Source organism: Pseudarthrobacter sp. Hb11, assembly GCF_059383655.1.
This window is the reverse complement of record NZ_JBWZCM010000003.1, coordinates 110173-336822: the sequence shown is the minus strand read 5'-3', so window position 1 is coordinate 336822 and position 226650 is coordinate 110173. Positions and strand designations below refer to the sequence as shown.

Sequence of the window (226650 nt, the reverse complement as noted above, 5' to 3'; positions counted from 1 at the left end):
CCTGGTGGACCGGATCGTGGTGCTGCAGCCGGGCTCTTCGACGGATCCTGCCGTGCTGCTGGATGGGCGGCCGGACCAGGTTCTCAGGGAAGCCCGGAGCATGCTTATCGTGGCCGGGGTCTGGGTGCCTGGCCACGTGCCGGCTACGCGTCTCCGTGCGGCGGATCCTGCTCCCGGCAACGGGGACCTTCTGCTTGCCGCCGAGGAACTGGCCATATCGCGGGAACGTGCCCGCCGCAAGGGTCTCCGCAAACTGGCGCCCGTGCCGGTGCAACAGGGGATTTCCGCGCAGGTCCGGGCAGGGCAGGCCCTGGCCATCACCGGGCCCAACGGCGCAGGGAAATCCACGTTTGCACTGACCCTCGCAGGGCTGCTGCGGCCCGTCGACGGCAAGGTTTCCGCCACCCTGGCGCTTAGTCGCGGTGCGGGAATTGACCCGTTTAAATGGAAGGCGGAGCAGCTGATCGAGCGGGTGGGCACGGTGTTCCAGGAACCCGAGCACCAGTTCGTCACCGGGAACGTGCTCGACGAACTGCGCTTTGGCCCGCGGCATCTCGGGCACGGCGAGGAACGGGTGGATGAACTGCTGGAGCGGCTCCGGCTCACCGAACTCGTTGACGCAAATCCGTATACGCTCTCGGGCGGTGAAAAGAGGCGGCTCTCGGTGGCCACAGTCCTGGCCGCGCATCCCCAGGTCCTGGTCCTGGATGAACCCACCTTCGGGCAGGACGCCAACACCTGGGCGGAGCTGGCATCGTTCCTGTCCGAACTCCTGGACGCCGGCACCGCCGTGGTGTCCGTGACGCATGACGCCGAATTCACGGCCGCGCTGGGCGGAACGGAACTGCGCATGGCGGCAGCGGCGGTGGCGCCGTGAGGCAGGAGCTGAACATCCGCGGCAACCACGCCCTGCTGACCCGCGCCAACCCGCTGAGTAAGTTCGCGGCCGTCTTCCTGATCACGGCCGTGCTGGCCCTGTCCATCGACTGGGTGTCAGCCTCCGTGGCGCTGGCCTTTGAGTTCCTGCTGTTCCCGTTGGCGGGGCTCACCCTGACGCTGCTGTGGCAGCGGGGGTGGCCGCTGATCCTTGCCGCGGCCGTCGGCGGCTGGAGCACCTCCATCCTGGCGGCGGACAGCGGAAAGACGCTGATCGACGTCGGCATCTGGACCATGAGCGAAGGCTCGCTGGAACTTGGGGTCGGGTTCATGCTTCGTGGCCTGGCAATTGCGCTCCCGGCGGTGCTGCTGATGAGCTGTACCGATCCCACTGACCTTGCCGATGCGCTGGCGCAAAAGGCGCGCCTTCCGCACCGGTTTGTGCTGGGGACCTTGGCCGCCATGCGCCTGGTGGGGCTGATGGCGGAGGAGTGGCAGACCATTGGGATGGCCCGCCGTGCCCGCGGCGTTGGTTCCCGCGGCAGTGCCCTGCAGCGGCTGAAGGCAACGCTGGGCCAGAGCTTCGGGCTCCTGGTTCAAGCCATCCGGCGGGCCTCAAGACTGGCCGTCACCATGGAGGCGCGTGGTTTCGGCGGCGGAAGGCGGACATGGGCGCGGGAATCCACCTACAGCGGAATGGACCTATGGGTTCTTGGTGGTGGCGTGCTGATGGCGGGTGCAGCCTTTGCTGCGGCAATCTGGGCAGGGACGTGGAACATGGTGTGGCTGGGGAGCTGACTGACGGACGCAGGAGCTCAGTCGCAGGAGTGGTTGTAGTCGAATTTTCTGGAAACGAACTGGGTCAGAGCCACTTCACCGCCGTCGGTCAGTGGCGGGTCCGAGCACTTGGCTTTGGCCCCGGCGACGGAGCGCGCCCCGGCCAGCCAGCTTGGCAGCGAATAGAGGTTGCTTGAGTTGCTGACGGTACCCACGATCCGGCCCCATTGGAGACCGGTTGAATAGAGCCCGACTCCCTTAACGTCGATGCTGTGGAAGAAGTCCGTCATGCCCTCCAGTACCGTGCGGTTCGCATCCTTGTCTGTGGTGGACCAGCTGTTCTCGGTTTCCACGTCCAGCCACCAGAAATAGTCCGAGGGGTTGGTGATCCCGCGGATGTAGGCGTCGTCATAGGCCTTGGCGTAGCCGTACATGTAAGCGCAGGCTTTCCCGTAGTCGTTCTCCTCGCAGGAGCCGTAGGGGTTATGGACGGCCGATAGTATGGGGTATTCGTTGCTGGTGGGCCACCACGAGCCGCTGCTTCCAGGGTTGGCGGTATTGACGTAAAGGGACACCTTCGGCTGGGGCGTAATGCCGGATAAGGTTTCCGCCCATTCGAGCTGTTCCCTCAGGCAAGGGTTGGTGTTGTTGGCCAACCCGTTGTTGACGCCGACAATGGCAAAAGCCGGCTCCGCGGGAAGGGGCTTTTCACACTGGGGCCAGGAGACATCGTTGCCCAGCGTGGACTGCTGGCCTTCACCCGGCGAGGGCGCCGCGGACGCGGGCCCGGCAGGGAGCAGGAGCAGGACAGCGAACAGCAGGGCGGCCAGCCTAGCCGTTACCCGGGCGTCTTGAGTTCTGCGCACTGTCACCTCCGTCGTCGTCGAAAGTAAGAGGGTCTATCCAGTTTCCTCCGGTTCGGCAGGCACGGTCAACAATGCTGGCAGCTCGCTGCTATCGCATGTAGTGGGTAAACGCTCTCAGGATAGCGTTACACGGACCACAATGACTATTGTATAGCTCATTTGTGATATATTTGTGGCATGACGCAGGAAACCACCGAACACGTTGCCGCCATGCTCAGGGATGCCCGGGGCGAGAAGGGCTGGACCCAGGGCCAGCTGGCCGCCGAGCTCGGGACCAGCCAGAGTGCCATCGCCCGGATGGAGCAGGGCAAGCAGAACCTGAGCCTGAAAATGATCCAGCGCCTTGAGACGATCTTCGGCCGGAGCATCGTCAACGTGGGAAAACCCCAGATGACGCACCTTCGGGTGGAGGGCGGCCGCACGCTCTCCGGCTCCGTGGACGTTAACAGCAGCAAGAATGCCGGCGTCGCGCTGCTGTGCGCAAGCCTCATCAACCGGGGGACCACCATTCTTCGGCGTCTTGCGCGCATCGAGGAAGTGAACCGCATCGTTGAGGTGCTCAGCAGCATCGGGGTCGAGTGCACCTGGCTCAACGATTCCGACCTCCAGCTCCGCAGGCCTGCCGTCCTTGACCTGGAGGCAATGGACGTTGAAGCCGCCCGCCGCACGCGCAGCGTCATTATGCTGCTGGGGCCGTTGCTGGACGAGTCTTCGCAGTACCGCCTCCCGTATGCGGGTGGCTGCGACCTGGGCACGCGCACTGTTGAGCCGCATATGCAGGCCCTGCGCCAGTTCGGACTCACAGTGGAAGCAACTGCCGGTTTTTATGCAGTACAGGCCCCTTCTGCTGATACGCGCGACCGTTCCTTCGTGCTTACGGAGCGCGGCGACACTGTCACCGAGAACGCCATCATGGCAGCGGCGCACCGTGAGGGGACAACGGTGATCCGCAACGCCAGCCCGAACTACATGGTGCAGGACCTCTGCTTCTACCTGCAGATGCTGGGTGTGACCATCGACGGCGTCGGCACCACCACCTTGAAGATCACTGGGCGTCCCATGATTGATGCTGAGATTGAGTACTTCCCGTCCGAGGACCCCATCGAGGCCATGAGCCTCATTACCGCCGGCATTGTGACCAACTCCGAGGTGACCATCCGCCGGGTGCCCATCGAGTTCATGGAAATCGAGCTGGCCACGTTGGGGCAGATGGGCCAGCAACTGGAGATATCGGGCGAGTACACGGCCCGCAACGGCCGGACCCGGCTGGTGGACGTGACCACCAAGCCTTCGGAGCTGCACGCACCGGAGGACAAGATCCACCCGATGCCTTTCCCGGGCCTGAACATCGACAACCTGCCCTTCTTCGCCGTTATTGCCGCCAACGCCAGCGGGCAGACCATGATTCACGACTGGGTTTATGAAAACCGGGCCATTTACCTTACGGAGCTGAACCGGCTGGGTGCACAGGTTCAGCTGCTGGACCCCCACCGGATCTACGTCAACGGCCCCACCAAGTGGCGCGCTGCAGAGGTCGGCTGTCCGCCGGCCCTGCGCCCGGCAGCATGCCTGCTGCTGGCCATGCTGGCCGCCAGGGGAGTCTCCGAACTCCGGAACATTTACGTCATCGAACGCGGATATGAGGAACTCGCCGAGCGGTTGAACGCTATCGGCGCCAAAGTGGAGTATTTCCAGGACTGAACATTCACGCTTCGTCATGAAGCCATGGGGGCCTTCAAAAGGGGCCCGCCTGCCGCAGAATGTGAGTATGCGAACATTCGGCGTTGAGGAAGAACTCCGGATCGTTGATCCGGAGAGCGGGGAGCCGCTTGCCCTTGCTGATGCTCTCCTGTCGGGCCGGCGGTTGGCTGCCGATGACGCTCCGGATGACCCTCGGGATCTCGAAACGGAAGACAAAACCGTTTACGACGACGACGAGATGGGCTTGAGTGCCGAACTCAAGCTGGAGCAGATTGAGACGCAGACGCGGCCATGCCTGGAGTACGGTGTGCTGCTGGACCAGATCCGGGCCGGCCGGGCGCTTGCCGACAAGGCTGCCAGGAAGAATAATGCCCGGGTGGCCGCGTTGGCCACCTCGCCCCTTGGGCTGGCCAGCCACACCACTCCTGATCCGCGCTATGCCAGGATGTTGGAGCGTTTTGGCCTGACTGCCCAGGAGCAGCTGACCTGCGGTTTCCACGTCCATACCTATATCGAGTCCCAGGACGAGGGCGTGGCTGTACTGGACCGAATCCGCGACAAGCTTGCGGTCCTCACGGCCCTGAGTGCGAACTCGCCGTTCTGGAACGGTCTTCAGACCGGCTTTGAAAGCTACCGTACCCAGGCGTGGAACCGCTGGCCGACGGCGGGTCCCGCCGGTATTTACGGAACTTATTCTGCCTATCGCCGGGTGGTTACCCGGCTTTTGGACAGCGGGGTGATGCTGGACGAAGGGATGATCTACTTCGACGCCCGACTGTCCCGGAACCACCCCACTGTGGAGGTCCGCGTTGCCGACGTCTGCCTCCGCGCCGAGGATGCGGCCCTCATTGCCGTTCTCGTCCGGGCGCTTGTGGAAACAGCGGGCCGTGAGTGGCGTGAGGGCGTCGATCCCGCGCCGGTGCCCACCGTACTTTTGCGGATGGCTTCCTGGCAGGCGAGCAGCCAAGGGCTCAGCGGGGAGCTTTTGGACTTCGGTTCCTTCCGGCCGGCCCATGCTGCCGACGTAGTGCGTTCCCTGGTGGACTATCTCGCCCCGGTACTGCAGGAGCAGGGCGAGCTTGCCCTGGCCCGGCAAGGGGTAGAGGACGTTATTGCCCGTGGAACAGGGGCAGCTGAACAGCGCCGCGTCCGGGACAAGGCGTTGGCCGCTTATGCGCCTGAGGACTTGGGCTTTGGTGCAGTGGTCAAGCATGCAATAGACGTGACTATGCGCGGCTCCTTGGATTTCTCGAACGTCGATGAGGTCCCGGATTTGTTGCGGGTCCGCCAGCCCTGATATCTCCGGAGGTGTCTGGGAAGGACTGACGCAACTCATGTCAGCGGACGGAAAGCGACCCGCTCGGGATCCCTTTCTTCGGATGCAGTCCATAGTTCCGCAATCCAACCCGGCCAGTGTGGTGGTTCCCAGTGGTGGTGTTCGGCTTTGTAGTGACGGCCGGTGGGGGAGGTCGATTCTGGGGGTTGGTTCTTGGTTGCCGGGGTTGGTGTGGACGCAGCGCCAGCCAAACTCTAAATCTGCTTCAGTGCCTGTTCGAGGTCGCCAATCAGGTCATCCACGTCCTCCAAGCCAACCGAAAGCCGCACGACGCCGTCGCTCAGGCCAATGGCTGCGCGTCCCTCCGGACCCATGGCACGGTGCGTGGTGGTGGCGGGGTGGGTGATCAGGGACTTTGAGTCGCCAAGGTTATTGGAGATGTCAATGATGCGCAGGCCGTCCAAAAGCGCGAAGGCCGCTTCCTTGCCCGAGCGGCCACCCGTCGTCGCGAGTTCCAGGGTGAGAACGGTGCCGCCGGCACTCATCTGCTTGGCGGCGAGTTCATACTGCGGGTGCGACTTCAGCAGCGGGTACTTTACCCAACTCACGGCAGGCTGCTGCTCCAGCCATTCGGCCAGCTGAAGGGCTGAAGCCGAAGAGTGGTTGACGCGGAGGGCCATCGTCTCAAGGCCTTTGGTGAGCACCCAGGCGTTGAAGGGGGACAACGACGGGCCGGTGTGGCGCATGAGCTGCTTGACCGGCCCGTCAATAAATTCCTTGGTGCCGAGGATGGCGCCGCCCAGCACCCTGCCCTGGCCGTCGATGTGTTTGGTCCCGGAGTAAACAATCACGTCCGCGCCGAACCTTCCGCACCGCTGCAGCAGGGGAGTGGCAAAGACATTGTCGACCACCACCGTGGCACCTGCCGCGTGCGCGAGTTCGCTGACTGCGGCGATGTCCACAATCTCCTGCATCGGGTTGGACGGCGACTCAAAGAAGACGGCGGTGGTGGGCTGGGACAGGGCATCGCGCCACTGCTCCAGGTCCGGACCGTCCACAAACACTGTCTCCACACCCCAGCGCGGCAGGATTTCGTTCAGGATCACAAAGCAGGAACCGAACAGCGAGCGGGCGGCAACCACGCGGTCGCCGGCGGCCAGCAGGGCACCCAGGGCGGTGAAGACGGCGGACATGCCGGACGCCGTCGCGAAGCACGCCTCGGTGCCCTCGAGGAGGCGGAGCCGCTCCTGGAAGGTAGCCACGGAGGGGTTGCCGTAGCGGGAGTACACAAAGCGCTCGTCCTCGCCCGTGAAAGCGCGCTCTGCCGCAGCTGCGGATTCATACACGAACCCTGAGTTCAGGAACACCGCCTCGCTGGTTTCCTGGAAGTTGGTGCGGTCCAGTCCACCACGGACGGACTGGGTGTCGGGGCTCCAGCCGGCGGCGTCTTCGTTAAAGGTCACTTAGTTCTTTCCGAGATTGGTGGGCAGGCCGCGGTTCTTCCAGCCGTTGACGGTGCGTTCGCCGTACCGGTCAGGTTCGCCCTCGAAGCCCTCCAGCACGTTGTAGGAGGTGAAGCCGGCCTGGGTGGCAGCAATGGCGGCCGCGATGGAACGCTGCCCCGAGCGGCACAGGAATACCAGTTCGGCCGAAGCGTCCTCCGGCGCCTGCTGCGTCAGGTGGGTAATGAAGTCCGGATTGGGGATGCCGCCGGGAAACGTCCACTGGATGAACAGCGGATCGTTGTCGGTGGCCTTTGTGTCCGGGATACCGATGTGGGCCCATTCGCCTTCGGTGCGAACATCCACCAGGATGGCGCCCTGCTCCAGCTTGTCCCATGCCTCCTGGGGCGTCAGGTCTCCTGCGTAGGTCATGCGTGGCCCTCGCCGTCGAACTCAAGGTCTTCGCCCGCGGATTCGAGGTCATCCACGGCGGTGGCCACCGCCGCATCGGCGGAAGCGATGGCTGCCGGAAGAACCAGGGCTTGCGCAACAATCACCTTGCCGCCGTTGGACGTCGCGGCAGGGCTGCCGTGAAGCACATAGCCCTCGGCCAGGGCGGTCGAAACCCGTTCACAGAAAGACCTGTCATCCGGCCCGGTAACGAGCCGGTAGGAAAGTTTTTCTTCAAGGGCAGGTGCGTCAGACACGACGGATCTCCTTCTTTCACGCTTGCAACACGATTCGGTCGATATGCCGAGTATTCACCTGAGGCACCCCGCCGCAAAAGGAGGGTTGCCGACCGGCCAGTCAGGGCTTGGCGCCGGTACTCATTACTCCCCAAAAAAGTAACACTTGGCGCGCGGCACCGCATCGCCGCCGTCGTCATGTTCCGTAACTGAGCTGGGCGGCCGCCCAGCTGTTGGAGCAAAGGAAAGGCGTGAAGGGCTGCCCGCTTGGGAGCCCTTCACGCCTCTCTTCTGATGTCGGTTACACGATGCCGGGGCAGCTTGCCAGGATGTAATCGGCGGCGGCCGGACCCTTCATCCGCAGGCCGTTATGGCTCGGGCTGATCCTGTGTTTCATCCCTGCCCAAAAGGCGGCTTCCATTCCGGGTGCCTGCTGGTTGATGAAGCACCAGCTGGTATACAGGCCGTAAAGGCGGTCACCGCTGAGGCTGTGGTCGGACGCTTGGTCGAGGTGGGTGGCTTCCTGGAGAAAAAGGTCGAACTGCGAATGTGCCATGACGGCGTCCCTTCGCTAAGTGCGTGTGTACCGCCGTTCGGCTACAGCAGCGAAATCCTCTATGCCCTGCACGGGGCCATGGAGTGGTGATCGAGACCTTGGGAATCGATGGTGTGGGGCGGTGTCGACCCCCTTACTACAATGTAGACGTTACCCGTAGACTACGTATACAGCAAGCGTTTGGAGATACCTTCCCGAGACGCTTGCCGCCGGCTCCAGAACGGAAAAGTCATGCCCTCCCCGAAAACCTCCGGCCCTGCCAAGGGCCGCGCCCCAAAGGAGCGGCTCAACCGTGATCTGGTGCTCAACAAGGCATTGGAACTGGTGGACGCGGAAGGCCTTGACGCGCTGACCATGCGCCGGCTGGGGCAAGAGCTGGACCGGGATCCGATGAGCCTTTACCGCTACGCAGAGAACCGGGCGGCGTTGCTCGATGGCGTTTCGGAGCTCGTTCTCAACGAACTGCCCATCCACCCGGAGGACCCCGACTGGAAAGCCCAGCTTCGGCACATCGCGCATAACCTTCGGCGGCTCGCGCTCGAACATCCCAACGTGGTGCCGCTGCTGGTGACGAGACCGCTCTCCACTCCGCTCGGTCTGCGCCCGCTGGGCACCCTGCGCCCGCTGGAGCAGATTCTCGCCCTGCTGATTGGCGCCGGATTCAGCCCTGCCGACGCCCTCCACGTCTATAGGGCCTACTACGGGTTCCTCTATGGCCACATTCTGAACGAGCTGCAGGAGTTCGTGGTGGACCCCGAAGAGAATGAAGTGCTGCTTCGGCTAGGGCTGCACCGGCTGCCGTTAAAAGAGTTTCCCCATCTCCGTGCGTTGGCTCCGGCGCTCGCCGAATATGACGGCGAGGCTGAGCTGGACCAGGGCATCACCATCCTGCTTTCCGGCCTCGAAGCGCAGCTGACCGCGGAGCCAAAAGCTCCCCCCGCTTAGCGGCGGGAAGTACGGCAGCTACTCGAAGGAAGCGCGGCGGCGGTTAGTACTGCGGCAGTGGAAACCGCTACGCGATGCTGGCAAACAGCTCGCTCAGCTCCGCGGTCAGCTCTTTCTGCACCGCCGGGGTGCCCACGTCTTTGCCATCGATGCTGTTCACCGGAGCAAGCAGGCGCACGCTCGAAATGAGCCAGACAGCGTCGGCGTCCAAAAGGTCCTGGGGCTCCAACGGACCGTACCCCAGTTCCCAGCCGGCCGCTTTGGCTGCGGCGAACAAGGCACCCTGGGAGGTGCCCGCGAGGATACCGCTGTCCAGCTGCGGTGTGATGAGGCGCTTGACGGACGTACCGTCGTCGGCCGTTTCCACGTGGGCCATCAGCACAGTCGACGTGGGGCCCTCCAGGACGCGGCCGTCGGAGGAGATGAAGATGACGTCGTCGGCACCCTGCTTGTGGGCATGCCGCAACGCCGCCATGTTGACCGCGTAGGAGAGCGTCTTGGCGCCGAGCAGCAGCCACGGGGCGCGCTCGGCAATGTCGCTGTCGTAGCCCCGGTCGAGGAGAATGACGTCGATGCCGGCCTCGCGCTGGCGGCGCCCGGCCGCCCCGACAGGGGAAACCTGTACCCAGGAGGTGGGGGCTGAGGCGCCTTCGGCTCCGCGGGTCACCACGAGCTTGACCACCAGTTCATCGTCGGACCCGGAAGCAGGCTGATGCTGGGCGCGGTGTTCGGACAGGGCAGTGGCGATGGCGCGGCGCCATACATCCTCGCTGGGAATGGCGAGGTCCAGTGCCTCGGCGGAACCCGCCAGGCGGTCCAGGTGGGCCTGGATTTTCCGCACTTTGCCGTCCACTGCGAGCATGGTTTCAAAGACCCCGTCACCCCTGGTGGCGCCCTGGTCCGTCACCAGCAACTGCGGCTTGGACGCATCGGCAAGCCGCCCATCCGGGAAAGCCGGGTCGAGGAACACGAGAACAACAGGAGCTGGAGAGGTCATGGCTCCAGCTTAGTGCGGCACCCGCGGATAAGCTGGGCAGAGTGCCCCGGCCGGAACCGTCCGCCGGGAGCCCATCCTCCGGGGGTTAATCACGTGTTGTGGCCATTTTCGCTTGCCGGTTCCGCGCCGACTTGGACCGTGGTGCTGCTGGCCGTCGCCGACCTGGTGATCCGGGTGCTGGCCTTGGGCATCATCCCGGGCAACCGCCGGCCCACCACGGCGATGGCCTGGCTGCTGGGCATCTTCTTTGTCCCGTTCCTGGGCATCATCCTTTTCCTGCTGTTCGGCAACTTCAAGCTGTCCAGCCGTCGCCGCGAGCATCAGCAGCAGGTCAACGAGCGGGTGCGCGCCGGGATCTCGTCGCTTGCGGACGTGGAGAGCGACTACCCGGGCCCTGAATGGGTGCGGTCCGCCGCGGAATTGAACCGGCGGCTGGGCTCGCTGCCCATGGTGGATGGCAATTCCGTGGACCTTATCCCCGGCTACCCGGATTCAATCCTGCACATGACGCAGGCCGTGCGGAATGCGAAGAAGTTCGTTAACGCCGAGTTCTACATCATGAGCACGGACCACATCACCAACGACCTGCTGACGGCCCTGGAGGAAGCGGCCGAGCGCGGCGTGGAAGTCCGGGTGTTGTTCGACCACATCGGCACCCTGCGGGTCAAGGGCTACAACAGGCTCCTGAAGCGGCTCAGGGCCAGCAAAATCCAGTGGAAGCGGATGCTCCCGCTCCTGCCCATCCATGGCCAGTGGCGCCGGCCCGACCTGCGGAACCACCGCAAGATCATGGTGATCGACGGCGAAATCGCCTTCACCGGCTCGCAGAACCTGATCGAGCCTTCCTACAACAACCCGCGGCACCGCAAGGCAGGCCGGGAGTGGGTGGAGCTGATGGCCCGCCTCCACGGGCCGATCGTCACCACCCTGAATGTCGTCTTCGCCACCGACTGGCTGAGCGAAACCGACGAGTCCCTGGAACACCAGCTGCAGCTCCCGGCGAACGTGCATCCCGGAAACGTCACCGCGCAGGTGGTTCCCAGCGGCCCGGGGTTCATCACCGAAAACAACCTGCGGCTCTTCAACACCCTCATCTACTCCGCCCAGCACCGGATTTCCATCTGCAGTCCATACTTCGTTCCGGACGATTCACTGCTCTATGCCATCACCACCGCCGCCCAACGCGGAGTGGATGTGGAGCTGTTCGTTTCCGAAAAGGGTGACCAGTTCCTGGTCCACCACGCCCAGCGTTCCTACTACGAGGCCCTGCTGGAGGCCGGTGTCCGGATTTACCTGTACAAAGCTCCATTTGTGCTCCACGCCAAGCACTTCACCATCGACGACGAAGTGGCGGTCCTTGGTTCCAGCAACATGGACATGCGCTCCTTCTCGCTGAACCTTGAGGTGTCGGTGATGCTGCTGGGCGCGGACATCGTGACCAAGATGCGTGCCGTGGAAGACACTTACCGGGACATCTCGCATGAGCTCGAGCTGTCCGACTGGCTCAACCGGCCGCTGGCGGCGCGGTATGTCGATAACGTGGCGAGGCTGACGGCAACCGTCCAGTAACAGCGTGCGGGAGCTTCGTTCAGGCGTCCGGAAACTCCGCGCCGAGTGTCGAGAGGACACCGAAGGCCTTGGTCCGGATCTCCTCGTACTCCTCGTCGGCGTCCGAGTCCGCCGTGATGGCGCCCCCGACGCCGAGGGTCAGTTCCGCGGTTCCATTGCCTTCGTCGCGGATCACCAGCGTCCGGATGGCGACGGCGAGGTCTGTTGCGCCGTTCAGCGAAAAGTAGCCGACGGCGCCGGAGTACAGCCCCCGTCCGTCGCCTTCGAGCCGGTCCAGGATGGCCATGGTGCTGATCTTGGGAGCTCCGGTCATGGAGCCGGCAGGGAAGCACGCCGCCACAGCCTCCGCGCGGGATGATCCACGCCGCAGCCGGGCGTCAATGGTGCTGACCATCTGGTGGACGGTGGCGTAACTTTCAATGGCACAGAGCCTGCTCACGGTTACGGAGCCAGGGACCGCGAAATGGCTTAGGTCGTTCCGCAGCAAGTCAACGATCATGATGTTCTCGGCGCGGTCCTTCAGGGACGTTTCGAGCTCGAGCCGCAGCCGGCCGTCTTCCGCCGGATCGGAGGCGCGGCGGCGGGTTCCCTTGATGGGTTCGGCGCGCATGCCGCCGTCGGACGCGATTTTCAGGAAGCGTTCGGGCGAGGTGCTGGCCACGGTCAGGCTGCGGAACCTCAGGTAGCTGGCAAAGGGGGCGGGGTTTTTGCGGCGCAGGGCCAGGTATGTTTGCCACGGATCCAGCGCTGCGGCGGGGACCTTGGCCGTGAGTGACGTGGTCAGGCAAACTTCGTAGGTGTTTCCTTCGGCGATTTCGTGCTGTGCCGCAGCGATCTTCTCCTTGTAGGCATCGGCAGTATCACGGCTCCGGAACACCGGCGCCTTCGAAAGTACGACGCCGTTGCTGCCGCCCGCCTGGGCGGCACGACCGGAGGCTGCCTCAGTGGCTGCCCGCGCGTCCCTGAGCCACTGGTCCGAGTCGGGGACGTCCAAAGCCAGGAGCCAGGCAGTGCCCTCGGCGTGGTCCAGGACCACAGCCCTGCCGGCGAAGATCAAGGCGGCGTCCGGGGTGGGTGCAGAGAGGTCTGCTCCACCCGTCTCCCGCTTGAGTTCGTACCCAAGGCAGCCCAACCAGCCAAGGGTGAATTCGCCCGGGTAGCCCTCCGGGGTGTGGACCGCGGCGCCGCCCCATGCGGTGTCCAGCCAGCGGAAGAAAGGACCTTCCACCGTAGCTGTCGCGCAGCCTGCGCTGATCTGGCTTTCGCCGGAACAATGGGTCACCAACTGGCCGGACAGGCCGCCGTCGTCCGCCATGATGCTGAACCGGCTGCGCTCCGCCGCTGCGGACCCTGGCTGGTCCGCTCCGGTCCCGGCCCCAGTGGCCGCATTGGAAGAGTCCAGCCAGACGGCGTTGGGTGAGCTGCCGTAGAGCGTGCTGAACAGCATGGTGGCATCCGGGCGCAGCTCCAGGCGCTCCGCGATAAGGCTTAGGCCGCGGCGGGAGGACAACTCAGGGGAGAGAACAGTGGCCAGGGCGGGGAGGTACGGCAGCAGCTGCAGAGCGTCGGTGGGGGCGCTGCCGTCAGCGCGGTTCAGGATGCGTAGATCAGCATGGCGCGGGACGTCGTCGGCGCTCAGCCACTCCTCTTCCTGTGCCGCCCATTGGTCCCAGTACGGTTCGTAGGTTCCGCCATCGCGGTCCAGCGCGCGGTTCCGGCGAATCTCCTCCGGCGAGTCCGCCCAAATGACGGCACTTAGGTGGGGGCGGGCGGCGGCGGCGGCGGAGCCCACACCCTCAACAATGACGATCTCGGCGGGCAGCGTGACGCGGACGTCGCCGTCGTATCTCTTCTCCCAGTCCCAGCTGGTCCACGTGGCCGCGTCACCACGGCTCAGGGGTTCGAGGACGGCGGCGACGTAGCGGTCAACCCCGGCCATCAACCCATTCCAGCCGGGGTAGATGTCCTCGAGGTGGAACAGCGAGACCTTGTGATGGGCGCGCAGCCGTGCCGCCAGTTCGACGGCGAGCGTTGTTTTCCCTGCTCCGGAGCGACCGTCAATGGCGATGATGACGGGGGCTGGGCTCATGGGTTAGAGCGTACCTTTATCGCTGCCGGCCTTTCATCTGCGCAGGAGCTGGGCATCTTTGATGACGGCACCTTTGATGTGGTTTACGAGCCCGGGCAGCGCGGCGTGGATCTGGTGCCAGACGGCGTCGAAATCGGCTTGCCCGCCGTACCAGGGGTCCTCGATGCCCTGGTCCAGCAAGTCCTTTCCCGCCTGCCGGGGGTCAAAGCTGCGGAGCATGCGGATCTTGTTCCGGGACTCCTGGTCCGGCGCGGACTGACTCAGCCAGGCGTAATGGTCGATATCCAGCGCCAGGATCAGGTTACGTTCGCGGAACCATCCCGGCTGCCATTCCCGGGCCACATGTCTGTCGGAGAGGAGCTGCGTGACGCCTAAGCGGCGCGCGGCCCGCGGGTCTATCGGACGGCCCGCTTCGTAGCCGGTGGTACCCGCGGAGTCTACTGCGACTACGCTGTCCAGCCCCTCGCGTTCCATCGCCGCGGCGAGCATCAGCTCGGCCATAGGGGACCGGCAGATGTTTCCGGTACAGACGGCAATAACGCGGTATGGGCTCGACATTGAGTTCATTTACTAAGCATGCGTGCTAATTAGCCTCATTGGCTAGCGCTGGTTCACAAATGTTGACGACCATGTAAAGAAGCTTTGCTTCTCCGTCACATCCCGTTCACATTATTTTCCTGCCTCCTGCGCGCGCTCAATCCGTCAGTGGATCAAAGCCAGCAGGATTCCCACAGCCACGAACAGCACGCCGAACGCACGGTTAAGGATCAGCTGCCCGCGGGCACTATGGGTGAACCGCTCGAAGGACCGGGCTGCGGCCGCGAAAAAGAACCACATGACCAGGATGTCGATGGCCACGACCGTACCGGTGAGCACTGCATACTGGGCCAGGAGGGGCTGTTCCGGGCGGATGAACTGGGGCATAAAAGCGAGGAAAAAAACGATCGCCTTCGGGTTCAGCAGGTTCACCCAAAGTCCGCGCCGGAAGATGGACCAGGCGGGCTCGTTCCGGAGGCCCGCGATTTTCTCCTGCTCAAGGTCCGGCTTGCTGAGGAACTGCCTGATGCCCAGATAGACCAGGTACGCGGCGCCCGCGTAGCGGATGACGTTAAAGGCCACAGGCGAGCTGGCAACCAGCACCCCGACGCCGAGGGCCACAATCACCACATGGATCACCAGTGCTGCCTGTTGGCCGAGGATGCCCCAGATGGAGCGGCGGAAGCCGGCGTTCAGGGAATTGCTCATGGTGTTGATGGCTCCGGCACCAGGCGTGAAGCTGATCAGGGCGCCGGCACCGGCCAGGGCGAGCCAAAGGGAGAATTGCACCAGTCAAGTTTAGGGCGGTTTCACCAGAGGGTTGCCACGGGTCCGAATGCTTGCGGCATTCTCCTACGCCCGTGCGATGACCTCGCCGTTGGGGATCAGGAACCAGCCGTCGTCGGTGGATCCCCATCGGTGCCAGCCTGCCGAGATTCGCGCGAGGTCGGCAGGGTTGGCGAAGCCGTATTCCAGTGCCTGCTCGGCGAAAGCGGAGTGCAGCACGCGCTCGCCCCAGACGCGGGCCTGCCAGCGCCGCTGCTGCCCGGTGGCGTAGAGCCAATTGCTGCTGGTGGGCGCGACGTCGGTAAAGCCCGCCGACTGTGCCCAACTGACGAGCCGCCGGCCGGCGTCGGGCTCTGCACCGTTGCGCCGCGCGATCCGCTGGTAAAGCTCCATCCACTCATCAAGCTCCGGGATGGCGGGGTACCAGCTCATGCCGTGGAAGTCGGCGTCGCGGATGGCTACGATCCCGCCTGGCTTGGCGACGCGGCGCATCTCCCGCAACGCCTCCACGGGGTCGGTCAGGTGCTGCAGCACCTGGTGGGCATGGACGACGTCGAACGTTTCATCCTCGAAGTCGAGGTCGTAGATATTCCCGGCCGCGAACTCGACGTTGGCTACCCCGCGCTCAACGGCGAGCGCCTTTGCCTGGGCAATGATGTCCGGGGAGCGGTCCAGCCCGGTGACCTTCCCGGGGTTGACCAGGGCGGCGAAATCGCAGGTGATGCTGCCCGGGCCGCAGCCGACGTCGAGCACTTCTGCCCCGGGGGCGAGGTGCGGCAGGACAAAGGCCGCGGAATTCTCGGCGGTCCTGGCGGCATGGGCGCGGACCACCGACTCGTGGTGGCCGTGCGTGTAAACGTCGTCTTCGGGCTGCTGCGCACTCATAACCAAACGCTACCCCCAACTCGGTAGCTCTAAGTGTCGTTTGGGTCCGTCAAAACGATACTTGGCGCGGCCTGCTTGGGGGAACTGGGTGCGCTGGACGATTCTTCCCGCGCGGCCACCGTGGCTTCCACCATGGCCGTTATGAAACGGGTCACTGTTTCCAGTTCCTCCGGGCTGAAGTCCGCCATGGCCCTGCCCATCCGGCGCGAAAGGGGAGCGAAGATGGCGCCCCCGTCCTGGAATGCCTTGGGCGTCATCCGAAGATGGATCTGCCGGCGGTCGGAGCTATCCCGTTCGCGCACTACGTGTCCGGAGCTGTCCAGCCTGTCGATCAGGGCTGTGGTGGCGGGGGAGCTGAGGTTCAGCTCCTTCCGGAGGAGCCCCGGCGTGACCGTACCGCCGTTCGCGGCATGGCGCATGATGAAGGCCAGCGCGTTCAGGTCCGTCCGGTGCATGTCCTTGCGCCCGCCGGCTGTGTCCACGTAGCGGTTGGCCTCAAGGGTGAATTCCTGAAGGAGCCGAACCAAGGGGTGCGGCCCCTCGCCTGCCGGAGGGTCAGGGGTGGCCGGGCTCTCCTTGCCTGCCATGTCCACCTCCAAAAATCTGCTCGTTGCGGGATGACTGTCCCGGTCCCAGTCAATAACAGTGCCGCTAAATCGTACTGACGGATATTACTTCAGCCGAGCAGGCCCCCTCTTGACGGCATGAAGCAAGAAAAAGCTAGCCTGCCTCTTATCTCCATGGTGGAGATACTCTAGTATGGAACCAATCCTACTACCGGCCACCCCCGAAAGGCATCATGAACTCCCATTCCCACGCCAAGGAACGCGTCCCGTTCTGGCTGCGCTGGCTGCTCCCCGTGATTCTGGTGCTGACGTGGCTGGCCCTCGCCGGGATCGGCGGTCCCACCTTCGGGCGGTTGGAGGAGGTCTCTTCCAACGACCAGGCGTCGTTCCTGCCTGCCAGCGCCGAGGCCACTGCGGCGCAGGACTGGCAGGCAAAGTTCCGGGACTCCGATGAGGTTCCCGGCGTCATCGTCCTGGAAAGTGATGAGACCCTGACTCCTGCGCAGCTCGGCGAGGTGGCAGGCCTGCGGACGGAGCTTGAAGGCCTGGAGCTCGGCAGCGCAGTCATCGGGCCCATTCCATCCGAGGACGGCAAAGCGGTCCAGTTCATTGCTCCCATTGATTCTTCAGCCGAGGTCAAGGAGGCCGTACAGGAACTAAGGGACACCGTCGCTGAGGCGGCACCCGAAGGCATGCGCACCTTCGTCACCGGACCTGCCGGGCTCGCGGCTGACCTGACCGCAGCTTTCGCCGGCATCGATGGCATTCTTTTGCTGGTGGCGCTGGCCGCGGTGTTCGTGATCCTGCTGATTGTCTACCGCTCACTGTTGCTGCCCATCGTGGTGCTCCTGACCTCCGTCTTCGCCCTGTGCGCGGCCATCCTGCTGGTCTTTGGCATGGCCAAAGCCGGGTGGATCCAGCTCAACGGCCAAAGCCAGGGGATCCTCTCCATCCTGGTGATCGGCGCCGCCACGGACTACGCCCTGCTGTATGTGGCGAGGTTCCGGGAAGCCCTCACCCACACCACCAACCGCACCGCCGCGGCGCTGACCGCCTGGAAAGCTTCCTTCGAGCCGATCCTGGCCTCCGGGGCAACCGTGATCATTGCGCTGCTGTGCCTGCTCTTCTCCGACCTGAACTCCAACAAGGCCCTGGGTCCCGTGGCCGCTGCAGGCATCCTCTGCTCACTGTTTGCGGCCCTGACCCTGCTGCCCGCACTCATGGCCCTCCTGGGCCGCGCCGCATTCTGGCCCTTCCGTCCCCAGCTGGTAGCCGCCAGTGAGCGGGAGCCCGAGCTTGTCACGGGGCTGGAAGGCCAGAAGGGATTGTGGCGTGCCACCGGCTCGCTCGTCTCCCGGCGCCCCCGCATTGTCTGGGTTGCCTCGGTCCTGCTTTTGCTCGCCGGCTCCGCGGGTGTCCTGCAGCTCAAGGCCAACGGCGTTCCGCAGACGGACGTCATCCTCAGTGCGTCAAACGCAGTGGACGGTCAGGACGCATTGGCGCGCCATTTCGACGCTGGCAGCGGCAGCCCCGCCGTCGTGGTTGCAAACCAAGGAAAGGCGCAGGAGGTGCTGGACACCGTGAAGACGGCCGACGGCGTGGGCGAGGCTTACCTGCTGGCGCAGGGTTCGGTGCCCATCACCGGAGCCCCCGGCGCTCCCAGCGCTCCTGACGTCCGTGAAGGAAAGGTGCTGATCAACGCCACCCTCAACTTCGCCGCGGATTCGCTCGATGCGGAGGAAGCCGTGAAGGCCCTGCGGGAAGAGGTCAAGGCTGTGGATTCCGGTGCGCTGGTGGGCGGCGTGACGGCGACGGCCCTCGATACCAACACCACGGCCCAGCGCGACCTGGCGATCATCATTCCGGTTGTGCTGGTGGTCATCCTCTTTATCCTGATGCTGCTGCTCCGCTCCGTCCTCGCCCCGGTGCTGCTGGTGCTGTCGGTGGTGCTCTCCTATGCGGCGGCCATGGGTGTCTCGGCGTTTGTTTTCAACAACGTCCTGGGCTTTCCCGGGGCGGACGCCACCGTTCCGCTGTTCGGGTTTGTGTTCCTGGTGGCGCTCGGCGTGGACTACAACATCTTCCTGATGAGCCGGGTCCGCGAGGAGTCCCTGAAGCACGGCACCCGCCCCGGCATCCTTCGCGGGCTCAGCGTCACGGGCGGTGTGATTACCTCAGCCGGCGTGGTGCTGGCAGCGACGTTCGCGGCACTGGGTGTCATTCCCATCATGTTCCTGGTGCAGCTGGCGTTCATCGTCGCCTTCGGCGTGCTGCTGGATACCGTGCTGGTGCGCTCACTGCTGGTGCCCGCCCTCGCTTACGACATCGGTCCGCGGATCTGGTGGCCAGGAAAGCTGGGCCGCCCCGAGAAGGATGCGGCCGTGCAGCGCGAAGCCGGCGGGAACCTCGAGACCGATCTGGAAGGCGCCGGCCGCCGGTAGGGCCGGCATGCACGGCGCAACGAAAGCCCTGTTGACGGAAACGCCTGCTGGATAGACTGCAAATGCGCCCGCATGGACGCGGAACTCAAAGGAGAGATGCACCATGACTGAGAACCAGGAAACCTTTGCCGAGGAGCCCCGCAAGGGAAGCACTGCCCCCGGGCTGGAGGGCGAGGGCGGGCAGTACGTGGACGGTGACTACGGCGATGCCGGGACTGTAGGAGAGCCTGCCGGGAACCTTGAGGACGGCGAGTACCAGGAGGGGGACTACGGGGATGCCGGCACGGCCGGAACGGCGCACGAGGCGGACACCATCCGCGAGGGCATGACCGACGGGCAAGTCAACACCACGGCCGAGGAGCGGGGGCCCCTTCACGGAGACCGGGACACCGGGAGGTAGCACCGCAGGCAAGCAGTCCGGCGGTGGCGTTCTCCAACAGCAAAATGGAGAGCCGCCGTCGTCCGCTTTTTAAGACCGCTATTCCGCGGAAACGCAGGTCGTCCCTCCGCTGCCCCGTCCAAAGTTGAGCGCACTTCGCTCAACTTTGGATTGACATCGCAGGCGCCTTGAGTAAAGTTGAGTGCAGAACGCTCAATTGTCTGGGCGCCCGCAGTTTCCAAGGAAAGAAGGAAGCAACACATGTCACGTGCAGTAGGTATCGACCTCGGAACCACCAACTCCGTCGTCTCCGTTCTCGAAGGTGGCGAGCCCACCGTTATTGCCAACGCCGAGGGTGGCCGCACCACGCCGTCCGTCGTTGCATTCTCCAAGTCCGGCGAGGTCCTGGTCGGCGAGATCGCCAAGCGCCAGGCCGTCAACAACATCGACCGCACCATCGCTTCAGTCAAGCGCCACATGGGCACCCCCTGGACCGTCGCCATCGACGACAAGAAGTACACCGCGCAGGAAATCTCCGCCCGCACGCTCATGAAGCTGAAGAACGACGCCGAGTCCTACCTGGGTGAAAAGGTCACCGACGCTGTGATCACCGTCCCGGCGTACTTCAACGACGCCGAGCGCCAGGCCACCAAGGAAGCCGGCGAGATCGCCGGCCTGAACGTCCTCCGCATCGTCAACGAGCCCACCGCTGCCGCACTGGCCTACGGCCTGGACAAGGGCAAAGAAGACGAACTCATCCTGGTCTTCGACCTCGGCGGCGGTACCTTCGACGTTTCCCTGCTGGAAGTCGGCAAGGACGAAGACAACTTCTCCACCATCCAGGTCCGCGCCACCGCCGGTGACAACCGCCTCGGCGGCGACGACTGGGACCAGCGCGTCGTTGACTACCTGCTGAACCAGCTCAAGGTCAAGGGCATCGACCTGTCCAAGGACAAGATCGCCCTCCAGCGCCTCCGCGAAGCAGCTGAGCAGGCCAAGAAGGAACTGTCCTCCTCCACCAGCACCAATGTCTCCCTCCAGTACCTGTCCGTCACCCCCGACGGCCCGGTCCACCTGGATGAGCAGCTGACCCGCGCCAAGTTCCAGGACCTCACCAAGGACCTGCTGGAGCGCACCAAGAAGCCGTTCCACGATGTGATCAAGGAAGCCGGCATCAAGCTCTCCGACATCAACCACATCGTGCTGGTAGGCGGCTCCACCCGTATGCCCGCCGTTTCCGAGCTGGTCAAGGAACTCGCCGGCGGCAAGGAACCGAACAAGGGCGTGAACCCGGATGAGGTTGTCGCCGTTGGCGCAGCCCTCCAGGCCGGCGTGCTGAAGGGTGAGCGCAAGGACGTCCTCCTGATCGACGTCACCCCGCTGTCCCTCGGCATCGAAACCAAGGGTGGCGTGATGACGCACCTGATCGAGCGCAACACCGCCATCCCCACCAAGCGGTCCGAGACCTTCACCACCGCTGACGACAACCAGCCGTCCGTGGCCATCCAGGTCTTCCAGGGCGAGCGTGAATTCACCCGCGACAACAAGCCGCTGGGCACGTTCGAGCTGACCGGCATCGCGCCGGCTCCGCGCGGCGTCCCGCAGGTTGAGGTTACCTTCGACATCGACGCCAACGGCATCGTCCACGTTTCCGCAAAGGACAAGGGCACCGGCAAGGAACAGTCCATGACCATCACGGGCGGTTCCAGCCTCTCCAAGGAAGACATCGACCGCATGGTCAAGGATGCCGAGGAGCACGCAGCAGAGGACAAGGCCCGCCGCGAGGCAACCGACACCCGCAACACCGCCGAGCAGCTCGCCTACTCCGTGGACAAGCTCATCGCCGACAACGCCGACAAGCTGCCTGAAGAGGTCAAGACCGAGGTCCAGACCGACGTCGACGACCTCAAGAAGGCCCTCGAAGGCACGGACGACGCCGCAGTGAAGGCTGCCTTCGAGAAGCTGCAGGCTTCCCAGGGCAAGCTGGGCGAGGCCATCTACTCCCAGGCCGGTTCCCCCAACGGCGCCACCGGTGCCGCGGGTGCTGAAGGCGGCGCTCCTGCCGGTGCCGCAGGCGGCGACAAGGCTGCTGACGAGGACATCGTCGACGCCGAGATCATCGACGAAGACGAAGCGAAGAAGTAGCCATGCCGCACCACGGTAACGAGGAAGAGCACATCTCATCCGCGGGCCAGGAGCAGCAGGGCAACGGCCACCAGGAACCGGTTATCCGGGACAACCGCAAGGTTGACCCGGTGACCGGGGAGGCCCGGCACCCGGAGGGCGGCGGGTCAGCCCCGGGCGCCGGTTCCGAGGCAGCGGATTCCGACGGCGACGCGCTGGCCCAGGCCGAGGAGATCCTTAACGGCATCGAGGTGCCGGCCGAGGAATCCGTGGCCCAGGGTATTTCGGCAGGGTCCACCTCCGCTGAGGCGGCCGAGCTGAAGAACGACCTCCTCCGCCTGCAGGCAGAGTACGTCAACTACCGCAAGCGCGTTGAGCGCGACCGTGCCGTGGCAGGGGAAATGGCCGTCATCGGCGTCCTGAACTCCCTGCTCCCGGTACTGGACGACGTCGACGCCGCCCGACAGCACGGCGACCTCGCTGACGGCCCCTTCGCCGCGATCGCCGCCAAGCTGGAGAACGCGCTGAAGACCTACGGCCTGGTACGCATCGATGAGACCGGCGTGGAGTTCGATCCCACGATCCACGAAGCCCTCATCCAGCAGCCCGGCGAGGACATCGAAGTTGACACCGTCAGCCAGGTGCTCCGCTCCGGCTACAAGTCAGGCGAACGCGTCCTCCGGGCCGCGCAGGTGATTGTGGCCGTCCCGGCTTAGTCCGGGTTGGCTCGGCGCTACGCGGGCGCCGCGCCGAACGGATAAGGGGCCCCGCCCCTACGCCGGGTGGCCCGATGCCACTCCCGGGCCCCTTATCCGTCCGTCGCTTGGCGGTTGTCTCGCCTAAGGTGAGGTAACCACAAAGCTCACCACGCGTAGAGCGGGGGCCCCTGTACCGCGGAGAGCTGTTAGATAGAAGACTTTGAAAGGAAACGCCATTGGCTAGCCAGGATTGGGTGGACAAGGACTTTTACGCGATCCTTGGTATCGCCAAGGACGCTTCCGACGCCGACATCAAGAAGGCCTATCGGAAGCTCGCCAGGCAGCACCACCCTGATACCAACTCGGGGAACACTGCGTCCGAGAAGAAGTTCAAGGACATCTCCGAGGCTTACTCTGTACTTTCCGATCCCGAAGAGCGCCAGCAGTATGACGCCATCCGGGCCATGGGCGGCGGGGCCCGCTTCGCTCCCGGCGGCGCGGGTGCGGGCAACGGCGGGTTCGAGGACATGTTCGGCGGCCTGTTTACCGGCAACACCGGGCGCCACTCAGGCGGGTTCAACCCCTCGGCCGGCGGCATCCCGCCCGAGTTCGCTGACCTGTTCGGCGGCGGCTTCGGGCAGACGGGTTTCCAGCGCACCCCGCAGAAGGGTGCTGACCGGACTGCCACCACAAGTATTTCGTTCTCGGGCTCCATCCGCGGCACCACCATCGGCCTGCGTGAACCCAGCGGCGAGGTCATCGACGTCCGCGTGCCCCCCGGCATCAAGGACGGCCAGAAGGTGCGCGTGCGCGGTAAGGGCCAACCGGGCCCGGCCGGCAACGGTGACCTGGTGGTCTCCGTGGCGGTCAAGCCACACGACTTTTACACGCGCGACGGCGACAACCTCCGCGTGCACGTCCCCGTCACCTTCCCCGAAGCTGCTTTGGGCGCCGACATCGAAGTTCCTACCATTGACGGCGAAAAGGTTCGTGTCCGCGTGCCGGCCGGGACGCCGTCGGGCCGTACACTCCGGGTCAAGGGCAAAGGCGTGAAGACGTCCAAGGGGACAGGCGACCTGCTGGTGACCATCGACGTCGCGGTTCCCAAGAATCTGAACAAGGAAGCCGAAGCTGCGGTCAAGGCGTTTGCTGAAGCCACGGCCGGAGCCGACGTCCGCGAGGGCCTGGCCGCCAAGGCCCGGCTTTAGCAGCGGGTGAGCCGTGGACATCAACTCAGACCAGCCGATCTTTGTGATCTCGGTGGCGGCTGAACTGGCGGACATGCACCCCCAGACCCTTCGGCAGTACGACCGGATGGGCATCGTCTCGCCCAGCCGCGCGCCGGGCAAGTCCCGCCGCTATTCGCAGCGCGACATCAACATGCTGCGCGAGGTGCAGCGGCTGTCCCAGGAAGGCGTCTCGCTCGAAGGGATCAAGCGGATCCTCGAGCTCGAGAACCAGGTGGCCGCTTTGCAGCGCCGGGTTTCGGAGTTGGCTGACGAACTGAGCCGGCGCCCTCAGCCTTTCGATTCACGAATTTTTGCGGCCGGCGCCGCTGGCGACGTCGTGAGCCTGGCCCGTGGCCAGCGGCCCCGTCCCCGCTCGCAGGCTGTGGTGCTCTGGCGGCCGCGCGCCATTGGGCAATAGCACTCCGGCTGCGGATTGTGTCCGGCCGGCAGGCCAAAGTTACGCGGAGGCACGTTTCCCGCAGGTTAACTTTCAGCCCCAGCTTTCCAGCGGTTTTTCCCGCTCCTCCATGGGTGCACCAATTCTGTTGCCAGCCCAGCCAACAGGGAGGGAAGGGTCTCGTCGTCATTGGTCGGCGGTACCGGATCCGCGGGAGACGTCCGGAAGGCGATGCTTATCTGAGTCACGGGAGAACTTCGGCCGATCCGGAAATTAGAGTACCCACTACTCGTGACGGCACAGCCCGCGGAAACTTGAATGGAACCACTGTTGGATCAGCAGCAGCAGTTCCAAGATTCTGGGGGTTTTGATGTTTGGTACTCATTGGCGGGCGCCCAATCCGTCACGTTCTGATGGCGGGGGCACCCTGTGAGCCCGGGAATGGAAGCGGTCGCCTCCTCAGCGGCTCCCTTCCCGGCCAGTTACTGCTGGCAATCGGTCAAACCATTGTGGTGGTGTGCGTCTGCTTTGACATGGTGCGTGCGCTGTCCGTGCCGCGCTCGCATCGGCGTTACATCGCCAGCACCGTTTTCAGGACCCTTGCCATTCCGTCCGTCATTGCCAACGGCCTGACGGTCCTTATTGCTTTGGTCCTGGCGTCCTGGATCGATGTGGTGATGGGCATGTTTGTGCTGATGGCCATCATATTCCGGCTGCACCACGACAAGGATGAGGACAACTGGTGGAAGGGCAAGGGCAAGAAGCTCGCCCGCTGGGCCCGCCGCCAGTTTGCCGGACGGACCGCAGCCGCTCTTGCTATGGGGTGAGTTCGACCACCTTATTATGAGTTGTTAAAAATAAGCCCGTACAGTTAGAGCCATGACTTTCACGACCGACCGACCCGTAGCCACTGCACCCAAGACGCCTGACACGAAAAAGATTCCTCGCGGCGGCAGCTACGTCAGCCTGCCTGCCGATCGGGAGGTTGCACCCCGCGCCGAAGGCAACTACGTCTCCTTCCCCGGCGTGCTTCCCGGCAATGCCAACAAGCGGCAGGGCACCTACGTGACGCTCCACTCCGCTCCGCTGGGAGTGACAGAGATCAGCTACACCCGCGTCGGCTAGCCCGCGTGAACAACAAAGCGCCTGCCGGCCCCTTTTGGAAGGGCTCGGCAGGCGCTTTGACGTTTAAAAAGGGTTCGAGGGGCTCCACCGCGGGGGCGTCAGTAGCTGGTCGGGCTTTCGACCGGCTCAACCACCGGATCCTTCGGCACGTATGTGGCGGCGAGGGCTTCGGAGCCTCGGGCCAGGAGGGCGACGTCGGCACCTACCAGGATGAATTTGGCGCCGTTGTCCAGGTAGTGGCGGGCGGTGCCGGGGTTGAAGGCGTTGACGCCGGCGGGCTTTCCCGCTGCTTTGGCAGCGCCGAGGCAGTGCTCAACGGCGGTGCGCACTTCGGGGTGTTCCTGTTGGCCCAGCAGGCCCATGGACGCGGCGAGGTCGGAGGGTCCGACGAAGATGGCGTCGACGCCTTCGACTTTCAGGATGTCCTCTACCGACTCCACTGCCGCCGTCGATTCGATCTGGACTGTGATGCTGATGGTCTCGCCGGCCCGGGCGAGGTAGTCCGGCACCCGGTTCCAGCGGGCGGCCCTGGCCAGCGCTGAGCCGACTCCACGGACACCTTCGGGCGGGTACCTCGTGGCGGCTACTGCTGCCTCGGCTTCGGCGACGGAGTTGACCATGGGGATGAGCAGGTTCTGCACGCCGAGGTCGAGGTACTGCTTGATCACCACGGTGTCGTTCACGGGCGGGCGGACCAGGGTGTGGACGGGGTAGCCGTGGATGGCCTGGAGTTGCGCGAGGATGGATTCGAGGCCGTTGGGGCTGTGCTCGGCGTCCACCAGGAGCCAGTCCAGGCCGGACCCGGCGCAAAGCTCGGCGACCAACGGGCTGCCGGAGCACACCCACATCCCCGCCAGCGGCCGGCCTGCTACACCCTTTTGCGCAGCCAAGGCGTCGCGGAAGGTGTCCTCTATTCGAAGCGGCATGTCACGCTCCCCAAGGGCCCGTAGTCGGCGTGGACGGTATCGCCTTTGTGAACCCAGAGCGGGCGGGTAAAGGAGCCGGCCAGGATGATGTCCCCGGCCTTGAGCGAATCACCGTGAGCGGCGATCTTGTTCGCCAGCCAGTGCACCCCGTTGGCTGGGTGGTCCAGGACGCCTGCGGCGACGCCGGTTTCCTCGACGGTCTGGTTCTTGTAGAGGATGGCGGAGACCCAGCGGAGGTCGAGGGCGTCCGGCTTCACCGGGCGCCCGCCGATTACCATGGCGCCCATCGCGGCGTTGTCGGAGATGGTGTCCACGATGGTCCGGCCCTCCATTTCAATCCTCGAATCGAGGATCTCGAGGGCCGGAACCACGTAGTCGGTGGCTTTGAGGACATCGAAGATGGTGACGCCCGGGCCCTTTAAACCGTCCTTGAGCACAAACGCCAGTTCCACCTCGACCCGCGGGTGGGTGTACTGGTCCCACTGAACTGAGCAGCCGGTTTCGAGGACCATGTCGTCGAAGATGGCACCGTAATCCGGTTCGGTGATGCCGGTGGCGTCCTGCATGGCCTTGGAAGTGAGTCCGATCTTCCGTCCCACCAGGGTCCGGCCGGCTTCCTCGTTCCGGCGCCGCCACAGCTGCTGGACGGCATAGGAATCTTCCACCGTCATGTGCGGGTAGCGGGCAGTCAGGCGTGGAACCGGGGTGCGGCTCCGGCCGGCCTCCAGCAGTTCGTCGGCAATGGCCTCGATCGTCTTGGCATCCATCATGGCTACAGCTGCGCGCCGAGCTTGAAGCCCTCGGTTTCGGCGTTTTCGCCGTCGGGCTTGCGGGTGTAGGAGAAGCCGTCTGCGCCCACGGTCACGGCCATCTCCGAGGCGTCGGTGCGTTCGACGACGGGCTGGGGGTTGCCGTCAAGGTCCAGGACCAGGGAGGCCTCGGTGTACCAGGACGGGACGACGGGGTTGCCCCACCAGTCGCGGCGCTGGTTGTCGTGGACGTCCCAGGTGATGGTGGGGTTGTCGGGGTCGCCGGTGTAGTAGTCCTGGGTGTAGATCTCGATGCGGTGGCCGTCCGGGTCCAGGATGTAGAGGTAGAACGCGTTGGACACGCCGTGCCGGCCGGGGCCGCGTTCGATCCGGTCGCTGATGCGCAGGGCGCCCATCTTGTCGCAGATCTGGATGATGTTGTGCTTCTCGTGCGTGGCGAAGGCGACGTGGTGCATGCGCGGACCGTTGCCGCCGGTCAGCGCGGTATCGTGGACGGTCTGCTTGCGGTGCATCCACGCGGCGTACGTGACGCCGTCGGAATCCTTGATGTCTTCGGAGACGCGGAAGCCGAGGTCCTCGAGGTAGGCGCGGCCGCGGGGGACGTCGGGGGTGACCTGGTTGAAGTGGTCCAGGCGGACCAGTTCGCCGGCCGAGTAGAGGTCGTAGCGCTGGGTGAGGCGTTCCACGTGCTGCACGTCGTAGAAGAACTCGTACGGGAAGCCCAGCGGGTCCTCGACACGGACGGAGTCGCCGATGCCCTTGGTGAAGCCTTCCTTGCGGCGCTCCACCCGGCAGCCCAGCTCGCGGTAGTAGGCCTCGGCGGCGTCCACCTCGGCTGGGGACTTCACCCGGTAGGCGAACGCGGCGACGGCGGCGATGGGTCCCTTGCGCAGGACCAGGTTGTGGTGGATGAACTCCTCGAGGGAGCGCAGGTAGATGTTGTTCTCGTCTTCTTCGGTGACGTGCAGTCCCAGGACGTCGACGTAGAACTCGCGGGACTTGGCGAGGTCGGTGACGACGATTTCCATGTAGGCGCAGCGGACGATGTCCGGTGCCGGGACGCTGGGGGTGGGGACAAAGTTGGTCATGATGGTCTCTCTTCTTCGAGCAGGTTCTTGAGTTTGTAACGGGGGAAGGGGCTTAGCCTTCGTTGGCGGCTGAGGCTTCGATGCTGCCGAACTTGGGGGTGTGGACGGTGCCGAGGGTGATGTGGACGGCCTGCTGGTCGGTGTAGAAGTCGATGGAGCGGTAGCCGCCCTCGTGACCGAGGCCCGACGCCTTGACGCCGCCGAACGGGGTGCGCAGGTCGCGGACGTTGTGGCTGTTCAGCCACACCATGCCGGCCTCCACGTTTTGCGAGAAGTTGTGCGCGCGGGTCAGGTTCTGGGTCCAGATGTAGGCGGCCAGCCCGTAACGGGTGTTGTTCGCCAGGGCGAGTGCTTCGTCGTCATTCTCAAACGGGGTGATGGCCACGACTGGCCCGAAGATTTCCTCCTGGAAGATCCGGGCGTCGGGGGCGACATCGGCGAACACCGTGGGTGCGATGTAGTTGCCCTCGGGGAGGTGCTCCGGGCGTCCGCCGCCGGCCAGGAGCCGGCCTTCGGACTTGCCGATCTCCACGTAGGACGCCACCTTTTCGTAGTGTTCCGGGTGGACCAGGGCGCCCACCTGGGTCTTGGGGTCGTGCGGGTCGCCGACCACGATGTTTTTGGCCCGGGCGGCGTACTTCTCGCAGAACTCGTCGTAGATGGCGCGTTCCACGAGGATGCGGGAGCCGGCGGTGCAGCGTTCGCCGTTGAGGGAGAAGACCCCGAACAGGGCGGAATCGATGGCGGCGTCCAGGTCGGCGTCGGCGAACACGACGCACGGGGACTTGCCGCCGAGCTCCATGGACAGGCCCTTGAGGTTCTCGGCCGCGTTGCGGAAAATTGTCTGTCCGGTGGTGGTTTCGCCGGTGAAGGAGATCAGCGGAACGTCAGGGTGCTTGACCAGCGCGTCGCCGGCTTCCTCGCCCAGGCCGTTGACCAGGTTGAAGACGCCGTCCGGCAGGCCGGCTTCCTTGAAGATGGTGGCCCACAGTGATGCCGAGAGCGGGGTGAACTCGGCGGGCTTGAGGACCACGGTGTTGCCGGTGGCCAGGGCCGGGGCGAGCTTCCAGGATTCCAGCATAAACGGCGTGTTCCAGGGGGTGATGAGCCCTGCTACGCCGATCGGCTTGCGGTTCACGTAGTTGATCTGGGAACCGGGAACCTTCATGGCGTCGTCGAACTGGGCCACGATCAGGTCCGCGAAGAAGCGGAAGTTCTCGGCCGCGCGCAGTGCCTGGCCCTTGGCCTGGGTGATGGGCAGGCCGGTATCGAAGGTTTCGAGTTCGGCGAGGCGGGCTTCCTGTGCTTCGACGGCGTCGGCGATCCTGTTCAGGACCCGGGCCCGTTCGCGGGGCTTCATTTTCGGCCAGGGTCCGTTGACGAATGCTTCGCGGGCGGCGGTGACGGCGAGGTCGATGTCCTCTTTCTGGCCGGCCGCGGCGGTGGCGTAATTCCGGTTGGACACAGGGTCCAGGACGTCGAAGGTTTTGCCGCCCACGGAGTCAACAAATTCGCCGTTAATGAAGTGCTGGATGTGGGTGGGAAGGTCCTGCGGCACGTAGTGGCTCTTGGTCTGTTCTGCAGTGAACGTCATGGTTGTTTCCTTACTGCTCGAATGGGGTCTTTGCTTCCGGAAAGCGGGTCAGCGGTTCGTGGCCTGGCGAAGGTAAGCGTCCAAAGTGGCGGAGCGGTGCAGCCGGGCAGCCTTCTCGATCTCATCCGCGTCTGCTCCGGACTCGATGAGCTGCAGCAGCGCCTCGTGCTCGTCCACTGAATCGTGCGCGCGGCCGGGAACGAATCGGAACGTGGAGGACCTCAGCGCCGCCAGCCGGTTCCAGCCGCGGTGCACGAGATCCAGGATGTGCGGGTTGGGACAGTGCTCGAACAGAACGCTGTGGAAATCCTGGTTGAGCCGGGTGAACCTGACGGGGTCAAAGTGGTCCAGGCACTCGCGCATCTCCTCGTTCACGGCGCGGGCCCGGGCGATCGCTACCGAATCGATCAAGGGAGCCGAGAGTGCCGTGGCGGCACCCTCTACGATGCTCAGCGTCTGCATCGTGTAGAGGTATTCGGTGGGATCAATCCCGGCCACCGTGGCGCCAACGTTCCGTTCGAACTTCACCAGGCCCTCGGCCTCCAGCCGGCGGATAGCTTCCCGGACGGGGACCACACTGAATCCGAGGTCCTTGGCAATGCTGCCCAGGACCAGGCGGTACCCGGGGGTGTAGGCCCCTTCCACAATTCGGGCCTTCACTGCTTCATAGGCCTGTTGGGACTTGCTCCCGGCGGGGGGCGCCGCGGAGAGGTCCGTCACGGTCTCAGTCATCGGTTTGGCCTGCTTCCCATTCCTTATACCGTGCCTGCCACTCAGTGTTCATCGGGTAAAGGCCGTCGACGCTGTTGCCCTGCCGGACCATCTCGAAGATGAAGGTTTCTTCCTTTTCCTGGGCGATGCAGTCCTCCACCAGTTCCTCGGCGATGGCTGGCGGGATCACCAGGATGCCGTCAGAGTCCGCCACGATGATGTCACCCGGCTGCACGGTGGCGCCCCCGCAGGCGATGGTGATATCCGTATCCCAGGGGATGTGGCGGCGGCCCAGCACTGCCGGGTGCGGGTTGGCGAAGTACGTGGGCATCTCCAAACCGGCCACTGCGGTGAAGTCGCGGACCCCGCCGTCGGTAATGATCGCCGCGGCGCCACGGACCTGGGCGCGCAGGGCCAGGATGTCGCCCACCGTGCCGGTGCCCTTTTCGCCGCGGGCCTCCATGACCAGGATCTCGCCCTCGTTCACTGAGTCGATGGCGCGTTTCTGGGCATTGAAACCGCCGCCGTGGGTCTTGAAGAGGTCCTCACGGTTGGGAACGTAGCGCAAGGTCCGGGCAAGGCCAACCACGCGGCGGTCTGGGCGGGTGGCCTGCAGGCCGTCGATGCTGACGTTGTTAAGGCCGCGCTTCCGCAGCTGCGAGGACAGGGTAGCGGTGGAGACGGTCTCCAGTTTGGCTTTCAGCTCGGGGGAGAGGGCGGGACCGACGGCGGTCCCCGCCTCTGCCTTGTCGACAGCAGGCAGACCGGCGGCTGCCCGTGACCCGTACGCCTCTTCCCGCTGGAGGTCATCAACCTTGGGGCCGGCACCAAAGTCAGCGAACGGCGGGGTGCCTTCCTCCACGCGGGTGACCAGGCGGCCCGTGGTCAGGCCGCCGTCGCTGCCGTTTGAACCGATGGCACTGACCTCAACTTCCAGCACGTCGCCGGGTTCGGCCACCGACGCGCCGGCGGGGGTGCCGGTGAGGATGATGTCCCCCTCCTCCAGGGTGAGCAGCTGGGACAAGTCGGCCACCAGCCGGGCGAACGGGAAGAGTAACTCCTCAGTGGTGTCGTCCTGGACGAGCTCACCGTTGTGCCAGGTTCGGATGCGCAGCCCGGCGGGGTCGACGGCGTCTGCCGGGATCAGTGCCGGGCCCAGCGGTGTGAAGCCGTCCCCGCCTTTGGAGCGGAGGTTCGAGCCCTTGTCCGCGTAGCGGAGATCATAGATGCCCAGGTCGTTAGTGGCCGTCACGAAGGCCACGTGGCTCCAGGCATCCGCGATTCCGATGCGCCGGGCGGCCTTGCCGATGACCAAGGCGATTTCGCCTTCGTAGCCGAGCAGTTCGCACCCGGCCGGGCGTTCCACCGGGCTGCCGCTCAGCGAGAGCGACGACGACGGCTTCAGGAAGTAAGACGGCTGTGCAGGCGTGCGGCCCCGCTGCGCCGCGCGGCTGGGGTAGTTGATGTGCAGCGCAATCACCTTGCGCGCCGCTGCGAGGGTGTCTCCATTGACCTGCTCCAAACCCGCTCCTCATAAAGTACGAATCGTATACGATCACTATCGCCCGAGAACTTCCTGTGCGTCAACCCTTTGTTTCGGCGCCTTTTGAGGCTCTTGTCCACCCCGTTGCAGGTGGCGTACAGTGTTGCTCCAACAGCAGCTTCTTCTAATATGGAAACCCAAGTTCTATTATCGAACACTTTCCGCCGAAGAGCCACACAACGAAGTGAGGGATCCCGTGCAGTTTCACCACCACGGTTACGTATCCGGAGACCCGCGGGTAAAGCCGGTAGCCGGCGTCGGCCTCAACCGGCCTGAGGAGCTCCCCGACCAGGTTGACGTGCTGATCGTTGGAACCGGCCCGGCGGGCATGCTCGCCGCCGCGCAGCTTTCGATGTTCCCGGCTGTCAGCACGCGGATTATCGAGCGCCGTCCGGGACGCCTCGCCATCGGCCAGGCTGACGGCATCCAGGCACGGAGCGTCGAGACCTTCCAGGCCTTCGGGTTCGCGGAGCGAATCATCGCCGAGGCCTACCGCATCACCGAGATGGCGTTCTGGAAGCCGGACCCCGCCAACCGCGCGAACATCATCCGGACTGCCCGGGCCGTGGATGACGAAATGGGCATCAGCGAGTTCCCGCACCTCATCGTCAACCAGGCCCGCGTGCTGGACTATTTCGCCGAATTTGCCGCCAATTCCCCCACCCGGCTGAAGCCGGACTTTGGCTACGAGTTCCAATCCCTCAGCCTCGCGGACGACGGCGAGTACCCCGTCACCGTGACACTTCTGCACACCGCCGGTCCTAACGAAGGGCAGGAGCGCATTGTCAGGGCCAAGTACGTGGTGGGTGCCGACGGCGCCCGCAGCAAGGTGCGCGAGGCCATTGGCTGCCATCTTGCCGGAGACCAGGCCAACCACGCCTGGGGCGTGATGGATACCCTCGCCGTCACCGACTTCCCCGATATCCGCACCAAGTGCGCCATCCAAGGTGAAAAGGGCAGCATCCTGCTGATCCCGCGCGAAGGTGGCCACCTCTTCCGCATGTACGTTGACCTCGGCGAAGTGGACCCCCTCAACAAGGGCGCGGTCCGCAACACCACCATCGAGCAGATCATCCATCAAGCCAATGAGATCCTCCACCCCTACACACTCGACGTGCGGAACGTTGCGTGGCACAGCGTCTATGAGGTGGGGCACCGGCTCACAGACAGGTTCGACGACGTCCTGCCGGAGGAACGCGGGACACGGACCCCGCGCGTCTTCATCACCGGCGACGCGTGCCACACGCACAGCGCCAAGGCCGGCCAGGGGATGAACGTTTCCATGCAGGATGGTTTCAACATTGCCTGGAAACTCGGGCACGTGCTGGAAGGCCGCAGCCCGGAAAGCCTGCTGTCCACCTACTCGGCCGAACGCCAAGTGGTGGCCAAAAACCTCATCGACTTCGACAAGGAATGGTCCACCATGATGGCCAAGAAGCCCGAGGAGTTCGAGCACCCCTCGGACCTTGAGGACTTCTACGTGCGCACTGCCGAGTTCCCGGCCGGGTTTATGACCGAGTATGCACCGTCGATGCTGGTGGCCCCCGCGAAGCACCAGGACCTGGCCACCGGTTTCCCGGTGGGCAAGCGTTTCAAGTCGGCGCCCGTGGTACGGGTGGGCGACACCAACCCGCTGCACCTCGGGCACCATGCCACGGCGGACGGCCGGTGGCGCATCTACGTCTTTGCCGACGCGGCCCAGGCAGGTGCGCAGTCAGGGGTGGCGCACTTCGCCCAGTGGATTGCGAACTCGCCGGAATCACCGCTGGCCGCGACGCCGTCGGACGCTGATCCTGACGCCTGGTTCGACGTCAAGGTGATCTACCAGCAACCGCACACCGCCGTGGACATCGGCGCCGTCCCCGGGGTCTTCAAGCCGCAGGTGGGCCCGTTCAAGCTGACCGACTACGAGAAGGTGTACGCCACCGACCCTGCCGCGGACATCTTTGAACTGCGCGGCCTGGACCGTGGCGGCGTGGTGGTGGTGGTACGCCCGGACCAGTACGTGGCGAACGTGCTGCCCCTGACGGCGACGGCTGAGTTGGGGAAGTTTTTCGCACCCCTGCTGAAGCCGCACCAGACGGCAGGTCAGCCGCTGACGGTCTGACGCGTCCTGTACCCGGCAGCTGAATACACGCCGAGGACACGTACTTCGGTGGTGAAGAAGTCCAGTTCCTCGAGGGCCAGCTTCAGCGGCAGGTCCTCGGGGTGGCCTTCGACGTCGGCCATAAACATGGTGGCGGCGAACTCGTTGCCCACCATGTAGCTTTCCAGGCGCGTCATGTTCACGCCGTTCGTGGCAAACCCGCCCAGCGCCTTGAAGAGCGCGGACGGGACGTTCCGGACGCGGAACACAAAGCTGGTCACTGCCGGTCCGGGCAGTTCGTTCCGGGCCGGCAGTTCTGTTTCCCGCGCCAGGACCACAAAGCGGGTGGTGTTGGAGGGGTCGTCCTCCACGCGGGAGGCCAGCACTTCCAGGCCGTAAATCTGCGCGGCCAGCGGGGGAGCGAGGGACAGCTTGCGGGGATCGTTCCACTCGCTGACCTCCCGCGCTGAGCCAGCGGTGTCACCGGCGATCACGGGCCTGAGTCCGTGATCGCGGATGAGGCGCCGGCACTGGCCCAGGGCGTGGATGTGGCTGTGGACTTCGGTGGCGTCCTCGATGGTGCTGCCCGGGACGCCCAGCAGGTCGAAGTGGATGGGCAGGAAGAACTCGCCCACGATCTGCAGGTTGGACTGGGGCAGCAGGATGTGGATGTCCGCAACCCGGCCGGCGATCGAATTCTCGATGGGGATCATGGCCAGGTCCGCCTCACCGCTGGACACCAGTTCGAAGGCATCCTCAAAGCTCGCGCAGGGCACGCTTTCCAGTGCTGGGAACATTTGTTTGCACGCGATATTGGAGTTGGCGCCGGGCTCACCCTGGTACGCAATCTTTTGGGCCATGGTCCGTATGCTTTCACGCCGCGCGGCTGCGGACCCAATTACAGGCTGGGGGTGACGCGCAGCCAGACGTATTGGCGCGGAAGGAGCGTGACGCCCTCATCCAGCTGCAGTTCGGCTTCAGAGAGGAGGTCGACGGCGGCTGCCGAGTACCCGGCAAAGGTTTCGGCGAGCAGGGTCTGGGGTTGGTCGCTGAAGTTGGCCAGCGCCAGGACCATGGATCTCTTGCCTGCCGGGCCGCTGCTGCCCGGCCGCTGGTACGCCAGGACGCCGCGGTTGTTGGTTTGGAAGCCGATCAGCCGGGTGCCTGCCAGCTCAGGCGTGCCGGCCCGGACCTGGACCATCCGTTTCAGGCCGGCGTAGACGGCACCTTCGGGGGTGGACGGGTCCAGGCGGTGCTCGTACTGCTCTTCCGGGAAGTAGGGCCGGTGCACCCAGCGGCTGTCGGTCTCGTGGCCCGCTTCCCGGTCGAATCCGTAGTCGTTGACCTGGCCAACCTCATCGCCGAGGTACAGCAGGGGGATACCGCCGGTGCTGAAGGCAACCGAGTGGGCCAGGAGGATCCGCTCCACCGCCTCCGCCGGGTCAACCTCCATCCCGCACAGCGACGCCGTCGTCCCTGAAATCCTGCAGTCACCGGTCTTCGGATTGTCCTGGAAGGGAACGCCGCGGGCAAAGCTGCCGGGGAAGCGGTTGACGAAGAAGGAGTTAAGGAAGCGGCGGTGGTCAAAGCCGTTGATTCCGAGTTCGTCTGCGTCTTCATCCGCGAACGTCCAGCCGATGTCATCGTGGCTGCGGACGTAGTTCACCCAGGAAGTTCCCTCGGGGATGTTGTGCCGGCGCTCCAGTGCCTGTGCCAGCAGCGAGACGTCGCGTGTAGCCAGGGACTCCCAGATTAACGCCATCTGCAGCGGGTTGTAGGAGATCTGGCATTCCGCGGGGTCGATATAGAGCGCCACCTCGTCCGGGTGCACGATGGCTTCGGACTTGAACAGCAGCGACGGCGCGGCGAGCCGGCACACGGCGTTGAAGGCCTGGAGCAGGGTGTGCGCTTCCGGGAGGTTTTCGCACGGGGTACCAAGCTCCTTCCAGATGAAGGCCACGGCGTCCATGCGGAGGATCTCCACGCCCTGGTTCGCCAGGAACAGCATCTCACCGGCCATCGCCCGGAAAACGTCCGGGTTGGAGTAGTTCAGGTCCCACTGGTAGGTGTGGAAAGTGGCCCAGACCCAGCGGCCGTCCTCCATCTGGATAAAGGACCCCGCATGGTTCTCGGGAAAGATCTCGCGCACGTTCTGTTCGAAGGCGTCCGGCATGGTGCGGTCCGGGAAAATCCAGTAGTAATCGCTGTACTCTGGATCACCCTGGGCCGCGCGCCGGGCCCACTCGTGCTCGTCTGATGTGTGGTTGAAGATGAAGTCCACCACCAGGCTGATGCCGTTGGCCCTCAGCTCGGCGGCCAGTGACTGCAGCTGTTCCATGGTGCCCAGCTTCGGGTTCACTTCACGGTAGCTGGAGACAGCGTAGCCGCCGTCCGAGTGCGGTTCGGGCGCCAGGAACAGCGGCATGAGGTGCAGGTAGGTGAGGCCGAGCTCCTTAAAGTACGGGATGCGGCTGCGGACGCCCTCCAGGCTTTCCGCGTACCGGTCCACGTAGCAGACCCCGCCCAGCATGTCGTTGGACAGGAACCAGCCGCTGTTCGCCGCCCGCTCGGCGTCGACGGCCTTCAGCTCTGCCGGGCGGTCCTGCCAGGAGCGGGCGCTCTGCAGGACCAGCGCGGTCAGCTGGTCCAGCCAGTCGGACCGGGCGCCGTACAGGGAGTAAAAGAGGCGGCAAAGGTCGGGAAAGTGCCGCTGGAGCCGTTGGTTGAAGTCAGCTCCTGCGTTGAGGTCCGCTCCTGCAAGGGCGCGGACGACATGCTGCCGGGCCGCTTCGTCCAGGCTGGCGAATTCCTGCATCCCAACTACCCCTTCCGGCTCCGCCGGCACCTCCGGCAGGAATTTTGTTATCGGAGTATCGCACGTCGCAGGGCCGGGGATGCGGACGACGGCGGCCAGTTGGCCATGAGGCTAAAAAGTGGCGAGGGCGCTGTAGAACGCGCGCAGCACGTTCATTGGCTGTCCGTCTGCTTCCGGGGACTGGACGTGGAACTGGGGGAGCGGTGCTCCGGCCAACCGCCGTGGCCTGCCCCAGCCCTCCGGCCGGTACCGTGTCCAGGCCGGCCTCGAGGGCTTGGCGGGCGGGTTGGTGCTGTACTGACGCGGTGGGATGGGCATCTTCGATCCCTCACTGACGCAGGCTGGAGGCGTTCGCCTATATGGTTTTCGTCCAGATGCTGTCGGCTTCTGCACTGCGTTCCACAGCGTTCAGTACCCTTTGCACCTGCAGTCCGTCGGCGAAGGACGGCTCCGGCTGACGGCCCTCAGCGATGGCTTCAACGAAGTCCTTTGCTTGGTGCGCGAAGCCGTGCTCGTAGCCAAGGGTGTGTCCTGCAGGCCACCAGGCAGACAAGTAGGGGTGACCCGGTTCGGTAACCATGATGTCGGTAAAACCCTGGCGGGTGTCGGGCGCGGTTGCATCGTAGAAGCCGAGAGAGTTCATGTTCTCCAGGTCGAAGGAAATGGCGCCGGCGGAGCCGGCAACTTCGATTCGCAGCGCGTTTTTGCGGCCGGTGGACATTCGTGTCGCTTCAAACGAACCCACTGCGCCGCCGTCGAAGCGCCCGGTGAAAAGGGCGAGATCGTCTACGCTGACGTTGCCGCGCCCCGGTGCGGCGGTGCCCGCCGGGCCTGATGCCCAGCCGGGAAGCGGCCGCTCGTGGACAAAGGTGTTCAGGATGCCGCTGACTCCCGTGATCTTCTGGCCGGTGATGAACTGGGAAAGATCCACCGCGTGGGCGCCAAGGTCTCCGAGCGCTCCGGATCCGGCATGCTCTTTTTGCAGACGCCACGTCAGCGGCGCCTCCGCGTCAACCAGCCAATCCTGCAGGTAGGCGGCACGAACCTGCCGGACTTCGCCAATCGCCCCGGACTGGACCAAGTCCCTTGCGAAGGCTGCAGCGGGAACGCGGCGGTAGGTGAAGCCGACCATCGCGAGGACGTCTTTGCCGGCACGGTCCGCGGCGGCAGCCATTGCTTCAGCTTCTTCCAGGGTGTTTGCCAGCGGCTTCTCGCACAGGACGTGCTTGCCCGCCTCCAGTGCAGCAATTGCGATCTCGGCATGGGAGCCGCCGGGCGTGACAATGTCGATTACGTCAATATCGTCGCGGGCAATGGCTGCCCGCCAATCGGTGTGAGTCTCTTCCCAACCCCAGCTCCTCGCCGCTGCCTCCACGCCGCGGGCATTGCGTCCCACCAGCAGGGTCATTTCCGGCCGGGCCGGCAGATCATAGAACCGCGGCGCGACCCGCCATCCCTGAGAATGGGCAGCGCCCATAAATCCGTGTCCGATCAGGGCAACCTTCAGGGGTGGTACGTCGTTCAGCATGTTTCCTCTTTGTCCGGCGGCAGTAAATAGTGGTTGGAACAAGGTGGGGCGCCCTTGCCAGCGGCAGGGCGCCCCACCTGACACGGTCCTACGATTCGAAAGCTGTCGGCAGGTACTGGTCGACGTTCTCGCTGGTGACAACCGGGGCGTTCAGAACGATGCGCTTCGGGACTTCCACTTCCACGAGATCGCTCATGGCCTTTTTCTGTGAGATCAGGCGAGCGAGGCGGACTCCGTCCGCGGCCTGGGTCGAGGGGTAGATGACGGTGGCTTTCAGGACGCTCTCACCGGACTGGATCTCACGCATGGCGTTGGCAGAGCCGGCACCACCGACCATAAAGAAGTCCTTGCGGCCGGCGTTGTCGATGGCCGCGAGGACGCCTACGCCCTGGTCGTCGTCGTGGTTCCACAGCGCATCGATCTTCGGAGCGGCAGAAAGGAGCTGGGACGTGGCCGCTTCTCCGCCCTGGACTGTGAAGTCAGCTGCAACGCGGTTGTCCACATTGAGGCCGCAGGTTTCCAGCGAATCCTTAAAGCCCTTGCTTCGGTCCTGCGTCAGCGGCAACGAGTCGATGCCGGCGATCTCGGCGACCACTGCATCCTTCTTGTCTTTGAGCTGCTCGCAGACGTAGGTGCCCGCGCTGACCCCCATGCCGTAGTTGTCGCCCAGGATAGTGGCGCGAGCCGCTGCGGGGCTTGAGAATTCGCGGTCAACGTTGATGACTGGAATGCCGGCTTCCATGGCCTGGGTGGCAACCGGTGTGAGGGCAGCGCCGTCGGTGGGAAGCAGCACGATGGCGTCCACGCGGTCGTTGATGAACTGCTCTACCTGGCTGATCTGCAGGTTGGCGTCGTTGGTTCCTTCAGCCACCCGCAGGTCGACGTCGCCGTACTTCTTCGCCTCGGCGATAGCGGCGGAGTTGATGGCGCCCAGCCAGCCGTGGTCTGCAGCGGGGCCGGAGAAGCCGATGACAACCTTGTCACCCTGGGCCTCATTGCCTTCCACCGATGCATTGGTGGGCTGGGTGTTGGTACCGCCCCCGCCTTCTGTACACCCGGTAACAAGGGCGCCGACAGCAAGAAAGGCAGCGGTGGTGACGAGCAACTTCCGGCCCGTACGAACTGCAAGCATGTGTATCTCCTCAGTGAGTTAAGTGCGTCTTCGCGTGGTGCAGCATGCTCTTTTTATGCCCGCTACTTTGCGTGACTGCCCTCACAATAACAGAAGATTGTAGGAAATCGACGACTTTATACCGATCGCCGACATAATGTGTTAGGTTCATCGCATGTTCGAAGAAGATCAGCCACGGCCGTTGCTCGAAGTTCGGGGACTCACCAAGCGCTTTGCTGGCGTCCAGGCGCTGAAAGGCGTCGATCTGCAGGTACTTCCGGGAGAAGTCCACTGCGTTATGGGCCAGAACGGAGCGGGCAAATCCACCCTTATCAAGACACTCTCAGGCGTCCATCAGCCTGACAGCGGAGAGATCCGCTGGGAGGGCAAGGAGATTTCCCTCCCCCGTCCCACTGCAGCGCTCGACCTGGGCATTGCGACCATGTACCAGGAGCTCGACGTCGTCGATGGGCTTTCCGTTGCCGAGAACATTTTTCTTGGCCACGAACGTGCCACCGGCGGCGTCCTCCACGTAAAGAAGGCGAACGCGATTGCGCGTACCCTCCTGAAACGGCTCGGACACGGCAGCCTTTCGCCGTCCACTGAAGTAGGCACGTTGTCCGCCGCCAACAAACAGATCGTCAGCATGGCGCGGGCCTTGTCACGCGATACAAAGCTGATCATCATGGATGAGCCCAGCGCAATCCTCGACTCCGGTGAGGTCTCCAACCTGTTCCGCGTGGTTCGCGAGCTCACCGCCCAAGGCATCGCCGTCGTCTACATTTCACACCGGCTCGAAGAGATCCGGCAGATCGGCGACCGCATCTCAGTGATCAAGGACGGGCGCAGCACTGCAAACGGCCTCAGCGTCACGGATACGCCCAAGTCGGAACTGATCCGCCTGATGACAGGCAGGGACGTCGCGAACGTATTTCCGGAGCGGAAGCCCATCCCTGCGGATGCCCCCGTGGTGCTCGATGTGGCCAACCTTGAGCTTTCCGGGCACTTCGAGAAAGTCAGCTTCACGGTCCGCGCCGGCGAGACCCTCGGTTTCGCCGGACTGGTGGGATCCAAGCGCTCCGAGATCCTTGAGACCATTTATGGTGCCAGGAAGTCCTCGTCGGGCCGCGTCTCCGTGAACGGCAAGGTCCTCAGGCCGGGATCGGTCACGTCCGCCGTCAACGCCGGAATCGGCCTTTCGCCGGAGGAACGCAAAAGCCAGGGCCTCATCCTGGACGAGCCCGTGTTCAAGAACGTCACTCTTTCAACCTTTGAGCGTTTCGCCCGGGCCGGGCACCTGAACGAAGAGGCCGAGCGTGACGCCGCGCGGGAGCAGATCGCCGCACTGGAGCTTCGACCGGCGGATCCCGACCGGCCCGCACGGACCCTTTCGGGCGGTAATCAGCAAAAGATCCTCCTCGCCCGCTGGCTGGTGCACGGAACCCCTGTACTCCTGCTGGATGAACCCACGCGCGGCGTGGACGTGGGTGCACGGTCCGAAATTTACGCACTCATCCGCAGACTCGCGGCCGCCGGAACGGCGATGATCGTCATCTCCAGCGAAATCGAAGAAGTCCTGGGCCTCGCCGACAACGTGCTCGTCATCGACGATGGCAAGGTCCTCACCCAAACCAATGCAAGCGATCTAGACGAGCACGGAGTGCTCGACCTCGTTATGAAGGGAAGTGCCGCGTGAGCGAGCAGAATACCAAGGTGGCTGAACCGCGTATCGACGCGCCGGCTGACCACAGCACCACCAAGGCCAACCCCCTGCGGAACTTTCTGAGCGGTTCCACGGGCCGGAGCCTGGGACTGGTCATCGCGCTCGCGCTGCTCGTCGTAGTGGGTGCAGTCACCAGTGGGGACCGGTTCCTCAACCTCGAGAACATGCTCACCATCCTTCGGCTCGCCTCGATCATCGGGGTGATCAGCATCGGCATCACCTTCGTTATCACCGCGGGCGGCATTGACCTCTCCGTCGGATCGGTCATGGGCCTGACCTCAGTCGTCGCCACCCTGGCCAGCGTCCAGTTGACCGCCACGCAGTCATCGTGGCTCCTGATCGTAGTGGTGGCGCTCGGGGTGGGCCTCGTTGCCGGCCTGATCAACGGACTCGTGATCGCGTACGGCAACGTCGTCGCCTTTATGGCCACCCTGGCCATGTTGGTGGGCGCCCGCGGCCTTGCCGAGCTCATTTCCGGCCGCAGCACCCAGATCGTCAGCAACCGGGACTTCCTGAGGGTCATGCGCTCTGACTTTCTGGGCATTCCGATCCTGATCTGGATCTTCGTCATCGTCGCAATAGCAGGATGGTTCCTCCTGAACCGCACTACCTTCGGCCGGCGCACCATCGCCATCGGCGGAAACCTTGAGGCGTCCCGCCTGGCAGGCATCAAGGTCAAGCGCCACCTCGTCTCCCTCTACGTCCTGGCCGGCCTCGCCGCCGGCATCGCCGGCATCATGATGCTCGGCCGCACCACCGCGGGAACCTCAACGCACGGCCTCCTCTACGAACTTGACGCGATTGCCGCCGTCGTTGTCGGCGGCACGCTGCTCATCGGCGGGCGCGGCACCATCATGGGCACCGTCCTCGGCGTGCTGATCTTTGCCACCCTGACCAACGTCTTTACCCAGAACAACCTCGACACCTCCGTCCAGTCGCTCGCCAAGGGCCTGATCATTGTCGTCGCAGTTCTCCTGCAGCAGCGCTTCGCCACCCGGAGTCCGCGCAAGATCAAAAGCTAAGTCGCCGGAGGGCGGGCATAGGGCGCTCCCGGCAATCCCGCGGAGCCAGGACCAGAAGCGAAGGGCAGCGCAATGAACTTCCTGAACGTGGACAACCGCCTGAACGGCAACGCGGACCTTGAGCTGGTCGAAGATGCGCTTCAGCGCTTCTTCGCCGATGCGAAGCTGCGCGCTGTCTCCGTCAACGCAACCTACCTCGGCCTCTGGGAAGCACTCGAAAGGGCAACCGCGGGCGGCAAACGCTCCCGCCCGCGGTTGGTCATGCTGGCTTACCGCCAACTGGGCGGCACTGATTTCTCCAGCGCCGCGGACCTCGCGGCCTCATACGAACTCCTGCACAGTGCGCTCATTATCCATGACGACGTCATTGACCGTGATTTCGTCCGGCGAGGCATTCCCAATGTGTCCGGCCACTACCGGAGCAGGGCACTGCGTGCCGGTGAGCCGGTTGCGTCGGCAGACCACGCCGGGGTTTCGGCCGGGCTCCTTGCCGGGGACCTGGCCCTGTCCAGCGCCTACCGGCTGTTAAGGGCCATAGAAGCGCCGGCCGCGGTGAGCCAGCGGCTGAACAGCATCCTCGACGATGCGATTTTCTCTTCCGTCGGCGGCGAAGTCCTGGACATCGAGTTCAGCCGGACCCCGGAAATGCCTTCCCTCGAGGACATCACCAAGACGGCACACCAAAAAACTTCCGTTTACTCGTTCGAGGCGCCCCTGCAGGCCGGCGCCGTGCTGGCAGCGGCCCCGGAACCCGTTGTGGCGGCACTGACTGGCTTTGGGCGTTACGCAGGCATCGCTTATCAGATCGCCGATGACGTCCTGGGCGTTTTCGGGAAGGAAAGCCGCACCGGGAAAAGCACGTGGGGAGACCTCCGGGAAGGCAAACGGACGGCCCTGCTCTCCTTTGCAGCTACCCGTACGGAATGGAGCAGGATCGCATCACTCATCGGATCGCAGGACATGACGGCCGCAGACGCGGGGCATGTCCGGTCGCTGCTGGTGTCCTGCGGTGCGAAGGACTATGCCGTACAGCTTGCCACCGAAAATGCCCACCTCGCAGTGATGCACCTGGAGGTGGACGGAGTGCCCGATGCCGTACGCAGGAGCCTTGAACACATGCTGTTCTCTGCCATTTCCAACGTGCGGTCACACTAGCCGCGTTGGGATGGCTTCCTCCTCGCAGATACCGCCCGCCCTGCCGTTACTATGAGAGAACAAATCCGGCACCGAGGCTATCTGCCAGGAAGGACCTGATCCGGAGTGGAAGGCAAGACGTCGGCCGTTGTCGAGGTGCCCTGCCTTTGCCGTTCGGTTCCGCTTTGGATTGCTGGAGACGCGCCCGGACAAGTTGCCGCGGAATGACTTCGCCAATGCACGATGAGCGCGTGCGACGCACCGTTGCCGGGACCAACCTCGGGAACAACCGCGATTCCACCCGGCAGCACAATCTTTCCACCGTGCTGGGCCTGGTGCACTCCATGGCCGGTGTTTCCCGGGCACAACTGACCCGGGCCACCGGGCTCAACCGCTCAACTATCGCGGCGCTCGTGGGCGAACTCGTCCACCTCGGGCTGGTGGTGGAGAGTGACCTCGACCAGGCACAACAGCATGGCCGCCCCAGCATCATGATTGAACCGAGTCCCGGCGCGCTGGCACTGTCGGTGAACCCGGATATCGATGTGGTCAGCGTTGCGCTTGTTGCGCTGGGCGGGCACATAGTGAACCCTGTCCGCTTCCATACCGTCCGGGCGCCGTCGGTAGCGGAAGTGGTAAACATCGTGACGGCGATTTACACGGGGATGCGGACCTCGCTTCCCGCCCGGCACCGGATCATGGGCGTGGGGCTGGCCATTCCGGGGCTGGTGGATCCTGTTGATGGCACCGTCATCGAAGCACCGCATCTTGGCTGGCGCGACCAACGTCTCGCAGCACTCCTCAGTGAGGCCTTGAAACTGCCGGTCACCGCAGCAAATGATGCCGTCGCCGGTGCGCGTGCGCAGGCCACCTTCGGGGCGGGCCGCGACGTTCGGGACCTTGTCTACCTTTACGGCGGAGCGAGCGGCATAGGCGGAGGTGTCATCAGCGGAGGGCGCCTTATCCGAGGAGCCACGGGATTCGCCGGACAACTTGGGCACACTCACGTGCGCTCAGGCGGGACCGCATGCACCTGCGGGTCCTACGGCTGCCTTGAAGCCGAGGTCACGCGTGAAGAGCTGATTGCCGCAGTCGGGCTGCCGGCCGGGGAAAGGGAGAACCTCGAAGAGGCCGTGCTGGAGAAGCTGCAGGACGAGGCCGCGTCCCAGGAACTGCGGGAGATCATCGACCGGCAGGTTGCGCTGCTGGCTATCGGACTGAAGAGCGTGGTCAACCTGCTGAATCCGTCCCTGATCGTGCTGGGCGGTTTCCTGCGCATTCTCGTTCGCGCCGCACCGGACGCCCTCGGCGAAGCGCTGCGCACACCGGGAACACGGGGGCCGCGGGAGGGCGTCGCCATCGAGTTGGCTCCCCTGGGCGAAGATTCCATCCTGGTTGGTGCCGCGGAGCTCGCCTTCGAACCCCTCATCCGGGATCCCGCCGGTTTCCTTCGCCCCCAGGATGACGACGCCGATGCGAGGGTTCCGTCCGCGTAAATTCTCTGCGGCAGGTCACCAAAAAAGCGGATCCTGTTCCAGCTTTCGGCTGGGACAGGATCCGCTTCGTGTTTTGGGCCCGTGGCCCTTATCGTGCAGCCACTGGTACTCCGCGGAGCATCAGTTGGCTACGGCAAGTACTACCTCAGCGGTTCCGGTCAGCGGAGCAGATGCGGCGTCGCCGGCGTCGGTGTAGCTGGCGCTGAAGACGGCTGAGAGGTCATCTACGGCCGGGTCATGGCCCTCGGGAACGGTAGTGGTGAGGGTGCCCGTGCAGCCCGACGTCGTGGTCTGCGGGTGTCCGTGCGTGTGGTGGCCGAGGATGTAGGTCACCTGGACAAGTGAGCAGTCAACCGGCTGGTCATCCGTAACGCGGACCTCGTAGCTGACAGTGTCGCCGAAGCGGAAATCCTGGCCTGCGACGGGGCTGATGAACTCGATGACCGGTGCCTGGTTGCCGACCTCGATTGCCACCTCTGCAGAGGAGTGGCGCCCACGGTGCTTGCCGCCCTGGTCCGTGACCTTCAGGCTCGCAGTATAGGTTCCGATTTCCTCATAGGTCCAGGTGGGGTTTGCTTCCTCAGAGTCCACGACTCCGTCGGAGTTGAAGTCCCACTCATAGCGGATCTTGTCGCCGTCGGCGTCGGCGGTGCCTTCGCTCGAGAACTTCACGGTCAGCGGTGCAGCACCCGCCGTCGGTGTTCCAGCGGCTACCGCCACCGGGCTGTGGTTGCCGCCTGCACCGATGTAGTCGATGCGGGACAGCTGTGCGTCCGGGTTCTCGCCGAAGTAGCCGTCACCATATTCAAGGACGTAGAGAGCGCCGTTCGGACCGAACTCCATGTCGATGGGGTTGTCGACCACGAGGGAGTCAACGACGTTCTCGATTGAGGCGAGCTCACCGTTCTCCGTCGTCATGCCCTTGATGTAGTCGCGCGTCCACTCGTAGAGGAAGGACTTGCCGTCGTAGTAGGACGGCCAGGCAACAGGTGACTTGCCCTTGGTGGCCTTCTCATTGAACACATATTCAGGGCCGGCCATAGGACCGATTCCACCGGTCTCGAGCTCGGGGAACTCGGCCGAGGCGCCGTAGGAGTACCAGACCTCCGGCTGGGCTACGGGGGGCAGCTCGCGGAGGCCGGTGTTATTGGGTGATTCGTTCACGGGAGCAGCACAGTTGAACGCCTTACCGGAGGTGCCGGTGGCGAAGTCATAGTCGACGTACGGCAGTTCAGCGGTGGCGCAGTAGGGCCAACCGTAGTTGGACGGCTCAGTGATTGCTGCCCATTTGCCGGTACCTGCAGGGCCGCGGGAGGGATTGGCACTACGCGCGTCGGGCGAGTAGTCAGCGACGAACAGTTCGCCGGTCCTCTGGCTGAGTTCGATGCGGAAGGGGTTCCGGAGGCCCATCACGTAGATTTCAGGCCGGGTCTTGGGGGTGCCGGGCTGGAACAGGTTGCCTTCGGGGATGGTGTAGCCGCCGCCGTCCTTGGGCGTGATCCGCAGGACCTTGCCGCGCAGGTCATTGGTGTTCGCGGAGGTCCGCTGCGCATCCAGGGCGGGGTTGCTGGTGGGGCGCTCGTCGATCGGGGTGTAGCCGCCAGACTGGAACGGGTTGGTGTCGTCTCCGGTTGAGAGGTACAGGTTGCCCTCGGCGTCAAAGACGATGTCACCGCCGACGTGGCAGCAGATGCCGCGGTCCACGGGCACCTCGATGATCTCCTGCTCGCTGGCGAGGTCGATGGAGGAACCGTTGAACTGGAAACGCGAAAGCACCAGGGAGCCCTTGAACTTATCGAAGTCCGCCGCTGCGCCGGTGAAGGGCGCGTCACCCTCGTTCACGCCGGTGGTTGCGGGATCATCCACAGGGGTGTCCTGCGGGGGCGAGTAGTACAGATAAACCCAGTTGTTGCCCTTGGTCCCGAACTTGGGATCAAGGGCAACGCTCTGCAGGCCTTCTTCGTCATGCTCGTAGACATCCAGGGTTGCGGCCAGCGTGTTGAGGCCGGTCTCCGCGTCATTGAGCCAGACTTCTCCGCCGCGGGTTGTGTGCAGGACGTCGTTGTTGGGCAGAACGGCCAGGTCAACAGGCTCGCCCGGGCCGTCGTTGAGCGTTACCTTCTGGAAATTGGCGTCGGGCGGAGCTACGTCTGGAGCGCCGCCCTGCTGGGCCTGCGCCGGTCCTACTGCGAAGGAGGTGGCCATCAGGGCAGCCATGGCCAAGCCGGCACCAGCCCGGGCGGTGCGTCTTTTTGTAAAACCAGGGGCATAGGTGCGATGCCCGGAAGCTTCCGCTATCCCGTGTCGATTAACAGTCATCGTTCACTTTCTTCTCGTCATTGAGGACCCGGACCAGCCGGACTCAGGTCACTTAGAACGCTAGTTGAGCCGAACCGGATTGCCTAGTGGTTTCAGAAAACAAAATTGCGCCAATCTTGAGATTGTGGCATATTTTCGGACACGTAAAAGCGCAACAGCGCCAATTAGAGCCTGAAGCGGTTTTGTTGTTTCGAACTCGAAAGCTTAGCTACTGATCCCCTGCGTCTGGAGAACCAGCTCCTTCACCGCAGCCGCGGGCACCTGCCGGCCACTGTTCAGGAGCACCTCTATCGAGGATGGAATCCGGTTTTCCGAGCCAATGATGAGGGGCGTGCCGGCTGCGCAATCCGGGAGCCGTCCGTGAGTGCCCCGCACGTGCGTCGGATCCAGTGGCACGGTACTCATGGCGTACCGCAGGCCCAGCTTCTTCTTCACCAGGTTGAGCCCTGCTTTTGCCTTCGCCAGCTTGTCCGCCGGGTTGAAGAAGAGCTCGGCGGGATCGTAGCCCGGTTTCCGGTGGATATCGACGCCGCGTGCATACTCGGGTGCGCGGTCGTCGTCGAGCCAGAAGTAATAGGTGAACCAGGCGCGGGGCTCCGCTACGGCAACCAGCTCCCCGGACCTTTCATGATCGAGTCCGTACCGGGCCTGCGCTTCCCGGTCAAGGACCTCGTCCACGCCGTCGGTCCCGCGAAGAACCGCAGCCACCCGCTCCACGTCCGCCGGGTCGGAGACGTAGACGTGTGCAACCTGGTGGTCGGCTACGGCAAACGCCCGCGACGTCCACGGATCGAGTTGCTCCCGGCCATCCTGCACATAGACCTCCAGCAGGCCTTCCCTGCGCAGGACGCGGTTGATATCCACCGGTGTGCTTGCTTCTTCGATCCCATATTCGGCCACGGCAATCACCGCGTAGCCGCGCGCCTCGGCTTCATCCAGCAGCGGCGCCAGGGTGCGGTCGAGGTCCGAAGCGGCACGCGAAGCCTGCGGTGAATCGGGTCCGAACCGCTGCAGGTCGTAGTCCAGGTGCGGCAGATAGGCCATCAGCAGGTTCGGTGACTGGTTCCGCATGATGTGCCGTGTGGAGTTGACGATCCACTCACTCGACTGGATTGTCGCCGTCGGGCCCCAGTACTGGAAGAGCGGGAACTCACCGTAGCCGGCCACCAGTTCGTCGTGAAGTTCCGCGGGGCGGACGTAGGCATCGGGTGATTTGCGGCCGTCCGCATGATAGATGGGCCTTGGGGTCACTGTAATGTCGGTGGACATTCCCATGGCGTACCACCAGCAGATATTGCCCGCGCTGTACCCGGGGTGCTGCCGGCGGGCCGTTTCCCAGATGTTCTCGCCGCTGACAAGCCTGTTGTGCTGGCGCCACAGGAAAACATCGCCGAGCTCCCGGAAGTACCAGCCGTTGCCCACGATTCCGTGCTGCGCGGGCGCCAGGCCCGTCAGCATGGTGGACTGAACGGTGCACGTCACCGCGGGCAGGACCGTAGCCAGTTCGGATGACCATCCCTGTGCGGCAAGCCGCGACAGGCGGGGCATCTGGCCCAGGGCCTTGGCAGTCAGGCCAACGACGTTCAGCAGCAGTACTGGTTTCACGGTTTTTCCTTGTTTCGGGGTGTCATTGGCGTCCGCGTCAGGAGCTTTGAACAGCGGGTGCGGCAGCGAACAGATGCGACTGCGCCCACTGAATCTCCGCTGCAATCCCGTCGGTGATGCCCACCGAGGCACCCGGCAGCACGCTCCAGGTATAGGTCTCGATGTCGAGGTGGACCTCTGGCGCGTAGGGCAATCGGCGGACTTCGGTGACGGTCCGGCTCAGCACGTCCACGGTGGTCTCCAGAGGGGCGGAGGGGACGTGATGGAGGGGGATATGGAAGTGAACCCGCCACGCGCTTTCCCCTGGCAGCTCAGTGAGGGCTTCACCGAGATCGTCTGCAGCAACAACGCCTGCCGGCTGGGACTCCCGTACTTGGTGCAGGTATCGCGGTTCAACGAAGGCAGCCAGGGCCTCCCGGGCTGCCGGGTCGGATGGATCCGTGACGTGCAGGGCTGCTGACGCCTGTACTTTCACTATCCGCAAACCGGCGGCATCAATTTCCTGGACAGCGCCCGCCGGGTCCGCGAACGAGACGGCAAGGTGGCAGGTATCCACGCACAAGCCTACGAACTCGGGATCCACGCCGCGTTCAATGCGGGGACGCAGCCAGCCGACCACGTCAGACACGGTATCGAGCACGCACCCCGGTTCGGGTTCGACGGCGACGCGGACGGTCTTTCCCGTACGTTCCCGCAGGTCACGCAACCGGGAGCTCAGCTCGGCAAAGGCGGAGGTGGCGTCGTCGTCGTCGGCCTGTGTCCATGGCTCACGCCAGGCAAGGGGCAGGGTGGAGATTGACCCGGTTGTGCCCTCCGGCATGAGTGCTGCCAGCACCTCGGCGCAGTCCAGCGTGTACTCCAAGCGGGCATGCTCCGCCCACGTCGGCTTGTAGACGTCGAGCTTGACTACCTCATTGTGGAAGCCGCCGTAGGGGAAGGCATTGATGGTGTGCAGCTGCAGCCCTTCAGCGTGGAGGACGTCGCGGAGCGCGGCGCGGTCCTCTGTGTTGTGGGCCAGCTGACGGGCCAGTCCGGCAGGCAACCACAGTCCCACGCCGAGGGTATCCAGTCCGACGGTGCGGCGGATGGGGCCGGCGTACTCACGGAGCTGCCGGATGACGCCGTCGAGATCCTCGGCGGGGTGGACGTTGGTGCAGTATGAAAGGAGCATCAGACCCTGGCCCCCCGCAGGACGGAGTTGCCCTCGAAACCCGCTGCCGCATCAGGCAGTTCAGCCGCATCGAACCCGGGGATCGGATCAAGGATGAGCTGGCCGCTCTGGCCGTAGAACTCGACAGGGTTTCGCCAGAGCACCTTGTCGACGTCGTCGGCCGTGAAGCCGGCCGCGAGCATCGCGTTGGCGGTGCTGACGGTTTTCAGGGGGTCCGACCTGCCCCAGTCAGCCGCGGAGTTCACCAGCACCCTTTCAGTTCCGTACCTGCTGAGGATCGCGACCATCCGCTGCTCATCCATTTTGGTGTCCGGGTAGATGGAAAACCCCATCCACGCGCCGGCGTCTTTCACCATCTCAACATTCGTTTCATTGAGGTGGTCGACAACCACCATGCCGGGTGCGACTCCTGACTCGCGGACGACGTCGAGCGTCCTTTGGGTGCCCGCGAGCTTTTCCCTATGCGGAGTGTGGACCATGGCCGGCAACGAATATTCGAGCGCGAGTTGCAGCTGGCGGCTGAAGGCCTCGTCCTCAGCGGGAGTCATGGAGTCATAACCGATTTCACCGATGGCCACCACACCTTCCTTCATCAGGTACCGGGGAATCTCCTCCAGTACGGGGACGCACCGCGGATCGTTCGCCTCCTTGGGGTTGAGGGCGATGGTTGCGTGATGCCGGATGCCGAACTGGGCGGCGCGGAACCGTTCCCAGCCGAGCAGTGAGTCGAAGTAGTCAATAAAGGAGCCCACGTTGGTGCGCGGCTGGCCCATCCAGAACGCGGGTTCCACGAGGGCACGCACGCCGTTGGCGTAGAGGGCCTCGTAATCGTTGGTGGTCCGGCTGGTCATGTGGATGTGCGGGTCGAAAATACGCATGGCTTGCTTCCCTTAGAAGGAGGTGGAATAGCTGGATGAGGACTGCAGGAGCAGATGGAGGTCTTCAGGAATGGCGCGCCCGGCGGCCTTGCGTTCCGCAGCGAAGTCACATGCCATCCGCGCCAGCTCGCCATCAGCCCGTTCCTGGAGATCGGTGACCGTGCTGAGGCTGATGCCCATAAAAACCAGTTTCAGCACGGCATGGCGCCAGCTGTGCTGGTCCAGGTAGGCGGCGGCGAAGGGGCCGGCGCCGGCCGCTACAAGGCTGCTCTCGTTTGTCCGCAGGGCCTCCGACGTGAGGCGCACTCCTGCCGTGACGACGACGGCCGGAAGTTCCGGCGAGCGCGTTGCCAATGCCCCCAATCCCTTCAGTACGCCCCGGCGTTCGGCTGAATCGCCGCCGTCGTAGAGCGATAACAGGGCTTCGGCCAGTTCATCCGCTGGAAGGACCTCCCCAAGCCGTCCGATCAGCTGGCCCCGCGCGTCGTCGCTTACGGTGCCGAACAGAACCCCGGTGGGATCGGCGTCCGGCCGCAGAGGGCCGTGGCCCAGGCGGCGGCCGGCCTTGGCAAAGATTTTGCCAAGGCTGGCGGGGTCGGCGGTGATCGCCGCTGTACTTTCCTCCAGCCATCGTTCCGATTCCGCCCTGGTTCCTGCTTTCCGCCAGGCGGTGCCGAGCGCATCCATACTGCGTACCGCCAGCCCCGGCGCGTCGTGGGAGTGCCGCGGAAACTCGACGGCGGCAACACCGCGGTAGCCCAGCTCGGCCAGGGTTGCGAGTGCGAGCGGCAGGTCGACGGTACCTTCGCCAAACGGCAGGTGCTCGTGGGCATGTGGGCGCATGTCGTCCAACTGGACGTTGGCCAGGAGCGGACCTGCCTGCAGCAGTGCGCCCCGCACCCCGCCCGGCTCCACCACTACGCAGTGGCCGATATCCACGGTCACCCGCAAGTTGTCTGGACTGCCAAGTTCTTCACGAAGGCGCAGCACGTCGGAAACCGTCTCGATCAACATACCCGGTTCGGGTTCGACGGCGAGGAGGACGCCCTTGCCGCGTGCGTACTCAACGATGTCAGCGACCCGGGAGGTAAGCCGCTGCCATCCCGTTTCGGGGGTGGCGTCTTCAGGAAGTATGCCGGAGAAGAAGGAGACGCACTCTGCCTGCAGGGCGGCTGCTATGTCAACAGCACGGCGAAGGAATGCGACCCGGGCTTCGGCCTCTTCATCCACGAGCGCGGGCCGGTGCTTGTGCCGCGGGTCGAGCAGGAAACGGGTGCCTGTTTCAATGATGACGCGAAGCCCAAGCTCATCGAGCCGGCTTCGCAGTGCCTGCAGTTGCGCGTCCAGGTCCTCCGCAAACGGATCCAGGTGGGGGTGGCCCAAGGTCAGGGCCACTGCGTCGTAGCCCTGTTCCGCGAGGAGTTCGAGGGCGATGGGAAGGGGATGGTCGGCGAAACCGTTGGTACCGTATCCCAGGCTGAAGGGCATCGTGGGTGCTGAGATGGGTGTAGGTGCTGTCATGACTCGCTTATCCTCGAACTCCGGGGACGGGAACGCAGGACCATGCCGAGCAGGTCCACCGACGCAAGCACTCCGGCAGCGGCCACGTTTCCCTGTCGCAGCGTGAGGGCAACCTGCAGGGGGATCATCGCCCGGATGCCTGCCTTCGTGGCCTCAAGTGCGTTCGTCGCCGCCGGATTCCGGGCAGCCCGCAGCTGGGCCGGACCGCAGCGGACGGCGTAGGCCGCCGCCGCGGCGAGCACAGCAACGACCTGGATGCGGGGTACAGCAGAGCCGGCAACTACGGCACCGGCCAGCAGGCCAGTGCCGGCAGCGACGCCGGAAGCCGTCGCCGTCGTTGTTCCCTCGACTTCACCTTGGGAAAGGAGGGTGACAGCCACCGTGTGGCCGCCCATGATGCCGGCCGCGGCGAGTGCGGGGCGAACGTGCCCGGAGCCTGCGCCCATAAGAACGTCCAGGGCACGGCAGGACGCCATGGTGAGTGCACCGGCCACCGCATGGCTTTTGGCCAGCAGGTCATAGGTCCAGATTGCCGCGGCCAAGGGAAGAGCCACGGCGAACGCCCGCCTGCCGCCCCCGGCAGCGCTGAGGCCGAGCCCGGCCAGGGTCAGGACTGCGGCTGCAGTGAGTGCGTTCCGTTCGCTGACCCGCCCGGACGGTATGGGCCGTCCCGGCCGCTCCCGCGCATCGATCCCGCGGTCGGCGTAGTCATTGAGAGCCATCCCGCCGGCGTAGAGGCAGGCGCTCGCAATCGGAAGGATCATCCGGCGGCCGCTGAGCACGTGCCCGGCGGCGGACCCGCCCACCAGCGTGTCACCGAGGACGGTAAGGACGGCCGGTGCACGGACCAGTTCAAGGTAATCGTTGATGCGGCTCACTGCTGCTCGGGGCTCCCGGTGCCGGCCGCCAGCTTCGCGCTTGCCGTCTGTGCCCACTCCACGAGGTTGTTGGTCTGGTTCGCAAACGAGTGCTCATCACTGCCCCACGGATCCTTGAAGAAGAATCCCAGGGCGCCTACGTGGTTTTCTTCTCCGGCAGCATGGGCCAGCGCCATCAGACGTGAGAGGTCAAGCACCATGGGTGCGGCCAGCATGGAGTCATAAGCGCTCCAGGTGGTTTGCAGCGTGAGGCGGGAGCCGAGGAACCCTTCAACGTTGATGTGGTCCCAGGCTACCTTCGTCTCACCGAGATCCTGGACGTTGTCAATATGAAGCGGGGTAACCGCACCTCCGGTCAGCTCCTGGAGTCCCCGGTTCTTGGACTGCAGTTTTCCTGCAACGGCCCGCGGGTCAGCAAGCGTCGCTCCGTCACCGCCGCCGAGGAGGTTCGTTCCGGCCCAGGACAGGACACGCAGCCCGCGGGCGGCAAAGGCCGGAGCCAGAACGGAGCGCAGCCAGGTCTGGCCCGTCTTACCATCCTGCCCTGCGGTCGGTACACGGTACCGGGCAGCCAACTCGCGCAGCGCAGGCACGTCAAGAGCCGTGGAAGGTGTGAAACACACGTAGGGAGAGCCGGCCAGGACGGCGGCATAAGCGCTGACGGAGCTGGGCGGAAGCACCGAGCGTGCCGGGTCCTCCATGGCGGCCAGCAGCAGGTCCGCGTCGCTGAACTCCGGGATGGGTTCAACCGGCGCCTCGGTGGAAGCGACATCGAGAACAATGACGCGGTCCAGGCGGTTGGAGTGCTTGAAATCTTTGATGTCCTGGGCAAGCCGTTGCACCACTTCGGCCTGCGACTCCGACTTCTGCGCATTGTTATAGCCCGGCCGCACGCGCTGGTCGGTTTCCAACAGCTGGGGTCGGACGGATTCGAGCAGGTGAGGCGGAAGCATCCCCGATTCAACGAGTGCTTCGGCGCGCTTGGTCATGCATACATCACTGATGTCGTGGCCGCCCACCACAAAGTCCGCGAAGCCGGGAAGCGCGACCCCGCGGAAGGGCTCCTGCTCAGTGACGCACCCGGTGGCGTTCGTGAGGCCGGCGGAAATGGCAGCCAGGCCCACCGCGGCTGTTGTCGCCACTGACCCCCGCGCGCCTATCAGCCAGATGCCCGTCTTTCCGTAGGCATAGGCGGCCGGTCCTGCGCTCGAGGTCACGCCCGGTGTCCCCTCAGCTGATTTACCCAATGTGATGTCCTTTCAAGGTGCGGTGTGCAAGCCCTCAACGGGCGGGCTCCATGAGCCGGTCGAAAATCTAAGCGTCAGTAGGAGTAGCAGGTGAGGAAGTTGAAGCTGTCCTCAGCGAATTCGCGGGTAGCCGGGGCACCATCACGCTCCACCACGTAGTACTTCACCCTTCCCTGCGCTGCGTCGAGGACCGGGGCCCAGTCGATGTCGCCCTCGCCGACGTCGGTCGGGATGGCCCGCGCGTCTCCATTCAGGAAGCCGTCCTTAACATGCAGGAGTTCGATACGGTCGCCATGCTCCTCGATAAGACTGACGACGTCGACGCCGGCGTCAGCAGCCCACAGGACGTCCAGTTGGAAGGTCACATACCGCGGATCGGTGTTCTCCACCAAGATTTCCCAGGCGCTCTTGATTTCCCCGGTTTCCGGATCGGCGAACTGGTTGGTGAATTCACCCTGGTGGTTATGGACGAAAATTTTGCCGGTGCCCGCCTTCTTTGACATCTCGCCCAAACGGTTCAAAGTCTGCGCTGTCGCCAGGGTGTTCTCATACGTGCCGATGCCAGGCGACGCGGATCCACCCGATCCCGTGTATTTCTGGCCAATAACCTTCGCGTATTCGAGTGTCTCGTCGAACTGCGCTTCATTGGTGCTGCCGTGGGACGTGGGCGCCTTCAGGCTGTACCTGCCGAGCAGGTCGGCGAACTCAGCCGCAGTCCGGCCCTCGTAGGTGCCGCCGAACGGCTCCACATTCTGGTAGCCGATGTCGCTCAACTCGGCTAGGACGGCCTCGGTGCCTACCTCGCGCGCCCAACCCCAGTAGCTGAACATCTGAATCGAAATCTTGCTGGCGGGAACGCTTCTGCCTGCGCAGTCAGCGGCCGTGTACGAGTTGGGGGAAGCGGGAGCCGCGGCAACCGTACCGGCGAGTGCTGCAGTCGCCGTGATGGCCAGTGCGGCAGCTGCAGCGGCCCTGCGGAGGCCCCGACGCCGGTGGGCTCGCCCGAAGTTGATGTCGTTGATCAAATCTTCCTCCTTGAAGTGATGCTGCATCTGCCCCTGTCGGCGCCCTTCGAAGGGCGCCGCCCTGTGAGGCGTCGATCACAACGAACCTAACACGACTAATGACGTCAAACAACGAATGTTGTCCATCCCTCGATATATTCACGCTTCCGGGGACGCGTCTTTGACCGAGACAGGGCGCAGTAATGCGGATTGCCGGACGAGGCGTTCGTTTGGCGCCTTTGCTGCGGGCTTATTTTTGGAGGAGCAAGACGTCAGCCTCCAAGCAGACGCTCGGCGACCCTTTCGTCGAAAGGTGTGCTTTAATTAGTCGATGAGTGACATAAGTACCTTTAACGGCTTGGGTTCATCCGGAGCAAGCGAACTGTTCCAGATCCTGCGGGACGGACGCCCGCGTACGAGAACTGAACTCGCGGAGCAGATGGGGCTCGCACGTTCCACCGTTACGCTCCGCATTGAAGCGCTTATGGAACTTGGGCTGGTCGGCTTCGTAGACGATGCTGTTTCCACCGGCGGGCGTCCCTCCTCACGCATTGCGTTGAAGGCCGGCAGTAAAGTTGTCCTCGGTGTGGACATCGGAGCATCGCACCTGAGTGTGGCGGTAACGGATCTCACCGGTCACCGCTTGCGTGAGGCCGCGCGCAGCATGGAAGTAACCCAGGGTCCGGACATAGTGCTGGAGGCTGTTGTCGAACTGGGTACCGAGCTGCTGCAGGACTCCGGGCGGGCAATGACGGATCTCCTGGCAATCGGCATCGGCCTGCCCGGGCCGGTGGAGCATAGGACCGGCAGGCCCATCAATCCCCCAATCATGCCCGGCTGGAACGGCTTCGACGTTCCGGGCCACCTGCAGGCCCACTTCCACGTTCCGATTCTTGTAGACAATGACGTGAACATCATGGCACTGGGGGAACGCAATGTTGCGTGGCCAAACATCGACAATCTCATCTTCGTCAAAGTAGCCACTGGCATCGGGTCGGGCATCGTGTCCAGCGGCATGCTACAGCGCGGCGCGGACGGAGTTGCCGGGGATATCGGGCACATCAGGGTGCACAACGGCGCCGGCGTTCCGTGCCATTGCGGAAATGTGGACTGTCTCGAAGCCGTCGCGTCAGGACCGGCCGTTGCGGCCAAGCTTCGCGAACTCGGCGTGGAAGCGAACACCAGCGAAGACGTAGTACGGCTTGTCGGGGCGGGCAGTGCTGAGGCCGTACGAGCGGTGCGGCAGGCAGGTAGGGACGTGGGTGAGGTTCTCTCCGCCTGCGTTAGCCTCATGAACCCGTCTGTCATCGTCATTGGCGGCTCCATGGCATTGACGGGCGAGCACTTCATCGCAGGCATCCGGGAAGTCGTTTACTCCCGCACCATTCCGCTGGCAACCCAGCACCTCCAAATCGTCCAGTCCAGTTCGGGACTCGATGCCGGCGTGCTCGGCGCCAGCATGCTGGCTATTCACCACGCCATGTCTCCGCAGCGCATCGATGCCATGGTCTTAGGCCTGTCCGGTGCCGTGAGCGTCTAGGTCGTCACCTTCTTTCAATCTCCCCGCGACTTTTGCTTGACAGGCAACAAAACCGGCCATTAGTCTCAAACCCAAAGCCCGGTCGACGGCGACGCTACTTTCAGTTCGAGGCGCCGATGGCCGGTCAGGCTGAAAGCCAACATCACTTTCTGCCTGGGTTTCAGGCGCCAAACGTGCGCTTGAGATCAAGGAATTCATGGCAGCGAAAGGGTGCATCACAGCTGCACCATAAGTTCCAGTCCCCATCGCATCTGATGCTTATTGACGGCAACGGTGGAGCGGGAAGCTCACGGCGAAGACGCTGTGGGTGAAACAACCAACCGGGGGCGGCGTTGCCGCCCGGCCGTGGAAAGCCTCTGCCGCGAGCCCTCGTAAACAACCCGCTGCGTTGCAGCTTCGCATGCTTCCCCTCACCAAAGCCGGTGGAGGAACGCATAACCTGCCAGGAAAGGCAAACATATGTGCTTCGGATTCAATGCCCCAGGCGCCCTTCGTCGTTCATTGGAAGAGAAGGGTGTCGACCGGCGCGGCTTCCTGAGGGGAGCGATGGCGGCAGGCGTGGGTGTCGGTCTTGCCGGGTTCGGCGGGACTGCTGCGATGGCCGCTCCGGCTGCCAAAGCGGCAGGCCGCCCGGTGCCGCCCGGACTGATCAGCATCCAGCTGTACACCCTGCGTTCGATCATGCGGGGCGAGGGCGTGGATGCCACGCTGGCAAGCCTCGCCAACTTCGGCTTCACCAAGGTTGAACTCGCCGGTTTGTACGGCCGAACCGCCGAGGCGATGCGCTCGACGCTTGATTCACTCGGCATTACGCCCTCCTCGAGCCATGACGGAATCAGTGCCACCCCTGCCGCGCTCGAGACGAAGATCGCCAATGCCGTGACTCTCGGCCAGACCCACATCAACGTCCCGTACCTGGTTTCCAGCTCTGCAGCTGACTGGTACGGCTGGGCGAAGCAGATGAACGCGGAGGCCGCTGTTGCCCGGGAGGCCGGCCTCAAGTACGGCTACCACAACCACGCCCACGAGTTCACTACGGATCTCGGTGGCGGTCTGACCCCCTGGGACATCTTCACCAAGCACCTCGATCCAGAACTGGTCCACCTCGAGGTGGACCTCTACTGGGCAGTGACCGCCGGTGTTGGAGTGGGTGCAAAAGATCCTGTCCAGTTTGCCATCGATACCATCCTCCAGGCTCCGCAAAAGGTCCTGCAGTACCACGTGAAGGACCGCGCCCCCGCTGGCGATTTTGCAGACCTCGGAACCGGAACGATCGACTTTGCACGCATCTTCCGGGCACACACGCCGAAGGAATTTATCGTCGAGAACGACCAGCCCGATGTCACGCCGCTGCAGACGGCCGAGGTGGGCTACAACTACCTTCGCGGGCTCCGCTTCTAACGGGGACCGTTCATATTTGAGAGCCGGGCCTGTGCTATTGGGGAGCGCAGGCCCGGCTCGGCCGTCCGCAGCCCGTCAGCCCGCTCTTCGCTCCGGAATTCCCTTATCTGCTGATGCCGGAAAATCGAAGAGGATCCCAATCTTCGCCTGGAGCAGGGATAGTTGTTGGTGCCAGCCTCGTCGATCATGTTGAAGGCCCGCCACGTTGAAGGGCCGCGCCTGAAAGGAATGCCGCTGTGAGTGCTTCAGCCCTAGGAGCCCACCTATGACTGGGACTACAACGTCAGGGCGATGCGATGCCGTTCCTGATGCGGCACGGTGTGGCTTCATAGGCAGGACGTGGGCATGACGGATCAAGAGTTAGTGGTTCTACTGGACGCGAACGGCCAGCCCTGCGGGACAGCGCCGAAGCAGGACATCCATGATCAACAAACCCCGCTTCATCTGGCGTTTTCCTGTTACGTGTTCGATCGAATGGGGCGGCTTCTTGTGACCCGGCGCGCCCTTGTGAAAGCTGCCTGGCCCGGGGTCTGGACCAATTCCTTCTGCGGACATCCGGCTCCAGGCGAGGATATGGTGGACGCGATCCGGCGACGAGGCCAGTGGGAACTCGGAATCGAGGTCCTGGATGTGGAGCAGCGACTGCCGCAGTTCAGGTACAGAGCTGTTGACCCGAATGGCATTGTGGAAAACGAGCTGTGCCCTGTCTTCACAGCCCTGACTGATGATCCGGTAGCGCCCCGACAATCTGAGGTCTGCGAGTACCAGTGGGTTTCCATGTCAAGCCTCGAGGCGGCAGCGGAGTCCGTTCCATGGGCTTTCAGCCCCTGGCTGGTCCTGCAGCTGAAGGAGCTGCGCAGCAGCCTCCTGTAGGGCGCTCCTGGGAATAATAGAGCCCGAATTCACCCGTTTAGGGATTGGACGTGCTGACTGGCCCGGCGCTGTCTGCCGGAACAAGGCCCGCAAGGAGCACTGCCCTGCCCTCGCGGCGGCCCAGCACGAACGCCGCTGCAAAGAGCACCGCCAGGATGGCAGCCGCAAGCCAGGCCGGCCCAGGCGTTCCGGGCCAAATTCCCGCCAGGCCGAGGAAAGCGGGGATGGTGGCAGTCGCCTGGCTGGCCAGAACCAGGCCCCACCCGAGGACCGGGTCCAGGCGTCCCAGGCCCAGGGCCATCGAGGCGAACATCAAGCCCCAGAGAGCCGCCCACGCCAACCACAGCACAGCGAGCAGGGGATTGGAATGCAGCCAAACGGCGGCCAGCAGCAGCCCGACGAATGCAGCCATGCCGCAGAACCACCCCAACCCCTTGGACCCGAGGCCCAGCAGCACGTCCAGACCCACGTAGACGTAGGTCAAAGCGAACAGGAACATGCCCGCGGCGGTCGGCAATGGGACTGCGCCGCCGTCGTCATTCGTCACGTATCCGACGGCGAGGACCAGTTGGATGGACCCCACCACCAGGCTGAGCACGGCTGCATCGCGGCGCGGCACATGCGCCAGCATGGCAAGGCCGTTGATCAGCAGTGCGGCGCCGGAAAGGAGGAGGCATACGTGTGGCATCAGGACATCTCGCAGGTACAACGCGACGGGAAGGCGGTTTTCATGAAGTGGAACTTGCTTGTCACAATACGGACAATAGCGCGACGCTCGTGTGCCCGCCTAACGGTACCCGGTCGTAATCCGATAGCTTGAAACGTAAACTTCTTGGGACAGTGCTGCCTCTGCGTCGCCGTCCCGCGTTCGGCCCACGGTAAGGAATAGTTCATGGATGCACGGCTGGAGGCCATCAGGGACACGGTCCTGGCCCGGAACCCTGGCGAGGCGGAATTCCACCAAGCCATCACGGAAGTCTTCGAGAGCCTTGGACCGGTCCATGACCGGCACCCCGAGTTTCTCGAAGCCGCCATCCTGGAGCGGCTCTGCGAACCCGAACGGCAGATCATTTTCCGCGTACCGTGGACCGACGATGCCGGCCGCGTGCAGATCAACCGCGGCTTCCGGGTGGAATTCAACTCCGCCCTGGGCCCGTACAAAGGCGGCCTGAGGTTCCACCCCTCCGTCTACCTTGGCATAGTTAAGTTCCTTGGCTTCGAGCAGATCTTCAAAAACGCCCTCACCGGCATGCCCATCGGCGGCGGCAAGGGCGGCTCCGACTTTGACCCCCGCGGCCGCAGTGATGCCGAAGTCATGCGGTTCTGCCAGTCCTTTATGACCGAGCTCTACCGCCACATCGGCGAATACACCGATGTCCCGGCCGGCGACATCGGGGTGGGCGGGCGCGAAATCGGCTTCCTGTTTGGCCAGTACAAGCGCATCACCAACCGCTATGAATCCGGTGTCCTCACCGGCAAGGGCATCTCCTGGGGCGGCTCCCTGGTAAGGCCCGAGGCCACCGGTTTTGGGACCGTGATCTTCACCCAGGAGATGCTGAAGACCCGGGGGGCATCCTTCGAGGGCCAGCGCGTGGTGGTTTCCGGCTCCGGCAACGTGGCCATCAACGCGATCGCCAAGGCGCAGGCGTTGGGTGCCGCAGTGGTGGCCTGCTCCGACTCTTCCGGCTATGTGGTGGATGAGGCAGGAATCGACATCGCGCTGCTCCGCGAGGTGAAGGAAGTGGAACGAGGCCGCCTGAAGGAGTATGCGGAACGCCGCGGCGGCGCCTCCTACGTGGAAGGCGGTTCCGTCTGGGACGTGAATGCCACCGTGGCGTTGCCCTGTGCCACCCAGAACGAGCTCGACGGCGATGCTGCCGCCCGGCTGGTCCGCAACGGGCTCCTCGCCCTCGGCGAGGGTGCGAACATGCCGTCCACCCGCGATGCCGTGGCAGTGTTCCAGGAAGCCGGCGTGCTGTTTGGCCCGGGCAAGGCGGCCAATGCCGGGGGCGTGGCGACGTCGGCCCTTGAGATGCAGCAGAACGCCAGCCGTGACTCATGGTCCTTCGAGCACACGGAAGAGCGACTCACCGACATCATGGTGGGCATCCACCACCGCTGCGCGTCCACCGCTGACGAGTACGGCGACCCGGGCAACTACGTCCTCGGCGCCAACATCGGCGGTTTCGTCAAAGTGGCCGACGCGATGCTGGCGCAGGGGCTGATCTAGCCGGACCTTTTATCGGTTCCTGCCCCTGGCAGCCACCCTCCACCGGTCCACGAGTTGTCCCTGCTTCACGACGGTCACTTCGTCCACGAGGTTGATAGCCAGGCACACATGGTTGGGGATGACCCTCACCTGGGTGCCGATGGGCGGCGGTGTTCTGCCGTCGTGCAATTCCACGGTGGCGTGGTGCTCCGAGAGGGCGGTGATCCGGGCATCGTTATGGTCGATCAACCGGCCAAATCCAGTTGCCCAGGACGGGCGGTCGCTGCCCAGAATCTTGCTGCCGGCGTCGACGATAAAGCGCGCAGGTGTTCCGTGCGGAGTGCTGTGGTGGCTGACTACTGTGGTGGCAATGGTGAGGGCGATGTCTTCGGGGGCGCACCGGCCCAGCTCAAGTTGCTGGGCGTCACCGAATACGTAGACGCCAGGACGTACTTCGGTGGCAGCGGACCCCTCGGTGAGCAGCGCCGTCGGGGTGGATCCGCCACTGCGGACCTGCGCCTCGAACCCTGCCTCGGCGAGGGCCTCTGCCGCATGCTTCAAAGCTGCCTGCTCCTGCACCGCCGCCTCGATCGGCATCCCCGGGGCGTAGCTGTGGCCTGGGAAGGTGAACACACCTGCCACCCTTAAACCGGCGCCGGAGGCTGCCCGGGCCACCGTTGCCGCGGCTTCCGGCCGGACCCCGCTGCGGTGGTGGCCGCTGTCGATCTCAACCAGGACGGCAACTTCCCCGGCCGCATCACCCAGGCCCTCTCCGAGCATTGCGGCACCGGCCGCAGAGTCCACGCCGACCGAAATGACTGCCGTTGCCACCAGCCGCCGGAGGCGTTCAGCCTTCTCCGGTGAGAGCCACAGGGGGTAAGCAATGAAGAAGTTGTCCACACCTCTCGCTGCGAACACCTCCGCCTCGCCGATGGTCGCCACGGTCAATCCCGCTGCACCGGCCGCGAGCTGCCGGGCTGCGATCTCGGGGATCTTGTGGGTCTTGGCGTGCGGTCGCAAGGCAAGGCCCTTGGCCTGGACTGCGCGGGCCATCCGCTCAATGTTGCGGTCCAGTACATCCACGTCAACCAGGATTTCGGGTGTGTCAATCAATAAAGGAATGGTCATTCGGCGAACCAGTTCCGGGCCGGGTTGGTCACTTCCGGGGCCGCGCGGTGCAGTTCAGGCTGGGCCGCCCAGCGCACACCGTTCGCCAGGACCCGCTGGATCTGCGGGTGGTGGTACACCGGGTATTCCTGGTCGCCGGGGCTGAAGTAGAAGATGCGCCCCTTGCCGCGGGTGAAGGTGACGCCGGAGCGGAACACCTCGCCGCCGGCGAAGGAGCTGATGAAGATCAGGTCGTCCGGGTCCGGGATGTCGAACAACTCGCCGTACATCTCTTGCTCGGGGATCACGATGGGGCTGTCCACGCCGTCAGCTATGGGGTGCGAAGGTTTCACGGTCCACACCAGCTCTCGCTCGCCGTCGTTCCGCCACGCGAGGGAGCAGGTGGTGCCCAGCAGCCTGGTGAAGACCTTGGCGAAGTGCCCGGAGTGGAGCACGATCAGTCCCATTCCGCCAAGGACGTGGCGGTGGACGCGTTCGACGACGGCGTCGCTCACCTCTTGATGTGCCATGTGTCCCCACCAGAGCAGGACGTCCGTTTCCGCGAGCACCTCCTCGTCAAGGCCGTGCTCATCGTCCGTGGCGAGGACCGCCGTCGTGATTTCCGCTTCCGGGTAGTACGAGCGGAGACCCGCGGCAATGGCGCCGTGAATGCCGTCAGGGTAGATTTCCCCGATGTGGGACGGCTCGTTGATGGCCTCGTGGACGCCCTCGTTCCACACCCGGATCCTCAGTTTGCCGTTCATTAGAGGCGAACCTCCCTCTGCTCCCGCGCGGACTGGTAGCACGCGTCGATAATCTGTGCCCGATAGAGGGCCAGCGATCCGTCGTGCCCGCCCCAGACTCCCGTTCCACCGCGCACTGCCGTTACAAAATCTTCCACAACTCCGTCATGGGCGCGCCCCGGCAGCACCGGCGGCACGTAATCGGCGCTTTCGCCGTCCCTTTCCGTGAAAACCCGAAGCTGGCCGACAGGCGGGAAAGGTGCCCCCTGGACCTTAAGTTCCGCGCCACCGTCGGTGCCGTAGACGGTGAAGTCCAGCAGGTCGTCCGTTTCCCGGTACGTGGCCCAGCTCGCCTCGATCAGCAGCGTTCCGCCGCCCTCAAGGCGGAGGAACGCGGAGGCGAAGTCTTCCACTTCGAAGGCGTGGCTGGAGGCCAAGGCGGAGTAGGCGCTTCCGCCGCCGCGCCCCTGCGGGCCCAGCTCTGAATGGGTGGCAGCCGAGACTGCCACTACCTTCGGTTCGCCGAGCAGGTGCAGTGCGTAATCCAGGGCGTGGACTCCGATGTCCGCGAGCGGTCCGCCGCCTGCCAGTTCGGGATTGGTGAACCAGCTGCCCAGCGTGGGGATGCCCGAACGGCGCAGCCAGGATGCCTTCGCGTAATACGGCCGGCCGAGGCCGCCGTCGTCAATGACGCCCTTCAGCGCCTGGATGTCGCCGCGGCGGCGGTGGTTGAAGGCCACGTCCAGGACGCGCCCCGCTTTTCGTGCCGCGTCCACCATTGCCTGGCCTTCGACGGCGTTGCGTGCGATGGGCTTCTCGCTCAGCACGTGGATTCCCCGCTCCAGGGCGGCGACGGTGATGGGTGCGTGCAGGAAGGTGGGCACCGCAACGCTGATGGCGTCCAGGCCGCCGTGCTTCAGCATGTCCTCCCAATCGGAGAAGGCATTGGGAATCGAGAAGTCGGCCTGCAGGGAGTCGCGCAGTTCCTGCTCCATCCCCGCCAGCGACACGATGCGGACGCCAGGCAGCGAAGCGTAGGCCTTGAGGTGCTGCTGTCCCGCCCAGCCGATGCCGACGACGCCCACGCGCAGTTCCTGGGTACCTTCCCGGAGTTCTTCTGCCGGCGCTTTCTGAGGGGCCGGGGACTGCTGGCCGGACGACTGCTCGTTCTTCACGGATGCTTCCTTTTCCTTGGCGGTAGGCGGTTGTGACCGGGTGCTCTTGGAATCGATTCTTCGTGCTGCTGCGGGGTTTTCCCCAGCATAACTGGCCCCGACGAAGGTCGTTCAGGCCGCCCGGCTCCCCGCCGACGGCACCAGCGGCCGGGACCTTCTGGCGCTGGCCGACCATTATGACCAGCCGCACTTGATCAAGTCCTTTCGGCGCTTCAGCGGGTGCACACCGTCGGAATATGTCGGTCTGATCCGCGAGCATGGGCCTGAGCACGCCGCGTTTGTCCCTCTTGACCATGTGGGGGACGGTCGGTCAGCCTTCAGTGCGCTAAAACTCGATCCCGGATTCGCATCGACGGCCACGAGCGTGCAGTTTTTGTACAAGACTCCGCAGGTCAGCGGACATACGCTTCAGGCTACGACGCGCTCGACAGCGTCCACGGAAGGGTGCCTGCGATGGAATTCGACATTCATTGGGTGGCTGTACTGCTGGCGGCCTTGACCACTTTTGTGGTGGGTGGGCTTTGGTATTCAGTGCTCTTCGCCAAGGTGTGGCAGCGCGAAGCCGGGGCGCGACGGACGAACAACTGAAGCATGGCACGGTCCGGGTTTTTGTGGGGTCCTTCCTGCTTGCCGTGATCATGGCTGTGGTGCTGGCCGCGTTCATCGGCGACGGCGGTGCCGGCTTTGGCGCGGTAGCGGGGCTGGCTGCAGGGGTGGCCTGGGTTGCGGCGGCATTCGGCATCAACTACCTCTTCGAACGGCGCAGCCTGACCCTCTTTGCCATCAACGCCACGTACAACGTGGTGTCGTTCGCAGCCATGGGAGCAATCATCGGGGCCCTGCAATAGGCGCCTTATCGATGTTTGGTGGCCGCTCCTGCCCTTTACTTCCGCACGCGGTACGTCATCAGGACGCAACCGCCGTCGATGGTGCGAGCCTCGGTTAGTTCGAGGGCAATGCGGCGCGTTTGGTGGAAAAACGGGATCCCGGATCCCAGCAGTATTGGATGCAGGTTCAAACTGATCTCATCAATAAGGCCTGCCTCGAAGAGCGAGCCTGCGAGCTCGCCGCCGCCCATCACGCAGATACCACTACCCGGTTGGTCCTTGAGCTGCTTGACGAAGCCAACTGCATCAACGGAGATGAGCTCAACTCCCGACGGGGGTTCCGTAAGCGTCCGGGAGAAGAGGTACGTGGCGACAGCCGGGGTGCCGCTGCCCTCGTTGCTCGCGGAGGGTTTGCCGGAGTGGGGCCCACCGCTCATGCCTTGGGCGGCTGCGAACTCCCACGTCTTTCGGCCCATCAGCACAGTATCCACGGTTGACCAGTACTGGGCCATGACCGCCTCCACGTCGCGGCTGAAGTGGAGCCAGTCGAGGGCGCCGTCGCTGCCCGCGATGAACCCGTCAAGGCTGCACGCTGCACCATAAGTCACGGTCCGCATCCGTCTTCCTTTCACTTTCGAGTCCCCTCAAAAACTGTAGGCACGCGGCGGCCTTTGGCGACAGGCCTCGGAAGAATGTGCCCTTGCCGCCTTTGTCCGCACCCCACCTGACTGCCCGCCTGCAATCAGTGGGACTGCTGAAACTCGCAGGTGGATGACTGAAACCATCATTTAACACGCCCGAAACCTACCCAAAAATGGCAGCCATACAGTTGGAGCACGACGGCAATAGCTGCCCTCCGATGAACGTGGTACTGACCCCGCGTCCCTCCTCCGGAACGGCTCTGGCGGCAACTTACCGTTCTCTCTTCGCATCACGAAAGGGGTTTCCCATGGATTCGGGAAATGTCGCTTGGATTCTGGCCAGCTCGGCGCTGGTCTGCATGATGATCCCCGCCCTGGCCCTGTTTTATGGGGGCATGGTGGGATCGCGCCGCATTCTCAACATGATGATGATGTGCTTCGGCGGCGCCAGCCTGGTGGCTGTCCTCTGGGCATTGTTCGGCTACTCGATGGCCTTCGGAAACTCCGTAGCCGGCTTGGGACTTATCGGTGACGTCACCGAGTTTCCCGGCATGGCGCAGCTGCTCCCGGCGGATGAGGGTGCCTCCATCCCGGTGGTCCTGTTCGCCGCGTTCCAGCTGTTCTTCGCCTGCGTTACAACTGCCCTGGTTGCTGGAGCCGCAGCGGGCCGCATGAAGTTCGGTGCCTGGATGCTGTTCGCCGGGATTTGGGCCACCATCGTTTACTTTCCCATCGCGCACTGGGTGTTCGCCTTCTCCTCCGCGGACGGCAGCACCGTTGGCGGCTGGATCGCCAGCGGCATCAAGGCCATCGACTTCGCTGGTGGCACCGCCGTCCACATGAACGCCGGCGCCGCCGCCCTGGCCCTTGCTCTGGTCCTGGGCAAGAGCTCGGGCTGGCCCAAGGTGGAGCACGCCAAGCCGCACAGCCGGCCGCTGGTCCTCATCGGCGCAGGGCTGCTGTGGGTGGGCTGGTTCGGCTTCAACGCCGGCTCCGCTCTTTCGGCCGGCCAGTCGGCGTCTGTGGTTTTCCTGAACACCGCCGTTGCCGCTTCCGCCGGCCTCCTCGCCTGGGCGCTTGTTGAGCGGCTGCGCCGCGGCGCAGCCACCAGCATGGGCGCGGCATCCGGCCTGATCTCGGCACTGGTGGCCATCACACCCGCCTGTGGTGCCGTCAGCCCTCTCGGGGCGGTTGCCATCGGCGCCATCGCCGGGGCCGTTTGCTCCCTGGCCATCGAGCTGAAGTTCCGGCTGGGCTATGACGATTCGCTCGACGTCGTAGGCGTCCACCTGGTGGGTGGCATCCTCGGCACGCTGCTGATCGGCCTGTTCGCAACCGACGCCGCACCCAACGCCGTCAACGGCCTGTTCTACGGGGGCGGTGTTGAACTCCTGGGTGTCCAGTCGCTGGCAACCGTCACGGTGCTTGCCTACTCCTTCGGCATTACCTGGATCCTGGCGAAGATCCTGGACAAGACCATTGGCCTGCGCATCAAGCCGGAGGACGAGTTGCGGGGCATCGACCTTGCCGCCCACTCGGAACTGGCCTACCTCACGGATGAAGATCCGGTGGAGCTTGGTTCACCCCAGCGGGCCTAGCAGGCACTAAGAGGTCCGGGTGGAGGCGCCCGGAGCACGCGTCAAGCAAAGGGCCAGGCCTTGGACCGGTGCCAGCAGCAGCTGGCTTATAGTTCCCGGGTTTGGCCCTTTGTCGTGCTGTCCAGTAGCCGGAATCCAGGGTCATTGCCCGGTGCAGGCCAGATGGCCGTCCCGGACTTCCAATACCGCTGCCCTGACGTGGCTGAGGCGGGTCTTCGGGTCATCGGCCATGGTGTCGATGTCCTCGCCGCCCCAGTGCGGGTGCGTGAAGTAGACCAGCAGGGCCCGTTCCTTCCCGTCTTCCCGGGCTGCGAGGGGAACCACATCTGCGTGGCGTCCGACGACGGGCCTTCCGTCCACTGATTCCGGTTGCGTGAGGATGAGCCCGCCCAGGTGGTCCTGCCGGACCCAGTTCCCGGCGGCGTCACCCGAGCGGTAGATGGCCTGGCCCCGCCATTCGTCAACAATCATCCAGTAGGTCCCCTCGAGCCGGAAGACTTTGGGTCCTTCGTGGGGACGGCCGGGGATGGTGAGGCCTTCCCGGATCCACGACGACGGGTCCTGGGGTGTCTCGCTCACCGCGCTGCAGGTATTGGAGCCGCGGGCCTCATCCTTGTACCAGAGGCGATAGCGGCCGTCCCCGCACTGTGCAACGGCGGCGTCGATGACCCGTGGCGAGTCCAGATCGATGGCGCCGAGGTACTCCCACGTGGCCAGGTCCCGGCTGCTGAGCTGGACGATGGATGCGTTGCCGGTCCAGTCTGTCCGGACTCCGCCTAGGACCGTCAGGTACATGATCCACCGGTCACCGATTCGTACGACGTCGGGGGCCCACAGGGTTGCCGGCAGTTCAGTTTCCGGCGGCACCAGTCCCTCTACGGTGCCTTGGTACTTCCAGCTTCGTCCGCCGTCGGACGACCTCGCCACGCCGATCGCTGTGCCGTGCACCCACTCGACGCCGCTCAACCCCGGAGCCGTGGCACGGCGCTGGGTGTAGAAGAGGACCCACTCGCCGGTGAGGTGGTCCGGAACCAGGACGGGATCGGTAGGGCCGTCCCAGACGGGATCCCGGTACGGAGTCCGGAAGGCATCCGGTCGAAGTGGCGGCAAGCTCGAAGATGGAAGGATTCCGGTCACGGCCTGCTGCTGTCGCACGTCTTCTCCAACGTTGTACTTTTTAGTTAAGCCCAAGCATACTGGCACCACTCCCGTTTACTCCTGGAACAGCCCTGCCAGGTCCTCTGCGGTGATGGAGCTACCGGCCAAGGCATCGCCTTCCAGCACGTCGGCGAACAGCTGCGACTTCCGGGCCTTCAGCGCCATAACCTTCTCCTCGATCGTGTCCTTGGCAACAAGCCGGTAGACCATGACGTTCCGCTCCTGCCCGATCCTGTGCGTCCGGTCCACAGCCTGCGCCTCAGACGCCGGGTTCCACCAGGGATCCAGCAGGAACACGTAATCGGCCTCGGTAAGGTTCAGCCCAAACCCGCCGGCCTTCAGCGAGATCAGGAACACCGGTGCACTGCCGTTTTTGAACTCGCTGACAACGTCGGCCCGGTTGCGGGTTCCGCCGTCGAGGTAGCAGTACTCAATCTTCTCCTCGTCCAGCCGCTCCCTGACCTTGCCGAGGAAGCCCGTGAACTGGCTGAAGATCAGGGCCCGGTGGCCCTCCGCCACCAGGTCCTCCAGCTGCTCGAACAGTACGTCCAGCTTGCTGGACCGGACCGACGACAACGCCGGATCAACAAGCGATGCGTCCAGGCTGAGCTGCCGCAAAAGGGTCAGCGACTGGAAGATGGTGAAGCGGTTCTTGTTGACGTCCTCGATCAGCCCGAGGATCTTCTGCCGTTCCCGCTGCAGGTGCGTCTGGTACACCTTCTGGTGGCGCGGGTTCAGCACCACTTCCAGGATCTGCTCCTGCTTGGGCGGCAGGTCCTTGATGACCTGGTCCTTGGTGCGGCGCATCATCAGCGGACGGACCCGACGGCGGAGCTTGTCCAGCTGCCCCTTGTCACCGTTTTTCTCAACAGGCTTCTGGTAGTACTCCGCGAAACGCTTGGGACTGGAGAACAGCCCCGGCGCGACGATCGAGGTGAGCGCCCAGAATTCCATAAGGTTGTTTTCCAGCGGTGTGCCTGTGATGGCGAGCTTGAAAGCGGCCGGCAGTTTCCGGGCGCACTGGTACGCCTTGGACTGGTGGTTTTTCACGAACTGGGCCTCGTCCAAAACCAGGCCCGCCCACTCGCGGGAGGCGTAGGCCTCGTAATCGATCCGGAACAGGGCATAGGACGTGATCACGATGTCCACCCCGGCGAGCGATTCCGCCGGGACCTGATTGCTCTTCGCGAAGGTCTCACTGATGGCCTGGATCTTTAAACCGGGAGCAAAGCGCGCTGCTTCCAGGGCCCAGTTGCCCACGACGCTGGTGGGCGCCACCACTAAGAAGGGAGCGCCGGCGTCGGGGGCCGGGACCAAGGTGCCGGGTGCGGGTTCCCCTGAAGCAACCAAAAGCGCCAGTTCCTTTGCCGCGCACATCAGGGCGAGCGCCTGCACGGTCTTGCCGAGGCCCATGTCGTCGGCGAGGATGCCGCCCAGGCTGTGCCGGTACAGGAAGGTGAGCCAGTTAAAGCCCTCCAGCTGGTACGGACGCAGTTCGGCGTTCAGTGTGGACGGGAGCGGCAGGCCGTCCACGCCACCCTCAAGCAATCCGCCAACCGCCGAGCGCCAGGCCGCCGCCTGCTCATCTACGATTCCGAGCTGGGCCAGCTCATCCCACAGGCCTGCCTGGAAACGGCTGATCTGCAGCGGGGCGTCCTTGTTGTCCTGCAGCGAACGGGCCTCCTCGATCAGCGCGCGCAGCTGGTGCAGTTCGGGGAGGTCCAACGAGAAGTAGGCGCCGCTGGGTAACAGCATCTTGGTTTGCCCCGCCGCGAGCGCGGAGAACACGGCGGCGAAGGAAACCGGCTGTCCCTCAAGGGAGATCTGGATGCCGAGGTCGAACCAGTCGCGCTGCTCCGTGGCCTTGGTGGAGATGGAAACCACCGGCGCTTCTTCAGCCTCGCGGTAGTCAGCGATGTCGCCCGCGGTGTCCACGTCGACGTCGGGAGCCTGGCGCAGGCGGGGCAGTACTTCCTCAGTGAACGCCAGGGTGTCCAGGCCCTTCAGCTCTACCGAAGCCGCGAGCCGGGGAGTGCCCCAGCCGCCGGTTGCGGATTCGCCCAGGGCCGGGACCACGTCCCAGGGCTGGCCGATCCCTTCAAGGATCCGGGCCTCGGCGGTGTCGTCGCGGTAGCCGTGGTCGCCGGGGTGCCGCCACAGCGGTTGGGCCGTGACCAGGTTTCCTGTTTTGTAGTGCCATTCCCAGTGGAGCCGCACCTTGTGGTCGGCGCCGTAATTTGCCAGCAGGGAGAGGGTGGGGAGGGCCAGGGTGGGAAGTTCAACAGATTCATCGCGGGCAGTGACGCGGGCCGTCTGCTTCAGCCTGGGGTAGAACCCGGTGAGGAAGCGCGACTCGTCCTTGGCGGGAATGTGGAGGGTGCTGCCCGCAGTAACAAACGCCAGCAGCTCCTCGCTCAGGCCACTTTCCAGCGGCGCCAGCGTGATGACACCGTCGGGGTCCGGGACGCCCGGCAAGGCCGCCTCCCCGGACGTTACAAAAATGCCGTGCGCCGGACGGCCGATGGTGCCTATCGACGCCGGATCAACCTCAACGCCCTCAACGGTGACGGTGGGCGCAAGCTCCAGCCCGCCGTCGGAAGTTTGAGCTTTGGCGGGCGTACCGTTTGACTCCGCGGCAGCAGCGGAAGGTTCAGTGACGGGCGAGCCGTAACGGCTGAGGTTAAGGCCGACGGCGGCGGGGGACTCCGCGAGCCGGACCGGTTCGATGCCGCGCGAGTGGACCAGTGCCAGGCCGATCTTTTTGGCGTCCGCCAGCAGGCTCCAGAGATTCTTTCCGGAGAAGGTGTTCAGGCCCAGCCAGAGGCCCGATGAGTTCTGCGTCCGGGCGGCTGAGGCGGAGTGCGCAGCCAGGAACTCCTGCATCCACTCGACGTGCGACTCGTTGCACTCACGGCGGAAGTTCAGGTAGCTCAGGGTGTTCCAGGAGACGTCGCCGCGGATCCACTTGCCCTTGGCGCCCATGATCACCGGGCGGGCCTTGAGCTGGCGGACACTGCGCAGCGGGTCCCGGCGGCCTGTGTAGGAAAAGTGCGGCGCGGGCTCTTCAATCTCGAACTGGAGCGCCAGGGGCACGCCGTTGGTCGAGGGCGCAATTCCCGGCTGGGAGATCAGCGGGCTGAGGGCCCGTTCCCAATCAGAAACGGCGGTGGCCGGTGCGTGCGAGACCTGCGTGGCGGTGGCCGGCGAAAGCAGCTGCACGCGGGTGGCCGGATTGTCCTCGGCGGCGAAGAGCAGCGCCGCCACGTGCTTGCAGTCCTTCCGCACCGGGCAGCTGCACACCCCTACGGTGCAGCTCCAGCCGCCACCCTTGCGGACCAGCTTGGCGGTGGTCGAATACGGAAGGTCCGCGCCGCCGCGGACCTTGCCCAGCATGAGTCCGGTGGCGGCGTCGAACGAAATTCCCGAGACGCGGCTTCCCATGGCGTACGCCAGTCCGGCCGCCAGCGAACGGTCGTTGATGGCGGGAGTCTGTATTGCCAGTGCCGCACTCTCGTCCGGTTGGGATGGCATGGTGCGCGCTACTTTCAGCAGGCCACGGCGGGGCCGGGGCCGGTGGTTGGTTATCTGATCCATCTTAGTTCGCCCGCGGGGGAGGGAGTGCCGCCGTCGATTTCCCGGGCTGGGACAACTGGCCCCATAATCTTCGCCGGACGTTCACTTCCCCCTCAACGCCGGTGGTACCGGGCCCACGTAGCGTGAAAACTGTTCGAGCACCACCCGCTTACCGCAGTGAGGATTGCCATGATCACCAGCCAGCAGCCTGTCGTTTTAACCAGCAGCAGCATCGAATCCAGCGACGAGGACGTCGTGGAGGCCAACGTCAGCATCGTGGATGCCATGCACACTGCCCTGCTCCGCTCCGAAGAGATGTCGCCCGTCGCCGTGCGCAGCTACTACGTTGACTTCTACCTCACCCAGGCACTCGAGGGTGGCTTCGCGCAGTACGTCTTTACCGCCGTCGACAGGGCCGAAACGGACACGCTGATCCGCGAAGGCATGGCGGGAATGGGAGCCACGACGCACCTTGACCTCTTCAACCGGTCTGTCGAGGCATTCGCTGACCTGTCCGAAGAAGACGAAGAGCATTACCTCGACGGCGGCCTGGATGACTCCGGGGACAAGCCCGATGGCGTCCTCCGGATGGAGGAGCTCGACGGCGAGTTCGAGGAGCTGCTGGAGACGGAGAACATTACCGCACTCAACGCAGCCTGGCTGCGTGGCCAGCCCGAACTGCTGGTGCTGGACGACGAGGAAATCGGTGCGTACATCGAGCGGCTCGTGGCCCGGATTCCGGACCTGCCGGAGCGCCAGGCACAGGCCGACGCCGAGGCCCTTGGGGATGCCCCCGACTTCGAAATCATCATCCGCGAACTTTGCAGCATCGCCGGGTACGAGCTGATCAGGATCACGATGGGCGACCCCAATTACCTGCACGCCGGTGGGAACACCCTGGCCTGGCACTTCTCCACGGACCACGGCGACTTCCTGATGGTCGAGGAGGACGACGAGGCCTTTATGATCAACCCCGCAACCCAGGAAATCGTCGCGGCGGTGGAGTTCGAAGAAGCCGACGCCGAGCTGGCCGACGCTTAGACACTCGAAACGGGGGCGCCCGCACAAGGCGCCCCCGTTTGCTGTCACGCCCCTTAGCTGTTCTGCTTTAGGGCCAGCGCAAGAATTTCCAGCAGCCGGTCGTCCACTTGTTCGGTTGAGGTGAGGCGCACCCGGCGGGCGAAAGGGTCGTCAGCCCGGGTCTTGACGGTTTCGATCCGTCCCTCACCAGGGGCCTCGAGCCTGAGTGTCACGTCCACCGCTGTGTTGGTGGTCCGGGAGACCTGGGCGAACTTCCGCCGCGGGCTGTGGAGGGACACGTAGCCCTTCCGCATCTGGATCTCCACCCCCTCTGTCGCGGACGCCCACGCCAGGATGGCGTCCGCAATGGGCCTCAAGTGCGGGTGATTGATGTACTGCCCGTCGATCAGCTCGTCGGCGTCGCGCAGCATAAACTCCGGGTAGCCGAACATCTCCCAGGAGACTGCGTACTGGGCGTACCCCGTCACCCCGAAGCCGTCGCGCATCCAGGTGCGGAGCTCGCCGTCGTTCCGGATGCCGGCGGCGCGCGCCTTTTCGGCCCAGTGGGCGGTGTCTTCGCCGGTCTTCCTGACAAGGAGGGCTTTGTTGCTGTCCACCATCGATTGCCAGGTGCTGGGCTTTTTCCGGGACTCCGGGATGGTAGGCATGCATCGATGGTAGCGCCACGAAAAAACTTTCCGGACACCCGTAACTTTTCCTCCGTCCCCCGCGATGCAGGAGGTGATGGGTCCGCCCGACGGGCCCGAATCAAACGTATTGTCTAGTTTTGGAGTGTCTTATGTCGTTGTTCACCGTCCTCGCCACCAGCAAAGTCGCCGCCGGAGTACTGGCAGCAGGCACCATCGCCGTCGGTGGGACCGGCGCCGCAGCTGCTTCCGGTGTCCTCCCCGTCGAGGCACAGCAGACCGCGCACGAACTCCTCGGCGCACCGGCTCCGGAACTCGTTGGAGAAGCAGCCGCTGACACGCAGGTAGTCGCCGGTGCCGCTGTGGATGCCAGCACGACCGCCTCCGCTGACGCTGGAGCAGAAGCCGCAGGAACCGCCGCTGTTTCGGAGGACAGCATCGCTGCCCAGGCCTCCACCTCCGCTGGTGCCGGCGCGGCCGTTGATGCAGCCGGCGCCGCCGCCCTCGGCCTTTGCACCGCTTTCGCCAATGGTGGCCTGAACGCTTCCTCCGAGGGCTTCTCCTCCCTGGTCCTTGCTGCACAGGGTGAAGCGAATGTCGGAAGCTTCTGCGCCGACGTCGTAGCCCAGGCTGACGCTGCCGCAGAGGCAAGCGCCGCAGCCACCGGGTCGGCCGCTGTTGAGGTCGGGAGCCCCGAGCTTCCTGCTGTTCCGGCCCTCCCCGCTGTCCCGGCGGTCCCCGCTCTTCCGGGTATCGACGGCAAGCCGGCAGTTCCCGCCGTACCTGCCGTTCCCGAGGTCCCGGCTGCTTCCGTCGACGGCGGCAGCGCAGCTGTGGACGCCCCGTCCGTTTCGGTCCGCTAGGCGGCATTAGCTAGTGTGTACTGCGGGAAACGGCAGGAAGTCCGTTTCCCGCAGTAGGGCAATCCTGACCCTTGGGACATCATCCTTCAGGAATATCGCCACCCTCGGGGAGGCCGGTCCGGGATTTTCAGCCCGGAACACCTGCCGTCAGGCAGCGGGGGGAAGTACGAGCAGGACCCGTAGACCGCACCGTAAACCGGGATGGGCATTGCCCTGTTCCGGGATGGAGGAGCCGCCGGTGCTAGACACTTTGGCCCAAGAAGAGATCGACATATTCGACGACGCAGCCGGAACCGACCCGGCAGCGCTGTTCGGCGTCGCTTACCGGTCCTTTGCAGGTCCAGTGCTGGGTTACCTTAAGGCACGGGGCGTCGACGATCCCGAAGCGGTGACCCAGGACGTGTTCCTGGCGTTCTTCCCGAAGATCAGCGGCCTCACCGGAGGGCTGCAGGGCGCCAAGTCATTACTGTTTTCCATCGCCCACGCCCGGATGGTTGACCACTATCGGCGGCTTGAACGCAGACCCCAGCTGACTCCTTACGACCCTCAGGATGACAACCGGAGTACCCCTTCCGCAGAACACTGTGCGGTGGAGCTGAACGGAGCTGCTGCCGCCTTGCTGGACGGACTCGGCGACGAACACCAGGAAGTGCTGGCCCTGCGGGTGGTAGCCGACCTTTCCATAGAACAGGTGGCCGGAATCATGGGCAAAAGCGAAGGGGCGGTCAAGCAGCTCCAGCGCAGGGCCCTTCAGAATCTCAAGGCACAGACGCTCAAAAGAAACCAGGCAAACAATGAGTGACACCGCAGGATCCCGCCGTGACGGCTCCGTTGACCAGCTGCTGTGGGAGGCGGACCTGGACGGCGACACCCAGCTCCGCCCCGTCCTTTTGGAACTCCGGGCCCTGGGATCTGTTGCACCGGAACCAACAGCTGAGTTGCTTGCCCTGATGGCCGGAGCAAACGCGACGCCACCCGCCGTCGACTTACCAACAGGTCCTGCTGATGAGCTGGCTGCCCGCCGCAGGGCCAAACGCCGGGCCACCCTCACGGCGCTGTCCGTGGCGGTTTCCTTGAGCGCAGGCGGTGCCGTTGCCGCGGCGTCCGACCAAACCTTCCGGGAATCATTCAGTCAGCTCAACCAGGCTGTCACTTCCTTTATCACCACTTCCGGCGGCGCAACTGCGGACCATCCTGCCGAACAGCCCCCGACACCTCAGCCGGCAGCCACCTCCGGTACGGCGCCCGCCAGCGCTTCACCCTCCGGCGCTTCACCCGCCGGCGACCCGGCATCGATACCGGCAGGCCCCGCCTCAGCCACGCAGCCGACGGCGGGTCCGCCGTCGGACGGCCCGGCCGCGGAAGGGCCCGCCACACGCCAGCCAACTTCCCCGGGTAAGCCCGGGGAAGTCCCCGCTTCAGAGACCCTGCCCGGGGTTGTTCCCGGACATATCGACGATGGACTGGGCGGCTCGCCGGAAGTGCCGGTTCCTTCACAGGTTCCCTTGCCGGCGACGCTGCCGGCAGTTCCGCTCCCGTGACGGCGCCGGCACCCGGCTCACCGTCCCCCAGTTATTTGGCAGCCGTCTTGATCATTTCGCCGGCCGGATCCGCAAGGTACCAGACGTCATTGACGCCTTGGCCGAGGATGTCACCGGCCTTGGTGTCCTTCTTGAAGTAGTACAGCGGCATGCCGTTCAAGGTCACCTGCTTGGCACCCTCCGGTGTGGTTATGGTGCCCACGGTTCCGGTTACCCCCTCCACCTTGGGCTCGTCCGCAGTGGTGAGAAGCGGCGGCCAGGCGGTCAGGCAACCTCCCGTGCAGGCACTGGTGCCGGAATCCTTCACATCCTTGGTGAAGTAGTAGAGGCTCATCCCCTTTGAATCGACCACAATGTCACCCAGGCTGGAGGAACCGATCATCAGGTCGACACCGGCGGCTGCAGTTGACGCTGAAGACGTGGCAGTGGGATCGGCCGAGGTCGTGGCGGGAGCGGCAGTGGTGGCCGCGGGCGTGCTGGCTGCAGGGGTGGTTCCGCTGCCGCCGGCGCAGCCTGCCAGGGCCGCCGTCAGCGCGAGGATGGTAAGGCCTGTTCCCAGATGCTTTTTCATAGGTTTGCTCCTTGGCTCGTGCCCGGCGTCGATGCCGGACGCTAACGAGTAATACGCTTCCGGGTGAAGAATGGTTCAAATGAACCAAATTCCGGCTGCGGACGTCGTACCAGCCGGAAGCAGCACGGAGGCGAGCGTGCTGCAGGCCGGGACGGGAGGTCCTGAAATGCCGCTGGACGAGGATGTGGTGGAGTCCATTTACCGTGAACACGGCCCGGCCCTGCGCCGCTTTGTGCTCAGTGCGTCCCGGGACCCGCAACTGGCCGAGGACGTTGTCCAGGAAACCGTGCTCCGTGTATGGCAGCACGCGCCGGAGGTCACCGGAAGCCTCCGCAGCTATCTTTTCCGGACGGCCAGGAACATCATGATCGACAATTACCGCCGGGCGCAGCGCCGCCCGGCCGAAACCCTCGACGACGGCCTTGCCGATTCTGCGGAGGCTGTGGAACGCGTGGATGAGCTGTTGAACAGGGTGCTGATCGAGGAAGCGCTGCTCCGCCTCAGCTCGGAACACCGGGATGTGCTGGTTGCCCTGCACTACCGCCGCTTCACCGTAAATGAGGCAGCGGTGCAGTTGAACGTCCCGAGCGGAACGGTGAAGTCCCGTGCCTTCTACGCTCTGCGGGCGTTGCGGACCATTCTGGACGAGATGGGGGTGGAACGGTGAACGCTTCCGAGCAGCACCAGTTGCTGGGCGCCTACCTTCTGGGCGGACTGGACGCCGAGGATTTGAAGGGTTTCGAAGCGCACCTGCAGGGTTGCGTGAAATGCCGGGATGAGCTTGCCCGGCTTGAGAAAGTGCCTGCGTTGCTGGACGCCCTTCCTGTGCCGGACGCTGTAGCGCTCACCGTGGTCCCGGCTGGATTGGGTGCGCCGCCCGCCCCTGCAGCCGGGGCGCCGGTGTACCTCCTGTCCAAACTGGCGAACCGCCGCCGTAACGCACGACGGCGGTGGGCGGCTCTGGTAGGCGCTGTGGCCGCAGCATGCCTCGCCGTGGGGATGGCGGTGGGTCCGCTGCTGAACCGGCCCGCGCAGCCGGACGCCACATATTCAGTGCAGTCCGGAGGCGGCCTGCAGTTCAGCATCGACCTGGCCCGGAAGAACTGGGGAACCGAGCTGGCCGTGAACGGCAGCAGCCTCCCCTCCGACGGGACATTGTCGCTGTGGGTGCGGGACCGCGCCGGCGGCGAGGACCGTGCGTGCGCCTGGACGGCCACGCCGAGCGGCAGGGTCAAGGTTACCGGAGCTACGCCCATCCAGCTGACCAGCATTTCGAGTGTGGAACTGCGGGACGGCACGCAGCAGGCTGTCGCGGTGATCACCGTACCGTAGCGTCCGGACCCTGGCTCGGGGCGCTGGGCGGCGCGAGCCGAACGACACCGGTCAAGTCGCGCGGTAGCGGGCGGTTTAGTGGGTCATCTTCCCGAGGCGTGCGCGGACGATCATAAAGACGCCGTAGCAGATCAGCCCCGCGCCGACCGCTGCCAAGAGATAGACGCCGAATGGCTGGTCACGGAGCCCCCGAAGACCGCCGTCCAGCCCGGTGGACTCCTCAGGGTGCGCCTGCAGGGTGGCTATGGCAATCAGCAGCCCGGCCAGCAACAGCACAGTGCCTTTGGCCACGTACCCTGTCACGCCCAGGATGGTGACGGCGGTTCTTGGGGTGGAGGATGCCGGCATCATCAGATGTTTTTCGAAGGACTTCCGCAGGCCGCGGATGCCGTAGACCACACCGGTAACGGCGATGCCGATGCCCAGCAGGACCAGCAGCGCCACACCGCCCGGAGCCTTCATCACGGAAGCGGTAAAGTCGCTGGCCGCCTGTTGGTTGTCCCCGCCCGAACCGGTACCCCGCGCGAAGGACATCAGCGTGAGGGCCAGCCCCGCGAACACCAGAGCCTGTGCCGCTGCCTTGGCCTTCTTCCCGGCCTTTTTCTTGGCGGGCAGCCGGTTGTAATCGAAGAAGGCATCGCTGGTCTGCCACAGCGCGAGGGCTGCGCAGGCGGCGAAGCTGGCCCACAACAGAAAAGGCCCCGCCGGCTGGGTGGCGAGCTCAGCTACCGCACCGCTGAAATCAGCATTGCCGGTACCGCCCATGGCCAGCCGGATCGCGATGGCGCCCACCAGCAGATGCAGGATGCCGCTCGCCGCAAACCCCGCCCTGGCCAGCAGTTCCAGAGTGCGGGAGTTGGTGACATTCTCCGCTGCATCAGCGGCCTGTCTTAATTCTCTTTTGATGGCTGTTCCCTCTATGCAGGCGCCGATGCGCTGATTTCGTGCCTCGGCATAAGGGCAATCGTGCCATGCCAGGTGCCAGTGATCCAGCAGTGCTGAATGTGTGAGGGCGCTGGAATTATCGGCGGCGGTAGCAGAGGTCGAAGATGAGCCGCCCGGCTTCGTGGGCCTTGCCCTCGAAGCTGGTCCTGATCCGGCCCTCGAACCGCGGCGCCCAACCACCCGTTTCGTCCACGCCCTCGTTGGGCCCGGTGTGTTCTGTGCTGACGGGAGCGCGGCCTTCACGGACCGGCGCCCCGCCCACCACTGATTCCACGCCGGACTGCCACACCTGGGTCAGTGGGCTTTCCGGTCCGCGGCGCTCGCCGGTGTGCAGGTTCTCGAAGTCTTCCGAATCCGCCAGGACGTCGCGGACGTGGACCGCGTAGTTGGACCAGTCAGTGGCAATCCGCCAGAGCCCGCCCTGTTTAAGCGCGCGGGCCGCGAGGTCCGCGAATTCCGGCTGGATAAGGCGCCGCTTGTGATGCCGGGACTTGTGCCACGGGTCGGGAAAGAAAACCCAAAGTTCACTGACGGAACCTGCCGGAAGCATGCTGGCCAGCACTTCCGGCGCGTTGGCCTCCACCACCCGGACATTGCTCAGCCCGCGGCTGTTGATCTTGATGATGGTGTTCGCAAGTCCGGGGGTGTAGACCTCCACTGCCAGGAAATCAGTGTCCGGGTTCTCTTCGGCGGCATGGCAAATGGCGTCACCCAGGCCGGAACCGATCTCCACGATGAGGGGTGCCTTGCGGCCGAACTCCGCCTCGGCGTCGAAAGTGTAGTCCGGGTGGACCGACGTGTTCGCGACGTGGCGGGGCACGTCGACAGCCCAACGCTCGGCGTGCTCTTCCCATGCGGCCTGCCGGCGGCCCTGCAGCCGGGTTCCGCGGCGGACAAAGCTGACGGGCCGGCCTCCGTAGGTGCCGAAGGACGCCTGGGTGCCCGGGGTCACCGGCCTCGGGACGTGTTCCGGCTGCGGTGATTCTGGGGATTCGCTCATCCCTTCCAGAATACCGGCGTAAGAACGGCGCAATCATCAGTTCCCCAGCTGGTCCAGCGCCGGGCCGATGGCCAGGGCAACGACCAAGCCGGCGACGCACAACGCAAACGCGACGGATGACCGGTCCGGCGAGGGGTCCAGGCGGCGAGGGCTTCAACAGCGTAGACCGCCGCTATGTGGATAATTCGTGCGTCAGGCTCCTGCAAGAATGGGCAGGTGACGGAAGCGACGAACGCTGCGGCTCAAAAGCAGCAGCCTGGAGGGCAGGCGGGAAAGCCCCAGCCGGACAATCTGCCCCGGCCCGGCAACCTGGTGGACGCTGAAATTGATGAGTTGCCGGCGCCGGAACCAACCCGGGTTGGAAGCCGGAGGGGCCTGGTTTACCTGGGCCTGTGCCTTGTCCTGATTGGTCTGAACCTGCGCACGGTCTTCTCCAGTTTCTCAGCGGTGCTTCCCGAGGTCACCTCGCAGGCCGCACTTCCAGGTTGGGCGGTGGTAGTGCTGACCACTGTTCCGGTGACGCTGTTGGGCGTCTTCGCGCCCTTTGCCCCGGTCCTGGCCCGCCGCTTCGGCGCCGAACGCGTCCTCCTCGGTGCGATGGCGGTCCTCACTGCGGGACTCCTGCTCCGGCCGGTCGAGCTCCCATGGCTGCAGGTTCCCGGCCCGCCGGGACCGGCCCACCTGCCCGCACTGCTGGCAGGAACAGCGGCCTGCGGTGCCGCCATCGCCCTGTGCAATGTGCTGTTGCCAGGGCTGGTCAAACGCGACTTCCCGCACCGGCTTGGCCTGATGGGCGGGCTGTACACCACGGCCATCTGCGCCTCTGCCGCCCTCGGCGCCGGCTTCACCTACCCGCTGTACAAGGCGACGGGGGAGTGGACTTTGGCGCTGTGGTTCTGGGCGTTGCCTGCCGCCGTCGTCCTTGTCCTGTTCCTGCCGGTGGCAGTCCGGCAGCACCCCATCCGGCACCAGGCGGTGAGGGAGGGGGTAAACGTCTGGCGGTCGGCAGTCGCGTGGCAGGTCACGATCTTTATGGTGCTCCAAGCGATGATGTCCTTCAGCGTGTTCGCGTGGCTGGCACCCATCCTGCGGGAAAGGGGTGTGGACGGTGCCACGGCGGGGCTGATCGTGTCCGCATGTATTGTGCTGCAGATGCTCGGCTCGCTCTTCGCGCCCGCGCTGGCTGCACGCTTCCGGGACCAGCGGGCCATCAACATGGTGGTGGCGCTGATGACCGGCGGCGGCTTCGCACTCAGCATCTTCGGGCCGCTCGAGCTGATTTGGGTGTGGGCCGGACTCCTGGGGCTCGGCCAGGGGAGCCTCACCGCCGTGGCGCTGACCATGATCATGCTCCGGACCCGGGACGGGCACACGGCGGCGCACCTGTCCGGAATGATGCAGGGCGTGGGCTACGGCCTTGGTTCATCGGGAACGCTTCTGGTGGGCCAGTTGCACCAGGCCACCGGATCGTTCGCAGCGGCTGGCGTCCTTTTCCTGGCAGTGGGCCTGCTCGCGGCGGTTTTCGGCTACCGCGCCGGCCGGAACCGGTTCGTCGGGGACCCAACGGGGTAGCAGTAAGTGTCGTTATGAGCGCTCATAACGACACCTGCTGCTACTTACTTGGGAAAACTAGTGCGTCAGGTCCTTGCCCTTCGTTTCCGGGATGGTGAACACGAACAGGGCGCTGACCACGAGCAGCAGCACGGCGTAAACGTTGAACAGGTCCGGCAGTTGGAGGGTAGTGCCCAGCCACTGCTGCAGGTACGGCGCGGTGCCGCCGAACAGCGCCACGCAGATGGAGTACGGGACGCCCACGCCAACGGTGCGGATGCTGGTGGGGAAAAGTTCGGCATACACGGCCGGAACAATGGCGGCGCTCGCGGCGATGAAGATCAGCATCACGGACATGCCGACAGCCAGCTGCCACGCGGAATCCTTGAGCAGCCAGGTCATGGGGAAGTGCATGACGGCGGACCCGATGGCGCCGGACCAGAGTACCTTCTTGCGGCCAATCCGGTCCGACAGTTTGCCCCAGAAGGGCAGCGCTGCGATGAATACGATGTTGCCGATGACGCCGGCCCAGAGGGCTTCGCCGCGGTCGATCTTCAGTGCGGTGGTGGCGTAGCTCGGGGCAACGACGCCCCAGATGTAGTAAATCACCGTAAGCCCGACGGTCAGGCCGATGACCTGCAGGGCCTGCCTGCGGTGGCGGACAATCTGCGGCCAGATCGGCGCGCGCTTCTCGCCGGCTGATTCGCTTTCGAAGGCCTGGGTCTCGTGCAGCCTGGACCGCATGATCAGGGCGTAGAGCCCCAGCGCCGCGCCGATCAGGAACGGGATGCGCCAGCCCCACGCGTTCATGGCCTCCGTGCTGAGCACCATGTTCAGGACGGCGCCAAGAAGCGTGCCGAACAGGATGCCCACCGTCCCGGACGTGTAGATCAGGGTGGCCCAGAATCCGCGCTTTTCCTTCGGCGCCATCTCGGAGAGATACGTCTGCGACGACGGCAGCTCACCGCCGTGCGCAAGGCCCTGGACCAGCCGGGCAACCAGCAGCATCAGTGATGCCCAGGCGCCGATGCTTGCGAACGTGGGCGCAATGCCGATCATCAGGCTGCCCAGCGATGCCAGGCCCACGGCCAAGGTCATGGACGTCTTGCGGCCCACCCGGTCACCGATCCAGCCGAACAGGAATCCGCCGAAGGGCCGGGCAACGAAGCCGACGGCGAAGATCGCCAGCGTAGACAGAACGGCCGACGCCGGGTCCGCCTTGCTGAACAGCTGGCTGGCGATGAAGGGGGTGAAGGTTGCATAGATGGCCCAGTCGTACCATTCGACGGCATTGCCGATTCCGGTACCCACGAGGGTCTTCCGCATTGCTGCGCGCTCAGTGCGCTGGGTGCTGATGGTGGACGTCATCGAAGTTCTCTTCCTGGAAAGGTGGATCAGGAGTTGGTGGGGGACTGCGAAGGCGCGGCGAGGCGCTGCGTGGCGAGCTCCGCGTAGAGGGCGGCACCGTCCGCCAGCACGCCGTCGTCGAACGTTGCGTACGGTGAGTGGTTGAACGGCGAGGCGGCATGGTCAACGCCGCGGGGGACGGCGCTGAGGCCAATGAACGTGCCGGGCACCTCGGCCAGCACCCGGGAGAAGTCCTCCGAACCGCTCAGCGGCGTGGCCCAACGGGAAAGCCGTGCATCGCCGAACATCTCGGTGATGACTTTCTCGGCTGTGTGGGTTTCATCCTCGTCCGTGATGGTGAGCGGGTACTCCTGCTGGTAGTCGACGTCGACCTCAAGGCCGTGCGCCGATGCGATCCCCCGCAGGAGGCGGGGAATGGAGTCCATCAGTTTTTGCCGCGAGGCTTCGGAGAAGGTCCGGATGGTGGCCTCGATCCGTGCCGTTTCCGGGATGACGTTCCGCTTGGTCCCGGCGTGCAGGACGCCCACGGAGAGGACTACGGGATCGAACATGTTGAACTGGCGGGTGATCATCACCTGCAGCGCAGTGACCATTTCGGCGGCCGCGGTCACGGGATCCTTGGCAGCGTGTGGGGCGGAACCGTGGCCGCCTGCGCCGAGTACGGTGACCACCAGGCCGTCGGAGGCGCTAAGCATCACGCCGGGTTTGGTAGCGAAGGTGCCGTGCGGTTCCAGGGCGGAGAACACGTGCATGCCGTACGCGGCGTTGACGCGCCGGCCGGACGCCTCCAGCACACCCTCCCGGATCATGTAGCTGGCGCCGTCGAAGCCTTCCTCGCCGGGCTGGAACATCAGGACGACGTCGCCCGCAAGGCGGTGCCGGTTCTCGGCCAGCAGCGTGGCCGCGCCCGTAAGCATCGCCGTATGGAGGTCGTGGCCGCAGGCGTGCATAGTTCCGTCCACGCGGGAGGTGTAGTCCACGCCGGACTTTTCCTGGACCGGCAGGCCGTCCATGTCCGCGCGGAGCAAGACGGACGGCCGCGGGGGCTGAGCCGCGCCGGCTGCCTCAGCATCCCTGGCAGCAGCCGAGGGCCCCGTGCCGCGCAGCACGGCCGTAACCGACGTCGTTTCCTTGCCCAGCGCTATTTCGTAGGGCAACCCGTCCAATGCCTTGAGGACTTTCTCCTGTGTCCGAGGCAGGTCCAGGCCGATTTCCGGCTCCTGATGCATCGCATGGCGGAACCGGATCAATTCGGGCTGAAGTTCCCTGGCCGCGCGCGTGATGGTCATTCCTACTCCTCCAAAAATGGGTTTAGTCCAGTGTGGGGTGACATGACTCACATGCAACAGATCTCCTCGAAAAATGCAGTGGAGTTCCTCCTGCTCCTGTATTCATGCACGCCTGCGGAAGACTGGGGACCATGGAACTGACCGAGGAGGACCTCGCGCTCATCAACGCGCTGGAGATCGCGCCAAGGATCAGCTGGGCGGACGCCGGTGAGATTCTGGGCGTTCACGCCACCACGCTGGCCGCGCGGTGGGAACGGGTGCGCCAGTCCGGCGCCGCGTGGGTGACGGCGCATTTGATGGGGGACCCAAAGCAGATGTGCCTGGCGCTGGTCGACGTCGACTGTGAAATGCACCGCCGCGAAGAGGTGACCGAGGCCCTCGCGGCGGTGCCGCAGATCGTCACCATCGAGGAGGCGGCCAGCAACCGCGACCTTATGCTGACGGTCCTGACGCAGTCCCTTGAGGAGTTCACCACGGCCGTGGCTCCCCGGCTCAAGGACATCGATGGACTGCTGAAGTACCAGACGGCGCTCTGCACCAGGCTGCACTCCGGCGGTTACGCCTGGCGCCTCAATGTACTCAACCGGGCGCAAACCTCGGCGTTGCAGGCCAAGGCCGGACCGGAAGCAGCAGGGTCGGCACCTCCGGAGTCCGTCGTCGAGCCCCTGCCGGAGAGCCACTTGGCGCTGCTTCCTTTCCTGGCGAGGGACGGGCGGGCGACGGCGGCTGAGATCGCCCGGGCGCTCGGCCGGCATCCGGCCACCGTGCAGCGCCAGCTGAACCGGGTCCTCGCCAGCAGGGTCCTCTCCTTCCGCTGCGAAGTGGCCCAGAAGTTCTCTGGCTATCCGGTGACCTGCCAATGGTTCGCCAACGTCCCCGCCGGCCACCATGAGGCGGCTGCCGCCGAGCTCCGCGGCCTCCGCAATGTACGGCTCAGCGCCTCAACCACAGGCCGCACCAACTTTGTGATCATCATGTGGCTGCAGTCGCTCGCTGACGTGCTGAATGCGGAACTTGCCCTGCAGCAGCGGATTCCCGGGATCGAACTCGTTGAAAGCGTGGTGATGCTCAGCACCGTCAAGCGGGTGGGCTGGATGCTGAACCAGGACTCCACGGCCACAGGCCGGGTCATCGTCCCCGCGGCGGTGGCCAGCGCCGGCTAGGCCTGCCAGAAGCCGGGCCTGTCCGTGCCGGGCCTGTCAGTGCCGGCCGTTATGCTGTGGAACACATCCAAGACAACCGATCGGGCCAGAAGCGTGCGCGAGACAACCCTTTCAGCCGCCGGCCCCCACGCCGGCATCCTGCAGAGGCCGTACCTGTGGGTGACCATCGGTGCCTGCGCGCTGGTGTTCCTGGCCGCGTTCGAGTCCCTCGCGGTGACCACCATCATGCCGGTGGTGAGCCGCGAACTGAACGGCGCAGGGCTCTACGCCCTGGCTTTCGCGGGGCCGCTCGCAACCGGCGTGATCGGCATGGTCGCGGCCGGAAACTGGTCCGACCGCCGTGGCCCCGCCGTCCCCCTCTACGCATCCGTGGCCTTGTTTGTGATTGGCTTGTTGATCGCGGGCACCGCGGTCTCCATGCCGCTGCTCGTGGCTGGGCGGCTGGTGCAGGGACTCGGCGGCGGCGCCCTGACAGTTGCGCTGTACGTCCTGGTGGCCCGCATCTATCCAGCGCTGCTCCACCCCAAGATCTTCGCGGCCTTCTCCGCGGCCTGGGTGATCCCGTCCCTGGTGGGCCCGTTTGCCGCCGGCATTGTGGCGCAGGTGTTCAGCTGGCACTGGGTGTTCCTGGGCGTGGTGGGCCTGGTCATTCCGGCGCTGGTGATGATCGCGCCGGTGTTGCGGGGCGTGCCGCCAGTTAAGGGACATGGCGCCAAGGAACGTACCGATGCGCAGCCGCCACCCATCCCGTGGGCCTTCGACCGGCTTGCCTGGGCCACCCTCGCGGCGCTCGCGGTACTGGGGCTCAACCTCTCGCGGGAAGTTCGTGTCCCGGGGTTCAGCGCAGCGCCGGCGCTCCTGGCGGTGGCCGCCGTCGTGATTGCCCTGGTGGCCGTGCGGCCGCTGGTGCCGCTGGGTACGCTCACCGCCCGGCGCGGACTGCCCAGCGTCATCCTGGTCCGCGGGCTCGCCTCGGCTGCGTTCTTCGGCGCCGAGGTCTATCTGCCGTACCTGCTGATTGAGCAGTACGACTTTTCGCCAACCTTTGCCGGTCTCACCCTCACCGGTGGAGCGCTCGCCTGGGCAGGCGCGTCGGCAGTCCAGGGCCGGCTCGGTGCAAGGTTGCCCCATCGCCGCGCCATCCGCATCGGCGCGTTTATGGTGCTGGGCGCTGTTGTCCTCGCCCTGGCCACCACCGCGCTGCACTGGCCGGCCGCCGTCGCCATCATGGGATGGATCTTCGCCGGCGGCGGCATGGGCCTGCTCTATCCCCGGCGGCGGCATGGGCCTGCTCTATCCCCGGCTGAGCGTGATGACCCTGGCCCTGTCCGCCAAGGAAGACGAGGGTTTCAACAGCTCCGCCATGTCAATTTCGGACTCCCTGGGCGGCGCGCTGGCGCTGGCCACCACCGGCATCGTGTTCGCAGTTTTCACGACGACGACGGAATCCTTCGCAGGGGTCTTCGGGCTGGCCGCCGTGGTCGCCGTAGCCGCGGTGGGGGTTGCTCCGAGGGTCACCAGCAAAGACCAGCTCGGGGCTTGACGTCAGGTCAGCCGGCTGGCGCGGACCACCACGTCTGCGATGGTGGCCTGCTGCCCGTCCGGGCCGGTCACCGGCCGCTCCCTGCTGGTCTGCACTTCCACCTGCCAGCCAGGGCCATCCAGTCCCAGCTCCTGCACCAGCTGCTCCCCGGTGTAGAACATTTCGTGCGTTGTGTGGCCACCGCCCCACGGCGGAAGCCGGTCCGGATGGTGGCCCACCACCAGCAATGTCCCGCCTGGTTTGACCGCTGCCGCGGCCGTTTTCAGGGGCCGCTCCCAGGCGAGCTCCTGGGAGTGGAGGAACTGTGAGGTCACCAGGTCGTACGACCCGTCGGGCTGCCATTCCTCGAGGTCGGCCTGCTGCCAGCGGATCCGGCTCGCGATGGCCCCCTCGGCAGCGTGCACGCTCTCCCGCGCCAGGGCGGCCTTCTCGTGCCCGTGCGCCCGCTCCAGTGCAACGGTGGAAACGTCGACGGCGGTAACCGTCCAGCCGTGCTGGGCAAGCCAGATGGCGTCCGCACCTTCGCCGCACCCCAGGTCCAGCGCATGTCCCGCCCTGAGCCCGCCGGCCTCCCGGACCAACTGCGGGTTTGGTTTGCCGCTCCAGATCTGGGGTTTGCTGCGGTACCGCTCATCCCACAGGGCGGCGGCGTCCCTGATTCCCTGGCCGTCGCCGTTTCCCGAAAGGCCCGGGCCGGCGTCGTGCGCTGCCTGGTGTGAGCCGGGAGAGTCTGCTTCATGCTGGTGGAACGCGTGTTCAGTCATGCCTCCACCCTGCCCCGCGAAGACAGTGATGGCAACGCCCACCGGAAGGGGCTGGGAAGAGGGTGGAAAGGGGGAGGACAAGGGGAGTGGGCGCGGGATGCTAGACTGGTGGAACTTGATGTGCAGTGATGCCCATGTACCCCTTCATTTAGGGGACGGGGCTTTTTTCATGTGAGAGGCACATCCTGCGTCGATGAACGCGTTCCATTTGGTCCCGGCCGCCGCTTTGCATAAGCGGCAGCAGGCTGGTTGATCACCTGAATTTTCTTCGGCGAACCCCCTTGGCCAACCGGCGTCGGGGGCCGATATCCGCACGGATACCGCCTGAAAGACCTTTGACTTTGACTACTTTTGCTGCCCTCGGCACGCCCAAAGCCCTTGCTGAAACCCTCACCGCACAGGGAATCACCGAGCCGTTTCCCATCCAGGTGAAGACCCTCCCTGACACCCTGGCCGGACGCGACGTCCTGGGCCGCGGCCGCACCGGCTCCGGCAAGACCATCGCCTTTGCCATCCCGCTTGTGGCACGACTCGCTGAGCGGGAAGCCAAGCACTTCCGCAAGCCCGGCCGTCCCATGGGCCTGGTCCTTGCACCCACCCGCGAGCTGGCCACCCAGATCAACGCCACTATCGAGCCGCTGGCCAAGGCTGCAGGCCTGAACACCACCGTGATCTACGGCGGTATCTCCCAGGCCCGCCAGGAAAAGGCCCTGCGTGCCGGCGTCGACATCGTCATCGCCTGCCCCGGCCGCCTGGAGGACCTGATCCGCCAGCGCATCCTCACCCTTGAGGCCGTGGAAATCACCGTCCTGGACGAGGCCGACCACATGGCCGACCTCGGTTTCCTGCCGGTGGTCAAGAAGCTCATGGACATGACCCCCAGCCAGGGCCAGCGCCTGCTCTTCTCCGCCACCCTGGACAACGGCGTGGACAAGATCGTTCAGCGCTACCTGTCCAACCCGCTGACCCACTCCGTGGACGATCCGCAGGCCGCGGTCACCACCATGGAGCACCACGTCCTGGTGGTCAACGACCAGACCGTCAAGAAGCAGCTGATCGTGGAGCTCGCCTCCGGCGCCGGCCGCCGCGTCCTGTTCATGCGGACCAAGCACCACGCCCGCAAGCTGGCCAAGACCCTGACCGACGCCGGGATCCCCGCCGTCGACCTGCACGGGAACCTGTCGCAGAACGCCCGCGACCGCAACCTCGCCGAGTTCTCCTCCGGTGACGTGCGCGTTTTGGTGGCCACCGACGTCGCAGCCCGCGGCGTGCACGTGGACGACGTCGAACTGGTCATCCACGTTGACCCGCCCACCGAACACAAGGCTTACCTGCACCGCTCAGGCCGTACGGCACGAGCCGGTTCCGACGGCACAGTGGTCACGCTGACCCTCCCCGAGCAGCAGACAGACGTCAAGAAGCTGATGAAGGCCGCCGGCGTCGAGGTCAGCTTCGAACGCGTCACCGCCAACTCGCCGCTGGTTGCCCAACTGGTCGGGGAAATGGCTGACAAGATCGATCCCCGCACGCGGGCCGCACTGCTGGCCAAAAAAGCTGCGCAGCAGGGCGGCGGTACCTCCACCGGTGCCAACGCCGAGCGTAAGCGCGCCCGTCGCCAGGCTGCACCCACCGCTGGTGGACGTGGCGGACGCGGTGGACGAGGCCGGGTTTCCGCCGAGCCCACGCGTACCGATGTTCCGCGTGCCGAGCGCCGCGCAGCAGCTTTCGAAGGCCGCACGGAAGCCCGCGCAGCCTTCGACCGCGTCAGCGAGCAGAACGAGGACCGCGCCATCGCAGCAGCAGCCGCCCGCCGCAACGCACGTGGCCGCGGCACGGCGTCCACCCACAGCAATGACGTTCCGGCGGCAGGTGGCCGTGCAGCGGCCGGCCGCGGTTCGGACGGACGCACTGATTCACGCGTAACCCGCAGCGACGCTCCCCGCGGCGGGACCGGCCGTCCGGCTTCCTCAGGCCGTCCGGCAACCTCGGGTGGCCAGCGCGGCGGACGCCCGGCAACTGGCCAGCGTGCCGCAGCCGGTGCAGGTGCCCGGACCGGCGGCGGTTCCCGTTCCGCCGGTGCAGGTGCTGCCACCAGCGGCAACAAGGCTGTCTGGTCCTCCAACACTGGTGGAACCTCCGGCGGGTCCTACTCCGCCGGCAACGGCGGCTCCGGCCGTCCCGCCCGCAGCGGCCCGCGCCGCGCTTCGGCTCCGGCTTCGAACGAACGCCGCAGCCGCTAGTCCCCACCGGCCCCCTGGCCTCGCAAGCTCGGCCAGGGAACCCTGGCGGCGTGAGCCCAGTTTGTTCGGTGGTTGGGCCCGTCGAAACCGCGGGCTCAAACCACCGTTGTTCTACCAGCCGCGGGCGCGCCACTCCGCGAGGTGCGGCCGCTCAGCACCCAGGGTTGTGCCTTTCCCATGGCCCGGGTGTACCACGGCGGAGTCCGGGTAGGCGTCAAACAGCCGCTCGCTGACATCGGTGATCAGCTGGTTGAACCGCTCTGGATCCTGCTGCGTGTTGCCCACGCCGCCGGGGAAGAGTGAGTCTCCGGAGAAGATGTGCGTGGGGCCTTCCGGGTCCCGGTACACAAACGCGATCGAGCCCGGTGTATGCCCACGCAGATGGATTGCCGTCAGCTCAAAGCCATCCACGGCCACGATGTCCCCGTGCTCAAGGTGCCGCTCAACTGCGACAGGCAACGCGTCGGCGTCGTCCTTTCCTGCAGCCGTGGGCGCACCCGTGGCTGCCGCCAACTCCTCCAGCGCCCGGACGTGGTCCCAGTGCTGGTGCGTGGTGGCAATCAGGGCGAGTCCGGGCTCGGCGGACGTGTCTCCGGCGGCATCCCGCAGCAGCTGCTGGATGGCCGGAAGGTCATCTGCGGCGTCGATCAGCACCTGTTCGCCGCTGGTTTTGGCCGTCAGCAGGTACACGTTGTTTTCCATTTCGCTGACTGAGATCCGGCGGATGGTCAGGGCCGGCAGGTCGTAAAGAAGTGAGTCCATAGGCTTCAGTCTAGGGATGCGTGTCTGCAGCCCTGGTTACTCGCGGCCCTGGGACACCCACTTGGGGTCGGCGGAGCGGGAGCCGACGACGGCGTCCGACGCTTCGCCAAGCGCGTCCAGTTGCGCCGGGGTGAGTTCCAGGGCGAGGGCGCCGAGGTTTTCGTCGATCCGGTGTCTTTTGCGGGTGCCGGGGATGGGGACCACCGGCAGGTTCAGCCGCTTGCCCTGGGCCAACAACCAGGCCAAGGCCACCTGGGCGGGTGTCGCATCGAGCTCGTCCGCCACGGACCGGACCGTGGCCACCACAGCCTCGTTGGCGCTGGCGGCGTCCGGGGCGAAGCGGGGGATCCCGCGCCGGAAGTCTTTTTCGCCCAGGCTGGAGGCGTCAACGGTGCCGGTGAGGAAGCCCCGGCCCAGCGGCGAGTAAGGCACAAAACCTACGCCGAGGGCGGCCGCGGCAGGAACAACGTTGCGTTCCACGTCGCGGCTCCAGATGGACCATTCACTCTGGACCGCCGCAATGGGGTGGACAGCGGTGGCTTCCTCAAGCTCCTGGGCAGTCACCTCCGACAGTCCCAGGTGCTTGACCTTGCCTTGCTGCACAAGCTCCGCCATGGCCTCCACGGTTTCCACAATCGGAACGCGGAGGTCACGGCGGTGCATGTAGTAGAGGTCAACAACATCCGTACCCAGCCGTTGCAGGCTGCGGTCCACTGCCTGCCGGATGTGCGCGGCGTCGCCCCGGATGTCCGTGTACCCGTCCGCCGGCGAGCCCACCAGCCCGAACTTCGTGGCCAGCTGTACCTCGTCCCGCCGCTCCTTCAGCAGCTGCGCGATCAGTTCCTCGTTGCTGCCCCCGCCGTAGATATCCGCTGTGTCAATGAAGCTGACTCCGGAATCGACGGCGTGGTGCAGCGTCCGGAGTGCGTCAGCCGGATCCACGTCCCCGTAAACCGGTGTCAGTGCCATGCCGCCAAAGCCAAGCGGGCTGACATTGAGGCCATCGCCGAGGTGAATCATAGGTGCTGCCATGAATGTGCTCCCATCATTGAAGTTATCCAAGCCAAGAACCCCGTCCCGGGTTGCTGTATTCCGGCAGTCCTAGTGCCAGGGGATGATCCGGTCTGCTGCCGGACGCGTGGCCTGGATCAGGACGGCGTTGGCTTCGTCCGGTCCGTGTGCCCACGCCTCCGCTGCTGCCGGTTCCATGCCGTACGAGATGTGCCTTTGCACAAGGCGTCGCAGCCGCAACGCGTGTGGTGTGTCCACAAACCAGACCTCGTCCAGCTGCGCCCGGATGTCCTTCCAGGGTTCCTGCTCCACCAGCAGGTAGTTGCCCTCGGTGATCACCAGCGGCACTTCCGCGGGGATCGCGATGGAGGCTGCGACGGGTTCATCCAGGGTGCGCCGGAATTCAGGGGCGTAGACAACTGGCTCATCCCGGCGCACCAGGCGACGCAGCAGCGACAGGTAGCCGCCGGCGTCGAACGTGTCGATGGCTCCTTTGCGCTGCCGCAGCGGCGTGCCCACAATGATGGTGTTGCCCACGTGGAAGCCGTCCATGGGCACCACCACGGCCTCGTCGGGACCGAACTGCTGCCGAATCAATTCGGCGAAGGTGGACTTTCCGGAACCCGGCGCGCCCGCAATGCCCAGCAGTATCCGCCGGCCTCCGTCCAAGGACTGGCGGAGGGCAGCGACAGCCTCAGTAATCTCGGGTGCTTCCATGGCAAAAGCCTAAACGCCCCCACCCACAGCCAGGATCCCGCTGGATCTCCCCACCTATTGCGTCCAAGAAGGCGAATTCGACGGCGTTTTGCCGGGACACGCCGTCGGCCGCCCTGAAACGTTGGGAAATTCAGCGGGCGGTGGAGCTGGAAGGGGCTGCAGTTTCAGGTTTATCGGCGTCGGAGCCGCCGGGCAAAACCTTGAGCCCGGCCGCACAGCCCATGATCCCGGCAATAAACAGCACCTTGAGCACGCTGAACGGTTCAACGCCGGTGGCCATCGCCCAGCCCACAGTCAGCGCCGCTCCGATTCCCACCCAGACGGCGTACGCGGTGCCGAGCGGGATGCTGCGGATGGCCATGCCCAGGCCAAGCATGCTCAGGGTTGCTGTCACTGCGAAAACCAGCGTGGGGATGGGCTCGGTGAAACCGTCGGACAGGCCGAGGGCTGTTGCCCAGACTGCTTCGAGGACGGCCGAGGCCAGCAGTACCAGCCAGGGAATCGAACGCCGCAGCATCACGCCACCACCTTCAGGCCCACCACGCACACGGCGATGCCGGACAACAGGAGGAGGCGTGCCGCCGTCGGGCGTTCCACCTTGGTGACGATGGCGTACGCGGAGGTCAGCACTACGCCCACCCCCACCCAGACGGCGTAAGCGGTGCCGGTGGGGATGGACTGCATGGCGATTGCGAGGCCGCCGGTGCTGGCGGCCACGGAAACCAGGAACAGCAATGTGGGGGCGATGCGGCGCCGGCCGGACGCCTGGAAGGCGCGGTGCAGGGCTGCCGCCCAGACGGCTTCAAGGGCACCGGAAACAATGAGTATTAACCACGGCATGACAGATCCTTTGGCCAGTCTTGTCGCGTGCCGGGTACTGAACCGTCGTCCGGAGGCTCCGCCGCGGAGCCTTGGCTTCCAGCGTAGCAACGCCCGACGCCGGTCGGCCAAAGATGGTGCCCAACCTCACCAGTTGGGCCGGGACGGAAACCTAGAGGGCACCGCCGGCAGCTTCGGGAGCGGACGCGTCACGGCCGCCGTCGCCGATGGTTTCCCGGGCGATGAAGTTTTCGATGTCGAACAGGTTGTCCGCACGCTCGGCGATGTTCAGCAGCGTGGTCATGGACGCGACTTCCTCCACCTGCTCCTTCAGGAACCAGAGCATAAACTGCTCGCCCAGCGCGTCATTCTCGCCCCGGGCAGCCCGGAAGAGGTCCTCGATGTTGCGGGTGACTTCCTTTTCCTGCTGCAGCGCAAGTGCCAGCGGCTCCGTCACGGAGGAGAAGTCGTTGCGGACCGCAGGGACGCCGGGAATGGTGAAGGGGATATCCCGGTCCAGCATGTACTGCACCATCATCATGGCGTGGTTCCGTTCCTCCACGGACTGGCGGTAGAAGTACCGGGCCAGCTGGGGGAGGTCCTGGTTGGCGAACCAGGTGGCCACGGCAATGTACTGCTGCGATGCCGTGAACTCGTTGCCGATCTGGGTGGACAGGAGCGCATTGAACGTTGAAGTGGTCATAGGCCGAGTTTAGGGACGGCTGCGGGGAGTGACCAGTGTGGAAAGGCTCTGCTTCCCAAAGGCGAGGCTTTCCTATTCCCCGCCTGGCCCCTCCTCGACCGGGTCGATCGACACGACGGCCAGGAAGCCGCGGCCCAGGATGTCAGGGGTGTCGACGTCGGAACCCACCACGGCGTCGTACCGCGACAGGGTTTCGGGATCATTTGTCCCGACGGCGGCTGTTGCCTGTCCCTGCAGCAGGATCCCCAGCTGCCCCTCAAAGAGGGGTTTCGCGCGCTTTTTGGACAGCTCAATGATGGAAGTGAAGCCCTTGAAGCTTCCGGTCCGCGTGATGACGTTCAGGTTCCGGATGTCGCCCGTGGGCAGGGAGGCGTGTGTGCTGGCGCCGCCCGGAAAGCGGAATGCGCGGTACTTCTCGAGTGGATGTTCGGCGCCGTCCACGGTGAGCAGCAGGAGTTCACCGTCGATCACGGTCAGGACCCGTTCCATGCCGGGGAACGGCGAGTAGTCTCCGGCCTTGCTGACGTCCGCGATGCTGACCCGCCAGTCCCAGGATCCGTCCTGTGTGGAAGCGGCTTTGGGGTGGGTGGCGAGTTGGCGTGTCACGCCGCCGCCGTTGCGCCAGGATTGGGGCTTGAGGTCTGCAAAGCGGATGATCTCCATCAGCCCAGCCTAATTGCCACGGGTGCCTCCGCGCCCCAGGGTTCCTGCTACTCTCCTCCGGGGGGATAACACCAAAGCAGCCTCAAGGAGCCGGGAATGTTTGTCAAAGTGTGTGGTCTCAGTACGCCCGAATCCGTCCGTGAAGCGGTGCAGGCCGGCGCGGATGCCGTCGGTTTTGTCCTCACCGCCAGCCCCCGCGTTGTCACGCCGTCCCAGGCGTCCTCGTTGTTGGCGGAGGTCCCCGCGGGAGTCTCTCCCATCGGCGTCTTCCGCCACGAACCCGTGGCAGACGCCGTGGCCATCGCCCGCGCTGCCGGGCTCGAATGGATCCAGCTGCACGGCCCGCGCTCCCGCCAGGACGTAACAACAGTGCACGACGCCGGCATGAAGCTGATCAGGGCAGTCACCATGGGCGCCGCTCCAGAGGAATTCGAAGACTGGGGCGAGGACCTCCTGCTGATCGACGCCGCGGTGCCCGGCTCGGGGGAGGCCTGGGATTACGCTTCCGTTGCCGCAATGCCCGTACTTCAGGGACGCCACTGGCTGCTTGCGGGCGGGCTGGACCCGGTCAACGTGCGTCGCGCATCCACGGCCGCCCATGCCTGGGGCGTGGACGTCTCTTCCGGCGTGGAGGCATCCCGGGGCGTCAAGGACCTGGCCAAGGTGCGCGCCTTCGTCCAGGCAGTGAAGAGCGAAGCCGCCCCGGTTTAGCAGCTGAGTCAGGGGCCAGTCAGGGAAGGCCCCCATCCTTTTGTCAGACCCCCGGGGGCACAATGGATGAATGAAGACACTGCTCAACATCATCTGGCTGGTTTTCGGGGGATTCTGGCTTGCGCTGGGCTATTTCGTGGCCGGCGTCATCTGCTGCCTGTTGATCGTCACCATCCCGTGGGGAATCGCCTCGTTCAGGATCGCCGAGTACACACTGTGGCCGTTCGGCCGGACGGTGGTAGACAAGCCCGGCGGGACAGGGGTCTTCTCGCTCCTCGGCAACGTGATCTGGCTGCTGGTGGCGGGCATCTGGATCGCGATCGGCCATGTGGTTACTGCGGTTGCCATGGCCGTCACCATCATCGGAATCCCGCTGGCGATCGCCAACCTGAAGCTCATCCCGGTATCCCTGATGCCCTTGGGCAAGCAGATCGTTCCCACCAGCGCGCCGTTCGTCACGGCCTACCGGTAAGCAGTCGTCGCTTCCCTGGGCAGCGGGGGGAGGGGACGCCCGGTCAGTCAGCCTGTTCTTCGGGTTGAAGTGCCCGCATGACGCAGAACTCGTTGCCGTCCGGATCCGCCATCACCACCCAGGTCACCTCCGGATCCTGGCCGACAGAAATGCGCTCGGCGCCAAGACCCCTCCAGCCTTGCAACCTCCATGTCCCGGTCCTCGGGCCGCAGGTCCAGGTGGAGCCTGTTTTTGACCTCCTTGCTCTCGGGCACCGTCAGGCATTCCGAGCGGCCGGCGCACCACCAGAAAAAAGGGCCCTCCGTCAGCGGGGGCTGAATGCCCCGTCCACCAGGATGGCCACAGCGCCGCTGTCGTCCAGTTCAGCAGCGATATCGACGTCGTCCCCGTAGCCGGCACCGGCCAGTTCGCGGCCACTGGAACAGCTGTGCAGCATCTCGCGGAGCCGCGGCTCAGTGGCCTCGAAGACTGCCATGGCCGCCACAGCCTCCGGTGAGTAGCCGTGCCTGCCGTCTTCGGCCTCGTAGCCGCCCTTGCCTGCGGCCACCAGGCCGGCGATGAAGGCGCCCGCCCCGATCTGGTCCTCCACAGCCGGGCGGAGGGTGCCGTCAGGCCAGCGCTCACCGGCAGCTATTACTGCGATGACAGCATCCGCTGGCAGGTTGGCCGCCACCCAGTCCGCAGTTGCGGCGGCGTTGCGCAAGGACACGGCGGCTACCAACGGGACTTCGCCTGCCAGTTCATGGCAGAGGGCGGAACCGTTCGGGGACGGCAGGACCACCCGCTCCAGGGACGCCGCAGCCCGGATGCTGGCGGGGGAGAGGCTGAGCCCGCCGCCGTTGCGGGGACCGGCCAGCTGGGCGTCGTGGTGGGCGGCGAAGTCCTCGGCGCCTGTGTCCTTCCAGGGAAAGGGAAAAACAACGGCACGCCGGTCGAGGGCGAGGCTGACGCAGGTGCTGAAGGACAGGATGTCCACCACCACGGCGAGGTCCGCCCCGGGCGCTACTGTCCTGGCGCCGTCGAGCCCCCACTCCAGCCGCACGGTGTAGGGCAGTTGCCGGTGGGCTGCGCTCGCCGTCAGCGTGTGGCGGGGGGTTGAGCTGGGTGCGTTCACGCCAATTCGCCTTTCAGGTTCCGGTGTGCGGCGTCCAGCCACAGCTCCCGCGCACGGCCGCTGTGGAACAGCGGGTCAAGTTCCAGCAGGCGGCGTACGACGGCGGTTCGCCCGGCAACGAAGTCAGCGTCGCCTATGTGCGCATAATCCTGGCGGACGTGAGCCACGTACCTCGCATACTCGTCCGGTTCCCCGCCGAGAACGGAAAGATCGGCATCACAAAGGAGCGCGCCGTCGTCGTCCCCCGGTTCCGGGCGGTGATCCGATGTCAGCCGCACCAGCCGCCCCACCTCAGCCACCTCCGCGTCGGGAAGGCCGGCGTGCTGCAGCCGATCCTCTGCCAGGCGTGCCGACTCCTCCTCATCCTGGTCCGCCACGCCCCGATAGACGGCGTCGTGGAACCAAGCGGCCAGCAGCACGGTGCGGGGAGGATCGGCGGGATCGGTGAGCAGGTCGAGGGCTTCCAGCACCGAGAGCAGGTGGGTGCAGCCGTGGTACTGGCGGTGCGGCTCGCTCCACCGGTCAAGCAGGTCCAGGAACAGTGCGTCGTGCCCCGGCATGATGGCATCCCACCGGTTGAACAGCGGAACCTTGAGTGACTTGTTCCGCTGCCGGGCGGGGATGCGCAGGCCGCTGGCGATCAGCTTGCGGACCAGGACCCGCGCCTCCACAGGGATGGCTCCAGCTGCCACCAGGTCATCGAAGCGGCGCTCCGCGACGTCGTAGTGGTCGCCGTCGAAAGCGCGCTTAGGAATCCCGGCCGCGGAAGCGAACCCGTGCAGTTCCGCCAGCGACGAGTCCGATACCAGGTGCGAAAAGTGGGCCCCGTGCGCAGGCCAGAGCGGCGGGTCGATGTAGATGGCCATGGAGGAAGTCTAGTGGGACGCCCGTCAAGGGGTGCCGGGTAGCAACTGCTGAAGCGGCGGTTCCGAATATGCGGTGTAATTCTGCTGCTTCTTCCGCAAGTGCGCCCTAGACTTACGTCATGACCATTATTCGCGTTGCCGAGGCTGCCCGGTTCCTGGGTGTCAGTGACGATACCGTGCGCCGCTGGCTGGATAACGGGTCCCTCACCGCGGTGAAGGACGACGGCGGGCGGCTTGCGGTGGACGGCCTGGACCTTGCCCGGCATGCGCAGAAGCTGGCGCAGCTTCCGGACGATCCGCACCGCACCGGCAGTTCGGCCCGGAACCGCTTTGTGGGCCTGGTCACCGGCATCACCGCGGACAAGGTCATGGCCCAGGTGGAGCTGCAGTGCGGGCCGTTCCGGGTGGTATCCCTGATGAGCAGTGAGGCCGTACGGGAACTGGGACTGGAACTCGGCTCCGTGGCCACCGCAGTGGTCAAAGCCACCACTGTCATCATCGAAACGCCGCAGGGCAAGGCGCTGTGAAGACGAGCCAAAAGTTGGTCGCTCTGGTGCTGGCGGTCCTGATGGCGGCCATACTGTCAGCCTGCGGTGGCAGTGGCCGGGCCTCGGGCAAGGACGGCGGGTCGCTGACCGTGTTCGCTGCCGCGTCCCTTAAAGCCAGCTTTACGGAACTGGCAAAGACCTTCGAAGCCCGGCACCCCGGCACCACCGTCACGCTCAGCTTCGCCGGATCGGCCGACCTGGCCGCGCAGATCAACCAGGGTGCACCAGCCGATGTCTTCGCCTCCGCCGACACCAGGAACATGGAAAAACTGCACGAGGCCGGGTTGGTGGACGGCGAACCCCAGGTCTTCGCCACCAACACGCTCGCCATCGCCGTCCCGCCGGGAAACCCGGCCGGCATCCGCTCCTTCTCGGACCTCAGCAAACAAGGACTACGGCTGGTGCAGTGTGCGCAGCAGGTGCCGTGTGGTGCCGCCGCCGCCGCCATCGAGCAGAAAACCGGCACGGAATTGACCCCGGTCAGCGAGGAAAACTCCGTGACCGACGTGCTCGGCAAAGTCGTTTCCGGAGAAGCCGACGCCGGGCTGGTCTATGTCACCGACGTCCGGTCCGCTGCGGGAAAGGTGGAGGGGGTTCCCTTCCCGGAAGCTGCCCGCGCCGTCAACAGCTATCCCGCGGCCGTGCTGTCCGGCAGCCGGAACGGCTCAGAGGCGCGCGCATTCCTGGAACTGCTGTCCACCCCCGAAGGCCAGCAGGTGCTGGCAGAGGCGGGCTTCGGCAGTGGCCGGAATTGAGCGGCGCTGCATGAACCGCCAGGCCTACAGTGGTGTTCCGCGCGGGATCTATGCACTCGCGGTCCTGGCTGCCCTGGTAGCGGTACTTCCGCTGTTCGCCATGGTCGCGAGGGTCAAGTGGGCCAACTTCCTTCCGCTGGTCACTTCAGAGTCAGCGCTGTCGGCCCTGGGCCTGAGCCTGCGGACGTCCGCCGCCAGCACCGTCCTGTGCATTGTGCTCGGCGTGCCGCTGGCGCTGGTCCTGGCCCGGGGCAGGTTTCCGCTGCAGGGCTTGCTGCGTTCGCTGGTGCTCCTTCCGCTCGTGCTGCCGCCGGTGGTGGGCGGCATAGCGCTCCTTTACACCTTCGGCCGCCAGGGACTCCTGGGCCAGACCCTGGAATTCCTCGGTCTACAGATTGCCTTCTCCACCACGGCCGTTGTCCTGGCACAGACGTTTGTGGCACTGCCGTTTCTGGTAGTGAGCCTGGAGGGGGCCCTGCGGACCGGCGGCGAACGCTACGAAGCCGTGGCGGCCACTCTTGGCGCCTCACCCGGGCGGGTGTTCAGGCGCGTGACGCTGCCGCTGGTGCTGCCGGGGCTGGCCTCGGGCGCCGTGCTCTCCTTTGCCCGCAGCCTGGGCGAGTTCGGCGCCACCCTCACTTTCGCGGGCAGCCTGCAGGGGGTGACCCGGACCCTGCCGCTGGAAATCTATCTGCAGCGTGAAACGGACCCGGACGCCGCCGTCGCACTCTCCCTGGTGCTGGTGGCCGTGGCGGTCGCCGTCGTGGCACTTGCGTACCGGCGTACCGGCGGAGCCGCCTTGCGGCCTTCCTTGAAGCGGACGACGACGGCGGCCGCGCCGGGTGGGAACGCCGCGTGATGTTCACATTCGAGGCAGCTGTGGCTGAGCGGGGATTTGACGTCGCCCTGCGTGTAGGCCCCGGCGAAACGGTAGCCGTGATGGGACCGAACGGGGCGGGCAAATCGACGCTGCTGTCCGTGATCGCGGGCCTGTTTCGGCCGGACAGCGGCCGGGCAGAACTCAGTGGAAAGACACTGTTCGATCTCTCACAGGCCAGGAGCACATGGGTGCCGCCGCATCACCGCGGCACCGCCCTGCTTGCCCAGGAACCCCTGCTGTTCCCCCACCTCAACGCCCTGGAAAACGTGGCCTTCGGTCCGCGGAGCACCGGGGCTTCAAGGCAACAGGCAAAGTCCCAAGCCGTCCGTTGGCTGGCTGAGGTGGAAGCGCAGGACCTCCACGAACGCCGTCCGGCGGAACTTTCGGGTGGCCAGGCCCAGCGCGTTGCAGTGGCACGGGCACTGGCAGCGGATCCGGCACTTCTCCTCCTGGACGAGCCCATGGCCGCCCTCGACATCCACTCCGCACCGCTCCTCCGCCGCCTGCTGAAGCGGGTCCTCGCGGACAGGCCGGCCATCATCATCACCCACGATGTCCTGGACGCGCTGATACTGGCCGACCGTGTAGTCATTCTGGAAAGGGGCCGAATTTCAGAGGAAGGGCCCACCCGCGAGGTACTCGAGCGGCCCCGGAGCACGTTCGCCGCCGGGCTGGCGGGGCTGAACCTGATTCCTGGAAGCCTCACCGCCGACGGACTCAAAACGGCCGACGGCCAGACCATCTCGGGCCACGTTGAGGACCCCGGTCCGGCAGGAGAGGAGGACCTTGCAGCGGTGGCCGTGTTCCCGCCGTCGGCCGTCTCCGTATTCCTCGACGACGCCCACGGCAGTCCCCGCAACTATTTCCAAGTGGCCATCACGGACCTGGAGCCGCACGGTGACCTCATCAGGGTCCGCGCGGGAAGCCTTGCTGCGGACATTACGCCGGCCGCTTCAGCGGACTTGGGCCTGGTCCCCGGCTTGCCCGTGCATTTTGTGGTGAAGGCGACGGCTGTGGCCATCTACCGGGCCTGATCGGCTCCGTCATTTCCAGTGGCATTACAAATTTCTTCCGGACGCAGCTGGTTTGCCTCCTTGCCTACATCCCGGGCACGTCCAGGGATTCGTACACTTGAATGCTCGCACCCGGCATCATGAGGTGCGGATGCCCGTCCAGCAGTGCCTGGGCACCGGCGAGGTCCTCGGCCTGGAGAATCCCATAACCTGCCACGCCGGTGTTGGTGTCGGATGTGCCGGTTGACGTAATCTCCTTCCCTGCCCCGAGCGGGTTCCCCAGGTCCACGATGCCGTCGCCGGCGTTCTCGGCCCACGCCATCCAAGCCTTCATACCCTCCTGGGCGGCCTCGGGCGAGCTTTCGGCCATTTGCGCCTGGGCTGACTGTGCTGCGATGTAGAGAACAACAAACTTCTTCATTGCCTGTCCCGTCTCCCGCGCGCCGGCGGCACTGTGCTCCCCGGTCACAAAGCGATCCTAGGGTGGATCGGACGGGTTGAAAACGGGGCGGGCGGGTCGTCTGCGCTGGTTCGCCCTCGGCAAACAGGAAATAAAAGGTACCCCGCCCAAAGTTGAGCGTAGTAGACTCAACCTAGATCGACTGCCCTTGAAAGGAGCTCTCTTTGGACGTCAAATTCACTACCAAGAGCCAGGAGGCTCTTTCGGCTGCGGCCATGAATGCCTCCACCGCCGGCAACCCACAGGTGGAGCCGGCCCATCTGCTCAAGGCGTTGATGGACCAGCGTGAAGGCGTCGCCGTGGCGCTTCTCCGTGCCACCGGGGCCGACCCGGACGCCGTCAGCGTTCAGGCGAGCAGTGCCATCAAAGCGCTGCCTGCCACCTCAGGTGCGTCCAGCCAGCAGGCACAGTTGTCCCGGCCCGCACTGCAGGCCATCCAGAACGCCAAGGGGGAGGCGGAGCGGCTGGGCGACACCTTCGTCTCCACCGAAGTACTCCTCCTGGGTCTTTCGGCCGGAAGTGACGCCGCGGGCCGGTTGCTGCGCGACGCCGGCGCCTCCCATGAAGCGCTCCTCGCCGCCCTGCCGGGCGTCCGGGGCGACCGGAAAGTCACCAGCCCGGACCCCGAGAACACCTTCCAGTCCCTGGAAAAGTTCGGCACGGACCTCACCGCCATGGCCAGGTCCGGCAAGCTGGACCCGGTGATCGGCCGCGACACGGAAATCCGCCGGATCGTCCAGGTCCTCAGCCGCCGCACCAAGAACAACCCCGTGATCATCGGCGAGCCCGGCGTCGGCAAGACCGCCGTCGTCGAGGGGCTGGCCCAGCGCATGGTGGCCGGGGACGTGCCGGAAAGCCTGCGCGGCAAGACCCTCATCGCCCTGGACCTCGCCTCCATGGTGGCTGGCGCAAAGTACCGCGGCGAGTTCGAGGAGCGGCTCAAGGCAGTCCTCGAGGAGATCAAAAACTCCGACGGCCAAATCGTCACCTTCATTGACGAGATCCACACGGTGGTGGGTGCAGGAGCCACCGGCGAGTCCTCCATGGATGCCGGCAACATGCTCAAGCCCATGCTGGCACGCGGCGAGCTGCGGCTGATCGGCGCCACCACCCTGGATGAGTACCGCGAAAACATCGAAAAGGACCCCGCGTTGGAGCGCCGCTTCCAGCAGGTGTATGTGGGCGAGCCCAGCGTCGAGGACACCATCGGCATTCTCCGTGGGCTGAAGGAGCGCTACGAGGCACACCACAAGGTGGCCATCGCTGACTCTGCCCTGGTGGCCGCCGCGACGCTCTCGAACCGCTACATCTCCGGGCGCCAGCTGCCGGACAAGGCCATCGACCTGGTGGACGAGGCCGCGTCCCGGCTGCGCATGGAGATTGACTCGGCCCCTGAGGAAATCGACCAGCTCCGGCGCGCCGTCGACCGGCTCACCATGGAGGAGCTGGCCCTGGAAGGTGAGACTGACGCCGCCTCCGTGGAGCGCCTCGCGGCTCTCCGTGCGGACAAGGCGGACCGGGAAGAGGAACTTGCTGCCCTGAATGCGCGCTGGGAGGCCGAAAAGGCCGGCCTCAACCGGGTGGGCGACCTCAAGGCCAAGCTGGACGAGCTACGTTCCACATACGACAAGGCTGCCCGTGAAGGCGACCTAGAGACGGCGTCACGGATCCTCTATGGCGAAATCCCGGCCCTGGAGCGCGAGCTGAACGCCGCCGCGGAGGCCGAAGCCGCCGTCACGGACAAGTCCGCGCAGATGGTGGCGGAACAGGTGACCGCGGACGACATCGCCGAGGTCATCTCCGCCTGGACCGGCATCCCCGCCGGCCGCATGCTGCAAGGCGAAAGCCAGAAGCTGCTGCACATGGAAGAGGAGCTCGGGAAGCGGCTGATCGGCCAGAAAAAGGCTGTCACCGCTGTGTCCGACGCCGTCCGCCGCGCCCGTGCCGGCATCAGCGATCCCAACCGGCCCACCGGTTCGTTCCTGTTCCTTGGGCCCACCGGCGTCGGTAAGACCGAACTGGCCAAGGCCCTCGCGGACTTCCTGTTCGACGACGAACGTGCCATGGTACGGATAGACATGTCCGAATACAGCGAGAAGCATTCCGTGGCGCGGCTTGTGGGTGCGCCTCCGGGATACGTGGGCTATGAGGAGGGCGGCCAGCTCACTGAAGCCGTCCGCCGCCGCCCGTACTCGGTGGTGCTGCTGGATGAGGTGGAGAAGGCCCATCCTGAGGTCTTCGACATCCTCCTGCAGGTGCTCGACGACGGCCGCCTCACCGACGGCCAGGGCCGCACCGTGGACTTCCGCAACGCGATCCTGGTGCTGACGTCCAATCTGGGCAGCCAGTTCCTGGTGGATCCGTCGCTGGCTGCCGAGGCCAAGCGGAACGCCGTGATGGCCACCGTCAACGCCTCCTTCAAGCCGGAGTTCCTGAACCGGCTGGACGAAGTGGTGCTGTTCGATCCGCTGTCCGTCGAAGAGCTGGCCCGCATCGTTGAACTGCAGGTAGCCGAACTTGGCCGGAGGCTGCACGAGCGCCGGCTGACCCTCGACGTCACCGAAGGCGCCCGTGCCTGGCTGGCCATGTCCGGCTTCGACTCCGCCTACGGAGCCCGGCCGCTGCGGCGTCTGGTCCAGCGGGAAATCGGCGACCGCCTCGCCAAGGCCATCCTGTCCGGCGAAATCACTGACGGGGACACCGTGCTGGTGGATACGGCTACCGACGTCAACGAACTCACCATCGAAGGGCTGGAGTCGCTCGCCGGGCCCAACGGCGGCGCTGCCCTGGGAACGGGGCTGGTGGTCCGCCGGAAGGACTAAGCCGGCCCGAGTTGAACTAACGCGTGCTGCCCTGGTGTCGCAAGCACTAGGGCAGCACGCTCGCTTTAACGTTGTTGCCGCCAGGGGACGTTACGTAGCAGTCCAGCCTGCGGTCCCCGGAGTCCCAGCTCGTGGCGCTGGGGAAACTGCGCTCGAAGTTCAGTTTGTAGTCGTTCGCTGCCGGGCCGAGGTTTGCCGCCTGGCATGCTTCGAGGGCCTTGGCCTTGAGTGCCTCGGCCCCCGGGTAGGGCTCGCCTTCCGGGTAGTGGAACAAGGCAACCAGTTGCGCGGAATGGCCGGTATTGCATGGCACAACGGTGGACTTCAGCGCCTCCGGGCTGAAGTCCTTGAAGCAGTCGCCCAGAGCATAAGCGGCAGGCTCCGCCACGCGGGGCAGGGGCAGGGGGGTCGCCGGGGGCGTGACGGCGGTTTGCAGTACGCCGGGAACCGCGCCTGCGGACGCTTCCTGGTTCCCGTTGTCGTTCAGCCACAGGACAAGCCACACCAGCGAGCCGATAACCGCCAGGAGGACGACGACGAAAAACGCCTTCCACAACGTCCGCTGGTTGACGCTGCCACGGCCGGCTGCGGGCCTTTCGGCCCGGATCGACTGGTCCTGGTCCCAAGCCTCGCCCTGCTCCCGCGATGGTCCCTTGCTGCGTGCCGGTGGCTCGGCTGCCGGGACTCCGTGCTCGGCCGCGGGAACTGTGGGCAGGCCAGCGGTGGGCGGGGAGGCGGGTTTGGGCGGAACGTCCTGGTGGTTCACGGGGTGCATCCTCCTGCGTTTCGTCCGCACGGTCAGCCGGATTTCCTGCCAGCATCAGTAGTTCTTAGGCGACTCTACCGAAGAAAAACGCCGGATTCCGGCCCCGGAGGGGCAGGAATGGTACTGCATGTGACCGCCACGCGCCGAGGCTGGCAAGCGGGGGCAGTCGAAAGCATGTAATCTAGGTGTACGACAAATTGACCAAACATTCCGGGGCCTCACCATAGCCAAAGGTGACCACCTCCGGTCCGAGTACAAAAAGGGGGTCACGCCATGGGGCGCGGCCGTCAAAAGGCAAAAGCTACCAAACAGGCTCGGGACATCAAGTACTACTCCCCGAACACTGACTACACCGCTCTCCAGCGTGAGCTCAAGAGTTCAGAAGTCCGCGCTCCCAGCCGTTTCGCCAACGAGCCGGTTGAACCGGACTATTCGGCTTACGTGGACAAGTACGCGGATGATTTGGAAGAGGACGACGACGAGGTACACACTCGTCGCATCGGCTAGCTGTCGCAAGGTGCTGTTGCCATAACCGGACAGCCCTGTGGCGCCGTCGCACTCCGGATTCAGCTGATGGATCCTGGTCGTTTTGTTGGACCAGTGCAGCGCTTCTTTTCAGCACACCGGCGATCCAGAAGGATCACGGGTGCTGCTTCAGTTTATGAAGCCCGCCCCCTGCGCCGTGAACCGGTGCCGGGAGCGGGCTTCTTGCTGTCTTCCGAGAATCAGCGGAATGCCGCCCGTTACCGGCCGGTTCCGGCAGGAGCTGTTGGCAGTTTTCCTGTTTTTTGCGGCGGTGACACCAGGACAGCAGCGCCGCCGGCGCCCGCAAGGCTCACCGCCAGCACCGACGCCAGGACCAGCGCGGTTGCCGGTGACAGGACCGCCCAGGGCGCCCGCTCAACATAACCGATGCCCTCGGCAAGGATGAGTCCCCACTCGGGCGACGGCTGTTGAGGGCCCAGCCCCAGGAACCCGAGCGCCGCGAGGGCAAGGGCTACACCGGGCAGCCGGAGCATCGCGTGGCGCAGGAGCGGCCGCACCACTGCCGGCAGGATGTAACGGAGCAGGATGCGCGCCCTGCCCACCCCCAGCACCGGGAGGATCTGCACGTAGGACTGTGCCCGTGCCTCCTGGGCCAACGCGGCGGTATGCGCCGCCAGCGGCGCCCAACTCACGGCGGCGACAGCCAGTGCAGCACCCTGCGCCGAAGGCCCCGTGATGGCTGCGGCCACCAGTCCAGCCAGGATGGGCGGCGCTGCGTTGGCCACCTCAAACGGCCCCGTGGCAGCCAAGGGGAACAGGCCGATGGCGATTCCCACGGCCAGGCAGACCAGCACCACTACCAGCGCAGTCCCCAGCGTCCCCGCGGCCCCATGACCCACGCGGGCCAGGAGGTCCCGGCCGCTGGCATCGGCCCCGAACGGCAGCGCCCAGGTGGGCACCGCGAGTCTTGGGTGTGCAGAGGTGAAGGGGTCACGCAGCAGGCCGGCCACAACAATGAGCAGCAACGTGGCCGCCGCAACTGCCGGTACTGCCAGCCCGCGGCGGCTCCCTGACCGCGCTGGCTCCGGCAGCGGAAGGGTGCCGAAGCGGACCGCTGGGCCGATCAGTACGTAACGCACCGCCGTCGTCAGCGTTCCCGCCAGCAGTGCCAGCGCCAGAAGTGCCAGCATGCCGGCCTGGAGCGCGGGAATGTCCTGGGCGCCGGCAGCGCCCAGGAGCGCCCGGCCGAGCCCTGGAATTGCGTAGACCTTTTCAACCGCGACAGCCCCGCCGGTCAGCCCGATGAGGACCAGCCCGATCTGGGGCAGCACTGACGGCAGCGCGCGCCGCAGCACAGCCCGCACCAACTGCCCGGGTTGCGCGCCGGCCAGGCGCCAGGTTGCCACCCACGTCTCTCTAAAGCCGGCACGGACGGCGTCGGACAGGAGCAGGCCTATCAGGCCGCCGGCCGGGATGCCGAGGGCGAGTGCCGGCAGGACGGCGTACTCCGGGCCCTTCCAGCCGAAGGGCGGAAACCACCGGAGCCAGATGGCACCCACTACCAGCAGTACGGCGGCCAGCAGGAACTCCGGCAGGGAGGTGAGCGCAGCAGACAGGGCACCGGACGCTGGCTTCCGCCGCTGCCGGAGCCCGTCCACTACCGCGGGTACGCAGATCAGCAGGGCAATGATGGACGCGGTGGCGAGGGCAAAGCCCATCAGGGTCGCGGAGACGCTGAGGGCTGCCACGACACCGGGGGCCACAGGCGTATTGCTGATCCAGGACGTGCCGAGGTCTCCCGCGAAGACCCGCTGGACCCAGGTTACGAGCATTGCGAGCGGGCCCTGTTCCAGGCCGAGCTCCGCGCGGATGGCGGCCAGGGTTTCGGGTGTGGGCTCGCGGTCCGAGTATCTGGCCCGGAGGATGGTGTACTCGGCGCCATGGCCTGAAAGCCACGGCATCATGCCGATCAGCACCACGAGTCCGAGGAGCGCGACGATCCGCGAAGCAGTGACTTTCAGGAAGGCCGGAGTGTGCATCAGCCTGCGGCGCCTGTGCTGTTGGACCCGCTGCTGCTGATCCCGGTGTTGCCCGTGATCAGTGCCCGCTCGCGCGGATCCCGCTCCACACCCCGGACCCGGGTGGACTCGCCTTGGATGACACGTTCGTGGAGCAGCGGGACGGCGGCGTTCCGGGCGAGGATGAGGCTTTCCGCGGCTGCGATCGCAGCACGGCGTCCAGGGCCGGCAGGGATACCGGCGGCTTTGGCCAAGGCTGCGTCCACTGCAGGGTCGCAGAACTGGGAGATGTTGAAGGAACCGGCGCAGGAGAAGTCGCTGTAGAGGTATGCCACGGGATCGCCGGAGTCCAGCACCGTGGCGCGCGAGAGGATGAAGGCATCAAATTTGCCGGCCAGGGCGTCCGCTTCGATGTGCTGGTACTCGCGGACGTCCTGCTCGACGGTAAAGCCGGCGGCTTCCAGCTGCTGCTCGAGCTGGACTGCTACCTCCGGCAGCTCGGCGCGGTCCGTGAAGGTTCCAAGCCGGATGGGCGTTCCCTTGACGGTGGCTGCGGCGACGCGGGTGGCCAGCGCTGCGGCGTAGCTTTTGTTTCGCCGCTCGTCTGCTGCCCACGGAAGCGCCGGGCCAAGCAGCCCGGCCGCCTTGTCCGCGCGGCCTTCATAAACCCGGTCCACAATGGCGCCGGCATCGATCGCTTCGCGGGCTGCGGCGCGGACTGTGGGATCAGCGAACGGACCCGATGCCGTGTTGAGATACAGCGTGTTGGTCCGCGGCATCGGCACCTCATGCACCAAGGCCGGATCGATCTGCGCCACCTGGCCCACCGGGATGGCTTCTACGATGTCCGCGTTCCCGGTGCGCAGCGCCGCTGCCCGGGCAGTGCCGTCCGGAACAAACTGGACATCCACGCCGTCGGCTTCCGGTTTTTCGCCCCAGTACCCGTCGAAGCGGTCCAGCCGGGCGGAGGTGGTGCCGTCCACCGAAACCAGCCGGTATGGCCCGGTTCCGGCATTCACGGGGTCAACCACGCCGCGTTCCTTGTATGCCGAGGCCGCAAGGATGGCCAGCTGGGGACTGGACAGCCTCTGGGGCAGGAGCGGATCGGGCGTCGCGGTCCTGATGGTCACGGCGTCGGGACCATCAGCGGCGGCAGTCAACTCCACGCCGTCGAGGATTCTCGGCTTGGGGCTGGCCTGCACGGCGGCTGACACGGAGGCGACGACTTCCGCGGACGTCATGGCCGTTCCATCGTGAAACTCGACGCCGTTCCTTAGGGTGAAGCGCCAGGAGGTCTGATCGATCTGCCGCCACCCGGTGGCCAGCGCGGGTTCAGTTTCGCCGAGCTCGTCCAGCACTACGAGAGTTTCCGCGGTCTTCCAGCGGGAAAGTTTAAAGGCGTCGTCGCTCAGCGGCGACAACCCGGACCGCGGCGGCTGAAGCATGGCCAGTTTTATCCGGCCGGCACTGTCACCGCCCTCCGCCGCAGGCTCGGCGCCGGAAAAGCATCCGGTCAGACCGGCAGCAAGCAGCAGGGTCGAGAGGGCGGCTACACCTGTTTTGTATCGAATTTTGGGCACGTTTATGACCTGTTTCGGGTATCGAGGGGGCAGATGGGCGGCTGTTAGCCGGGTTGAGCGTTATGGGTTTTGCGTTTGGTTCTGCGCTGGCTTAAAGCTTGGCCGGCAGGAGCCTTGAAAGTCCGACGGCGGGAATCACCATGAGTGCCGCCATGACCGCCCAGGGCCAGACGGCGTCAGGTCCCGGTTGGGAGGCGCCCGAGTACAGCGGTCCCAGGGCAAAGTTGCCCAGCAGCACCGCGCAACCGCCCATGCTTGCCAGAAGTCCGTAGTAAATGCCGGTCCGGCGCCCGCGGGCAAAATCGAGGACCAGGGGCATGGCCACCGGTCCGATGCACATGTGTCCCAGGCAGAGCCCCACCACAAGCAGCAGCGGCGGCAGGAGCGGCAGTGTACCGGCGGCTGGAAATTGGGCGAGCACGGCCATGGTGGCGAAGGCCAGGCACTTCAGGAGGAAGCCCACTGTCAGTGCCCGTCCTGCACCGATCCGGGTTGTCAGCCGGGAGATTGGCCATTGCAGCGCAACGGTGAGGATGGAGGCGGCCGCGAACAAAGCGGCCAGTGCCGCCGGTCCTGCACCGCTTCTGGTCAGTTCGATGGGCAGCCCGAAGTACAGCTGGTTGTAGGCCAGCAGGTTCACGCTGTAGAGGGCGGCGAAGGCTACATAGCGCTTGTCCCGCAGCATCGCCGCGACCCCGTCATCCGGCGGCCCCGAGGAAGGCGGCACGGATGGGGAATGCTTGTTCGCCTCCCGGTTTGGGGCTCCGGCGGGCACACTGTGCCACAACACCCCTGTCATCACGGCGAAGACGGCGGCCCCGGCCAGCGCGGCCCAACTGAAGGAAAGCCCCAGCAGCAGGGCGCCCACCAGGGGGCCGGTCACGGCCCCGATCTCTCCGCAGATGGCGAGGAGCGCGAAAAGGGCAGGTGCCTTCCCGCTGGTGTTCCGCCGTCGTTCCTCTGCCTTGCCAACCAACGATTCCAGGGCGGGGGAGAACAATGCACCGCCCATCCCGGTCAGCACGGCGCCCAGGAGGAACAGCGGAAAGCTGCCGGCCATGGCCAGGATGAGGTAACCGGAGATGCGGACCAGGCAGCCCACCAGCATGGCCCGCCGTGGCCCAAACCGGTCGGTGATCATGCCGCCCACCAGGAAGAGCCCCTGCTGGCTGAAGACGCGGGCGCCCAGGACCACACCCACGGCGGTGGCCGTCATGCCAAAGTCCTGGGTCATGACCAGCGCGAGGAACGGGACCACGGCATAAAAACCAATGTTGAAGATGAGCTGGCTGGCGAGCAGGAGGCCAGTGGCCGGGCGGGACTTCGTTGCTGCCGGGTCTATGGCGCTGAGTGCAGTCACAGGGCAGCCGCCGGGACGTTGCGGTGGAGCTGCATGCCTGCTGATGCCTGCACGAGTTCGACGGCGGCCGGGCTGGCGGGGTTTTCCAGCACCTGGTCTGTTGGCCCTTGTTCCACAATGCTGCCTTCCGCCAGGACGGCGGTGGTGCCGCAGATCCGGGCGGCCGTTGCGAGATCGTGGGTTACCAGGAGCATTCCCAGGCCTTCCTCCCGCACCAGGCCGTCCAGCAACGAAAGGACGGTATCCCGCAGGGGGAGGTCCAGGCCGCTGACGGGCTCGTCGGCCAACACGTACGACGGCGAGACAACCAAAGCGCGGGCGATGGCCACACGCTGGTTTTGACCGCCGGACAGCTCTCCCGGGCGGCGCTCCGTCAGGGCAGCCGGCACCTCGACGCGTTCCAGGGCCTGGCCGATCAGAGCCCGGTGGTTTCCCTCCACCCGGAGCTGCCGCAGCGGCTCCATCAGCAGTTGCGAAATAGTCATCCTGGGATCGAGGCTTCCTCCCGGGTTCTGCGGGATGTACTGCACCGCGCGGCGGTACCAGCGCAGCGTTCGGACAGCGCCGGGCCGTATGGTCTGGCCGTCGAGCGTCACGGAGCCGGCAGAGGGCTTTGCCATGGCCAGGAGAATCCGAACCAGGGTGGACTTGCCGGAACCGGAACTCCCCACCAGCGCCGTGCTGGTGCCGGGGGCGAGGCTCAAACTGATGTCTCGGAGTGTTTCCAGGGGCTGCCGGTTGCGGAAGCCGCGGGCGGGGTAGGCGAAGGAGATGCTGTCCGCGGCCAGGGCGTCGGTCATGCTGCCACCGCAGTTTCCAGTGTTGCCGGAGCCGCAAGCAGCAGTGCACCTGTGGCTGCTGCCACCAAGCGCCGCGTGTAGGGGTGGCGCGGGCTGCGCAGCAGTTCGGCCATCGGTGCTTCTTCGACGATCCTGCCGCCCTCCATCACCAGCGCGCGGCTGCAGAGCGATGCGGCGGCCGAAAGGTCGTGGGTGATGAAGAGGAGGCTTCGGCCTTCGGCTCCCCACGTGCGGAGGGTCGCGAGGACCTTGGCCTGGGTCACGACGTCCAGCGCCGTAGTGGGCTCGTCTGCTACGAGGACGCGGCTTCCGCAAGCCAAGGCCAGGGCGATACAAACTCTCTGCAGCTGCCCGCCGGAAAGTTCACCGGTGTAGCGGGGAAGGATTGCTGTGGGTTCCGCAATTCCGGCCTGGGCCAGGAACCGGGCAGCGTGCGTCCAGGCGTCGGTCCGGCGAAGCCCGGCCCTGCGTAACGGAACGAGGAGTTGTTTGCCCACCGGAACCAGCGGGTTGAGGGAGCTTTGGGGATCCTGGCGGATGAGTGCCGCGTTTGCTGCGGCGGCAGTCGTCCTGCCTGCCATCTTCCGGGCGCCTACGCCAGGCTCACCTCCGAAGGAGACCTCCCCGCTGACGGTGATCCCGTCCGGAACGGTTCCGGTCAGGGCCGACGCGGTCAGCGACTTGCCCGATCCCGAGGCGCCCAGCAGCGCGACGCACTCGCCGGCCTGGAGGGAGAACGTCAGGGGGTGCACCAGCCGCTGCCCGGCATGCGACAGCGCGAGGTTCGTCACGGAGAGGGCGGGTGCAGGCATCTGGGCATCGTTTCGTGTAAGGACTTCAGGACAGGTCCTCATACTAACAATAATCATTCGCAATTAGACAATGGGTCGTTGGTTGACCCGACATCATTCATCCCTTAAATCCGTAACCGCGCTTATGGAGGTCCATAAGCGCGGTTGGTGGGACTTTGATGCTGATTTACGCGTAGGCGTTGACCAAGCAGACTGCGCCGCCGTCCACACCCTTGGCGCCCTGTACGTAATCCGGGCCGGACTTGAGGATCGAGTCCGAATCCTCGGTGACGGTGCCCATGACCCAGGACGGCAGGCCGCGGTCGTTCAGGCGGGAGACGGCGGCGTCTGCGGCGTCGGCGGAGACGATGGCCACCATGCCCACGCCCAGGTTCAGGGTGCGTTCCAGGTCAGCCAGCGGCACGTTGCCCAGTTCAGACACCAGCTTGAAGATGGCCGGCAGTTCCCAAGTGGCGCGGTCCACCGTGGCCACGAGGCCCTGGGGGAGTACGCGGGCCAGGTTGGCCGCCAAGCCGCCGCCGGTCACGTGGCTGAAGCCGTGCACTGCGGAAGCGCCGGTGACAGGGAAGGTGCGGGCGAGGTCCAGGCAGTCCGCCGCGTACACACGGGTGGGCTCGAGGAGTTCCTCGCCCAGCGTGCGGCCGAGTTCGGAAACCTGCCGGTCCAGTGCCCAGCCGGCGTGGTTGATGACGCGGCGCACCAGGGAGTAGCCGTTTGAGTGCAGGCCGGACGATGCCATACCGATTACAACGTCGCCGGCGCGGACGCGGTCCGGCCCCAGCAGGGCGTCGGCCTCGACAACGCCGGTGGCTGCCCCCGCGACGTCGTACTCGTGCTCGCCCAGCAGTCCGGGGTGCTCGGCGGTTTCGCCACCCACCAGCGCGGTGCCAGCTACCGAGCAGGCTGCGGCGATGCCACGGACAATGTCGGCGATGCGCTCGGGTACTACCTTGCCGCAGGCGATGTAGTCCGTCATGTACAGCGGCTCTGCGCCCACCACCACGATGTCGTCCACCACCATGCCCACCAGGTCGAAGCCGATGGTGTCGTGGATGTCCATGGCCTGGGCGATGGCAACCTTGGTGCCCACGCCGTCGGTGGACGTTGCCAGCAGCGGCCTCTTGTAGGTCAGGAGCCTCGAGACGTCGTAGAGGCCGGCGAAGCCGCCCACCCCGCCGATTACCGAGGAATTGTGGGTGGCCTTGACGGCACCCTTCATCAGCTCGACGGCGCGGTCGCCGGCTTCAACGTCGACGCCTGCGGAGGCGTACGTGATGCCGGAGGTGTTGCCGGAGGCGGGGGCAGCGGAAGTCATACGGACTCTTTCTTGTCAGTGCCGGCGGCGGCATGTACGTCTGGCACAAGGTCGGCTTCGGTCAGCAGGTTCTCAAACTCGGAGTCCGGTCCGGGATCGCAGCCCGTGGCGCCGGATTTCTCCGCCGGGTCCACCTGGGGATCCACGGCAAGGGCCGCGGTGACGCCGGGGAGGGCGGACGGCGAGGGCTTCAACCCGCCGAGGTCCGTTCGTTCCAGCAGGTTCTTGCCCAGCTTGTCTGAACCCGGAAGCTCGATGGGGTACTTGCCGGTGAAGCACGCGGTGCACAGGCGCTCCCGCGGCTGCCGGGTGGCTTCGATCATGCCGTCTTCGGAAATGTAGGCGAGGGAGTCGGCGCCGATGGCCTGCGAGATTTCCTCGATGGTGGCGCCGTTGGCGATCAGCTCGGCGCGGGAGGCGAAGTCGATGCCGTAGAAGCAGGGCCACTGCACGGGCGGGGAGGAGATCTTGACGTGAACGGATGCGGCACCGGCTTCACGGAGCATCCGGACGATGGCGCGTTGCGTGTTGCCGCGGACGATCGAGTCATCCACCACCACCACGCGCTTGCCGCGGATTACGGACTCGAGGGCGTTGAGCTTAAGCCGGATACCCAGCTGGCGCAGCGTCTGCGAGGGCTGGATGAACGTCCGGCCAACGTAGGAGTTCTTGACGAACCCGTGGGCGAAGGGGATGCCGGATTCCTCGGCGTAGCCCACGGCGGCAGGGGTGCCGGACTCGGGAACGGGAATAACGATGTCTGCCAGCTGCGTGTTTTCGCGGGCCAGCTGGCGGCCCATCTCCACGCGGGACTCGTACACGGAGCGGCCGGCGATGGCGGCGTCCGGACGGGCAAGGTAGACGTACTCGAAAACGCAACCGGCCGGCGTCGGCTCCGCAAAGCGCTGGGAGCGCACGCCCTGCTCGTCGATGGCGATGAACTCGCCGGGCTCGATTTCGCGAATGAAGCTGGCGCCGACGGTGGCGAGTGCGGACTGCTCGGAGGCGACAACCCAGCCACGTTCCAGCCGGCCGAGGACCAGGGGGCGGATGCCGTAGGTGTCGCGGGCGGCGTAGAGGGTGCCTTCGTCCATAAAGACGAAGCAGAAGCCGCCCTTGATCTTGGGCAGCAGTTCGATGGCGGTTTCTTCGAGGGTCTTGCCCGGCTCGCCTTCCAGGAGTGCTGTGACCAGGGCGGTGTCCGAGGTGTTGCCCTGTTTCATCTCCCCGGTGAGCTGATCGCCGTTGCGTTCCTGGATCATGGCGTTGAGTTCGGCCGTGTTGGTGAGGTTGCCGTTGTGCGCCAGGGCAACGGTTCCGGTCCTGGTGGCGCCGAGGGTGGGCTGGGCGTTGGCCCAATGGCTGGCTCCGGTGGTGGAGTAGCGGCAGTGGCCCACTGCCAGGTGCCCGGTGAGGGTGTTCAGGGTGGTCTCGTCGAAGACCTGGGAGACGAGTCCCATGTCCTTGTAGACGTTGATCCGGTTGCCGTCGCTGGTGGCTATACCAGCGGACTCCTGACCGCGGTGCTGCAGTGCATACAGCCCGTAATAGGTTAGTTTTGCTACTTCTTCACCTGGTGCCCAGACTCCGAAAACGCCACAGGCGTCCTGCGGGCCTTTTTCGCCAGGGAGAAGATCATGGGAAAGTTTTCCATCGCCGCGTGCCACTGGTCGATTATCTCACGACATGGGGTAAGACTTTTCCGGCCGCCCGTTTGTGACCGGGCTAGGGCTGGGAATCGGTATCCGGTTCGGAGTCCGGGACGGACTCCACCACGGCCCGCTGCTGCCGCTTGACGCTGCGGCGGTCCAGGATCAGCGCCAGCACAGCACCAAGGACCGCGCCGGCGCCGGCGAACAGCACCAGGAAGAATCCGAACACCGAGCCGGGGTCGAAGCTCTCGCTTGCGGGCAGCCCGTAGGCCACCGCCGCAGCCACCCCCACACCCACCAGTGCGCCCAGGACCAGGAACGGCACATACTTGGGCGCACGGCGGACGGTGATCTCGCGGCGCTCGGTGGGGGGTTGTTCAGAAGCCATGCCTCAAGCCTACATTTCCGCCGTTGCCCTATCAGTTACGGCTGCTTCACCCCCGGTTTGAGGACCATAAGTGAGGGCAGCGAGGGGGTTCAGCTGCCGCGGTACGTGGAGTAGGCGAACGGGCTGAGCAGGAGCGGGACGTGGTAATGCTCGGGGCCAGTGACTTCGAACACCAGGTCCACCTCGGGGAAGAATGTTGCGGTCTGCAAGCCGGCGTAGTAGCTCCCGGTGGCGAAGTTGAGCTTGTAATGTCCGGGTTCCAGCTGCTCCGGGCCCAGATCCTTCGCCCGGCCGTCGGCATCCGTAGTGGAGCCTGCAAGTTCCTGCCAGCTGCCGCCGTCGTTTTTGTAAAGCACGACGGCGACCCCCGCCGCCGGGCGTCCGGCGCCTGTGTCGAGGATATGGGTAGTGACGTGGGAGACGCTCATTCGGTGATCAGTCCTTCAAGCCGCAGTACGGCAATCTCGCGCAGCTGCTGGGCCACGATGGTGTCTTCTTCGGCGGGGGAGTTTTCCAGCCGCTCCTTCAGGGACTGCAGAATTTCCGGGGCGGTACGGCCGGCGGCGCGAATCAGGAAGACGCGGCCGAACTTCTCCTCGTAGTCCCTGTTGCCCTGGGCCAAAGCCTCCGCCAGGGCGGTGTCCGCGGGATCCACCCCAGCCTGCTCGGAACGGGACATGGACGCCTCTGTGGTGGCCGCCGTCGGACGTTCGCCGATCCGGGGGTGGTGCGCCATGGCGGACTCCACTTCAGCCGGGGTGAAGGGGTTTGCGGCTTCGGCTGCAAAAGCCAGGAGCGCGTCCGTGGACGGAAAGGGCCGGGCTGCGGCGACAGTGTCCACCCAGCGCTGCACATCAATGCAGGGTCGAAGGGTATCCGCGGCCAGGGCGGTGTCCGCAGTATTGAATTCGGCAAGCTTCATGCTGGCTGGTTCCTCGGTGACAAATGCTGGCATCCATGGTGACGGCTATGCGGAGGCCGGACTTCCCGACGCCCAAGTGCCGGTAGTACCAGCTTCAGGCTTCCGCATCATGGAACTGTTATTTCAACATACGTAATATTGAAGTAGAGCATGCGGTTGGTGTCAAGAGGCTACCGCAGGGATCAGACCCAGCCGGTATTATCGCGGGAGAGCCACAAGCTCAACGACAATGCTGGGGAAAACAAAAGAATATGGACGGGACGGCTATGCAATTGCTGACCGATCAGGACCCGCGGGACCTTGAACTGCGGGAATATGGGCTGCTGCCTGCCGCCGCCGGACAGATTCCGGGACTGGTTGACGAACAGGCCCGTGGTGCAATTAATAGCTTGGTCCGCCTGGCGGCCTCCTTGTGCGGAGTGCCCTACAGCGTGGTCAATATCATCACGGCGGACCAGCAGCTGCAGATCGCTGCTTCCGGAATAGATGCCGGCATTTGCTCCCGCGACGACTCCATGTGCGCCAGCGTGTTCCTCGACTCGGGGACCACCGTGGTCCGGGATGCCTCCCAGGACCCGCGCTTTGCCGCCAACCCGTTCGTGACAGGGGAGATAGCGGACGTGCGTTTTTACGCGTCGGTGCCGCTGAAGTCCTCCAGCGGGCTGGTGTTCGGGTCACTCTGCGTGTTCTCCGATGCTGCCGTGCTCCCCACACGCGAGCAAATTGATGAAGTGGAGGTCCTGGCGCTGCAGGTTGTGGAGCTGCTTGAATTGCAGCTCCGCACCCTGCAGCTCAATAACGCCCTGGCCGAGCTGGAGCGCAGCAATGCCATGCTTGCCGAGTTCGCTGGCCGCGTCAGCCATGACCTCCGTGCTCCGCTCACCACCATCCTTGGTTACGTGGAGTTAGCGGAGGATGATCCCGAAATTTCCAACGATCACCCGGCCAGGGAATATCTGCAGCTCATCGGCAGCGGCGGGCACCGAATGCTGGGCACCCTCGAGGATGTGCTGGACTATTCCCGGGCTGAGGGGCAGCTGAACCGGGAACGGGTTTCATTGCTGGCAGTGACGGCCGAGGCTGCCCAGGACCTTGGTTTAAACCTTGGCCTGGCCAGTGGCATCCTCTGCGAGGATTCCGAGCTGTATGCGGACCGCGCCCAGCTGCGCACCCTGCTGCAAAATCTGCTCGACAACTCCCTGAATTACCGGGACACCCAACGGGACCTCAGGGTGGCAGTGACTGTCACCAAGTGCCCCCGCGGAGTCACCCTCCATGTTGCCGACAACGGCAAGGGCATCCTTCCCGCGGACCGCTCCAGGGCCTTGGAGCCCTTGGTGCGGCTGCACCGGCCCGGGGACGGCCCCGGCACAGGGCTGGGCCTGGCCACGTGCCGCCGGATCGCGCAGGCGCACGGCGGAGAGCTCACCATCAGCGATACTCAGGGCGGCGGTGTCACGGTTTCGGTGACGTTCCCGGCGCAAGGCTGAGGCGGCCCGCCCTCCCGGTTCAGCCTGCCCGGCACCGGCGGGAATCAGCCCTGCGAGGTCCGGGACAGGACCCAGGTGTTGGTGCCGTCCTGCCGCTCGAAGGTGACCGTGGTGACCAGCGCCTGGATCAGCGCCAGGCCGCGGCCGGACTCGGCGTCCTCGCCCGGCGTCGCCGGCTGCATTGGCCCGAACGGCGGCTTGGCGTGATATGCGCTGACCCGGGCCTGCAGCAGCGTGTGCTGGACGGAAATGTCCACGCCGAGCTCCACCGGATCCTCGCCGGCGGGCTCGGCGTGCTGGACGATGTTCGACGCTGACTCGATGACCGCGGTCGTAAACGTCATCTGGTCCATCTCCTGGACAAAGGGGACGTCGAGCCAGAGGCTGTCGAGGTGGTTATGGACGGATTCGATGGCGTCCTCGGCAGCCAACCCGCGGAAACTGCGGGACGCCAGGACCTCAGTCATTGCTGAACGCCTCCGCGGCCGAACCGTAGGACGTGAGTACTTTGTCCATGCTGGTCAGCTGAAGGACCATCATCACCTGCGGCTGCACGGCCGCGATCCGGAGGTCCCCGCCCGCTTGCCGCGCCGCCTTGAGGCAGCCTATGAGCGCGCCAAGTCCGGAGGAGTCCATGAACGCGGTCTTCTCCAGGTTCACCACAATCCGGTTTGACCCGCCGGCGATCACGTTGGTGACGAACTCGCGCAGCTTGGGCGCGGAGACCATGTTCAGCCGCCCGTCCGCCTTGACCTCCGCATACGAGTCCTTGACCTCATAGCTAAACTCCATCGGGATTCCTCTCTGTAACAGCCGAATCTGCGGCCGGTTCATAACCCTTGTAAAGCACTGCCCGCACCAGGATGCTCATGACCACCAGGTCGAAGATGACCCAGGCGACGTTCACCAGCGTGCCCAGCGGTTCTGCCAGCCCGGTGGCCAGGCGGATGATTCCGACGACGGCGGCCGCGGCCAGCAGCACGGACACCACAATCTGCGGCTGGATCAGGCTCCAGCTGGGGCCGCCGTTCTGGCGCGCCTTGGGAGTGACGGCAAACCCGAGGGGACGGCCGAACCAAACGTTCCGGGCCGCCGTCGAGCACGCCTTGATCCAGGTGGGGAACAGCGCCAGGCTGTACTGCTGGCCGCGCCAGGTGGGGATGCCGCGGCCGGCCACGGCGAACAGCAGCTGGTTGACCACCATGAACGGGATGAACCGGATGAAGAAGTCCCAGCTCAGGCTCGTCACCGGCAGTATGCCCAGCAGCAGGTAGATGATGGGGGCGGCGAAGTAGATGACCGCTGCGTAACCGCTGAGGTAGGTCCACATGGTGGCGAAGTACATCAGCCGCTGGCCGAGCTTGAGGCCCTTCTGCACCAGCGGGTTCTCGCGCAGCAGCACCTGGATGGTGCCCTGGGCCCAGCGGAGGCGCTGGGTGAGCATGGTCTTGAGGTCCTCCGGTGCCAGCCCGTACGCGAGAATCTCGTGGTGGTAGACGCTCTCCCAGCCCATGGCGTGCATGCGCATTGCGGTGGCCATGTCCTCGGTGACCGAGATGGTGGCCAGCGGCATAACCGGCTGGGCTTCGTCGTTGCGCTCCACGGACAGCGCGTCCAGGACGGCCTGCACGGATTCGAGCGCACCCAGGGGGGACCAGTCGCGGGCGGACATGCGCTGCACGGCGTCATCAGCCACCACCGGAACGCCGGCCTCGCCCACGTGGGCCAGTTCCATGGCGGCGATCTCTTCGAGGTCAGCCTGGAGGGCCTCGACGTCAGCCATCACCAGGGTCTGCACGGCGGCGTCCACGCGGCGGCGTACCCGGTAGGTAATCTCACTCAAGGCTCCGCCGGCGTCCAGTTCCTGCTGGGCTTCGCCGGTGGCCGCCTCCACCTCGTCGAGCACCCGGGCCACCAAAGGCGTCTCCATGTCCGCGGACTTCCGGGCCTGCTTAATGGCGGAGCGGGAGGCGGCCAGCGCCCGGCGGATGCTCTTCTCGGTTTCCTTGACGTAGCCCACCAGGCCCAGCTGCATCAGGGCTTCACGGCGGAGTATGGCGTTGGAGCCGCAGAAAAAGGCGGCGTTCCACCCGTCCTTGCCCTGCTGGATGGGACCGTAGAAGAGGGGTGCCTGGCTGCCGAGGGGATCGTCTGCCGGGACGTTGCTGAAGTACTGCGGCGTCTGGACCAGTGCAACGCGGCGGTTGTTGAAGTAGCCGAGGGTCTTTTCGAGGATGTCCGGCTCGGGAATCTGGTCCGCGTCCAGGATCAGGAGGAACTCGCCGTGGGTCTGCATCAGTGCGTTGTTCAGGTTTCCGGCCTTCGCGTGCCGGGGCAGGTTGGAGGTCCAGTCCTCGCTGCGGGTGACGTAGCCCAGGCCGTGCTGCTCGGCCAGGGCCTTCATCTCGGGGCGCGCACCGTCGTCGAGGATCCAGGTGCTGTGCGGGTGCCGGATCTTCTGGGCGGCCAGCGCGGTGGTCATCACCATTTCCAGGTCTTCGTTGTACGTGGTGATGAAGACGTCCACAGTGGCATCATGCGGCGGCGGCGGGGCTCCCTTGCGGATTTTCAGTTTCCACACCGTCATGCCGAACAGCATGACGTCGATCAGGCTGTAGGTTTCGGCGATCACCAGGGGCACGGCGATCCACCAGGCCTCCCAGTTCAGCGACGCGGCCCAGCGCCAGGCAATGTAGTTGACGCCGGTGATGACGGTCAGCACCACCACCAGCCGGGTGAGGAACCGGGTCATGCGGCAGCTTCTTCCGGAAGCCGGCGGACCACAACCACCGTAACGTCGTCCTCAGCGGTATCGGCCGGGGCCAGGGCCAGGATGGCGTTGCTTATTGCCTGGGCAGACTCCTGGCTGCGGGTGGCGCTGCGCACCGCTTCCGTGAAGTCCTCGACGGAGTCGAAGACGTCCAGCACGCCGTCGCTGACCACCACAAGGGAATCGCCCGGGACGAGTTGGAGGTTGGACTGCGGCCACTCGGTTCCTGCCCAGGCGCCGACGGGCGGGCCAGCGGAGGGGAGGCGCTCAGCAGCACCGCCGGACCGGACGTGCAGCGCAAGCCCGTGCCCGGCGTCGACATAGCTGACCGTCCCGGACGCCGCGTCCAGCCGCGCGTGGAACAGGGTGACAAAGGAGTTGGAGGAGTCCAGGTCCGTGGCGATCGCCTTGCTGGCGGAGGCGAAGGCGCCGTCCAGGTCCTGCCGGTGCCCCATGGAGCGCATCACGGCGCGGACCGTTGCCGCGATGAGCGCGGCCCCCATGCCCTTGCCCATGGCGTCGGCGAACGTCAGGTGCAGCCCGTCCGGGGTCTGGTACCAGTCGTAGAAGTCCCCGCCCACGCTGCGGGAGGGGCGGAACATGCCGGCGACGTCGTAACCATCAACCCGGATGTCTTCCTTGGGAAGGAGGCTCTGCTGGACTTCGGTGGCGCGTTCCAGCTCGCTGCGGGCGACCGAATCGGCGGCGGCGGACGGGCGCCGGCGGAAGAGGGCGTTGATCCGGGACTGCAGCTCGCGGGGGCTGAACGGCTTGCTGAGGTACTCGTCGGCCCCGTTGTCCAGGCCAGTTAGTTTGTCCAATTCGTCAGCGCGGGCGGTGAGCATCACGATGAAGGCGTCCGAAAACTCGCGGAGCAGCTTGCAAACTTCCAAGCCGTCGATGTCTGGCAAGTTCAGGTCCAGGGTGACCAGGTCCGGCTTGCGACGGCGGACTTCCTCCACTCCGGGCAGGCCAGCTCCCGCCTCGGTGACGTCGAAGCCCTGCTTGACCAGGACGCGGACCAGCAGGCCGCGAATGTCCGGGTCATCCTCAATGACAACGGCACGGCGGGGTTCGGGGGGAGAGACCATAGCTCTACTTCTACCGTATTAACCCCCACAGGGCATGTCGCAGGGGCTGTTGCGTTACGCCGCCTGTTGACCGGGGACGCGGAATGCGGCTTCGGCTTCCGGCACCGCTGGGGATCTTGCGCCAATCTTGGGACCTGCTTGCCCGGGCGTTGAGGAAGGCCCGGGACACTCGAAGGCAGGAAACAGCTTCGCGAGCACGAGGGTCAAAGACGACCTGTCTGGAGGCTGGACGGCTTGCAGGAGGGCGGAGCAGCCATGGGACACTTCAACATCAAGGACCGGACGACGGCGGATGCCGCCGCCTGTGCCGAACCTGTCCGTGCGGAGGTGGCCGGCGTTGAGCTGGCCATTGTTGAGCCAAGCGGCGTTGAACCAACCGGCTTTGAGCCGGCGGCCGCGGGGCCGGGGGCGGTGCCGCGTGACCTGTTGAGAACGGCCCTGGACAAGGGCAGGGCGCTGATGCGGGTCTACTTCCACTCACGGAAAGTGCGGGCCGCGGCCAATGCTCTGGCGCAGGCGCTGTCGGAATCAAGGGAGGCATCCAGCTGGCCCGGGGACCGGCTGCCGGTGGGCGAAGAGATGTCGGTGCAGGTGGAGAAGCTGACGCACCGCCTCAAGCTGGAAACCGAGGCGCATTACAGGCTGGAGGCGCTTTTCAAAAGTGTGGATTTGGGGCGTTCCGCCGCGGCGGTTTAGGTGCCACACTAATGAGCAATCGAGTGGCTGGGGTTACCGGGTCAGGAGATTGCTATGGGTTGGTTTACAGGGTGGGCGTACCTCATTGCGGGACTCATGACTGTGGACGCCCTGCTTCTGGCGCTGTGGGCCATCGACGAGGACTGGCCCAATAACTGGCGGAAGAAATCCTGACACCAATCAGCGGAGGTTGAGGCGCATCAGCACCCGCGGGAAGCCGTTGAGAACCGATAGCGTGTCCGCAGCCTTGGTGAAGCCCGTGTCCTCGAAGAGCTTTCGCGTGCCGACGTAGGCCATGGTGAGGTCCACTTTCCGGCTGCCATTGTCCACCGGATAGCCCTCGATGGCCGGCGCCGTGTAGCTACGCGCAAACTCAACAGCGCCTTTCAGCAGGTGGTGCGAAATGCCCTTGCCGCGGTGCCCGGGCCGCACGCGGATGCACCACACCGACCACACATCCAGCCCGTCCACGTGGGGGATCTTCCGGTTCCCGGCGAAACTGGTGTCCGCCCGTGGGTGGACTGCGGCCCACCCGACTACCTCGCCGCCGTCGTACGCTAAGACCCCCGGCGGGGGATCCTGGGCTACCAGCTGTTTGACCAGGTCCCCGCGCTCCGGCCCGTGCAACGACAGGTTCTGTTTGGATGGAATGCGGTAGCTCAGGCACCAGCAGACGTTGGCTTCGGGCCGCTTGGGCCCCACCATCGTCCTGACGTCCTCGAATTCGGTAGCCGGACGGACCTCGATCGCCATGCGGCCATCCTGTCACCGGGTTGGGTCACCGGCAACACTTCACTCGCCAGGAGCGGCGATAGACTGAAGGATCCAACAGCGGTAGGAAGGCATGGCGGGCTCATGAACGATAAGCTGCACCTCACTCCGGAAGACCAGTTCCCGGAAGAGCTGGAAAACGTCTCAGACAACGAATTACAGGTCCTGGACAGCCGGATCCAACGCCAGCTCGACCACGAAATGGTGGTTGACGGCGAATCGGACCGTGAAACGGAATTCAGGCACTACGAGCTGGACGAGGAATTCCAGGACCGCGACAAACGCTGACTGCACCCGCTGACTTCTGACCCTGTTCGCCCCTGCTGGTTCTCATTACACTGGGACGCATGACCGAGCAGGAACCGGCCCGGGGCAGGGCTGCTGCGGCTTCCGACGGCGGGGAAGGCCTGGGCGAGGACGCCAACGTCGTATCCCCAGCGGTTGAGGACGGCGGGGCCGCGCACTTGGCGGATTCCGGCGCCGTCGACACCTCCCTGCGCAGTCCGGCAGAAAGATCCCGCACCTTCGCCGGGATCCTGGTGAACACAGCCCTGGCCAATATCACCACCAGCTACCTGTGGTTTGCGCTGACTTTCTGGGTGTACCTGGAGACGCGCAACGTAATCGCCACCGGGGTGGTGGGCGGCGCATACATGCTGCTGATCGCCCTTTCCAGCATCAGCTTCGGCACCTTCGTGGACCGTTACCGCAAGCTCGCTGTGATGCGCTTTGCAGCCGTCTTCACCCTGGTGATGTTTGTGCTGTCCGGGCTCATGTTCCTGCTGGCGCCGGCCTCCTCGCTGCTGGACCTGACACAGCCGTGGTTCTGGATCTTCACTCTGGTCATCCTGATCGGTGCCGTGGTGGAGAACATGCGCAACATTGCACTGTCCACCACTGTCACCATCCTCATTGAACCGGACCGCAGGGCCAACGCCAACGGGCTGGTGGGCATGGTGCAGGGGCTGATGTTCCTGATCACCTCGGTGCTCTCCGGGCTGTCGGTGGGGCTGCTGGGCATGGGCTGGACCATCGCCGTGGCCGTGGTGCTCACGGCGCTGGCCTTTGCACATTTGCTCACTCTGCGCATGCCCGAGGAAACCCGCGTCGCGGCCAGCGATGCGCACGGCGGATTCGACCTTCGCGGCTCCTACGCCGCCGTGCTGGCTATCTCCGGGCTGTTCGCGCTGATTCTGTTCTCCACGTTCAACAACTTCATCGGCGGCGTCTATATGGCGTTGATGGACCCCTACGGCCTGGAGATGTTTCCGGTGGAGCTGTGGGGGATTTTTCTGGCGGTAGGCTCCAGCGGGTTCCTTATCGGCGGGGCGCTGATCGGCAAATTCGGCCTCGGGTCCAACCCGTTGCGTACGCTGCTCATTGCGGTGGTGGCCATGGGGGTCCTCGGCGCGGTGTTTACCCTGCGCGAGTGGGCTTGGCTGTACATCGTGGGAATCTGGCTGTACCTGACGCTGGTCCCCGTTGTGGAGGCCGCCGAGCAGACGGTCATCCAGCAGGTGGTTCCGCTGCCACGGCAGGGACGGGTGTTCGGTTTCGCCATGGCGTTCGAGTCCGCGGCGGCCCCGGTCACCTCGTTCCTCATTGCACCGATCGCCCAGTTCTGGATCATCCCCTACGCACGGTCCGCCGACGGGGCTGCCCAGTTGGCCCCGCTGCTGGGCGAGGGTACCTCCCGTGGCATTGCCCTGGTGTTCCTGGTGGCGGGGATCATCATGGTCATCGCTGCGTTGCTGGCCTTCCTCACGCCGGTCTACCGCCGGGTCTCGGCCGAGTATGCGGAGGCGCGCGCAGAGGTGCCGGAAACGGCCGACACCGAGCCTTAACCACCGAACGCTCACGCATAAAGTGCGGGAGCGTTCGGGGAATTGCGGCGGAAGCTGAGAGAGCGTCCGGGGAGGGTTAGATTCCCAGGGCTTCCTTCAGCGCAGCGACGTGGCCGTCGGCCTTAACCTGGTACTGCGCGAGCGTGACCTTGCCTTCGGGGTCCACCACAACGGTGGAGCGGACAATGCCCTCAACAATCTCGCCGTTGACCAGCTTCTCGCCCCAGGCGCCGTAGGCCAGGGCAACCGCGTGGTCGGGATCGGAGAGCAGCGGGAAGGTCAGGGAGAAGTCGCCGGTGAAGCCGGCCAGGGCCTCCGGGGCGTCGGGGGAGATGCCAATGACCTCGTAGCCCTTGCCCTGGAGTGAAGCCAGGCTGTCGCGGAAGTCGCAGGCCTCGGTGGTGCAGCCGGGGGTAGCGGCCTTGGGGTAGAAATACACGATGACGTTTTTGCCACGGTAGTCGGCCAAGGCAGTCCCGCGGCCCTGGGCGTCCTGCAGTGTGAAATCAGGGGCCTGGGTTCCCGGCTGAAGCTTGGTGGTCAGGGTCTGGCTCATGGCGTTCCTTTGGAAGTCTTTGTCAGGTAATGGCAAAACATCAAGTGAAGCGGGTTGCCGCTCAGTCATACAACTCCGGTGTCATATGCAGTATTCCGCCGGACCCCGGACAGTTGCACACTGCCCGGGTATAAACCGGTATCCGCCGCCCCGGACGGTGGCCACCGCATGGCGTGCATTCCCGAGCTTTCGCCGGATGCGGCCCACATAAACGTCGATGGACCGGGCCGAGGCGCCGGGGGTTTCAAACGAATCCAGGAACTGCTGGAGTTCCTCCCTGCCCACTGTGCGGGACAGGTGCGTCACCAGGTACCGGAGTACCTTGAACTCGACGCCGGTCAGCGGCACTGGATTGCCGTCCAGCAGGACCTTATCGGCGGCAAGGTCCACTGCAACCCGGCTCACGGGGCCGGCCGACGGCGGCAGCCGGGTACCGCCGTCGGCCTCGCTGAGTGCCCCGCCCCCGGGTGCCTCCCCCGGAACGCCGGGGTTCTCCGCCGCGGAAGGAGTGCGAGAGGAGTGGTCTGCGGCTCCTTCCGAAGTTGCGGAGACCCCGGACGTGGGAGCTCCGGCGGCAGGCCAGTGGACTTCCGCCTCCGGAGCAGTTTGTAGGGCCCTGGCAAGGACGAGCCCTGCGGCGCGGGCCAGCAGTTCGGGGCTGGTGCCATCCTCGGGCACCACCCACACAGCCAGGCCCCGGGCAGTCGCCGTTGGAACGGCAGCCGCCCTTTGCGCGGCGGCGCCCGTGACAGCTAACCGGGGCCGGGCCACCGTCCTCGGATGGAGGGCTTCCACTGCCATGGCGCGTCCCTAGACTCCGCCGCGGCGGATCAGCTTGCCCGTGGGGGTCTGGCCGTCCACCACGGCGCCGCGCAGGAAGGTCTTGCGGACCACCCCGGAGAGGGCTTTGCCGTCGTACGGGGTGATGGGGTTCTTGTGCTTGAGTTTGGACACGTCCACCACAAACGCCTCGTCCGGAGCGAAGACGGCGAAGTCGGCGTCGTAGCCCAGCGCCAACTGGCCTTTGTTGGACAGGCGGGCCAAAGCTGCCGGCTTCTCGCCCATCCAGGACACCACCTGCTCCAGCGGGATGCCGCGGTGCCGGGCTTCGGTCCAGATCAGGGACAGGCCCAGCTGCAGGGACGAGACGCCGCCCCAGGCCACGGCGAAGTCGCCGTTCTCCAGGTCCTTCAGGTCCAGGGTGGACGGGGAGTGGTCCGAGACGATGCAGTCGATGGTGCCGTCCAGGAGCCCCTGCCACAACAGCTCCCGGTTGGAAGCTTCGCGGATGGGCGGGCAGCACTTGTAGGCGGTGGCGCCGTCGGGGATTTCCTCGGCCATCAGCGTGAGGTAGTGCGGGCACGTCTCCACGGTGAGCTTCACGCCGTCGCGCCTTGCTGAGGCGATCATGGGCAGCGCGTCCGACGACGAGAGGTGCAGGATGTGCGCCCGCGCACCGGTCCAGCGTGCCCGCTCAATCACTTCGGCGATGGCCTTGTTCTCGGCGCCGCGCGGGCGGGACGCCAGGAACGTGGAGTAGTGGTCGCCGCCGGGGTGCGGGGCACGGTCGATGGCGTGCGAATCCTCGGCATGGACGATCATGAGCGAATCGAAGGACTTCAGCTCAGCCATGTCCTCTTCCATCTCATCCGCGTCCAGGTGCGGGAACTCATCCACGCCCGAGTGCAGGAGGAAGCACTTGAAGCCGAACACTCCTTCGTCGTGCAGCGCCCGCAGATCGCCCTTGTTGCCGGGGATCGCACCGCCCCAGAACCCGACGTCGATGAACGCCTGGTCCTCGGCCACCTCGCGCTTGAGCTTAAGGTTTTCCACGGTGGTGGTGGGCGGAACGGAGTTCAGCGGCATGTCGATGATGGTGGTGACGCCGCCCGCGGCGGCGGCCCGGGTGGCGGAGGCGAAGCCTTCCCACTCGGTGCGGCCCGGCTCGTTGACGTGGACGTGGGTGTCCACCAGGCCGGGAATCAGGGTTTCATCGTCGGCCAGATCAATGACCTCTGCCCCTGCCAGGCCGTTGCCCAGCGGCTCGAGGGCCACGATCTTCCCGCCTCGGACGCCTACCTCACGGGGTGCCAGGCCGGCAGTGGTGAGGATGCGCCGGCCGCGGATGACCAGGTCAAAACGTTCTTCAGACATGGAGGTCCTCCTTTGTGGGTGCGGAACGGGACAGCGTATTCGCCGCCAGCCGTCCGCTGATCTGCGTGCCCAGCTGCTCCAGAAGCTGCGCTGCCTCTGCTATGCACCTGTCTACATTGCTTTCGAGCTCGGTCAAAGCGTAAACGTCCTCAAATCCAGCGGCGCTCGCCTGGCCCCCTTCAAGCGTGGTCCGTCCGCACACGGCGATCACCGGAACACCCTGCCCGGCGGCTGCCCGGGCAACACCCATGGGCGTTTTGCCCAGCAGGCTCTGCTCGTCCAGGCTGCCTTCGCCGGTGATCACCAGGTCGGCCCCGGCAAGTCTTTGCTCCAATTCCGTGAACTCGAGGACGACATCGATGCCCGGCCGGCGCGTCGCGGCCAGTACGGCGATGGCGGCGTAGCCAACGCCTCCCGCTGCTCCGGCTCCCGGGGCTTCCGCCGCCTTGATGGCGCGGTGACCGATTTCCCTGGCCAGGACTTCGACAAACCTGGCCAGGGCGGCGTCGAGCAAGCCGACGTCCTGTTGTGTGGCGCCCTTCTGCGGGCCGAAAATCACCGCGGCGCCCTGGGCGCCCAGCAGGGGATTGTCGACGTCGGACGCCAGCACAAAGCGTGTGTCCTTCAGCCGGGTATCAAAACCGCTGAAGTCGATCCGGTCGAGGCGGGCCAGGGCGGCGCCGCCGGCGGGAAGCTCATTGCCCGCGGGATCGAGGAGTGCCGCGCCGAGCCCCTGCAGGATGCCGGCACCCCCGTCGGTGTTGGCGCTGCCGCCCACTCCCAGGATCACGCGGTTGCACCCGGCGTCCAGGGCGGCACGGATCAGCTGGCCGGTGCCTAGACTGGTGGCGGTGCGGGCCGCCACAGGGCCCGGCCGTCCCCCAACCAATGCTCCGGGGGGGAGCAGGGCCAGGCCCGAGGCGGCCGCCATCTCTATGACTGCCTCATTGCCCCGGACGGCGAAGTCGGCAGTGACCGGTTCGCCTGTCGGTCCGGCAACCACGGCGCTGCGGCGGGCGAAGCCGGAGCCGACGGCGGCGTCCAGGGTGCCCTCACCACCGTCGGCTACTGGAATGCGGACCACGTCCAGGTTGCCGCCAGCCCCGCGCTGCAGTCCCTTTTCCAGGTGTGTGCAGACGTCCGGGGCGGATAGGGATCCCTTGAACTTGTCCGGGGCAATGATGATGCGCATGCTTGTCTTTCCTGCCTAGCCCTGCAGAGCCAGGATGGCGGTGGGGGCGTCGGCCGCGGATTCGGCCAGTTCCTCGAACTCGTTCACGGCGTTGATTTCCAAGCCCATGGAGATGTTGGTGATCTTTTCCAGGATCACTTCCACCACCACGGGTACCTGGAACTCGCCCATCAGGGCCTTGGCCTTGTCGAACGCGGCACCGAGGTCGCTGGGGTCCTCCACGCGGACGGCCTTGCAGCCCAGTCCTTCGGCCACCTTGATGTGATCCACGCCGTAGCCGCGTGCGTTTTCGGACAAGTCCGCGCTGTTGACGTTGTCGAACGCCAGGGACACGTTCTGTTCCATGTTGAAGCCGCGCTGGGACTGGCGGATCAGGCCCAGGTATGAGTTGTTCACCACCACGTGGATGTAGGGGAGGTTGAACTGTGCGCCCACGGCCAGTTCCTCGATCATGAACTGGAAGTCGTAGTCACCGGAGAGGGCCACCACGGTCTCGTCCGGCTTGCCGCGAACGACGCCGAGCGCCGCCGGAGCGGTCCAGCCCAGGGGACCTGCCTGGCCGGCGTTGATCCATTTGCGCGGGCCGAACACGTGCAGCATCTGCGCGCCGGCGATCTGGGACAGGCCGATGGTGGACACGTAGGTGGTGTCGCGGCCGAAGGACTTGTTCATCTCCTCGTACACGCGCTGCGGCTTGATCGGGATGTTCTCGAAGTGCGTCTTGCGGTGCAGGGACGCCTTCCGCTCCTGGCATTCGGCAACCCAGGCGCTGTAGTCCGGCAGGGACCCGCCCGCCTGGCGCTCTTGGGCGAGCTCAATCAGCCCGGCCAGCGCCGCACCGGCGTCGGACGCGATGCCCAGGTCCGCGGAGAAGACGCGGCCGATCTGTGTGGGCTCGATGTCAATGTGCACGAACTTGCGGCCCGCGGTGTAAGTCTCCAGCCCGCCGGTGTGGCGGTTGGCCCAGCGGTTGCCGATGCCGATCACGAAGTCGCTCTGCAGGTAGTTTTCGTTGCCGTAGCGGTGCGAGGTCTGCAGGCCCACCATGCCGGCCATCAGCTGGTGGTCGTCCGGGATGGTGCCCCAGCCCATCAGGGTGGGGATGACCGGGATGTTCAGGGTCTCGGCCAGCTCAACCAGTTGCGCGGAGGCGCCGGCGTTGATGATGCCGCCGCCGGCCACGATCAGCGGGTGCTTTGCCGCGGTGAGCATGTCCAGGGCCTTTTCCAGCTGCTTGCGGGAAGCCTTGGGCTTCTCGACGGGCAGGGGCTCGTAGGTGTCTATGTCGAATTCGATTTCGGCCAGCTGCACGTCGATGGGCAGGTCCAGCAGCACCGGGCCGGGGCGGCCGGAGCGCATCAGCTGGAAGGCCTTCTGGAAGGCACCGGGAACCTGTCCGGGTTCCAGGATGGTCATGGCCATCTTGGTGACGGGCTTGGCGATGGACTCGATGTCCACGGCCTGGAAGTCTTCCTTGTGCAGCTTGGCTACCGGTGCCTGACCGGTGATGCAGAGCATGGGAATGGAATCGGCCCACGCTGCGTAGAGGCCGGTGATCATGTCCGTGCCGGCGGGGCCGGAGGTGCCGATGCAGATGCCGATGTTTCCGTCCTGGGCGCGGCTGAAGCCGTCGGCCATGTGGCTGGCGCCCTCAACGTGACGGGCCAGCGTGTGGCGGATGCCGCCGTGGGCGCGCATTGCGGAGTAGAAGGGGTTGATCGCGGCGCCTGGCAGGCCGAACGCCTCGATGGCGCCTTCCTTTTCCAGGATGGCAACCGCTGCATCAACGGTACGCATCTTGCTCATGGTGTGCTCCTGAAGTCTGTTTTTGGGTGTGCTGAAGGAAGCCCTGTGGTCAGGGCATTAGAAGTGTGTTGATTGTGCCTGGGGCTACTCGCGGCCGCTGAGCTTCAGGACCTGCTTGAAGAGTCCGGAGTGGTCGAGGCCGCCGTCGCCCTGGTTGACGGTGGCGGCGACGAGCTGTGCGACGACGGCGCCGAGGGGGACGGCGACGTTGGCTTCGCGGGCGGCCGAGGTAACGATGCCCAGGTCCTTGTGGTGCAGGGCGAGGCGGAAGCCGGGGTCGAAGTTGCGGTCCAGCATCTTCTGGCCCTTCTGGTCCAGGACCTTTGAGCCGGCCAGTCCGCCGCCGAGGACCTTGAGGGCAGCATCAGTGTCTACACCGTAGGCCTCAAGGAACGCGATGGCTTCGCCGAGGACCTCGATATTGACGGCGACAATCAGCTGGTTTGCAGCCTTGACGGTCTGGCCGGAGCCGGACGGGCCCACGTGGACGATGGTTTTGCCGACAGCGTTGAGGACGTCCGAGGCCGCCTCGAAGTCTTCCTTGTCACCGCCCACCATGATGGAGAGGGCGGCGTCGATGGCGCCCTGTTCGCCGCCGGAGACCGGAGCGTCCAGCGGGCGGATGCCGGCTTCGCGGGCTTCGTCCGAGAGATGCTTGGCGACGTCGGGGCGGATGCTCGAGGCATCGATCCACAAGGTGCCCTGCTTCGCGTTGGCGAAAACGCCGTCATTGCCGCTGACCACACCCTCCACGTCGGGGGAGTCCGGCACCATGGTGATGACGACGTCGGCATCCTTCACGGCGTCCGCGATGCTTGTGGCGCCCTTGCCGCCTTCGGAGACGAGCTTGTCGATCTTGTCCTGGCTGCGGTTGAAGCCGGTGACGGTGTGGCCGGCTTTCACCAGGTTGATGGCCATGGGCAGGCCCATGATTCCGAGTCCTATAACTGCAACGTTGCTCATGTTGGTTCTCTTTCTGAAGTCTGTGGTGTGCGGGGGGATCAGCGGGAGGCGTGTTCGCGGATGGCCCAGCTGAAGGCCGTTTCCTGCGGTTGCTTGTACTCGAGGCCGATGTAGCCGTCGTAGCCGAGTTCGCGGCTGCGTGCGATCCACTCGCCGAGCGGGAGGCTGCCGGTGCCGGGGGCGCCGCGGCCGGGGTTGTCGGCGATTTGGATGTGGCCGAAGTCCTTGGCGTGGTTCTCGATGACGGATTCGACGTCGTCGCCGTTGACGGACAGGTGGTAGAAGTCGGCGAGGAGTTTGATGTTGCCGACGCCGGCCTCCGCCTTCACCCGGGCGATGACCTGGAGCGCGTCAACAGCTGTGAGGAGCGGGTACTTGGGTGCGCCGCTGACGGGTTCGAGGAGGACGGTGCCGCCGATCCTGGCGACGCCTTCTGCTGCTGCGGCGAGGTTCTTCAGCGCCAGTTCGTCCTGCTCTTCGGGCTTGAATTCGTCCTGCCGGTTGCCGTAGAGGGCGTTGAAGGCCTTGCAGCCCAGGCGCTCACCGAGGCCGGCGACAACATCGATGTTGTCCTTGAACTCGGAGCAGCGTCCCTTCCAGGACACGAGGCCGCGGTCGCCGCCGGGCATGTTGCCGGCATTGAAATTCAGTCCGGTGAGCTGAACGCCGGAGTCCTTGATGGCGTTCTCGAACTTCGACGTTTCTGCGTCTGAGGGGACGGAGTTTTCGAAGGGCCACCAGAACTCGACGGCGTCAAAGCCTGCTGCCTTGGCTGCGGCGGGGCGCTCGAGCAGGGGCAGCTCAGTGAGGAGGATGGAGCAGTTCACTGTGTACGTCATCGTAGGTCCTTCCAGGGAGGGCTTTGATCTATCTTCCCTTGCTTCCCGGCGCCTTTACCGTTTCCGCTTTGTGGAATTTAGATTCTGCTTTATGAAAAGTGTAGGGAAGGAGGTGCCGAGGAGTCAAGGGAACGGCTTTTTGGAACAAGTAGAGCCAGGGGCGGCGCCCCTGGCTCTACTTGTCGCGCTAGCGAGTTAGCGCCCGTTAACGTGGTGCAGGGTTGGGCTCTTTTTCCAATTGGACCATTTGGACAGCTTGCCGTTGCCGTCCTCAACCGCGAACGAGATCTCGTGATAGACCTCTTCGCCGTCGTGTTGGTCAAGGTGTCGCGGAACGCTGTGGCGGCTGTTGATGAAGCGGTCGGAGCGGTTCACATGGCGCTTGATGAACTTGTCGTAAAACTTGGTATCTTTGCCAGGATCCTCTTCGTTGAGTTTCTGCCTGACGTGGACCTTTCTCCCGTCATCACATTGCACGCTGATCTTAAAGTTCACCCCGCCGCCTCGTTCATGCGATGGCTTCACGGGCTTGACGGTACATCCGCGTATCTTTTGGTCAGAGTCTGCCGCGGCTGGGCCCGCGATTGCTGCGGAGCCCCCGAGCAGACCTAGTGCAAGAACCGGAACCAGGGCGATCCTTGCCTGAGTTGAACCGCTTCGTGTTGTAGCGATGGACATTTTTGCTCCTGTTAGGATGCGTTTCACCAACGGGGGGCGTGGATCCGGACTCTTCGTCGTTGTGATCCCGGGTAGTTAATGTTGCGCTCGCAGTTGGTCTGACGCTAGGGCCAAAACTGTCTTTCTTGATGCGCTCTTCCCATTGACTTCAGGTGCCGTAGGGCTACGGTTGTAGATACGCCAGCACGCTCTGGCGAACGCGTGTGCGCCGGGGGCAAAAGCGCGCACGGCTGTTGGTCTCGAAATTCTTAACCGCTCGTCGGTATCCGAACCCATCGTCTGGTTCGCGGCCAGGCGTCCCATCACGATCCCTAGGCTGTGTCCGAATGACCGCAAATTTCATCAGAGCTTTGGCAGTTAAGTCATTTGATGTACCAGACAGGAAGCGCTGCCCGGACAAGGCGGAGTTCGACCTTGTCACCGTGGATGACTATTCTGTGGCGCGGCTGATCCTGGCGCCCGGCTGGCGATGGTCCGAGTCTGCCAAGCCTGCCGAGCTGACGCCTTTCTGCGAGCATCACCACCTGGGTTACTGTATCTCCGGGCAGCTGCACATTGAAACGTCCGACGGCGGCCGCTCCACCATACGCGCGAACGACACCTATGCGCTTCCTCCCGGCCACGACGAGTGGGTGGTGGGGGATGAGCCCTTCGTTGCCGTCGAATTTCTTGGCGCCGCTTCGTTCGGCCGGCCGCGGAGCCACGGGATGCACGCGCTGATCTAGATCACCTCCGGTCAGGCCGGCCAGCGCCTTACGTTGTGCGCTGGCCGGCTTTTTCCTGCGCAGTATTTCCTGCAGGCAGGACTGCCGGTTCGGGGGTTGAGAGCAGGGCCAGTGAGGCGGACACCGAGTGGTCGGGCTTCTCGGGCGGGCTGGCGTAAGACCGAAGTACGAGCAGGGACCTGCCCGCCAGTTCGACAGCTTCATCGGCATGGAGCAGGCCGGTGTCCGCGTGCTCACCGGCGGTATCGATGAGTTGTTCCCAGCTGGGCGAGTACTCGGCGCTGGGAATGGTGAAGACCACCGGTTCGTCCCCGGAATTGCAGTACAGCAGGAAGTTATGGTCGTGGATCACCCGGCCGCGGTGGTCCTTGCCCACCCCGGCGCCGTTGTAGAACACCCCGAGGGCGCGGGCGAGGGGATTGTCCCAGTCTTCAGGAACCATTGCCGAAGCGTCCTTGTCGAGCCAGACGATGTCCGGCAGTGGCTGACCGAGGCCACGCAAGACGGGCCGGCCTTCAAAGAACCTGGTGCGGCGGAAGGTGGGGTGTTCCCGGCGCAGCCTGCTGACCGCTGCAAGGAACTCCACCAAGGGCTGGTCCGCTTCCTCCCAATTGATCCATGAGAGGGGCGAGTCCTGGCAATAAACATTGTTGTTTCCAAGCTGGCTGCGCCCCAGTTCGTCGCCGTGCAGCACCATCGGAACGCCCTGGGAAAGGAGGAGCGTGGCCAGGAAGTTGCGCTGCTGGCGAGCCCGCAGTGCGAGGATGCCACTGTCGGTGGTGGGTCCTTCCACACCGCAGTTCCACGAGCGGTTGTGGGACTCGCCGTCGTTATTGTTCTCGCCGTTGGCTTCGTTGTGCTTGGAGTTGTAAGACACCAGGTCGCGCAAGGTGAAGCCGTCGTGCGCCGTGACGAAATTGATTGAGGCTACGGGCCGGCGTCCTGAACTCTCGTAAAGGTCAGAGGAACCCGCCAGGCGGGAGGCAAACTCACCGAGCGTGGCCGGCGCGCCACGCCAAAAGTCGCGTACGGCGTCGCGGTACTTTCCGTTCCACTCGGTCCAGAGGGGCGGAAAGTTGCCCACCTGGTAACCGCCCGGGCCCACATCCCACGGCTCCGCGATGAGCTTCACCTGGGACACCACGGGATCCTGCTGGACGAGGTCGAAGAAGCTCGACAGCCGGTCCACCTCGTAGAACTCGCGCGCCAGGGCGGAAGCGAGGTCGAAGCGGAACCCGTCCACATGCATTTCCAGCACCCAGTACCGCAGCGAATCCATCATGAGCTGCAGGGCGTGGGGGTGGCGGACGTTGATCGTGTTGCCGGTGCCCGTGTAGTCCAGGTAATGCTGCTTCTCGTGGTCCACCAGCCGGTAGTACGCCTGGTTATCGATACCTTTGAAGGAAAGGGTGGGGCCCAGGTGATTCCCTTCCGCCGTGTGGTTATAGACGACGTCGAGAATCACCTCGATGCCGGCGGCGTGCAGGGAGCGGACCATCGCCTTGAATTCCTGCACCTGCTGCCCCGGCTTGGTACTGGAACTGTAGCTCTCGTGGGGCGCGAAGAAGCCGATGGTGTTGTAGCCCCAATAATTGCTGAGCCCTTTGTCCTTCAGCGTGCTGTCCTGGACGAACTGGTGGACCGGCATCAGCTCGATCGCCGTCACGCCGAGCTTCTGCAGATGTTCGATGATGGCGGGGTGGGCGATGCCGGCATACGTGCCGCGTTCCCGCTCCGGCACTTCCGAATGGGTCATCGTCAGGCCCCTCACGTGGGCTTCGTAGATCAGGCTGTCGCTGTAGGGGATCCGCGGCGGTCGGTCGTGTTGCCAATCAAAGAACGGGCTGATCACCACGGATCTCATAGTGTTGGCAGCGGAGTCTTCGGTGTTGAACGAGGCTGGGTCGCCGAAGTCGTAGGAGAACATTGGCTGGCCCCAGGTGATGCCGCCGCTGGTTGCCTTGGCGTAGGGGTCCAGCAGCAGCTTATGTGGGTTGAAGCGGAGGCCGCGCGGAGGATCGTAGGGCCCCTCCATACGGTAGCCATACATCTGGCCGGGCAGGATATGGGGGAGGTAGCAGTGCCAGACGAAGGCATCCACCGCCTCCAGGCGGATCCGCTGCTCGGTGCCGTCCTCGTCGAACAGGCACAGCTGGACGGCGCTCGCCGCCTCGCTGAACACCGCGAAATTCGTGCCGCTGCCGTCATACGTGGCGCCCAGCGGATAGGCGTTCCCCGTCCAGACTTCCATGCCCGCCTCCATCCCCAAGGACATCATCGAATCATAAAGGTGGCGGTTCATCCGGGAAGTAGGTCAGACGTACGACGCCGGGCCTTGCCTTCGCGGGTCTGGCACCCCAGTGCTGCACACTGTCTCCATGACCTTTGCGAATGTGGGAAGCCTCGGAACCAACCCCGGCCAGCGCGACGCCGTCGTGTCCATCCTGCTCCGGCCCATTGCCGGGCTTAAGGAGGCCGGCTGCCTGCTGTACGAAGTGGGCGTCAACGACGAAGTGCCGGACACAGTATTTGTGTCCGAGCTGTGGGAGTCGCGGGAAGCGCATCAGGCGTCACTGCAGCTGGACAGCGTTCGCGCAGCGATCGCTGAGGCGATGCCGTTGCTTTCGGGCGAGATGGGCGGCAACCAGTTCACGGTGCTTGGGTCTCCGCTGCGCTGACAGCCTCTCCGCGCACCCCTGTCCCTTCCGCCGGGCAGCAGCTAGGCTGACCGGCATCGACTGGACACTAACGTCTGCACATTGACGAACGGGGTAAGGGAGTCACATGAAACCGCTGCCTGCACTTGAGCTTGTTACCCGCCTGGAAGATGCCGAGTGGCTGGATCCCGTGGCCAAGAAGGTCCGGAAAGTAGTCAAGCGTACGGTCCGCCCCCAGTGGGCACGGGACATTCTCCACGGGGTGCCCATCGGCCACCCGGTCCATCCCCTGGCAGTCCAGGTTCCCTTGGGATCCTGGATCTCTGCAGCCGTCCTGGATGCGCTCCCCGGCAACAACCGGGCTGCCACCGTATTGATCGGCGTCGGAACCGCATCTGCGCTGCCTTCCGCCGTGGCCGGCTTCATGGACTGGTCGCAGCTGCACAGCCAGCAGCAGCGGGTTGGACTGGTCCATGCCGCTGCCAATATCACTGCAGCCAGCCTCTACGGTGCGTCGCTGGTGGTGCGGGCAAACGGACAGCAGGCCGCAGGCAAGGTCCTCGCGTATCTGGGTCTCGGAGTTGTCAGTTTTGGCGGCTTTTTAGGTGGCCACCTCAGCTATCGCCAGGCCGCCGGGGTTAATCACAGCGAGGATATCCCGCACCGCTTCCCGAGCGGGTGGCAGGCCCTCGCGCCGTTGCAGGACCTGCCCGATGGGAAGCTCCACAAGCGTGTGGTGGCCGGACTCCCGTTGCTCGTCTTCCGCGAAGGGGAAACGGTCAACGTGCTGTCCGACGTCTGCAGCCACCTTTCCGGTCCGCTCCACGAGGGCAAGCTGAAGCAAGGCAAAGTGAAGGAAGGCAAGCTGAATGACGGCAAGCTGAATGACGGCAGCCAGACCGACGGTGGCGACCCGTGCGTCGTCTGCCCCTGGCACGGCAGCACCTTTTCCCTGCGCTCCGGTGAAGTCCAGGCAGGGCCGGCCACTGCAAGGCAGCCGCGGTTCGAAACCCGTGTCACAGGCGGGCTCGTGGAAGTGAACCTCCCCGGCGCCGACTGAGCATTTGACGGCGACTGCACGTAACGGCTGCTAAACGTGGTGCCGCTAGACGTAACGGCCGCTGAACGTACCCGTTGGGGCACCAACGCTCCGGCCGGTTCGGTCCTATTACGACCAGCGCGAAAGAGGCGTCTCAGCCGGATAAGTACTCCACGAAGACCTCTTCAATGGAACTGCGTTCCGTGGCGGGCAGGAGGCCGGGTGGCCAGTGTGGTGGTTCCCAGTTGTGGTGTTCGCTTTGGTAGTGGCGGCCGGTGGGTGAGGTCCAGCCGGGTGGTTCGTTGTGGGTGGCTGGGGTGGGGGCCCAGCGGCTGTTGTGTTTGAGGCGGTGATGTTTTGGGCAGAGTTGTGCCAGGTTGCTGATTCCGGTGGTTCCGCCGTGCTGCCAGGGTTGGAGGTGGTCGGTTTCGTTGTCGGGGGAGCGGTTGTTGCAGCCTGGGAAGGTGCATTTTCCGTCGCGCAGGCGCAGTGCCTGTTTCATGGCTGCTGTGAGCCGGTATTTGGTGCGTCCGATTTCCAGTGGTGCGCCGTCGCGGGGGTCCACGAGGACGCGGTGGAACGAGGTGGCACCGTCGGTGACGAGTTTGCGTGCCATGGAGGCGGGGATGGGGCCGTGCCCGTCGAGGACGGCTGGTTCGTCGGTAAGTCCGAGGAGTGCGAACACCGGGACGGTCACGAGCACTGTTGTGTTTGGGACCGGGACTTTGGCGACATCGGCGTACCCGCCGTTGCCGGCAGGGACTGTCGCGGCGTCGGCATGACCGGCATCCTCTGCTGGTCGCCCTGGTATTCGCCGGTGCTTGTGCTGGTGGCGTTGCTGCCGGTGATTGCCAGGGTGGCTCGTCTGATCGCGTCCGCGGCGCCATCCTGGGAGCCGTCCGTGGGGCTGTCTTTGGTGGTGTGCGGGCTGGGTTCCGTGGTTGGAGTTAGCGCGGGTCCTGCGCTGAGGAGGAGGTTGGCGAGGATGTCTGGCCGGAGTTGGGTGAGGTTTCGGGGTTCGTTCGGGCCTTGGGCGCCGCGGGCGAGGGCGGTGATTTTGTTCCAGATCGCGGACGCCTGGTGGGCGGGCAGGTAGGCGGAGAACCAGGCCATGCCGTTACGGTCGGGGCTGTATTCGACGCGGCGGTCGGCCGCGCTTTTGGCGTGCCGCTTTTCAATGGATTCGGGGTGGTGGCGTTCGCGCCAGGACCGTACTCTGGCCCGGAACCGTGAGGGCACCAGTTTCCCGCCGGCGGCTCCGCGGGCCGGGTTGGCCGCGTCCGGGTCCAGGAAATGCGCCACCAGGGCGTTGGCGCCGGCGGGGTTGAGGCCTTCTGTTTCGTCGGCGATGATTTTCGCGTGCTGCCAGGAGATGGTCCCGGAGGACAGTGCCCCCAGGGCCAGCGGGAGGGAGCAGAGTTGGCGGGACTGGGTGATGAACGCTCCGGCTGCGGGTCCGCTGATGGTCAGGACGCCGGCGGTTTCCTCGATCGTTGACATCTCGGCGTAGGTTCGTTCGTGCACGGGTGCGTTCGGTGGGGTCATCGCTTGTTGCAGTTCGAAGGCTTCGGCTGCGTCGCGTGCCTTGAGCCCAGCTATCTGCGCTTCGAGCTTGGACAGCAGCCCCAACCGGTCCAAACGGATCCCGTACGCGCGCTGGAGCACGTCAACCCCGCCACCGGCAGCAGCGGTAGTGGCCAGGGCGGCATCCTCGAGAAACAGGGCCCCCACGCCGGCAACGGAGGCATGAATGCCCTCCATCACTGCCACTGCGCCCTCACCGTTTCCCATACCAACATCCTCTACGGAGGCACTGACAATCTGGGTGGGTGCGCTTTCCGGTTCAGCGGGGCCGGCAGGCAGGACCACCGCCTCCCCAATGTCCACACCCGACCGGCCTTGCTCCATGGGCACATCGTCCATCGAGGCAGCGACATTTCGAGTGGGAGCGGCCGGCTACGCAGGTAGGATCACCTCCTTCCCAGCCTCCGCACCTGATGAAACCTGCTCCAAACACATCGTCCGCGAGGCACTGACAATTTCAGGCGTGCGGGCTACCCGGACCGCCCCAGCTCAGCCACCCACTCACCCCGCCGCAGCACTCCTGCCAAATTTAATTCATGGTCGACCACAACGACGTCCGCCGGCATCCCAGCCCGCAGGTCCCCTGCCTGCCCCGACAATCCCAGGACCGCGGACGGGACAGCTGCGGCCGAAGTGATGGCGTCCCTTAACGAAACACCAGCGGCAACAGCGGACCGGACAACGTCCAGGAGGGTGGCCGTTCCGCCGGCGATCGCGCCAGTACTGTCCACGCGGGCTACGCCGCCATCAACCGTCACGGCCAACGTACCGAGCTTGTAGTGGCCGTCCTGCAGGCCGGTGGCAGCCATGGAGTCGGTGACCAGGGCGATGTTGTCCGCCCCGATCAGTTCGAACACCGTCTTCACCGTCTCGGGGGCCAGGTGGACGCCGTCGGCTATGAGTTCGACGACGGCGTCCCCGGCACTCGCGGCACTGAAGCAGGCGGAGACGGGGCCGGGGGAGCGGTGGTGGAGGCTCGGCATCGCGTTGAAGAGGTGGGTGACGGTTGGACGCTGGCCCCCGCGGCTCGCCGCTGTTGATGCTCCGGAAAGCCCGGCGGCTGCCCGCTCCAGGAACGAGGCGGCGGACTGGTGATCAGCTGCCGTATGCCCCAGCGACGGAATGACCCCGCGGGCAGCCAGCAAATCCACGAGCACCTCAGAGCCGGGAAGTTCAGCAGCCAGGGTCATGGAAGCCAGGGAAGGGCCCGCAACTTCGAGCAGTTCACCCATGAGGCCAGCGTCGGGTTCAAGCAACAGCCCCGGGTCATGTGCCCCGCACTGCCCTGCGGACAGGAAGGGACCCTCCAGGTGCGACCCGGCGATCAGCCCCTCCTCCGCCACGGTCCGCAACGCCTTCAGGTTCCGCAACAGGTCCGCGGGCGCTGCCGTGACCAGGCTGGCGAGCAGCGTGGTGGTCCCCCTGCTGTGCAGATAACGGGCAGCAGCACGGGCGCCCGCCACCGAACCCTCGGAGAAGTCCGAGCCGTTGGCCCCATGGCAGTGCAGATCCACCAGGCCCGGCAGCAAAATGCGTCCGGCAGCACCCCGGCCCGCGGCAATGCCAGGGTCGCCACGAAAGCCCGAAGCCGGCCCGGCATAGGTGATGTGCCCACCGTCTACCGCTACCAGGCCGTCCTCGACGTCCATGCTCCCGGTCACGATACGGCCGCGAAGAATCAGATCCTCGCCCATTATCAGCCGCCTGCTGCCAGCGCAGCTGCCATCGCGGCAGCGAGTGAGGGGTCGGCCGCACTCGCCCTGGTCCCGGTGGAATAGTCGTTGTTCCGCGCGGAGGTGTGCACAGCATGCACTCCGCTGCGGACCAATGCGGACATCAGTTCCAGCCGCACTCCGCCGCCGGCCATGATCTGCAACGACGGCGCGTGCTCCCGTCCCAGCTCCACCAACCGCGCCAGCATCGGCAGTCCGGCTGTGCAGTCCGGGCTTCCGCCGCTGGTCAGCACGCGGTTGACACCGGTGCGTTCAAGCCGGATCAACGCCTCCCCAGGGTCCACGCCCGCGACCAGAGCGGCGTCGAACGCCCGGTGGAACGTCACCTCCGCACCGGGATGACGACGGCGGGCCGCCTCCGAAACCCGAAGGAGGGCCGCAACGTCAGGTCCGCCGTCGTCCGCCAATACACCAATCACGACGCCGGCAGCACCGGCATCCAGCGCCGCTTCCACATCTCGCTCAAGCACCTGGAGCTCCTCCTCGGAGTAGGTGAAGCTGCCGGGGCGCGGGCGGACCAGGACGTGGACCGGCAGGCCCACCCTGCACGCCTGCTCGATGGTGGCGATGCTGGCTGTGATGCCGTCCGTCTCTGCCAGGGCTGCGCAAAGTTCCACCCGTGCCGCGCCCACGGATGCTGCGAGGCGCACGCCCTCGGCACTTTCCACGGCCAGCTCAAGCTGTGGCACCTGGAGCAGGCTCCCGACCATGCTCACAGTCCCTGCCACGCGGGTTTGCGCCCGAACGTGTCCTGGTAGTACTCGCGGTGCGCCAGCCTGGACGCCGCACCCTGATCCAAAAGGACGGTGACGTGCGGGTGCAGCTGCAGTGCGGAGGCCGGGCACAGGGCAGCCACGGGACCTTCCACGGCTGCCGCGACAGCCTCTGCCTTGGCCTCACCCATGGCAAGCAGCAGCAGGTGCCGGGCCTCGCGGATAGTGCCCAGTCCTTGGGTCAGCACATGATCCGGAACATCCGCCGGGCGGGCGAAAAAGCGGGCGTTGTCCTGCCGGGTCTGCTGGGTCAGTGTCTTGATCCGGGTCCGCGAGGCAAGCGAGGACATCGGTTCATTGAAACCGACGTGGCCGTCCGTTCCGATTCCCAAAATCTGGAGGTCCACGCCTCCCGCCGCTGCAATGGCGGCCTCGTACCGGGCAGCCTCAGCGTCGAGGTCCTCTGCTGTTCCGTCCAGGCCATGGACAGCACCAGCGGCAAAGTCCACGCTGTCCACGAATTCCTCTCGGATCACGGAATGGTACGACTGCGGATGCGCACTGGGCAGGCCCACGTACTCATCGAGGAGAAAGGCTTGAGCCCCGGCGAAACTCAACCTGCTGGTTCGGTGCCGCTCAATGAGCTCCCGGTACGTGCCCAAAGGTGTGGACCCCGTGGCCAGGCCCAGGACGGACGGGCCGCTGCGGACCTGCTGTTCGATGGCATCCGCAGCCGTGCGGGCCACATCTGCAGGAGCGGGAAGGATGACAATTTCCATGGTGTGGGTGCTTTCAGTTGCTGTTGCTGACGCTGTTATGTGTTGGGTGGCCGGTCTACTTGGCCGCGTCAGTCTCCACGGTGACTTCGTCGTCCTCCCGGCCCGGGGTGCGCAGGTTCCAGCGCTTGATAACTATGGAGAAGAGGAAGTAGTAGATCACCGCATAGCCCAAACCAATGGGGATGAGGAGCCAGCCGTTCTCCGACTTGCCAAAGTTGAGGATGAAGTCGATAAGGCCGGCGGAGAAGGTGAACCCGTGGTGGATATCCAGCGCGTTGACCAGGGCCATGGAGGTTCCCGTCAGTGCTGCATGGACGATGTAGAGCGGAAAAGCAACGAACATAAACGAGTACTCGAGCGGTTCAGTGATGCCGGTGAGGAATGCCGTGAGGGCGGTGGAGAGCATGATGCCGCCCACGATTTTCTTCTGCGAGGGCTTGGCGTGGCGCCAGATGGCAAGGGCGGCGGCCGGCAAGCCGAACATCATGATGGGGAAGAAGCCGGTCATGAAGATGCCCGCCGTGGGGTCGCCGGCGAAGAACCGGTTGAGGTCACCGCGGACCAGTTGGCCGGAAGCGTCGGTGTAGTCGCCGATCAGGAACCAGACACCCGAGTTCAGGATGTGGTGCAGGCCCGCAGGGATGAGCATGCGGTTGGCAAAGCCATAGACTCCGCCGCCGGCAACGGCATTGCCTGCCACGGCCTCACCCACGGCTGAAAGGCCTGCGTTGAAGAAAGGGTAAACCAGGGCCAGTGCGACGCCGGCCACCAGGCTGGTGACGGAGGTCAGGATTGGCACCAGGCGCCGGCCGCTGAAGAAGCCCAGGAAGTCGGGAAGCTTGGTGCGGTAGAAACGTTGCCAGAGCATCGCGGAAAACAGGCCCACCACAATGCCGGCGAGGACACCGTAGTTGATCACGGCGGGCTTGCCCGTAGGGTCCACCTGTCCTGCCAAAACCAGCGGTGACATTGCCTTGAAGACGCCGTCGATCACCATGTAACCCACCACGGCTGCCAATGCGGTGGACCCGTCCGCCTTCTTAGCCCAGCCGATGGCGATGCCCACCGCGAAGATCAGCGGGAGCCAGGTGAACACGGCATTGCCGGCGGCGGAAATGACAGCCGCGCCCCCTTCGAACCCTGGAATCGCGCCCAGAAGATCTGCCTGGCCGATGCGCAGCAGGATGCCGGCGGCGGGGAGTACAGCGATGGGGAGCATGAGACAGCGGCCCAGGCGCTGCAGGGTGGCAAAAACCTTGTTCGGCTTTTTCTCCGGGGCCAGGGCGGCGGTATCAGACGTTGACATGTTGCACCTCTGCGGGATCGTTGGGGGTTGTGGAGTGACGGGTTCAGCCGGTACTGTCTGGTTATGACCAGTTCAGTGTGATTCATCCCACGATCGCCTGTCAAGGCAGTGGAAGAGCTGCCGGGCTATTCAAAGGCCCGGCTGCGGAAGCCATAATTGGTCGCACCTGGGCCGCCGGCCCCGGTGAGGAATCAATGCTCCAAGCGGGCACCAGCAGAAAGGGCAGCCATGTCCAAAGCAGAAAAGATTATTGAAGGCCTGGGCGGAGCCGGCAACATCGTGGAAATCGAAGCGTGCATCACGCGCCTGCGCACGGAAGTCAAAGACGGCTCACTGGTCAACGAAGCCACCCTCAAGGCAGCCGGAGCGCACGGCGTCCTGGCCGCCGGAACTGTTGTCCAGGTGGTTGTGGGACCGGAGGCCGACAACCTGGCCGAAGACATAGAGGACCTGCTCTAGTGGCGGAATCCCTCGTAGTCCACGCCCCCCTCGGCGGCGCCGTGGTTCCCCTCGCCGATGTCCCGGACCCCGTCTTCGCCGGCCAGATGGTGGGGTCCGGTGCAGCTGTCGAGCCTCCGGCGGGTGAGATGTTCGACGTCGTATCCCCGGTCTCGGGAAAGGTGATCAAGCTCCTGCCGCATGCCTTTGTGGTGGTGGGGTCATCAGGGCGCGGTGTCCTGACCCACGTGGGGATCGACACGGTCAAACTCAAGGGTGAGGGCTTCAACCTGCTCATTGCGCAAGGGGACACCGTTGACGCCGGTACGCCCATCATGCGGGTGGACCCAGCCGCCGCCTTGGCCGCCGGATACTCGATGGTGAGTCCCGTCGTCGTGCTTGACACGAAACCCGACGCGGCCACGCTGCTGGCATCCGGCACAGTAGCGGCCGGAGCCAGCTTGTTTTCGCTGGACTAGCCGCGGAAGCTTGGGCCGGCTCTTAGAGCCGGACTTCCATGTTGAGGGAGTAGCGGTCCGAGCGGTACCAGGAGCGAGAGTGTTCGATCGCGAGCCGGCCTGAATAGGAAACCCGGTCAAAAGCCAGCACAGGCGCTCCCGTTCCAGTGCCGAGGAGCGCGCCGACGTCTGCCGGGGCACCCTCGGACCGGACGCTCTGCCGTGCCCTGTCGATCTGGTGGCCAAATTGTGCGGCGAGGGCCTTGTAGACGGATCCTGTCAGGTCAAGGTTCAGCAGTCCGCGGGCGTGCTCCGGGTTGTACCAGGCGTCATCGACGCTGACCGGCCGGCCGTCGGCAAGCCGAAGGCGCTTGAGGTGGATGGCTTCGGATCCCGGAGCCAGGCTGAGCGCCTCGGCCGTATCATCGGGAGCTGCCGCGGCTTCCGCCACCAGCACCACCGTACTGGGCACATGGCCCAGGGACTCCATCTCCTGGGTGAACGACGCCAAGTGCAGGGTTGACTGCACGGGGGAGTCCGCCACGAAAGTGCCCTTCGCTGGGACGCGGACCAGGTGCCCCTCGTTAACGAGCCGGCCAATGGCGGCGCGGACGGTGATGCGGCTGACGCTGTAGGAGTCCATCAGGGTCCGCTCGCTGGGAAGCCGGGCACCGGGCTCCAACTCCTCCTTGGCCAGCTTGAGGATGATCAGCCTCAGTTGCTCATGCTTGGGGACCTGCGAGTTGTTGATAGCCGCGCTCGCCGGCCGGGCGCTGCTGGCTGATGGTGCTGTGGCTGGCACGTCGGCCCCTCCAATTCGTGGAGCGGTCCGGTAAGGACCACTGCTTCGGATTATTCCACAGCGCACCGCCCCTGGCCTTGGGCGAACTGGAGGAGATGCAACTTTCCCGCGCCGGTATTTCCTGCTCCTAGGAAAAACCTCTAGTGTTGAAAACACTAAGCCTGCTTCCTATTTCCTAAAGGGGTTGTACCTGATGCGAAAAGTACCTGCGCTTGGACTGATGACTGCAGCGCTGATTGCGCTGGCGGGCTGTACGGGCGGCGGCGGCGCGAGCCCAACTGCCACGGAGACGGCGAGTGCCTCGGCCAGCCAGACGGCGGAAGCCAAGGTTTACACCGAGGATGAGCTGCGCGAGCTGATCGCTGGATTGAAGGACGAAGACGGCAGCGAGTTGAAGCTGTACTCCAAGGAGCAGGTGGACCAGGGCGGCAACATCGCCAACCTGCTCCTGAGCACGGCGACCGTTGACCCCGCAGACTGCAAGGACATCGCCACCGCGGGACTGCTGGACACGGTGGAGAGCGGTGGGATCGCCGTCGCGCTCTCAGAGGGTGACCAGCCGCGCACCGTCTCCGCGCAGTCGGGCAGCGAAGGACCGGGCGCCGTCGAGATCCTGGACGGGATCAGCGGCAAAATGGGCCAGTGCGGAAAGTTCTCCGTGACGGCGCTGGGCCAGACCTATGAGGTCACCAGCGAGGAGCTCCAGGCCAGCACGGACGCGGAGAAGACCTTTGGTACCCTCAGCACCCGCAGCGGCGAGAATCAGCAGAAGCTGATGCAGGTCTCCGCCGCCGAGGGCAAGCTGCTGGTCGTAGCTACCAAGAGCGGCGCCAACTTGGGCGATCCGGACCAGAAGGAGCTCGAGGAGCTCATCAATGAGGTGCTCCGGAAGGCCGACGGCGGCAGCGCGACTTCCGGCCCGACATCCAGCGGCACCTCCGGTTCCGCGAGCACGTCGTCGCCGAGCGGCTCCGCCTCACCTTCCGCAACCGAGACCGAAGCGGAGAGCGCCGAGACGTCCACGGCTTCGCCGACCTCGTCGCGGTAAAGCGTGGCGTTAGAGTAGGCAAGGGTGGGCGGACCGAAGGGTTCCGCCCATCTTTTGCCCAGGTATCCCAGGTGAAAGGCAGGAGCATGACCACTTCGAATGAGGAGCCCCAGAACGCGGCCGACCTTCGCGGTCCCGGTGACCCCGACGAGGCGAAGCCGGTGACGCAGGCGCCGCAGAGCGGCCAGCACCCGGAACTGCCGGGTGCCAGCAATATCCGTGACGAGCAGCAGGCGCACGCAGCCGGAACCGTCCCGGCGTCGTACTCCGGAAGCGGTGCGCCGCCCGAGGAGCACAAGCCCGAGGAAGCCCTGGAGGAGCCCGGAACCTGGGACGACGAAGTCTGACGTGATTACCCGCGCCGATGTGGATGACGCGGCACGGCGGACCGCCGGCCTCACCCGGCTGACGCCGGTCCTGCAGGCTGACCCAGGAACGTTCCAGGGTGAGGTGTGGTTCAAGTGCGAATACATGCAGCACACCGGCACCTTCAAGGCCCGGGGCGCGCTCAACCGCATCCTCGCCAGTAAGGAGCGCGGAGAGCTGAAGCCGGACGTCGGCGTGGTGGTGGCATCCGGTGGAAACGCAGGGCTGGCCAACGCCTACGCGGCAGCCCGGCTGCGAGTCCCGGCAACCGTGTTTGTCCCGGCTGCGACGCCACCGGTGAAGGTGAGGAAGCTGGAGGCTATCGGCGCCAAGGTCATCCAGGGCGGAGCGGAATACGCGGAGGCTTACCAGGCCGCGGTGGCGCACGCCCGGGAGACCGGCGCTGTTTACTGCCACGCTTACGATCAGCCAGAAATCGCAGCCGGAGCAGGAGCGGTGGGGACGGAACTGCTGGAGCAGATAGCCGGCGTGGACACGGTGCTGGTTGCGGTGGGCGGCGGGGGACTGATGGCCGGAATCGCCACAGCCGTGGAAGGCTCCGCGAAGGTGGTGGGCGTCGAACCGGAAAACGCCCCGACGCTCCATGCCGCCCTGGCAGCGGGTGAACCCGTTGACGTGGCGGTGTCCGGCGTCGCTGCCGATTCCCTGGGAGCCCGACGTATCGGCGACATCGGCTTCTCCGTCGCGGTCCGCGCCGGCGTCGAAAGCGTCCTGGTGTCCGACACCGACATCATTGCGGCGCGTTCGCTCCTGTGGAACGACTGCCGGGTGGTGGTGGAACATGGTGCTGCCGCGGCGTATGCCGCCCTGACCTCGGGTGCATATGAGCCCAAGGCCGGGGAGCGCGTCCCGGTGATCCTTTGCGGGGCCAACACGGACCCGGCCAACCTCTAGGTAGGGCAGCCGGGCCCGGTCAAAGGAAAAGGCTTTAGCTGCAGAACTGGCTGTAGGTAGTGCCGGCCTGCTCGTAACCGGCCTGGAGCTCGGTCAGCTTGGCTTCGTCCGGGGTTTCCTTTGCCTGTTCGTCCGTGTACTCAAGGATGGACTCAAGGGCGGGCTTAAGGTCATCGGAGGCAACCGCATGGATCGGCCGGATCTGGTTGGCGAGGCGGTTCATGCCCGTCTTGCCCGCGTTGTTTGCAGGGCTGGACACAACGCTCTGGATCCGCTCGCAGGTTTCCGCGGTGGTGAGCTGGTTCGAAGCGGTGCAGGCCGTTGCGGAGACAACGAGTCCGGCGGCGATCAGGGCTGTGGCGAGTTTCTTCATGGGTCCCTCAGTAGTTGATTGAGGTTTCGATTGTAAGCAGAATCCCGGACGCGGTGGTGGTCCGGGATGCCCGCACCCGCAACTATGAAGGGGGCATCAGTCTCTGGCGGGCCGTCCTGGAAGTGCTTAAAATGGCAGAACCATCGTGCGGAGCTGCCGCAGATTGGGCCCCGCGCATCAGCCCAATTCAAGGAAGCACCATGCGCCGAGTACAGCGCCGCACCGCCGTCGGATTCATTGCTCTTTTGGCCCTGCTGTTACCCACTGCGCTGCCGGCAGCGGCCTCTCCGCCTTCCCGGGACGATGCTATTGTGCTCGACGGCGCCAAGTCCGCTGAGGGCATCGCGGCCGGCAAGGGGAAGACTTTCTACGCCGGGGAGCTCTTGACCGGCGATATTTTCCGCGGCGACATTCGTGACGGCAAGGCCAAGCGTTTCATCGACGTACCTAAGGGGCGGATGGCCGTCGGGATGAAGGCGGATGTCCGCCGCGACCTGCTGTACGTGGCCGGCGGAGGCAACGGAAAGGCGTACATCTACAACACCGAAACCAAAGCTACGGTCGCCAACCTCACGCTGAGCACCAAGAGAGGTTCGTTCATCAATGACGTGGTCCTCACCGATGACGGAGCGTGGTTCACGAACTCGAAGTACGGCGAGCTGTATCAGGTCAAGGTCAGCCGCTGGGGAGAGCTGCGCAAAGCTATCAGGACGCTGACCGTGAAAGGCGAGGCAGGCGCTGCCCTGGCACCCGCGGACTTTGGGCTCAACGGCATTGCGGCAGCCAGGGATGACCACGTGCTGATCGTGGCCCACACCAAGAACAAGGCCCTGTACAGGGTGAATCCGTGGAACGGCGAAAGCAGCAGGATCAAGGGCCTGAACCTTGAGTTCGTGGACGGCATCCTCGTGCAGGGCAACACGCTGTGGGCTGTGCAAAACATGGCCAACAAGATTTCCCGCGTCAAGCTGGCCGGTGACTTGTCTTCCGGGACGCTCCGGGATGTCATCACCAGCAAACATTTTGATATTCCGACGTCGATTGCCAAGTTCGGCGATACCCTCGCCGCCGTAAATGCCCAGTTTAACCGGCCGGCCAGCCCGCACGAGGTGGTCCTGGTTCCGGCACGTGACTGACTGAAAACCTCCAACTGGCTGGCAGGTGACGTCGTCAAAACGCAGTTCCGCGACATCACCTGCCAGCCAGTTTCGCGTGTCCGGACTCAGTCCGGCTCCGCCCCGGGTCTAAAGCCCATAACGAAACGCAATGAAACAAATTCTCCCACTTAGTGCCGCAAAAGCCTTGACCCTCGTCGTGGCCCGCTGATAAACCTAAAGGGCAGAAAGCGCTTTCCCTCCTGCTTCAAACCGCCCAAGCCGCCCCAGAACTGCTTGGTCGCGGGTAGGAGTGAAACGTTCCAAACTGTCGTGCGGCAGACTCAGCTGCCGCCGCATCAAAGGAGATGTTCCCTTGCCCTATCCCTCAAAATGTTCCCGCTTGTCCCGTGGAGGCCGTGCCTGGAAGGCCGCCCCGCTTGCCGCGGCGGCATCACTCACGGCCGCCGCACTGGCGTTTACCGGCGTACCCCTGGCCCACGCAAACCCTGCATCTGACCCCGTGCATTCCGGCAAGGCCGGGCTTCAGCGCCAGGTGGAGAACCTGGACCGGGCACCTGTTGCCGTGCTGTCAGACCAGGGCGTTACCCTTGGCTGGCGCATGCTGGGCCTGGACAAGGACAGCGTTGGCTTCCATGTGATCCGTGACGGCGTCCAGCTCACCGAAGAGCCCGTCCGGAACACCACCACCTATGTTGACCCGGCCGGAACCGCAGCCTCCAAGTACGTCATTAAGACGGTGGGCAACGGCAGCGGGCAGGACAAGCTCAGCACCGAATTCACGCCGCTGGCCCAGAACTACCTCGCCATCAAGCTGGACAAGCCGGCCGACGGCGTCAGCAAGGACGGAAAGCCTTACACCTACACTGCCAGCGATGCGAGCGTTGCGGACCTCGACGGCGACGGCAGCTACGAGATCATCCAGCTTTGGAACCCCTCCAACGCGCAGGACAACTCGAAGGCCGGTTATACGGGCAACGTGTTCGTGGATGCCTACAAGATGGACGGCACCAAACTGTGGCGCATCGACCTTGGCCACAACATCCGTGCCGGCGCCCACTACACGCAGCTCCTTGCCTATGACTTCGACGGCGACGGCAAGGCCGAAGTGTCCACGAAGACGGCGGACGGCACCAAGGATGCCGCCGGCACCGTTATCGGCGACGCCGCAGCGGACTACCGCAACAGCGGCGGCTACGTCCTGTCCGGACCCGAATTCCTCACCGTCTTCAACGGCGCCACCGGCACCATCATGGACACCGTCCCCTACGACCCGCCGCGTGGCAACGTCAGCTCCTGGGGTGACGGCTACGGCAACCGCGTGGACCGCTTCCTTGCCGGTGTCGCGTACCTCGACGGCGAGCGGCCCTCCATGATGTTCAGCCGCGGCTACTACACCCGCGCCGTTGTGGTCACCTATGACCTGGTGGACGGCAAGCTGATGAAGCGCTGGACCTTCGATTCCGACATTGCCGGGGCGGAGTACAAGGGCCAGGGCAACCACAACCTCTCCGTCGCTGACGTGGACCAGGACGGCAAGGACGAGTTCGTCTTCGGCTCCATGACCATTGACGACGACGGCACGCCGCTCTACAACACCAAACTGGGCCACGGCGACGCTATCCACACCAGCGACTGGGACCCGTCCCGCCCGGGCCTGGAGACCTTCGCCGTGCACGAGAGCATGAGCCAGAGCGGAAACCGCGGCGCCACCTTCCGCGACTCCGCCACCGGTGAAGTCCTGTGGAGCATTCCTGCCACCCGGGACACCGGCCGCGGCGCCATCGGCGACATCGACCCACGCCACGCCGGTGCTGAAGGCTGGGCAGTTGGCGGCGACGCTGCCTGGAACTCCCCGGTGGGCCAGTTGCGTTCGGCCAAGGGCGAGCTGATCGCCCAAAAGATCCCCGCCGCCAACTTCATGGCCTGGTGGGACGGCGACCTGCTCCGCGAAATTGTTGACCACGACTTCGATGCCGTAGCCGGCGTGGGTGTCCCCACCGTCTCCAAGTGGAACTGGGAAACCGAGTCCAGCGACCGGCTCCTGACCGCCACGGGCGCAAGGACCAACAACCACACCAAGGGCAACCCGTCGCTCCAGGCGGACCTCCTGGGTGACTGGCGTGAGGAACTGGCCTTCCCGTCGTCGGACAGCACCGAGCTGCGGATCTACACCAGCACCTCACCCACCGAGGTCCGGCTCCGCACCCTCATGCACGACACCGTCTACCGGACCGCCGTTGCCCGCGAGAACGTGGCCTACAACCAGCCGCCGCACCCGGGCTTCTTCATCGGCGAGGGCATGGAGACCCCGGCCGCACCGTCCGGGAAGTACGCCGGCACAGAAAAGAAACCAAGAAACAACAAAGCCCCGCCCTCCCCCACAAGGGGGTGGGCGCCGCTTTCGTATGCGGAATGTCCGACGCCGGATCCGGCTTTAGTTGTCAGCCGCGGTGAGTTCCGGTGCCGGGTTAGTCACGGTTTAGTGCTGGCCGAGGTTCCCGCCCACCGGCGGCAGGCCGCCATCGGGCCGGCGGTCGCCCTCGCGCCGTTCCCCGGCGCTCAGGTTCTCGCCCTCAACCGTCTCGTCGGACTCGCCGGTGGTGTCCACCAGACCGTTGGTCTGGTCGAAGGCGTGGCCGATCCTGTCATCACCCAGATCGGCGACCGAACCGGTGGTGCCGGCTGCCGCCGCCGTGCCCGTGGTTGTGGTGCCGGTAGTGGTGGTCGTGTCCGTCGGGACCGGGGTGACGGTGACGGGCTCGCTGGGAACCACTGGGGTTACTGTTACATCGGCACCTTCAGTGGTGTCCTTTTTGGACCCTGCCATGGCCGCTGCCGCACCCGCCGCCGCGGCGACGCCCAAGCCCGCCGCCATCTTGCCGGAGATGCCTGCCTTGCCCGAATCGCCGCGTGATCCCGCAGCGTCCTCCACACCGGGGGTGCCTGCAGGGGCTCCGGTGCTGACGCTGCCGCGCCAGGCGCCGCTCGCGTAACCCTCATCCTCGATGAATTCCTTGAACCGCTGCAGGTCGGCCTCGGCCTGGCGGTCCACGACGTTGAGCTTGTCGCCCACCTTCTCAATGATGCCTTCGGGTTCGTATTCAAGCGTCAGTTGCAGGGAGGTCTGGCCGCCGCCGATGTCTTCAAAGTCAACTGCGCCGGCGTTTGTTGCGCCTTCCGTGGCGGCCCACGCAACCCTGCGATCCGGGACCTGCTCCAGGATCTTGGCTTCCCACTGCCGGCGGATGCCGCCGATCTCTGCCACCCACTCCAACCGGTCGTCACTGAGCTGCGTGACGCTCTTGACGCCGCTCATGAAGTGCGGGAATTCCTCGAACTGGGTCCACTGGTTGTAAGCGGTGCTTACCGGTACGTTCACCAGAATGCGTTTTTCCACCTTCGTGCTCATAACGTCTCCTTCGCTTTGTTACCGGAAAGCTGATGAATCGGTAGAAATCATCAGCATGCTTACCAACATACCTAAAGGGCTGGCTCGTTTCCAGAGGAAGAAAAAACGACTGCGGCACTCGGCGCCGGATTGCCGGGCCAGGTGCCGCCGTCGAGGGTCCCGTGGACGGGGGAGTCCAACGCAGTTCAGGGACCAGCTTCCGGAGTGTCCGGCCCCTCGGCCGGGTCCTGCGAGTGAGCCCTGATTTCTGTGATGTCCGCATCCGGGTCGCCCTCTGCGGGTGCCTCCGTGTGGACCCGCTCATCCTGCAATGGATTCTCGCTCATGGCTGCTCCTGACCGCGACGGGGACTTCGCCACAGATCATTCAGCGCTCCCCGGCCCGGCCTGTCAAGGACCCTGGAAAGGCTCTGGCCGGGACGGTTCTTCTGTGCTGGACTGGTGCTGCAGTGGGCACCATCCGCCGTCCCGCCACGGGCGGCATCTTTTCCAGGCAGAACATGGACGGCCGGCGCTGACTGGCCATTGGAAGGAACACTCATGGCACCGTACCGAATCGGATATTTTGTGGGGAGCCTGGCATCGGGCTCCATCAACCGGGTCCTCGCCAACGCGCTGATCAAACTCGCACCGGAGGACCTGGAGTTCGCCGAGATCCCCATCAAGGACCTTCCGCTCTACAACTACGATTACGACGCCGACTTCCCGCCGGCAGGACGTGCCCTCAAGGAGTCCATCGAGGCTTCAGACGGCATCCTGTTCGTGTCGCCGGAGTACAACCGTTCCATCCCCGGTGCCCTCAAGAATGCCATCGACTGGGGCTCCCGGCCGTGGGGAAGCAACTCGTTCGCCCGCAAGCCCACGGGAATCATCGGAGCATCGCCGGGCAGCATCGGCACCGCGGTAATGCAGTCCTCGATGCGCAGTGTCCTGAGCTTCCTGGACGCGCCGCAGCTCAACGCCCCCGAGGTTTACATCCACTACAAACCAGACGTGTTCGGTGCGGACGGCGAGGTCAGGGATGAGGGAACCGCCAAGTTCCTGCGCCACTATATGGACGAGTACGGTGCCTTCGTAGCCCGCGTCCTGGCCGCCAATGCACCAGGCCACATTGGGGACCTGGAACCGGATTCCGCAAAGCTTTCGCGCTAGCAGTCAGGGCAGGAGTGCGGATGCCCACCGTCCCAGCGACGGCGGGCATCCGGGTCTTTAGTCCAGCGGCAGGGTGACGGTCACGCTCGTGCCGTGCCCGGGGACTGAGTTGATGTCCACGGTGCCGCCGGCCTCGTGGACGGCCACGGACATGAGCCGGAGTCCATAGCCGTGGTGGCGCCCGCAGGTGGCGAGCTTGCTGTCAAAGCCTGTGCCGTCGTCGGCCACTACCAGGCGGATGCCGTGGTCGACGGCGGCGAGCTGGACGTTGAGCTGCGACGCTTCGGAGTACTTGAACGCGTTGCTGAGTGCCTCGCGTGCCGACTGGTACAGCAGGGACGCGCAGTCCGCCGGAATCTCGATGCCCCAGTGTGGAGTATCCCAGTGGACCGCGGTCCCTTGCTGACGAAGGGGCACCGTGAGCCGGTCAATGCAGCCGGCCAGCCCCAGGGTGTAAAAGTCGAGTGGATGCTGATCTGTCAGCACGCCTGCCACGGCTGTTACTTCTTCAAAAGCTGTTTCGTTTCCCATGACTTCCTGCACCCCGCAAGCTGTTGGTTCGATACCTCCAGAGTGGACCTGCAACGTCAATGAGCAGCAAGGTTTTCCTCAAGATCGCATCAATTCTGCGGGCCTTGTTGCGCTCGAGCAGTCTGGCTGCTTTCCTTCCCGGTCAGCCTGCTGTTAGCGATGAAGCATTGAGCGAAGTTCGTCTCCGGTTGGGGGCAGGGCACCAGCCCTGCCCACGGTGATCGCGGCCGCAGCAGCGGCCGTGCCTCCCAATTGTTCAAGGACGGAAGGCGCGTAGCCGTCGGTTCCGCGGGGGAGGATTCCCAGGATCAGGGCGGACATGTAGGAGTCGCCGGCGCCGATGGTGTCAACCACCGTGGACGTCACCGCGGGGATGCTGAGGACAGTGCGCGGTGTTGCCAGCAGTGAGCCTGACGAGCCCTTGGTGATAACGGCGAGATCAGCTCCCAGCGTGAGGATGTGCGTTGCGGTTTCGTCCAGGGTCTTGTCCGGGTAGAGCCATTCAGCGTCCTCGTCGCTGAGTTTGACGACACTGGTGAGGTGGACCAGTTCCTCGAAAGTGCGCAGTGCTTCGGCGTGGGTTCCGAGCAGGGACGGCCTGATATTGGGGTCGTAGGTGATGATGCACTGGTGGCGGAGTTGCTGGAGAACTGTCCGGACAGTTGCAGCGCCCGGCGCGAGAAAGCTTGCGATCGAACCGGTGTGGAGGACCTTGGGCGGGGTGTGCACGAGGTCCAGCGGTTCCACATCCCAAGTGATGTCGAAGGCGTAGCTGGCTGAGCCGTCCTGGGCGATGGTGGCGGTCGCCGTCGAGGTTCTCTCCAGTGAGCGGGAGCCCGGCAGGAGCGTCACGCCGGCGCCGGTAAGGTGCTCCTCGAGCGCAGCGCCGCGGCGATCAGTGCCGATGGCGGTGAGCAGCCCGGTGCTGACTCCCAGCCGGGCCAGGCCATAGGCGACGTTGGCCGGTGACCCGCCGGGGTGCTCGCTGGTGCCCCCGGGCGTGGTCACGACGTCAGTGAGGGCTTCCCCGATAACGACGACGTCCAGCACCTCCCGCGGAGGGTTCGGCTTGCCGTTGTAGTGCATGTTTTTCTTTCCTGACTTGGGTTGCCCTACGCGAACTGGGTGACCTGAAGTTTGTTGATGGTGGCCGTACCACCCACGGCAAAGACAGAGAGCTCGGTGCTGGTCTCGGCCGGGAAGATCAGTTCGGTCATGGTGACTTGGCCGCCCTGGGCGAACACTTCAACCGAGCAGCGGTCCACGAAGATGGTGAGGCGGTAGGACCCCGCCGTAGCCCGGACAGGGGCGGTGTCAAGGGAGGGGAAGGATTCGTGGAAGCCTGTCTGCCCTGAGTCCCGCCGGTCCACGAACAGTTTGCCTTCGCCGGGGCGGATGCCCACGCGGGTTCCCTTCACGCCGTCGCCACGCAGGATGAGGCCGAATTCCTCTGCGCTTCCGGGCGTGAAAGTTACATCGATGCGCTGGACCGTGCCGGCAGCGCCGGCCAGCACCTGCGCGCTGTCGTGAATGGCGGTTTCAGGAAGGCAGAACGGCGGCGGGCTGGCCAATGCACTCCAGTCGCCCGCGGGCTGCTGGACCAGGAGCAGGTTTCCGTCGCTGGCCTGCAGGGAAATTTCGCGGGCGAGACTCATGGGACTGCGCCACGGTGTGGTAGGGATGTAGTTCGCGTATTCCCAGTTGTTCATCCAGGCGATCATGAGGCGGCGGTTGTCCGGGGCGTTGCTGAAGGAAACCCCGGCGTAGTAGTCCCGGCCCCAGTCCAGCCACTGGTATTCGCCCAGCCGGTCCGGGTCCTGAAGGCCTTCGGTCACGGTGCTGGCCGAGGTGAAGGTGGTTCCGTCAAAATCGCCCACGAAATATTGGCCGGCCGAGCCCTTGTTGGGTCCGCCGGGGTTGAGGTTGACGGTCAGGACCCATCGAAGGTTGTCCGGGTCGCCGTCTACGGGCAGCTGGAAAAGGTCGGGGCATTCCCAGACGCCGCCGGTGGCGTTGGCCGGGCCGAATGTGCTCAGCAGTTCCCAGTTCTTCAGGTCCTCGGACTTGTACAGCACTACCTGGAAGTCCTTGGCTTCGACGGCGACCATCACCCAGTAGCTGCCCGCGGCGCCGTCGTACCTGATGACTTTGGGATCCCTGAATTCCGCTGAGTTGCGGCTGAGTACGGGGTTGCCGGTGTGCTTTGTCCAGGTGTAGCCCCCGTCCAGGCTGTAGGCCAAGGACTGGGCCTGGATACCCTCATGCCCCGAGCCGGGTTTGAAGGCGCTGGTGTAAATGGCGACGAGCGGCGCAGTGGACCCGGTGCCGAAGCCGCTGGTGTTGTGGCGGTCATGGACGATGCTGCCGGAGAAGATGTCTTCGTCCTCGTCGCAGGCGATGGCGACGGCGTGCTCGGTCCAGGTCAGCAGGTCTGTGGAGGTGGCGTGGCCCCAGGACATGTTTCCCCAGACGTTGCCCAGCGGGTTGTTCTGGTAATAAAGGTGATAGGCGCCTTCATGAAAAATCAGTCCGTTGGGGTCATTGAGCCAGGTGTCCCGGGCGGCGTAGTGCAGGGCCGGCCGGAAGGTCTCAGCTGTCGTGGCGGTCGCGGCAGTCATGAAGTGACGTCTCGTTTCTTGGCGGGTCTGGTCCCTGCAGGTCCGTCATGGGAGCGCCGCAGGCGGGGGAGTGGGGCGTGGGGCCGGCACGGGTGTTGCCGCCCCCACCGTTCCGGGTGGTTAGGAGTTCTTCTTGTAGCGGTCGTAGGCCTGCTGGTAGACCTCGATCATCTTGTCGACGCCGACATTCTTGAGCTGGGAGACGTAGCCGTCCCATTCCTGCTCGATGCCGCCGGAGACAATCCACTTGGCCATGTTCTGCTTCACCAGGGACGTGACATCGGTCTGGATGGTGCTGATCTGCTGCAGTTCCTCGTTGGAGAGGGCTACCGGGGGGTAGCCGTCGTTGCCGGCGAAGGGCTTGTAGAGCTCCTCAACGGTCTTCTGCCGTTCGGCGGCGCGCGGTTCAGGGGCTACCACGGTTTTGAAGTTCTCAGCGGTGTTGGCCTTCGGGCCGCCCGGGGCGACCTTTTGGCGGCGTTCGCCTTCGCTGGTTCCGGCCGGGGCCGGGATCTGGGTCAGCAAGCCGCTGGTATCTTTTTGCAGGGTCTCACCGATCGGTCCCCAGTTGGCCTGGGCGGACTGGATGGGGTCATACAGGTTGTCGGCCCAGCGCATGGTCGCGGCAGGGTATTTGTTGTTCCGGGTGATGGCGAAGGCGCCGCGGGCGATTTCCTGGTTGTTGGCCTGGCTGGCGGTCCGCTTGCCGTCCACGCCTTCCAGCACGGGGACCAGGGCGTAGTTGTTGGCGCGGTCCGCACCGACCATTTCGGGGATCTCCCACCAGACGAAGGAGCCGAGGTTTTCCTGGGCGGCCTTGCCCTTGGCCAGGTAGGCCTTGTCGTCCTGGGAGAAGGACTCTGGGTCGATCAGGCCTTCCTGGTACCACTCGTGCAGGGTCTGGATGGCTTTTTTGTAGCCGTCCTGGGTGGCGGTGAAGATGACCTTGTCATCCTGGACGATGCGGTGGTCCATGTTGTCCGGCACGCCGCCGAGGGCTGCTATGAGGTCAACGATGTCCCCGCACCAGGAGCCGGGCATGAAGCTTAGGGGAATAGTTTTGCCGGTTCCGGAGGCGTCCTGGGTCTTGAAGGCGAGCAAGGCATCGTGGAACTCGTCGACAGTCTTTGGCATCGGGATGTTGAGCTTTTTCAGCCAGGAGGTGTTAATCGCCATTGCGTGGGGGAACTGGACCAGGCCGAGTTCTTCCACGGAGGGCAGGGAGTAGATGTGCCCGTCCGAGGAGGTGATCGCTGCCTTGATGTCAGGCCGCTCGGAGAGCAGCGCGGAGAGGTTGGGGGCGTTCTTCTCGATCAGTCCCTCGAGCGGGATGAGGGTGCCGCTGGCGGAGTAGGTGGCGATCTCGGCGTCGGTGAGTCCGGTGTTGAAGAACGCGTCGGGCAGGTCACCGCTGGCGAGGATGAGGTTCTTTTTTTCCTGGAAAACCGTCTCGGGCAGGTTTTCCCAGTTGATGTGGATGTTGGTGGCCTTTTCCCATTCCTGCACCACTGCCATGGTGTTGTAGTCCGGAGCCAGTGCGGTCTTGGTGCCGGAGAATGTCAGGTCAAGCTGCTTGCTGACGATAGGGAGGCCTGATTCCTGGAAACCGAAGTCAGCGGAGGCGTCTTTGATCTCCGTGGTGCCCGAGCCGCCGCCGGAGCAGGCGGTGAACGTCAATGTTCCGGCCAGGACTGCGCCGAGGGCGGCGTATTTGCGGCTGAATGCCATGGTCATTCCTATTCTGAGGTGGAGTTTTTTGAGGTGGGTGTTGCCCGCCCGGGGCGGTTGCCTGGGCGGTGGTACTGGGAAGGGACTATTTGACGGCGCCGATCATGGCGCCCTTGGTGAAGTGCTTCTGCATGAATGGCAGGGCAATCATGAGGGGCAGGCTCGAGACGACGATCATGGCGTACTTGGTGAGCTCTGCGATCCGTTGCGCTGCGGCATAGGATTCGATGTCTCCGCCGGTGGTTCCGGTGGAGGAGACGTCTGACTGGATGAGGATGTTGCGCAGAACGAGCTGCAGCGGGTATTTGGTGTCGTCGTTGAGGAAGATCAGGGCGTCAAAGAACGAGTTCCAGTGCGCCACCACGTGGATCATGATCATGAGCATGATCAGTGGCTTGGACAGGGGGAGGACCATCTTGAAGAAGAACTTGAAGTCGGTGGCCCCGTCCATCTGGGCAGCTTCGCGCAGTTCGTTCGGGATGGTGTGTTCGAAGAATGACCTGGCGATGATCAGGTTCCAGACGCCCACAGCCCCGGGCAGGACCACTGCCCAGACGGTGTCGAGCATGCCCAGGTCGCGGACCACCAGGTACTTGGTGATGAGTCCGCCGTCGAAGAACATAGTGATGACGAACAGCAGCATCAGGATTTTCCGGCCCGGCATGTCCTTGCGGGACAGGGCATAGGCGCCGCAGAGGATGGTGCTGACGCTGACGGCGGTGCCGAGCACGGTGTAGACGAGCGTGTTGCCCAGGCCGTTCCAGATCCTGCTGTCGGCGAAGATCCGTTCGTACCCTTCGGTGGTGATGCCCGAGGGGAGGAGCCAGACCTTTCCCTCATAGACGGCGTTCGGATCGCTGATGGAGGCGATGACGATGAAGTACAGCGGGTACACCACGGCCAGGATGGACAGCAGGAGGACGGATGTGGCGGCGATGCTGAAGGCGCGGTCACCGTACCTGTCCCGCAGCGATCGCTTGGGGCGGACTTGGCTGACGGTCCGTTTCGGGGTTTCGGTAGTGCGGGGGTTGGTTGTCAGGGACATATCGGCATCACCACAGGGTCGCTTGGTTGGCCCGGCGAGCCACGGTGTTGAAGAAGAGCAACAGCGCCAGGTTGAGGAGGGAGTTGAACAGGCCGATGGCGGCCGAGTAGCTGAACTGCGCCTGCTGCAGGCCCGCGTGGTAAACGTAGGTCTGGATGATCTCCGAGGAGGAGATGTTCAGCGGCGTCTGCATCAGCAACGCCTTCTCAAAACCGACGTTGAGCAGGTTGCCGATGGCCAGGATGAACAGGATGGTCACCACCGGCATGATGCCGGGCAGGTCAATGTGCCGGATGCGCTGGAGCTTTGAGGCGCCGTCCACCTTGGCCGCGTCATGCAGCGCAGGATCGATGGCCGCAAGGGCCGCCAGGTAGACGATCATTGAGAAGCCGGCGTTTTGCCACACGTCAGAGATTACGTAGACGGGACGGAACCACTCCGCGGAGCCCATAAAGAAGATCGGCTCCCCGCCTCCAAGCTGGATGGCATTGTTCACGAGCCCCGACCGGGGGGAGAGAAGGACGAACATGATGCCCACCACCACAACAGTGGAGATGAACGCCGGCGAGTAGAGCACCGTCTGGGTGAACTTCTTGAACTTTTCGCTTTGCAGCTGGTTGACCAGCAGCGCCAGGATGATCGGGATGGGGAAGGCCACCAGCAGGCCGAGGATGGCGATCCACAGGGTGTTGCCCACCACCTGGCCGAACTGGTAGGAGTTCACGAACCGGATGAAGTGGGTCAGGCCCACCCAGGGGCTGTCAGTAAAGCCGTCCACCGGGTTGTAGTTCTTGAACGCTATCTGCACGCCGTACATCGGCCAGTACTTGAAGACCAGGATGTAGATGACGGCCGGCGCTAGTAATACCTGTCCCAAAAGTCATCGGGGATGTCCACGCCGGCAAGCTGAGGCCGTTACGGCCCAGAACGCGGGAATCCATGCTTGCTCCTCAAGGGGGTGTCCGGAAAGGAGTACCCCTATCTTGAGCTGGGACAGCTTGCTTCTTGAGCCTGAGTTGCGTGCGTTCATCTTGATTGAAGCTTGTAGTTTCGTTGCCGGTTCTCTGCCGCTCATTTGAGTTCCCGTTGAAAAACTCGATGTCAATAGGACGTAGGCAATTTCCGGTGGGGGTTATGAAAAGAACGTGTTTCTCGCGTGAATTCGGCACAATTTTTCCAGCGCGATCTACGGCCGGGGAAGCACTGTGATCACGGTCATCATTCCGGCCCACAATGAGGCGGCCGGCATCGGCGATACTCTTCGCTCGCTGCAATCCCAGACAATTGTCCCGCACCGGGTGATTGTGGTGGCGGACAATTGCACAGACGCGACGGAAGAAATTTCGTTGTCCGCCGGGGCCGAGGTGGTGCGTACTGCCGGCAACACGGACAAGAAGGCTGGAGCCCTTAACTTTGTCCTCGCAGACCTCCTGCCCCGAGCTGCGCCGGAGGACATGATCCTGGTGCAGGACGCGGATTCACAGTTATCCCACGATTTCATTGAACGCTCGATCAGCCACTTGACCGCAGACTCACGGCTTGGTGCTGTTGGTGGAGTTTTCCGCGGCGGCGACGGCGGCGGGTTTGTGGGCCACCTGCAACGGAACGAGTATGCCCGCTACGCACGGGATGTGCGGCGGCTGAACGGCAAATGCCTGGTGGTCACCGGCACGGCAGCACTGTTCCGGGTGCGGACGCTCCGGGACGTGGTGGCGGCTAGGTTGGATGGCACCCTTCCGTCCGGCAACGGCCGCGGCGGCGTGTATGACACCTCGGTCCTGACGGAGGACAACGAACTCTCCTTCGCCTTGCTGACGCTGAAGTACAGAATCCGGTCGCCCGCTGACTGCTCCCTGGTCACCGAAGTCATGCCGACATGGCGCGAGCTGTGGGCACAGCGCCTGCGCTGGAAGCGGGGAGCGGTGGAAAACTGCGTCCAGTATGGCTGGACCCGGGTCACCAGGCCTTACTGGGGCAGGCAGGCAATTTCCGTCGTAGGCGTCGCCGTGACGCTGGCTTATTTGAGTACGGTCGCGTTTGCACTGGGCACGGGGGAAGGGCTGCACATGCAACCGTTTTGGCTCGCCGTGACCGGTGTCTTCGTGATCGAACGGGTGGTGACAGTGCGGCTGCGCGGCTGGAAGTACATGCTCGCAGCCGCCACCATGTACGAGCTCGTGATCGACCTGTTCCTTCAGTTGGTCCATGCGAAGGCGTACTTAGATGCAGCGTTCAACAAAAAGAAAGCTTGGTAGAAATATGTACAACAACCCAGCAGTTCCGGCCGCAGCGGGAGCAGGGTCGGGAACCCTCGCGATGACAGGCGCCGGCGATGTGTTCTGGCTTGCACTTGCCGCGTTTGCGCTCCTGGCACTGGGGCTCGCCATCAAGAGGATCCTCCCCGTACGCGGCGCAAAGTCCTAGCTCAGGTCACCACGCTGACCACGTTCGAACACCCGGCTGAGTCGCAGATCTTATAGGCTGTTGTGCTTCCTCCCTTGATGCTGTTGACGTAGCTGCCGGTGTTGGCGAGGATCCTCTGTTTGCCGTTGGTCCAAAGCGTGATGTTGCTTCCGGTGGCGCCGGTCCACTTCAGCGTGGTGGCACTGACGGATTTGGTCTTAGTTGTGGTCGCGCTCAGCTTGATGGTGGAGGCGGGTGCAGAGGGCGCCGAAGCGGAGGCGGGAACGAAGGAGAAGTCCCTGATGACCACGCTTTCCGGTTTTACATGGGCAGGATCTCCTCCGCCTCCGCCGGTGACCCACAGGTTGAAGTGGATCTGCTCTCTGGCGGGGACCGGAACCGTGGACCCTTCCAGGACTGTGTGCTTCAGCAGGGGACCTGCGAAACCTTCGCCGGCAAAGGTCTCGAACGTGATTCTGCCCGGCTGCCACACCATCCGGTGGGTGGTGATGGGATCGGCCGTAACGTCGAAAACGGTGGTGTTGTTGCCTTCGCCGGGAGGTTTGGTGGCATCAAACCAGTAGCCGTGGCCCTGCGTCACCGGCCAGGACTCACCGTAGCCGGCGCCTCCGCCCCAGGCCGAGGCCTCGCACAGGTCGATCTCGTTGTAACCGGGCTCGGCGAGCGGGTCGTAGGTGAACAGGCAGCCCCAGACCACTTCCTTCTGCAGGGCGGTCAGATTCTTTTCCACCGTGGTGCTGTAGGTGCCATAGCCGAAGCCTTGCCTGGTGGACTGGAACTCTGCCCCCACCGGCGCATCGCCGGTGGGGTTGGTCAGGTTCATGGTGATGTGGCCGTTGGTGTCCGGGTTGCTGACATTGGCAGCCGCGAAGGACTTGTTGTACTGCGGGGCGCCGCCCCAGAACCGTTTTTCCCAGTTGAACCCTTTCCAGGCGAAGCTTCCGGTGGGCCCTGGGTTCGCGTCAAGGGGTGTTGTGTCTGCGGCGTGGGCGGGCGGCAGGCAGGCGAGCATGGCCACGGCGGCTGCCGCCAGCAGTGCCGGCGGCTTGGTCCTGCGGCGGGGATGTAGGACAGAAAAGCGAAGACCAGCCATGCGGCAACCCCTTATCTCTTGCTCCCAGCGAGCAATGTTGTGCCCCCATTGAGCACAGCTTGATCTTCAGCCAGAAGGAAGTGCGAAGGCAATAGCTCGATGCGTTAAATTCCATTTGCGAATTAACTCAAGAAATACGCAATATTTGGCCAAGGCTCAAGAATGACGCAAACGATGCCAAAGAAATACGTGTGCTGTCTATTTCGTTGTTAGGCTCTTATCTGCCGATGCAGATTTAGGCAATCCAATTGCCTCACTTCTCCGAATGCTTCATGAATTGCTTGAGGAAAGCTGCCCGGCATAAGAGTGGCAGAGGGTATGGGGGTACATGGTGGAGCGCGGTGTTGCCGTTGTGGTCGAGGACGATGACGACATCCGGTCGACCCTGACGGATGTTCTGCAGCAGTCTGGTTTTGCCGTCCACTCAACGTCTTCGGGTCTCGAAGGCGTCGAGGCAGTCCGGGAACATAACCCGGACATCGTTACCATGGACGTCGGCCTTCCGGATTTTGACGGCATCGAGGCGTCGCGCCGGATTCGTACCTTCAGCGACGCCTACCTGATCATGGTCACCGGCAAGGTGGATGAGGCTGATGCGCTGATGGGGTTCGAAGCAGGCGCCGATGACTACCTCACTAAGCCCTTCCGCCCCAGGGAGCTGCGTGCACGGATTGCTGCCATGCTCCGGCGGCCCCGGACCCTGCTGGCGGCTCCCACCGAACGCAGGCCCCAGCATCCCATGGTGAGGGGACGACAATCACCGCTGCCGCCCTCCGCCGTCGGCCATTCCGCAAGAGAACCTGAGGCTCCGGAGGGCGATCCTGCAGCAGCACCGGACCCCTGCTGCGACTTTGCGCATCGCGGACTAACCCTGCACGAGGGCTCCCGGCAGGCCGCCATCGACGCCGTTCCAGTGGACCTGACGCGGACCCAGTTCGACCTCCTCCTTGTTCTGATGGAGAACGGGCGGACGGTCCTCACCAAAGCTGATCTTGTCCGGCGGCTCCGTAATGAGCCTTACAACACCGGTTCCTTTGTCAGCACTGGCGAGGAGCGCGCCGTGGAGGTGCACATGGGCAACCTGCGCAAGCGGCTGGGGGACAGCTCGCGAAATCCCCGGTGGGTGGAAACAGTGCGTGGCGTGGGCTACCGCATGACGCCGTAGCGGCTGGAAGCCGGCCGGAGCAACTGGAGTACCCTCGTTCAGGAGCCGGTCCTTCCGGCTCGTGAGGAGAATGCAGATGCCCTGGGAAGCCCTCGTCGGGATTTTGGCCGGGCTTGTGCTGGCGTACGCGGTGCTGCTCCTCCTGCTGTGGTGGTACGCCCGCCGCCATCCCGAGACCGTCACCATGAAGGACGCGCTGCGCCTGCTGCCGGACCTGCTCCGGCTGATCAGGAGGCTGGCCGCGGACCGGGCAGTCGCCGTCGGAGTCCGGGTGCGGCTGGTACTGCTGCTCGCCTACCTTCTCTCGCCTATTGACCTGGTGCCGGACTTCATTCCGGTGATCGGCTACGCGGACGACGCCGTCATCGTGGCGTTGGTGCTGCGGTCGGTGCTCAAGCGGGCCGGGCCGGGTGCTCTCGAAAGGCACTGGCCCGGAAGCCGGCCCGGACTGGACATCATCCTGAAAGCAGCGGCCCCGGTGCGCCGTCGGACGTAAATTTTTTGGCTTGATCCGCACCTTTCGCGCAGTGGGCTGTTAGCGTGGAGGCCCGGCCACTGAAGGAGGAGCAATGACCATCAATTCACCTGATTCACTGCCTGATGACGAGCTGCAGGAAGGCGCTGCTGCCAGCAAGGGCAAGGACGACGGCGGTGTTCCCGGCGGCAGCAATGGCGTGGGCATTGGCGCCGATGCGGAGCCCAACACCTTTGAACCCGAAGAGGACCCGGAGGCAACTGGCGGGCCGGAGACGGACTAAAGCCCGCCGGCTTGTTGGGCCGCCCGCACCACCGGGCTGTACGGCCCCCTCAAGGTTCAATCAAGATTCACGGCGATCGGCCTAAACCCGCTATTCGGCGGGTTACCAGCCGGTACATTTTAGGAGCTTCCAAGTTTCCCCCGATGCGGAAGCACAACGGAAGCCCCTGCGCTCGAGCTCGACTCGCGTGGGGGCTTCCAGTCATTTAAACCCTCTGTGCTGCTACGGATCAGAGCCGTCGCCACAAACGTGTGGGGCGACCCGGATCTGAGTACGTGCAGGCGCCGAGTGAAAGCGCCGCTGCGGCCAGTCCGCTCAAGAAGGGCATAAAGGACGTTTTCATAACGCCGCCAGATGAAATGTCGAGAAGCTGAAGGAGCGGGCCGCAGCTGCGCCGCCCCCGGCCAAGGGCTGCCCGGCGTAACAGTCCCAGCGCTTTAAGTCCAGGAGCGGTGCGTTGAGCGGTCGAGGGACCAGATCATTTACAAACGCGGAGCCGGGGGCAACAATGAGTCAAAATCATGGCCCTGCTGGGAGAGGCGGCGCCGGCTGTTGCAGCGGGCGGCCAATGGGAGGAGTTTTGATGACCATCCTGAAGGTAACCCCGGAAGCCGAAGCGTCCGGCCTGATTGCTGAAATTTACGACGCCGACCGGCGCTCGCTTGGGCATGTGCCAAGCCATACGAAAGCGATGAGCTTGAACCCCGAGGCCTACCTGGCCTGGGAGTCGCTCACCCAGGCCATCAGCACTTCCCTGGGGCTGCGTTGGTACGAACTGGTGACGCTGGCAGCCGCCCAAGCGATCGGATCGACCCACTGCAGGCTTGCTCACGGCAAAAAGACGCTCACAATCATCCCCGAAGAGCACCTGTGTGCCATCGCCATCGATTTCCACGACGCCGACCTGCCCGAGGCAGAAGTGGCCATGATGGACTACGCGGTCAAGCTCAGCACTGACGCCGCGGCCATGGACGATGGCGACGCCCAGCGGTTGCGCGATGTTGGTTTCAGCGACCGCGAGATCGCCGACATCACGATGGCTGCCGCTGCAAGGAACTTTTTCAGCAGGGCACTGCTGGCCCTGAACGTTGAGTTGGACGTTCCCGAAGGCATGAGCGAGCAGTTGAAAAAGGCGCTGCTTGCACCTCTGCCGCCGTATTCCGCGGCCCGGAGGACGTGAGTAGGGCCGGCGACGGCTGGGGGGCGGTGCCCGCGGTCTCAGACGGACACCATCGTCGCCGGCCCCAGCTTGTTCCCTGGCAAGGAGCCAGGGAAATCAATGGGCTGAGACCTCAGCAGCGGAACACTTGAGCCGCTGCTAGAAACACTAAGTGGCTTTAGCCATGTGAACACGAGTAGTCGGTACTCGTTAACGGCAAGGGCGCCACCTGCGAAAGAGCCGAAAAGGCGTGGCGCCAGGACAGAGGGGCCCGGAGAAATCAGAGAAGGGCGCCGCCCCGACAGGAGTGGCGCCCTTCCTATGAGGGAAAGTCAGTCCTTCTTGAAAGCGTCCTTGACTTTCTCGCCGGCCTGCTTGAGGTCTCCCTTGGCCTGATCCGTCTGGCCTTCGGCCCTCAGGCTTTCATCGCCGGTAGCTTCTCCGGCAGCTTCCTTGCCCTTGCCGCCCAGCTTCTCGGCCGCGTTACCGATCTTGTCGTCCAAACCCATGGTGTCTCTCCTTCGGTCGGAATCCGCCCGCATCAAGCGGACGGCTTACGCTTTCATCGTAACGCTGCCTCCCCGTGGATCCTTCGAATCCTAAAGAAACCCCTCACTCTGCGTTTTTTCATCGGCCACTCGCACCCCGTAGTGATAGGCGAGTTTGCCCCCGAGGTAGCCGGAGGCACCCACGATGGCATAGCCCACAGCGCTGAGAATAAAGGGGATGAGCACAAACTCCTGCTTATCGGTCCCCAGCCTCAGGAAGAAGCCGACGGCGAAGAGTGCCACGGCGGTGAGGTTCAGTGCCATGTGCGCCAGCGCTGTCCGGTGTGCAGGCGTGCCCCGGGTGAGCGTCATGAAATCCATCAGGCCGAAGACGGCGGCGGCGAGGGCGCCAAGAATGCCGATTCCCACCAGCCACTGCGCGCCGACCAGGAAAGGCGCGTCGCCGTTCCCAAGCAGCGCGACGACGTCGAAAATGAGACTCGCTGTCCAGGCACCGATGGGGATGGTCACCAGCGTCGGGTGCAGCGGGTGCCCGTAGGGTCCTGCCAGCGGTGTCTTGGGGTGTTTGGACCGTTGGTGCGCAGTGAGATTCTCCATGTCTGCTCCTTAGTTGTCGGGTGCGGTACTTGTTAGGGGCGGGGCGGGTTGTCGCGCAGAGCGAGTGCGGCCTGAACCAAGGCGGAGTGGGTCAGTGCCTGGGGATAGTTGCCAAGAAGCGCCCCGGAGGACGGGTCCATTTCCTCGCTGAAGAGGCCCAGCGGGGAGCCTTTTTGCAGCAGGGCTTCAAACAGGGCGGTGGCTTCCTGGTGCTGGCCGGTGAACGCCAAGGCCTGAACGAGCCAGAAGGAGCAGGGCAGGAATGCCCCCTCCGTTCCGGGCAGGCCGTCCTGCCCGGGCGGATAGCGGTAGAGGAGCGGGAAACCGGCGGACAGTTCCTCGCGGAGCGCATCAATTGTGCCCCTCAGGCGGGGTGAGCCGGGTTCTTCCAGGCCCGTGAGCGGCACGACCAGGAGGGCGGCGTCGAGGTCGTGGGAGCCGTAGGTTCGGGTGTACGAATTCCTGGCAAAGTCGTAGCCCTTGGTTCTCACCTGGTCCGCGATCTGGTTGCGCGCCGTTTCCCAGCGGAGCCGGCGGCGCTTGCTGAGGCGGTGGGTGGCCGAGATGCGCAGGGCGCGGTCCAGCGCAAGCCACGCCATGACCTTGGAGTGGACGTGCTGGGCTGCGTCGCCGCGAACTTCCCAGATGCCGGCGTCGGGTTGTGGCCATGTGGCCGCGACCAGGTCGGCGAACCCCCGCATGGCACGCCACGTCTCCGAGTTCAGCCTGCGGCCGCTTTCCACAAACGCCCAGGCTGCGTCCAGGACCCAGCCGTAGCCGTCGAGCTGGTGCTGGGTTGCAGCAAGGTTGCCCGTCCGCACCGGGCTGCTTCCTGCATAACCGGGCCAGGCGGGCAGGTTCCGCTCCTTGGGGACGTGTCCGCCGGCCAGGGTGAGAAGAGCGGGAAGATGCGGCCGCTGCAGCCGGCTGGCGTGCAGGAGCCAGCCCAGGAAGTCTTCCGCTTCCTGCGCCTTGCCCGCATGCAGGAAGGCGCCGACGCCGATGCTTGCGTCGCGCGGCCAGGCGTACCGGTAGTCCCAGTTGCGGATGCCTCCGGGATCCTCCGGCAAGGAAGTGGTGGGCGCAGCCACTGGGGCGCCCGAAGGGGAGTAGGTCAGCAGCCGGAGCGTGAGCAGGCTCCGCACCACCTCGTCGCGGTACGGAAGGGAGCCGTCGATTTCCTCGGCCCAGACCTGCCAACGGGACTCATCCCTCTCCACAAGATCCCAAGCTGCTGCAGGGTCGATGTGGATCAGCGGTTCACCGTAGGCCAAAGCCAGGACAAGCATGAGGGGTTTGCCGGGAACGACGTCGAAGCGTAGTGATTGCCCGGGCTCGAGATCGAGGCGGGGGCTCGTTCCCAGTGACATGGCGATGGGACCCCAGTCGCAGATGAGGTCCCGGTTGCGGCGTACACGGGGACGGCGGTGCAGCTCCCCAACCCTCGGATCGAAAAGTACAGTCACGGTGACCGGCGAACCTTCTGCAGCCAGGCGCCTGACCAGGACGGTTGTGGGCAGCAGCCCCCCGGCCACTTCTGCGACCATGGCCTCGCTAAGAATGAGCCGGCCGTCTCCTTGCGCCCATACCGTTTCCAGGGTTGCGGTCTCCGGACAGTACCGTCGGGACATAAGGGGAGCGGGCTCGGCGGGCCCGGCGAGGAACCTGCCCGCCTCCGGTCCTCCCAGCAAGGCACCAAAGACAGGATCGCCGTCGAACGCGGGAGCGCAAAGCCAGTCCACTGACCCCTCGGCGGAGACGAGCGCGGCGGTCCGGGTGTCACCAAGCAGCCCGTAGTCAGCGATGGGCGTGAAGTTTTCCTGAACCCGGAACGGGGTGGGCTGTTCACGATGCTGGGCCGGATCCAGGTGACGCAGGCTCATCGTGCCCCCAGAAGCAGACCAAGCACCGCGCCGTAGATCACGTGGGCGATCACGGCAACGGCCGGCGTCTGGATGCCGTAGTTCAGGCCCAGCAGGCCCGGTGGTTCCAGCACCGCCGTCGTGGACGGCCCCGCCCTGGTGGAGGCCATGCGCGGATGGATTCCAGGGAGCAGTGGCAGGATGACCGTCAGTGCAATGGCGACGTGGAGGAGTCCCAGCAGGGCTCCGATCCACCACGTCGCCTGCCCCAGGAGCGCGAAGACCGCGGCGTAACCAAGTGCGAAGCCCTGCCCCGCGGCGAGGTGGATGAAGAAGCCCGCCACCCGGGCCTTGTCAGGATCAGGCGTTACCAAGGTCCCCAGCACCAGCGGGAGGTCCAGCCGGGTCAGGCCTGCCATCTGCGCGGCGATCATCACCGCTGTCAGCACGGAGGTTGCCACCAGCCCGAACAAGGCCCAGCCCTGCCAATCCATCTCAAGTCACTTGCCCAGAGGTTGAGCGCACAATCGCGCGCAACCCTGCCCAGTGTTCCTCACACCGCATCACGGACCCCTTCTAAAAGTAGGTGTAATAACTTTAGAAGGGCCTCAAGGTTTAAACAAGGGATGTGATTTTAGAACAAGGGGGACAGGCAGCCGCGGCCGTGGCCACAGTAGGAGCCGCGCTCAGGCCGGTAGCAGTCCCCGCTCCTGCAGGTCCTGCCACAACTCAGCCGGAACGTGGGCGGACATGCGCTTGGCGCTTTCGCTGATTTGCTCCGGCTTGCTGGCTCCGACCGTGACGTTGACGACGGCGGGGTGGCGGAAGGGGAACTGGATGGCGGCGGTGGGAAGCTCCACGCCGTGTTCTTTGCAGATGCTGGCCAGCTGGCGGGCGCGTTCCAGGATCTCTTCGGGAGCCTGGGAGTAGTTGTAATGCGCATCGGCGGGCAGCTCGGGTTTGGCGAGGATGCCCGAGTTGTAGACGCCGACGCTCACCACCCCGGTGCCCAGCTCCACGCAGCGGTCCAGCAGTCCTTCGCCCGGGCGGCCGTCCGAGCCGGGCTGTTCCAGCATGGTGAACCGGCCGGCCAGCATGAGGAAATCCAGGTCGGCCGCCTCGACGCATTCCAGCGCGGCGCCGGCGGTGTTGGTGCCGACGCCGATGGCCCGGACCAGGCCCTCCGCCCGCACCTTCTCCAGGGCAGGCAGCGCAGACTTGACGGCATCTTCCATGCTGTAGACATCAGGGTCGTGGAGATAGGCGATGTCGATATAGTCGAGGCCCAGCCGTTCCAATGACTGTTCGATGCTTCGCCGTACGCCTGCTTCGGAGGGGTCCCATTCACGCCGCAGGTCCGCGGGCACGTCAAAGCCGTCCGGGTCCTTGGTGTCCTTGGTCGCTGGGGACGGCACGAGGACCCGGCCCACCTTTGTGGAGAGGACGAATTCTTTCCGCGGTTTGGTGCCGAGGACTTCGCCGATCCGCCGCTCAGACAGGCCCAGCCCGTAGTGGGGTGCCGTATCGAAGTAGCGGATGCCGGCGTCCCAGGCTGCTTCCACCGTTGCCGCCGCTTGCTCATCCGAGATTGCGCGGTACAGGTTGCCGACCCCTGTGCCGCCAAAGCCCAGGAGGCCAAAATGCTCCCGAGACTGCCCGTTGTCCTGGTCCACAACACTGTCCTTTCGGTTCCGCTGGCTCGTGCTTGCTCACGCTGGCAGGAGCCTAGGTGCGGGAGCTGGGGGTGTCAACGACCAGCCGCCCATGTACATGGGACACGGCATTTGCGCGGGCACCACAGAGCGCCAAGGGTTGCGCTATTCAGGGATGGCTGTAATTTTGCCGGGATAAAGCAGTCGGTGAGATTGTGGCGGGAAACGGCTCCTTTGCAGGCACTCCCCCCAACTGATTTCAAGGGCCGATAACAGTGATGCTGTAAAGCTGGAACAGCCCGGCTTTTGATGTCGGGCTTCAAGACAGGGAGAGGACTTACTCCAACTTCCCATCTCGGCAGGAGCGGGCTCATGAGCCAGGTGGTCGTGTTTAGTCGACGATGCCAGCGATCTGCTTCAATGCATGCACATGCGCGTCGAAGGCGTTCCGCCCAGCAGGTGTGAGCGTCACCCACGTCAGACGGCGAGCGTCCGTGCGTGCCGCCGATGCGGCCTTGTTTAGGCTGAGGTATTGGGCCTCAGCCAGGATCTTCAGGTGCTTTGAAAGCGTTGCGTCCGAGACGTTGAGCGTGTCGCGCAACACGGCGAAGTCCATCTGCCCCACCGGCCGCAGCACTCCGCAGATCCGTAACCGTGCCGGCGCGTGGATAACGTCATCGAACCGGGCCTCAATCACGGCGCAGCCGATCCAGTGCGGAGCGGTAGGCAATTCCCGCGAGCCAAGTGACCAGACCGAAGGCGGACACGCTGGTCAGCAACACGGCCCAGCGGGCGTCAAAGGACACTAAACCAAGTGAGATTGAGAAAAGCGTCAGGCAGACCAGGAGAATAGCGGTCGATGCCATTACGGCGCGTGCGCCCATTTTGCGGAATTGAATTCCGGTTTCGTGGCGGATCAGGTGAAGGATCACAAGAACTGCTACCAGGGCCAACCATCCGGAAGTCGGGGGTTCGTAGTTTTCCCCAGGGCTGGCCGTCGCGGCCCCTGCCACCCACCAAGCCGCCACGCCCCCGAGTGCGGCGAGCAAAGTTTTGGGAACTTGCACGCCGTCCGCCAGGGCCTGTCGGTCGGAAGCTAGTTCGCGGAGGCTTGCGGCGGCATCGTCCGCTGATGGGTGCACCTCAAAGTCTCTTTCCATACCGGAAAGAATACCGAATGACTTTCCCAGTCGGCAAGTGATGTGGGAGGGGCTTGCCCCTGCTGTCCCGTTTGCGCCCGATCCTTCGGCAGGTAAAGAGCGTGCTTGGGGCACCTCCCGGGCCAAGATAAAGAGCTGATAGCGTACCCGCCGTCAATCTGCCTCGGTGGGGCAAGCGCGTGCTGGTGATCAAGCGGCCGGAATGGAGGCGACTTCATTTCGTTCATGGCCGGGGTCAATTCAGGTTCTCCACGGCTGGAAATTTGGAGCCGTTGGGGTAGCTCCCTGGCAGCAGTAGCGGTGGATAACCTATGAGAATTATCCCCGGCTGTGGACGGGCGGACCGAACTTCACGTTCGAACGCGGATCAGTTCCGGTTGTACGTCGGACCAATGCAAGGAGCCCTGTGTCAGCTTGGAGTTGCCGCTGTGAAAGGCTGCAGTTATGGACAACTCATCTCGGCAACATGACCTCGTTCTCTACGGAGCGACGGGTTTCGTTGGCCGACTGATCGCCGCCTACGTCGCGGAGCATGCACCGGCCGGCATGCGAGTCGGACTCGCAGGCCGGTCCAAGTCCAGACTCGAAGCGGTTCGGTCGCAGTTGCCAGTCGCGGCGCACGGATGGGCCCTCATCGAAGCCGACTCGAAGGACACGGACTCAGTCGCCGCACTAGCCGCGAGCACACGCGTGCTCTTCACAACCGTCGGTCCATACGCGAAACACGGACTAGCCGTCGTCGACGCCTGTGCACGGGCTGGTACCCACTACGCCGACCTCGCCGGTGAGGTGTCCTTCCTACGGGAGGCGATCGACCGCTACGACGCTCTGGCCAAGACGAGCGGAGCCAAGATCGTGCACTCCTGCGGCTACGACTCCGTGCCGTCCGACCTCGCCGTACTGCTGCTTCATCAGGCGGCAGAAGCCGATGACGCTGGCGGTTTGGTCGAGGTCCAACTCGTTGCTACGGCCAAGGCTGGCATCAGCGGCGGCACGCTCGAATCGATGCGCGGGCAGTTCGACGTGATGCGATCGAGCCCCGCCCTGAGGTCATTGGCCGCAGACCCCTACGCTCTGAGCCCCGACCGCACACGGGAACCGACGACACAACAGCCTCCTGACGCCGGTCCTGTGCGCCGTTCCGTTGACGGCACCTGGACCGCGCCATTCATCATGGCCCCGGTCAACACCCGGATAGTGCGCCGCAGCAACGCATTGCAGGGCTGGGCCTACGGCCGCTCCCTTCAGTACGGCGAGGTGATGGGGGTGGCCCCCGGACCGGCAGGAGCAGTCATCGCCAGGGCGACGGCACTCGGGCTCCGGGCATTCATAGGCGCGATGGCGTTCCCGCCCACCCGGCGAGTGCTCGACCGCCGTCTGCCGGCACCAGGTGCGGGTCCGAGCACCAGCACGCAGCGCGCGGGCTGGTTCCACTCCCAGGTAACCGCCCGAACCGAGGACGGACACCGTTATCAGGCGATTGCTGCCGGCCCCGGTGATCCCGGCTATGCCGCAACCGCCGTAATGGCAGGCGAGACTGCACTCGCTCTTGCCCTCGACGGTGACCGGCTGCCGACCGTGAAAGGGTCGCTGACACCGGCCACTGCACTCGGCAACGTGCTCCTACAGCGACTCCGTGCGGCCGGCCACACTTATGAGGTAACCAAACTCGCCTGAACCCATGTTTCTTGCGCAGGTGGGCGCCCACTTCCGGCGGGGCAAGCCGATCGTTGGAGCATTGCAGAATCAGGCAGCTGGAGCGCATCTTTTTCAGTTCAGGGCGGGTGTCGGACAAGATAGTTACCTCGGCGAAGTGCCGTGCGATGGACGTATTTGTCCGGCAAAGCTGACGAGCAGGTCCTCCGTCCCTCAGTCTGCTCGGACCGCCTGTCGACATAACGGCCCTCCAGCTACAGTTTCCGCTTGGCCGGAGGATTACTGGTCTGTCTTTACAATGAACACGTCGCACGGCGCATTGTGCGCCACGCTGCTCGCGACGCTGCCCAGCACACGGCCGAAGCCCTTCATACCGACGTTTCCCACAACCAACAGCCGGGCTCCGGAACGCGCTGCTTCCTCGACCAAGGCCTCCTGCGGCTTGCCGCGAACAACGCCGGGGCGGATGCTCAGATCGGGATGTTCCTCGCGCAGTTCAGCTGCAACCCGTTCGGCCACTTTTTGCGCTTTTTTAGCGTCGTCAAGTATCCAGGTGTCGTTCCCGATCTTGATGGCCTCGGCGCTTTCCTTGACAAAAGCGCTGAGTACGGCGAGTTCTGCGTTGAAAGCCTCCGCAATGAGTGCCGCCTGGGAAGCCGCTTTGAACGCACTGTTGCTGCCGTCCACCCCGACCATCACGATATTTGACATGGTATTCCCTCCCGGGACGCGCCAATTAGGAGCCTCTTGACACTGCCGACCGGCCAGTATGAACTAGGTCAACTGGAACTAAATCTACAACTAGTTTTCGTATAAAGCGTTTGCATCTTTGCGGAAACGTGCATTGTCTGTATTGATACCGCCGTCAACCTCGTCGTCGACGGGTCACGGCGGCGATCGATCAGTGCCAGAGTGAGGGGGTCGAGGTGGCTACGGCGCCGAAGGAACCCGCCCTTCCCCGTATCGGCAGGAGCAGGCCATGATCGCCCTTCACACCGCGATAGCCATCGTCGTCATCATCCTGCTTATCATCAAGGTGAAGGTCGACCCGGTGATCTCGCTGATCATCGGCTCGCTCTACCTCGGCCTCGCTACCGGCGTTGGTTTCACGGCCACGATTGGGGCGATCGCCACTGGTTTCGGCGAAATCATGGGCGAGGTAGGCCTGCTCATCGGTTTCGGTGTGCTCATCGGGGCGATGCTCCATGCGATCGGCGCCTTTGGGAAAATGGTGACGATGCTTGTCAACGGTGTCGGCGCACGCAGGCTCCCATACGCGTTGACCGCGGCGATGTCAACAATTTTCCCCTCGATATACGTGGACGTGCAGGTCGTGCTGGCCTCTCCGGTGGCGCGCTCCACCGGCCCCCTGATCGGCCGGACCGGTTTGCCGCACATGGCCGGTGCGCTCGGGACCGGTATTTTCGCCGGCTACGTTTTCGTGATCCCGGGACTGGCCGCGGTCTCCATCGCGGGCTTGATGGACATCCCGTTAGGCCTTTGGCTGATCTACGGCCTCGTACTCGGGCCGTTGACCGCGATCGCGACAACCTTGATCTTCCGTTGGCTCCTGCGCGGCCGATATTGGAAAGCGGACAGGGATGAAGAAGTCGACGAGGCGATGGTCGAACTGGAGACCACTGAACTGGTCGAGAAGGACACCAGGACTCCTCCGCTGTTCGTCTGCATGCTGCCTATTCTCGTGCCGCTGGTGATGATCGCCTTTGGCGCGTTCGCGGACCTGTTCGGTTTCTCCAACGACTTCATTGCCTTCCTCGGTAACGCTAACTTCGCGCTGTTCGTCGGTCTGCTCGGTGCCTACGTGCTTTGCCGGCGCACTCTTGGCGCGAAGGGTACCGACACGGCCATGAGCGAAGGTTTCCACACCACCGGTGAGATCCTGCTCATCACCGGCATCGGCGGATCGTTGGGCGCGGTCATCGGGGAGACCGGGCTTGACACGATCCTGGCCGGCCTCTTCACCGCGGACGCAACGGCGCCGGTCATTCTCAGCATCCTGCTCGCATGGGTCATCGCCGCGGTGCTGCACCTGGCCATCGGGTCCGTGTCGGTGGCGGCCATCGCGGCCGCCGGGATCATCGGCCCGGTGCTCGGGTCGATCGATGTCCCGCCGATCGTCATCGGCCTGGCCATCGCTTCGGGTGCCATGTTCGCTCTTCAGGTCAACAGCAACTTCTTCTGGATGTTCAAGTCACTGCTCGGACTGTCCACTCAAGGGACGTTCAAGACGCTCACGATGGTCACTTCGATCGCCTCGGTGGTCTCGCTGCCGATGGTTATGGCAGTGGCCCTCATCGCATAGGACGGGGGTGCGTGATTCCCAAATGAGAACACCGCCCTTTAGGTGAGTCCTCGTTCAGTCCGGACGAAAAGTGTCCCGTGCCGGTGTCCTGGTCAGGGCAGCCGGGTGAAGGTCACGTTGGTTCTTCCATGAGTCGGGCGAGGATGTCGTTCATGGCGAGCAGCCCGACGAGCTGGTTGCCTTCCACCACGACGAGCCGGCTGGGGTGATAGCGGCATCATAGTGCCCCGATTCCCCAAAGTGAAAACCGGCATGGGACAATAGCAAGGATGACTTCCCCCACTCCTTCCTCTGAAACCGCCCGCGCCCGCCAACCGGGCGGTGCGTCGGCCGATAGCACCCGCCCGCAGGTCCTCCCGACTGCCGAGGGCTGGGAGCAGGCGCGTACTGTCGAGGGCCGTCCGCTGCTCCAGTTCGCGTCCCCGCGGGTCAAGCAGCCGCCGACGCACCTGGCCGACCTGACCCTGGCCGAGCGTGCCGAGAAGCTGAAGGAGCTTGGCGTCCCTGCCTTCCGGGCCAAGCAGCTCTCCACGCATTACTTCCAGCACTGGACCACTGACCCGGAAGCCATGAGCGATTTGCCAAAGGCCGGACGCGAAGAGCTTGTCTCCCAAATGTTCCCGCCGCTGCTCACTGAGGTCCGCCGCCTCCGGACTGACAAGGGGGACACCATCAAGTTCCTCTGGCGGCTCTTCGACGGCGCGCTGGTGGAGTCCGTGCTCATGCGCTACCCCGGCCGCATCACCCTCTGCGTCTCCTCGCAGGCCGGCTGCGGGATGAACTGCCCCTTCTGCGCCACCGGCCAGGCCGGGCTGACCCGCAACATGTCCACCGCGGAGATCGTTGACCAAGTAGTTGCTGCGAACCGCGCCATCGCGGCCGGCGAGCTGGGCGAGAACGAGCACGACGGCGAGCGGGTCACCAACATCGTCTTTATGGGCATGGGCGAGCCGCTGGCCAACTACAAGCGGGTGATGGCCGCCCTCCACCGCTTTGTGGACCCCTCGCCAGAGGGCCTGGGCATGTCTGCCCGGAACATTACGGTCTCCACGGTGGGCCTGGTCCCTGCCATCCGCAAGCTTGCGGAGGAGGACCTGCCGGTCACCTTTGCGCTGTCCCTGCACGCTCCCGACGACGAGCTCCGCGACGAGCTGATCCCGGTCAACAACCGGTGGAAGGTGGACGAGGCGCTCGACGCGGCCTACAACTACTACCGCAAGACGGGCCGCCGGGTCAGCATCGAGTACGCGCTGATCAAGGACATGAACGACCATCCTTGGCGTGCAGACTTGCTGGCCAAGAAGCTGAACCAGCGCGGCCGCGGCTGGGTGCACGTGAACCCGATCCCGCTCAACCCGACGCCGGGCTCCATTTGGACCGCCTCGGAAAAGCCGGTGGCGCAGGAGTTCATCGAGCGGCTCCGCGCCGCCGGGGTGCCTTGCACCCTGCGCGACACGCGCGGCAAGGAGATCGACGGGGCCTGCGGGCAGCTGGCTGCCGCCGACTAACGAGCGCGGCTGCCGGCTGCGCGGATCGTACGACGGCGGCGGCATCCTTTAGTGCGGATGAGCACTTGGCGCGCTCCGGCCAATGCCTCCATGGCGGGCTGCTCCTCGCGTACCCGATTTTCGACGTGCACCCGCCTCCCCTGCGCCGTTGGCATGCCCGTTTTCGGCAGACAGAGGGACATGTACCGCCAGGGGCGGATTGCAGGGAAATAGCTCCGTGAGGTTAACCCGGGAAAAGTTCAAGGTTTTTATAACTCGAATTGCCTATGTTGGCCGTACCCCCAGCAAACAGTTCGGAGTGGTCATGAATTTTCTGCACGCCGCCGCCCTCAAGAAACCATTAGACCGCCGCCAGTTTGGCAAGATGACTGGCGGAGCGCCGGTCACCACGATGGAGGCCTTCTCATGAGCCCGCTGAACATGTACATCAACGATGGGTTCCTTCCCATGGTGGACGGATCGCTGGTTTACCACCGGGGGTTCGGCGACAGGGCTACCCGGACAACGGACGCGAATCCCGCACTGAAGATGAACCCGCACGTCTTTACGGCCGCCGGTGCGGTCAAAGCCAGCCGCTACTACCCCCTCAATGCCCCTCTGCCTCCTTTCGGACGGCCGCAGCCCTTGCGGGAGGACCCGCAGTTCGAGCGCCAGTTTCTGCCCCGGCGCGCCCACTGGGCCAGCTACTTCCCGCAGCGGACGCTCATTGCCGAAACCGGCAGTACCGTCAGCATCCTGCTCCACAACAACTTGTCCCAACCACACGAACTGCGCTTTCACGGTGCCCGTGCGGCGGCCACTGCCGGTGGGCCCAGGGGAGACGTCAGCAGCGGAATCGTCAACCCGGGGCAAAGAAAAGAAGTGAAATTCGTGGCCCCCGCGCCCGGCACGTACTTGTTCTCAGACCCCGGAAACGAGCCAGTCGAAAGAACCTTGGGCCTGTACGGTGCCTTGGTTGTCATTGATCCTCGATATGCGTGGCGCCTTAGCCCTACTGGCGCGGAGTTCGAGCGGCAGTGGTTGTGGCTGTGCCACGATGTGGAACCGAACTGGGCGCGCATTGCCTCCAAGGGTCAAGCTGTCAATCCTGCCACCACCCCTGCCGTGCCACGGTACTTTACGCTCAACGACTACTCCGGCTTCCAGGCGCTTGCCCTCACTACCGACGAGGTGTTCAACGAGCACCGGGAGGAGGACACGCTCCCCTCGGGCTTCCCCAGGGAAACAGATGTGCGGAACTTCAGCGCGTCTCCGCAGCCTGGTGCAGTCCGCACGGGGCAGCTCGTGAGAATGGTCAACGCCGGCATAGTAGATCACCAGCTGCACTACCACGGGAACCATGTGTGGACGGTGCGGGCCAACGGCCTGGACTTCCCCCGTACCGGTGGCAGGGTCAGCCCTGAAGGCGACGTCATCCTTCAGCAGTGGGAGGACACAGTCCAGCTGCAGCCGCTTGAAACCAAGGAAGCAATGCTGCCGGTCCGGCGTCCGCCTGAAGTCATTGACGAAGTGTGGGATGCCAGGACCGAGGACTGGAAGTACCCCATGCACTGCCACGCCGAACCGTCACAGACAGCCGCAGGTGGCCTTTACCCCGGTGGCCTAATGTCCGACTGGGTGCTGGCCGCAAAACCTATCCCGGAGCCCGGACTGCCGGAAACGGTGGAGGACGAGGCGCACCACACGTTCCGGAGCCAGGTGGACTTCGCTTCGGACCAGCCGCATGAGGGCAGCCCTGAAACCGAATTCCTCCTCCGCCCAAACGTTTCGGTCGAAATGGATTTCTTCAGCAGGGAACTCGACTTTCCCGACGGCTCTGAGCACGAGGTGTGGAGCTTTGAGAACGACAAGTCAGGACGGCAGCTGCCGGGGCCGGTTGTGCGGGTTATGGAAGGGCAGATTTTCCACGCCACCATCAAGCCCAGCAAAAAGGTCCACACCATCCATTGGCACGGACTGGAACCGGATCCCCGAAACGACGGCGTGGGCCACACGTCCTTCGAAGTGTCGGGACATTACACATACCAGTGGCGGCCGGACGCCGCAGAACCGGGCAACCCGAACCGCGGCGCGGCGGGAACGTACTTCTACCACTGCCACGTCAACACACCCCTCCATGTGCAAATGGGCATGTTTGGAGCGGTGATCGTGGACCCCGCCGCAAACCCGGCAAAACCGGTTAACCCGGGAACCCGCCGTCACTCGTTCAACGGTCCCCTCTATGACATCGCCACGGAAACGCTGATCGCCCCGTATTCAGTGGATCCGCGATGGCATGAATTGAACCACGCAGCGGGCCTGTCAGGTGAGGACGCGGGCCTTAACCGCTTCCAGCCCCGGCACTTCTTCCTGCTCGGCGGCGTCATACCGGCCCGGCCCCGGGGCGACCGGGTCTGGGCCGTCTCTGCAATGAAGGCGAACGTGGTGGCCGGCAAAAAGGCTCCTACCTTGGTGCGGATGGTGAACGTGGACTACTTCCCCACCCGCACGCGGTTCCTCGATGCCGCCGGAAAGGCGGTGGCCATCGCCGAACTGGTGGGGCACGATGGCCGTCCGTTTTGGAACACCCCCAGCCCCACAGGGCCGGCCGTTCCGCCGTCCTCGGCAGGGCAGCCATTGATGACCAGCATCATCAAGTCCGGGGCGGCGGAGAAGTTCGATTTCCTGCTGCGTCCTCCTACCGCTGGGAAGTACACCATCGCCATCGATTTCCTGCACTGGATCACCGGCCAGGTTCTCGCGACCCGCACTGTGGCCGTTACCGCGGCATGAACACTGCCGAGGGTGCTCCGTCTCTCCGACTTCTGGTCGCGAATCAGCAGCTGCCCATTAGTTGAGACGGCTCCGGGCCGGCCGCAAGATGCAGCCGGCCCGGAGCCCGTCACTCAGTACGAGGAGATCAGCGCAGGTCGAACCGGTCCAGCTCCATGACCTTGACCCAGGCTGCCACGAAGTCGTTGACGAACTTCTCCCGGCCGTCGTCGCTCGCGTAGACCTCGGCGATGGCCCGGAGCTGGGAGTTGGAACCGAAGACCAGGTCCACCGGTGTGGCGGTCCACTTCAGCTCGCCGGTGGTGACGTCCGTGATCTCGTAGACGTTCTCCTCCGCCTCCGATACCTTCCACTTGGTGCCCGGGGACAGCAGGTTGACGAAGAAGTCGTTCGTGAGGACTCCAGGCTTGTCGGTGAGGACCCCGTGGGCCGAGCCGCCCACGTTGGTCCCGAGCGCGCGCATGCCGCCAACGAGCGCTGTCATCTCCGGTGCGGAAAGGTCCAGCAGGTACGCCTTGTCCAGCAGGAGGGTCTCCGGCTGGAGCTTCCCGCCGGGGCGAACGTAGTTGCGGAACCCGTCAGCCCGCGGCTGCAGGTACTGGAACTGCTCGACGTCGGTTTGTTCCTGGGCGGCATCGGTGCGTCCCGGGCGGAACGGCACGGTAACGGGGAACCCGGCGTCGTCCGCGGCTTTCTCCACAGAGGCGCAGCCGCCGAGGACGATCAGGTCGGCCAGCGAAACCTTCTTGCCGTTGGCCTGCGCGGAGTTGAACTGCTGCTGCACGCGCTCAATCGCCTGCAACGCCGTGGACAGCTGCTCAGGTTCGTTGACCTCCCAGCCGCGCTGTGGTTCCAGCCGGATCCGTGCACCATTGGCGCCGCCGCGCCTGTCGGTCTTGCGGTAGGTGGACGCGGAGGCCCATGCGGTGGTTGCGAGCTGCGCGACCGACAGCCCCGAGTCCAAAAGCGATGCCTTCAGCGAGGCAATGTCCTGCTCACTGATCAGCTCGTGGTCCACAGCCGGAACCGGATCCTGCCAAAGCTGGGCCTCCGGCACCCACGGCCCCAGCATGTGCGGACCGACAGGTCCCATGTCACGGTGCAGCAGCTTGTACCAGGCCTTCGCGAAGGCGAGCTGGAACTGGTCCGGGTTCTCCAGGAACCGACGCCCAATTTCCTCGTAGACGGGGTCGAAGCGCAGTGACAGGTCGGTCGTCAGCATCGTGGGCCGGTGCTTCTTCTCCGGGTCGTGCGCGTCCGGGATAATCGCCGGAGCGTCCTTGGCCACCCACTGGTGGGCGCCGGCGGGGCTCTTGACCAGCTCCCACTCGTACTCGAACAGGATCTCCAGGAAGCGGTTGCTCCACTGGGTGGGCTTGTCCGTCCAGGTGACCTCGAGGCCGGAGGTGATCGTGTCCGCCCCCTTACCGCTGCCGTAGGTGCTCAGCCAGCCCAGGCCCTGCGCCTCGAGGTCCTCGCCTTCCGGTTCGGGACCGACGTGGGCGTCCGCGTCACCGGCGCCATGGGTCTTGCCGAACGTGTGGCCCCCGGCGATCAAGGCGAAGGTCTCTTCGTCGTTCATAGCCATCCGCTTGAAGGTTTCACGGATAAAGGAGGCTGCCAGTTTGGGATCCGGATTGCCCATGGGCCCCTCGGGATTGACGTAGATCAGACCCATTTCCGTGGAGCCGACCTCCTCGGACATCTGGCCTTCGCCAATGTAGCGTTCGTCGCCGAGCCACGTGTCCTCCGGTCCCCAGAAAATCTCCTCAGGTTCCCACACGTCCTCGCGGCCAAAAGCGAAGCCGAACGTCTTGAAGCCCATGGATTCGAGGGAGACGTTGCCTGCGAGGACCAGCAGGTCTGCCCAGGACAGCTTCTGGCCGTACTTCTGCTTCACCGGCCACAGCAGGCGCCGGGCCTTGTCCAGGTTGGCGTTGTCCGGCCAGCTGTTCAGCGGTGCGAACCGCTGGCTGCCGTCCCCTGCCCCGCCGCGGCCATCGTGCACACGGTAGGTGCCGGCCGCGTGCCAGCTGAGCCGGATCATCAGGCCGCCGTAGTGGCCGAAGTCCGCGGGCCACCAATCCTGGGAGGTGGTGAGGACCTCGATGATGTCCTGCTTGAGCGCCTCGACGTCGAGCTTCTGGAACTCGTCGGAGTAGCTGAAGGTGGAGCCGAGCGGGTTGCCCGCGGGGTTGTGGGAGTGGAGCACGGAGAGGTCCAGCTGGTTGGGCCACCAGTCGGCGACGGTCCGCGGCCGGTGCCCCTTGGGCTGTGGCGAGTCGATCGCCGGGTTCTCACTCTCGCTGCCGTGCGAGGTCACGCTGCCGTGGGCCACCGGGCATCCGCCCTCAACCTTCTGGTCCAGGCCTTGGGCGCTTCCGGGGGTGGGAACCGGGGGATGTTCCTGGGGATCGGTCATGTGCTTCCTTCCATGTGGCCGAGGCCGTGGTCGGACTCGGGCGGCCGGTTCAACCCTCCTATGTAACCATGAGCGGGAGCCCGTGGAGACACTCCTCTTGGTTGCCGAGGCGAAACGAAAGCGGACGAAGGAGGGGGGTGCCGCCGTCGCCCGCTTGGCCCTTGGTGCCACTCAAGGTGGCCCACCCATGTTGCTCAGTCAGCTCGCCGTCACGCTTTCCCGCGCAACGGCGGGCTCTGCAGATTCGGTGCCGGCCTTGTGCGCCTCAAGGTCATCAAGCGACTTGCCCCTGGTGTCGGGGGACAGGAGGGTGGCCAGCGCCGCGACGGCACAGATGCCGAACGTGGTCAGACCGATGACCATGGGGACGTTGGTGGATCCCGGGGGAGCGACCGCGGTGAACATGCTCGGGAAGAAGGACGCGATCATCAGGCCCAGGTTCTGCGACACGGCGAACCCGGTGACGCGGATCCGCATGGGGAACTGCTCCTGGAAGAATGTGGCGAAGGTGGCGTTCCACATCTGGAAGAAGATGCCCTGGACGATCACGATGCAGACGAAGACCAGGGCCAGGCTGCCCTGCTCGATGGCCCACAGGTATCCGCCGGCCAGTACGCCGCCGCCGAGGCCGCCGGCGACCATCAGCATCCGCCGGCCGATCTTGTCGGACAGTGCGCCGAACAGCGGGATGGTCACCACTGCGGCCACGTTGGCAATGAGGGTCACCCAGAGGAATTCGCTGCTGGTGAAGCCGTTGCCGTAGCCCTCCTGGGTGGCGTAGGAGACACCGAAGATGAGCGTTGCCATGCCGATTACGTTGGTGAACGTCATGATGACGCAGCGGACCAGGACCCAGGGATGGCTGCGGACGAGGTCAACGAGGGGGAATCGGGGCTTCGCCTTGCCCGTTTCAGTCTGCGCCAGGTATGCCGGCGGCTCCTGCACGCGGCGGCGGATGATGTAGCCGGCCAGGATAACGAAGGCGCTGAGCAGGAATGGGATGCGCCAGCCCCAGGACTGGAACTGGTCCGCGGGGAGGATAGCTGCGAGGGGAAGCAGCACGGCGGTGGCAAGGATGGAGCCCACCTGCGTCCCCTGAAGGCTGAAGCTTGCGAAGAATCCGCGCTTAGCGTCGGGGGAGTGCTCCACGATCATCGCGCTGGCTCCGCCCAGTTCACCGGCGACGGCGAAGCCCTGGATCAGGCGGAGGATCACCAAAAGGATCGGTGCCAGGGCACCTACCTGTCCGTACGTGGGCAGGAGGCCGACGGCGAAAGTCGCGAAGCCCATCAGCAGCATGGCAAAGACGAGCACCTGCTTGCGCCCGTGCCGGTCGCCGTATGCGCCCAGGACGATGGCGCCAATGGGACGGGAAACGTAACCCACTGCGTACGTCGCGAGCGAGGCGATGATGGCCACGGTCTTGTTCTCGGACGGGAAGAAGATTGCGGGGAAGATAAGCGTTGCGGCCAGCGAGTAGAGCGCGAAATCGTAGTACTCAAGGGCGCTTCCGATCCAGCCGCTCATGGCGGCCTTCTTCGGGTCCCGCCGGCCCGCGCTCGCGTCGGGGATGGGGCTGCTTTCACCGGGGATGGTGCTCATTCGATGAATTCCTTCGTCGTCATTGGCAAGGAACCGGATCTCTTCTGTTCCGGATGGTCAAGGTGATCTTGACGGTCCCAAGGCGGGAAAGCCCTCGCCCTTGAATCGATTCATTAATCTTAGGGCCGTGACGCCGGTTACGTCAATGTGGGACTGCGGGGAGGTCCGAACTACAGTTTTCACCCGTGTGGGACCCGGGATGAGGGCCGAGATCGCCGATCGCCATGCTTTGAGAGTGGTTCTAAGGGAACCCCGCAGCTGGGTCGTGTTGTTAGTTCGCCCCTGGTTTCCCACCAGGCTGCGGCTTCGGAGGGCGGGAGCGGCCGGGAGCCGAGGGTTAGGGTTCTTGGGGTACCGGGCCACTGCTCTCGCGGACAACCAGCTCCGTGGCGAGTTCGACGCTGCGGGGGTGGGGGTCGGTGCCGCGCGCAATATCGAGAACCATTCGGACAGCCGTTTCTGCCATCTCCGTGAGTGGCTGGTGGATGGTAGTGAGGGACGGGGCGACCAAGGCTGCGAGGGGGAGGTCGTCGTATCCGACGATGGACAGGCTGCGGGGGACTTCTAAATTGTTTTCGCGTGCGGCACGTAGCACCCCGAGCGCCTGCATGTCCGAGCCGGCGAAGATGGCCGTTGGCCTTTCAGTGCGCGTAAGGAGGGCAGTGCCGTGCTCAAACCCGCCCGCCACCGAGAAGTCGCTCCACCGGATGGCGTCCTCGAGCAGTGGAACGCCGGCTTCCGCATGCGCTGCCCGGTAGCCATCCACGCGGGCGCGCGAGCACAACACGTCTTCCGGTCCGGAGATAATGGCGATCCGGCGGTGACCCAGGGACAGTAGATGGCGCGTGGCCGAAAGGCCGCCGTACCAGTTGTTGGATCCGACAGCGGGAACATTGCTGGGAGGTTCACCGTCTGTATCGAGGACAACGTAACGGATGCCTCGAGTATCGAATTGGCGTCGCTGTTCGGGTGTCAGGGCTGAAAGAACCAGGATCACGCCGAGCGGGCGCCGGGCGAGGACTTCCTCCATCCAGCGTGGCTGCGGACTGCGCTGTCCGCCCAGGTCCGACAGCACCACTCCGAGCCCGATCCGCCGGGCGGCGTTCTCCACGCCGCGAATGATCTCGATGGACCATGCGGAGTCAAGTTCGTGGAACACCAACTCCACCAGCGGCGCGGAAGGAGTTCCGGTCTGGCTTACGTGGCGCTGGTAGTTGTGTTCCTGAAGCGCCTTTTCAATCTTCAGCCTTGTTGCCGGTGCGACATCCGAGCGTCCGTTGAGCACCTTGGAGACGGAGGGGGCGGAGACACCGATTTTTGCAGCGATTTCGGTGATCGTCGGCCGACCATTGGCTGCGCCCCTCCTTCGGGATCCTTCGGGTGACATGCGTTGAGTCCTCGTCCTCATTTTCGAAACGCCTGAGGAAACCGTAGCAGGGTTCGGGCTCCACCGAGGCGGCGGCCTTGGCCTCAAATGGACCGGGGTCGAATAAAAACCTTGACATGGTTAGCGCTAACAATCACTATTGCCTAAAGCGTTTCGCAACAGTTTTCGAAAATAACCACCGGCTTGTGTCGTACCGACGTGGACCGGGAAGAAGGAACGCGTCAGAAGAAGCGCATTTCTCTCGCAGCAACTGCGGCTCCCATATGCCGCCGACAACGGTGTCTTTGCACCGCGAAAGGACCAGCAACACAATGACTATGAAAAAAACCCTGCTTGCCGCGGGGATGACCACGGCACTGGCTGTGACACTGATTGGCTGTACCGGTAACAACGGTGGCGGTGCCGCAAGCGGCGCCGGTGCGAGCAAAACGAACTGCACCAATGAGATCAAGGTGCAGAACGTCCCCGTTGTTACTTACTGGGGCTGGTTCGAGGACACAGCACAAACTGTGGACAACTTCAACGAAAGCCATGACGACGTACAGATCTGCTGGACGAACGCCGGCCAGGGAGCCGATGCCTACACCAAGCTCTCCACGTCGCTGCAGTCCAAGTCGGGTGCGCCCGATATCGTCCAGGTTGAGTACGACTGGCTGAACAGTTTCCTGATCCAAGGCGGGTTGGTGGACATGACCGAGCACGGGATCGAGAAGTACAAAGACAACTTCACGGCGGGCGCTTGGCGCGACGTTTCCAGCGGCGCAGGCGTCTACGCCGTACCCGTCGACCTTGGGCCAGTCGGGATGTGGTACCGGCAGGACATCTTCGAAAAGCATGGCATCAAGATTCCGACCACTTGGGCCGAGTACGAGGCCGCTGCCGAGAAGCTGAGCAAAGCGACCGGCGGAAAGACTCTCATTGGCAACTTCGCGCCCAACGGCCAGGGCCAGCATTATGCGTTGCTCGACCAGGCGGGTGCCGTACCCTTCATATTCGACAACGGCAATCCGACCGAAATCAGCATCAACCACAATGACGAGGCCAGCAAGAAGGTCTACGAGTACTGGCTCGACATGGTCGATCGCGGCCTCGTTGGCACTGATCAGGCGTGGACCCCAGAGTTCAGTACAGGTCTTGGCGGCGGCCGGTACGCCACTGCGATCTACCCCTCTTGGTACAGCATCCATATTCCCGCCTTCCAGGACGGGGATCCGGATGCCGTGTGGCGTGCGGCTCCGGTCCCGCAGTGGGACGCAGCCAACCCCAAACAGGTGAACTGGGGCGGCAGCACGCTGGCCGTCACCACCCAGGCGGACGATGCGGCACTGGCCACGAAGGTGGCAGCTGAGCTCTATGCTCCGGAAGAGAACAAGAAACTCGGGGTCGAGGTGGGCGGGCTCTTCCTGGCCTACCCGGAGATGATCGAGTCCGACTATTTCCAGGACCGTCCGTACGAATTTTATGGTGGCCAGAAGCTCAACAAAGAGGTCTTCGGTAAAGCCGCCATTGAGTACGAGGGCGTGACCTTCTCACCGTTCTCGCAGTACTACTACGACGAATCGCAACGCCTGCTTTCCGAGGCGATCGCCGGCAACATATCGGCACCTGAAGCGGTAGACCAGCTCCAGAAATCACTGGAGACCTACGCCACTGAACAGGGTTTCACCCTGAAATGAGCTAGCCCTGTGCGGGCGGGGGAGCATCTCGCCCGCCCGCACAGAAAGTCCTCCCATTTGCGTCCCAAGGAAGTGACACATGTCCACCACCTCACAACTGCAGAAGCCAACCCGGCCCCCCGTCATTAAGAGGGGACTCAGTCTGGAGCGGAAAAACGCGCGATTCGGGTGGATTTTTCTTGCTCCGTTCGCGATCGTGTTTCTGGTATTCCTCGTCCTGCCGCTTGTCTACGCGTTTTGGATGAGCCTGCATACCAACACTCTGGCGGCGGGCGAGAAGTTCGCAGGGCTGGCGAACTACATCGCGGCGTTCAAGGACCAACGCTTCCTTTCTGGAATGGTGCGGGTTGCGGCGTTCGCCGTCGTCTTCGTGCCATTGCAGATCGGGCTGGCTCTCTTGTTCGCACTGATCCTCGACGACGTCAAGACAAGGTTGTCCCGTTTCTCGCGGCTCCTCATCTTCGCGCCGTACGCTATCCCTGGCGTGATCGGAGCTCTGATGTGGGGATTCCTGTACAGCCCGTCGTTCGGCCCGTTGGTGTCGTTCTTCGATTTCCTAAGCGTGCAGGCGCCGGACATGCTAAGCCGGGATTCGATCTTCTGGTCACTGACCAACATCGTGACGTGGCAGTGGACGGGCTACTACATGATCATCATTTACGCGTCGCTGCAGTCCATCGACACGTCCATCTACGAGGCGGCGCGGATAGACGGAGCATCCAAACTGCAAACCGCCCTGCAGATCAAGGTTCCGATCATCGCGTCATCGCTCGTGCTGACAATAGTCTTCGCGCTGATCGGAACGCTGCAATTCTTTACCGAGCCACAGGTGCTCGCGCCCCTCGCCGGCAACGCAATCGACGCTGCCTATACCCCCAACCTTTATGCATACAACCTGGCGTTCTCGTACCAGCAGTTCAACTATGCGTCGGCTATCTCCTTCGCACTCGGACTCATGGTCTTCATCGCCTCCATCCTTTTCCTGATCGCCACTCGCAAAAAGAGCGGACTCCGCTGATGACAACTTCACCTGCACCACTCCTCGACAAGCCCACGCCCGCGGTCCACCGGAAGAAAAGCGGGAACCCCAGTACGGGGCGGCGCGGCAAGTCGGTCGGCTTGCACCTTCTCCTCGTCGCCGTTTCCCTTTATTTCCTTCTTCCGATGTGGTGGCTGATCGTTGCGGGAACCAAGAGCACCCAAGGGCTGTTCGCAGGAACGGGAGGACCTCTTTGGTTTGACCGGAACTTTGCCCTGTTCGACAACATCGCCCAACTTGTGACGTACAACAACGGCATCTACCTGCGTTGGCTCGGGAACTCGTTCCTGTATGCGATTGCCGGAGGGGTCGGCGCCACGATTCTCGCCGTACTGGCAGGCTACGCGTTTGCAAAATACCGTTTCCGTGGTCGCGCGGTCAGCTTCATGATCCTCCTGGCGTCAGTAATGGTCCCGGCGACGGCACTCGTCATCCCGACATACGTGCTGTTCAATAACCTCGGCCTCACGAACACGATCTGGGCGGTGATCCTCCCATCGCTGCTGAGCCCGTTCGGCGTATACCTCATGCGCGTCTACGTTCAGGATTCAATCCCGGACGAGCTGCTCGATGCTGCCCGTGTGGATGGCTCCGGGGAACTCAGGACGTTTGCCACCATCGCGCTGCCGCTGATGCGCCCGGCGGTGGTGACGGTGCTGCTGCTTTCGGTGGTGGGCGGGTGGAACAACTACTTCCTGCCGCTCGCGATGATCTCGGACCCGACGTTGCTTCCCGTCACCGTGGGGCTCAATGCCTGGCAGGTTCAGTCCAACTCCGCCACCGCGAACAGCCTCATATGGAACCTGGTAACGAGCGGGTCGCTGATCTCCGTGATACCGCTCATCATCGCCTTCCTCATGCTGCAGAAGTACTGGCAGGGCGGGCTGTCGGTCGGCAGCCTCAAGTAGCAACAGCACCTTTGGAACGTCCCGCCCACCAACATGAAGGAGCAGTATGGCCACGGCCCGTGTGACTCTCGATCCAAATTTCGTCGTCGGCCCCATCAACCGCAGGCTTTTCGGGTCCTTTATTGAGCACATGGGACGGGCTGTGTACACCGGCATATACGAGCCGGGCCACCCCACAGCCGACCAGGAGGGCTTCCGCCAGGACGTCATCGAGCTCGTCAGGGAATTGGGTGTTACAGGCATCCGCTACCCGGGCGGCAACTTCGTCTCGGGTTTCGACTGGAGGGATGGCATCGGGCCCAAAGACCAGCGTCCCCGCCGGCTCAACCTGGCCTGGCGGGCCACCGAAACGAACCAGGTGGGTTTGCACGAGTTCGCCTCCTGGGTGGACAAAGTGGGCGGTGAGCTCATGTACGCGATGAATCTTGGTACCGCGGACACGAGGGACAGCCTGCAAGTGGTCGAGTACGCGAACATTCAAAAGGGATCCACACTTGCTGAAGAACGGATCGCAAACGGCCGGACGAACCCCTTCGGCATCAAAATGTGGTACCTCGGCAACGAAATGGACGGCCCATGGCAGCTGGGCCACTCGCCGGCAGATGACTACGCCAAGAAAGCCTCACGCACTGCCAAAGCGCTCCGGCAGTTGGACCCCCAGGTGGAACTCGTCGCATCCGGCTCCTCGCACCCTACGATGCCCACCTTTCCCCACTGGGACCGCGTGGTCCTCGAGCACACCTACGACGACGTGGACTATATCTCCTGCCACGGCTACTACGAGGAGAAGAACGGCGACCTCGGTTCCTTCCTGGCCGCACCAGTGAAGATGGATCGTTATCTGGACACGGTTATCGCCACCGCTGACTACGTCAAAGCCGCCAAGCGCAGCGGGAAGACACTCAATATCTCATTCGATGAATGGAATGTTTGGTACCTTGGCGATAATCTTCGGCAGTTCCCGCGTCAGGCGGATCGGTTCTATCGGACGGACGAGATCGAAGGGAACGATTGGCCTGAGGCCCCCCGGCTTGCCGAAGACGTCTACTCCGTAGCCGATGCGGTGGTGGTTGGTGGGCTGCTCATCTCCCTGCTTCGACACGCAGACCGCGTCACCTCAGCCTCCATGTCGATGCTTGTGAACGTCATTGCGCCGATTACCACGGAACCCGGCGGTTCCGCCTGGCGGCAAACCACCTTCTATCCGTTCGCTGTCACGTCCAGGCTCGCTGTCGGCGTCGCCCTCGACATCCGTGTGGAAAGCGACCAGTACGACACTGATGAACTCGGCAGGGTGCCGTTAGTGGATGCCGGGGCTACGCATGATGCTGACAGCGGACGTGCCGCGGTCTTCCTCGTCAACCGATCAGTCAGCGACGCCATCACGGTCACCGTGAACCTGGCAACGCTTGGAGATCTGTCGCTAATTGAATCCCACATGATTTCCGATCCGGACGTATACGCAAGGAACACGAAGGACGACCCGGATCGGGTGACACTTAGGTCGAACCCGACGGCGAAGTTGGCCCAGGGCATCCTGATGGTGACACTGCCGCCTGTCTCCTGGACAGCAGTGGCATTGGTAAGCCAACGGCATAACATTTTGGCCTCAGGTGCGGAATGATCCGAACTTGCCGACGTTGAACGCCAAGCCCTCGCCGTCACGGTCGCCGCACGAACCCCGCGCCCGAAGAACACCTGATGGTCATCAACGTCGTGCTGAGGACCACCTCGCACTCTGCCTCGGACAGCGCACCGGTGATCACTGACAGGCCGCCAGCGGTCCTGTCGAAATCCCCGGCTTCGAAAGGGGCTCCGCCGCACCAAGTCAGCGTTGGGCAACCTCAATTTTCGGCGGCCGGGGCGTGCGTTCTGCAGTGGAGACAACGTTGGCCAATCCGCTCACCCGGGCCCTGATTGACCTCGCGCCGGGAGGGCCAACTGCGGTCATTATGGACCTGCGGACCCGGGGCCGCACGGGTGGGAAGTCACACTGACCTGGCTGCATTGCCCGCCGATTCTTTAAGGCATCGAGATTGGGGATAATCCGCTCGTTCCAGCAGCCGGGACAGCGTGCAGCCAATGATGAGGCCCCAAAAGGCGGCGTGGATATTGAAAAGATCCAAGCCGGAGAGGGTCACCACAAACGTCACCAGTGACCCCAGGGTGAAAGCGGTGGCGAACGCAGTGACGAAGGCCTGTTGGAGGGCCCGCAACATCGCGATGCCGCCCAGAGCGAGCACAAATTCCTTGGGCGTTGCGAGCATCAGCCGGGTAAGGGTGGGAGCGAGGGCGGCGAAGGCCAAGGCCAGGACACCGTACGCCACGGCGGCGGCGTACTGGCGCTCCTTACTTCCTGAGGACGTTAGTAGCGCGTTGGTGGGTCCGGTCACGCAGGCCGAGACGGCGCCGAATCCGGCATTCACCACGGAGAAGGCGCCCGACGCAATTGCAAAAACGTTGACTGGGGGCTGATGGCCGGCGGCCCGGAGTACGGCGATACCCTGGCCATTCTGAACGAACAGCACGGTGAGCGCAAGGGGAACAACCAACTCCACCTGGGCAGCCCAGGTGAACTCGGGCGGGGTGAAGACCGGGGCGGCCAGGAGTGGTCCGGCTTCCACGGGCTGGAACTGTCCGCTAACCGCCACGGCCAGGCACCCTGCCACAAGGGTGCCAAGCACGGGCGGAAGGAACCTTCCGAGGGCGGGTACGGCGGCCAGGACCAGGAATGCTCCCACCATCGGCGCGGCGATGGCGGGGTTTGCCTGCGTCGAGGCAACGATGTCTGTGCCGAACCTCAGGAACACGGCGGCAACCATCGCCATGACAATCGGCATGGGAACCATGGCCATAATCTTGCGGACCACGCCGGTGGCACCCAGCGCGAGGATGAGCACACCCGAGGTAAAGAACGCTCCCACCACTTCGGCAAAGGACAGGTGCTGCAGCGACGGACCGAGGAGCACCGTACCGGGAATGGACCAGGCGAAGCCCAGGGGCTGGCGGTAGAGGAGCGACATGATGAGGGTCGCTGCGCCGCCGGAGAAGAGGATGCCGAAGACCCAGGATGCGAGTTGTCCCTGCGTAAGTCCGCCTGCCGCGCCAACGGCCAGGGTGACCGCGATGGGGCCTGAGGCGGTGAAGACGAGGCCGATAACCCCGTTGGAGATATAGGGCAGACCGAGGTCACGCAGCAACTGGCGAACTCCTGCTGGGCGACGCCCGGGACGCTCCAGCAGCGGCTGCGGGCCTGGCACCTCTGGGGTTGCCGCGAGCGGTATTGCGGGCGGGCTCCGGCGGAATCGGGGCATTCTGGCTCCTGACGGCATCGGCAAAAACACAAGCGCCCCGGGGTTTGTATCCCGGAGCGCCTTGGTTGCCGGGGCCTACGGTCCCGGCAACCACTGGAGTGGTTCCTACTTGGTCTGCCCCTCTTTGGCGAGGACGTAGTCGTAGACGACTTCCTCGCCGGCGCCGCCGTCCGTGCGCGGACGGGGGTCGAGCATCAGTTCAGCCTTCACCGCTGAGGCGATGTCGTCGGCGTTGTGGGGGTCGCCGGGGAAGTAAAGCTGCTGGGTCACGGGCTGGAAACCGGGTGCCGAAACCTTGATGTGGATGTGCGCCGGACGCCAGGCGTGCCAGCCTGCCGCGTTGATAAGCTGGCCGCAGGCCCCGTCCGTGGGTATCTGGTACGGTGCCGGGCGCATCGTGTTGATCTCAAAGCGGCCGTCGTCGTCCGCCTTGACCGTAGCTCGGAACAGCCATTCGGGCAGGCCGGGAGCGTACTGGGAGTAGAAGCCGGCGGCGTCCGCATGCCAAATCTCCACCTGGGCATTCTGGATCGGGTTGCCGTCCGTAGTGGTGAAGCGGCCGCTGAAGCGCAGCGGCATGCCTTCCTCGTCCTCGCGCATCTGCACGGTGGCCGGAGATGCGAGTTCCGGCGAGCCCGGCACGTAGTAGGGGCCTTCGATGGTGCCCTTGGTGCCGGGACGGTCCTGAGAGTTGACGTCCTCCACGGTGTGCTCAAGCCACACGTCGAGGAACAGCGGCCATTCGCCGTCTGTACCTACCTTGATCAGCCACGATTTAAGCGCGTTGTACTCCTCGTAGGTGACCTGGTGCTCGACGACGATGTCATTGGCGGCCTTGATCAGCGCCCCCGCCAGAAGGCTCACCCGTTCCTTGGGCACATCCAGCCGCGATAGCTTGCCTGAGGCGGCAAAGCGCTCGGTAGCCTTCGAACCCGCTTCGACGGCAGTTCCCTCGGTCTCTTTACGGTTATCCGCTTGGGTCTCAGTCATGGTGGTTTCCACCTTCCTTTTTGAATGGGGGACAGGACGGACTCCTGCACCCGCCGCGAAGCGCCGGACGCAGGCGGCACCTGCTGGGACGCGGCATCGCGTGAGGTCCCACTCATCGTAGGCACCGTCATAAGGACGCTACAAATATTGATTTAACAGCTTTTTAGTCATTATCGATACATAAACGCACCCTTGGTCAACCCTAGGTATTTACCTGATGTGAGGACAGTCACGAGGGGAAAGAATAGCTAGAACGTCCGCAGCAGGCACTCAACCTGGTCCCGGACCTCCCGCCCATCCGTCCAGCACTCTCCAATGGAGGAGCACGCCATGACCGAGAACCTGACCCATGTCCGCGAGGTCCTTGCCGACGCCGTGATTGAAGACCGTGAGAACGGCGTCATCCGGGCCAAGCGCGAGATCTTCACCGACCAGGAAATTTTTGAATTGGAGATGAAGCACATCTTCGAGGGCAACTGGGTTTATCTCGCCCACGAGTCACAGGTTCCCAACGTGGGGGACTACTTCACCACAAACATTGGCCGTACCCCGGTGGTGATCACCCGCGATAAGGACGGGAACCTCAACTGCATCGTCAACGCCTGTTCGCACCGCGGCGCCATGCTGTGCCGCCGCAAGACGGACAACCGCACCACGTTCACCTGCCCGTTCCACGGCTGGACGTTCAAAAACTCGGGTGAGCTGCTGAAGGTCAAGGACTCCCGCAATGCGGGTTACCCTGAGACCTTTAACAAAGAAGGGTCCCACGACCTCACCAAAGTTGCCCGCTTCGAGTCCTACCGCGGTTTCCTTTTCGGCTCCTTGAAGGCCGACGTCCTTCCGCTTGAAGAGCACCTCGGCGACGCCACAAAAGTGATCGACTCCATCGTGGACCAGTCCCCCGAGGGACTGGAAGTCCTGCGCGGGGCGTCCACCTATACCTATGACGGCAACTGGAAGGTGCAGGCGGAGAACGGGGCAGACGGCTACCACGTCACGGCCGTGCACTGGAACTACGCGGCCACCACCGCCCGCCGCAGCGCCGGTGACTCCGCCAACACGACCAAGGCCATGGACGCCGGCAAATGGGGCAAGGTCAAGGGCGGCTTCTATTCCTACGATCACGGCCACCTGCTGCTGTGGCAGGAATGGACCAACCCGGAGGACCGCCCGCTCTGGGACCGCCGTGACGAGCTGGTGGCGAAGTACGGCGAGGAAATGGCCAACTTCATGATCAACATCTCGCGCAACCTCTGCCTGTACCCGAACGTCTACATAATGGACCAGTTCTCCTCGCAGATCCGCCACTTTCGCCCCATTTCCGCGGACCAGACCGAGGTCACCATCTACTGCATTGCCCCGAAGGGCGAATCACAGGAGAACAGGTCCAAGCGCATCCGACAGTACGAGGACTTCTTCAACGCCACCGGTATGGCAACTCCGGACGACCTTGAGGAATTCCGGTCCTGCAACAAGACCTACTGGGCCACGTCTGCGCCGTGGAACGACATGACCCGCGGCTCCACCCACGAGATTCCAGGCCCTGACGAACAGGCCCGGGCGCTGGGTATGACCAAGGTGATCGCTTCTGGCGTGCGCACTGAGGATGAGGGGCTGTACCCGATCCAGCACGGCTACTGGAAGGAAGTCATGGACCAGGCCCTGGTGGCAGAGGAGCGCTCCGCGGCGGACAGCCTTCCCGTCACCGCCTGACCAAGACCCCTGGTACCAGAGAGAGTGCAGAACATGACCAACCTGACCCAACCCGCTGCGGCACTCAAGACCGCACAGGAGATCGCCACGCTCGAAACTGTCCGTGCCTTCCTGTACAAGGAGGCCCGCCTGCTGGATGACCGCCAGTTCGACGCGTGGCTCGAGTGCTACCACCCGGACTCCGAATTCTGGATGCCTGCGTGGGACGTGGACGACAGGCTCACCCAGGATCCGCAGAATGAGATCTCCCTCATCTACTACGACAACCGCGGCGGCATCGAGGACCGCGTGTTCCGGATCAAGACGGACCGGTCATCCGCCACCTCCCTGCCGGAGCCGCGTACCGGCCACAACCTCACGGACATCGAGATCCTCGAGCACGACGGCGGCCGGGTGGAAGTGCGCTTCAACTGGTTCACCCTGTACTTCCGCTACAACACAACGGACACGTACTTCGGAACCAGCTTCTACACAATCGATCTCGCCGGCGAGGAGCCGGTGATCCTCAAGAAGAAGGTCATCTTGAAGAACGACTACATCCACCACGTGGTGGATGTCTACATGGTCTGACGACCGATTACACACCCTGTGCCTGCCGGCACATCTGAACTTTTCCGGGCCGCGACGACGCGTCCGCCCAGTCAGGAGGACATCATGGGCCACAAAGTAGCCCTCAGCTTCGAGGATGGCGTCACCAAAGTCATCAAGGTCGGCAGTTACGAGACCGTCATGGACGCCGCCTACAAGGCACGCATCAACATCCCGTCCGATTGCCGCGACGGCGCCTGCGGCACCTGCAAGGCCTTCTGCGATTCCGGCTCCTTCGACCCGGGAGACTACATCGACGACGCGATGACCGAGGAAGAGCTCGAAAAGGGCTACATGCTCACCTGCCAGGCAGTGCCGGAGTCGGATCTGGCCATCCAGATCCCCGCCACATCGGAGTCCGCGAAAACGGCCGCCACCACCTTCACGTCCACCGTGAAGGAACTCAACAAGCACTCGGAAAGCACTGTTTCCTTCGCCCTGGAGGTGCAAGACCGGGATGCCCTGGCCTTCCTTCCCGGCCAGTACGTCAACCTCAAGGTCCCGGGCACCGACGCCGAGCGCTCCTACTCGTTCAGCAGCGGCCCCGAGGTGGACGGCGCATCGTTCATGGTGCGCGTGACGCCGCAGGGTGCGATGTCCGAATACCTGCGGGACCGGGCGGCGGTGGGGGACACCATCGAATTCACGGGACCGTACGGTTCCTTCTTCCTGCGCGAACCCAAGCGTCCCCTGCTGCTCCTGGCGGGCGGCACCGGGCTGGCCCCGCTGTTGTCAATCCTCGAGAAACTTTCCGACAACCCGCCGGCCACCCCGGTCCATCTCATCTACGGGCTGACCCGTGAGGCGGATATCGTCGGCCTGGAGTGGTTGCGCGAATACGAGGCCAAACTGCCGGCCTTTACCTGGGACTACATTGCCTCCGAACCCGGTACCTCCGCCCCGCACACGGGCTATGTCACCCAGATCATCGAGCCAGCCCATCTCAACGGCGGCGATGTGGACATCTACCTGTGCGGCCCGCCCCCCATGGTTAACGCCGTTTCGAAATGGCTGGATACGGAGGGCATCCAGCCCGCCAATTTCTACTTCGAGCGCTTCGCCCCGAAAGAAGCTACCGGCGGCGATGCCGAGACAGGTGCGCCCGCAGCCGCGGAGAAGATCGAGGCCGAGGGTGACACGATGAGCCGCGCGGAGGCTGTCTCTTCCCTGGAGACCGGCCGGCTGGATTTCCGCAAGGAGGACAGTTTCGCGCAGCTTGATGCCCGGATGGGCCTGGAGCTTGCAGTCAGCGAGCTGATGCTGGGACGGCTCAGCGCTGAGCAGCTGCGCCAGTTCCGGCGGCTCGCCGAGGCAACCGTAAGCTCCGTCGAGGCGGGTACCGTGACGGCGCCGGAAGAGTTCGCACGCACCAATGAGGAGTTCCACGAATATCTCTTCACCATCTGCGACAACCCCATGCTCCTCGAGTCCTACCGCCGTCTCGACGTCCACGCCCAGATGGCGGCGGCCTTCCAGGCGGGAACCCGGATTTTTGAGCGCGTCACGCAGGACCACCTTGATATCGTCGACGCCTTCGAACGCCAGGACAAGGCACGCGTGCGGGAGGTCATGATGGCCCATGCAGGCGGTGCCAAGGACACCATGGCTGCGGCGATCGATGCCAAGGGTGCCCGCTAATGGCAGTGCCATATGCGGGCCAGTTCATCACCCCGGGCCGGTACGACGGCAAGATAGCCGTAGTGACCGGAGCGGCCCAGGGCATCGGCCAGAAGGTGGCCCAGAGGATCGGCGCCGAGGGCGGCGCCGTCGTACTGGTGGACCGAGCCGAGCTGGTTCATGAGGCGGCGCGCAGTATCGATGAGGCCGCGAAGGCTTCCGGTTCCGCGGGCACGGCCACCGCTGTGACCGCTGACCTTGAGACCTTCGCGGGAGCGGCGCAGGCTGTGGAGGCCGCGCTTGCCGTCCACGGGCGGGTGGACGTGCTGGTCAACAACGTGGGCGGCACCATCTGGGCCCGGCCCTACGAAGAATACGACGAGGACAAGATCGAGCGGGAAATCCGCCGCTCGCTCTTTCCTACCCTCTGGAGCTGCCGGGCCGTGCTGCCGGCGATGCTGAAGCAGGGATCCGGGACGATCGTCAACGTTTCCTCAGTAGCCACCCGCGGCCTCCACCGCGTGCCGTATGCGGCTGCGAAGGGCGGCGTCAATGCCTTGACCCAGGCGTTGGCCATGGAGGTGGCCGGGCGTGGCATCCGTGTGATGGCTACCGCCCCCGGCGGTACCGAAGCTCCCCCGCGCCAGGTCAAGCGCGGGCCTGAGGCCGAGTCCGACACGGAAAAGGACTGGTACCAGGTCATTGTCGACCAGACCGTCGAATCCTCCTTCATGAAGCGCTACGGCACCCTGGATGAGCAGGCGGCGCCCATTGTGTTCCTGGCATCGGATGAAGCCTCCTACTTAACAGGGACCATACTTCCGGTCGCCGGCGGAGACCTGGGATAAGGCACCCATCGTGGATGCCCGGCGCTCGGGCCGGACAAGCCGCTCCGGTAAACTGGCGGCCATGACAGCGGGGTCCATCCAAGGCGATGCAGCGGACGACCCGCCGCTCATCGGCCGGGCAGGGGTCTTCGAAGAACTGCTGGAAATCCTTCGCACGGTCCGCAAGGGCAAAGTGGAAACAGTGGTGCTTACCGGCCCGCCAGGATCGGGGAAGACGGCCGTGCTGGATTCCTTCCTGGAACACTGCCGGACCGGGGCGCGTGGCATCCGGGTGCTGTCTGCGATGGGGGATGACTGGGAGGCCCAGTTTGCGCTTGCCGGCTACTCCCAGCTGATGCTCACTTTGCCGCTGCGCTCGGCGAAGGATTACGACGGCGGCGCGCGCCTGGAATCGTCCCCCGTCGCCGCTCTCACCGCCGCCCAGGTGGTCAACTACGCTTCTACCTTCAGCTCCCACCTCGAAGGACTGCAGTCCCACGGAAGCGTAGTTGTAGCCGTCGACGACGTCCACAAACTCGACATGGAGAGCCTCCGCATACTCACCTTCGTCATGCGCCGGCTGCATGCAAAACGCGTCCTGTTCCTGCTGACGCTCAATTCCGTCGACGCTCCGCGTGTCCCGGCAGGGGTCCTGGACTTCCTCACCGGGCATCAGGTGACGCGCATCCCGCTGGAGCCGCTGTCCCCGCAGCAGGTCCAGGACCTGGCCCGGCGCCTGCTCGGCATTGATCTCAGTGTCACGGCGGCGCACGGCCTGGTCCGGCACACCAAAGGGCTGCCGCAGCCGATTGTGGAGCTGCTTCGCGAGCTGCCGGCAGAGACCTGGCTGGCGTGGTTCCCTTCTTTGCCGCCTACCTCCCGGATCCGGGCGCGGGTGCGCAGTGTCCTGGCGGCAGCGTCCCCCGGGCTGGTATCCGTCGCGGAGGCTGCGGCCGTGCTCGGGAGCAGCGCCGGCCTGGCCGAAGTGTCCCGGGTCAGCGGGGTGCATGACGTCCTGGACGCCCTGGACGAGGGACACCGTGCCGGGCTCCTGGGGCTGTCCGTTGACCAGGCGAGTTCCGCCGTCGTATTCCATGAACCCGGCACCTCGGAAGCAATTTACGAACAAATCGTTCCCAGCCGGCGCATTGCCCTGCACCGCCTGGCCGCTGACGCCGTTCAGCTGGAGGGCGAAAGGTTGGGCCACAGGGTCTCGGCCACGCCCGCTGCCAACGAGGACCTGGCCAGGGAATTGGAGGAATTCGCGCGGCGCCAAGCCACAGTGGGGGCATGGCAGGACGTTTCGACGGCGCTGTTCTCCGCATCCCGGCTCTCGCTGGATATCCGCTCCCGCAACGACAGGCTGCTGAGGGCCGTCGACGCCCTTGTTGGGTCCGGAAACGTTGCCCAGGCGCAGATGTGGACTGCCGCCGTCGATGCCCTGCCATCCTCTCCGCTCCGCTCATCGGTGCTGGGCTATCTGTCCACGGTGTCCGGCCAGAACGACAGCGCGCAGACCCAGTTGGAGATGGCCTGGCGCACCAGCAACCCGGAGCGTGAACCCGTGGCAGCCGCGCAGGTGGCGCAGCGTTTTGTCCTGCACGGGGTGGCGTCCTGGGATGGGCCGATGATTACTGGTTGGGCTGAGCGCGCAATGGAGCTCACGGAACCGGGAACACCGGCCCACATCGAATCGGAAGCGATATACGGCCTCGGCCTGTTTGCCCGGGGCCGGTTGGGAGAGGCGGAAGCGTCCTACCAGCGGGCTTTTGCACATGCTGCCGAGAACGCCCAGAAGCAACGGGTCCAGATGGGGGCCGGCTGGCTGGCCCTGCGCCTGGACAATGCAGAATCGGCATTGGTGAATTTCGAGTCCGCTGCTCCCACCGAATACCGCGGCGGGTCTCTGCGGATCTCCCTCTGGGCCGAGGCGTGGCTGGCCCGCACGCACCTCGTGCTCGGGAACTGGGACGCGGCCGCCGCCACCGTAGCGCGGGCGAGCGTACGGCTGGAGACCTCCCGGATGCCCCTGATCCGGCCCCTGCTGTACTGGACCGCTGCTGAGCTCTGGTCCATGCGCGGCGACTGGGACCGTGCACGCTACTACGTCTCGCAGGCGGCGGTCCAGCCGGGGACTTACCGCGTAATGCAGGTCCCCGCAAGCCTGGCCCGGGCGCGTTTCCACGAAGCGCGGGCGGACTACGAAAGCGCTTTGGCCGTGCTGCAGCCGCTGACGGAGCTGGACCCATGGACCGAAAACCGCGTGTCGTTCTGGCCGTGGCAGGATACGTACGTCAACGCCCTTGTCATGACAGACCAGCTCGACGCCGCTGATTCCTTCCTCACAGCTTTCGAGGGCGTGCGGCGCGAGCGGGAAGTGCCCTCCGACCTGGCGAGGATGGCGTGGGCAAGGGGACGGATCCTTGCGGCACAGGGGGACCCCGATACGGCTAGGGAACACTTCGAAGCCGCCTTGGGGCATCTGCGGGGGCTGAACCGGCCATATCTGCGGGCACGGATCAGTTTCGCCTTCGGACAGAGCATGCGCCGGGCCGGCAAGCGCCGCTTGGCCTCTTCGGTGCTGCGTGCGGCCCGGGACCTGTATGACTCGCTGGGGGCTGCCACCTACGTGGAGCGGTGCGACCGCGAGCTTATGGCGACTGGCCTCGACGTCGGGAACCTGCCCGATCCCGCCGATCCGGTACTGGCCGCTGCCAGCGACCATGCCCAGCTCACCGCGCAGGAGCGTGCGGTGGCCGAGCTGGTGGCGGCTGGCGCCACGAACAAGGAGGCCGCCCGGGCCCTGTTCCTCGCGGAGAAGACGGTGCAGTACCACCTGACGCGGCTCTACCGGAAAATGGGCATCCGCTCCCGCAGCGAACTCGCAGCCGCGTTCCGGGCCAAGGACTGATCCGGACCGCGGCTGGGCCGGGTATGGCGCTGACGCCTACTTGATGTCGGAGGGGTGCTTGGCGAGAGGCACTACTGAAATGTCCATGTAGGGAAACAGCGGCAGGTTCTGCAGGATCTCGTGGAGTTCGTCGTTGGAATCGACATCGAAGATCGAGTAGTTGGCGTATTCACCCACCACGCGCCAAATTTCCGGCCATTTACCGGACCGCTGCAGTTCCTGCGAGTAAGCCTTTTCCTTGGCTTTGACCTCCGCGGCTTCTGGGGCGGGCAGGTCGGCGGGCAGGTTGACGTCCATGTGGACCAGGTACTTCATGGGGGTTCCTCTCGGTGGAAGGGGCGGCTATCGGTCTGTGCGGTAGCGTTCGAGCTTGTCCTCATCGACGGCGGTGCCCACGCCGGGGCCCTCGGGGACATGGATGCGCCCCTCGGCGATGGTCAGCGGCTCGGCCAGCAGGTCATCGGCCATGTCCAGGTAATTGGACAGTTCCGCTGCCCGCTTGGCCGTGTGGGCGAAGGCTGCGCCGAAGACTACTGAAGCCACCGTGCCCACCTGTGTGTCGATTTGGTTGCCGATGTAGACGTCGATGCCCATGCCCTCGGCCATGCCCACGATCTTGGCGGCTTCGGTGAAGCCCGACCGGGCAGTTTTTACCGCAAGCAGGTTCGCCCCGCCGTTGAGGATCTCCCGGGCGGCTTCGCCGAGATTGGGTGCGGATTCGTCCGCGGCGATGGGGATGGGGGAATTGGTGACCAGCCGACGGCGGCCCAGGACTTCGCGGGCGTCGTCCGGCTCTTCCAGGAACTGAAGGCCCAGATCCGCGGTACGCCGCAGTACCTCGGCAGCCTCGTTGGCGGACCATCCCCGGTTGGCGTCCATGTAGAGGTCGGCGTCCTCGCCCAGGCCTTCCCGCAGTACCCGGGCCGCCTCAACGTCGAGGTGGAGCGGACGGCGGCCGGTCTTGAGCTTGAACGTGTTGATGCCGTAGGTTGCACGGAATTCCAGGGCCAGCGCCAGCAGTTCCTCCGCAGGCTTGAAGCCGAGCATGTGGGAGACGCGCAAAGAATCGCTGTACCCGCCCAGCAGTTTCGTTACCGGCTGCCCGAGGGTTTTGCCAATGACATCCCACAGCGCGATGTCCACGGCGCCCTTGGCGGTCTGGTTATGGATTGTCCGATACAGGATTTCTTGGATTTTCTCGCGGTCAAAGATGTCGACGCCGATCAGCTGGGGAGCGAAAACATCCTGCACCACCGCAACGATGGACTTCTGCGTCTCACCATAGGTGTACGGACGCGGCGGAGTGTCGGCGGTGCCCACTACGCCGTCGTCGGTGCGGAGCCTGACGAGCACATGGTCGGCTTCATGGACGGAACCAGAGGCGAAATGCAGCGGGTGGAGATAGGGGATCGAGTACGGAATCGCCTCAATGGCTGCGATCTTCATGACTGGGAAAGCCTTTCATCGGTGGGAATCGACGCAGTGCCGGGCGATGGATCAGGGGCCGAAGGGCCCGCGGTTGCGGCCACCACGACGTCCAGGAAGTTGTTGAGCAGCGTGGAGCGGGGTCCGCGCAACCAGGCGACGGCGAGTTCCACCGGCGGGACGTTTTCGATCTCCCGGTACGCGACGCCGTCGAGCTGGAAGGCCCGCACGCTGGACGGCATGACCGCCACGCCACCGCCGGCAGCCACGAACGCCAGCATGGTGGAGGTCTCGCCGACTACCTGGGTGATGCGTGGCCTGAAGCCTGCCTGGCGGCAGAGGTCTGACGTGATGCGGTACAGCACAGACTGGGGCGCATAGGCGATGAAGTCCTGATCCTGCAGTTCGTGCATCGCCACAGTCCCGTCCACTGCCAGGGCACTGAACGAGGGAAGCGCGAGGACCAGCGGCTCCTGGGTCACGACGCGGTAGTCGATGTCCTCGGAGGCAACCGGGGGACGAAGCAAGGCCGCATCCAGAGTTCCGTCGCGCAGCCCTGCCTCCATGGAGGGCGTGAGCATTTCCCCGTTCAGGGCAAGAGACACACCGGGAAGGACCTCCTTCGCAAGGCGGGCGATCTGCGGCATGACACCGTAGGTCGCGGACCCCGAAAAACCCACCCGGAGAACGCCCGTGGCACCCTTGCCCACTTGGTAGACGTCAGCCTTGAGAGTTTCTACGTCATTGACGATCTGCCGGCCGCGGTCAAGGAGGAGCTGCCCCGCCGCTGTGAGGTCCACCCTGCGCGTGGTGCGGTTGAGCAACTGCACCCCGAGCTGGTCTTCCAGCTGGCGGATTTGCTGCGACAGCGGTGGCTGCGCCATGTGCAGGCGCTTGGCCGCCCGGCCGAAGTGCCGCTCTTCCGCAACCGCAATGAAGTAGTTCAGCTGCCGGATCTCCACCGTGGTGCCGCCCTTCCGATTGGTCCGGTCCGAGGGACCGCCTATTGATATCAAGAATAACCGTAAAAGCTTCTACTAGTATATTCTTTTGACTCAATTTGTCGGGGCGGTGAGACCTGCTACTTCGGCTGGTTCACGGCTAGAAGGCTCTCAATCCGGCTTTCGGCGATCTCCTCGACTTTGTGTTCGGCCTCTTCCAGCTTGCGCTGGTGCGGGACCAGGACGGTGACCACGGCGCCAACAAGCGCCACCGCACCGTAGATGTAGAAGGCGGTGGACCCGCCGATGCCTGCTGCTATCAGCCAGCCACCGATAATCGGCCCCAGTACTCCGCCGAGCCGCCCTACGCTGGCGCACCATGCCACGCCGGCGGCGCGGGCATTCGTGGTGAAGTAGTTGGACTGGAATCCGTACACGAGTACTTGGGTGCCCAGGGTTCCGACGCCTGCCAGGGCAATAAAGGTAAAGAGCACCGGCAGCGGGAAGCTGAAGGTCATAAGGACCAGGGAGACGGTAGCGAGCCCGAACGTGGTGGCGATTACCCGCTGGGGGCCGCTTTTGTCCGCCAGTCGGGAGGCGACCAGTCCGCCCACCACTGCACCCAGGTTCAGTGCCAGCGGGAAGAACAAGGAGTACGTCCGGCCGTAGCCGTAGCCCTCCATGATCTTGGGCAGCCACGTATTGAGACCGTAGGTCAGCAGGAGGCCCGAGAACGACATCAGGCCCAGGAGCATGGAGGCTGCGGCGAACTGGCGGGAGAAGACGGCGGCAAATCCGGACTTCTGGGGCGCGGCGCCAACCTCCAGGATCACTCGCTCTTCAAGGAGGGGGACGCCGGTGCGCTGCGAGGCCATCGTTGCTTCCTCTTCGCGTCCCCGGGCCAGCAGCCACCGGGGCGATTCGGGGAGCTTGAACCACGCAATGGGAAGGAGGACGACGAGCGGCAGGGCGCCGATGATGAACAATCCGCGCCAGCCGATGCTGTTGTGGAGCAGGATGCCCATGATGGACGCGAAGACGCCGCCGGCCGGGATGCCGGAATACACAACGGCGTTGTAGAACTGCCGCTTTCCTGCGGGTGCGAACTCTGCCATGGTGGCGCCCGCCGTCGCAATTACCACACCCAGGCCCAGTCCTGTCACAAACCGCATGGCACCAAAAGCAGCGACGCTTGTGGTCAAGGCCGTGATGAACATGCCGAGGGAGAACCAGGTGATGCCCAGGAGCATCAGCCGGCGCCTGCCGAAAAAGTCGCCGACGGCACCGCAGACCAGTGAACCTACTAGTACTCCCACCAGGGCCCAGGATCCCAGCAGTCCTGCGGTGGCCGCATCAAACGAACCGATCTGGGACGGGTCGGCGAGCAGTCCCGGCAGAACAGTGCCGTAAATGACCAGATCATAGCCATCGAACAGGAGGGCAGTGCAGATGATGAAGGCAACCCAATTGGCGGTGCGTGCTTCTTTTTGTGGGTATTCGGCAATAACGGCATGCGGTTGTGTCATGGACCCAAGTCCTCTCCGGGTGAGTGTGAAGGTGGCTGCGGCGCAAAATAGCCGGGCAGCAGCCACCGCTCGTTTCAGCCTGACAGAGGTGTGATCCAAGACATATGAGGGAAATCCCCGGGCTTCTGCCCGGGGGGTTTTGGTGCGCTCCTGGATATCAAAGCAGGTGTTGAGGTAATGAATCTGCAGCAATCAGTCCATACGATTCCGGTATGGAACAGCAGGGCGGTGGCTATGGTTTAGGCCCTTGCCCGTGGATAGGCTGGCGGGATGATCAATCCCGCACGCCTGCACTCAGACCTGTCCCGACTGGGCAGGGAAACCGACATGTTTTTGGCTACTGTCGAGTCCCTGGCCGACGATGAGATGGCCGTTCCCTCGCTGTGCGATGGGTGGACCCGGGCAGATGTCATCGCCCACGTCGCATCCAACGCCCGCGCGCTGTTGAACCTCATAGAGTGGGCTGTTTCCGGCGAGGAACGGCAGCTTTATGCGTCAAGCCAGGCGCGCTCGGAGGCGATCGCCGCACTGGCAGCGCTTCCGCGAGAGGAACTCATAGGGGAAGTGCGCGCGGCTGCCGGGGATTTCGCGGAGCAGGCCTCGCGGCTGGGCGGAGAGCTCAAGGCCCAGGAAGTCCAGGTGAGCGGCAGGGTGATCCCTGCGACGTCCATCGTGGCGCTTCGAATCGCCGAAGTAGTGGTGCACCACCATGACCTGGACACCGCATGGACCATCGAGGAAGCTGACCCGGATTCGCTGCTGAATGCCCTCGAAGCTGTGGTTCGTTCGCTGCGCGCCAAAGGCGCCCCGGGAATGAGGCTGGTGACCGAAGAGCGCGACGAGTGGCTTATCGGCGACGGCGGGCTGCGGGTTGAGTCCGACCGCGAGGGCCTGCTCCAGTGGCTCGCACGCGGTAACGCCGAACATGTAGAGGTGACCGGCCCGGTGCCGGCACTGCCCTCCTGGTAAAGGGCTGGCGCCTTCAACTCCCCAAGACGCCTGTTTACGCCTGGGGGACGAGCTCCGGGCCGGCGATTGCGGAGCTGCCGAGGTCGCTCCTATTGAGGGTCTGCCCGGCGCCCAGTACATGGGTCCAGGTCTCGGTATCCGCTACTGCTGCCCAGTTCGAGTTCAGCAGCGCGAGCAGTGTCGTGTGCACGGTCTTGGCATCAGCGAAACCTGCGTCGTTGGCGAGGTTGATGGCGCCGGTGGCATCTGAAAGGACTTCGGTGGTGAAGCCGAGGAACTCTGCCTCCACGGCGGAGGCGAGGACGCAGTTGTTGGTCATGTAGCCCGCCAAGGTGACCGTGTCGACGTCGTGCTTCCGCAGCCATTCGGCGAGCTCCGTGCCGGCATAGACGGAGCCGTACTGCTTGACCAGCGACTTCCATTCTCCTGTCCTGCGGCGTTCAATCTCGGGGTGCAGCTCGAATTCCGCGGTGCCGGGTGCGAACACGGGTGCACCTTCGCCGGCGGAGTGCTGGATGACGGCAACCGGAATGCCGGCGGCGGTGGCGGCGTCCACTGCCTTAGTGATCATGGGCAGGGACTCCTGGTGCGGCGGGTACTGAATCTCGAGGGGGCCGCTGAAGTACTGCTGCTGAACGTCGATGAGGATGAGGGCGCGGCGGGGGGTGCTCATATTTGTTTTCTCCCTGGGGTTCTCGGCTGCCTTCTGGCAACTGTTCCAGTCTTCCCGCTGCCAATGTGCATCAACAGTGGCACAAAGGCGAATATACGATGGAATCGGGCCAATGTCGTGGAAGGGGCCAGAATGAGGATCGCGGTCTACGCCTTCGATGGGGCAACGATGTTTCACCTTGCTGTTCCGCAGATGGTTTTTGACGAGGTGGCCCGTCAAGGCCTGGCCGAGTGGAAGACCTTTCTTTTCTCCGACCAGGAGGGCGAGGTTACAACCGCTGAGGGCTACCGGCTGGGCGAGGTGAAAGGGCCCGAGGCGGCGGAAGAGGCCGACGTCGTGGTGGTGCCTTCATGGTTCGACGACGGGCGCGTCCTCAGCGATTCGCTGCGGCAGGTGCTTCAAGGGGCACACGGGCGGGCGGTGCCGATTCTAGGGCTGTGCCTGGGTGCGATTCCCCTCGCAGATGCAGGGTTGCTCGCAGGGCGCCGGGCAGTTACGCATTGGCAGGCTTTCGATTCCCTGGCGACGCGGCACCCGGATATCGCCCTTGATCAGTCGGTGCTCTACATCGACCACGGCGACGTCCTGACCTCTGCCGGTACCGCCTCCGCCCTGGACGCCTGCTTGCACCTTGTGCGCACCAAGCTTGGAGCGGAGGCTGCGAACCAGGTGGCACGCAGCCTTGTCATCGCGCCGCACCGGGAGGGTGGACAGGCGCAATATATTGAGCGTCCTGTACCTTCCCGCTCCACCGACGATCCAATCTCCCAGCTGCTCGAATGGACCCTCGTCCGCCTGGGTGAACCGCTCACCATCGACCGGCTCGCCGCGCAGGCGCACCTAAGCCGACGCACCTTTGTCCGTGCTTTCCGCGCAGCAACGGGTACGACGCCGGCCGCCTGGATCCGCGCCCGCCGCCTTGACGCAGCCAGGCGGCTGCTTGAAACCACAGATCTTTCGATAGACCAGATCTCCGCCGACTGTGGATTCGGCAACGCCGTCACCCTCCGGCAGAACTTTGCGGCCGCCTTTTCCACGACGCCAACGGAGTACAGGCGCCATTTCGATACGCGTGCTCGGGTCACGGGGTCGGCCGTGACTATGCAAGCCACAGTTTCTGGACCCTAGGACGGCTGATCACCTGCGGAAACCCGAAAGGGTGCCGGCGCGATGAAAATTCCATCGGACGCCGACACCCTCTCGCTGTAGATAACAATCGGGAGTAAGCAGGGAGGTCTGTCGTCAGTACCCCGTGCTTTGGCCGCCGTTAAGCACCTCTGCCGTACCGGACAAGCCAAGCCGGGTAGCGCCGGCGGCGATCATTGCCTGGGCTGTTGTCCAATCGCGGATTCCACCGGACGCCTTGATCCCGAGACGGGGTGCGACCGTCTTTGCCATGAGCTCCACGGCGTGGACAGTAGCCCCGCCGCTCGGGTGGTAGCCCGTGGACGTCTTCACGTAGTCAGCGCCGCTGCTCTCGGCGGCAACGCAACAGCGAACAATCTGCTCGTCCGTGAGGGCGGCGGTCTCGAGTATGACCTTGAGTACCGTGGGTGCAGGTACGGCTGCCCGAACGGCAGCGATGTCGCGTTGGATTGCACCGTAGTCGCCTTCCCGCGCGGCGCCAACGTCGATGACCATGTCAATTTCGTCGGCGCCGTTCTGGACGGCTTCCCGCGCTTCGGCTGCCTTGATGCTGCTGCGGTGTTTTCCGGAAGGAAAGCCGCACACTGCCGTGATCCGGATGCCGGCTGTGGACAAGGGCAGCATCGACGGCGACACACATACCGAATACGTCCCGAGCCTTGCTGCTTCGGTGGCCGCTTTCTCCGCTTCGGCCCTTGTTCCAGTGGACTGCAGGTAAGTATGGTCCACGATTGCCGCTATCCCGGCTGCATTCAGTTCAGTCATGATTCTCCTTGGATGGGGTTGGGTCACTTGCAGGTTGCGGTGTCGCCTATGCCGCGGAGATACGTGCAGAACTCCTCGACGCCGCTGCCGGTGACCAGCCTGCCCTGCAGCACGCGGGACGCTTCAACAGTTTCACCGGTAGCCACCGCGTGCCCGATCTTGACCACTTCCTGGCCCAGCGCGAACGGAGACTCGGCGTTCGTCGCGTACATCTCGCCACTTCTGACGGCGGCCAGGGCGTCACCGATTCCGTCATTTCCGACGATTTTGATAGAGGACAGCAAGCCGCGTGATTTGACGGCGGCGACGGCACCGAGAGCCATCTCGTCATTCGCCCCGTAGATGCCGGTGATATCCGGATTAGCCTGCAGGATATTGGTGGTTACGTCGAGGGCCTTGCCTCGATCGAAGTCCGCCGACTGAACGGCCACAACCTGCACTCCGCTGCATTCCTTCATTCCGGCGTTGAACCCCTCGGACCGGTCTCTGGCGACGCTGGTACCCAGGAGTCCCTGTAGTTCGGCCACCTTGCCCGATCCGCCCACCGCTTCGCAGAGTGCCTTTGCGCCATTCCGTCCGGCCTGCACGGCGTCATAGCCGATGAACGCCGCCAGCTTGCCCTGGTCCGGCACTCGGTCGAAGGCGACGACGGGCACGTCGGCCTGGTTGGCCTGTACGGTAATTGACCCGCCCGCTTCACTCGAGGTCGGGTCAAGCAGCAGCACACCGGGTTTCTTCACCAACGCGGTGGTGGCTTGGTTGAGTGAGGAAGTGTCGTTGTTGTTGGCATTCTGGACGTCCAGGTTCAGGCCCAGTTTTCCTGCCTGGTCCTTGGCACCGTCACTGACCGAAACAAAGAAGGGGTTGTTCAGCGTCGAGATGACCAGCGTGGCCGATTGCTGCGTGCCGGCACCACCGGCGGCGTCCTGACCGCGGACGGCAGTGGTGACTCCTGCCCCTACAACCAGCAGGCCGACGACGGAAATCATCGCGATCTTAGGCAGGGCAGGCGCTGCAATGCGTCCCTTAGTCCGGGAGGCTGTTTCGGTGGACACGGGATTCGGACGGCCACGGAAGACGCGCATCAGGACCCCCGAGTTTCGGTCAACGAACACGGCCAGCAGGATGACGGCGCCCTTGACGACGCTTTGCAGGAACGGCGAAACATTTAGCAGGTTCAGGCCGTTGTCAATCATGGCAAGCAGTACTGCGCCGACGAGGGTGCCCAGGAGGGCTCCGCGCCCGCCGGCCAGGCTTGTGCCGCCGATGATCACGGCGGCGATGGCGGCCAGTTCAAGGCCGGTACCCGCTGTGGGTTGTGCCGTGCCGAGGCGTGCGGTCAGGATGAAACCTGCTGTGGCTGCCAGGAGGCCGGAGATCATGAATGCCTGGATCTTGACCCGTTCGCTGTTGATACCGGCGAGGCGTGCGGCATCGGCGTTGTCGCCCGTGGCGTAGAGCTCGCGGCCGTACCGGGTGCGGGCGAGGATGTAGCCGAACAGGACGCCCAATACCAGCATGATCCAAATGGGCGTGGGGACGCCCAGCAGGTTGCCTTGGCCCAGTGCCAGGAACGCCTCGTCCGTGACCTTCACCGGGTTGCCTTGGGAGAACTGCAAGGTGAGACCGGCAAAGATTGACATTGTTGCCAAGGTGGCGATGAAGGAGGGCATCTTGGCCTTGGTCACAAGCAGGCCGTTGATCGCGCCGGCCAAGGCACCGACGGCCAGGCCAGCGGCGAGTCCCGCTGCCGTACCGTACTGACTGATGACCGTTGCGGTGGCGATCGCGCTGAAGCCGAGGACGGCGCCCACGGAGAGGTCGATTTCAGCAAGGATGATGACGTACGTCTGGCCCATGGCGATCAGGGCTACCACGGCTGCGGTGAGCAGGACGTTGAGCATGTTGGACGGCTGCAGGAAAAGGGGTGTGGCAAAGACGAGTGCCAGCGCCACGAAGGCGAGCATCCACACCGCACGGAGCTGGTCACTGAAGAGGGAAATCTTTTTCATCGGGATACGGTCTCCATTGCGTGTTCAAGGACGGACTGCTGGGTCATGGCGTCGGAGGACAATTCAGCGTTGATGCTGCCCTCGCGCATGACCAGCACCCGGTCAGACATTTCAACTAGTTCGGGGAGGTCGGAAGAGACAAGGACGACGGCGACGCCTTGGGCCGCGATGTCGTTGATGATGGCGTAAATTTCAGCCTTGGCGCCTACATCGACGCCCCGCGTGGGCTCCTCCATCAACAGGATCGCGGGGTTACTCAGGAGGCAGCGGGCCAGCAGGACTTTCTGCTGGTTTCCGCCGGAGAGTGTGCCCACGGAATCATCGATGCTGTTGCATTTGATGTTGAGCCGGGTGGAAATGTCTTGGCATCGGTCCCGCTCACGTTTCAGCGTCACAACGCCGTTGCGGGTCACGGCGCTGAGCGTACTGAGCGATTCATTGTGTGAGATGGGCTGTTCGAGGGCGAGGCCCTCTGCCTGCCGGTCCGGCGTCAGGTAGGCGATGCCTGCGCTGATGGAGTGGCGGGGTGATCTTAGGTCCAGCGGCTTGCCGTCGATCTGAACTGTCCCGGTTGCATGTTCCAGGCCGAAGAGTGCACGGAGGACTTCGCCCTTCCCGCTACCCATCACGCCGCCGATCCCGAGGACTTCGCCGGCATGGACCTTGAAGGAGATGCCTTTGACGTCGGCAGATTCCAGGTCCTGGACGTCAAGCCGGACCTGGTCAGTGGCGTGGTGTTCCTTGGGGTAGAAATTCTCCACCTCGCCGCCCACCATGGCTGCAACCACTTCCGACTCGGTCAGTTCCTTGGCAGCTCCCGTCTTGGAAACCTTGCCATCGCGCATGACCACGATCCGGTCGGACAGGGCAAACACTTCCGGCAGCCGGTGGCTGATGTAGACAACAGCGACGCCTGCTGCCTGGATCTTGCGGACCTGGGCGAACAGGAGTTCTGATTCGCGGTCATCCAGTGCCGCCGTCGGTTCATCGAGGATGAGCAGCTTGACCGAGTGGTTCAGGCAGCGGGCAAGCTGGACCAGCTGTTGCTGGCCAAAGCTGAGCTTTCCCACAGGAAGGCGCGTGTCAACGTCAATCCCGACCTGGCTGAGCAGTTCCTTGGCGCGGGCATGCATCTTCTCCTTGTTGACGAAGATCCTGCCGAATTCACCGGTTCCGTCATGGGCGAAGATGTTGGACGCAACGTCCAGCTGGGGGAACAGGTTGTTCTTCAACTCCTGGTAGATGACCTGTATGCCTGCTGCCATGGCTTCCTGGGGGGTCGCGAATTTCCGCACCTTCCCGTCTAGGAGAAGCTCGCCGCCGTCGGCTTGGTACGCGCCTGCAATGATCCTGGTCAGTGTCGACTTTCCGGCGCCGTTCTCGCCGACGAGGGACACGATTTCGCCGGGTTCAATTGTCAGGTCCACGCCACGGAGAACCCGGTTGGGCCCGAATGATTTAGTGACACCGCTGAGAGTGATCGTCATGTCAGTAGACCACCCCGGACACGAGGATGACGTTGGCATAGGGGGTGAACTCACCCGAGCGGACTGCAGCCTTGGATGACTTGCTGCGCTGCTTAAACTCGGTGTGGGGGATCAAATTAAAGGGAATGCCTTGCGTGCTGAAGCGATCTGTCAAAGCAGCCAGAAGTTCGGGGCTGTGGTCTCTGATCTCGGCAGCGGCGAGTGCCGCTTCCACTTCGACCTCGGCCAGGACAACATCCAGGCACTGCAGGAAGCCCGGGACGTTCGCCGTCAGTGCCAGGTCGATCCGTTCCACGCCGGTTGGGATCGGCAGGCCGGCGTCGGTAACGACCAGCTCGTCAGTATGGCCCAGTTCGGTGATGACCCGGGCGAGGGATGCGTTGAGGGTACCGCTGTTTTTGCGCATGGTTGCTCCACTGCGTTGTAGAGGGATGGTTGTTTGATACGAGAAATGAGGGGATACAGGATGGCTGTCCGGCAGCTACTGCTGCCAGGACCTGCCTACGGTGCAGCGGTTGCTTGCCTTGCCAGGAAGCCGTCCACAGCTGCTCGCTGAGGAAGGCTGGGGCTGGCGCCGGCAACAGTGACGGCCAGTGCTCCGCCGGCCATCGCCCTGCGGAGAGAATCTTCCCAGCTGAGGCCCTCCGCGATAGCGCTGCCCAGCACTCCCGCGAAGGCATCGCCTGCCGCCGTTGTATCCACGGCGGTGACGTTGAAGGGTTCCTGGATGCTCACCGAGACGTCATTTGCCGGGGCGCGTTCGACGACGACGGCTCCAGCGCCTGCCAGCGTGACGACGGCACGTCCCACGCCCCGGTCCGTGAACCAGCGCCCGGCAGCCGCTGCAGATTGGTAGTCGACGACGGTGATCCCGGTGATGAGCCTGGCTTCGGTCTCATTGGGGGTAACGATGTCCACATAGCCCCAGAGCTGTTCATCGAGGGGCGTTTTCGGGGCCGGAGCAGGGTCAAGAACGACGGTGATGCCACGGGACTGGCACAGACGGGCTGCCGCAAGAGCCGCTTCGTGCGGGATCTCCAGTTGGATCAGCGCAACATCCGCGAGGTCCTCGGTACCGTCCAGGCATTCTTGGACGTGGTCCGGACTCAGCAGTGCGTTGGCCAACGGAATCATGACGATATCGTTTTCCGCCGACGCGTCCACCCGGATGTGGGCTACACCGGTCGGTCCCGGGGAACGCAGCACATGCTTGGTGTCCACGCTCTCCTCGGCCAGGGTTGCCAGGACCATTGCGCTGAAGACATCGTCGCCAACGCTGCCTATGAGGGACACGTCGCTGCCGGCTCGTGCAGCAGCGACTGCCTGGTTGGCTCCTTTACCGCCCAGCACCATGGTGAAGGCGTTGCCGAGGAGGGTTTCACCTGGTTGCGGGAGTCGTTCACTGAAGCTGGTCAGGTCGCAAGTGATGCTGCCGATCACCAGTACCTTGCCGTTTTTGGGCGCAGTTGTAGTCATGGGGTTCCTTAATGAGTGCGTTAAATAGCGTTTGTTAGTCGAGGGAAGGTGGGGCGCAGGATTCCCTGATGGTCAGGGCTACCGGCAGGACTTTGTGCTTGAGCGGAAGCTTTTGGCTGCTGCCGAAGCTTTCGATACGTTCCAGGAGGAGGTCGGCAGCGGCATGCCCTTCGGCAATGGCAGGCCGTGAAATAACGGTGATCGGAGCCGGCAGCAGTTCGGCAAGGTCAAAGTCGTCAAAGCAGAGGAAAGACAAGTCACGCGGAATGGACACCTGGGCGGCGTGCAAAGTGAGCAGTGCACCTTGCGCCATGGTGTTGTTGCCGACAAACAAAGCTGTAATCCCGGAGCCGGAATCGAGGATTTCCTGTGCCGCCCTGCGGCCGAAGTCACGGCTGAACTCACCGATTTTCACAGCTTCGGCCGGCACTTCCGCTCCGGCTTCAGCCAACGCCTCCATGAATACCTGGTGGCGGACGCGGCCGGGAACGGTGTCCTGCCGGCCGCTGATGATGCCAATGCGCCGATGGCCTAACGACAGGAAGTACTCTGCCGCCGCCTTGGCGCCGCCGGCGTTGTCCACATGGACCAGGTCAAAGCCTGGGTCATCCCCAACAGTCCGGTCGATCAGCACCACGGGTTTCTTGAGTCCGGCCAGCATCCTGCGGGTCCGTGGACCCTCCTCAGCTGGAACGATGGCCACGGCGTCTACTGCATCAACCAGATTGCCAAGCAACTCCGACTCTGCTTTGAACTGCTCGTCGCTGCTGGCCACGATAATGCGGAATCCCTGGGTCATGACGCGTTCCTCGATGCCGCGCACCAGAGCTGCGAAGTAGGGGTTGGCGATATCGGGGACGATGACTGCGATGCTGTGGTGTTTCCCCAGCCGCAGGCCACGGGCACTGGCGTTTGGACGGTAGCCCAGGTCAGTAATGGCACGCGTGATGGCTTCGGCGCTGCGGACGTTTTCACCCGCGAGGAGACGGGAAACGCTGGCGATGGAAACTCCCGCCAGGTTGGCCACATCGTGAATCGTCGCCATCGGATACCTCTTCGTTGAGCATGTAGTTTGTGAGGGCTATCACCCGCGGTCATAACTGTAAACGTTTTCAGTCTGCCGCGCAAGCGTTTTGCTGAAGATTGCCAGGTGCCACCACGGCGGCCAAAAAAATCAGAGATGCCTAAGCGAAAACTGGCAGGGTTCCCAAAAGCGGTCCTCCGCTTCCCAGCCGCCGGACGTAAACTGACCTTCGCATCACGTCCCGTGAGCCAAGGACCAGGAGCCGCCCATGCTCTGGAAGCTGCTTGTTGAATACCTGCGGCCGCACCGGAAGTTGCTGGCCGTCGTCGTGATTTTCCAGCTGGCGCAGTCTATCGCGTCCCTGTACCTGCCCACGCTGAACGCGGACATCATCGACGAGGGCGTGGCGAAGGCGAACATCGGCTACATCCTCAGCCTGGGCGCCGTGATGTTGGGGATCACCCTGCTGCAGATAGTCTGCGCGGTCATCGCGGTGTACTTCGCGGCGAAGGCGGCCATGGGCGTGGGCCGGGACCTGCGCGGCGCGATCTTTAAACGCGTGGGGGAGTTCTCCGAACAGGAGGTCACCAAGTTCGGCGCACCAAGCCTCATAACGAGGTCCACCAACGACGTCCAGCAGGTCCAGCAGCTGGTCCTCATGTCCGCCACCATGCTGGTCACCGCACCCATGCTCAGCATCGGCGGGGTGATCATGGCCGTGCGGCAGGACGTGCAGCTGTCCTGGCTGATCGCCGTCGCGGTCCCGGTGCTGCTAATCGGCGTCGGCCTGATCACCGTGCGGATGGTGCCGCTGTTCCGCAAGATGCAGAAGCGGATCGACACCGTGAACCGGGTCCTCCGCGAACAGCTCACCGGCATCCGCGTGGTCCGCGCCTTCGTCCGGGAGGACATCGAGACGGAACGCTTCGCCCGTGCCAACGAGGACGTCACGGACACCGCCCTGCGCGCCGGCCGGCTGATGGCGCTCGCGTTCCCGGTGGTGATGCTGGTGCTGAACGTCTCCAGTGTGGCGGTGATCTGGTTCGGCTCGTTCCGGATCCAGGACGGCTCCATGCAGGTGGGCACGCTCATCGCGTTCCTGAGCTACCTGATCCAGATTCTGATGTCCGTCATGATGGCCACGTTCATGGCCGTGATGATCCCGCGCGCCGCGGTGTCCGGGGACCGGATCGGCGAGGTGCTGCGGACGGAATCGAGCGTCCGGCCGCCCAAGAATCCCGTGAGCAGTGATGTGCGCCGCGGCGAGCTGGAGATGCGCGACGTCGGATTCGCCTACCCGGGTGCCGACCAGCCGGTCCTCTCCGGGATCAGCTTCACCGCCAAGGCAGGGCAGACGACGGCGATCATCGGCAGCACCGGATCCGGCAAGACCACCCTGGTGAACCTCATGCCCCGGCTGTTCGACGCCACCACCGGGGCAGTAAAGATGGACGGCGTGGACGTTCGCGAGCTGCACCCGGGCCTGCTCTGGGGGCACATCGGCCTGGTCCCGCAGCGGCCCTACCTGTTCAGCGGCACCGTCCGCAGCAACCTGCTCTACGGCAAGCCGGACGCCACAGAGGACGAGCTTTGGGAAGCGCTTCGCATCGCCCAGGCCCGGGACTTCGTGGAGGAAATGGACGAAGGCCTCGACGCGCCCATCGCGCAGGGCGGCACCAACGTCTCGGGCGGGCAGCGGCAGCGGTTGGCCATCGCCCGGGCGCTGGTGAAGCGGCCCGAGCTGTACATCTTCGACGACTCCTTCTCCTCGCTGGACACCGGCACCGACGCCCGCCTCCGCCATGCCCTCAAGCGCAGCACCGCCGGCGCCACGCTGGTGATCATCGCCCAGCGTGTGTCCAGCATTGTGGACGCGGACCAGATTTTAGTGCTCGACGACGGCAGGATCGTGGGGCGCGGAACGCACAGTGAGCTGCTGGAGACGTCGGAGACGTACCGCGAGATCGTCTCCTCACAGCTGGCGGCGGAGGAGACGGTATGAGCCCGGAACCCTCTCCCGGAACCGGCACCAAAGCCGCACCCGCCTCCACAACCCGAAGCGCCGACGTCGTACGCATTCCCCGTCCCGCAGGTGGACCGGGAAGGGGCGGGCCGTTTGCGGGGATGAACGTCCCGGCGGAGAAGGCGATGAACTTCTGGCCGTCGGCCAAGCGGCTGCTGGGAAGGCTGCGGCCGGAGCGGGCGTGGCTGCTGCTGGTGTTCGCGACGGCGGTGGCCGGGGTGGCGCTCTCGGTGATCGGGCCGCGGCTGCTGGGGGAGGGCACCAACCTGATTTTCGCCGGGGTGGTCTCCCGGGACCTGCCGGCCGGGACCACCAAGGAGCAGGTGATTGCGCAGCTGCGGGCGTCGGGGGAAACCCAGCAGGCGGACATGCTGACACCCATGGCGCTGACGCCGGGGCAGGGGATCGACTTCGCGGCGCTGGGAATCGTGCTGACGTGGGCGCTGGTGCTGTATGTGCTGTCGTCCGCGTTCATGTGGGTGCAGGCCTATGTGCTGAACGGGGTGGTGCAGCGGACGGTGTTCGGGCTGCGCGGGGAGATCGAGGCGAAGATCCACCGGCTGCCGCTGCGGTATTTCGATTCGATCCAGCGCGGTGAGCTGCTGAGCCGGGTGACTAACGACGTGGACAACATCTCCCAAAGCCTGCAGCAGACCATCAGCCAGGCGGTCACCTCGGTGCTGACGGTGCTGGGCGTGCTGGTGATGATGTTCATCCTTTCGCCCACGCTGGCGCTGATCGCGCTGGTGACCATTCCGCTGACGCTGGGGATCACGGCGCTGATCGCGAAGCGCTCGCAGAAGCTGTTTGTGGCGCAGTGGAAGAACACGGGCGAGCTGAACGGGCAGATCGAGGAGACGTACACCGGGCATGCGCTGGTGAAGGTGTTCGGCCGGCAGCGCGAGGTGGAGGAGCGGTTCCGGCAGAAGAACGCGGAGCTGTACCAGGCGAGCTTCGGGGCTCAGTTCATTTCCGGGCTGATCATGCCGGCCATGACGTTCATCGGGAACCTGGTGTACGTGGGGATCGCCGTGGTGGGCGGTCTGCAGGTGGCGTCCGGGGCGATGCAGCTGGGCGACGTGCAGGCGTTCATCCAGTACTCGCGGCAGTTCACCATGCCGCTGGCGCAGCTGGGGTCCATGGCGAATGTGCTGCAGTCCGGGGTTGCGTCGGCGGAGCGGGTGTTCTCGTTGTTGGATGAGGACGAGGAGTCTGTGGAGCCTGCCCCTCCTACGGGTCCTGTGTTTGGGAAGGGGCGGCTGGTTTTTGAGGACGTGTCCTTCTCGTATTCGCCGGACAAGCCGCTGATTTCTTCGTTGTCTCTGGTGGCGGAGCCGGGGCAGACGGTGGCAATTGTCGGGCCCACCGGGGCGGGCAAGACCACGCTGGTGAACCTGATGATGCGCTTCTACGAACTGGACGCAGGGCGGATAACGCTCGACGGCGTGGACGTCACCTCGGTGCCGCGGCGCGAGCTGCGCTCGCGGCTGGGGATGGTGCTGCAGGATACCTGGCTGTTCGGCGGGACCATTCGGGACAACATTGCGTACGGGCGGCCTTCGGCTACTTCGGATGAGATCTTGGAGGCGGCGCGGGCGACGTATGTGGACCGGTTCGTGCGGTCACTGCCTGACGGGTACGACACCGTGCTGGACGACGAGGGCGCCAACGTGTCCGCGGGGGAGAAGCAGCTGCTGACGATTGCGCGGGCGTTCCTGGCCCGGCCGTCGGTGCTGATCCTGGACGAGGCGACGTCTTCAGTGGACACCCGGACCGAGGTGCTGGTGCAGAAAGCGATGAGTGCGCTGCGCTCCGACCGGACTAGCTTCGTGATCGCGCACCGCCTGTCAACGATCCGCGACGCCGACCTCATCCTGGTGATGGAAGCCGGCCAGATCGTGGAGCAGGGGACGCATGCTTCGCTGTTGGCCGCGGGTGGGGCTTACGCGCGGCTGTATGAGGCGCAGTTCGCGGCTCCTGCGGCGGAGGTCTAATGCCGAGAAGTACAAGCTCCAGCATCTTTCAGTGAAACTGCAGGGTACGCTCGACTGGTGCACGTGAAATTCGCAAGCCGTCACTTACTTAATTCGGATAACAGCGACACCTTTTCCAAGAGGGCCGTTGTCTGCAAGCTCTGGTTAGATGGTGTCTGAGCTTGAGCGGCAATCTGAGCCCTCGAGTCTTTTTGGTTTAGCCTTCGGGCAGCAACGGGGGTTAAGTGAACAGTCCGACGACGCGTATGCAGGATGCGGTGCGGATACTCATGCTGATCGACCAGGCGGCAGAACCGATCAGTAACTCTGATATTGCAGATGACGCTGCCCTAGTGTCTGCGGTAGGGGTGGTACGTTCTCAAGTCCGCCTTCAGAAGCTAGATTTCTGGGTTAGGAACCCCGATTACTTAGCCAACGAACTGCTCAACGATTATGAAAACGGTGATCAGGACAAGGCCCTACTGGGTCTGGCCGCAGACATATTGGATACAGAGGAACCAGAGATGCGCCGGTACCCGATGCTCCGATACCTCTTCGGCGCCTACGAAGATCTCGAGGACGCGCTGGCAGTGCTACGTCAGGCGGATCTCGTAGTCCGGCGAAGGCAAGGTCGACCTGGACACGTCAGCAGGACGGATTATTTCCTGCTACAGGCTGGTCGGGACACGGTTGCGAAGATCAGCACTGACTTCCCGGACTTGATGTGGTACTCGGCGCGGTCGGCGCTAGTTGTGCAGCTAGCGGAGGGACAAGGCGCGACTCAGTTGAAAGACCGACAATACATTGTGGACGAATATCTGAACACGTCACACGGCGTCCGTATCCCGAGTATTACGGAGCGGGCGCGGCGGCGTTTAGCGGCAATTCGCGAGGAAATTGAGGAGAAACGAACTTGAGTGTCCCTACTCCAGACGAGTTGACAGCAGCGATTGCTGTGCGCTCCGGTCTGCCGTTGAATACCGTGGCGAATGTTCTCGTTGGCCACGGTGTGTCGTTGATACCAATGCCGCCGGCGCAGCGGTCGTTGGACCTCCTCCGACTTTCTATTAGGGGCAGAAAAGTCAACACGCAGTGGGAAGGCCCCTTCGAAAAGACGTTTGAATTTTCCAAGGGCGTCACTGCCCTAATTACGGATGAAAATCTTCGGGGCAAGTCGACAATATTGGAACTCATCACTTGGGGATTGCGCGGCACTCCACGACGATTGCGTGATGACGTCAAACCTTGGTTCGACCGTATTTCACTCGAGTACTCCATAAACGGAACACCGATGGCCGTCGTACTCCATCGTGAAATGCATGGGTTCGTCGCAGACGTTTTAAGAGCTAGTGATAGTGAAGCGCTGCGGGCATACCTCTGCGGGAATTCTCCGGGTGACGACGTGCATCTGCTCGCGTCAGGACTCTCGGAAGGAGAGTTCGCGAAGCTGCAGGATCAGATGATGTTGACGCTACTTGCTTTGGAACCGATGACGAACTTCCAAAAGTTCCGGGGAAGCGACCAAGGGAGGCCTCAGGTCAACAGTTGGCCGGCGTACTTCGGCGGTATCTACCTGCCCCGGGCTGGGTCCGAAGTCTTGCTTGGGGACACAGTGTTTGCAGGGCTTCCGGCACGCATCTTGCAGATGTTCTGCAACGTCCCGTTGATGAGCACTCACATCCGGCTAACGACGCTGACCAAGCAGGCGCGGCAGGACGAAGCAAATCAGGCGCGACGGTTAGCAGGCGATCTATCCGCACGAGATAAAGAACGGGATGCACTGTCTGACCGACTCGCTGAGGTCCAAAAGCAATTGAGGTCACTGCCCTCCGGATCTAATCGCTCTTATGAGATTGTGGCAGCTGAGCTACGTGATGCGGAACAGAGCCTTGAAACAGCTGCAGCAGAGTGCAGGGCCGCAGGGCGAACACTCAGTGAGGCGAAGTCGGCGCGCCAGCTTGAAGAGCGGCAGTTGAATGATATTCGTGAAACCGAGCTTGCTGCGGCTCTCTTCCACGGACTTCTTCCCAAGCACTGCCCACGATGTGAACAGAGCATTGAATCGCAGCGCACCGAACTGGAATTAAGTGTTCATCAGTGCGCCGTCTGCACGAAGGAGCTCCCGGCCCTTTCTGTCCTTGACGCCGACACCGATGAAGCACCGGAGGACGTCAGCGACGGCCTAGAAGCCTTAAAGCAAGCTGAGGCGGCTGCCAAGGAGACTGCTGCTGCAGCGGCGGCAGATGAGCGAGAAGCGCAGGAACAAGTTGAAAAGCTCGCAATTGAACTGAGCAACACAAGCCGTTCCGACGAGTTCACGAAGCGCTTGGCGCATCAGTTAGAAGAGGCGCGACTGCAGGGAAGCCTGGAGAGCATAAGCAAGGACGATGTGAAGCTCGGGACCTCCGAATCGCTTGTAGTCCTCGAGGCGGCAGTTGAAGAGCTCGCCGGCGTGACAAGCGCTTCGGCCGCTAAGGTGTTCGCTGAACTCAATAAGGAGATTGTCACCCTCGGTAAAAAGTTCGGGATCGACAATTTGGAAAAAGTTGAACTCGACCGCAGAGGCGGCATGCAAGTGACTACTGCTGGAGTGCAGTCGTCCTTCAAAAATGTGACTGGCGGGGAACGTCTCCGGCTTCGTGTAGCGGTTGTCGTGGCCTTGTTGCGAGTCGGCCATCGGGCTGGCGTGGGCAGCCATCCAGGGCTGATTCTTCTCGACTCTCCGGGTTCCGACGAGCTCACAGTTGAGGATGAGGCGACGCTTCTGCGGGAGCTTGACTCCCTAAAGGAAGAGCTACCGACTTTGCAAGTTGTCGTTGCTTCAGCGGAGCCGGCAGCTGTTCTCGGAAATGTGGCCAAGGAGAGCACCTATTCCAGCTTGAACGGAAGCCCATTGTGGTAATTAGGGATGCCAACTGATCACAAACGTGGTCAATCGCCGAACTGCAGGTTGAAGTGGGAGGTCTGTGCGTTGACAGGTTTGCGACGGCAGAACGAAGGGTTGCACAGTGACGCATTTAGTTAATGTATTGCTTCAACTCGCGGTTCCAGGGCCGACTGATTTAGAAGAACTTGAGGCGTTCGGCGACGAGCTCTACCAAAGGGTGGACTCGACCGAATTAGACGACGGGAATGCTATCGCCCAAGCAGCACGTCAATCCGCTCCTGAATTTGTTGCTCTTGCAGAAGCGGCGTCGCGGGCAAACGACCCCCGCGCCGAGCAACTTCTCGATGAAGTTGCCAAAGTGCTGCCTAACCTCCAGCGGCTTGTTTTCATGGAGACGGCCGATGTCGCATTGAACTGTCCCCGCCTTATGGCCGCGCATGCTCGTCCCCTCGCTGCAGCACTTGCCGATCAGGTCGAGACCAACCGGGCTGCCAATGGCTTCCAAGCCTACGCTTACCTTGAAGTGTTGACGCGGTTAGGCCTTTTGCATTCTGCAGCTCGGCTTCGCGCCTTGGATTTGCTTTTGTCTGTCACGTCTCGGGACGCCACCACGTTTCTGGAGCGGTTGCCTTCTTTGGTTGGGCTGGCACTCGACAGGTGGGGCGAAAACGAGCTCATAAGCGTCCTAGACAGATTAGCCGAGTTCGACGAGGCCAAAGCAGACGCTTTGTTTGAGCTGGCTCAGGTAGGGCTCCGAGCTGCACTGGAAGGCGGATCTTTAGAAGCCATAATGGCCGGCCTGATATCCACGCGCGATCAATTTCTTGCTGTAGAGGCGATGACTGAAGCCCGTGACGACGCAACCATTTATCGTTGTGCCTTAGACGTCATGGTGGCTTTTGTAGGGTCTCCGACGGGCACCGCTCCTGATTCATCAGAGGCAATCGAGGACTTAACACGGGCGATGTCGCAGCGGGCTATCTTCTCTACCCGTTCGGCGATGGGCAGCTGGGCGCTACCCAGGCGCCAGGCTGAAATCGAGTGGTACTCGCTTGCTCACACGTTGCGGGCCGCCGCGGACCCGCTGCATCGATCATCGTGGCTGACTCCCATTGATACCTTGTCACGAGTGCTTGCTGCATATCAGGCGGCTCGATCGGTGACCGTGATTTCTCCTGATGGACTTCGAACTGTCTTAGAGCCTACTGTTCAGGCTGCTTTTATTCGGCGTGAGGGACTGCTGGCGCATCTAAGGGACGCCTTAGAGTCAGAGGCGCTACAGGACCTTGACCGTGCGGCCGCACAGCGGCTGCTGGATACTCTGCACACAGTCGATGGACCGCATGGGGGTGGTGCGCCGGGAAAAGTCTGGGCAGCGGCGCCCGCATTGGTTGCCGAACTTGGCGCCAACGTGGACGCCGCTATCGCAGCTGAATTAGCACATGCTGTTGAAGAAGTACCGGCAGTAATCGGCTGGATGAATCGGGAGGCGGCGGCTCGTGCTCGAGCACGAGCTCGGCGGAGTGATCCAGTTGTCGACCAGCTCTTGGAGAGTGTCCTGAACGACTTACTGAGCTGTGAGGACCTATCCGGTAGTGTCCGCGAAGAATTTGTCGAACTATTGGTTGAAGTGCTCCGATTCGCGGCGGATAGGGCGGATATTGGACGCGCAAGCGGCGGCCCCGATGTTGCGTACCTGTTCCCGCCGACAGACGGGAAGAATTTTAAGGAGGTGTTCCTCCAGCGAGATCTGAATTCATGGTTGAAAAGCTCCTCGTTGCGACGCTTCACGCGGATGGAGGAGCCTGATGTGGGCGCAGGGCGGGCGGACGTTACGGTGAGTCAAGATCACAGGTTCACAATCGAGGTCAAACGCGAACTCAGAAATGCCTCACGAAGCGCACTTTTTGCAGCATATGGAGGTCAGGCGGCCGGGTACTCAGTGGTTGGTCCCCGGCTCTCGATCGCCGCAATTTTGGACTTGACAGATCACACGGAGGGGATCCCATCGCTGAAGGAGTCCGTTTGGGTCGATGAAGTGCCTATTGCTGGTGCGAAGCCGAGACATGTGGTGACAGTCGTTATACGGGGTAATCGTCCGACACCTCGGCAAACCAAGACCGGTTAGACAATCGGCATATAAAGGAGCCCCTGTCCTCCCACCCCATGAAAAGTGCAGGAAGTCCTCTTGCATCTGGCCATTTTTTATGATGTCCGGAGTGCCAGCCGTGACAGGCCATCAGATGTGAAGGCATCACCCCCGTCGTAGTACACGGACACACAACGCAACGTTCCAGCCCCCACACGTAACCTGTTTAGATGCCTCGTTTTGCGCTTGATATTGAGTCCGTGCCCCGCCCTGTCCGTGCGCAAGAGCTCCTGGACGCCGTGAACCACCGCGTCGTCATTGCCGACGGCGCCATGGGCACCATGCTGCAGGGCCGGGACCTGTCTCTGGAAACGGATTTCCAGAACCTCGAGGGCTGCAACGAGATCCTCAACGACACGCGCCCGGACGTCATTGCGGACATCCATGACGCGTACTTCGCCACGGGCATCGACGCGGTCGAAACCAACACCTTCGGCGCCAACTGGTCCAACCTCTCTGACTACGGCATCGACGACCGGATCACCGAGCTCGCCCTGAAAGGCGCGAAGATCGCCCGCGAGCGTGCGGAAGCTGCCGAAGAAACAGACGGCCGCATGCGCTGGGTCCTCGGCTCCATGGGCCCCGGCACCAAGCTTCCCAGCCTCGGCCACACCAGCTACGACTACCTCAAGCAGACGTTCGCCCTGCAAGCCGAGGGGCTCATCGACGGCGGCGCGGACGCCTTCCTCATCGAAACCAGCCAGGACCTCCTGCAGACCAAAGCCGCGGTCAACGGCTGCAAGCAGGCCATCGTGTCCCGCGGCGTCCGCCTCCCCATCTTCGTGGAGGTGACGGTCGAAACCACCGGAACCATGCTCATGGGCTCCGAAATCGGCGCCGCCCTCACCGCCCTGGAACCGCTCGGCGTCGACGCCATCGGCCTGAACTGCGCCACCGGCCCGGACGAGATGAGCGAGCACCTCCGCCACCTCTCCAAGCAGTCCTCCGTAGCCATCGCCTGCATGCCCAACGCCGGCCTGCCCATCCTCGGCGCCGACGGCGCGCACTACCCGCTCACCCCTACCGAACTCGCCACCGCGCACGAGCAGTTCGTGCGCGAATTCGGCCTGGGCCTGGTGGGCGGCTGCTGCGGTACGACGCCGGAACACATGGCCGCCGTCGTCGAACGCCTTGCGCCCTTCCGCACCCGCGAGACGAAAGCGAGCAGCGGCCCAGCCCGCGTCCCCACCGAACGCGAAGCCGGCGTCGCCTCCCTCTACCAGCACGTTAACTTCGACCAGGACGCCTCCTACCTCGCCATCGGTGAGCGCACCAACGCCAACGGCTCCAAGGCGTTCCGCCAGGCCATGCTCGAAGAGCGCTGGGACGACTGCGTGGACATCGCCCGCGAGCAGATCCGCGTCGGCGCCCACCTGCTGGACGTCTGCATCGACTACGTGGGGCGCGATGGCGTGGCCGACATGAAGGAAATCGTCTCGCGTTTCGCGTCGGCGTCCACGCTCCCTCTGGTCATGGACTCCACCGAACCTGCCGTACTTCAGGCCGGGCTCGAACACATCGGCGGACGCCCGGTGGTCAACTCCGTCAACTATGAGGACGGCGACGGCCCGGACAGCCGCTTCGCGCGCATCATGCCGCTCGTGAAGGAACACGGCACCGCCGTGATCGCCCTGACCATCAACGAAGAGGGCCAGGCCCGCACCACCGAGGGCAAGGTGGCCATCGCTTCACGCCTCGTCGACGCCCTGGTGGGCGAATGGGGGATGCGCGTCGAGGACATCATCGTGGACTGCCTGACCTTCCCCGTCGCCACCGGCCAGGAAGAAACCCGCCGCGACGGCATCGAAACCATCGAGGCCATCCGCCAGATCACCGCCAAGTACCCGGGCATCAACACCACGCTCGGCGTCTCCAACGTGTCGTTCGGCCTCAACCCTGCAGCGCGCGTGGTCCTGAACTCCGTGTTCCTGCACGAGGCCGTCCAGGCGGGCCTGACCAGCGGCATCATCGACGCCGCCAAGATCGTTCCGCTCGCCTCACTGCCGGAGGAACAGCGCAAGGTGGCGCTGGACCTCGTCTGGGACCGCCGCGAATACGACGCCGAGGGCAACACCACTTACGACCCCCTGGCCATCATGCTGGACATGTTCGCCGGCGTCGACACCGCAGCGCTCAAGGACCAGCGCGCCGCGGAACTCGCGGCGCTGCCCACGGGCGCGCGCCTGGAGCGGCGCATCATCGACGGCGAAGGCAAGGGCCTCGAAGACGACCTCGATCTTGCCCGCAGTGAGGGCATGACGCCGCTCGGCATCATCAACGACCACCTGCTTGAGGGCATGAAAGTGGTGGGCGAGCGCTTCGGCGCCGGCGAGATGCAGCTGCCGTTCGTGCTGCAGTCCGCCGAGGTGATGAAGAACGCCGTCGCCCTGCTCGAGCCGCACATGGAGAAGTCGGATTCGTCCGGCAAGGGCACCATGGTGATCGCCACCGTCCGCGGCGACGTGCACGACATCGGCAAGAACCTGGTGGACATCATCCTCACCAACAACGGCTACAAAGTGGTCAACATCGGCATCAAGCAGGGTATTGCCGAGATCATGGCCGCGGCCGAGGAACACAACGCGGATGTGATCGGCATGTCCGGGCTGCTCGTGAAATCCACCGTGGTGATGAAGGAGAACCTCGCCGAACTGCAGTCCCGCGGCCTGGCGAAGAAGTGGCCCGTCATCCTCGGCGGAGCAGCGCTGACCCGCGCCTACGTGGAGCAGGACCTGGCGGAGCAGTTTGATGGCGTGGTCCGGTACGCCAAGGACGCCTTCGAGGGCCTTGCCCTCATGGAGCCGCTGGTCCGCGTCGCCCGCGGCGAGTCCCCGGACGACGTCGGCCTGCCGCCCCTGAAGAAGCGCATCCACAAGGGAGGCGCGAAGTTCAGGGTGACCGAGCCCGAGGCAATGCCCGGGCGGTCCGACGTCGCCGCCGAC

General features: G+C 64.5%; 202 protein-coding genes, 4 pseudogenes and 2 riboswitches (2 of these 208 cut by a window edge). Of the genes and pseudogenes, 86 read left to right on the top strand and 120 right to left on the bottom strand.

From position 1 onward, the window contains the following. Positions 1-877 carry the 3' portion of an ABC transporter ATP-binding protein gene (locus tag AC50X7_RS08170; RefSeq protein WP_494978544.1) on the top strand. The gene continues 683 nt to the left of window position 1, outside the view, so 877 of the gene's 1560 nt are visible here — the last part of the coding sequence; the start codon falls outside the window, past its left edge; the stop codon is at positions 875-877. Beyond that, positions 874-1674 (top strand): energy-coupling factor transporter transmembrane component T family protein, encoded by an 801-nt coding sequence (locus tag AC50X7_RS08165; RefSeq protein ID WP_494978543.1) that lies wholly within the window; start codon positions 874-876, stop codon positions 1672-1674. The genes AC50X7_RS08170 and AC50X7_RS08165 overlap by 4 nt, the downstream gene beginning before the upstream one ends. A gap of 17 nt (positions 1675-1691) precedes the next feature. On the opposite strand, the gene AC50X7_RS08160 is transcribed toward AC50X7_RS08165, so the two are convergent. Further along, positions 1692-2519, bottom strand: coding sequence for a glycoside hydrolase family 25 domain-containing protein (locus tag AC50X7_RS08160; protein WP_494978542.1), 828 nt, complete (start codon positions 2517-2519; stop codon positions 1692-1694). Between the two features lie 177 nt (positions 2520-2696). Here AC50X7_RS08160 and AC50X7_RS08155 point away from each other — a divergent pair, with 177 nt between their 5' ends. Together AC50X7_RS08155 and AC50X7_RS08150 are read left to right on the top strand one after the other, a co-directional pair. After that, complete coding sequence (locus AC50X7_RS08155; RefSeq protein WP_494978541.1) at positions 2697-4220, top strand: UDP-N-acetylglucosamine 1-carboxyvinyltransferase; 1524 nt, start codon at positions 2697-2699, stop codon at positions 4218-4220. A gap of 67 nt (positions 4221-4287) precedes the next feature. Next, complete coding sequence (locus AC50X7_RS08150) at positions 4288-5517, top strand: glutamate--cysteine ligase 2 (protein ID WP_494978540.1); 1230 nt, start codon at positions 4288-4290, stop codon at positions 5515-5517. Positions 5518-5750: 233 nt separating this feature from the next. On the opposite strand, the gene AC50X7_RS08145 is transcribed toward AC50X7_RS08150, so the two are convergent. The 4 genes from AC50X7_RS08145 to AC50X7_RS08130 form a co-directional block, all read right to left on the bottom strand. Further along, the gene (locus AC50X7_RS08145) at positions 5751-6959 is read right to left on the bottom strand and encodes an O-succinylhomoserine sulfhydrylase (protein WP_494978539.1); all 1209 of its coding nucleotides are present in this window, start codon (positions 6957-6959) and stop codon (positions 5751-5753) included. Beyond that, positions 6960-7370, bottom strand: a complete 411-nt coding sequence (locus tag AC50X7_RS08140) for a rhodanese-like domain-containing protein (protein WP_494978538.1) — start codon at positions 7368-7370, stop codon at positions 6960-6962. It abuts the gene before it with no gap. Then, positions 7367-7645 carry a DUF1737 domain-containing protein gene (locus AC50X7_RS08135; RefSeq protein WP_494978537.1) on the bottom strand — a complete coding sequence of 93 codons (279 nt, stop codon included), beginning with the start codon at positions 7643-7645 and terminating at the stop codon, positions 7367-7369. Before AC50X7_RS08135 ends, AC50X7_RS08140 begins: the two co-directional genes overlap by 4 nt. Before the next feature lie 13 nt (positions 7646-7658). Beyond that, positions 7659-7773: riboswitch (SAM riboswitch) on the bottom strand. Positions 7774-7925: 152 nt separating this feature from the next. Next, positions 7926-8180: a hypothetical protein gene (locus tag AC50X7_RS08130; protein WP_307093553.1), complete on the bottom strand. Its 255-nt coding sequence runs from the start codon at positions 8178-8180 to the stop codon at positions 7926-7928. A gap of 231 nt (positions 8181-8411) precedes the next feature. Between AC50X7_RS08130 and AC50X7_RS08125 the strand changes: the two genes are divergently transcribed. Next, positions 8412-9125, top strand: a complete 714-nt coding sequence (locus AC50X7_RS08125; RefSeq protein WP_494978536.1) for a TetR/AcrR family transcriptional regulator C-terminal domain-containing protein — start codon at positions 8412-8414, stop codon at positions 9123-9125. Positions 9126-9192: 67 nt separating this feature from the next. Here AC50X7_RS08125 and AC50X7_RS08120 read toward each other — a convergent pair whose 3' ends face one another. Next, positions 9193-10122, bottom strand: a complete 930-nt coding sequence (locus tag AC50X7_RS08120; RefSeq protein WP_494978535.1) for an aminodeoxychorismate lyase — start codon at positions 10120-10122, stop codon at positions 9193-9195. A 93-nt stretch (positions 10123-10215) separates the two neighbouring features. Here AC50X7_RS08120 and cls point away from each other — a divergent pair, with 93 nt between their 5' ends. Further along, a complete protein-coding gene (gene cls / locus AC50X7_RS08115; protein WP_494978534.1) occupies positions 10216-11691 on the top strand; it encodes a cardiolipin synthase in 1476 nt (491 codons plus the stop codon). A 19-nt stretch (positions 11692-11710) separates the two neighbouring features. On the opposite strand, the gene pabB is transcribed toward cls, so the two are convergent. The 5 genes from pabB to AC50X7_RS08090 all read right to left on the bottom strand — a co-directional run bounded on the left by pabB (position 11711) and on the right by AC50X7_RS08090 (position 16575). Beyond that, the gene (gene pabB, locus AC50X7_RS08110; RefSeq protein ID WP_494978533.1) at positions 11711-13780 is read right to left on the bottom strand and encodes an aminodeoxychorismate synthase component I; all 2070 of its coding nucleotides are present in this window, start codon (positions 13778-13780) and stop codon (positions 11711-11713) included. A gap of 33 nt (positions 13781-13813) precedes the next feature. Then, a complete protein-coding gene (locus tag AC50X7_RS08105) occupies positions 13814-14347 on the bottom strand; it encodes a low molecular weight protein-tyrosine-phosphatase (protein ID WP_494978532.1) in 534 nt (177 codons plus the stop codon). A 135-nt stretch (positions 14348-14482) separates the two neighbouring features. Next, positions 14483-15106, bottom strand: coding sequence for a LysE family transporter (locus AC50X7_RS08100; protein ID WP_494978531.1), 624 nt, complete (start codon positions 15104-15106; stop codon positions 14483-14485). Positions 15107-15169: 63 nt separating this feature from the next. Next, complete coding sequence (locus AC50X7_RS08095; protein ID WP_494978530.1) at positions 15170-15988, bottom strand: methyltransferase domain-containing protein; 819 nt, start codon at positions 15986-15988, stop codon at positions 15170-15172. A 29-nt stretch (positions 15989-16017) separates the two neighbouring features. Further along, positions 16018-16575 carry a MarR family winged helix-turn-helix transcriptional regulator gene (locus AC50X7_RS08090; protein ID WP_494978529.1) on the bottom strand — a complete coding sequence of 186 codons (558 nt, stop codon included), beginning with the start codon at positions 16573-16575 and terminating at the stop codon, positions 16018-16020. Positions 16576-16787: 212 nt separating this feature from the next. On the opposite strand from AC50X7_RS08090, the gene AC50X7_RS08085 reads away from it, so the two are divergent. The 8 genes from AC50X7_RS08085 to AC50X7_RS08050 all read left to right on the top strand — a co-directional run bounded on the left by AC50X7_RS08085 (position 16788) and on the right by AC50X7_RS08050 (position 24947). Further along, complete coding sequence (locus AC50X7_RS08085) at positions 16788-18995, top strand: MMPL family transporter (RefSeq protein WP_494978528.1); 2208 nt, start codon at positions 16788-16790, stop codon at positions 18993-18995. A gap of 103 nt (positions 18996-19098) precedes the next feature. Continuing rightward, positions 19099-19395 carry a hypothetical protein gene (locus AC50X7_RS08080; protein WP_494978527.1) on the top strand — a complete coding sequence of 99 codons (297 nt, stop codon included), beginning with the start codon at positions 19099-19101 and terminating at the stop codon, positions 19393-19395. 240 nt (positions 19396-19635) lie between these two features. Beyond that, the gene (gene dnaK / locus AC50X7_RS08075; protein WP_494978526.1) at positions 19636-21519 is read left to right on the top strand and encodes a molecular chaperone DnaK; all 1884 of its coding nucleotides are present in this window, start codon (positions 19636-19638) and stop codon (positions 21517-21519) included. Between the two features lie 2 nt (positions 21520-21521). Beyond that, entirely contained in the window at positions 21522-22214 is a 693-nt protein-coding gene (locus AC50X7_RS08070; protein WP_494978525.1) for a nucleotide exchange factor GrpE, read from the top strand. Positions 22215-22432: 218 nt separating this feature from the next. Beyond that, entirely contained in the window at positions 22433-23404 is a 972-nt protein-coding gene (locus AC50X7_RS08065) for a DnaJ C-terminal domain-containing protein (protein ID WP_494978524.1), read from the top strand. A gap of 13 nt (positions 23405-23417) precedes the next feature. Further along, positions 23418-23843: a heat shock protein transcriptional repressor HspR gene (locus tag AC50X7_RS08060; protein WP_461188138.1), complete on the top strand. Its 426-nt coding sequence runs from the start codon at positions 23418-23420 to the stop codon at positions 23841-23843. 392 nt (positions 23844-24235) lie between these two features. After that, the gene (locus tag AC50X7_RS08055) at positions 24236-24649 is read left to right on the top strand and encodes a hypothetical protein (protein ID WP_494978523.1); all 414 of its coding nucleotides are present in this window, start codon (positions 24236-24238) and stop codon (positions 24647-24649) included. Positions 24650-24701: 52 nt separating this feature from the next. Next, positions 24702-24947, top strand: a complete 246-nt coding sequence (locus AC50X7_RS08050) for a hypothetical protein (RefSeq protein ID WP_494978522.1) — start codon at positions 24702-24704, stop codon at positions 24945-24947. 98 nt (positions 24948-25045) lie between these two features. Here AC50X7_RS08050 and AC50X7_RS08045 read toward each other — a convergent pair whose 3' ends face one another. From AC50X7_RS08045 to AC50X7_RS08020, 6 genes are read right to left on the bottom strand one after another with little or no spacing between them, the layout of a single operon-like run. Continuing rightward, positions 25046-25873 carry an HpcH/HpaI aldolase family protein gene (locus AC50X7_RS08045; RefSeq protein ID WP_494978521.1) on the bottom strand — a complete coding sequence of 276 codons (828 nt, stop codon included), beginning with the start codon at positions 25871-25873 and terminating at the stop codon, positions 25046-25048. Beyond that, on the bottom strand, positions 25858-26643 hold the full coding sequence (gene hpaH, locus AC50X7_RS08040) for a 2-oxo-hept-4-ene-1,7-dioate hydratase (RefSeq protein WP_494978520.1): 786 nt from the start codon (positions 26641-26643) through the stop codon (positions 25858-25860). The genes AC50X7_RS08045 and hpaH overlap by 16 nt, the downstream gene beginning before the upstream one ends. A 2-nt stretch (positions 26644-26645) precedes the next feature. Then, positions 26646-27731: a 3,4-dihydroxyphenylacetate 2,3-dioxygenase gene (hpaD, locus tag AC50X7_RS08035; protein ID WP_494978519.1), complete on the bottom strand. Its 1086-nt coding sequence runs from the start codon at positions 27729-27731 to the stop codon at positions 26646-26648. Between the two features lie 52 nt (positions 27732-27783). Further along, positions 27784-29325, bottom strand: coding sequence for a 5-carboxymethyl-2-hydroxymuconate semialdehyde dehydrogenase (gene hpaE / locus AC50X7_RS08030; RefSeq protein WP_494978518.1), 1542 nt, complete (start codon positions 29323-29325; stop codon positions 27784-27786). A gap of 48 nt (positions 29326-29373) precedes the next feature. Then, the gene (locus tag AC50X7_RS08025) at positions 29374-30057 is read right to left on the bottom strand and encodes a GntR family transcriptional regulator (RefSeq protein ID WP_494978517.1); all 684 of its coding nucleotides are present in this window, start codon (positions 30055-30057) and stop codon (positions 29374-29376) included. Further along, positions 30050-31558, bottom strand: a complete 1509-nt coding sequence (locus AC50X7_RS08020) for a fumarylacetoacetate hydrolase family protein (RefSeq protein WP_494978516.1) — start codon at positions 31556-31558, stop codon at positions 30050-30052. Before AC50X7_RS08020 ends, AC50X7_RS08025 begins: the two co-directional genes overlap by 8 nt. Positions 31559-31775: 217 nt before the next feature. Between AC50X7_RS08020 and AC50X7_RS08015 the strand changes: the two genes are divergently transcribed. Continuing rightward, a complete protein-coding gene (locus tag AC50X7_RS08015; RefSeq protein ID WP_494978515.1) occupies positions 31776-33686 on the top strand; it encodes an FAD-binding monooxygenase in 1911 nt (636 codons plus the stop codon). Here the strand turns inward: AC50X7_RS08015 and AC50X7_RS08010 are convergent. The 5 genes from AC50X7_RS08010 to AC50X7_RS07990 form a co-directional block, all read right to left on the bottom strand. After that, positions 33668-34525 (bottom strand): prephenate dehydratase, encoded by an 858-nt coding sequence (locus tag AC50X7_RS08010; RefSeq protein WP_494978514.1) that lies wholly within the window; start codon positions 34523-34525, stop codon positions 33668-33670. The two genes, AC50X7_RS08015 and AC50X7_RS08010, sit on opposite strands and share 19 nt — an antisense overlap. Positions 34526-34563: 38 nt before the next feature. Continuing rightward, positions 34564-36480, bottom strand: a complete 1917-nt coding sequence (locus tag AC50X7_RS08005) for an amylosucrase (protein WP_494978513.1) — start codon at positions 36478-36480, stop codon at positions 34564-34566. A gap of 111 nt (positions 36481-36591) precedes the next feature. Beyond that, positions 36592-36798 carry a hypothetical protein gene (locus AC50X7_RS08000; protein WP_494978512.1) on the bottom strand — a complete coding sequence of 69 codons (207 nt, stop codon included), beginning with the start codon at positions 36796-36798 and terminating at the stop codon, positions 36592-36594. Positions 36799-36835: 37 nt separating this feature from the next. Continuing rightward, complete coding sequence (locus AC50X7_RS07995; RefSeq protein ID WP_494978511.1) at positions 36836-38008, bottom strand: Gfo/Idh/MocA family protein; 1173 nt, start codon at positions 38006-38008, stop codon at positions 36836-36838. An 88-nt stretch (positions 38009-38096) separates the two neighbouring features. After that, positions 38097-39140 carry a substrate-binding domain-containing protein gene (locus AC50X7_RS07990; RefSeq protein ID WP_494978510.1) on the bottom strand — a complete coding sequence of 348 codons (1044 nt, stop codon included), beginning with the start codon at positions 39138-39140 and terminating at the stop codon, positions 38097-38099. Positions 39141-39294: 154 nt separating this feature from the next. On the opposite strand from AC50X7_RS07990, the gene AC50X7_RS07985 reads away from it, so the two are divergent. From AC50X7_RS07985 to AC50X7_RS07970, 4 genes are all read left to right on the top strand, one after another. Continuing rightward, a complete protein-coding gene (locus AC50X7_RS07985) occupies positions 39295-40815 on the top strand; it encodes a sugar ABC transporter ATP-binding protein (protein ID WP_494978509.1) in 1521 nt (506 codons plus the stop codon). Then, entirely contained in the window at positions 40812-41864 is a 1053-nt protein-coding gene (locus AC50X7_RS07980) for an ABC transporter permease (protein ID WP_494978508.1), read from the top strand. The genes AC50X7_RS07985 and AC50X7_RS07980 overlap by 4 nt, the downstream gene beginning before the upstream one ends. A gap of 72 nt (positions 41865-41936) precedes the next feature. Next, positions 41937-43019 carry a polyprenyl synthetase family protein gene (locus AC50X7_RS07975; RefSeq protein ID WP_494978507.1) on the top strand — a complete coding sequence of 361 codons (1083 nt, stop codon included), beginning with the start codon at positions 41937-41939 and terminating at the stop codon, positions 43017-43019. A 203-nt stretch (positions 43020-43222) separates the two neighbouring features. Next, the gene (locus AC50X7_RS07970) at positions 43223-44494 is read left to right on the top strand and encodes an ROK family protein (RefSeq protein WP_494978506.1); all 1272 of its coding nucleotides are present in this window, start codon (positions 43223-43225) and stop codon (positions 44492-44494) included. A 120-nt stretch (positions 44495-44614) separates the two neighbouring features. Here the strand turns inward: AC50X7_RS07970 and AC50X7_RS07965 are convergent, their stop codons facing one another. The 8 genes from AC50X7_RS07965 to AC50X7_RS07930 all read right to left on the bottom strand — a co-directional run bounded on the left by AC50X7_RS07965 (position 44615) and on the right by AC50X7_RS07930 (position 55138). Continuing rightward, on the bottom strand, positions 44615-46813 hold the full coding sequence (locus tag AC50X7_RS07965; RefSeq protein WP_494978505.1) for a PQQ-dependent sugar dehydrogenase: 2199 nt from the start codon (positions 46811-46813) through the stop codon (positions 44615-44617). A 204-nt stretch (positions 46814-47017) separates the two neighbouring features. Beyond that, complete coding sequence (locus tag AC50X7_RS07960) at positions 47018-48418, bottom strand: alkaline phosphatase family protein (RefSeq protein WP_494978504.1); 1401 nt, start codon at positions 48416-48418, stop codon at positions 47018-47020. A 37-nt stretch (positions 48419-48455) separates the two neighbouring features. After that, positions 48456-49589, bottom strand: a complete 1134-nt coding sequence (gene eboE / locus AC50X7_RS07955; RefSeq protein ID WP_494978503.1) for a metabolite traffic protein EboE — start codon at positions 49587-49589, stop codon at positions 48456-48458. Next, on the bottom strand, positions 49589-50467 hold the full coding sequence (locus AC50X7_RS07950) for a TatD family hydrolase (protein WP_494978502.1): 879 nt from the start codon (positions 50465-50467) through the stop codon (positions 49589-49591). The genes eboE and AC50X7_RS07950 overlap by 1 nt, the downstream gene beginning before the upstream one ends. A gap of 12 nt (positions 50468-50479) precedes the next feature. Next, positions 50480-51988 carry an EboA domain-containing protein gene (locus AC50X7_RS07945; RefSeq protein WP_494978501.1) on the bottom strand — a complete coding sequence of 503 codons (1509 nt, stop codon included), beginning with the start codon at positions 51986-51988 and terminating at the stop codon, positions 50480-50482. Beyond that, the gene (locus tag AC50X7_RS07940; RefSeq protein ID WP_494978500.1) at positions 51985-52923 is read right to left on the bottom strand and encodes an SCO3242 family prenyltransferase; all 939 of its coding nucleotides are present in this window, start codon (positions 52921-52923) and stop codon (positions 51985-51987) included. Before AC50X7_RS07940 ends, AC50X7_RS07945 begins: the two co-directional genes overlap by 4 nt. Next, positions 52863-54113, bottom strand: coding sequence for an inositol-3-phosphate synthase (locus AC50X7_RS07935; RefSeq protein WP_494978499.1), 1251 nt, complete (start codon positions 54111-54113; stop codon positions 52863-52865). Before AC50X7_RS07935 ends, AC50X7_RS07940 begins: the two co-directional genes overlap by 61 nt. Positions 54114-54187: 74 nt before the next feature. After that, entirely contained in the window at positions 54188-55138 is a 951-nt protein-coding gene (locus AC50X7_RS07930) for a sugar phosphate isomerase/epimerase family protein (protein WP_494978498.1), read from the bottom strand. 310 nt (positions 55139-55448) lie between these two features. Here AC50X7_RS07930 and AC50X7_RS07925 point away from each other — a divergent pair, with 310 nt between their 5' ends. The 3 genes from AC50X7_RS07925 to idi all read left to right on the top strand — a co-directional run bounded on the left by AC50X7_RS07925 (position 55449) and on the right by idi (position 58931). Continuing rightward, entirely contained in the window at positions 55449-56657 is a 1209-nt protein-coding gene (locus AC50X7_RS07925; protein ID WP_494978497.1) for an ROK family transcriptional regulator, read from the top strand. A gap of 459 nt (positions 56658-57116) precedes the next feature. Further along, positions 57117-58058: a sugar phosphate isomerase/epimerase family protein gene (locus AC50X7_RS07920; RefSeq protein WP_494978496.1), complete on the top strand. Its 942-nt coding sequence runs from the start codon at positions 57117-57119 to the stop codon at positions 58056-58058. A 345-nt stretch (positions 58059-58403) separates the two neighbouring features. After that, complete coding sequence (gene idi / locus AC50X7_RS07915) at positions 58404-58931, top strand: isopentenyl-diphosphate Delta-isomerase (RefSeq protein ID WP_494978495.1); 528 nt, start codon at positions 58404-58406, stop codon at positions 58929-58931. Between the two features lie 37 nt (positions 58932-58968). Here idi and AC50X7_RS07910 read toward each other — a convergent pair whose 3' ends face one another. Beyond that, positions 58969-59619, bottom strand: a complete 651-nt coding sequence (locus tag AC50X7_RS07910) for an AmiS/UreI family transporter (protein WP_494978494.1) — start codon at positions 59617-59619, stop codon at positions 58969-58971. Positions 59620-59823: 204 nt separating this feature from the next. Here AC50X7_RS07910 and gdhA point away from each other — a divergent pair, with 204 nt between their 5' ends. Continuing rightward, positions 59824-61161, top strand: a complete 1338-nt coding sequence (gdhA, locus tag AC50X7_RS07905) for an NADP-specific glutamate dehydrogenase (protein WP_494978493.1) — start codon at positions 59824-59826, stop codon at positions 61159-61161. Positions 61162-61170: 9 nt separating this feature from the next. On the opposite strand, the gene AC50X7_RS07900 is transcribed toward gdhA, so the two are convergent. Genes AC50X7_RS07900 through AC50X7_RS07890 form a run of 3 tightly spaced genes read right to left on the bottom strand, consistent with a single transcriptional unit; the run spans position 61171 to position 64081 of the window. Then, positions 61171-62268, bottom strand: coding sequence for an alanine racemase (locus tag AC50X7_RS07900; protein ID WP_494978492.1), 1098 nt, complete (start codon positions 62266-62268; stop codon positions 61171-61173). Then, positions 62265-63011: a ThuA domain-containing protein gene (locus AC50X7_RS07895; protein ID WP_494978491.1), complete on the bottom strand. Its 747-nt coding sequence runs from the start codon at positions 63009-63011 to the stop codon at positions 62265-62267. The genes AC50X7_RS07900 and AC50X7_RS07895 overlap by 4 nt, the downstream gene beginning before the upstream one ends. Next, complete coding sequence (locus AC50X7_RS07890) at positions 63011-64081, bottom strand: Gfo/Idh/MocA family protein (RefSeq protein WP_494978604.1); 1071 nt, start codon at positions 64079-64081, stop codon at positions 63011-63013. The genes AC50X7_RS07895 and AC50X7_RS07890 overlap by 1 nt, the downstream gene beginning before the upstream one ends. Positions 64082-64618: 537 nt before the next feature. Here AC50X7_RS07890 and AC50X7_RS07885 point away from each other — a divergent pair. Further along, positions 64619-64753 carry a DUF1761 domain-containing protein gene (locus AC50X7_RS07885; protein WP_494978490.1) on the top strand — a complete coding sequence of 45 codons (135 nt, stop codon included), beginning with the start codon at positions 64619-64621 and terminating at the stop codon, positions 64751-64753. After that, the gene (locus AC50X7_RS07880; RefSeq protein ID WP_494978489.1) at positions 64714-65013 is read left to right on the top strand and encodes a DUF1761 domain-containing protein; all 300 of its coding nucleotides are present in this window, start codon (positions 64714-64716) and stop codon (positions 65011-65013) included. Before AC50X7_RS07885 ends, AC50X7_RS07880 begins: the two co-directional genes overlap by 40 nt. A gap of 35 nt (positions 65014-65048) precedes the next feature. On the opposite strand, the gene AC50X7_RS07875 is transcribed toward AC50X7_RS07880, so the two are convergent. Continuing rightward, on the bottom strand, positions 65049-65609 hold the full coding sequence (locus AC50X7_RS07875) for a dihydrofolate reductase family protein (protein ID WP_494978488.1): 561 nt from the start codon (positions 65607-65609) through the stop codon (positions 65049-65051). A 332-nt stretch (positions 65610-65941) separates the two neighbouring features. Here AC50X7_RS07875 and AC50X7_RS07870 point away from each other — a divergent pair, with 332 nt between their 5' ends. Beyond that, a complete protein-coding gene (locus tag AC50X7_RS07870) occupies positions 65942-67231 on the top strand; it encodes an ammonium transporter (RefSeq protein WP_494978487.1) in 1290 nt (429 codons plus the stop codon). A 141-nt stretch (positions 67232-67372) separates the two neighbouring features. Here the strand turns inward: AC50X7_RS07870 and AC50X7_RS07865 are convergent, their stop codons facing one another. Together AC50X7_RS07865 and AC50X7_RS07860 are read right to left on the bottom strand one after the other, a co-directional pair. Further along, on the bottom strand, positions 67373-68386 hold the full coding sequence (locus AC50X7_RS07865; RefSeq protein WP_494978486.1) for a family 43 glycosylhydrolase: 1014 nt from the start codon (positions 68384-68386) through the stop codon (positions 67373-67375). A 57-nt stretch (positions 68387-68443) separates the two neighbouring features. Next, positions 68444-71920: a DEAD/DEAH box helicase gene (locus AC50X7_RS07860; protein ID WP_494978485.1), complete on the bottom strand. Its 3477-nt coding sequence runs from the start codon at positions 71918-71920 to the stop codon at positions 68444-68446. A gap of 231 nt (positions 71921-72151) precedes the next feature. On the opposite strand from AC50X7_RS07860, the gene AC50X7_RS07855 reads away from it, so the two are divergent. Next, the gene (locus AC50X7_RS07855; protein ID WP_494978484.1) at positions 72152-73003 is read left to right on the top strand and encodes a DMP19 family protein; all 852 of its coding nucleotides are present in this window, start codon (positions 72152-72154) and stop codon (positions 73001-73003) included. Between the two features lie 53 nt (positions 73004-73056). On the opposite strand, the gene AC50X7_RS07850 is transcribed toward AC50X7_RS07855, so the two are convergent. Then, on the bottom strand, positions 73057-73650 hold the full coding sequence (locus AC50X7_RS07850) for a DUF5655 domain-containing protein (protein ID WP_494978483.1): 594 nt from the start codon (positions 73648-73650) through the stop codon (positions 73057-73059). Between the two features lie 131 nt (positions 73651-73781). On the opposite strand from AC50X7_RS07850, the gene AC50X7_RS07845 reads away from it, so the two are divergent. The 3 genes from AC50X7_RS07845 (at position 73782) to AC50X7_RS07835 (ending at position 76033) form a co-directional block, all read left to right on the top strand. Beyond that, positions 73782-74492, top strand: coding sequence for a protein tyrosine phosphatase (locus AC50X7_RS07845; RefSeq protein ID WP_494978482.1), 711 nt, complete (start codon positions 73782-73784; stop codon positions 74490-74492). Positions 74493-74715: 223 nt separating this feature from the next. Continuing rightward, positions 74716-75294, top strand: a complete 579-nt coding sequence (locus AC50X7_RS07840; protein WP_494978481.1) for an RNA polymerase sigma factor — start codon at positions 74716-74718, stop codon at positions 75292-75294. Continuing rightward, positions 75287-76033, top strand: coding sequence for a hypothetical protein (locus tag AC50X7_RS07835; RefSeq protein WP_494978480.1), 747 nt, complete (start codon positions 75287-75289; stop codon positions 76031-76033). The genes AC50X7_RS07840 and AC50X7_RS07835 overlap by 8 nt, the downstream gene beginning before the upstream one ends. Positions 76034-76064: 31 nt before the next feature. Here AC50X7_RS07835 and AC50X7_RS07830 read toward each other — a convergent pair whose 3' ends face one another. Next, positions 76065-76604, bottom strand: a complete 540-nt coding sequence (locus tag AC50X7_RS07830) for a COG4315 family predicted lipoprotein (protein WP_494978479.1) — start codon at positions 76602-76604, stop codon at positions 76065-76067. 166 nt (positions 76605-76770) lie between these two features. Here AC50X7_RS07830 and AC50X7_RS07825 point away from each other — a divergent pair, with 166 nt between their 5' ends. Both AC50X7_RS07825 and AC50X7_RS07820 read left to right on the top strand, forming a co-directional pair. Continuing rightward, positions 76771-77271, top strand: a complete 501-nt coding sequence (locus tag AC50X7_RS07825; RefSeq protein WP_494978603.1) for a sigma-70 family RNA polymerase sigma factor — start codon at positions 76771-76773, stop codon at positions 77269-77271. Then, positions 77268-77936, top strand: a complete 669-nt coding sequence (locus AC50X7_RS07820; RefSeq protein WP_494978478.1) for an anti-sigma factor family protein — start codon at positions 77268-77270, stop codon at positions 77934-77936. The genes AC50X7_RS07825 and AC50X7_RS07820 overlap by 4 nt, the downstream gene beginning before the upstream one ends. A gap of 75 nt (positions 77937-78011) precedes the next feature. Here the strand turns inward: AC50X7_RS07820 and AC50X7_RS07815 are convergent, their stop codons facing one another. Together AC50X7_RS07815 and trmB are read right to left on the bottom strand one after the other, a co-directional pair. Then, positions 78012-78869 (bottom strand): DUF1206 domain-containing protein, encoded by an 858-nt coding sequence (locus tag AC50X7_RS07815; protein WP_494978602.1) that lies wholly within the window; start codon positions 78867-78869, stop codon positions 78012-78014. Between the two features lie 88 nt (positions 78870-78957). After that, positions 78958-79881 carry a tRNA (guanosine(46)-N7)-methyltransferase TrmB gene (gene trmB, locus AC50X7_RS07810; protein WP_494978477.1) on the bottom strand — a complete coding sequence of 308 codons (924 nt, stop codon included), beginning with the start codon at positions 79879-79881 and terminating at the stop codon, positions 78958-78960. A 216-nt stretch (positions 79882-80097) separates the two neighbouring features. Between trmB and AC50X7_RS07805 the strand changes: the two genes are divergently transcribed. Next, positions 80098-81453, top strand: a complete 1356-nt coding sequence (locus AC50X7_RS07805; protein ID WP_494978476.1) for an MFS transporter — start codon at positions 80098-80100, stop codon at positions 81451-81453. Between the two features lie 57 nt (positions 81454-81510). On the opposite strand, the gene AC50X7_RS07800 is transcribed toward AC50X7_RS07805, so the two are convergent. Both AC50X7_RS07800 and AC50X7_RS07795 read right to left on the bottom strand, forming a co-directional pair. Continuing rightward, positions 81511-82800: an MFS transporter gene (locus AC50X7_RS07800; RefSeq protein ID WP_494978475.1), complete on the bottom strand. Its 1290-nt coding sequence runs from the start codon at positions 82798-82800 to the stop codon at positions 81511-81513. 26 nt (positions 82801-82826) lie between these two features. Further along, on the bottom strand, positions 82827-84089 hold the full coding sequence (locus AC50X7_RS07795; RefSeq protein ID WP_494978474.1) for a M20 metallopeptidase family protein: 1263 nt from the start codon (positions 84087-84089) through the stop codon (positions 82827-82829). Positions 84090-84220: 131 nt separating this feature from the next. Between AC50X7_RS07795 and AC50X7_RS07790 the strand changes: the two genes are divergently transcribed. Continuing rightward, the gene (locus AC50X7_RS07790; RefSeq protein ID WP_494978473.1) at positions 84221-85252 is read left to right on the top strand and encodes an Lrp/AsnC family transcriptional regulator; all 1032 of its coding nucleotides are present in this window, start codon (positions 84221-84223) and stop codon (positions 85250-85252) included. Positions 85253-85345: 93 nt separating this feature from the next. Next, a pseudogene (locus AC50X7_RS07785) lies at positions 85346-86795 on the top strand (MFS transporter). A 2-nt stretch (positions 86796-86797) separates the two neighbouring features. Here AC50X7_RS07785 and AC50X7_RS07780 read toward each other — a convergent pair. Continuing rightward, positions 86798-87559 (bottom strand): SAM-dependent methyltransferase, encoded by a 762-nt coding sequence (locus AC50X7_RS07780; protein WP_494978472.1) that lies wholly within the window; start codon positions 87557-87559, stop codon positions 86798-86800. Positions 87560-87900: 341 nt separating this feature from the next. On the opposite strand from AC50X7_RS07780, the gene AC50X7_RS07775 reads away from it, so the two are divergent. Further along, a complete protein-coding gene (locus AC50X7_RS07775; RefSeq protein ID WP_494978471.1) occupies positions 87901-89799 on the top strand; it encodes a DEAD/DEAH box helicase in 1899 nt (632 codons plus the stop codon). Positions 89800-89910: 111 nt separating this feature from the next. On the opposite strand, the gene AC50X7_RS07770 is transcribed toward AC50X7_RS07775, so the two are convergent. The 7 genes from AC50X7_RS07770 to AC50X7_RS07740 form a co-directional block, all read right to left on the bottom strand. Continuing rightward, complete coding sequence (locus AC50X7_RS07770) at positions 89911-90561, bottom strand: MBL fold metallo-hydrolase (protein ID WP_494978470.1); 651 nt, start codon at positions 90559-90561, stop codon at positions 89911-89913. Between the two features lie 36 nt (positions 90562-90597). After that, complete coding sequence (locus tag AC50X7_RS07765) at positions 90598-91593, bottom strand: aldo/keto reductase (protein WP_494978469.1); 996 nt, start codon at positions 91591-91593, stop codon at positions 90598-90600. 69 nt (positions 91594-91662) lie between these two features. Further along, a complete protein-coding gene (locus tag AC50X7_RS07760; RefSeq protein ID WP_494978468.1) occupies positions 91663-92289 on the bottom strand; it encodes a nucleoside/nucleotide kinase family protein in 627 nt (208 codons plus the stop codon). Positions 92290-92419: 130 nt separating this feature from the next. Continuing rightward, positions 92420-92806 (bottom strand): DMT family transporter, encoded by a 387-nt coding sequence (locus tag AC50X7_RS07755; RefSeq protein WP_494978601.1) that lies wholly within the window; start codon positions 92804-92806, stop codon positions 92420-92422. Further along, positions 92806-93129, bottom strand: a complete 324-nt coding sequence (locus tag AC50X7_RS07750; protein WP_494978467.1) for a DMT family transporter — start codon at positions 93127-93129, stop codon at positions 92806-92808. Before AC50X7_RS07750 ends, AC50X7_RS07755 begins: the two co-directional genes overlap by 1 nt. Positions 93130-93138: 9 nt before the next feature. Continuing rightward, positions 93139-93204: riboswitch (guanidine-III (ykkC-III) riboswitch) on the bottom strand. Between the two features lie 76 nt (positions 93205-93280). Continuing rightward, positions 93281-93811, bottom strand: a complete 531-nt coding sequence (locus AC50X7_RS07745; protein WP_307093624.1) for a ferritin — start codon at positions 93809-93811, stop codon at positions 93281-93283. A 72-nt stretch (positions 93812-93883) separates the two neighbouring features. Continuing rightward, positions 93884-94474, bottom strand: coding sequence for a HutD/Ves family protein (locus tag AC50X7_RS07740; protein WP_494978466.1), 591 nt, complete (start codon positions 94472-94474; stop codon positions 93884-93886). A 96-nt stretch (positions 94475-94570) separates the two neighbouring features. On the opposite strand from AC50X7_RS07740, the gene AC50X7_RS07735 reads away from it, so the two are divergent. Then, positions 94571-95185, top strand: a complete 615-nt coding sequence (locus AC50X7_RS07735) for a phosphoribosylanthranilate isomerase (protein WP_494978465.1) — start codon at positions 94571-94573, stop codon at positions 95183-95185. 70 nt (positions 95186-95255) lie between these two features. Beyond that, on the top strand, positions 95256-95657 hold the full coding sequence (locus AC50X7_RS07730; protein ID WP_494978464.1) for a YccF domain-containing protein: 402 nt from the start codon (positions 95256-95258) through the stop codon (positions 95655-95657). 43 nt (positions 95658-95700) lie between these two features. Here the strand turns inward: AC50X7_RS07730 and AC50X7_RS07725 are convergent. From AC50X7_RS07725 to AC50X7_RS07715, 3 genes and pseudogenes are all read right to left on the bottom strand, one after another. Continuing rightward, a pseudogene (locus AC50X7_RS07725) lies at positions 95701-95914 on the bottom strand (VOC family protein); the annotation flags it as partial. Between the two features lie 47 nt (positions 95915-95961). Beyond that, positions 95962-96771 (bottom strand): 2-phosphosulfolactate phosphatase, encoded by an 810-nt coding sequence (locus AC50X7_RS07720; RefSeq protein WP_494978463.1) that lies wholly within the window; start codon positions 96769-96771, stop codon positions 95962-95964. Beyond that, entirely contained in the window at positions 96768-97637 is an 870-nt protein-coding gene (locus tag AC50X7_RS07715; protein WP_494978462.1) for a DUF4031 domain-containing protein, read from the bottom strand. The genes AC50X7_RS07720 and AC50X7_RS07715 overlap by 4 nt, the downstream gene beginning before the upstream one ends. Positions 97638-97756: 119 nt before the next feature. On the opposite strand from AC50X7_RS07715, the gene AC50X7_RS07710 reads away from it, so the two are divergent. Genes AC50X7_RS07710 through AC50X7_RS07695 form a run of 4 tightly spaced genes read left to right on the top strand, consistent with a single transcriptional unit; the run spans position 97757 to position 100854 of the window. Further along, a complete protein-coding gene (locus AC50X7_RS07710; protein ID WP_494978461.1) occupies positions 97757-98164 on the top strand; it encodes a TOBE domain-containing protein in 408 nt (135 codons plus the stop codon). 41 nt (positions 98165-98205) lie between these two features. Further along, the gene (modA, locus tag AC50X7_RS07705) at positions 98206-98940 is read left to right on the top strand and encodes a molybdate ABC transporter substrate-binding protein (protein ID WP_494978600.1); all 735 of its coding nucleotides are present in this window, start codon (positions 98206-98208) and stop codon (positions 98938-98940) included. 10 nt (positions 98941-98950) lie between these two features. Beyond that, entirely contained in the window at positions 98951-99799 is an 849-nt protein-coding gene (locus AC50X7_RS07700; protein WP_494978599.1) for an ABC transporter permease, read from the top strand. Continuing rightward, a complete protein-coding gene (locus AC50X7_RS07695) occupies positions 99796-100854 on the top strand; it encodes a sulfate/molybdate ABC transporter ATP-binding protein (RefSeq protein WP_494978460.1) in 1059 nt (352 codons plus the stop codon). The genes AC50X7_RS07700 and AC50X7_RS07695 overlap by 4 nt, the downstream gene beginning before the upstream one ends. Before the next feature lie 64 nt (positions 100855-100918). On the opposite strand, the gene AC50X7_RS07690 is transcribed toward AC50X7_RS07695, so the two are convergent. Then, positions 100919-101302, bottom strand: a complete 384-nt coding sequence (locus AC50X7_RS07690; RefSeq protein ID WP_494978459.1) for a hypothetical protein — start codon at positions 101300-101302, stop codon at positions 100919-100921. Between the two features lie 155 nt (positions 101303-101457). Here AC50X7_RS07690 and clpB point away from each other — a divergent pair, with 155 nt between their 5' ends. Then, positions 101458-104115 carry an ATP-dependent chaperone ClpB gene (gene clpB / locus AC50X7_RS07685; RefSeq protein WP_494978458.1) on the top strand — a complete coding sequence of 886 codons (2658 nt, stop codon included), beginning with the start codon at positions 101458-101460 and terminating at the stop codon, positions 104113-104115. Positions 104116-104161: 46 nt separating this feature from the next. On the opposite strand, the gene AC50X7_RS07680 is transcribed toward clpB, so the two are convergent. After that, positions 104162-104881 carry a septum formation family protein gene (locus tag AC50X7_RS07680; protein WP_494978457.1) on the bottom strand — a complete coding sequence of 240 codons (720 nt, stop codon included), beginning with the start codon at positions 104879-104881 and terminating at the stop codon, positions 104162-104164. Between the two features lie 273 nt (positions 104882-105154). Here AC50X7_RS07680 and AC50X7_RS07675 point away from each other — a divergent pair, with 273 nt between their 5' ends. After that, positions 105155-105388, top strand: coding sequence for a DUF3073 domain-containing protein (locus AC50X7_RS07675; RefSeq protein ID WP_307093637.1), 234 nt, complete (start codon positions 105155-105157; stop codon positions 105386-105388). A 236-nt stretch (positions 105389-105624) separates the two neighbouring features. Here the strand turns inward: AC50X7_RS07675 and AC50X7_RS07670 are convergent, their stop codons facing one another. From AC50X7_RS07670 to uraD, 10 genes are all read right to left on the bottom strand, one after another. Then, complete coding sequence (locus AC50X7_RS07670) at positions 105625-107406, bottom strand: ABC transporter permease subunit (RefSeq protein ID WP_494978456.1); 1782 nt, start codon at positions 107404-107406, stop codon at positions 105625-105627. After that, positions 107406-108998, bottom strand: coding sequence for an ABC transporter substrate-binding protein (locus AC50X7_RS07665; protein ID WP_494978598.1), 1593 nt, complete (start codon positions 108996-108998; stop codon positions 107406-107408). The genes AC50X7_RS07670 and AC50X7_RS07665 overlap by 1 nt, the downstream gene beginning before the upstream one ends. Positions 108999-109056: 58 nt before the next feature. After that, positions 109057-110325 (bottom strand): MFS transporter, encoded by a 1269-nt coding sequence (locus AC50X7_RS07660; protein ID WP_494978455.1) that lies wholly within the window; start codon positions 110323-110325, stop codon positions 109057-109059. Then, positions 110322-111125, bottom strand: coding sequence for an ABC transporter ATP-binding protein (locus AC50X7_RS07655; RefSeq protein ID WP_494978454.1), 804 nt, complete (start codon positions 111123-111125; stop codon positions 110322-110324). Before AC50X7_RS07655 ends, AC50X7_RS07660 begins: the two co-directional genes overlap by 4 nt. Next, the gene (locus tag AC50X7_RS07650; RefSeq protein ID WP_494978453.1) at positions 111122-111937 is read right to left on the bottom strand and encodes an ATP-binding cassette domain-containing protein; all 816 of its coding nucleotides are present in this window, start codon (positions 111935-111937) and stop codon (positions 111122-111124) included. The genes AC50X7_RS07655 and AC50X7_RS07650 overlap by 4 nt, the downstream gene beginning before the upstream one ends. Positions 111938-112103: 166 nt before the next feature. Beyond that, on the bottom strand, positions 112104-113252 hold the full coding sequence (purM, locus tag AC50X7_RS07645) for a phosphoribosylformylglycinamidine cyclo-ligase (RefSeq protein ID WP_494978452.1): 1149 nt from the start codon (positions 113250-113252) through the stop codon (positions 112104-112106). Continuing rightward, positions 113249-114919, bottom strand: coding sequence for an amidophosphoribosyltransferase (gene purF / locus AC50X7_RS07640; RefSeq protein WP_494978451.1), 1671 nt, complete (start codon positions 114917-114919; stop codon positions 113249-113251). The genes purM and purF overlap by 4 nt, the downstream gene beginning before the upstream one ends. Before the next feature lie 58 nt (positions 114920-114977). Next, positions 114978-115292: a hypothetical protein gene (locus tag AC50X7_RS07635; RefSeq protein ID WP_494978450.1), complete on the bottom strand. Its 315-nt coding sequence runs from the start codon at positions 115290-115292 to the stop codon at positions 114978-114980. A gap of 89 nt (positions 115293-115381) precedes the next feature. Further along, positions 115382-115720: a hydroxyisourate hydrolase gene (uraH, locus tag AC50X7_RS07630; protein ID WP_163165858.1), complete on the bottom strand. Its 339-nt coding sequence runs from the start codon at positions 115718-115720 to the stop codon at positions 115382-115384. Next, positions 115717-116214, bottom strand: coding sequence for a 2-oxo-4-hydroxy-4-carboxy-5-ureidoimidazoline decarboxylase (gene uraD / locus AC50X7_RS07625; RefSeq protein WP_494978449.1), 498 nt, complete (start codon positions 116212-116214; stop codon positions 115717-115719). Before uraD ends, uraH begins: the two co-directional genes overlap by 4 nt. 266 nt (positions 116215-116480) lie before the next feature. Here uraD and AC50X7_RS07620 point away from each other — a divergent pair, with 266 nt between their 5' ends. Beyond that, on the top strand, positions 116481-117704 hold the full coding sequence (locus AC50X7_RS07620; RefSeq protein ID WP_494978448.1) for a sensor histidine kinase: 1224 nt from the start codon (positions 116481-116483) through the stop codon (positions 117702-117704). 44 nt (positions 117705-117748) lie between these two features. Here the strand turns inward: AC50X7_RS07620 and AC50X7_RS07615 are convergent, their stop codons facing one another. From AC50X7_RS07615 to AC50X7_RS07600, 4 genes are read right to left on the bottom strand one after another with little or no spacing between them, the layout of a single operon-like run. Next, positions 117749-118171: an ATP-binding protein gene (locus AC50X7_RS07615; RefSeq protein ID WP_494978447.1), complete on the bottom strand. Its 423-nt coding sequence runs from the start codon at positions 118169-118171 to the stop codon at positions 117749-117751. After that, positions 118164-118496 carry an STAS domain-containing protein gene (locus tag AC50X7_RS07610; protein WP_494978446.1) on the bottom strand — a complete coding sequence of 111 codons (333 nt, stop codon included), beginning with the start codon at positions 118494-118496 and terminating at the stop codon, positions 118164-118166. The genes AC50X7_RS07615 and AC50X7_RS07610 overlap by 8 nt, the downstream gene beginning before the upstream one ends. Continuing rightward, positions 118486-120456, bottom strand: coding sequence for a glycosyltransferase family 2 protein (locus AC50X7_RS07605; RefSeq protein ID WP_494978445.1), 1971 nt, complete (start codon positions 120454-120456; stop codon positions 118486-118488). The genes AC50X7_RS07610 and AC50X7_RS07605 overlap by 11 nt, the downstream gene beginning before the upstream one ends. Then, positions 120453-121565 (bottom strand): PP2C family protein-serine/threonine phosphatase, encoded by a 1113-nt coding sequence (locus AC50X7_RS07600; protein ID WP_494978444.1) that lies wholly within the window; start codon positions 121563-121565, stop codon positions 120453-120455. Before AC50X7_RS07600 ends, AC50X7_RS07605 begins: the two co-directional genes overlap by 4 nt. Positions 121566-121820: 255 nt before the next feature. Between AC50X7_RS07600 and AC50X7_RS07595 the strand changes: the two genes are divergently transcribed. Then, positions 121821-122261, top strand: coding sequence for a hypothetical protein (locus AC50X7_RS07595; protein ID WP_494978443.1), 441 nt, complete (start codon positions 121821-121823; stop codon positions 122259-122261). A gap of 180 nt (positions 122262-122441) precedes the next feature. Here AC50X7_RS07595 and AC50X7_RS07590 read toward each other — a convergent pair whose 3' ends face one another. Then, on the bottom strand, positions 122442-123014 hold the full coding sequence (locus tag AC50X7_RS07590; protein ID WP_494978442.1) for a GNAT family N-acetyltransferase: 573 nt from the start codon (positions 123012-123014) through the stop codon (positions 122442-122444). 102 nt (positions 123015-123116) lie between these two features. On the opposite strand from AC50X7_RS07590, the gene AC50X7_RS07585 reads away from it, so the two are divergent. Both AC50X7_RS07585 and AC50X7_RS07580 read left to right on the top strand, forming a co-directional pair. Beyond that, positions 123117-123320 (top strand): hypothetical protein, encoded by a 204-nt coding sequence (locus AC50X7_RS07585; RefSeq protein ID WP_494978441.1) that lies wholly within the window; start codon positions 123117-123119, stop codon positions 123318-123320. Positions 123321-123379: 59 nt separating this feature from the next. After that, positions 123380-124876, top strand: coding sequence for an MFS transporter (locus tag AC50X7_RS07580; RefSeq protein ID WP_494978440.1), 1497 nt, complete (start codon positions 123380-123382; stop codon positions 124874-124876). A 76-nt stretch (positions 124877-124952) separates the two neighbouring features. On the opposite strand, the gene bcp is transcribed toward AC50X7_RS07580, so the two are convergent. The 8 genes from bcp to AC50X7_RS07540 form a co-directional block, all read right to left on the bottom strand. Further along, complete coding sequence (gene bcp / locus AC50X7_RS07575) at positions 124953-125432, bottom strand: thioredoxin-dependent thiol peroxidase (protein ID WP_494978439.1); 480 nt, start codon at positions 125430-125432, stop codon at positions 124953-124955. 81 nt (positions 125433-125513) lie between these two features. Then, entirely contained in the window at positions 125514-126233 is a 720-nt protein-coding gene (locus AC50X7_RS07570) for a winged helix-turn-helix domain-containing protein (RefSeq protein ID WP_494978438.1), read from the bottom strand. A gap of 9 nt (positions 126234-126242) precedes the next feature. Continuing rightward, complete coding sequence (gene allB, locus AC50X7_RS07565) at positions 126243-127586, bottom strand: allantoinase AllB (protein ID WP_494978437.1); 1344 nt, start codon at positions 127584-127586, stop codon at positions 126243-126245. Further along, positions 127579-128778: a glycerate kinase gene (locus AC50X7_RS07560; protein ID WP_494978436.1), complete on the bottom strand. Its 1200-nt coding sequence runs from the start codon at positions 128776-128778 to the stop codon at positions 127579-127581. Before AC50X7_RS07560 ends, allB begins: the two co-directional genes overlap by 8 nt. 15 nt (positions 128779-128793) lie before the next feature. Then, positions 128794-130584: a glyoxylate carboligase gene (gcl, locus tag AC50X7_RS07555; protein WP_494978435.1), complete on the bottom strand. Its 1791-nt coding sequence runs from the start codon at positions 130582-130584 to the stop codon at positions 128794-128796. Positions 130585-130668: 84 nt separating this feature from the next. Next, a complete protein-coding gene (locus AC50X7_RS07550; RefSeq protein WP_494978434.1) occupies positions 130669-131547 on the bottom strand; it encodes a 2-hydroxy-3-oxopropionate reductase in 879 nt (292 codons plus the stop codon). 38 nt (positions 131548-131585) lie between these two features. Continuing rightward, complete coding sequence (locus AC50X7_RS07545) at positions 131586-132386, bottom strand: hydroxypyruvate isomerase family protein (RefSeq protein WP_494978433.1); 801 nt, start codon at positions 132384-132386, stop codon at positions 131586-131588. Positions 132387-132581: 195 nt separating this feature from the next. Next, positions 132582-133064, bottom strand: coding sequence for a hypothetical protein (locus tag AC50X7_RS07540; RefSeq protein ID WP_494978432.1), 483 nt, complete (start codon positions 133062-133064; stop codon positions 132582-132584). 326 nt (positions 133065-133390) lie between these two features. Here AC50X7_RS07540 and AC50X7_RS07535 point away from each other — a divergent pair, with 326 nt between their 5' ends. Next, the gene (locus tag AC50X7_RS07535) at positions 133391-133789 is read left to right on the top strand and encodes a cupin domain-containing protein (RefSeq protein ID WP_494978431.1); all 399 of its coding nucleotides are present in this window, start codon (positions 133391-133393) and stop codon (positions 133787-133789) included. Positions 133790-133817: 28 nt separating this feature from the next. Here AC50X7_RS07535 and glgX read toward each other — a convergent pair whose 3' ends face one another. Beyond that, complete coding sequence (gene glgX / locus AC50X7_RS07530; protein ID WP_494978430.1) at positions 133818-136040, bottom strand: glycogen debranching protein GlgX; 2223 nt, start codon at positions 136038-136040, stop codon at positions 133818-133820. A 127-nt stretch (positions 136041-136167) separates the two neighbouring features. Between glgX and AC50X7_RS07525 the strand changes: the two genes are divergently transcribed. Together AC50X7_RS07525 and AC50X7_RS07520 are read left to right on the top strand one after the other, a co-directional pair. Beyond that, on the top strand, positions 136168-136467 hold the full coding sequence (locus AC50X7_RS07525) for a putative quinol monooxygenase (RefSeq protein WP_494978429.1): 300 nt from the start codon (positions 136168-136170) through the stop codon (positions 136465-136467). Positions 136468-136573: 106 nt separating this feature from the next. Beyond that, entirely contained in the window at positions 136574-137506 is a 933-nt protein-coding gene (locus AC50X7_RS07520) for a Rieske (2Fe-2S) protein (RefSeq protein ID WP_494978428.1), read from the top strand. A 187-nt stretch (positions 137507-137693) separates the two neighbouring features. Here the strand turns inward: AC50X7_RS07520 and AC50X7_RS07515 are convergent. The 5 genes and pseudogenes from AC50X7_RS07515 to AC50X7_RS07495 form a co-directional block, all read right to left on the bottom strand. Then, positions 137694-139276: pseudogene (locus tag AC50X7_RS07515) on the bottom strand (HNH endonuclease signature motif containing protein); the annotation flags it as partial. Between the two features lie 263 nt (positions 139277-139539). Then, positions 139540-140763, bottom strand: coding sequence for an N-acetylglucosamine-6-phosphate deacetylase (locus tag AC50X7_RS07510; RefSeq protein ID WP_494978427.1), 1224 nt, complete (start codon positions 140761-140763; stop codon positions 139540-139542). Positions 140764-140765: 2 nt separating this feature from the next. Next, positions 140766-141512: a copper homeostasis protein CutC gene (locus AC50X7_RS07505; RefSeq protein WP_494978426.1), complete on the bottom strand. Its 747-nt coding sequence runs from the start codon at positions 141510-141512 to the stop codon at positions 140766-140768. Between the two features lie 2 nt (positions 141513-141514). After that, positions 141515-142294: a glucosamine-6-phosphate deaminase gene (gene nagB / locus AC50X7_RS07500; RefSeq protein ID WP_494978425.1), complete on the bottom strand. Its 780-nt coding sequence runs from the start codon at positions 142292-142294 to the stop codon at positions 141515-141517. Positions 142295-142349: 55 nt separating this feature from the next. Further along, positions 142350-143600: a PTS transporter subunit EIIC gene (locus AC50X7_RS07495; protein ID WP_494978424.1), complete on the bottom strand. Its 1251-nt coding sequence runs from the start codon at positions 143598-143600 to the stop codon at positions 142350-142352. 228 nt (positions 143601-143828) lie between these two features. On the opposite strand from AC50X7_RS07495, the gene AC50X7_RS07490 reads away from it, so the two are divergent. Continuing rightward, complete coding sequence (locus AC50X7_RS07490) at positions 143829-144059, top strand: PTS sugar transporter subunit IIB (RefSeq protein WP_307093671.1); 231 nt, start codon at positions 143829-143831, stop codon at positions 144057-144059. After that, the gene (locus AC50X7_RS07485) at positions 144059-144517 is read left to right on the top strand and encodes a PTS sugar transporter subunit IIA (protein WP_494978423.1); all 459 of its coding nucleotides are present in this window, start codon (positions 144059-144061) and stop codon (positions 144515-144517) included. Before AC50X7_RS07490 ends, AC50X7_RS07485 begins: the two co-directional genes overlap by 1 nt. 22 nt (positions 144518-144539) lie before the next feature. On the opposite strand, the gene AC50X7_RS07480 is transcribed toward AC50X7_RS07485, so the two are convergent. Then, complete coding sequence (locus tag AC50X7_RS07480) at positions 144540-145298, bottom strand: GntR family transcriptional regulator (RefSeq protein WP_494978422.1); 759 nt, start codon at positions 145296-145298, stop codon at positions 144540-144542. A 193-nt stretch (positions 145299-145491) separates the two neighbouring features. Between AC50X7_RS07480 and AC50X7_RS07475 the strand changes: the two genes are divergently transcribed. From AC50X7_RS07475 to AC50X7_RS07465, 3 genes are all read left to right on the top strand, one after another. Then, positions 145492-146346: a hypothetical protein gene (locus AC50X7_RS07475; protein ID WP_494978421.1), complete on the top strand. Its 855-nt coding sequence runs from the start codon at positions 145492-145494 to the stop codon at positions 146344-146346. An 86-nt stretch (positions 146347-146432) separates the two neighbouring features. Continuing rightward, positions 146433-146693: a hypothetical protein gene (locus tag AC50X7_RS07470; protein WP_494978420.1), complete on the top strand. Its 261-nt coding sequence runs from the start codon at positions 146433-146435 to the stop codon at positions 146691-146693. A gap of 1 nt (position 146694) precedes the next feature. Beyond that, positions 146695-147627, top strand: a complete 933-nt coding sequence (locus tag AC50X7_RS07465; RefSeq protein WP_494978419.1) for a threonine/serine dehydratase — start codon at positions 146695-146697, stop codon at positions 147625-147627. Positions 147628-147661: 34 nt separating this feature from the next. On the opposite strand, the gene AC50X7_RS07460 is transcribed toward AC50X7_RS07465, so the two are convergent. Continuing rightward, a complete protein-coding gene (locus AC50X7_RS07460) occupies positions 147662-148000 on the bottom strand; it encodes a hypothetical protein (RefSeq protein ID WP_307093677.1) in 339 nt (112 codons plus the stop codon). Positions 148001-148200: 200 nt separating this feature from the next. Here AC50X7_RS07460 and AC50X7_RS07455 point away from each other — a divergent pair, with 200 nt between their 5' ends. After that, positions 148201-149136 carry an SMP-30/gluconolactonase/LRE family protein gene (locus AC50X7_RS07455; RefSeq protein WP_494978418.1) on the top strand — a complete coding sequence of 312 codons (936 nt, stop codon included), beginning with the start codon at positions 148201-148203 and terminating at the stop codon, positions 149134-149136. A gap of 334 nt (positions 149137-149470) precedes the next feature. Then, a pseudogene (locus AC50X7_RS07450) lies at positions 149471-151465 on the top strand (rhamnogalacturonan lyase); the annotation flags it as partial. A gap of 132 nt (positions 151466-151597) precedes the next feature. On the opposite strand, the gene AC50X7_RS07445 reads toward AC50X7_RS07450, so the two are convergent. Further along, positions 151598-152527, bottom strand: coding sequence for an SRPBCC family protein (locus AC50X7_RS07445; protein WP_494978417.1), 930 nt, complete (start codon positions 152525-152527; stop codon positions 151598-151600). Between the two features lie 185 nt (positions 152528-152712). Further along, complete coding sequence (locus tag AC50X7_RS07440; RefSeq protein WP_494978416.1) at positions 152713-152853, bottom strand: hypothetical protein; 141 nt, start codon at positions 152851-152853, stop codon at positions 152713-152715. A gap of 213 nt (positions 152854-153066) precedes the next feature. On the opposite strand from AC50X7_RS07440, the gene AC50X7_RS07435 reads away from it, so the two are divergent. Further along, on the top strand, positions 153067-153678 hold the full coding sequence (locus AC50X7_RS07435; RefSeq protein WP_494978415.1) for an NADPH-dependent FMN reductase: 612 nt from the start codon (positions 153067-153069) through the stop codon (positions 153676-153678). A 57-nt stretch (positions 153679-153735) separates the two neighbouring features. On the opposite strand, the gene AC50X7_RS07430 is transcribed toward AC50X7_RS07435, so the two are convergent. The 6 genes from AC50X7_RS07430 to AC50X7_RS07405 form a co-directional block, all read right to left on the bottom strand. After that, on the bottom strand, positions 153736-154209 hold the full coding sequence (locus tag AC50X7_RS07430) for a sensor histidine kinase (protein WP_307093683.1): 474 nt from the start codon (positions 154207-154209) through the stop codon (positions 153736-153738). A 153-nt stretch (positions 154210-154362) separates the two neighbouring features. Further along, positions 154363-155295 (bottom strand): carbohydrate kinase family protein, encoded by a 933-nt coding sequence (locus AC50X7_RS07425; protein WP_494978414.1) that lies wholly within the window; start codon positions 155293-155295, stop codon positions 154363-154365. A 26-nt stretch (positions 155296-155321) separates the two neighbouring features. Further along, positions 155322-156827, bottom strand: a complete 1506-nt coding sequence (locus AC50X7_RS07420; RefSeq protein WP_494978413.1) for a glycoside hydrolase family 32 protein — start codon at positions 156825-156827, stop codon at positions 155322-155324. A gap of 120 nt (positions 156828-156947) precedes the next feature. Further along, positions 156948-158555, bottom strand: coding sequence for an ABC transporter substrate-binding protein (locus tag AC50X7_RS07415; RefSeq protein WP_494978412.1), 1608 nt, complete (start codon positions 158553-158555; stop codon positions 156948-156950). Positions 158556-158640: 85 nt separating this feature from the next. Next, positions 158641-159600, bottom strand: a complete 960-nt coding sequence (locus tag AC50X7_RS07410; RefSeq protein WP_494978411.1) for a carbohydrate ABC transporter permease — start codon at positions 159598-159600, stop codon at positions 158641-158643. 7 nt (positions 159601-159607) lie between these two features. Then, a complete protein-coding gene (locus AC50X7_RS07405; RefSeq protein WP_494978410.1) occupies positions 159608-160477 on the bottom strand; it encodes an ABC transporter permease in 870 nt (289 codons plus the stop codon). A 328-nt stretch (positions 160478-160805) separates the two neighbouring features. Here AC50X7_RS07405 and AC50X7_RS07400 point away from each other — a divergent pair, with 328 nt between their 5' ends. After that, positions 160806-161855, top strand: coding sequence for a glycosyltransferase family 2 protein (locus AC50X7_RS07400; protein WP_494978409.1), 1050 nt, complete (start codon positions 160806-160808; stop codon positions 161853-161855). A 4-nt stretch (positions 161856-161859) separates the two neighbouring features. Then, positions 161860-162024: a hypothetical protein gene (locus tag AC50X7_RS07395; protein WP_494978408.1), complete on the top strand. Its 165-nt coding sequence runs from the start codon at positions 161860-161862 to the stop codon at positions 162022-162024. Position 162025: 1 nt separating this feature from the next. Here AC50X7_RS07395 and AC50X7_RS07390 read toward each other — a convergent pair whose 3' ends face one another. After that, positions 162026-163117, bottom strand: coding sequence for a LamG domain-containing protein (locus AC50X7_RS07390; RefSeq protein WP_494978407.1), 1092 nt, complete (start codon positions 163115-163117; stop codon positions 162026-162028). Between the two features lie 328 nt (positions 163118-163445). Between AC50X7_RS07390 and AC50X7_RS07385 the strand changes: the two genes are divergently transcribed. The 4 genes from AC50X7_RS07385 to AC50X7_RS07370 all read left to right on the top strand — a co-directional run bounded on the left by AC50X7_RS07385 (position 163446) and on the right by AC50X7_RS07370 (position 166220). After that, on the top strand, positions 163446-164282 hold the full coding sequence (locus tag AC50X7_RS07385) for a response regulator transcription factor (RefSeq protein ID WP_494978406.1): 837 nt from the start codon (positions 163446-163448) through the stop codon (positions 164280-164282). A 76-nt stretch (positions 164283-164358) separates the two neighbouring features. Beyond that, entirely contained in the window at positions 164359-164778 is a 420-nt protein-coding gene (locus AC50X7_RS07380) for a YkvA family protein (RefSeq protein ID WP_494978405.1), read from the top strand. A gap of 73 nt (positions 164779-164851) precedes the next feature. Beyond that, positions 164852-165040: a hypothetical protein gene (locus AC50X7_RS07375; protein WP_494978404.1), complete on the top strand. Its 189-nt coding sequence runs from the start codon at positions 164852-164854 to the stop codon at positions 165038-165040. 583 nt (positions 165041-165623) lie between these two features. After that, entirely contained in the window at positions 165624-166220 is a 597-nt protein-coding gene (locus tag AC50X7_RS07370; protein WP_494978403.1) for a carboxymuconolactone decarboxylase family protein, read from the top strand. 311 nt (positions 166221-166531) lie between these two features. On the opposite strand, the gene AC50X7_RS07365 is transcribed toward AC50X7_RS07370, so the two are convergent. From AC50X7_RS07365 to AC50X7_RS07335, 7 genes are all read right to left on the bottom strand, one after another. Next, positions 166532-166708, bottom strand: a complete 177-nt coding sequence (locus AC50X7_RS07365; RefSeq protein ID WP_494978402.1) for a CsbD family protein — start codon at positions 166706-166708, stop codon at positions 166532-166534. 90 nt (positions 166709-166798) lie between these two features. Further along, positions 166799-167305, bottom strand: coding sequence for a DUF2231 domain-containing protein (locus tag AC50X7_RS07360; protein ID WP_494978401.1), 507 nt, complete (start codon positions 167303-167305; stop codon positions 166799-166801). A gap of 32 nt (positions 167306-167337) precedes the next feature. Beyond that, entirely contained in the window at positions 167338-169188 is a 1851-nt protein-coding gene (locus AC50X7_RS07355) for a glycoside hydrolase family 15 protein (RefSeq protein WP_494978400.1), read from the bottom strand. Next, complete coding sequence (locus AC50X7_RS07350; protein WP_494978399.1) at positions 169185-169661, bottom strand: hypothetical protein; 477 nt, start codon at positions 169659-169661, stop codon at positions 169185-169187. Before AC50X7_RS07350 ends, AC50X7_RS07355 begins: the two co-directional genes overlap by 4 nt. Before the next feature lie 192 nt (positions 169662-169853). Next, on the bottom strand, positions 169854-170840 hold the full coding sequence (locus AC50X7_RS07345; protein ID WP_494978398.1) for an aldo/keto reductase: 987 nt from the start codon (positions 170838-170840) through the stop codon (positions 169854-169856). A 370-nt stretch (positions 170841-171210) separates the two neighbouring features. Beyond that, a complete protein-coding gene (locus AC50X7_RS07340; RefSeq protein ID WP_494978397.1) occupies positions 171211-171516 on the bottom strand; it encodes a transcriptional regulator in 306 nt (101 codons plus the stop codon). Next, positions 171509-171751, bottom strand: a complete 243-nt coding sequence (locus AC50X7_RS07335) for a hypothetical protein (protein WP_494978396.1) — start codon at positions 171749-171751, stop codon at positions 171509-171511. Before AC50X7_RS07335 ends, AC50X7_RS07340 begins: the two co-directional genes overlap by 8 nt. A gap of 672 nt (positions 171752-172423) precedes the next feature. Between AC50X7_RS07335 and AC50X7_RS07330 the strand changes: the two genes are divergently transcribed. Further along, a complete protein-coding gene (locus AC50X7_RS07330; protein ID WP_494978395.1) occupies positions 172424-173656 on the top strand; it encodes a saccharopine dehydrogenase family protein in 1233 nt (410 codons plus the stop codon). A 258-nt stretch (positions 173657-173914) separates the two neighbouring features. Here AC50X7_RS07330 and AC50X7_RS07325 read toward each other — a convergent pair whose 3' ends face one another. Beyond that, positions 173915-174346 (bottom strand): universal stress protein, encoded by a 432-nt coding sequence (locus AC50X7_RS07325; protein ID WP_494978394.1) that lies wholly within the window; start codon positions 174344-174346, stop codon positions 173915-173917. A gap of 268 nt (positions 174347-174614) precedes the next feature. On the opposite strand from AC50X7_RS07325, the gene AC50X7_RS07320 reads away from it, so the two are divergent. From AC50X7_RS07320 to AC50X7_RS07310, 3 genes are all read left to right on the top strand, one after another. Further along, positions 174615-175958: a GntP family permease gene (locus AC50X7_RS07320; RefSeq protein ID WP_494978393.1), complete on the top strand. Its 1344-nt coding sequence runs from the start codon at positions 174615-174617 to the stop codon at positions 175956-175958. Between the two features lie 269 nt (positions 175959-176227). Further along, positions 176228-177466, top strand: a complete 1239-nt coding sequence (gene rlmN, locus AC50X7_RS07315; protein WP_494978392.1) for a dual-specificity RNA methyltransferase RlmN — start codon at positions 176228-176230, stop codon at positions 177464-177466. A 405-nt stretch (positions 177467-177871) separates the two neighbouring features. Further along, positions 177872-180238 (top strand): multicopper oxidase domain-containing protein, encoded by a 2367-nt coding sequence (locus AC50X7_RS07310; protein ID WP_494978391.1) that lies wholly within the window; start codon positions 177872-177874, stop codon positions 180236-180238. A gap of 127 nt (positions 180239-180365) precedes the next feature. Here AC50X7_RS07310 and katG read toward each other — a convergent pair whose 3' ends face one another. The 3 genes from katG to AC50X7_RS07295 form a co-directional block, all read right to left on the bottom strand. After that, the gene (gene katG / locus AC50X7_RS07305; protein ID WP_494978390.1) at positions 180366-182660 is read right to left on the bottom strand and encodes a catalase/peroxidase HPI; all 2295 of its coding nucleotides are present in this window, start codon (positions 182658-182660) and stop codon (positions 180366-180368) included. Positions 182661-182858: 198 nt separating this feature from the next. Continuing rightward, positions 182859-184262 carry an MFS transporter gene (locus tag AC50X7_RS07300; protein WP_494978389.1) on the bottom strand — a complete coding sequence of 468 codons (1404 nt, stop codon included), beginning with the start codon at positions 184260-184262 and terminating at the stop codon, positions 182859-182861. A 337-nt stretch (positions 184263-184599) separates the two neighbouring features. After that, positions 184600-185649, bottom strand: a complete 1050-nt coding sequence (locus tag AC50X7_RS07295; protein ID WP_494978388.1) for a LacI family DNA-binding transcriptional regulator — start codon at positions 185647-185649, stop codon at positions 184600-184602. Between the two features lie 311 nt (positions 185650-185960). Between AC50X7_RS07295 and AC50X7_RS07290 the strand changes: the two genes are divergently transcribed. The 4 genes from AC50X7_RS07290 (at position 185961) to arfA (ending at position 190896) form a co-directional block, all read left to right on the top strand. Continuing rightward, positions 185961-187325: an ABC transporter substrate-binding protein gene (locus AC50X7_RS07290; protein WP_494978387.1), complete on the top strand. Its 1365-nt coding sequence runs from the start codon at positions 185961-185963 to the stop codon at positions 187323-187325. A gap of 79 nt (positions 187326-187404) precedes the next feature. Then, positions 187405-188343: a carbohydrate ABC transporter permease gene (locus AC50X7_RS07285; RefSeq protein ID WP_494978386.1), complete on the top strand. Its 939-nt coding sequence runs from the start codon at positions 187405-187407 to the stop codon at positions 188341-188343. Then, positions 188343-189272 (top strand): carbohydrate ABC transporter permease, encoded by a 930-nt coding sequence (locus AC50X7_RS07280; protein WP_494978385.1) that lies wholly within the window; start codon positions 188343-188345, stop codon positions 189270-189272. The genes AC50X7_RS07285 and AC50X7_RS07280 overlap by 1 nt, the downstream gene beginning before the upstream one ends. A 46-nt stretch (positions 189273-189318) precedes the next feature. Further along, complete coding sequence (gene arfA, locus AC50X7_RS07275) at positions 189319-190896, top strand: arabinosylfuranosidase ArfA (protein WP_494978384.1); 1578 nt, start codon at positions 189319-189321, stop codon at positions 190894-190896. A gap of 364 nt (positions 190897-191260) precedes the next feature. On the opposite strand, the gene AC50X7_RS07270 is transcribed toward arfA, so the two are convergent. Both AC50X7_RS07270 and catA read right to left on the bottom strand, forming a co-directional pair. Further along, on the bottom strand, positions 191261-192472 hold the full coding sequence (locus tag AC50X7_RS07270; protein ID WP_494978383.1) for a benzoate/H(+) symporter BenE family transporter: 1212 nt from the start codon (positions 192470-192472) through the stop codon (positions 191261-191263). Positions 192473-192691: 219 nt separating this feature from the next. After that, complete coding sequence (catA, locus tag AC50X7_RS07265) at positions 192692-193576, bottom strand: catechol 1,2-dioxygenase (RefSeq protein WP_494978382.1); 885 nt, start codon at positions 193574-193576, stop codon at positions 192692-192694. Positions 193577-193906: 330 nt separating this feature from the next. Between catA and benA the strand changes: the two genes are divergently transcribed. The 5 genes from benA (at position 193907) to AC50X7_RS07240 (ending at position 201232) form a co-directional block, all read left to right on the top strand. Next, positions 193907-195289 (top strand): benzoate 1,2-dioxygenase large subunit, encoded by a 1383-nt coding sequence (gene benA, locus AC50X7_RS07260; protein WP_494978381.1) that lies wholly within the window; start codon positions 193907-193909, stop codon positions 195287-195289. A 33-nt stretch (positions 195290-195322) separates the two neighbouring features. After that, entirely contained in the window at positions 195323-195859 is a 537-nt protein-coding gene (gene benB / locus AC50X7_RS07255) for a benzoate 1,2-dioxygenase small subunit (RefSeq protein ID WP_494978380.1), read from the top strand. An 84-nt stretch (positions 195860-195943) separates the two neighbouring features. Then, positions 195944-197515 (top strand): benzoate 1,2-dioxygenase electron transfer component BenC, encoded by a 1572-nt coding sequence (benC, locus tag AC50X7_RS07250; protein WP_494978379.1) that lies wholly within the window; start codon positions 195944-195946, stop codon positions 197513-197515. Beyond that, positions 197515-198342 (top strand): 1,6-dihydroxycyclohexa-2,4-diene-1-carboxylate dehydrogenase, encoded by an 828-nt coding sequence (locus tag AC50X7_RS07245; protein ID WP_494978378.1) that lies wholly within the window; start codon positions 197515-197517, stop codon positions 198340-198342. Before benC ends, AC50X7_RS07245 begins: the two co-directional genes overlap by 1 nt. 61 nt (positions 198343-198403) lie before the next feature. Next, a complete protein-coding gene (locus AC50X7_RS07240; RefSeq protein ID WP_494978377.1) occupies positions 198404-201232 on the top strand; it encodes an AAA family ATPase in 2829 nt (942 codons plus the stop codon). A 36-nt stretch (positions 201233-201268) separates the two neighbouring features. Here the strand turns inward: AC50X7_RS07240 and catC are convergent, their stop codons facing one another. The 4 genes from catC to AC50X7_RS07220 form a co-directional block, all read right to left on the bottom strand. Continuing rightward, the gene (gene catC, locus AC50X7_RS07235) at positions 201269-201547 is read right to left on the bottom strand and encodes a muconolactone Delta-isomerase (protein WP_494978376.1); all 279 of its coding nucleotides are present in this window, start codon (positions 201545-201547) and stop codon (positions 201269-201271) included. A 27-nt stretch (positions 201548-201574) separates the two neighbouring features. Further along, positions 201575-202678, bottom strand: coding sequence for a mandelate racemase/muconate lactonizing enzyme family protein (locus AC50X7_RS07230; protein ID WP_494978375.1), 1104 nt, complete (start codon positions 202676-202678; stop codon positions 201575-201577). Next, the gene (locus AC50X7_RS07225) at positions 202675-203619 is read right to left on the bottom strand and encodes a LysR substrate-binding domain-containing protein (RefSeq protein WP_494978374.1); all 945 of its coding nucleotides are present in this window, start codon (positions 203617-203619) and stop codon (positions 202675-202677) included. Before AC50X7_RS07225 ends, AC50X7_RS07230 begins: the two co-directional genes overlap by 4 nt. Positions 203620-203738: 119 nt before the next feature. Next, complete coding sequence (locus AC50X7_RS07220) at positions 203739-205124, bottom strand: MFS transporter (protein ID WP_494978373.1); 1386 nt, start codon at positions 205122-205124, stop codon at positions 203739-203741. 270 nt (positions 205125-205394) lie between these two features. Here AC50X7_RS07220 and AC50X7_RS07215 point away from each other — a divergent pair, with 270 nt between their 5' ends. Beyond that, complete coding sequence (locus AC50X7_RS07215) at positions 205395-206093, top strand: maleylpyruvate isomerase family mycothiol-dependent enzyme (RefSeq protein ID WP_494978372.1); 699 nt, start codon at positions 205395-205397, stop codon at positions 206091-206093. Between the two features lie 34 nt (positions 206094-206127). Here AC50X7_RS07215 and AC50X7_RS07210 read toward each other — a convergent pair whose 3' ends face one another. Continuing rightward, positions 206128-206766 carry an isochorismatase family protein gene (locus AC50X7_RS07210; protein ID WP_494978371.1) on the bottom strand — a complete coding sequence of 213 codons (639 nt, stop codon included), beginning with the start codon at positions 206764-206766 and terminating at the stop codon, positions 206128-206130. A gap of 132 nt (positions 206767-206898) precedes the next feature. Between AC50X7_RS07210 and AC50X7_RS07205 the strand changes: the two genes are divergently transcribed. After that, entirely contained in the window at positions 206899-207894 is a 996-nt protein-coding gene (locus AC50X7_RS07205; protein WP_494978370.1) for a GlxA family transcriptional regulator, read from the top strand. 114 nt (positions 207895-208008) lie between these two features. Here AC50X7_RS07205 and deoC read toward each other — a convergent pair whose 3' ends face one another. The 6 genes from deoC to AC50X7_RS07175 form a co-directional block, all read right to left on the bottom strand. Then, the gene (deoC, locus tag AC50X7_RS07200) at positions 208009-208677 is read right to left on the bottom strand and encodes a deoxyribose-phosphate aldolase (RefSeq protein ID WP_494978369.1); all 669 of its coding nucleotides are present in this window, start codon (positions 208675-208677) and stop codon (positions 208009-208011) included. A 23-nt stretch (positions 208678-208700) separates the two neighbouring features. Further along, on the bottom strand, positions 208701-210689 hold the full coding sequence (locus tag AC50X7_RS07195; RefSeq protein WP_494978368.1) for an ABC transporter permease/substrate-binding protein: 1989 nt from the start codon (positions 210687-210689) through the stop codon (positions 208701-208703). Beyond that, the gene (locus AC50X7_RS07190) at positions 210686-212176 is read right to left on the bottom strand and encodes a sugar ABC transporter ATP-binding protein (protein ID WP_494978367.1); all 1491 of its coding nucleotides are present in this window, start codon (positions 212174-212176) and stop codon (positions 210686-210688) included. Before AC50X7_RS07190 ends, AC50X7_RS07195 begins: the two co-directional genes overlap by 4 nt. A 1-nt stretch (position 212177) precedes the next feature. Further along, positions 212178-212582, bottom strand: coding sequence for a D-ribose pyranase (gene rbsD, locus AC50X7_RS07185; RefSeq protein ID WP_494978366.1), 405 nt, complete (start codon positions 212580-212582; stop codon positions 212178-212180). Positions 212583-212677: 95 nt separating this feature from the next. After that, complete coding sequence (locus AC50X7_RS07180; RefSeq protein ID WP_494978365.1) at positions 212678-213652, bottom strand: ribokinase; 975 nt, start codon at positions 213650-213652, stop codon at positions 212678-212680. A gap of 34 nt (positions 213653-213686) precedes the next feature. Next, positions 213687-214697 carry a LacI family DNA-binding transcriptional regulator gene (locus AC50X7_RS07175; RefSeq protein ID WP_494978364.1) on the bottom strand — a complete coding sequence of 337 codons (1011 nt, stop codon included), beginning with the start codon at positions 214695-214697 and terminating at the stop codon, positions 213687-213689. Positions 214698-214944: 247 nt separating this feature from the next. Between AC50X7_RS07175 and AC50X7_RS07170 the strand changes: the two genes are divergently transcribed. The 6 genes from AC50X7_RS07170 to metH form a co-directional block, all read left to right on the top strand. Further along, the gene (locus tag AC50X7_RS07170) at positions 214945-216678 is read left to right on the top strand and encodes an ABC transporter ATP-binding protein (RefSeq protein WP_494978363.1); all 1734 of its coding nucleotides are present in this window, start codon (positions 214945-214947) and stop codon (positions 216676-216678) included. Next, on the top strand, positions 216675-218693 hold the full coding sequence (locus AC50X7_RS07165) for an ABC transporter ATP-binding protein (protein WP_494978362.1): 2019 nt from the start codon (positions 216675-216677) through the stop codon (positions 218691-218693). The genes AC50X7_RS07170 and AC50X7_RS07165 overlap by 4 nt, the downstream gene beginning before the upstream one ends. A gap of 269 nt (positions 218694-218962) precedes the next feature. Next, positions 218963-219589: a hypothetical protein gene (locus AC50X7_RS07160; RefSeq protein ID WP_494978361.1), complete on the top strand. Its 627-nt coding sequence runs from the start codon at positions 218963-218965 to the stop codon at positions 219587-219589. After that, a complete protein-coding gene (locus AC50X7_RS07155; RefSeq protein WP_494978360.1) occupies positions 219586-221574 on the top strand; it encodes an ATP-binding protein in 1989 nt (662 codons plus the stop codon). The genes AC50X7_RS07160 and AC50X7_RS07155 overlap by 4 nt, the downstream gene beginning before the upstream one ends. Before the next feature lie 106 nt (positions 221575-221680). Then, complete coding sequence (locus tag AC50X7_RS07150) at positions 221681-223687, top strand: hypothetical protein (protein WP_494978359.1); 2007 nt, start codon at positions 221681-221683, stop codon at positions 223685-223687. 191 nt (positions 223688-223878) lie between these two features. Further along, on the top strand, positions 223879-226650 hold the 5' portion of the coding sequence (gene metH / locus AC50X7_RS07145; protein WP_494978358.1) for a methionine synthase. It continues 867 nt past the right edge of the window; 2772 of the gene's 3639 nt are visible here — the first part of the coding sequence; its start codon is at positions 223879-223881; the stop codon falls past the right edge of the window.

Excerpts from the sequence above, each read along its gene's own strand:
- AC50X7_RS08155 (WP_494978541.1), top strand. The coding sequence starts at position 2,697 with ATGACGCAGGAAACCACCGAACACGTTGCCGCCATGCTCAGGGATGCC.
- AC50X7_RS08150 (WP_494978540.1), top strand. The coding sequence starts at position 4,288 with ATGCGAACATTCGGCGTTGAGGAAGAACTCCGGATCGTTGATCCGGAG.
- AC50X7_RS08140 (WP_494978538.1), bottom strand. The coding sequence starts at position 7,370 with ATGACCTACGCAGGAGACCTGACGCCCCAGGAGGCATGGGACAAGCTG.
- AC50X7_RS08130 (WP_307093553.1), bottom strand. The coding sequence starts at position 8,180 with ATGGCACATTCGCAGTTCGACCTTTTTCTCCAGGAAGCCACCCACCTC.
- AC50X7_RS08125 (WP_494978536.1), top strand. The coding sequence starts at position 8,412 with ATGCCCTCCCCGAAAACCTCCGGCCCTGCCAAGGGCCGCGCCCCAAAG.
- AC50X7_RS08120 (WP_494978535.1), bottom strand. The coding sequence starts at position 10,122 with ATGACCTCTCCAGCTCCTGTTGTTCTCGTGTTCCTCGACCCGGCTTTC.
- pabB (WP_494978533.1), bottom strand. The coding sequence starts at position 13,780 with ATGAGCCCAGCCCCCGTCATCATCGCCATTGACGGTCGCTCCGGAGCA.
- AC50X7_RS08105 (WP_494978532.1), bottom strand. The coding sequence starts at position 14,347 with ATGAACTCAATGTCGAGCCCATACCGCGTTATTGCCGTCTGTACCGGA.
- AC50X7_RS08095 (WP_494978530.1), bottom strand. The coding sequence starts at position 15,988 with ATGAGTGCGCAGCAGCCCGAAGACGACGTTTACACGCACGGCCACCAC.
- AC50X7_RS08090 (WP_494978529.1), bottom strand. The coding sequence starts at position 16,575 with ATGGCAGGCAAGGAGAGCCCGGCCACCCCTGACCCTCCGGCAGGCGAG.
- AC50X7_RS08085 (WP_494978528.1), top strand. The coding sequence starts at position 16,788 with ATGAACTCCCATTCCCACGCCAAGGAACGCGTCCCGTTCTGGCTGCGC.
- AC50X7_RS08080 (WP_494978527.1), top strand. The coding sequence starts at position 19,099 with ATGACTGAGAACCAGGAAACCTTTGCCGAGGAGCCCCGCAAGGGAAGC.
- dnaK (WP_494978526.1), top strand. The coding sequence starts at position 19,636 with ATGTCACGTGCAGTAGGTATCGACCTCGGAACCACCAACTCCGTCGTC.
- AC50X7_RS08070 (WP_494978525.1), top strand. The coding sequence starts at position 21,522 with ATGCCGCACCACGGTAACGAGGAAGAGCACATCTCATCCGCGGGCCAG.
- AC50X7_RS08055 (WP_494978523.1), top strand. The coding sequence starts at position 24,236 with ATGGCGGGGGCACCCTGTGAGCCCGGGAATGGAAGCGGTCGCCTCCTC.
- AC50X7_RS08050 (WP_494978522.1), top strand. The coding sequence starts at position 24,702 with ATGACTTTCACGACCGACCGACCCGTAGCCACTGCACCCAAGACGCCT.
- AC50X7_RS08045 (WP_494978521.1), bottom strand. The coding sequence starts at position 25,873 with ATGCCGCTTCGAATAGAGGACACCTTCCGCGACGCCTTGGCTGCGCAA.
- hpaH (WP_494978520.1), bottom strand. The coding sequence starts at position 26,643 with ATGATGGATGCCAAGACGATCGAGGCCATTGCCGACGAACTGCTGGAG.
- hpaD (WP_494978519.1), bottom strand. The coding sequence starts at position 27,731 with ATGACCAACTTTGTCCCCACCCCCAGCGTCCCGGCACCGGACATCGTC.
- hpaE (WP_494978518.1), bottom strand. The coding sequence starts at position 29,325 with ATGACGTTCACTGCAGAACAGACCAAGAGCCACTACGTGCCGCAGGAC.
- AC50X7_RS08025 (WP_494978517.1), bottom strand. The coding sequence starts at position 30,057 with ATGACTGAGACCGTGACGGACCTCTCCGCGGCGCCCCCCGCCGGGAGC.
- AC50X7_RS08010 (WP_494978514.1), bottom strand. The coding sequence starts at position 34,525 with ATGGCCCAAAAGATTGCGTACCAGGGTGAGCCCGGCGCCAACTCCAAT.
- AC50X7_RS08005 (WP_494978513.1), bottom strand. The coding sequence starts at position 36,480 with ATGCAGGAATTCGCCAGCCTGGACGAAGCGGCCCGGCAGCATGTCGTC.
- AC50X7_RS08000 (WP_494978512.1), bottom strand. The coding sequence starts at position 36,798 with ATGCCCATCCCACCGCGTCAGTACAGCACCAACCCGCCCGCCAAGCCC.
- AC50X7_RS07995 (WP_494978511.1), bottom strand. The coding sequence starts at position 38,008 with ATGCTGAACGACGTACCACCCCTGAAGGTTGCCCTGATCGGACACGGA.
- AC50X7_RS07990 (WP_494978510.1), bottom strand. The coding sequence starts at position 39,140 with ATGCTTGCAGTTCGTACGGGCCGGAAGTTGCTCGTCACCACCGCTGCC.
- AC50X7_RS07985 (WP_494978509.1), top strand. The coding sequence starts at position 39,295 with ATGTTCGAAGAAGATCAGCCACGGCCGTTGCTCGAAGTTCGGGGACTC.
- AC50X7_RS07975 (WP_494978507.1), top strand. The coding sequence starts at position 41,937 with ATGAACTTCCTGAACGTGGACAACCGCCTGAACGGCAACGCGGACCTT.
- AC50X7_RS07970 (WP_494978506.1), top strand. The coding sequence starts at position 43,223 with ATGACTTCGCCAATGCACGATGAGCGCGTGCGACGCACCGTTGCCGGG.
- AC50X7_RS07965 (WP_494978505.1), bottom strand. The coding sequence starts at position 46,813 with ATGACTGTTAATCGACACGGGATAGCGGAAGCTTCCGGGCATCGCACC.
- eboE (WP_494978503.1), bottom strand. The coding sequence starts at position 49,589 with ATGCTCCTTTCATACTGCACCAACGTCCACCCCGCCGAGGATCTCGAC.
- AC50X7_RS07950 (WP_494978502.1), bottom strand. The coding sequence starts at position 50,467 with ATGCGTATTTTCGACCCGCACATCCACATGACCAGCCGGACCACCAAC.
- AC50X7_RS07945 (WP_494978501.1), bottom strand. The coding sequence starts at position 51,988 with ATGACAGCACCTACACCCATCTCAGCACCCACGATGCCCTTCAGCCTG.
- AC50X7_RS07925 (WP_494978497.1), top strand. The coding sequence starts at position 55,449 with ATGAGTGACATAAGTACCTTTAACGGCTTGGGTTCATCCGGAGCAAGC.
- AC50X7_RS07920 (WP_494978496.1), top strand. The coding sequence starts at position 57,117 with ATGTGCTTCGGATTCAATGCCCCAGGCGCCCTTCGTCGTTCATTGGAA.
- idi (WP_494978495.1), top strand. The coding sequence starts at position 58,404 with ATGACGGATCAAGAGTTAGTGGTTCTACTGGACGCGAACGGCCAGCCC.
- AC50X7_RS07910 (WP_494978494.1), bottom strand. The coding sequence starts at position 59,619 with ATGCCACACGTATGCCTCCTCCTTTCCGGCGCCGCACTGCTGATCAAC.
- gdhA (WP_494978493.1), top strand. The coding sequence starts at position 59,824 with ATGGATGCACGGCTGGAGGCCATCAGGGACACGGTCCTGGCCCGGAAC.
- AC50X7_RS07900 (WP_494978492.1), bottom strand. The coding sequence starts at position 62,268 with ATGACCATTCCTTTATTGATTGACACACCCGAAATCCTGGTTGACGTG.
- AC50X7_RS07895 (WP_494978491.1), bottom strand. The coding sequence starts at position 63,011 with ATGAACGGCAAACTGAGGATCCGGGTGTGGAACGAGGGCGTCCACGAG.
- AC50X7_RS07885 (WP_494978490.1), top strand. The coding sequence starts at position 64,619 with ATGGAATTCGACATTCATTGGGTGGCTGTACTGCTGGCGGCCTTGACC.
- AC50X7_RS07875 (WP_494978488.1), bottom strand. The coding sequence starts at position 65,609 with ATGCGGACCGTGACTTATGGTGCAGCGTGCAGCCTTGACGGGTTCATC.
- AC50X7_RS07870 (WP_494978487.1), top strand. The coding sequence starts at position 65,942 with ATGGATTCGGGAAATGTCGCTTGGATTCTGGCCAGCTCGGCGCTGGTC.
- AC50X7_RS07860 (WP_494978485.1), bottom strand. The coding sequence starts at position 71,920 with ATGCCATCCCAACCGGACGAGAGTGCGGCACTGGCAATACAGACTCCC.
- AC50X7_RS07855 (WP_494978484.1), top strand. The coding sequence starts at position 72,152 with ATGATCACCAGCCAGCAGCCTGTCGTTTTAACCAGCAGCAGCATCGAA.
- AC50X7_RS07850 (WP_494978483.1), bottom strand. The coding sequence starts at position 73,650 with ATGCCTACCATCCCGGAGTCCCGGAAAAAGCCCAGCACCTGGCAATCG.
- AC50X7_RS07845 (WP_494978482.1), top strand. The coding sequence starts at position 73,782 with ATGTCGTTGTTCACCGTCCTCGCCACCAGCAAAGTCGCCGCCGGAGTA.
- AC50X7_RS07840 (WP_494978481.1), top strand. The coding sequence starts at position 74,716 with ATGGAGGAGCCGCCGGTGCTAGACACTTTGGCCCAAGAAGAGATCGAC.
- AC50X7_RS07835 (WP_494978480.1), top strand. The coding sequence starts at position 75,287 with ATGAGTGACACCGCAGGATCCCGCCGTGACGGCTCCGTTGACCAGCTG.
- AC50X7_RS07830 (WP_494978479.1), bottom strand. The coding sequence starts at position 76,604 with ATGAAAAAGCATCTGGGAACAGGCCTTACCATCCTCGCGCTGACGGCG.
- AC50X7_RS07825 (WP_494978603.1), top strand. The coding sequence starts at position 76,771 with ATGCCGCTGGACGAGGATGTGGTGGAGTCCATTTACCGTGAACACGGC.
- trmB (WP_494978477.1), bottom strand. The coding sequence starts at position 79,881 with ATGAGCGAATCCCCAGAATCACCGCAGCCGGAACACGTCCCGAGGCCG.
- AC50X7_RS07800 (WP_494978475.1), bottom strand. The coding sequence starts at position 82,800 with ATGACGTCCACCATCAGCACCCAGCGCACTGAGCGCGCAGCAATGCGG.
- AC50X7_RS07795 (WP_494978474.1), bottom strand. The coding sequence starts at position 84,089 with ATGACCATCACGCGCGCGGCCAGGGAACTTCAGCCCGAATTGATCCGG.
- AC50X7_RS07790 (WP_494978473.1), top strand. The coding sequence starts at position 84,221 with ATGGAACTGACCGAGGAGGACCTCGCGCTCATCAACGCGCTGGAGATC.
- AC50X7_RS07780 (WP_494978472.1), bottom strand. The coding sequence starts at position 87,559 with ATGACTGAACACGCGTTCCACCAGCATGAAGCAGACTCTCCCGGCTCA.
- AC50X7_RS07770 (WP_494978470.1), bottom strand. The coding sequence starts at position 90,561 with ATGGACTCACTTCTTTACGACCTGCCGGCCCTGACCATCCGCCGGATC.
- AC50X7_RS07765 (WP_494978469.1), bottom strand. The coding sequence starts at position 91,593 with ATGGCAGCACCTATGATTCACCTCGGCGATGGCCTCAATGTCAGCCCG.
- AC50X7_RS07760 (WP_494978468.1), bottom strand. The coding sequence starts at position 92,289 with ATGGAAGCACCCGAGATTACTGAGGCTGTCGCTGCCCTCCGCCAGTCC.
- AC50X7_RS07755 (WP_494978601.1), bottom strand. The coding sequence starts at position 92,806 with ATGCTGCGGCGTTCGATTCCCTGGCTGGTACTGCTGGCCTCGGCCGTC.
- AC50X7_RS07750 (WP_494978467.1), bottom strand. The coding sequence starts at position 93,129 with ATGCCGTGGTTAATACTCATTGTTTCCGGTGCCCTTGAAGCCGTCTGG.
- AC50X7_RS07745 (WP_307093624.1), bottom strand. The coding sequence starts at position 93,811 with ATGACCACTTCAACGTTCAATGCGCTCCTGTCCACCCAGATCGGCAAC.
- AC50X7_RS07740 (WP_494978466.1), bottom strand. The coding sequence starts at position 94,474 with ATGGAGATCATCCGCTTTGCAGACCTCAAGCCCCAATCCTGGCGCAAC.
- AC50X7_RS07735 (WP_494978465.1), top strand. The coding sequence starts at position 94,571 with ATGTTTGTCAAAGTGTGTGGTCTCAGTACGCCCGAATCCGTCCGTGAA.
- AC50X7_RS07730 (WP_494978464.1), top strand. The coding sequence starts at position 95,256 with ATGAAGACACTGCTCAACATCATCTGGCTGGTTTTCGGGGGATTCTGG.
- AC50X7_RS07715 (WP_494978462.1), bottom strand. The coding sequence starts at position 97,637 with ATGGCCATCTACATCGACCCGCCGCTCTGGCCTGCGCACGGGGCCCAC.
- AC50X7_RS07710 (WP_494978461.1), top strand. The coding sequence starts at position 97,757 with ATGACCATTATTCGCGTTGCCGAGGCTGCCCGGTTCCTGGGTGTCAGT.
- modA (WP_494978600.1), top strand. The coding sequence starts at position 98,206 with ATGGCGGCCATACTGTCAGCCTGCGGTGGCAGTGGCCGGGCCTCGGGC.
- AC50X7_RS07700 (WP_494978599.1), top strand. The coding sequence starts at position 98,951 with ATGAACCGCCAGGCCTACAGTGGTGTTCCGCGCGGGATCTATGCACTC.
- AC50X7_RS07675 (WP_307093637.1), top strand. The coding sequence starts at position 105,155 with ATGGGGCGCGGCCGTCAAAAGGCAAAAGCTACCAAACAGGCTCGGGAC.
- AC50X7_RS07670 (WP_494978456.1), bottom strand. The coding sequence starts at position 107,406 with ATGCACACTCCGGCCTTCCTGAAAGTCACTGCTTCGCGGATCGTCGCG.
- AC50X7_RS07655 (WP_494978454.1), bottom strand. The coding sequence starts at position 111,125 with ATGACCGACGCCCTGGCCGCGGACAGCATCTCCTTCGCCTACCCCGCC.
- AC50X7_RS07650 (WP_494978453.1), bottom strand. The coding sequence starts at position 111,937 with ATGCCTGCACCCGCCCTCTCCGTGACGAACCTCGCGCTGTCGCATGCC.
- purM (WP_494978452.1), bottom strand. The coding sequence starts at position 113,252 with ATGACTTCCGCTGCCCCCGCCTCCGGCAACACCTCCGGCATCACGTAC.
- AC50X7_RS07635 (WP_494978450.1), bottom strand. The coding sequence starts at position 115,292 with ATGGCTTCTGAACAACCCCCCACCGAGCGCCGCGAGATCACCGTCCGC.
- uraH (WP_163165858.1), bottom strand. The coding sequence starts at position 115,720 with ATGAGCGTCTCCCACGTCACTACCCATATCCTCGACACAGGCGCCGGA.
- uraD (WP_494978449.1), bottom strand. The coding sequence starts at position 116,214 with ATGAAGCTTGCCGAATTCAATACTGCGGACACCGCCCTGGCCGCGGAT.
- AC50X7_RS07620 (WP_494978448.1), top strand. The coding sequence starts at position 116,481 with ATGCAATTGCTGACCGATCAGGACCCGCGGGACCTTGAACTGCGGGAA.
- AC50X7_RS07615 (WP_494978447.1), bottom strand. The coding sequence starts at position 118,171 with ATGACTGAGGTCCTGGCGTCCCGCAGTTTCCGCGGGTTGGCTGCCGAG.
- AC50X7_RS07610 (WP_494978446.1), bottom strand. The coding sequence starts at position 118,496 with ATGGAGTTTAGCTATGAGGTCAAGGACTCGTATGCGGAGGTCAAGGCG.
- AC50X7_RS07605 (WP_494978445.1), bottom strand. The coding sequence starts at position 120,456 with ATGACCCGGTTCCTCACCCGGCTGGTGGTGGTGCTGACCGTCATCACC.
- AC50X7_RS07600 (WP_494978444.1), bottom strand. The coding sequence starts at position 121,565 with ATGGTCTCTCCCCCCGAACCCCGCCGTGCCGTTGTCATTGAGGATGAC.
- AC50X7_RS07595 (WP_494978443.1), top strand. The coding sequence starts at position 121,821 with ATGGGACACTTCAACATCAAGGACCGGACGACGGCGGATGCCGCCGCC.
- AC50X7_RS07590 (WP_494978442.1), bottom strand. The coding sequence starts at position 123,014 with ATGGCGATCGAGGTCCGTCCGGCTACCGAATTCGAGGACGTCAGGACG.
- AC50X7_RS07585 (WP_494978441.1), top strand. The coding sequence starts at position 123,117 with ATGAACGATAAGCTGCACCTCACTCCGGAAGACCAGTTCCCGGAAGAG.
- AC50X7_RS07580 (WP_494978440.1), top strand. The coding sequence starts at position 123,380 with ATGACCGAGCAGGAACCGGCCCGGGGCAGGGCTGCTGCGGCTTCCGAC.
- bcp (WP_494978439.1), bottom strand. The coding sequence starts at position 125,432 with ATGAGCCAGACCCTGACCACCAAGCTTCAGCCGGGAACCCAGGCCCCT.
- AC50X7_RS07570 (WP_494978438.1), bottom strand. The coding sequence starts at position 126,233 with ATGGCAGTGGAAGCCCTCCATCCGAGGACGGTGGCCCGGCCCCGGTTA.
- allB (WP_494978437.1), bottom strand. The coding sequence starts at position 127,586 with ATGTCTGAAGAACGTTTTGACCTGGTCATCCGCGGCCGGCGCATCCTC.
- AC50X7_RS07560 (WP_494978436.1), bottom strand. The coding sequence starts at position 128,778 with ATGCGCATCATCATTGCCCCGGACAAGTTCAAGGGATCCCTATCCGCC.
- gcl (WP_494978435.1), bottom strand. The coding sequence starts at position 130,584 with ATGAGCAAGATGCGTACCGTTGATGCAGCGGTTGCCATCCTGGAAAAG.
- AC50X7_RS07550 (WP_494978434.1), bottom strand. The coding sequence starts at position 131,547 with ATGAGCAACGTTGCAGTTATAGGACTCGGAATCATGGGCCTGCCCATG.
- AC50X7_RS07545 (WP_494978433.1), bottom strand. The coding sequence starts at position 132,386 with ATGACGTACACAGTGAACTGCTCCATCCTCCTCACTGAGCTGCCCCTG.
- AC50X7_RS07540 (WP_494978432.1), bottom strand. The coding sequence starts at position 133,064 with ATGTCCATCGCTACAACACGAAGCGGTTCAACTCAGGCAAGGATCGCC.
- AC50X7_RS07535 (WP_494978431.1), top strand. The coding sequence starts at position 133,391 with ATGACCGCAAATTTCATCAGAGCTTTGGCAGTTAAGTCATTTGATGTA.
- glgX (WP_494978430.1), bottom strand. The coding sequence starts at position 136,040 with ATGGAAGTCTGGACGGGGAACGCCTATCCGCTGGGCGCCACGTATGAC.
- AC50X7_RS07525 (WP_494978429.1), top strand. The coding sequence starts at position 136,168 with ATGACCTTTGCGAATGTGGGAAGCCTCGGAACCAACCCCGGCCAGCGC.
- AC50X7_RS07520 (WP_494978428.1), top strand. The coding sequence starts at position 136,574 with ATGAAACCGCTGCCTGCACTTGAGCTTGTTACCCGCCTGGAAGATGCC.
- AC50X7_RS07510 (WP_494978427.1), bottom strand. The coding sequence starts at position 140,763 with ATGGGCGAGGATCTGATTCTTCGCGGCCGTATCGTGACCGGGAGCATG.
- AC50X7_RS07505 (WP_494978426.1), bottom strand. The coding sequence starts at position 141,512 with ATGGTCGGGAGCCTGCTCCAGGTGCCACAGCTTGAGCTGGCCGTGGAA.
- nagB (WP_494978425.1), bottom strand. The coding sequence starts at position 142,294 with ATGGAAATTGTCATCCTTCCCGCTCCTGCAGATGTGGCCCGCACGGCT.
- AC50X7_RS07495 (WP_494978424.1), bottom strand. The coding sequence starts at position 143,600 with ATGTCAACGTCTGATACCGCCGCCCTGGCCCCGGAGAAAAAGCCGAAC.
- AC50X7_RS07490 (WP_307093671.1), top strand. The coding sequence starts at position 143,829 with ATGTCCAAAGCAGAAAAGATTATTGAAGGCCTGGGCGGAGCCGGCAAC.
- AC50X7_RS07475 (WP_494978421.1), top strand. The coding sequence starts at position 145,492 with ATGCGAAAAGTACCTGCGCTTGGACTGATGACTGCAGCGCTGATTGCG.
- AC50X7_RS07470 (WP_494978420.1), top strand. The coding sequence starts at position 146,433 with ATGACCACTTCGAATGAGGAGCCCCAGAACGCGGCCGACCTTCGCGGT.
- AC50X7_RS07460 (WP_307093677.1), bottom strand. The coding sequence starts at position 148,000 with ATGAAGAAACTCGCCACAGCCCTGATCGCCGCCGGACTCGTTGTCTCC.
- AC50X7_RS07455 (WP_494978418.1), top strand. The coding sequence starts at position 148,201 with ATGCGCCGAGTACAGCGCCGCACCGCCGTCGGATTCATTGCTCTTTTG.
- AC50X7_RS07445 (WP_494978417.1), bottom strand. The coding sequence starts at position 152,527 with ATGAGCACGAAGGTGGAAAAACGCATTCTGGTGAACGTACCGGTAAGC.
- AC50X7_RS07440 (WP_494978416.1), bottom strand. The coding sequence starts at position 152,853 with ATGAGCGAGAATCCATTGCAGGATGAGCGGGTCCACACGGAGGCACCC.
- AC50X7_RS07435 (WP_494978415.1), top strand. The coding sequence starts at position 153,067 with ATGGCACCGTACCGAATCGGATATTTTGTGGGGAGCCTGGCATCGGGC.
- AC50X7_RS07430 (WP_307093683.1), bottom strand. The coding sequence starts at position 154,209 with ATGGGAAACGAAACAGCTTTTGAAGAAGTAACAGCCGTGGCAGGCGTG.
- AC50X7_RS07425 (WP_494978414.1), bottom strand. The coding sequence starts at position 155,295 with ATGCACTACAACGGCAAGCCGAACCCTCCGCGGGAGGTGCTGGACGTC.
- AC50X7_RS07420 (WP_494978413.1), bottom strand. The coding sequence starts at position 156,827 with ATGACTGCCGCGACCGCCACGACAGCTGAGACCTTCCGGCCGGCCCTG.
- AC50X7_RS07415 (WP_494978412.1), bottom strand. The coding sequence starts at position 158,555 with ATGGCATTCAGCCGCAAATACGCCGCCCTCGGCGCAGTCCTGGCCGGA.
- AC50X7_RS07410 (WP_494978411.1), bottom strand. The coding sequence starts at position 159,600 with ATGTCCCTGACAACCAACCCCCGCACTACCGAAACCCCGAAACGGACC.
- AC50X7_RS07395 (WP_494978408.1), top strand. The coding sequence starts at position 161,860 with ATGTACAACAACCCAGCAGTTCCGGCCGCAGCGGGAGCAGGGTCGGGA.
- AC50X7_RS07390 (WP_494978407.1), bottom strand. The coding sequence starts at position 163,117 with ATGGCTGGTCTTCGCTTTTCTGTCCTACATCCCCGCCGCAGGACCAAG.
- AC50X7_RS07385 (WP_494978406.1), top strand. The coding sequence starts at position 163,446 with ATGGTGGAGCGCGGTGTTGCCGTTGTGGTCGAGGACGATGACGACATC.
- AC50X7_RS07380 (WP_494978405.1), top strand. The coding sequence starts at position 164,359 with ATGCCCTGGGAAGCCCTCGTCGGGATTTTGGCCGGGCTTGTGCTGGCG.
- AC50X7_RS07375 (WP_494978404.1), top strand. The coding sequence starts at position 164,852 with ATGACCATCAATTCACCTGATTCACTGCCTGATGACGAGCTGCAGGAA.
- AC50X7_RS07370 (WP_494978403.1), top strand. The coding sequence starts at position 165,624 with ATGACCATCCTGAAGGTAACCCCGGAAGCCGAAGCGTCCGGCCTGATT.
- AC50X7_RS07365 (WP_494978402.1), bottom strand. The coding sequence starts at position 166,708 with ATGGGTTTGGACGACAAGATCGGTAACGCGGCCGAGAAGCTGGGCGGC.
- AC50X7_RS07360 (WP_494978401.1), bottom strand. The coding sequence starts at position 167,305 with ATGGAGAATCTCACTGCGCACCAACGGTCCAAACACCCCAAGACACCG.
- AC50X7_RS07355 (WP_494978400.1), bottom strand. The coding sequence starts at position 169,188 with ATGAGCCTGCGTCACCTGGATCCGGCCCAGCATCGTGAACAGCCCACC.
- AC50X7_RS07350 (WP_494978399.1), bottom strand. The coding sequence starts at position 169,661 with ATGGATTGGCAGGGCTGGGCCTTGTTCGGGCTGGTGGCAACCTCCGTG.
- AC50X7_RS07330 (WP_494978395.1), top strand. The coding sequence starts at position 172,424 with ATGGACAACTCATCTCGGCAACATGACCTCGTTCTCTACGGAGCGACG.
- AC50X7_RS07325 (WP_494978394.1), bottom strand. The coding sequence starts at position 174,346 with ATGTCAAATATCGTGATGGTCGGGGTGGACGGCAGCAACAGTGCGTTC.
- AC50X7_RS07320 (WP_494978393.1), top strand. The coding sequence starts at position 174,615 with ATGATCGCCCTTCACACCGCGATAGCCATCGTCGTCATCATCCTGCTT.
- rlmN (WP_494978392.1), top strand. The coding sequence starts at position 176,228 with ATGACTTCCCCCACTCCTTCCTCTGAAACCGCCCGCGCCCGCCAACCG.
- AC50X7_RS07310 (WP_494978391.1), top strand. The coding sequence starts at position 177,872 with ATGAGCCCGCTGAACATGTACATCAACGATGGGTTCCTTCCCATGGTG.
- katG (WP_494978390.1), bottom strand. The coding sequence starts at position 182,660 with ATGACCGATCCCCAGGAACATCCCCCGGTTCCCACCCCCGGAAGCGCC.
- AC50X7_RS07300 (WP_494978389.1), bottom strand. The coding sequence starts at position 184,262 with ATGAGCACCATCCCCGGTGAAAGCAGCCCCATCCCCGACGCGAGCGCG.
- AC50X7_RS07295 (WP_494978388.1), bottom strand. The coding sequence starts at position 185,649 with ATGTCACCCGAAGGATCCCGAAGGAGGGGCGCAGCCAATGGTCGGCCG.
- AC50X7_RS07290 (WP_494978387.1), top strand. The coding sequence starts at position 185,961 with ATGACTATGAAAAAAACCCTGCTTGCCGCGGGGATGACCACGGCACTG.
- AC50X7_RS07285 (WP_494978386.1), top strand. The coding sequence starts at position 187,405 with ATGTCCACCACCTCACAACTGCAGAAGCCAACCCGGCCCCCCGTCATT.
- AC50X7_RS07280 (WP_494978385.1), top strand. The coding sequence starts at position 188,343 with ATGACAACTTCACCTGCACCACTCCTCGACAAGCCCACGCCCGCGGTC.
- arfA (WP_494978384.1), top strand. The coding sequence starts at position 189,319 with ATGGCCACGGCCCGTGTGACTCTCGATCCAAATTTCGTCGTCGGCCCC.
- catA (WP_494978382.1), bottom strand. The coding sequence starts at position 193,576 with ATGACTGAGACCCAAGCGGATAACCGTAAAGAGACCGAGGGAACTGCC.
- benA (WP_494978381.1), top strand. The coding sequence starts at position 193,907 with ATGACCGAGAACCTGACCCATGTCCGCGAGGTCCTTGCCGACGCCGTG.
- benB (WP_494978380.1), top strand. The coding sequence starts at position 195,323 with ATGACCAACCTGACCCAACCCGCTGCGGCACTCAAGACCGCACAGGAG.
- benC (WP_494978379.1), top strand. The coding sequence starts at position 195,944 with ATGGGCCACAAAGTAGCCCTCAGCTTCGAGGATGGCGTCACCAAAGTC.
- AC50X7_RS07245 (WP_494978378.1), top strand. The coding sequence starts at position 197,515 with ATGGCAGTGCCATATGCGGGCCAGTTCATCACCCCGGGCCGGTACGAC.
- AC50X7_RS07240 (WP_494978377.1), top strand. The coding sequence starts at position 198,404 with ATGACAGCGGGGTCCATCCAAGGCGATGCAGCGGACGACCCGCCGCTC.
- catC (WP_494978376.1), bottom strand. The coding sequence starts at position 201,547 with ATGAAGTACCTGGTCCACATGGACGTCAACCTGCCCGCCGACCTGCCC.
- AC50X7_RS07230 (WP_494978375.1), bottom strand. The coding sequence starts at position 202,678 with ATGAAGATCGCAGCCATTGAGGCGATTCCGTACTCGATCCCCTATCTC.
- AC50X7_RS07220 (WP_494978373.1), bottom strand. The coding sequence starts at position 205,124 with ATGACACAACCGCATGCCGTTATTGCCGAATACCCACAAAAAGAAGCA.
- AC50X7_RS07215 (WP_494978372.1), top strand. The coding sequence starts at position 205,395 with ATGATCAATCCCGCACGCCTGCACTCAGACCTGTCCCGACTGGGCAGG.
- AC50X7_RS07210 (WP_494978371.1), bottom strand. The coding sequence starts at position 206,766 with ATGAGCACCCCCCGCCGCGCCCTCATCCTCATCGACGTTCAGCAGCAG.
- AC50X7_RS07205 (WP_494978370.1), top strand. The coding sequence starts at position 206,899 with ATGAGGATCGCGGTCTACGCCTTCGATGGGGCAACGATGTTTCACCTT.
- deoC (WP_494978369.1), bottom strand. The coding sequence starts at position 208,677 with ATGACTGAACTGAATGCAGCCGGGATAGCGGCAATCGTGGACCATACT.
- AC50X7_RS07195 (WP_494978368.1), bottom strand. The coding sequence starts at position 210,689 with ATGAAAAAGATTTCCCTCTTCAGTGACCAGCTCCGTGCGGTGTGGATG.
- AC50X7_RS07190 (WP_494978367.1), bottom strand. The coding sequence starts at position 212,176 with ATGACGATCACTCTCAGCGGTGTCACTAAATCATTCGGGCCCAACCGG.
- rbsD (WP_494978366.1), bottom strand. The coding sequence starts at position 212,582 with ATGCGCAAAAACAGCGGTACCCTCAACGCATCCCTCGCCCGGGTCATC.
- AC50X7_RS07180 (WP_494978365.1), bottom strand. The coding sequence starts at position 213,652 with ATGACTACAACTGCGCCCAAAAACGGCAAGGTACTGGTGATCGGCAGC.
- AC50X7_RS07175 (WP_494978364.1), bottom strand. The coding sequence starts at position 214,697 with ATGGCGACGATTCACGATGTGGCCAACCTGGCGGGAGTTTCCATCGCC.
- AC50X7_RS07170 (WP_494978363.1), top strand. The coding sequence starts at position 214,945 with ATGCTCTGGAAGCTGCTTGTTGAATACCTGCGGCCGCACCGGAAGTTG.
- AC50X7_RS07165 (WP_494978362.1), top strand. The coding sequence starts at position 216,675 with ATGAGCCCGGAACCCTCTCCCGGAACCGGCACCAAAGCCGCACCCGCC.
- AC50X7_RS07160 (WP_494978361.1), top strand. The coding sequence starts at position 218,963 with ATGCTGATCGACCAGGCGGCAGAACCGATCAGTAACTCTGATATTGCA.